Origin of the sequence: Flavobacterium sp. XGLA_31 (assembly GCF_051547105.1) — a bacterium.
Lineage (GTDB): Bacteria > Bacteroidota > Bacteroidia > Flavobacteriales > Flavobacteriaceae > Flavobacterium.
The window spans coordinates 1-188644 of record NZ_JBPTTM010000005.1; the positions used below are offsets into that span (position 1 = coordinate 1).

The window sequence follows — 188644 nt, forward strand, 5'->3', positions numbered from 1 at the left end:
CGGCAGTCCTCCTCTTACTATCAAATGTTTTTGTTTTATGCCCTTCGACAAGCTCAGGGTGACATTGTAGTTGTTCTTATCGGCTATTGTATTGGTAAGGGAGGCTATTCCAACGGTTAGGTCGGCTATTGTAAAGGTAAGGAAGGCTATTCTAACGGTTAGGTAGGTTATTGTATTGATTAGGGAGGTTATTCAAACGGTTAGGCTGGTCATTGTATTGATTAGGTTGGCTATTCCAACGGTTAGTGAGGCTATTGTATTGGTAAGGAAGGCTATTCAAACGATAAGGTTAGTTTAGTTGTTGGGTTTATGCTTTCTTTTTTATTTTCCAAAGCTGATTTTCTCTACAATATCTGAATACTGTTTGGTTTGTTCGTTGAATTTTCGAACATAGATACCGTCTACAAGAAAATTTAAATGTAATTCTACATTGCGGAACAATTCATAAGCTGTTTTCATCTTGTTTGCATCAAGTCCTCGGGCAATGCTTAAGTGGGCATGAGCTGTGTTGGTATTGTGACCTAAATGCTGATGTAAATCGACTATTATTTTATCGAGATAGCGTTGAGAGGGCTCATTTGGAGCGACGAAAAAGGTATGGTCTCCAAAGGTATCCCAATGGTCAAAGGTTACCCTTTGTGGTGTAATCGTTGTACCAAACTCTCTGATTTGGTCCATATAAAGTGATAACATTGTTTCATTGTCAAAGTTGATCACGGTAATGTGTGCCGCAGCATTGGCACTTCCGAACCAACCAATCTTTTCTTTCAGCAATTGTTTGTACGATTTCACCAAAGCTGATTGTTCAGGAGTTGGAAAGATGACCAGTGAATATAACGGAATTTGTTTCATAGTGCCGATGGTGTAGCGCGAGGGATGGGAGCGGCATCCTCGCAGAGATACAGCGGACAGCCCGGTCTCGTCATCAGGACGAGACGCGCCCTGATTAAATGGTTTTTAAAGGATATAGGCATTCATTTTGAATAGGACACTCCGGGCATTTTGGGTTGGTTGGGCGACAGGTTTCTCTTCCTAAGAAGGATATGGCCATTCCGATTTCACCCCATATTTCCTTTGGTAAGGCTTCCATTAGTTGTTTTTCGACTTTATTCCCGTCTTTGGCTTCCTGAATAACCCCAATTCTGGGGGCTACCCGAATCACATGTAAATCGGCAATAATTCCTTCGGCGGGAACTTTCATTTCCCGCATAATCACATTGGCGGATTTCCTGCCGATGCCTTTTAAGGCGACCAATTCGGGTAAAGAGGTTGGAATATTGCTGTCCGTTTTCAGTGTTTGGGCTATTTCGATTAGCCAACTTGATTTGGTGTTGAAGTTTCGCACTTTGCTGACCAACGGGAATAGGCTTTCCAATGATGCGGTGGCTAATGTCTCCACGTTTGGATATTCTTTGAATAAAGCCGGAGCAATTTTGTTGATATTCGCATCCGAATCCTGAGCAGATAAAATCACCATGACCATTAATTGGTACAGGTTTTCGTAATCCAAAGGATGTTTTTTCTCGCGATATAAATTGATGATAGGCTGTAGTTTCGGGGCCCAATCGGTGGTGTCAAATAAGCTCATGATTTATATTTTTAAAAACTCTTTAATTCGGTTGAGTACTTTTTCATCGCCCAGAATTTTGCGGTGCCCTAAGCCTTCGGTTAGCATCAGTTCACTGTTTTTAAGATGAGAATGGATGTGGTGGGCTGCTGTAACCGGAACATCATGGTCATTTTTGTCGTGAATGATTAATGTGGGTATGTTCACGGATTGTGCTGCACGATGGCTGGCATAACTCTCCATATTTTCTTTGGTTTTGCGCTCAAAATATTTCTTGATCCGTATTCCTACGCCGGGTTTCAGTTGTAGTTTTCGGATGAAGTCGTCAATAATGTCCTGTATGATATCGCCACTGCCAATAATGACCGCTTTTTTTACTTGCAACCCCTGTTTGATTGCATTCAGGATTGACATGCCCCCGAGGGAATGGCCAATTGCATATTCAAAAGGACCGAATTGTTTTTCTATCTCTAATACTGAAGCAATGAATTCAGGCATTAAGGTTGTTTTTCCGGAGGATTTTCCGTGAGCAGGAGCGTCAAAACTAACGACTTGAAACCCCATACCAATCAGCATATCGGCTATTTTGACCAGCTGCGTTCCACGTCCTGACCAGCCGTGTACCAAGAGTACTTTTCGGGAACCTGAACCATAGCAATATACTTGAATTTCTTTTTTGCAATTAGCTATCCATAAGCGCTTTTTGTTGCTCTGTGCTTCCATCTCCCATTCGCGCTTTGGAAGTTTATGTTTTATGGGAGTAGTGAATAATTTGGCGGCAAATAAAGTCACTAATTTTGGTGAAATAGCTTGTAAAAATTTAGCTGTAACAAGTATTGTCTTAGGAATTTGCAACGATTGGTTCTTTATTTGAGACTTTTTTGCCATTTCAATAAATTTTATTTTGAGTCAAAAGTTACAAGTATTTTTTTCTAAATTTCAGCAACATAAATATAAGTCAAAATGCAAAAGCAAACCCGAATTATTATTGAAAATGTTACGCCTCAGTTAGACGGCGGTGCTTTTTTTATCAAACGTATTGTTGGTCAAACCATTGAAGTTAAGGCGAATGTTTTTGCGGATGGGCATGATGTAGTAGCTTGTGCTGTGAAGTACAAGCATGAATCGGAAAAAAAATGGCAGGAAGTGCGGATGACAGAAACCGGGAATGATGAATGGCAGGCTGTATTTACAGTGGAAAAGCAAGGATACTATTCTTATTTTGTGGAAGGATGGGTTGATTATGCCTTGAATTGGCAACACGGAACGGAACGCAAAATACAGGATAACCAACAGGTGAAATCGGAACTTTTGGAAGGAGCTGAGTATTGTGAAGCTATTGTAAAAGGCGTTTCGGCCACGGAGAAAAAATACCTCAATGATGCTATCAAAGCCTTTCAGGATGCTAAGTTGTATGAGAAAGCAACCCACATAGCCTTATCTCAAGAATTGCACACTATTTTTAAAAAATATCCAACGCGAACGTTAGCCAATACTTCAGATGAATTAAGGGTGTATGTGGATAGAAAAAAAGCTTTATTCAGTACTTGGTATGAGTTTTTTCCGCGTTCGGCTTCTTCTGAAAAAGGCAAGCACGGTACCTTTAAAGATTGTGAAAAGCTCTTACCAAGAGTGGCTGCGATGGGATTTGACACATTGTATTTTCCTCCGATTCATCCGATAGGAGAAATAAACCGCAAGGGAAAAAATAACGCCACCAATGCAGAGCCCGGTGATGTAGGCTCGCCTTGGGGTATTGGTTCCAGGTACGGAGGGCATAAAACCACACATCCTGAATTGGGCACTATAGAAGATTTCAAAGCATTGGTTAAAACCGCTAAAGGTTTGGGTATTGAAGTGGCTATGGATTACGCGTTGCAGGCGGCTCCTGACCATCCGTATGTGAAGGATTTTCCGCAATGGTTCAAATGGCGTCCGGACGGAACGGTACAATATGCCGAGAATCCACCCAAGAAATACCAGGATATTCAGCCTATTTACTTTGAAAGCGGAGATTGGAAAAATCTTTGGAAAGAGTTGCTGGATGTGGCTTTGTTTTGGGTAGAGGAATGTGGTATTCGTGTATTCCGGGTAGATAATCCGCATACGAAGCCATTTTACTTTTGGGGTTGGCTCATCGCAGAAGTCAAGAAAAAACACCCTGATGTGTTGTTTTTGGCGGAAGCTTTTACCCGACCGAAAATCATGCATGAGTTGGCCAAACAAGGGTTTACACAATCCTATACCTATTACACTTGGCGTAATACCAAAGCGGAGCTAATTGAGTATATGACCGAGTTGACACAGACGGAGCAGAGGGATTTTTTCCGTCCTAACTTTTGGCCGAACACTCCGGATATTTTACCGTACGCATTGCAAATCGGGAATGAAAGCATTTATCTTCACAAGTATTTCTTAGCGGCAACACTGAGTTCCAGTGTTGGGATTTACGGACCCGTGTATGAGTACATGATTTCAGAAGCGATGCCGGGCAAAGAGGAGTACCACAATTCGGAGAAATATGAAGTACAACATTGGGATTGGACGATTCAAAATAAACTGATTACACTCATTACCCGCATCAACAAAATCAGGCAGGAGCATCCTTCACTGCAGCAAACCAATAACATTTCGTTTTGTGCTACCGATAACGATCAGGTAATTGCCTATTATAAATATGATGACGCGAAACAAGATGAGACGTTGATGATTTGTAATCTTGATCCGTATTATATGAAACAGGCCTGGGTACAATTGCCTTTGAAAGCATTGGGCGTTGGTGAAGGGCACCAGATAAAAGTCATTGACCAAATTACCGGAAACAGTTACTTATGGGATAAAGAATGGAACTTTGTGGAGCTGCATCCCACCTTACCTTTTCATTTGTTTAAAATACAGAAATAGCCATGAAAAACGATAATCAGGATACTTTTGCGACTTCGTTTAAATTTAAAAACGAATGGGCAACCGCCTTCCAAGATGAAGAATTTATTAAAGTGTTTTCGTCAGATATATTAGAAAACTATATCATCAATAAGCGCTGGTATGGAGGGAAGGCGAGCACGCTGAAGTATATTGAAATTGTTGATCATTTTAAAATCACTTCAAAGAAGAATACCTATTACGGAGTGTTGCTGGAAGTGAATTTCAAGGAAGCATTTTACCAGCATTATTTTATGCCGATTGCGTTTATGACTTCCGAGGAGTTGGATACCAATACCATTATAGCACCGGCTAAGTTCGGACCAATTGAAGGATATTTGGTAGATGCACTGCACCAGGATGATTTTCGCAAGCTGTTGTTTGATAACATCGCACAGTCTTCGGAACACAAAAACCTGAAACTCATCTTTCACAAAGGCTCCCATTTAACGGATACGACTTATAAATCTTCGCGTTTTATGGGTTTAGAACAGAGCAACACTTCCATTGTTTTTAACGAAGCATTTGTGTTGAAAATCTTCCGTCGCATTTATGTGAGCACCAATCCTGATTATGAAATCAGTCGTTTTTTAACAGAAAGAATGCACTATAAAAATACCCCGGCTTATACCGGAAGTATCAATTTGGCCTTGCCCGAAGGGAACATTACTTTGGGGTTGATGCAGGAATTAGTTCCTAATCAAGGGGATGCCTGGAAGTTCATGTTGGAGCAAATGGATGGGGTCTTTGATAATTTGGCTCGAAAGAAAATCAAAATTGATAAATTGCCCGATGTAGATTTGTTCAAACGTTTGAAGATTAACCAAATTCCCCCGGAGATTATTGATTGGGCCGGGTTGAGTTTGTTTTTGCGGGTGCAGACGTTGGCGTTGAGAACTGCTGAAATGCACATTGCGCTGGGCAGTGATATACACGAAACGGCATTTACGCCCACGACTTATAATGGCGATTATACCGTGTGGCTTAAGAATCGATTGCTGTATCAATTTCAAAATCGACTCAACATTATAGAAAACAGTTTGCACAAGCTGGACGGGATGGCACTGGATTTGGCGCATCAATTTCTGGAACACAAAAAGCTCATCCGTAAGCATTTTATCGATTTTGACTGGACGAAGATGAAGAGTGAGAGGATTAGAATACACGGAGACTATCATTTGGGACAGGTACTGGTGAATGGGGATGATTTTTATATTCTTGATTTTGAAGGAGAACCTGAAAGTACTATTCGCGACCGAAAGGTGAAGCAACCTCCGCTTAAGGATGTGGCGGGTATGTTTCGTTCGTTTCATTATGCCATTTATGCTACGATTTTTAACAATGCTGAGAAATATCCTTTTGAACAGGAGGAATTGTTTAAAGCGGGGGAGCTGCTGTTTAAATATTTGGTAGGAACATTTTTGGAAACTTACATAGAGAAAGTCCAGTCTGAAAACCTGAACATAGGCTACAGCCAGGAAATTAATTTTTTGTTGCGCTATTGTCTGCTCGAGAAAGCGGTTTATGAACTGGGCTATGAGCTCAATTCGCGTCCGCGCTGGGCGGTGATACCGCTACGGGGTATTCAGACGATCATGGAGTATTAAGGAATTATGAATTGTGAATTCAGTTGCTTGATTGTAATAGTGATGGCAGCGTAGCAATAGGAGTGAATGGTTATGTTCTTTAAATGTAGACGAAACTATTTTGAGTAACGACTAAGGTTGTCGGGGTAATGACTCCGGTGGCTTGGGTAACGAACGCGGAGTGCTGTGTAAATGCCTCTGCAGACCGGGTAACGACCACAGTAGGCTGGGTAATGACTATAGTGGCTTGGGTAATGAATGAAGTAAACAGGGTATCGACTACAGTAGACTGAGTAAGGGCACTTTTTAAAAAAGTAATAATTATTGTGAATTATTACTTACTTTTTATTAGCTTTATGGAGTCGATATGAATATAAAAAATGATTGGGTGTAACCGACAATTAAAATACCACATGCGATTGTGTTAACTTTTAATTGTTTTTTATATGGGTCAAATTAGATTTGAGGAGTATGCTCCTCTTGGGGATTTCCTGATGACGAGTTTTGTTAGGGATCAGGCGGCCATCGCGATGCGGTTTCCGAAATTGGATGCCGGGTATGTGACGGCATTTGAGACGAAATTGGATAAGGTGAAGTCTTTGGAAGGGACTTTGAAGCTTACCGATGAACAAAAGAAGGCTACGGCTGAGCTTTATGCTGAGGCTGCTGTGGTGAACATGGAGCTGAATTTTTTCAGTTCGTATCTGAAAGATGCGGGTTTACCTACTGAGGCTGTTACGCAGTTGAAAAAGAGTCTTTCGAAATCAAACATTGAGGGTGCTTTGTTGCAAATGAAGGCTTTGAAACAGTATGCGGAGGCGCATCAGGCGGAATTGGAAGCTGAGGGTATGGATGCCGGTTATCCTAATGCGCTTGAAACGCATCGGGTGAGTATGGCGGCAAAGAATGCACTGCAAAACAGTGTTATGGACAGTCGGAAACAGCTGGTGGAACACAATAAAGCGGAGTATAAAGCTTTGTACGATTGTGTGAAGACGGTGGCTGAAAAGGGCAAATTGATTTTTAAAGGTACTGTGATTGAAGATCAGTATAACATTACTAAATTGTTGGCGCGAATGCGTGCTCCGAAGCATGATGGTGATGGGCCTGTGACGCCTTAAAGGAATTGAATAGCGCAAATCCTTGGATTTGCGCTTGTTTTTTTGTGTTAATAACTTTTTATGTTTTTAATAAAATTCCGACTGAAGAAATGTGAATTTTGGTGAACTAATTGAAAGTCAGATTGTAAATTTAAATGAAGAGTTATGAGAGAAAAAGAATTTGAAAGTTTAGTTGTTAAAGTCCATTTTGATTTAATTGGTTTAACAGCTTATAATAGACAACAAATCTGTGAGAGGACAAGGAAGGGCATCGACGAAGATGTCAGGTTAGTAAAGGGAGAGTTTTTTTATTATGAATCAACAAAGTATATAATAACTAATGTTGAATTTAGACTTTTGAGAGAAAAAATGGGTTGCAAAACAATTGAAGTTTTTTCAGATTTCGATAATAATTTTACTAACTGCGAAGTTTATGTATCTGCTGAGATAGTTAAATAAAAATTTACAAAAAAATGAAAAAAATAATATTATTAATTATAAGTGTTAGTTCAATTACTAATATTTATTCACAGACAATTGCCGAAAGAAATAAGGCTATTTCAATAATTGAAGATTTAACATATGATGAATACTATTTAGGAACAAAGTGTTTTGAGCAGGAAAAAATCAATTATGATCCACAAACTGGAAAAATTGAAATTGAGAGTTATTCTTATTTTGGAGAAGATAATAATATTAGAGTAAAAAAGGTGTTTTATATTTCTGATTTATATTTAAAAACTATAAAAATTCAAACAGCTGAAATTGAAAAAGAAAAATATATGTTAGATATTAATATTGAAGCTAAAGAAGGTTCAGTTACCCAAACTATGGTTACAGTTGATAAGAAACAATTTGTTTATCCTGTTTCTAAAACGGAGTATCTTAATAGTCTTAATATTGGTAGTGTTAGAACTTTACCACAATATTTATTAGATAAGTTATTAGATAATTATAAAATCCTTTTGGGAATTAAATAACAAGATTTATGGATTTTATAAATAACTCTATTGAAATAAAAGATAAATGGAAGAAAAAGTTAAAGATGTTTATGAAAATATAAAAGAAAGATTATCTAACCCATTAATATTTTCTTTTATCATTTCTTGGTTAATTTATAATTGGGAAATTACTATAGCTTTATTTTGGTATGATAAGGCCCAAATTAAAGCTGAAGGGTGCAAATCAATTTTTGAGTTTATTCAACATCAGTTAAATAATAAATGCTATTCTTTAATTATTCCTTTAGGATTGGCAGTCTTGTATACATTTGGCATGCCCTATTTCAAAGAATTCGTTGATTTAATGAATAGAAGAGCAATAATTTTTGGGAATAAATGGAAAACTAAATTGTTAAAAGATGGTCTGCTATTAGAAATAAGTAAATTGAGAGGACAGTTAGAATCAATCAATGATACAAGATTATTGGAAGGGAATTGGAGTGTGACTCGATTTTATGAAGAGCAAACAGAATCTGGTAATATTGTAAATAAAAGTGAAGAACATCAAGTTTATATATCTAATAGGGATTATTATATAGTAGAGAATGATGCAAGAAGGAGAATGTATAATATTTCAGTTTTCTATTTTAATCCTTTGCATAATGATATGTTGTTCAAGTTAAAATCTTATGGATATAAAGGTAAAGGAGAAGTGACTTTTATTGAAAAAGATATTTTTTGTAGTTTAAAATTAGTTAATGGATATTGGGATAATTTATCAGGAATGCATAATGATACGAGAGTAGAATACAGAAAAATTTAAACAGTTAAAAATAGCAATCTAATTTAGTCTCGATTGAAGCAAGTCTGGTCTTTAAGACAAGACGCAGAAAGCGGCCCTTCGACAGTGCTCAGGGTGACAAAAGGGTGCTGAGCCTTCGCTTCAAAAAGGAATGAAATGTTATTAATGAGACCCTGAAACAAGTTCAGGGTAAACAAAATATAAACCAATGAACCAAGTACAAGCACATTCGCTTTTTACGGACTTTGATATTGAATTATTCAAAGCCGGAAAGCATTTTCGATTATATGAAAAACTGGGCGCTCATCTGACGGAAGTCAATGGTGTGAAAGGCGTTTACTTTGCGGTATGGGCACCTGCTGCGCGTTCTGTTTCGGTCGTAGGTGATTTCAACTATTGGATTCAGGGCGAACACCAACTTAATGTGCGTTGGGATGCTTCGGGAATTTGGGAAGGATTTATTCCGGGGATTGATAAGGGTTGTACTTATAAATATAAAATTCAGTCAAACATTGGTGGTGTTATCACGGAGAAGGCTGACCCGTTTGCTTTGTATTGTGAACATCCGCCTCAAACGGCCTCTATCATTTGGGACTTGGATTATACATGGAAAGACAAGAAGTGGATGGAGAGCCGAAAGAACCACAACGGTTTGGACAAGCCTTTTTCGGTATATGAAGTGCACTTGGGTTCGTGGCGTCGTAAAAGCAATGGTGGTTTTTTGAGCTATATAGAATTGGCAGAAGAATTAGTTACCTATGTTAAGGAAACGGGGTTTACACATGTGGAGTTTATGCCGGTGATGGAATATCCGTATGATCCTTCGTGGGGGTATCAGTTGGTGGGTTATTTTGCCCCGACCTCGCGCTTTGGGAAACCACAGGATTTTATGGTTTTGGTTGATAAGTTGCATCAGGCGGGTATTGGGGTTATTCTTGACTGGGTGCCGTCGCACTTTCCTGATGATGCGCATGGATTGGGCTTTTTTGACGGTTCTAACTTGTATGAGCATCCTGATAGAAGAAAAGGATATCATCCGGACTGGAAGAGTTTGGTGTTCAATTACGGACGTAATGAAGTGCGTTCTTTCCTGATTAGTAATGCTCTGTTTTGGTTGCATCAATACCATGTAGACGGTTTGCGTGTAGATGCTGTGGCTTCGATGTTGTATTTGGATTATTCCAGAAAAGAAGGCGAATGGGAACCGAATATTTACGGGGGCAGAGAGAATTTGGATACGATTAGTTTCTTGAAAGATTTTAACGAAGCGGTTTACGCTGCTTTTCCGGATGTGCAAACGATAGCTGAAGAAAGTACCAGTTTTCCGATGGTGTCAAGACCTACTTATATAGGCGGTTTGGGATTTGGAATGAAATGGATGATGGGTTGGATGCACGATACGTTGCAGTATTTCAAAAAAGAACCGATTTACCGAAGTCATCATCAAAATGATATCACGTTCTCCATGACCTATGCTTTTACCGAGAACTTTATGTTGCCGTTGTCACATGATGAAGTGGTGTATGGCAAACATTCGATACTAGGCCGTATGCCAGGTGATGAATGGCAAAAATTTGCCAATCTTCGGTTGTTGTATGGCTATATGTATGCACATCCGGGAGCCAAGCTCTTGTTTCAGGGTGCCGAATTCGGGCAGAGTGGGGAATGGAATTTTGAAAGCAGTTTGGATTGGCATTTGTTACAATACAATTACCATGAAGGCATCAAGAAATGCATTGCCGATTTGAATGCCTTATACAAAAACAATCCGGCGTTGTATGAAAAGCAATTTCATGTAGACGGTTTTGAATGGATTAATTATACCGACAATCAGAACAGCGTATTGAGTTTTATTCGTAAAGGAGTTAACGAAAAAGAACAATTGATTGTGGTGTGTAACTTTACTCCGGTAGTTCATGAAAGCTACCGAATTGGTGTGCCTGAAAAAGGGACACTGACCGAAATTTTTAATTCAGATGCTGTTGAATATGGCGGGAGCGGTGTGGTAACGGCTAAGCCAGTTACAACAGATAAAATAGCCTGGAATTCTCGAGATTATTCAGCCGAATTGGTCTTACCGCCTTTAGGCGTTTCTGTTTATAAAATATCGTCATAAATAAGTGCTTGCTTATCGAATAGTTAGTCTCTTTTTTAGTTATTCCAATCCGCAAACGTTATAGTTAAAAACTACTTTAATTTGTTGGTTACTATTAGGTTTCATCTTTGTAAATTTGACTTTTCGACTCAAAAAAAGACTATGATTACCAATACAGAACTAGAACATAAAGGCGATATATTTCCATCAAAAATAGTTAGTTTTCAGCAGGATGTTGATAGTGTTTATTTCCATACCGACAACAATGTTATTCTGAAAGTAACGATTATGCGCGACAGTTTGATACGCTTTCGCTATACTACCAAAGGCTATTTCAGCAATGATTTTTCCTATGCCATCGACAAGACCCAGTCCCACGGTTACAACCAGTTGGAGGTAACTGAAGAGACTGATTTATATGTAATTAAAACCAGTAAAGTTTTTTGTAAAGTTCAAAAGAAAGACCTAAAAATCTCAATTCACGATACAGACGGTTTTACGATTCTGGAAGATGAATTGGGCTTTCATTGGGAAGAGTGTTACGAACACGGCGGCAATATTGTAAAGATGAGTAAAGTCTCAAAAGACGGGGAAAGTTTTTACGGATTGGGAGATAAAGCGACTCATTTGAATTTGAAAGGGAAACGCGTTGAAAACTGGGCGACCGACCAATATGCTTTCCAGAAAGATCAGGAACCATTGTACAAAGTGGTGCCTTTTTATATAGGTCTCCATCATCATAAAGCTTATGGTGTTTTCTTTGACAACACGTTCCGAACCTTTTTTGATTTTTGTCACGAAAGAAGAAATGTGACCAGCTTTTGGGCCGAAGGCGGAGAGATGAATTACTATTTTATTTACGGCCCTAAGATGAGCGATGTGGTCACTACTTATACACATCTCACCGGAAAACCGGAGCTTCCGCCGATGTGGACGTTGGGCTACCACCAATGTAAATGGAGTTATTATCCCGAAAGCAAGGTAAAAGAAGTAACCCATAAATTCAGAGAACTGCGCATTCCGTGTGATGCTATTTATTTAGACATTGATTATATGGAAGGTTTCCGTTGTTTTACCTGGAGCAAAGACTATTTTCCGGAACCCAAGCGCATGGTTGCTGAATTAACTGCAGCCGGTTTCAAAACCGTGGTCATCATCGACCCGGGGATTAAAATCGATAAAGACTATTGGGTGTATCAAGAAGCTCTGAAAAATGATTATTTCTGTAAACGCGCTGATGGGCCTTATATGAAAGGCAAGGTTTGGCCGGGTGAATGTAATTTCCCCGATTTTACCAATCCCGAAGTAAGAGAATGGTGGGCAGGTTTGTTCAAAGAACTGATTTCGGACATCGGTGTTAAAGGTGTTTGGAACGATATGAACGAACCCGCTGTGATGGAAGTTCCCGGAAAAACATTCCCGTATGATGTGCGACACGATTATGACGGAAATCCATGTAGTCATCGAAAAGCTCACAATATTTACGGTACACAAATGGCACGTGCCACTTATGAAGGAGTGAAACGTTTTGCTTATCCGAAACGACCGTTTATCATTACACGTTCTGCATATTCCGGAGCCCAACGCTATACTTCGTCATGGACAGGAGATAATGTGGCCAGTTGGGAGCATTTATGGATTGCCAACATACAAATGCAGCGAATGTCCATCTCAGGTATGGGCTTTACCGGTTCAGATATAGGAGGATTTGCCGAACAACCCTCGGGTGAATTGTATGCCCGTTGGATACAGTTGGGCGTGTTCCACCCGTTCTGCCGAACCCATTCTTCCGGTGATCACGGTGAACAGGAACCTTGGTCATTTGGTGAAGAAGTGATTGATATTACCCGAAAGTTTGTCGAATTGCGTTATCAGTTGCTGCCATATTTATACACGATGTTCTGGCAATATGTAAATGAAGGAACGCCAATGTTAAAACCATTGGTGTATTTTGATCAGGACGATTTTCATACGCATTACCGAACCGATGAGTTCATTTTCGGGAATCAGATTTTAGTATGTCCAATATTGGAACCCAATGCGCAAGGTCGCAGAATGTACTTGCCTAAAGGCAATTGGTACAACTATTGGACCGGCGAATTTATGGAAGGGAAAAAGGAACTTTGGGTGAATACTCAGTTTGATGAAATTCCCGTATTCGTCAAAGAAGGTGCCATTATTCCGAAATATCCGGTACAACAATATGTAGGAGAGTTGCAATTTGACGAACTGACTTTGGATGTGTATTATAAATTTGGCAAAGAAAAATCAACTGTGTATGAAGATGCACAAGATGGTTATGATTACAACAAAGGTCGTTTCTCATTGCGTACTTTTACGCTTAACGGGAAAGACAAAGAACTCATTATTCAGCAACATACGGAAGGCACATTTGAAACACATTATTCTAAATTTAAAATCAATTTGAACGGATTGCCGTTTAAAGTGAAGAAGATAGAGATTGATAATGAGAAAAAGCCTTTGGACCAAATCCAATTGGATGGTAATAATTCGATAGTAATTGACAAAGATTTTACGGAACTGCATATTTTTGGTTCTTAGATTGCTTAAATTTGTGTGTCTAAAATCTTAAACTTATGAAAAAAGGAATTTTGTTGTTTGTATCGTTAGCTGTGCTTTTAATTGTCTCTTGTGCTAAAAACCCTTTTACCGGAAAAAGCACCATGGCTTTGGTGGATAACAGTCAAATTTTTCCCTCGGCTTTTCAGCAGTACGGTACTTTTTTGAAAGACAATAAAGTGATTTCGGGTACGACTGATGCTAAAAGAGTGGAGACTGTGGGAACCAAAATCAAAGCAGCTGCCGAGAAATGGCTGAATGCTAATGGCTATACCGAATATTTGAAAGATTACAAATGGGAATACCATTTGGTGGAAAACAAAGAGGTAAACGCTTGGTGTATGCCCGGTGGCAAAATCGTTGTGTATTCGGGGATTTTACCGATTACTCAAGATGAAGCAGGCTTAGCAACGGTATTAGGCCACGAGGTTTCACACGCTTTGGCTAATCATGGACAACAGCGTATGAGTGCCGGAATGCTGCAACAAGCCGGGGCTGCAGGAGTGGCTTTGGCTACAGGGAGTAAGAGTGCAGAGACACAACAGTTGGCAATGTTAGCCTATTCGGGTGTTTCAGAATACGGCGGAATGCTGCCCTTTAGTCGCAGTCATGAGAGCGAAGCTGATATGATAGGATTAAAGCTGATGGCCATAGCCGGTTATAATCCGGAAAATGCACTTGTTTTTTGGCAACGCATGTCAAAAGCCTCAGGAGGGAGCAAACCTGCGGAATTTATGAGTACCCATCCATCGGATGAAACCAGAATTGCCAATATCAGGAGGTTGATTCCGGAAGCTAAAGCGGAGGCAGCCAAATTTGATGTGAAATTTTAAGTCTAAATAAACTATATTTGAATCCCGAGAGATCGGGATTTTTTATTTTAAAAAGATATTATGCCACTACTTCCAAAAGGTCATCCGAAATTACTCAACGCCTGGGCGTTTTATGATTGGGCCAATTCCGTTTACAGTTTAGTGATTGCTTCTGCTGTTTTTCCTATTTTTTACAATGCATTGTTTGATAAAAAGCATCCTTATATTGTTGTTTTCGGGCATAATTTCAAGAACTCGGCACTCATCAGTTTTGTTACAGCAGCAGCATTTTTGTGTGTGGCTTTTTTTTCACCCTTGTTATCCGGAATTGCGGATTACATGGGGAATAAAAAGATTTTTATGCGGGTGTTCAATTATGTAGGAGCTTTGTCTTGTATAGGCTTGTATTACTTTGATTTGGAAAATATATTGTTGGGATTGACATTTTATTTTTTTGGATTAATTGGTTTTTGGGGAAGTTTGGTTTTTTACAATTCTTATCTGCCCGATATTGCTTATCCGGAACAGCAGGATAAGGTGAGTGCCAAAGGATATTCGTTAGGCTATATTGGCAGTGTCTTGCTGCTGATTATTAATTTGGCCATGATTATGAAACCAACGCTTTTCCACATCAGCGGGACTCCGGGAGAAGCCTCAATGAAAGCAATGCGCTACTCGTTTGCCATGGTGGGTGTTTGGTGGATTGTTTTTAGTAAATACACTTATTTTTATTTGCCAAAAGGCAATTCGAACAAACATAAAGTTAATTTTTCGGTAATCTTTAAAGGATTCAGAGAATTAAAAAAGGTTTGGAAAATGCTTCAAAGTGAAGTTCCGTTGAAACGATACCTGTTGAGCTTTTTTGTATTCAGCATGGCAGTACAAACCGTGATGTTGGTAGCAACTTATTTTGGGGCGCAGGAAATAGCGTGGAGCAGCCCTGAAGAAAGCCAGATCGGTTTAATCACCTGTATTCTTTTAATACAATTGATTGCGATTGCCGGTGCCGTTTTGACTTCAAGAGCTTCGGCCCGATTCGGAAATATAAACGTATTGATTTTCCTGAATGCTTTTTGGGTTGTGCTTTGTGGTTTTGCTTATTTTATTACTACTCCGATGGAATTTTATATTATGGCAGGGTTGGTAGGATTGGTTATGGGTGGAATTCAGGCATTGGGACGTTCTACCTACTCCAAGTTTTTGCCGGAAACAGAAGATACTGCTTCTTTTTTTAGTTTTTATGATGTTTCCGAAAAGATCGGAATCGTAATCGGGATGCTGGTTTATGGTTTGATTGATCAAATTACCGGAAGCCCCCGATTTGCAATTGTCTTTTTAGGATTATTTTTCTTGTCCGGATTGTTGTTGTTGACGAGAATCCCAAAAAAAATCTTGTAATGACTGTAAAAAAAATTATATTTGGACATTATTTACAATAATTGTTATGAAACACTTTAAACTTCTGGCCGGATTATTTTTAATTCTCGCTGCTTTTTCCATTAATTCTTGTGATACAGAGCCTATTGACAGTGCTATCAATCCGGATGATTTTAATCAAAATTGCGAAGTGCCAACTGCTTTTATAGCCAGTAATTTTGTTAATGGTAACTCAGTGAGTTTGAATTGGACGCCTCAGGGAGATGAAGAGTCTTGGATTATAGAATATGGTTTTGCCGGCTTTACACAAGGAACCGGAACTACGATTACAGCTACTACTATTCCTTTCACCATTACAGGTTTAAATGCCAACAACAGTTATAGTTTTTATGTGAAAGCCAATTGCGGATCTAATGCCAGCAGTGACTGGGTAGGACCGGTAACCGTGCAGGCAATGGTGAACCCGAATTGTGCTAATCCAACCGGATTAAGTGGTTTAAGAGAAGTAGCCTCATTGACAACAGTTGATTTGACTTGGGTTGCCGGGGGTTCAGAAAGTTTATGGCAAGTACAATATGGTGCTGCCGGATTTGCATTAGGTTCAGGAACCATAGTAACTGCCAATACACCTTCCAAAGTAATTACAGGTATAGCTACTTCAACCAGCTATGATTTTTATGTAAGATCAAATTGTTCGGGAACTGAGAATAGTAATTGGGTTGGTCCAATCACGATTCAATCAGTAGTGGTGGGTGATTGTACTTTACCGACTAATTTTACCGGAGAGCGTGATGCTACAATTACTACAGATGTTAATTTGTCTTGGGTGTCACCGGCAACTATTACTTCATTCCAAGTACAATATGGAGTTTCAGGATTTACTATAGGTTCCGGAATTACAATTCCATCAACCGAAACTACCTTAGTTGTGCATGATATTCCGAATCCAAATAATTATGACTTTTATGTAAGAGCTAATTGTTCAGATACAAACAGTAGCGAGTGGGTTGGTCCTATTACGGTCAACGGAAATGTAGTGCCAAACCAGTTTTTTGCCAATGTTGATGGATTTGAGTATGTTGAAAATTATATAAATGCGGGTACAATTACAGGGGTTTCCAGTGATAACATCAGTGTTTATGGGGTGAAAAGCGGCAGTAATTTTCTTGGAATTTTGATTGATACTACTTTGCCTGAAGATCAATATATGATTACAGGTTCTGCTTCGGATTTAGTAAAAGGACAATACCGTTTGAATAATGTTGATTATACAGCAACCAGTGGTTCTGTTACTATCGTTTCTAAAACAGCAGACAGAATTACCGGAACGTTTACTTTTACAGCGTCATACACTTATACTAACAGTAATAGTGAAGTAATCACAGTGACACATGAAGTTACCGATGGTACCTTTGATGTGGCTTATTAAAAAGAAATTTAGTCAAATAGAAAATCCGTCGTTATGACGGATTTTTTTTTGGCATAATCCTTGACTTATTAATGCAACGATAAATAGATTAGGATAGCTTATCGGATTTTACCGCATTTCAAAAGGTTTACATCGATTTTAATTTATTTCTTTAAAAAGTTGTCCTACATTTGTTATCCTTTGATTAATTTTTAATGTCATTTTGACCTAAACAAATACCATGTCAAACCGTAATATTATTTCTTTTGACAATCTGTCACTACAAGAATTTGATACCGAAACCGATTTAATTCCGCTTCTAACCCCAGAAGACGAGGAAGAAATGAATAAGGAGCAACTTCCGGATTCATTACCCATATTGCCGTTACGTAACACTGTCCTTTTTCCTGGGGTGGTAATACCAATTTCAGCTGGGAGAGATAAATCAATCAAGTTGATTAATGACGCTAATGCCGGCAATAAAATTATTGGGGTAGTAGCACAAAAGAACGAGGAAGATGAAGATCCTACCAAAAATGATATTTATACGGTGGGAACCGTGGCACAAATTCTTCGGGTACTGAAAATGCCCGATGGGAATGTGACCGTTATTCTGCAAGGGAAAAAACGTTTCGCCATTGATGCCGTTACCGATGAAAAGCCTTATTTGAAAGCTACCATCAAAGAAGTAGAGGAAAAAAGACCCGGAAAACAAGATACCGAGTTTCAGGCCATAGTTGATTCTATTCGGGAATTGGCCATACAAATTATTAAAGAAAGCCCGAACATTCCAACTGAAGCTACTTTTGCTATCAAAAATATCGAAAGCCAGTCGTTTTTAATCAATTTTGTTTCTTCCAATATGAATCTTACGGTGACGGAAAAACAAGATTTGTTGATGCGGAATGTACTTAAAGAAAGGGCTTTGGAAACGTTGCGTTACATGAATGTAGAGCTCCAAAAACTGGAGTTAAAAAACGATATACAGTCTAAAGTTCGTTTTGATTTAGACCAGCAACAACGAGAGTATTTTCTGCAACAACAAATGAAAACGATTCAAGAGGAATTGGGAGGTGTTTCATATGAGCAGGAAATAGAAGAAATGAGACAAAAGGCCAAAACGAAAGTTTGGGACGAGAAAACAGCCAAGCACTTTGAGAAAGAAATTTCCAAAATGCAACGCATGAACCCTCAGGCTCCTGATTTCGGAATTCAAAGAAACTATTTAGAGCTGTTTTTAGAATTGCCTTGGAACCACTATTCAAAAGACAATTTCGATTTAAAACACGCACAGAAAATTATTGACCGAGACCATTTTGGTTTGGAAGATGTAAAGAAAAGAATCATTGAACATTTGGCGGTATTGAAACTGCGCAATGATATGAAATCGCCCATCATTTGTTTGACCGGACCTCCGGGTGTTGGTAAAACATCTATCGGGAAATCAATTGCCGAAGCATTGGGAAGAGAGTATGTACGGATTTCATTGGGAGGATTACGGGATGAAGCTGAGATTCGAGGACACCGTAAAACTTATATCGGTGCTATGCCGGGCAGAATTATTCAAAGTCTGAAAAAAGCTGGTACTTCCAATCCGGTGTTTGTATTGGATGAAATTGATAAGTTATCCAGCAGTCACCAAGGCGATCCTTCATCGGCGCTATTAGAGGTGCTGGATCCGGAACAGAACAAAGAGTTCTATGATAATTTTCTGGAGATGGGGTATGACTTGTCAAAAGTAATGTTCATAGCAACTTCGAATAATATGGCAACTATTCAGCCTGCACTGAGAGATCGTATGGAAGTCATCAAAATGACCGGTTATACGATTGAAGAAAAAGTTGAAATTGCCCGCCAGCATTTGTTGCCAAAGCAATTGAAAGAACACGGCTTGACAACAAAGGATTTGGTTGTTGGTAAAAAACAATTGGAAAAAATTGTGGAAGGCTACACCCGCGAATCAGGAGTACGTAATCTGGAAAACAAGATTGCCCAAGTGGTTAGAAATGCGGCCAAATCGGTAGCAATGGAAGAGGAGTACAATGTCAAACTAACTGACGAAGATATTGTGAAAATATTGGGAGCACCCAAATTGGAACGCGATAAATATGAAAGTAACGATGTGGCCGGTGTAGTAACCGGTTTGGCATGGACTTCAGTTGGTGGTGATATTCTGTTTATTGAATCCTTGATTTCGGCCGGAAAAGGGAATTTGACTCTAACCGGAAATTTAGGTACGGTGATGAAAGAATCCGCCACGATTGCGTTGGAATATATCAAGGCCAATTCAGAGCTGTTCGGAATTGAACAGGAATTACTGTCTAAATACAACATTCACCTGCATGTTCCTGAAGGGGCTACACCAAAAGACGGGCCGAGTGCCGGAATTGCGATGTTGACATCGTTAGTCTCTCTTTTGACACAGCGTAAAGTGAAGAAAAATTTAGCTATGACAGGAGAAATTACCCTTCGTGGGAAAGTACTGCCGGTGGGAGGTATTAAAGAGAAAATCCTCGCGGCCAAAAGAGCTAACATTAAGGAAATTATTTTGTGTCACGAAAATAAAAGTGATATCGAAGAAATTAAAAAGGAATACCTTACCGGGCTTACCTTTCACTATGTAAAAGAAATGAGTGAGGTTATTGATTTTGCCTTGACCCATCAAAAAGTAAAAAACGCGAAGAAGTTATAAGCTCATTACAAAATAAACTTCAAAGGCATAAGTAAAACCAAGCTTATGCCTTTTTCGTTTAACTTTTTTTCGTGTCTTATAAAATAATATCTTCGCATTTCCGTTATAGTATATAGCATAAGCCATTTTTGATGTTTAGAAAAATAATTTGTATTGGATGTTGTCTCGCCGGTTTTGTCTCTTTTGGGCAAATTGGAGGGAAGTCAATATATCAATTTCTAAACTTGGTTACTTCCCCGAGACAAGCGGCATTAGGAGGGAAAGTCATTACCTTTTTTGACAACGATGTCAATCAGGCACACTTCAATCCGGCCACAATCAACCCAGAAATGGATAACAAATTTTCGTTGAATTACGGAAGTTATTTTGGTGAAGTTACCTATGGGACTGCATCGTATGCCTATACTTATGACCGCCATGTGCAGACTTTTTTTGGCGGAGTGAATTATGTGAATTACGGAAAGTTTGACGGTTATGACGAAAACGGTCAGCAAACATCAAGTTTTACCGGAAGTGAAATGGCACTGTCTTTTGGTTACGGCTATAATATTCCGGGTTCCGATTTTTATGTGGGCGCCAATGGGAAATTGATTTCTTCCACTTTGGAGAGTTACAGTTCGTTTGGGGCGGCAGTCGATTTAGGTGCGATGTTTATTGATACCCGAAACGATGTGAATTGGGCGATTGCCATTCGCAATGTGGGAACCCAAATTACGACTTATGCCGGCACCCGGGAAAAATTGCCTATGGAGGTTATGATTGGTGTTTCACAGTTAATGGAAAATGTGCCCATTCGTTGGCATTTGACTTTGGAAAATATGCAGCAATGGCAATTGGCTTTTAGTAATCCTAATCGGGCGCAGGGATCTTTAGATGGAGGGGCTACTCCTGAAAAAGTATCGTTTTTTAATAATGCGCTGCGACATGTCATTATTGGTGCCGAATTATTTCCTGATAAAGGATTCAATGTTCGACTGGGGTACAACTTCAGAAGAGCTGAAGAATTACGTATATTAGAGCAGCGAAATTTCTCCGGAATCTCAGTGGGTCTCGGATTGAAAATAAACAAATTAAAATTTAATTACTCGTATTCCCGTTATACATTAGCTGCCAACACCAGTTTGTTTGGTCTGACTATCGATTTTTCGGGTGACAGATATTAATAATCCAATAACACGTTTTGAAAAAAATTACCATTGCCATTGACGGATTTTCTTCCACCGGGAAAAGTACTTTAGCCAAACAATTAGCCCAACACTTAGGGTATGTTTATGTAGATACAGGTGCTATGTACCGTGCGGTGACGCTTTTTGCCATGCAAAATGGCTACATCTCAGCAGATTATTTTGATAAGGAAACACTCATTAACGGTTTGCCTTTTATTAAACTGCATTTTGAATTCAATTCGGACTTGGGTTTTGCGGAAGTATTTTTAAATGATGTCAACGTAGAAAAAGAAATCAGAACTATTGAAGTTTCCAATTTTGTGAGCAAAATAGCTGAGGTTTCAGAAGTGCGTTCTAAATTAGTAGAGCAGCAGCAAGCCATGGGTGAAGGCAAAGGCATTGTCATGGATGGACGTGATATCGGAACGGTGGTTTTTCCACAGGCCGAGCTTAAAATTTTCATGACCGCCAGTCCTGAAACCAGAGCCCGTCGCCGGTATGATGAGCTGCAGGGTAAAGGAGAAAATGTTTCCTATGAAGCGGTGTTGAAAAACGTAGAAGAGCGCGATTATATAGACACCCATCGTGATGACTCTCCTTTGCGAAAGGCTGATGACGCCATTGAAATTGACAATTCAAACCTGAGTCGCGATGAACAATTCGAACAGGTCTTAGCACTGGTTAACAGGGTGACGAAATCGATGTAATTATTTGTTTATCTCAATATAAATAGTAGATTTACGGGCTATATTTTTTACAACCAAAAAAACTATTATTTATGAGTATAAAATTGAGATTAACGCTGATGAGTTTTCTCCAATTCTTTGTTTGGGGTGCTTGGTTAATTACTGTCGGAAATTATTGGTTTGGCACGAAGCAATGGAGTGGTGAACAATTCGGAGCCATATTTTCAACTTTGGGATTGTCTTCTATAGTGATGCCGGCTGTAACCGGAATCATTGCCGATAAATGGATTAATGCCGAGAGACTTTACGGAGTGTTACATATCTTAGGAGGTTTGGCGTTGCTTTACATTCCGCAAGTGGAAGATCCCACTACTTTTTATTATGTAATCTTTGCCGCAATGTTGTGCTATATGCCGACAATTTCTTTATCAAATTCAGTAGCCTATAATATTTTAAAAAGCAATAAATATGACGTTGTCAAAGTGTTTCCGCCAATTCGTGTTTGGGGAACTATTGGTTTTATTGCAGCGATGTGGATTACCAATTTGACGGGAAACAAAGCGTCTTATAATATGTTTTATTTGTCTGCTTTTGCCGCTTTTGCATTAGGTTTTTATTCATTTTCTTTACCTAAATGTCCGCCTCAAAAGCTAATTTCAGAAGATGCTTCTTTAGCACAAAAATTAGGGCTGAATGCATTTAAATTATTCGGCACTTATAAAATGGCATTGTTCTTTATTTTTTCCATGTTTTTGGGAGGCGCTTTACAGTTGACCAATATGTATGGCGATGTGTATTTATCTGAATTTGCCAAAGTACCTCAGTACGCGGACTCTTTTGTGGTGAAATATTCTACGATTATCATGTCAATTTCTCAAATATCAGAAACCTTATTCATCTTGGCTATTCCATTTTTCTTGAAACGATTTGGAATCAAACAAGTGATGTTGATTTCAATGTTGGCTTGGGTATTGCGTTTCGGGTTGTTTGCCTTCGGTAACCCGGTGGATGGTTTATGGATGATTATTGTATCGTGTATTGTTTACGGAATGGCCTTTGATTTCTTTAATATCTCAGGGTCGTTGTTTGTAGAAACCACGACCGATTCGAAAATTCGTTCTTCGGCTCAAGGCTTGTTCATGATGATGTCCAATGGTTTTGGAGCGTTCTTCGGAGGCTTAGTCAGTGGTTATATTATTGACGAATTCTTTACTCATGACGGAACCCGCGATTGGCATAACATCTGGTTGTCGTTTGCCGGTTATGCTTTGGTGATTGCCATACTGTTTGCTATTTTCTTTAAGCACAAACACAATCCGAATGATGTGGCCAATGTGAGTCATTAAAATAAAAAGAAACCCTGTCTAATTGGATAGGGTTTTTTGTTTTCCGAATGTCCACCGGGCATTCTCCTCTTAATATCAAAGGTTTTTTGTTGCTCAATGTTGGCTGGCTAGCCCCGATTGCAGCAACTACCTTGTAGTGCGAAAAGCGGGAAAATGGAATTAATTGAAGCCCGGCTTGTTCGCTCCTGAAATATTTTTCTATTATCTATCTGTCTATCGTCTTTTTTCTTTTCTAATTGTTTTGTAATTAAGAAATTATGCTTACTTTTGCGCACCTTTTGGCGAGCACGGATTTCCTTTAGGTATCAACAATTTAAACGTAAAACACTGTTGTGTTTTTATCGCGCAAGAAATCCGGAAAATACAACATACAAATTTTTTATCAGCATGGCTGTATTAAACAAAGAACAAGAAGCATTTTTAAATGAATTCAACTGGCACAACTACGCCGAAGGAATTGACGCGGTAGATGAGAAAAACTTGCAAGAGTTTGAAGCTTTAGTAACTAAAACTTTTATCTCAACTGACCAAGAAGAAGTAGTAGAAGGAGTAGTAGTAAGAATTACTGACAGAGATGCTATTGTTGACATTAACGCGAAATCAGAAGGAGTTATTTCTTTGAATGAGTTCCGTTACAACCCGAACTTAAAAGTGGGTGACAAAGTTGAAGTATTGATTGACGTTCGTGAGGACAAAACAGGTCAATTGGTATTATCACACAGAAAAGCAAGAACTATCAAATCATGGGATCGTGTTATCGCAGCTAACGAAAGCGGTGAAATCGTTCAAGGTTTTGTTAAATGTAGAACTAAAGGTGGTATGATTGTGGACGTATTCGGAATCGAGGCGTTCTTACCAGGTTCACAAATTGACGTGAAACCAATCCGTGATTACGATGTATACGTAAACAAAATGATGGAATTCAAAGTGGTGAAAATCAACCACGAATTCAAAAACGTAGTAGTATCACACAAAGCGCTTATCGAAGCGGATATCGAAGTTCAGAAAAAAGAAATCATCGGTCAATTAGAAAAAGGACAAGTATTAGAAGGAGTTGTGAAAAACATCACTTCTTATGGTGTGTTCATTGACTTAGGTGGTGTTGACGGATTAATCCACATTACTGACTTGTCTTGGTCTAGAATCAACCACCCAAGTGAAGTATTGGAATTAGACCAAAAATTGAACGTGGTTATCTTGGATTTCGATGATGAGAAAACAAGAATCCAATTAGGATTGAAACAATTAAACGCTCACCCTTGGGATGCTCTTGGAGCTGACTTGAAAGTAGGTGACAAAGTGAAAGGTAAAGTAGTGGTTATTGCTGACTACGGTGCGTTCATTGAAGTGGCTGAAGGTGTTGAAGGTTTAATCCACGTTTCTGAAATGTCATGGTCTACACATTTAAGAAGTGCTCAGGACTTCGTAAAAGTAGGTGATGTTGTTGAAGCCGTTATCTTGACTCTTGACAGAGATGAAAGAAAAATGTCTTTAGGTATCAAACAAATGACACAAGATCCATGGACTGATATCACAGCGAAATACCCTGTAGGTTCTAAACACACAGGAATCGTTAGAAACTTTACTAACTTCGGTATATTCGTTGAGTTAGAAGAAGGAATCGACGGTTTAGTATACATCTCTGATTTGTCTTGGACTAAGAAAATCAAACACCCGTCTGAATTTGTTAACGTAGGTGATAAATTAGATGTAGTAGTATTAGAGTTGGATGTAGAAGGTCGTAAATTATCTTTAGGCCACAAACAAACTACTGCTAATCCTTGGGACAAACACGAAGATGCTTTCGCTGTGGGAACTATCCACACCGGAACTATCGCTGAGATTGTTGACAAAGGAGCTACTGTAGATTTCGGAGATGATGTAGTGGCATTTATCCCAACTCGTCACTTAGAAAAAGAAGACGGTAAAAAATTGAAAAAAGGTGAAGAAGCACAATTCAAAGTAATTGAGTTCAACAAAGAATTCAAAAGAGTAGTAGCTTCTCACACCGCTATCTTCAGAGAAGAAGAAGAGAAACAAGCAAAAGCTGCCGTTGAAACTGTTTCAACAAGCAATGCTCCTGCTAACGCTCTTGGAGATAACAATGATATCCTTGCCGGATTGAAAGCAGAAATGGAAAAGAAAGAGAAAAAATAATTTTCTGATTCTTTATTACATAAAAAGCCCCGATGATTCGGGGCTTTTTTTATGTATAAAAGTTTCAAAAACGCCAAATTTGACATCGTGGACGTCAAATTTGACGTAGGGTAACCCCAAATTTGGCGTCAAGAACGTCATGTTTGACGTCCACGATGTCAAATTTGACGTAAACAACCCCAACGATGGCGTTTTAAGCAATCAAAAACCCTGCGGTAAGGCAGGGCTTTTGATTTAATAAGTATACATCGTTTCATCGTTTTAAAGCAAAATGTCCCTTGACTTTACGCCCGTCTACAAAATGAACGTCAAACCAATAGTCATCAGCCGGCATTTCATAACCGTTATAGGTGCCATCCCAGCCGGGTCCGTTGGGCTGAATTTGTTTCAGCAACTTGCCATAGCGGTCAAAGATATAAATCACGGAATGGGCATTGGCCGAAGTAGGACTGATGCCTTGTACGTTCCAATCGTCATGAAAGCCATCATTATTAGGCGTGAAATAGTGTGGAATTCCCATCACGGCCACAGCTATAGGGCCTAGGATACCACAACCGTTTTTATCGCGAACATAAAGTTCGTGCAAACCAATGGGCACATTGTTAAAATACCCGTTATCACGGTAGGGGCCTGCTATATCGTCTAAAGCAAATTCATAATCTCCGGTACCGTTGACAAAAATGCGTACCGAATTGCTATCTGAAAAATCACTGACAGAAAGATTTTGAATGCTGGCAATTTCAGAAGCAATGACTTTGATGCTTCGGTAAGTCGTACAGCCATAACTATTGGTTACCCATACACCATACGTTCCGGGTGTAGTTGCTGTGAAGGTATAGGCAGTATGACCCGGTAAAATAGTACCGTTATAATACCATTGATAGGTATAATTAGAAGCAGGAGATCCATCAATAATAGCGGCATCTAAAACGACTTGAGTTGATGGTACACAGATGAGTTCGGTATCTTCTTGATCAATTTTAGGTCGCGGATGTACGATTAACGGGATAATCATTGAGGCACTACAACTGGTATTGATAGGGTTTTCTACTACCACCCTTATATTTTGAGTTCCGGTTTTAAACGGATTCGGTAACGGACTCGGCAACGGGTTGTTGTTTTCATCAAAATAATAAACAGTCATTCCGGTTTGAGTACCTAAAATCGATGCTTCAAAATTGCCGGTATCAAAATCAAATACTCCGTCCTGATAGAGCGAATTAACCTCGTCATCACATTGAGTTGTCAGATTCGTAGGGATGGTAAATGCCTGTGGTAAATCGTCAACAATAAACTGCAGCGTTTCATCATCATAGCATTGTTTGCCGCTGTTGTTGATGACACGAATAGTCAACGTTTCGGAACCGTTTACCACCAAAGGATTCGGCAGTGTAGCAGTTTGTGTTCCGTTGGCTCGGGTATAGCTGAGGTGCACTCCGGTTTGCCCGTTTAGAATAGTGGCTTCGATACCTGTAGTATCAAATGCGTAAAGCCCATCCTGATTGTCGTCACAGTGGCGAATGAGGTTGTTGGCATTTACAGGATTGGCATAAGGCAGCGCCTCTACATTCACAGAGAACGTTTTGAATCCGTAGCAGGAGTTGTCCAAAGAGCTTTCTACACGAACCCAGATGGTTTGACTGCCGGGAAACCCAATGTTTCGGTAATTTGTAGTGTTGGGAATTGCTAACGAATTTCCGCTGGTATCAGTTTCCGCCAGGAAATCAGCTTCGGTTTTATAGTATTTGATGTTGTAATTAGAAGCAGGTGTTGGTAGTACCGCCAATAAACTATTGGTAATACCTGTAAAATCAAACGGACCCGAAATGCCGTCACGATCATCATTGGCCGCATCCAAATAATCATCGCAAAGCGAAAGGTTCGGAATATTGAAACTTGCAGGGATTTGAGTAACGGAAACAATTAAATTGATTCGGGCAAAATTAGGGCAACCGTTTGCATTGACCACTCGGGCATAAATGCTGGAATTCCCAGCTGTATAAGCATAGGGATTCGGTATCAAAAAAGCATTGTTTCCGGTTTGAGAACCTACTAAAGTGGTGTAATAAGTAAAAGTTTCATTGGCATAATTGGCCGAAATCACATCGTTCTTTTGGGTGAGGTTGAATGTGGAAATTCCGTCAGTATCATCGTCACACTGTTTCAATGTAATAGGCGTTGTCACGACGGGCAATGCATAAGTAGTTAAAACTGCTGCAGCCGAATACAACCCGCAGGTGTTTCCGCTTCGGTTTAAGAATACCCGGTATTGGTTTCCGGTCATGGATGGAGCCACACTGGTAATGGTCATACTGTTTGTGGTCACTCCCGAATAAATAAGACTATTGGTTAAGTTTGTCCAAGTTGTCCCGCCATTGGTAGAAACCTGCCATTGGTAGGAGGTGATGGGAGTTCCGGTTACTATTGTAAACGTGGCAGGTTGTAATTCGCAAGCGATAAAATCCTGTGGTTGTGTGGTAATGGTAATAGGGGCGGCGATAGTGTAATTGCTGTTGGGAACTCCATAGGAATTGCTGCTTATAACTAACCCATAACCCATAATGTTAGGCGGAATAGCATCTCCTACAATGCCGTCATTATTGAGGTCATCAAAACCGGCTTCAATGGTGTCATAACAGCCGTCATCATCACTGTCTGCTTCTATATAATTGAATATGCCGTCTCCATCAGTATCGGTGATGGTGTAATTTATAATCCCACTTTCGACTGGTGTTTCAACGGTGTTTTCAAGACCATTACTGCCCACTAAATTTCCGGGGACGCCACTGGTGTTTGTGCTGTTCCCGGGGCTTCCCGATTCAATAGTGTCAAAAATACCATCGTTGTCACTGTCTAAATCCAAATAATTCGGATACCCATCACCATCGGTGTCGGCCGGAATGATACCCATACCAAACAGGTCATCAATACCGTCACCATTCACATCAACATGGGATAATGCAGCTACATTTTGACCTTGATTTTCAAAAAAATCCGGGATTGAGTCATTATCGCTGTCGAGGTCATAAGCATCATAAACAAGATCATTGTCAGAATCTTTAGGAACACAAGTAGCAATTAATTTCAGGGCTACTCTGCTGGTGGTATCATCAATGAGATTAATATTGGTTACAGTTAAAGAAGTAATCATATCAGCTCTGATAGAAAAAGTTCCGGTGCCGGCGGCCAAAGGTACCGTACTGTTTAATCGGAAACGAATTTCAAAAGAAGAATATTGGGTTACGCCACTTTCAAAATAGCCATCATAGTTAGTGTCAATCAGCAATTGGTTGTCCGGATTTAATATGGTCAACGTTTTGGTCACCGGACAGCTTATCCTGATTTCAGTATTGGAAGTAAATAAATCGGTGGATAAGGCCGTTGCAGCATATTCGATTGCCAGACTTATCGGGTTATTGAACGCATTGTTGTATTTTACAGCATTGTTTTTCCCGGCGGAGGCTTCGGTTATAAAATTGCCGTTGGCATCGCCAACTAAAGGTGTGGTTGAGGGTATCCCAGTGCCGGAAAAAGCAATGGTGCCTATATAAGTATCAATGTAATTTCCAACATTTATTGCACCAATGCTGGTATTCGTGAGATTAAAATTTTGATCTCCATAAGATTCGGTACAGTTGGTCAAACCATCGTTGTCAATATCCAGATCGATGTTGTTATTAATCCCGTCATGATCATCATCAATTGCGCACGAACTTACCGGAATTATATCAGAAGGGAAAGTAGTTCCGCATGCACTTAGTGTGGCAATCACCTGATAGTAACCGGGCTGTGTAGGATTGTAGGTACTGGCTGTTGCTCCCGGAATGGGATTACCGTTAAAGTACCACTGAAATATATCAAAACTACTAATGGCATTAATTTCCAAATTGATGTTGGGAATACAATCAGAAGCGGAGGAAGCTACCGGTTTAAAAATGATTTCGGGATTAAAAGTAAATCCGGAATAGAAACCGCCATAAGTTGCTGCACCACTGGAACCATAGTATGAAAGATACAATTGTTCTGTTGAAAAAACAGATACATTACCCGTCAAACCGGTAAATGAATATGTAACATAATTGCTATTTCCGGTTACGGCGAGAGGGCCTTCACTGGTTATACCGGGAGGTAGTGTAGCTAAGGTATAGGCAATACCGTCAATAATGAAATTAAGTGTAGCTCCGGTCTTAGTAACAATACAAACTGTTCCGTCAAAATTTGTTAATCCGCCTACCTGATTGATATAGGGGATATTATTAATTGTTTTTGGTGTCTGACAACTCAGAGGCGGTACAAAGTGCATGTTTTGATTGGCCTGGCTAGTAGTCCCACCGATTCCCTGATATGCAAAAATATTTTTAGAGGCGTTTACATATAGATTTCCGCTGGGTGAAAAGTCGGCCCCTGATAAGGCCAAATATTCTCCTGAGTTCAGGGTGGCGGTTGGTATTGTACTGCCGTTTAAAAAGATATCGGTATTGTCTTCATTAGCTACTAATAAAGGTCGTTCGGTTACATCCACTCCCGAACCTTTGATGAAAATGTATTCGGTACCGGTTCTTTCTGCGGATACAATTTGGTCAAAACCCAAATCCAGATTCATGTTATTATTACCATTAGTCCCGGCAAAAGAGCCGCAATTTACAGCAATTGGTTTGTCTGAAGTTATAGCTGCCCCGATAAGACCATCACGGTTAGCATTATTAGGGCCTTCTACAGCAATAACATAACTTTCACCGGCATTCAGTGTTATATTGTCAGGGGTATTTCCTGCTAGTGTGTTATTGAGTATAGTAACACCCGGTTTTATATCACTAAAAGAAACAATCGTATTGTTTTCTGTTGCTAATATGGATGCAAACGTATAATGATTTTCAGTAATGGCACTAATACCTGTATTGGTGAAAGCACCAATTCTGAATTGGGTTCCCAGCGCTGCCGATCCTTTGGAAACCAACCCACCGGCCTGATAATTTTGTGGGGTTGAGGTTAACCGAACAGTTACATACACTAAATCTTCTGCCTGTACTATAAATCCTTTATTATTTTTGACAGTACTTACATCACTACTGGAAACCAGTAATTGGGTGTCAAATCCCCATCCAATGGAATACACATAGGGATTGTCTCTATCCACTGTTCCTGTGATGATACCGCCGCCAATTTCCTGGATTTGAAAATTTACCGGTGTAATGCTCGGACATGAGATATACATGGTTTGCTCCTGTGGTTCCTGAAGATCAGAGTTGGATAAAGGTGGAATATAATGTGTTTTACTGAATTGGGCTGAGGTTGTGAAGGCCAACAGAATAAACAAAAGCGTAATTAACTTTTTCATTGGATAAAATTACTAAAAAAGAAGTGTCATCGCAAGAGTGCAAAATGACCTTTAACAATTCTGCCGTTTCCGAAGGTAATTACAAACCAATAATCATCGGCAAAAAGATCCTTGGAATTTAGTTTTCCATCCCATCCAGGTTGGTTCGCATTAAAACCGAAAATGGCTTTTCCGTAGCGATCAAAAATAGTGACGTAGGCTTTGGGATAATAAATCAGGTTTTTAATCTGCCAAAAGTCGTGAACTCCATCACCGTTTGGAGTAAAATATTTCGGATAATCGAGCACATAAATGTATCTTGAGGTCATCGGATTACAGCCGTTTCGATCACGAACCACTACAGTATAAGCATTAGGAGTTACATTGCTGAAAAAATTACTGCTTTGGAAGGTAATACCATTTAATGAATATTCATAATCTCCGCTGCCGGTAGTATTCACCTGAATGCTATTGGAATCGTCTGATAAATCATGGATATCGACAGATGTAATAATTGGAGCACCTGAGGACAATATTATAAACGTTTTGGTTGCTTTGCATCCGGAAGAATTAGTTACCGTAACACTATAATTTCCTGCTGTTGTTACACCAATCGAAGAGCCGGTTTCAGCAGTGCTCCAAACATAATTGCTGTAACCACCGGGAGCCGATATAATTTTTGTTTCCCCGTCACAAACGTATAGCGTTTCATCTTCAAAACCGGTAAGATTGAAAACATTAATTTGTAGTTTTACAGGAATAATACCATAGCAATCCGGGCCGTTTACAATCCGGGCAAACAAGGTTTGACTTGAAGGGATGGTGTTGGTAAAGTTATTTGATAACGGATTACTTTGGGAATAAGCATTCGCTAAAGTGGCATAGTACGTTACCAATAAACCACCGGGTAAGCCGTTGATTACGGATGGAGTTACGCTTTGGTTCAAATCAATATTGGTTATTCCGTCAGGAGTGCCGTCATTGTCGCAAAATTTAATGGGATTTACCACCGGCAACGAATTATTGGCCGTTTGCAGTGTAATTTGAATAAAACTATTGCAGCCAAAGCTGTTTGTTACAGCGGCAACAATTACTTGATTGGCAGTAGTATTTTGAAAAGCAGTAACATTGGTAATGGCATTCTGACTATGGTCCGCGTCGTATTGATTCAGGTAGAATACAATTGCATTTCCTTGAGAAGCTCCTTGAATTGCAGGAATTAATTTGGTCAAATTGTATGTAGTAATGCCATCCCCATTATCATCACATTGCACCAAGTTCATCGGATTGATGCTGGGAACACCCACATATTCTATAGTAACTTCACCTTTGGCTACACAGGCGGTATTGTTCAGTGTAATTTCGACCCGATATACTCCGGTAGAAGTAACAGTATAAGTTGGATTGGTTGCACCGCTGATTTCTGTATTGTCTTTAAACCATTTATAGGTATTCGTGCCGGGTTCGGTTGCATCTAACACATAACTATCGCCGTTGCAAAGCGGATTGTTTGTAGCTACTAACCGGTCGGGGCCTAAATCAGTTCCAACGGTAAAACTTCCCGCTCCCAAAAAGATGGCGGAATCATATTGTGGATTGGTTTCATCGGCGATGACCAGTTTAATATGATAAGCCGTTCCCGGGATAACATCGGCTTTAGCAGTCATAAGGGTTGTTTGGCCATTAAAATTAATTGGGGCGCCTGAACCGTTATATCCTCCGAAATATGCCTCATTGATGGCAGAACAACCACCTGGTATGGCGGGATGAACGGTGGTAACTTTTACAGGTGTTGTGGTATTGGGAACCAAAGCCAGATTTTGATAGGAAGGGCTACCGACTTCTTTAAGTAAAAAAGCAAAGCCATCGGAATAGTTGCAAGGGGAAGTACCATGGTATTCTTCAGATGCAAAGATATAATCAAAACTGACTTTGTTGGTTAAAGGGATAAAGTCAAATTCCAAAATGGTTGCATTGTAGGTGTTTGAAATACCCAAAGCTTGTTGCAAATCATTGTCACCTACCCAGCCGTTAGCGCTTTCGCTCAATAAACTGTTATTAGGACCTTGAGTACTGATGGCTTTACAAGTACTTAGTACGATGCCCTGGGAGAAAGGAAAGCCACTTGTTCCGGAATTGAAATAGCCATAGCTGTTTTCACCGGTTCCGAAGTTACCGCCATACACATTGAAATTGGACACATTGGCACAAGGTCCGTTGATTAAAACATTTTCAATAAGTTGTTGTGCTGTATAATTATCGTTTACAGTAAAGTTTTGTGCTGCAGTATATTGGGCACAACTCAAAAAAAAACAAATCAGTACAACTATCCGGATTCTCATAGCACCGGCAAAGATACTACAAATCTCTTTTTTTGATTATTATATAAGATAAGAAAATGAAAATAGCAGTCCATGTTAAAACAATAATTATGGAGGAAAAATGAACACTGTAATCTTTACCTGAATTTTCTCCTACCGCATTTTGAATGCTCTGAATCACGCTGAGACGGGTGAAGGGCTCCACTAATAGATTGCTTATGGAAGTCATTGGGAAAAAACTGTATACTGTGTCTACCATTTCACTTTTGTTAAAGACATTGTATTTGAAGTACAGAAAAGAAATGATTTCTCCAAAAAAACACATCACTAAAAAACCAAGCGCAAAGGCTGAACGTTTTATTAAAACGCCTAAGAACAGACAAAATGAAAAGAACCCGACAAGGTTGATAAAATAGGCCAACAAATATTCTAAGCCTGAAAACACTATTCCGATTTCGTTGTAGGAAGAGAAACTATAGCCCAAAACCAGCGACATTACAAAAACAAAAAAAGTAGAAATCAAAGAGAGCAAAACCAAGGTTAAAAACTTTGATAATACAAATTCTTTCTTGCTCATTCCGTCTATCAGGTTTTGCTTCAAAGTACCATAGCTGTACTCATTTGCCATCATCGAAACGATTATGATGGCCAAAAAGAGTTTAAGCATGGAAGCTACCCAAGTGTTAAAATGCCAAATGAAAGGAAAGTTGAAAATTCCCATTTCGGCAAAATGGATTTTAAATTTCCCCAATTCAAATTTAACCGAAGCAATCAGGGCAATCAGGGACAGAATCACAAAATAGCTGATGGTCAGGATTCTGCTGGCTCGGTTTTTCCATATCTTTTGCAATTCTATGGCTAGTAATCTTTTCATGAAAGGGCCTTTATTTATTGGTTAAAGCTAAAAACTGTTCTTCTAAACTTAATTTTTTCTGAATCAGGTGATCCAAACAAATGCCATTGTCAAAGCAGTATTTATTCAATTCGCCGGTGTTAATCGGGTTTTTGAAATGTACAATTACCTTATCATCTGATTCCGAAATTGTTTCGACTTGAGGATGTTTTTGCAGTGCTTCAATAAGTTTGGCATTGTCTTTTGATTGTAATTCGGTAAAACCCTGATGATTTGTCATGCCATCTACGGTTCCGTTGAACAAAATTTGTCCAAAACGCAACACCAAAACATGACTGCACACTTTTTCCACTTCGTCCAACAGGTGTGAAGCCAGCAGAATAGTTGTTCCCTGTGAAGCAATCAAGCGAATAATGTCTCTGATTTGATGAATTCCTTGCGGATCTAAACCATTTGTCGGTTCGTCAAGTATTAATATTTCCGGGTCATTCAGAAGAGCAGAAGCAATGGCCAGGCGTTGCTTCATTCCCAGAGAAAAGGTTTTAAATTTACTGTCTTTTCGTTCCGTTAGTCCAACCACTTCCAGTTTCTCAGCAACTTTAGAATAATCAATTCCTTTGATTTTGCAAACCAATTCCAGATTTTCTTTCGCCGTCATGTAGGGGTAAAAATTGGGTCTTTCTATAATGGCCCCCACTTTTTTCAGTGCTTCGTGAGTTTGCATTTTACCGCCAAACCAATGGTATTCCCCAGAAGTTTTATTCACTACATTAAGAACAATTCCCAAAGTGGTGGATTTTCCGCTTCCGTTCGGTCCTAGGATTCCATAGACATTTCCTTTGTGTATTTCAAGCGAAAGATCCTTTACCGCTTGAATTTTTCCATAACGTTTGTTGAGGTTTTTTATGGAGAGTATAGCTGTTTCCAAGATTCAGTCATTAAGTTGTCGGTATGACGACTGAAATTTAAGTTTGTTACTATTCTTTTTTATGAAAGTAGAAACGGGCAATAAATTGTTTTTTTAACTGTAAATAAAAAAGTGTCTCATTGATGTCTTTCAATTGTGATGTCAAAGTTATTTTTTGACCTTTACTGTCGTTAGTAGCCTGCAGCTTGCATACTTCACATTCAAATTCACTGAAATGTGCATTCACCTTTTTAGTCTCTACAAAGCGATGCCCAAACAGCGTACAGAGGTAGTTTTTTTTAACTATACCATGATTTAAGTAGTTTGTTTTCATACAATTAAGGTTTAGTTTTGGGATAGTAAACCTATTATTTTATCGTTGAAAATAAAAATTTAATCGACAAATTACGTTGTTTTAACAATTTAGAAACAAAATTACTTACAAAAATAACAGTTGCTTTTAGGGAGGTTTATTTAAACGGAACAATTACCGGTTGCCCAATCTGAAAATCGGGTAAGGCCAAATCGTCATTTTTAAAAGAGTTCGTTTTGAATAAGTTAGTCCCTTCATATGGAATGGAAGGATAGAAAGAAAAAGAAATTTGAAAACTGTTAAAGACCAAATAATCATTGTTAATTAAAACGCCAATGCTGAATTTGGAATATAATTTATCGCTGAAAACTTTATTGTTCACATCTCCCAAAACTCCAAATGTCATATTGTAAAAAGGACTGAAGTGAAAGCCGTGCCAATTGCCCGGCACATAGGTTTGCGTTTGGAAAGCTACGGTCAATTTTTTGGTTCCGTTAATCAACGGGTTGCTAAAACCACTGATGAGGTTTTGGTCGGATATAGAAAGACGATCTTTAATAATAGGCGCCCTATGATTTCCAAAGACAATAGTAGGTTTTATGAATTGCCTAATTTTCCAGTCGCCCACGGAAAGTAAATTAGTAAAATAATTGGCTTCGATTCTGAATGTCGTTTCTTCGGTACAGCCGTTGTTGTAAAAACTTCCCCATTCAATATTGGTACTCAAATAACCAAAATCAAAGTAATTACCATAAGCAAATCGTCCGCCGAAGTAACTTCGTTTTAAGTTGTTTTTGTCTTGTATTCCTCCAGTTATCGAGTATACTTGTCCGTAGGGAACGTCTTCAATAATTCCAAAATTGAAGAGGTATTTGTCTTCGGCAAACTTTCGTGTATTTAATCCTATAGTGGCCAGATATATTTTTTCAGATGAAAAGAATTTACTTGGATCATATGCGAAATTAGGTTCTTCTATATAAGTCACATTTTTGCAACCGACAGATGTAACCAAGTTGGTAGTTCTGTAATCCTCATTTCTGCCCCCAAATATTTTGAAGGAATGGCCAAACCAATATTCCTGAGTTTCCAATTTAAATCGCTGATTGGCAAAAACAGAATTAGTGTCGGGTAAGGAATCAATATAAAACCGATTTTCAAGAATGATACCACCGGCCAATCGGGTAAAAGGGGAGAAGAACTGACGTTCCAATCGTGCACTTTTGGTGGTGTAGTTATTCAAAGAGTTCTCGTATGTTAACGTCGCGTTGATAAAGGTATTTTTGATGTTACTGATAGAATATTTTGCTTTATAAGCATTTTGTCCGGTGTCAAAACGTCGGGTAATGTCATTCTGAAATTCGTGTCCGAGTCCCATGAAGTTTCGTTCGGTCAATTCGAAATTACCTTGTGAATTTGATATGGCTCCGGTTGGAATCAAACTCCAAGAATCTAAAACGCGAATAGAAATATCCACTGAGTCTTTACAATTCGGAATTTCAACAGGATTAATAATTACACTGCGAACATAGCGTTGTCGTCTGATTAAACGTTCCGATTCTTTAGCCAACAAAGAATCTAAAGGTTCATTTTTTTTAAATAATAATAAGTTCCGGATAGTCCAATTTTTAGTTTTAACATGCAGGCTGTTCCCAAATTTTTCAACGCTTTTTTCAGGAACGTCTTTATAATTGTCAACAGCATACCCAAAAGGGTCTAGTGTCTCAATATTGATGCTTCGGATAATTTTACCTTCATTACGGTCAAATGCTTTTTTTATGAAGTAACGTTTTCGTTTGGTATTGGCAGAGGCAGCCGATTTTCGGTTCGATTTGAATAAAAGGCGATAAATAAAGCTGTTAACTTTATTTTTCTTCGAATACGTTTCAATTTTTTTATACACTTTAACGGAATCATTATCATTCTTTTTTACTTGTGCCGCCGTTTGGAAGTAAGCAAAGCAAAAGAAGAGCAGAAATCCGAAAAATAGTTTGTTGGTCATGTAGGTTAAGCAATTTTAACAAATATAGAGAAATATCACAGCGATTTTAAGCATTTTAACATAGTCTGTAATTTCCAAAAATAAAAAATCCTCAACTTTTTACAATTGAGGATTTGTTTTGTCTCGTTTGAGTTATTAAGACTTTTGTTCTTTGTTGAAGTAAACCAAATAGTAATACATCTGTTTTTCTTCGTCCCAACCTTTTTCGACAAATTTCTCTGCGCTTTCCGGGTTGATGAAATCCAATTTGATTTGGATATTCGTGTCCAGATTGATTACGTTTTTAATTGACTTACGGACATCGGTAACGGCAGCATTGGCAATAGGGAAGTTGGTAATATCCTCAATGCTGTATTTTTCCCCTTTGTCTACTTTATAATTTTTAAATTCCGGAATCAAATCAGGATTGTCCAAAACTTCGTTTAAGAATTTGCTCTCTTCAAATTCGTCATTCTTCGCAAAAAAGTTGACCGAACGGTTCATGAACATCACTTCTTCTTTTTTGTCTTCGGCCGGTAAAACCACATCTTTGGCAAAGCCCTGACAGAATTTCAAATATTTTTTGGTATAAAAGTTTTCATCCTGAAAGGCATCTACCGATAAGAAATGTTCCAACCAGTAACGCGCGTCGTAACGGTTGCTGTCTACAGTTAAGATTTTGTAGCCTTCCTCTTTTTTGTGGTTAAAAATTAAACAGCCTTTATCCAGTTTGTTGAGATTGATACCTTGCTGTAAAATCATTTCCAATGTAGCTCCTTTTTCTTCAAACTGCATAAAATCAGATTTGATTTCGCTTTTAAATACGCCAATAGCATCGACTACATTATTATCTATATTAAGATTTGTTATGTAGGCTACATAGACTTCACCATTCTTAATATGCGGATGATTCGATTGTTCGAAAAGGTGTTTGGTTATTTTTTTTGACACTTCATGTGCTTCCCCCGGGTTGCTGAAAAGTTCTGAGGCCAGATTAAACATGTCATTGTATTCTAAGTCTACATCGTGGGCAAACTGGAAATAATTTTCTTCTTTTTCACGAAAAGATTTGAAGAAATATTCTTTTAACAAAGGAACAATTTCATCATTCAGGCCATAAGGTTGCTCCGAAAGGAAAATAGCTTCGTTCCGACTTTTGTTGCCAACACGGTGAATAGATAGGCTTTCAATATGAGCGTTAAATAGGTTAATCATAGTTTAGGTTTAGGTAAAAAAGTATGAAAGAAGAACACCGTTGAAGATGTCCATGGTATTCTTAACAAATTGTATTTTTAATTGTTTTTTGCTTTGAAAAATTAATTCCAGTTTTCTTCAAATCCATAATCTTCAAAACTGTCATCTCCGCCAAACATGTCTAAGTCGTCTTCGTCTAAATCATCTTCAAATTCAGAATAGAAATCGTCGTTCTCGGCTTCAAATTCTTTTTCGGGTGCCGCTGCTGGCAATTCACCGTGGGAAAATAACAAATCGGGATAGGTTGCCCCGGCTTCCGGTTCTTCCACAGCGGCCAATTCTACCAAAAAGGTCCACATGTTGATGAAATCATACACGTAAATAATCTTCGTTTGGTCTTCGTTCAGCAATTCATTTAGGCTGTAATCACTCATTACTTTTTGCTCACCCATTACATCTCCGGTATCAAACATAGGAATTTCATCTTCCTGATTCCATAGATCGTCACAGGTGTAAAATGAAGCTATTTCCATACCGTCAAAACCAAAAGCGTTTACAATGGCGTTGTGTAAATCCTCTAGGGTAGCATCATCCTGAATAGCAATATCTCTGAAAACATCCTCTTCGGCATCAAGAATTGCTCTGAATTTATAAATCATAATCGTGCTTTATTTTTGAGCTGGTAAAGGTAAAATTTAATTTTAGAAATACGATTGGGATTCTGGTTTTGTTGATAAGATTTTGCACAAAAAAACCGGCATTGCGCCGGACTCTAATTTTATTTTTTATCGGGTTGACACATGATTATAATTTTGTAAAAAGTGTCGTGTAAAGAGGTTAGTGCCTGCTTGATTTGGGTATCATCTTTTTTTTCCTCAATGAGTTGACTCATCATTGCAGTTTGCTTTTTCAAAACCAAAAGAGTTTCTATTGTTTTAGGATTTCGATACGCTTCGGGCATAGTTTCAACGGATAATTCTTCAGCTTTTTCAAGTAATTGTCCGTAATTTTTTTTAATGTGTTCCATGTTTCCTTCCTCGGAAGCGAGGTAGGTTTTCGAAATGATTTCGTGGTACGCTTTAATCTGTGGCCATTGCTCAATAATAGAGTGAGCTGAGCTTGAGTTCAATGCGAATAGCGTTGCAAAAGCAAAGAGCGACTTGATTATTTTCATAAGTTTTTGTGGTATTTTGTTTTATTGGTATTGCAAGTCTAATGATTTTAATTTGGTTTTTGTGTTAAAGAGATTGGTTTTTTTAAGAATTGTTTAAGGTTTAGGATGGATTTAAAAGTATTTATCAAATAATAGTTATAGTAGCTTTTTGAAAAACACTTCATCCTCAAAAAATAACAATTCGGTAAATTAAAATTGTCTAGTTTTAAATCTTGATACAATTTTGGTCTATCAAAAAAACACTTATGATGAAATCAATTTATACTCTTTTGTTTTTACTGATTGCTTTGACAACTCAGGCACAAAATACCATTTCAGGAGTTGTGGTCGATGAAAAGAATCATCCTTTAGTTGGAGCCAATGTTTTTATAGAAGGTACTTATGACGGTGATAACACTGATGATAATGGACATTTCAGCTTTGTGACAATGGCTAATGGGAACCAAATATTAGTAATCACTTATCTGGCTTTTGAAACTTTAAAAATCAATGTTCATGCTAATAATTGTCAATATAAGACCTACAAACTTAAAGAAAGTATTAATACGCTTGATGCCGTAGTGGTATCTGCTGGAACTTTCAGTGCCGGTGAAAAAAACAGAGTGTCAGTTTTAAAGCCCTTAGATATAGTAACTACAGCCGGTTCTGCCGGAAACATAATCGCTGCTTTGCAAACCCTACCGGGAACACAAACAGTAGGTGAAGACGGTCGTTTGTTTGTTCGTGGTGGGGAAGCCGATGAAACCCAAACCTTTGTTGACGGAATTCGCGTAGCTCAACCCTATGGAGCAACAACAAACAATTTGCCTACCCGTGGACGGTTTTCACCTTTTTTATTTAGTGGTATTTCATTTTCTACCGGAGGATATTCTGCCGAATATGGAGAAGCATTGTCGAGTGTATTATTGTTGAATACACAAGATGAAGCAGATCAGAACAAAACCGATATTTCAATGATGACCGTGGGTCTCGGGTTGAGTAATACCCGCAAATGGAAAAAAAGTTCTTTAAGTGTGAATACTGCTTATATTGATTTGGCACCCTATCAGGCCGGCATTCCGCAAGACATAGATTGGAATAGACCATACCAATCCCTTTCGGGAGAAACGGTGTATCGTTATAACTTTAATAATGGCATCTTCAAAATGTATGCAGCTTTTGATACTTCCCATTTTGATTTGAATCAGGAGGATATCAACCAGCCGGAGCCGGTTCGGGTTAATTTGAAAAACGACAACTTTTATTTGAACAGCTCGTACAAAGGGAATTTTGGAGGGAATTGGCAAATTTTTACCGGACTAAGTTATGGATACAGTCAAAATAAAATAGACATCAATACTGATCGATTACATAATGGTGAAAACGCTTCCCATTTGAAGTTTAAATTGAGCAAGAAACTCTCTGAACGAGTAAAGTTCAATACCGGAAGCGATTATTTTATTACCCGATTTGACGAAGACTACAACACGGTATTTAACCGTGGCTATACTGCCAATATTGCGGCGATTTACACTGAAATGGATGTTTACTTTTCCAAAAAATTCGCGATTAAAGCGGGAGTAAGAGCTTCAAATAACGATTATATTCATCAAAGCAGTATTTCTCCCAGAGCCTCATTGGCCTATAAAATATCAAAAAACAGTCAAGTGTCTTTCGCCTATGGAAATTTTGAGCAGGCTCCTAAACAAGAGTATTTGAAATACTCAAACGATTTTAAGACAGAGAAAGCGGCTCATTATATTTTTAACTATCAATATGTAAAAGGGAATCGTACTTTACGAACAGAGTTATATTACAAACAGTATACAGATTTGGTGAAATACAATACCGCACAGCTACAGTTTGATAGTCAATTTAACAATAATGGTCAAGGGTATGCCAAAGGATTTGATGTGTTTTGGCGTGATGATAAAACCATTAAAAATCTGGAATATTGGGTTTCTTATTCTTATATCGATACCCAAAGAGATTATAAAAATTTCAATACCGCTGTAACACCGAGCTTTGTATCCAATCAAAATATATCAGTAGTAACCAAATATTGGATTTCGGATTGGAAATCACAGGTAGGTTTTACTCAACAGTTTAGCAGCGGACGCCCTTACAATAATCCGAATGAAGCGTCATTTATGAATGGTAAAACCAAATCTTACAGCAATTTGAGTTTCAATTGGGCCTATTTGTTATCACAGCAAAAAATACTGTATTTTTCGGTTTCCAATGTTTTGGGGACACAAAATATTTTTGGTTATCAATATGCCAATACACCTAATAATGAAGGTGTTTATGAAAGAAAAGCCATTACACCGACGGCGGACCGATTTTTTTTCGTGGGATTCTTTTGGACTATCAGTGATAATAAAAAAGACAATCAGTTGAAAAATTTGTAATTTGTACTTGAGTAAGTTGACAATTCATCTGCCAAAATCAACAATTCGGTCAGTATTAATTTTCAGGCAGTAAAAATCGAAATACTTTTGACGCATCAATAAAGAAGAGTTTCAATCAATAAAAAATCAATCTAAATTTAAAATCATGAAAACAATCATTACCGCCTTTACGCTTTTTATCTGTTCTTTAGTAACGGCACAAAGCCAGTACGAACAGGGAATGGGCAAAGCCATGTTACTATGGAAAGAAGGCAAAACAGAAGATGCCACAGCCATGTTTGAAAGAATAGCTTCGGCAGAAAAAAGCAATTGGTTACCTAATTATTATATTGGTATGGTCAATGTAACGGCTTCTTTCAATCCGGCTAATAAAGACAATGTGCCGGCCATGTTAGACAAAGCACAAAGCGCAATTGATAATGCCGGTGTGCTGAGCCCAAATAACCCTGAAATCATGGTTTTGCAGGCGATGTTATACACCGCTTTAATTGTTCAGGATCCTATGACGAACGGCATGAAATATTCCGGTAAAACGATGGAACAGTATTATAAAGCCCTGGCAATTGCTCCCGAAAATCCCAGAGTGGTATTCTGTAAAGCAGATTTTGAAATCAACAGTGCCCGATGGACCGGCGCCGATACTAAACCATTGTGTGAGCAAGTTGCTAAGTCGATAGATTTATTTGCTAAATTTAAACCGGAGTCCACTTTTCATCCGAACTGGGGATTGGAAAGAGCTGAGCAAACCCTTAAAAACTGCAAATAAAACAGATGCAACGATTCTTCAGGATATTGGTGAAAACCATAGTGTTGACGGTCATTATTTTTGTAGTGATACAGGTTTTGAATGTCATTTTTGGGAGCGAATTTCATTTCAACAGCAAGTTATGGATTTATTTTGGCTATACGGCATTGTATACGTTTTCACTTTCCTTCAGCAACTGGGCCTTGTTTCATTATCTTGACCGGGTTTTTCAAAACAGCCGTTTTTCATTGAAACGAATAATTGTTGGCATCCTGAGTTCTTTTGCGTTAACATTGGTTGTTATTTTCTTGTTGCGCGCCTTTGAAGAAGTAATCATAAAGCAAAATACATTTCAGGCATTCATCGCTCATGAAACGCCGGCCAATTACATTTTTTCTTTGGTTATTACCATTATCGTTTCGTTGTCGTTTTATGCGTTTTATTTTTACAAAGCGTATAGTGACAGCAAGGTCAAGGAACAAAAAATAATAGCCGGAACCGCTTCGGCTCAGTTTGAAAGTTTAAAGAATCAAATCGATCCTCATTTTTTGTTCAATAGTCTGAATGTATTGAGTTCGCTGATTGAAGAAAATCCGGATAACGCGCAAAAGTTTACCACGTCGCTGTCTAAAATTTACCGTTATGTGTTGGAGCAAAAAGACAAAGAGCTGGTCTCGGTTTCAGAAGAATTGGCTTTCGCCAAAACCTATATGAACCTGCTCAAAATGCGCTTTGAGAACAGCATTACTTATGAAGTGCCAACTAATTATGACCATTCCGAGGCAAAAGTAGTTCCGCTTTCGTTGCAGTTGTTGTTGGAAAACACCATTAAGCACAATATTGCCAGTGAGCAAAAACCCTTACACATCAAAATTTATATCGAAAACAATTACCTGATTGTTGAAAATAATTTGCAAAAGAAAGAAGTACTGCAAGACAGGAGAGGGGTCGGCCTGCAAAATATTGTAAATCGCTATGGTTTAATTTCGGAACGCAAAGTTTTGATAGAAGAAACCACCGATTGTTTTAAAGTGAAAATTCCAATTTTAACCAAACAAATCGCTTTTATGGAAACTCAAAATATTTACAACGAAAACATGGCTTTCATTCGGGCCAAAGAGCGGGTAGAAAAACTCAAAGGCTTCTACGGCAATTTAATTTCCTACTGTTTCGTCATTCCGTTTTTGATTTTCATCAACCTCAGAAGTGGCGGTTTTCAGTGGTTTTGGTTCCCTATGTGCGGCTGGGGAATGGGATTGTTATTCCACGCCTTAGAAACTTTTGGCTATGGAAAATCATGGGAAGAAAAAAAGATACAGGAAATCCTGAACAAAGACAAACAAAATAAATGGAAGTAATCATGCAGACCAATACACAAGAATACGAGCGCTACCAACAAGCCAAAAAGAAAGTCGAAAAAATAAAAGGTTTTTACGGCAATTTGATTTCCTATATCGTTGTCAATTTGTTTTTGCTGTTCATCAACCTCAAATATACTCCCGAAGAATTGTGGTTCTTTTGGCCGATGCTGGGTTGGGGAATCGGATTGGCGTTTCACGGCATGAAAGCCTTTGACTACACGCCATTTCTGGGCAAAGACTGGGAAGAGCGCAAACTCAAAGAATTTATGGATCAAGAAAAAAGAGGAAATCATGGAAAATAATCCCTACAACAGTGAAGAATTACGATACCAACAGGCGGTAAAACGAGTAAAAAGAATCAAAGGCTTTTACATGCACTTGCTAGTGTTTGTATTCGTAAATATCTTTATTTATGTCGCCAATGTTCGCGCGTCACACGGTGATTATTTGGCATTGCGGAATTTTTCGACGGCTTTTTTTTGGGGCATCGGATTGGCAGCACACGGCTTTTCGGTTTTCATGCCGGCCTTTATGCTGAGTAAAGAATGGGAAGACCGAAAAATCAACGAACTCATGGAAAAAGAGAAAAACAATAAATGGGAATAAATTTCGGATAACTAATGAACATCATCATCATCGAAGACGAAAAACCTGCTGCCCGATTGTTGCAGCGCAAGGTCGAAAAATTAGGGTTGCAAGTCAACATGTTGCTTCACTCCGTAGAAGAAGCCATCCATTGGTTTTCTCATAACGAGCACCCCGATTTGATTTTTTTAGACATCCAACTCTCGGACGGTCTTTCCTTTGAGATTTTTGAAACGATTACTATTAAAAGCGCCGTCATTTTTACCACGGCTTATGACGAATACGCTTTGCGGGCGTTCAAACTCAACAGTATCGATTATTTGCTGAAGCCAATAGATGAAGACGATTTGGAAACGGCGGTCAATAAATTCAAAGCCAGAAATATCGCCGCGTCCAACTTATCCCTCGATTTTGAAATGATCAAAAAAATGCTGGTTAATCCGGTCGAGAGAAGCTACAAAAAGCGCTTTACCATCAAAATGGGACAGCAACTCAAGATGGTTAACATAGAAGAGGTGGAATGTTTTTTCAGTGAAAACAAAGGCACATACCTGCATACGTTTGAGAATCGCGATTACCTTTTAGACACGACTTTGGAACAACTTGAAACCGAATTGAATCCGACGGCTTTTTATCGTGTAAGCCGTAAATTCATTGTGCCGCTGGCCGCCATTAAAGAAATTCAACTTTACAGCAATTCACGCCTTAAAGTGATATTGCCATCCTACAAAGACGATGAAGTCATAGTGGCGCGGGAACGCGTCAATGATTTTAAGGAATGGCTCGGCTAACTATTTACTAAATCGGTGTAAAGTATAGGTCATAGCTGTCAACAAAAAGAAAGCGACTACCTGATGCGTTAATCCTAACCAAAGAGGCACGCTGTACAACAGTGTCAAAACCCCCAAGGTAAACTGCAGGAAAACAATAAGTACTAATGCGTTTAACCCTTTTTGTTGTGTCGTTGACAAAGTGTATTTTTTGCTTTTGAAGTACAAAAACAAAATCAAGCCTACCACCACATAAGCCATGGTTCGATGCACAAACTGTACACCACTTTTGCCTTCGGTAAAGCGAAGTAACCAGCTGTTTTGTTCCAAAGCAATACTGTCGTGAAAGAACTGTCCGTCACTCATCAACGGCCAATGGTTGTGTATTAATCCGGCATTCAACCCGGCCACGAAACCACCGTAGATTATTTGAAGTAAAAGAAAAACTAAGGTAATGCGCGCCAGTTTTTTAAGGGGAATGATGACTTGATTTCTTTCGGGATAAATTAAATCCAATGCCACCCAAAGCGTATAGGCAAAAGTGATAAATGCAAAGGTTAAGTGCAACGATAATCTGAAATGGCTCACATCCGGATTGTCCACCAAACCGCTTTTTACCATAAACCAACCGAAAAATCCCTGCAAAGCTCCCATCCCTAAAAGGATGTAGCATTTTTGTAAGGTGGCTTTGTCAATTCTCTTTTTGATTAAAAAATAAATAAAAGGTACAATGAATACCAAGCCAATGATTCTGCCGATGAACCGGTGGAACCACTCCCAGAAATAAATAAACTTGTAATTGTCTAACTGAAAATCATTGTGGATGTTGATTTTTTGATACTCCGGAAATTTCTTGTATTCGTCAAAAGCATGCTGCCAGGCGGCTTCGCTCATCGGGGGCAAAGTATCGGTCACCAAATGCCAATCGGTCATCGACAAACCCGAATTCGTCAAGCGGGTAATACCGCCAACGACCACCATTACAAATACCAAAACACATCCTGAAAGTAGCCAAATAATGACTGATTTATCTTTTTTCATTTTTGAGTTGCTGAGTTGCAAATTTAAAGTGCTTTATTTTTTTTAGCCTTAAACAAATTATAAAAATCTATTAATTCCTTTTCAAGTTAAACCGGTTTAAATCAGCTGACTTTCTTCAATCCCATTTTTTCGGCTTTCGCCAAAACAAAATCATAAGCGGCCTGATATTCGTTCGGGATTTCACCTTCCAAAATGGCTTCCTTCACCGCTTCTTTTAAAACGCCTATTTCTCGAGAAGGCTGCAAGTTAAACAAGGCCATAATTTCTTCTCCTGAAATGGGCGGTTGGAAATTACGCACATGATCGCGCTCTTCGACTTCAATGATTTTACGACGGACAATGTCAAAATTGTTATGGTATTTTTTGAATTTTGCCGGATTTTTGGTTGTGATATCCGCTTCACATAAGGTCATCAGATTATCCACATCTTCACCGGCATCAAACACCAAACGGCGTACTGCCGAATCGGTAACAATATCTTCCGACAGCACTATGGGTCTTGAACTGAGCATAACCATTTTGGCCACAAACTTCATTTTATGATTCAAGGGCATGTGCAATCGTTCGAATATTTTCTTGACCATTTTTCCACCCAGAAATTCATGTCCGTGAAATGTCCAGCCTTGTTTTTTGTTGAAACGTTTGGTGGGTGCTTTGCCAATGTCATGTAACAATGCCGCCCAACGCAGCCACACATCATCCGTGTTTGGACAAATGTTGTCTACCACTTCCAGGGTATGATAAAAGTTGTTTTTGTGCGTATGCCCTTCAATTTCTTCTACATTATTCAATGCGGTTAATTCGGGTAAAATAATGTCCAACAGTCCGGTTTTGTATAAATGTAAAAAGCCTATAGACGGTTTGTCTGTCGACAAAATTTTATTCAATTCATCAACAATTCTTTCGCCTGAAATGATTTTAATGCGGTCCTTATTTCTTGAAATAGCTTCGAGCGATTCCGCTTCAATTGTAAAATTCAATTGGGTCGCAAACCGGATGGCACGCATCATACGCAACGGGTCATCCGAATACGTAATATCGGAATCTAAAGGAGTTTTGATGATTTTGTTTTCCAAATCGGACAAGCCGTTGAACGGGTCCACCAATGCACCATAATTATGTTGATTTAATGAAAACGCCAAGGCATTAATGGTAAAATCGCGACGGTTTTGATCGTCTTCCAAAGTGCCGTTTTCTACAATCGGATTCCGACTGTGTTCAGCATAACTCTCTTTCCGTGCTCCTACAAATTCAATATCGATTTCCTTGTAGCGTAACATGGCAGTGCCGTAGTTTTTGAATACCTGTACTTTGGGTTTATTCGGCAATAATTCGGAAACTTTCAAGGCAAGGTCAATTCCACTTCCCACAGCCACAATATCAATGTCCTTTTTAAAATCGCGTTGCAACAGATAATCGCGAACAAAGCCCCCGATGACGTAGCTTTCAACATTAAGTTCTTGACTTGCTTTTGCAATAATTGAAAAGATAGGATTGTGTAACGCGTTTTTGTAGTCCATGTTTTGATTTGAAGATTTGAGGATTTGAAGAGCGCAGTTAATTTTCAAGTTAACTAATCTTCAAATTTTCAAATTGATTTACTTGCGAATGATTTTCACCTGATTATCCAACGAAAGTTTGATAATCGTTGATGGTTTGTCACAAATTTTATCGCGCTGCAAATTTACTACATAGTCAACACCTTTTATAATTTCGGGTGAAATTTCTTTGAAAGATTTTGGCGTGGGTTGCCCCGAAATATTGGCCGATGTGGAAACCAAGGGTTTTTTCATGCGTTCCATCAGTTTGAAACAAAAGGGTTCCTTTACGATTCGTACGCCAAGAGTTTTGTCTTCGGCTATGATGTTAGCGGCTACATTTCGCGGATTATCAAGGATTAGGGTCGTCGGTTTTTCGGATAAATCCAAAATTTGCCAAGCAGTTTCGGGGATATCCTTGAACACATTGTACATCATTTTATCACCGTTCATCAGTACAATCATGCTCTTGGTTTCTTCGCGCTGTTTCAGGGCATAGATTTTTTTTACGGCTTCCGCATTTGTAGCATCGCAACCAATACCCCAAACGGTGTCGGTTGGATAAAGAATGATTCCTCCGTTTTGAATAATTTCAAAAGCTTTGTGTACTTCGGCGTTAATATCGCTCATGATTTTTTAATTTTAATATAGTTCATCATCGGCAATTCGATGTATTTAAAAGTAAGTTGGCTTAGGAACAACAAAGGTATTACAGTGGCGGCAATAATTCCCCAATATTCCAAATTACTCAGTTTGGAGGCCTTTTCAATACCAATGATTCCATAGAAAATGATGAATAGAAGAGTGCCATGTATTAGGTATAAACTATAGGTTATTTGTCCAAATTTTCGCGAGAGTGAACTGCTCAACAAACCAAAAAAGGAATTTCCTGAGGCAATGATGATAAAAATACCTGTAGCAATAATAATGGGAATTGGCTTTCTGCCACTTTCAAAGAAAACAACAGAACACGTCAGTAATGCCAATGCCATGAATGTAAAAACAGGCTTTTGGGTTATTGGTTTTAAATCAAATTTTTTCAGTAGAACAGCTGCAACAATTCCACCGATGAATGGCATAAAATGTCGAATTGAGGCTTGGTTGATATAAAGAATCAGCAAAAACGCGAGGGTAAAGAGCAACACAATTTTCAGCGGAACTTTTTTTCGCAATAACAAAGCAAACATTGGTAACAAAAAATAGAACATCCACTCGTAAGGCAAAGTCCAGCTTACTCCCGAATTCATCAGGAACGTATCCTTAAAACCATTGACATCACTGGCGCCGGCAACGGTAAAAAACAGCCAGGAACTTATGCTTTTTATTAGATTAAAAAAGGAGTCATGTTGTTCCCAATGGGTATAACTACCAGCCATTATCAACACGACCAGAACCACACAAATGTACATTGGAAATAATCGGAAAAAGCGTGATTTTAGATAATGATTCCAGTCAAAATAGGTTTTACTTTCAAGTAATTTAGTGATAAAAAGAAAAGCGGTAATAATAAAAAACAACACCACACTGGTTTGACCGAAATGAGTAAACAGATTGGAGTTGGGATCACTCCATTCCTTGGTGTGCAGGTATTGTTGCCAAATGTAACTGTGGTGAAGAAAAACGAAAAATGCCAAATAACCACGAACACCATCAATTTCGGGATATTTCACCGGGGTCAGTTCCAGTTGGATTAATTTGTTAACAGCAATTACCGTCACCCATAAAACAAAGAAAACCGGAATCAGGTAAAGATAAATGGAATCACTCATGCTCATATTGTTTTACCAAAAACTACTTGGTCCACCCAACCTTCTAAAGTGTATTTATAATAGAGCGCTTCGGGCAGTTTCTCGTATTCGTTAGTAAAGAATTCAACCGGAACATTTGGGTTTTCTTCATCAATCACCAAAATGTTATTCGGGTTGTAAAAATCGTAAGTCTTGATTTCAGGATTGGTAGTAATCAGTTTTTTCTCTAATCCCAAACTTTCAAATACTCTGAATGTGAGACCTTTTTGACCATGACGGTTGATGTCCAACAATGTTTTGGAAGCTGTAATGAGTTGAGTCATTTCTTCCAATGGTATTTTAGTATGAAAGTATTCAATATCCTCTGATTGTGCTGAAGTGTCTTTATCCAAAACCATGAATTTGTATCGAATGTTCTTTGATTTCAAATCTTTGGCGATTTTTAGCAAAGTATTTAATCGTTTGTCTTTAGAACTGATGTTAAAAATATCATATTTAAATTCGGGTTTCGTTTCCGGTTTTTGGCTGTAAATCCAATTCGGAGCAAAACGCAACCCATAAGTTTGACAATCTTCTTTTTCAAACGAATATACTTCGTCAAAACAAGGAATTACTCGTTTTATTTTTGGACAGCGGTAAGTGTTGTCATTGAAAAAACCAATCGATTTCGTGGTAAACTCCTTGAGATCATTAAGGTATTTCGGGTCGATGAAATCCCCTTTTATGGTTAGGATAATGTCTTGTTTTTGTCCAAAACTGTTGAGTTTTTTAATGATTTCCCGACCGTAATAAATGTTTTTGATGTTCTTTTTAAAGAATGTTTTCAGAAAAAAATTATACACTTTATGCAGCACATTGGGATATTGATAACTGAAACTGTGAAAATCAATATGATGTACCTCGTGGCCCCTTTGCTTTAAGGTTGTGGCAATGTGCTTGTTCAATCCCCAATTGTCAAAACTGATTAGTGTAATTTTCATGTACCCGGAATAATTTGAGTACAAATATAGGTATATCCGCTAAGTAATTGTTTGCACTGAAAATACCCTTAGTGGTTTATTCAAAAAAATCTATCTTTGAAAAAAATTAAAACAATTATGGATTACAACAACAAACCCAGTCATTATTACAGCAAAGTGCGTTATGAAATGCTAAAGTATCTGCCAAAAGATGCTAAAAAAGTACTGGAAGTAGGTTGTGGTAACGGTTGTTTTATAGAAGAAATCAAGAAAACACACCAAGGTGAATTTTGGGGAATTGAAATGATGCCCGATGAAGCGGAAGCAGCCAAAAGCATTTTAGACAAAGTGTTTACCGGTATGTGCGAGGATTTTATTGATGATTTACCCGACAATTATTTTGATGCGATTTACTTTAACGACGTGTTGGAACACATGTTTGACCCGGGTAGTTTTTTGGCCAAATTGAAAAACAAACTCACCGATAAAGGCGTTGTAATCAGTTCTATTCCTAACATGCGTTACCACAACGAGCTGTTCAAATTGCTAATCGGGAAAGACTGGAAATACTGTGATCACGGAATTATGGATTTCACTCACTTGAAATTTTATACCCAAAAAAGCATCCGTCGCATGTATGAAGAGGCCGGGTACCACGTTCAGGTAAATGAAGGAATCAACCGAACCAAATCGATTAAGCCATACTTGTACAATATTCCTTTTTTCTTTACCCAAATGGATATTTTCTACCTGCAGTATGCTACGGTAGCTTCTAAGAAATAAGCTTATTTTTTAACGAAAAAACGATTCATTTCGCTCAAACCCTCGGTAACCAAATCGTAATTGATGTTTTCATCGTTGAGCGGATTGAGCATGCCGTCGGTCACATCAAAGAGTCCCGAAGGATAAATATTGGTAATCTTATTCTTTTCGATGATGGCAAACTTTTGATTGTAGCCGCAAATGAAATAATCTCTTTTATTCGGTACGAACAGATTTTTTCCAAAACTGAAATCGTTCAAATCATTTTTTACCCCTAAATAATCTTTCATGATTGTGGCGGTAATGTCATAGTGGATGGTTTGATGGCGATAAACTTTAGCCGCTTTTGAAGCATCAAAAACCATCATAGGTGTTCTGATTTGATATTTGGAGAAGTTTCCGCCGTGTTGCCAATATCCTTTTTTACAATCGTTAAATTCCTGTCCGTGGTCACCTGTGATTACAATCAAAGTGTTTTCCAACAAGCCTTTTTGCTTCAGTTGCTTCAGTACTTTACCCACTAATTCATCAATATAATGCAGCGAGTTTAAATAGCGATTGTATAGCAATGTTGGGTCGTAATCATCATCCATTTCCAGATAATTGACTTCAGCCAAGGACGGTTTGAATTTCAGATTATAATTTTTCGGGATATCAAAACCGTGAGCGGAATCATAAAACAGATACCCAAAGAACGGTTGCTTGGTATTACGCTTTTCAATAGCCGTCATCCATTCGTTGTTGATGGTCAAATCTCGTTCAGATGGCGTTTCTCCTTTTGAAAAAACTCTCAGATTCGGAACCTTGGCAAAAACATTACGGTTGAATGGCGGATTCTCTAATCCGGAACTGCCGTAAATCAATAAATCGTATTGTTGTTTCTGTAATTCATTCATAAAAACCGGCGCAATTTCCTGACCGGTAAACGTATCAAAATAGGTGGCCGGAATCCCGTAAAACAGAGAAAAAACACCTCCGGTAGTCATGTTTGAACCGCTGATGTGATTGTCAAATACCTGACATTTTTTGGAAAACGCATAAATATTCGGTGTAATCGCTTCCGTCATACAATTGTAACGCCAAGTGTCTATAATTAAGTATAGAATGTTTTTTCTGTTTGGAGAAGTCTCGGAAATAATCGGATGCAAAGGATAATTCACCGTTTTATTACTGAAATCAGTACTGGCTATTTCTTTGTTTCGTTTGGCTTTGGCTTGGTCAACAAGTCCCATCGAATCCAATAAATCGTCAGCCGTCAATGGATAAAAAACTGGGAAAACATTTTTCACCTGAGTCACCGGTCGATAGTAATTGGCATCCGACCAGGCATAAACAAAATGGCTGAAAAGCGTAGCAAAAACAAAGAAAGCCATAGTAGCTTTGATACGCAGTTTAACATCTCTCGCTACTAGTTTTTTGGCTAAAAAGAAGAAGAAAAACTGTAATGCTACTAAACCGGCTACAAATAAAACGGAAATGATAATGTTGATGGCCGAAAACTGAAAGATATCTCCGGAGCGTTTTCCGAAAACCAGTTTCAACACGATGGGTGAAATATGATAGCGGAATTGCCCGAAAATGGTAGAATCAATTTGTATAATCAAAATTACCAAAACCGAAAACAAAATGTGAATGACTTTGGTCAATCGTCTCGATTTAGTGAGCAGTAAGGTTATTAAACTCAGTAAAATAGGTAAAGTTCCTAATAAAAAAAAGTGACTGAATGTGGTAACCGTTAAGTAAAACTTAGTGAATAAAGTATCGGCATTTTCAAAAAAAGCGCTGTACTTTTTAGAGATAATCAGCAGGACAATAACGTTAAAAATAAAAACAATATAGAGTTGTTTTTTCAGGTTGCTTTTGGTAATGTCCATGTAACTTGTATGTAATGAAAACTTTAAACTTAATTTGCAAATCTAATTAGTTATTTTGAAAATTATCTAATTAAATTTGTAAAAAAATAGTTGATGGAATTCCGCCTAAATCCGAACAGTAATTTACCACAATCCGACGTTATTTCTATGCTTGAGCAGTTTTCTGCGACCGGTAAAATGTTCATCGACGGAAAAAGAAACAAGATAAAACTCTTCGAATTAAACGGCAGAACATTAAATGTGAAATCCTTCAAAGTTCCGCATCTCATCAACCGGATTATTTACCGGTATTTCCGAAAATCGAAGGCGAGGCGCTCTTTTGAATTTGCCAACAAATTAATTGAAAACGGCATCGGAACCCCTGAGCCCATAGCCTATTTAGAACATACGGATTGGATTGGATTGAAAGACAGTTATTACGTCAGCGAGCATTTGGTAGCCGATTTGACCTACCGCGAATTGGTTGAAATTCCGAATTACCCTGATGGCGATAACATTTTGCGCCAGTTTACCCGATTTTCGTATTTGTTACATCAAAAAGGAATTGAATTCAAAGACCATTCACCCGGAAACACACTGATAAAAAAGAATGAACAGGGTACTTATGATTTCTTTTTAGTCGATTTGAATCGTATGGAATTCCACCGTGAAATGCCGTTTGAATTGCGCATGAAAAACCTTTGTCGCTTAACGCCACACAAAGAAATGGTGGCGGTGATGAGTAATGAATATGCCAAAGTTTCCGGCGAATCAGAAGAAAAAATCTTTACCACACTTTGGAAAATGACCGCCGATTTTCAATACCGCTACTACCGCAAGAAAAGAATCAAAAAGAATTTAAAGTTTTGGAAGTAAAATTTCTGAAAAAATAGTATTTTTCACTTCTTAAACCGTTGGATGAAAGTTTCCGTTATCATTACCACTTACAATGCCGAAGATTGGTTGCGAAAAGTTCTTGTTGGCTTTAGCGTTCAAACTGAAACCGACTTTGAATTGGTTATTGCCGACGACGGTTCTACTCCCAAGACCAAAGAAGTGCTGGATGCGTTCTCTTCTCAATTTAAACATCCTATAGTTCACGTGTGGCACGAAGACGACGGATTTCAGAAATCAAAAATCCTCAATAAAGCCATCTTAAAAACCAATTCCGATTATTTATTGTTTACCGATGGCGATTGTATCCCGAGAAAAGATTTTGTGGCAGTGCATTTGAAATACAAAGAAGAAGGCTATTTCCTTTCGGGAGGTTACTTTAAGTTGCCGATGACGATTTCTCAGGCTATTACTGATGAGGATATTATTTCTCAAAACTGTTTCCGCATTTCATGGTTGAGAAGGCAAGGATTGAAGATGAATTTTAAAATCACCAAACTCACGCATACCAAACTTTTTGCCGATTTTATGAATTGGGTTACGCCCACCAAACGTTCCTGGAACGGACACAATTCCTCCGGATTTAAAAGTGATATTCTGGCAGTAAACGGTTTCAATCACGATATGAAATATGGCGGCCTCGACAGGGAATTGGGCGAACGATTATTTAACCTGGGATTGTTTTCAAAGCAGATTCGATACAGTGCTATTTGTTTGCATTTAGACCACGCTCGTGGGTATTCGAGTCCGGAAATTTGGGAGAAAAACAATGCGATACGAACCTATAACCGTAAGCACAAAGTCATTCAAATTGAAAACGGGATTTCTTCTCTTTAGTTTTTCGGAAACCCCAAGTCTTTAAAATAGGCGTCCAATTTTTCTAAAATTAACTCCAACGGATACTCGTCAAAATACTTAAAGGTGTGCTCTTTGATGTACTTCTCATCATGTTGTTCGTAGATTTCGGGCTTCAAATCTTTTAAATGAATAGATACATTGCCTTTTTCATTTTCAAAAATCTGCCAGGTTTCTTTGTCAACTGACGGTGAGAATAACGAGAAGGTGGGCACGTTCAGAGCTTTGGCCATATTAACCGAACCGCCTTCATTGCCAATCAACATATCGCATTGCGAAAGCAATCCTAAAAACGGACGCAATCCTTTGGCATATAAATCGAAGTGAATATTCTGTTTGGCTTTTTCAGTGCAATAATCATATACTTTCTGTGCCTCTTCCGTTTGTGATGGAATGTAGTTGAATAAAATATCGGCATCCAATTTTTCAACAGCAAAATCAATAATCTTGGCCATGTTTTCCAGTGGATAGGTTTTGTACCATTCGCTGCCTAAAATCCCAAACATGAGTAAAGGTCTTTTGCCTGCAGTAATTCCGAATTTACCCAGTAAATCTCTGGCTTCCTGAATTTCGGTTGCTGTTAGGAAAATCTTGGGTTTATAGTCGGTAATGGGGTCTTTGATTAATGGTTTAAGTAACAACAAACGATTGTCAATTGCCAAGCCTAATTCCGATTTGGTACCATTCGGAATGCGCTTCATGTTATAATTATAGAAGATTTTGGAATAGCCTTTATCGTATGAGATTTTGTATTTGGCTCCCGAAAACAAAGTGATTAAATTGGTTTCCAATTTGCTGTAAGCATCCACTACCACATCGTATTTTTGGCTTCTGATTTGAAAAATGAACTTGAATAATTTGGGATATGATTTCCGAACCTCATTGGTCAAAACAATAATGTTATCAATATTAGGGTTTTCTTTCAACACATCCACACAGTTAGGATAACACATGTAATCAACCGTGGCATCAGGGTAAAACTTTTTCAGATTGTTAGATATAATGGTGCTGGTGAGCACGTCTCCGATTCTTTTTTGCTGAATGACAAGTATTTTCATAAACTATGACCAAATTGATTGGGCTAAAATACAAAGTATTTGAAGAAGCCCTAAGCGTTGTGCGGAAATTAGTTCCAAAAGTTATATTTTTGCTTCCAACAAAATGCAACGTACTATGGCAATCAGCGGTTTGGTTATCACCTTTAATGAAGAAAAAAATATCGGCAAATGCATCGATGCACTTTTCAGAGTGTGTGACGAAGTGATTGTCGTGGATTCTTTAAGTAAAGATAAAACGGTTGAAATTGCTACAGCAAAAGGGGCTACGGTTATTTCTCAGGCTTTTTTAGGCGATGGCCCGCAACGCACACATGGTTTGCCTTTTTGTAAAAACGATTGGATTTTGAATTTGGATGCAGATGAATTTCTGGACGAAGATGCGGAAGAATTTATCTTAAAAGAAAAATATTTGATTGGAAATTATGATGCGTTCAGTTTCCGAATCAAAAACTTTTTGGCCGACAAACTGATTGATTTTGCCGGTTGGTATCCTGATCATAAAGTTAGATTCTTCAACAAAAAAACAGCTGGTCCTTCACCATCGATAGTACATCAAAAAATTATTGCACAAAACGAAAAGAAAGTTCCCGTTCACATTCTTCACTATGGTTGGGATTCTTTGGAACAGATTATTACCAAGAAAAATCAATATTCAGGCTGGCATGCCCAGCAACTTTACAATCAGGGCAAGCGGGTCAATGCCTTCAAACCGATTCTCAATGGAACGGTAGCTTTTGTTCGGTGCTATTTCTTCAAAAAAGGCTTTTTAAACGGCATTGATGGGTTGAGCATTTCGATGATACAAGCCTTCTTTTCGTATATGAAATATGCCAAACTGATTAAAATTCAGAAAGCCAATAAGTAATTATTGCACCGTCAACTTATCCGAAATCATTCTTTCGTTGAAGGACTGCATATAGGCTTTGATAAACTGGCTCATCTCGGCAGCACGCTTTTTATCTTTGTCTAATAAATTGTTTTTGAGCAGTTCATCAGTTTTGAAGTTGTATAATCCAATTGCTTTTTGTCCGTCAAACGCCAAATAATAATCATCTTGAATCAGATGGTAAATATTGTCTAAGTAATAAACCACATAATTTTTATCAGATGTAAACGGCTTGCCGTAACTCACCACTTTATCATTGATGTGGAGGTAATCTAAGATGCTTGGCAACACATCAATCTGCTGAAAGTTTTTCTCTTGTACTCCTTTTAAGTTTGGATTAGAAGGGTCAAAAAACAAAATCGGAATTCTGAATTTCCCCACATTGGTGGTGTATTTTTTTTCTGTTGGTTCCGAACTCGTATGGTCGGCAACAATAATAAATAGAGTATTGTTATACCAAGGTTCTTTTGCCGCAGCCTTGAAAAATTGTCGCAACGAATAATCGGTATATCCAATGCTTTCCTGAATTTTTCGATTGCCTTTGATGAATCTTCCTTTGTATTTATCAGGTACTTTATACGGATTGTGAGAGGAAATAGTGAAAAGCGTACTGAAGAAAGGCTGCTCGAAGCTTGTCAATTTTTTATTGAAAAACTGCATGAATTCTTCATCAAAAATACCCCAACTGCCGTCAAAAGCTTCAGGACCTGTGTATTCATTTTTGCCAAAATAATGATCAAATCCGGCTACTTTACAGTATTGGTCAAAGTTCTGACTTCCGTTAAAAGCTCCGTGGAAAAACGAAGTGTTGTACCCTTGTTTCTTCATGATTTTCGGCAAGCTGTATACTTTATTCAACGAATAGCCCGAAGAAATTACCGGTGTATTCATTAAACTTGGGATGCTTGAAAGGGTAGAAGGCACCGCATCAATGGACACTTTTCCGTTGGCAAAACCATTTTTAAAATAACAGGATTGTGTGGCCAGTGAGTCAACAAAAGGCGTAAAGCCTCTGTGCAAATTCTCATCGCCGAAACTTTCCAGAATAAAAATCACGACGTTTTTCTTAATCGGATTTTCAGATGGATTTGAAACAAAAACCGGATTGAAGATTTGATTCAATTCCGTTTCCGAGTAAAATTTAGGGTCGACTAAGGTTTCTTTTTTACCTGCCGTTTTCATGATGCTGAAAGGCGTATTCAATACCAAAGCCGAATTCCCCAACGACGAATAATTGATGGCATCAACGATGCGCAACGGTTTTTCTCCCCAACCGCCTCGAGCCATCAGCAAGCCAACACCAAGGGATAGAATCAGAATCCCAATTTGTTTAAAAATAACTTTTACTGTTAGTTTTTCAATTGGCAAAATAAAGTTTGGTTTTGATAAAACTCGCCAAAGTAAAATGGCCAATAGGATGAATCCTAATAGAATGTACCAAAATTCCTGAAGAAAGGAAATAATCAAGCCACCGATTTCGTGTTCCATTCCTTTGGCAGTAATCAAACCAAAAGAACTGCGTCTTCCGGTGAATTTGTAGTATTCCAAATCCACAAAATTGGTAGCGATAAAGATGAGGTTGGCCACAAAAAAGCCAATCTTCAGGCCTTTTTGATAGCCGTTTCGGTATTTAAAATTCCCCGGAAATAAATGTAAAAGAATGAACAGTAAATTGATAAAACCTATGGCCGACAAATCAAACAAAGCACCGCCAAGAAATGTTTTGACATCTAAATTGCTAAAGTTAGCACGATTGAAAAGCAGAAATAAAACCCTGCTGATTTGATAAACGACAAATACAATAAATATTCGGCGAACCAGTAATTTCAGCAATAGACGGTGATTGTGCATAGACAGATTTTACAATTGAAATTAAACCGCTACGTCGTATTCTCTCAACGCATTGTTGAGTGATGTTTTTAAATCGGTGGAAGGCTTACGGGTTCCGATAATCAGGGCACAAGGAACCTGATAATCTCCGGCAGCAAACGATTTGGTATAACTTCCCGGGATTACCACCGAACGAGCCGGAACAAATCCTTTGTATTCTTTGGGCTCAGGGCCTGTAACATCAATAATTTTTGTAGAAGCAGTCAAGCATACATTAGCACCCAAAACGGCTTCTTTTTCTACACGCACTCCTTCAACAACTATACAACGTGAGCCAATAAAAGCACCATCTTCAATAATAACCGGAGCGGCTTGTAAAGGTTCTAAAACACCACCAATTCCAACGCCTCCCGAAAGGTGTACGTCTTTCCCGATTTGGGCACAACTTCCAACCGTTGCCCATGTATCTACCATGGTTCCTTCATCTACATAAGCACCTATATTGACGTAACTTGGCATCAAAATCACACCTTTAGAAATGTAAGCACCATAACGGGCTGTTGCCGGCGGTACCACACGAATTCCTTTTTCGGCATAACCGTTTTTCAATACCATTTTGTCGTGGTATTCAAAAATTCCGGCTTCCCAGGTTTCCATTTTTTGGATAGGGAAATACATTACTACTGCTTTCTTAACCCATTCGTTTACCTGCCAGCCATGAGCTGTTGGTTCTGCAACGCGTAAAGTTCCGGCATCTAATAAGGCAATAACCTCTTTAATGGCATTAGTTGTGATTTCTTCTTGCAACAAAGCTCGGTTTTCCCAAGCTGTTTCTATGATGTTTTGTAGTGTTACCATGATTTTTGAATTTAACTGCGTTCAGTTCGAGCCTAAGGTTCGAATTGAAGGCAAAGATAGTTTCATTTTTAGAAAGTAACAAAGCATTTATTTCGGGAGGTTTACATTCTCAAAAAATTGTTAAAACCTTTTGTTTAAGCTGTAGAATAAGTAAGTTTGTGAGTACTCTTTACTCTCTAAAACCCATATAATGATAAAAAAATGCATCCTGTTTACAGCGACAATGTTCGTTTTGTTCACGAGTTGTCAAAAACAAGCCAAAAAGGAGGATAACAGCAAAGGCTCTGTTGCAGTTTTAGGCGTCAAAAATGCTAAAAACACCATCAAATTTGAAGGGATATACAAAGGAGTATTGCCTTGCGCTGATTGTGAAGGTTTGGAAATGGTTATCAGTTTAAATGAAAATGCTACCTATGCGATTCAATCAAGGTATTTGGGTAAAGGGGACAAGATCTTTGAACAACACGGTACTTTCATCTGGAACAAAGAGGGCAGTGTGGTCACTTTTGAGAATATTGAAAATGCTCCTAATCAATATGCAGTGGGTAAAAACACGCTCACCCAACTCGATATGGAAGGAAAAAAAATTACCGGTAATTTAGCCCGTAACTACATACTTACCAAGCAGGCAGATTTAATAGAAACTGCTAAAAGTCCAGAAATTGCTAAGCCTATAGTCAATCTGAATAATAAAATGGAAGCGCAAACCATCATTAAAAAAGTTAATCCGGCTGTTGGAAAATTCACCTTAGCCGAAACGCAATGGCGACTGATTGAGTTATACGGTAAACACATCAAACAAAAAGGCAGCAAAAAGTTCATCCTTAAACTTAATTCCAAAGACGGTAAGTTTAGCGCATACATGGGATGCAATACTTTTTCGGGGAATTATTTTATGAAAACATCTGCTACGGTTTCTTTTTCTAACACGATAGCTACCATGATGATTTGTGACCACATGGATTTGGAGAGAGCTTTTTCCAAAATGTTAGGCAGCGGTAGTGTTGCCTATTATGTGATTCAGGAAAATGTTCTCCAATTAAAGAACGAAGAAAAGCAAACTTTAGCTAAATTTGAAGCTGCAAATTAAAAACCAATGCCAAGAATTCTTGCTATAGATTACGGAATAAAACGCACCGGAATTGCCGTGACCGATGAATTACAGATTATAGCCTCGGGACTTACGACCATTCCTTCGGAAACAGCAATTGCTTTTTTGAAAGATTATTTTGCTAAAGAAAATGTAATCAAAGTCTTGATTGGTGAGCCTAGACAGATGAACGGTCAACCTTCCGAAAGTACACCGGTAATCGAAAAATTTGTAGCTGATTTTAAAATTGCCTTTCCTGAAATGAAACTGGATCGGGTGGATGAGCGGTTTACATCAAAGATGGCTTTTCAAACCATGATTGACAGTGGACTCAAAAAGAAGCAACGTCAGAACAAAGGCTTGGTCGACGAAATTGCCGCTACTATCTTACTTCAAGATTATCTGACACGAAAAATGATTTAATTTCCTTATTTTTGCCACCCGAGAGACCGAAAGGTCGAATTGTATGAAATAAAAAAATAACAAAATGATTATTCCTATTTACGGATATGGTGAGCCGGTGTTGCGAAAAGTCGGAGAGGAAATTACTCCCGAATATCCTAATTTAAAAGAGGTTATTGCCAATATGTATGACACTATGTATAACGCATATGGCGTGGGTTTGGCTGCCCCTCAGGTAGGTTTGGCCATTCGATTGTTTGTCATTGATACTGAACCGTTCAGCGACAGTGAGGATTTATCCAAAGATGAACAAGCTCAGTTAAAAGGATTCAAAAGAACCTTTATCAACGCTAAAATGCTCAAAGAAGAAGGTGAAGAATGGGGTTTCAACGAAGGTTGCTTAAGTATTCCTGATGTGCGTGAAGATGTCTACCGCCGTGAAAGAATCACAATTGAATATTGTGATGAAGATTTTAATAAAAAGACAGAAGTCTTTGACGGGCTGATTGCACGTGTAATTCAGCATGAATATGATCACATTGAAGGAATATTGTTTACCGACAAAATTTCGATGCTCAAAAGAACACTCATCAAAAAGAAATTACAAAACATCATGGACGGTAAATCTTTTCCGGATTACCGAATGAAATTTGCCAATAAAAAAGGAAGATAATTTAACAATTATCAACCCAACATTTAAATATATTTGTCCCATTAACTAAATTAAGAAATGAACGTAGAAAAAATTTTAGCCATTGCCGGTAAACCGGGTTTATTTGAATTAAAATTACAAACCCGCTCAGGTTTTTTGGCGGAATCCTTATTAGACGGAAAAAAAATTACCGTTGGAATGCGCAGTAATGTGAGCTTGTTGTCTGAAATCTCAATGTATACCTATAGCGAAGAGAAACCCTTGGTTGAAATTATGAGAACCATTGCAATAAGAGAGAATGAAGGACCAACTTCGGTTTCTCCTAAAGATGATAATACCAAATTGATTGCCTATTTCAAAGAAATTTTACCCGATTATGATGAAGACAGAGTGTATGCTTCGGATATCAAAAAATTATTGAATTGGTATAATATTTTACAAGCTAAAGGAATGGTTTCTAAAGAAGAACCAAAAGTAGAAAACGCTGAAGCAGTAAAAGAAGAAGTGGTGGAAAAGGTGAAAAAAGAAGCCAAAACCGAAAAAGCTCCGGCCAAATCTAAAAAATAGTTAATTACTTTTTTATAAATACAAATCCTGTCGCGGTTATCTCGTGACAGGATTTTTTATTTTTACTTTACGATACGCTCATTCCTAAACAACCTCTAAAAAATAAAGAAATGAATACACGTCAGCAACAGCTTGAAGCTTTCAATCGTTTACTCGATATCATGGATGATTTGCGCGAAAAATGTCCTTGGGACAAAAAACAAACCTTGGAAAGTTTGCGTCATCTCACTATTGAAGAAACCTATGAATTGGGCGATGCTATTTTAGATAATGATTTGCAGGAAATCAAAAAAGAGTTAGGCGACTTGTTGCTGCATATTGTTTTTTATGCCAAAATAGGGAGTGAAACCCATCATTTCGATATAGCCGATGTGGCCAATAGTATTTGTGATAAATTAATTGACCGCCATCCGCACATCTATGGCGATGTCGTTGTCGCTGATGAAGAAGAGGTAAAACAAAATTGGGAAAAGCTCAAACTTAAAGAGGGCAAAAAATCGGTACTTGAAGGAGTTCCCAAAAGTTTGCCCGCCTTGGTCAAAGCCAGTCGGATACAAGATAAAGTAAAAGGAGTAGGTTTTGATTGGGAAGAACCCCACCAGGTTTGGGACAAGGTACAGGAAGAATTACAAGAACTGCAAATTGAGGTCAATGCCGGCAATCAGGACAAAATAGAAGCTGAATTTGGTGATGTTATGTTTTCGATGATTAATTATGCCCGATTTCTTAAAGTCAACCCCGAAGATGCTTTGGAACGTACCAATAAAAAATTTATGAAGCGCTTTATGTACCTTGAAAATAAAGCCACTGAACTCGGCAAACCCTTAATGGATATGACGTTAGCAGAAATGGACGTCTTTTGGAACGAAGCAAAAAAGCTATAAACTCTGTCAAAAAGCCCAAAAACGTTATTAGAAGTATAGAAAGTGATAGTAAAAGTATACTCTTGGTTAATAAAAGTACCTTATAGGTTATTAAAAGTATCGATTAGGTTGGTAGAAGTATAGTCGAGATAGTTAGAAGTATCTTCCGAAGCAGTAAAAGTAAATAGTAGGTGATTAGAAGTAAATTCGGGGTGATTAGAAGTAATTATGAGGATAGTAAACGTATCGAATAAGGATAGGAAACAACCTTCTGAGGCAATTAAATAGCTATTTGACTATATTTGACACAAAGCACAGTCTTCTTTTAGAGATAAAAAACTATAAAATAAACCAACCAAAAAACTATATATGTCAAACGAAAAACACCATTTTCACCGCTCGTTAGGTTTAATTGATGCCACAAGCCTGGTCGCTGGTTCCATGATTGGTTCCGGAATCTTTTTAGTAACTGCCGCTATGGCCAGAGATGTCGGTTCGGCCGCCTGGATACTCGTAATTTGGTTGGTAACTGGATTACTAACCATGTCGGCAGCCTTGAGTTATGGTGAGTTGGCCGGAATGATGCCCAATGCCGGAGGTCAATATGTTTATATCCAGAGAGCCTACGGAAAATTGATTTCATTCCTTTACGGATGGACGGTTTTTACCGTTATTCAAACAGGAACCATTGCGGCTGTGGCGGTTGCTTTCTCTAATTATACGGCTGTTTTTTTTCCTTTTCTAGAAAATAAAATACTCAGTCTGGGCGAAAGTTTTGCATTTACCAATAAGCAGGTTCTGGCCATGGGGGTCATTGTTTTGCTAACATTTATCAACACCAAGGGCATCAAAAGCGGTAAAATAATTCAGTTGGTATTTACCTCGGCCAAACTGATAGCACTTTTTGCTTTAATTGTTTTGGGGATTTATATTGGCTTCCACACAGATACTTTTGCGGCTAATTTCAAAGATATGTGGGACGCCAAAAAAACAGTTTTGGAAGCTAACGGAACCTTGACCATCACGAAATTATCGGGGGTGGCCTTGCTCGGAGCGATGGGCGCTACCATTATCAATTCGCTGTTTTCGAGTGATGCCTGGAACAATGTAACCTTCATTGCCGGGGAGATTAAAGACCCCAAAAAAAATATTCCACGCAGTTTGTTTCTAGGAACTCTGATAGTAACCGTTATTTATATTTTAGCCAATATTGCCTATCTGGCTTTATTGCCTTTAAACGGAATTCCTGGCGATGACGTAGGGGTAGCTCAACATGGTATTATGTTTGCCAGTCAGGATAGGGTAGGAGCAGCAGCAGCCAGTGCAATCATGGGAAATTTGGGTGTGTTTATGATGGCCGGATTGATTATGGTTTCCACTTTCGGCTGTAACAGCGGACTGATTTTATCAGGAGGGCGATTGTTTTATGCCATGGCAAAAGATGGTTTGTTTTTTAAAAAAGCCGGAGATATTAACGATTATGATGTGCCTTCAAGAGCTCTTTGGTTTCAATGTATATGGGCTTGTTTTCTCTGTCTTACCGGGCGTTACGGGGACCTACTAACCTATGCGACCTTTGCTTCATTGCTGTTTTATATTTTAACTATAGGAGGTTTGTTTATTCTTCGTAAAAAAGAGCCCGATGCGGAACGACCTTACAGAGCCTTTGGATATCCAATCATCCCTGTTTTATACATTATCATTACAAGTTTAATTTGTATTGACTTGGTGATTTACGATACTCGAAATACTGGTTTAGGATTAGCGATTGTTGCCTTAGGAATACCGGTGTACTATATAGCAATGCATAAAAAAGAGTAAAGTAAGCCGTAATAAAAAAGCCTTTAGGATTTCCTAAAGGCTTTTTTTATGATTTCTACTGTTTTTATTTGGCAGGAATAGCAGCAGGAGCTTGAGCAGCTGGTGCTTCAGTTAACTCCAATTCAAAAATAATATTAGCATTAGGAGGAATAACTCCACCGGCACCTCTTTCTCCGTAACCTAATTTTGAAGGGATATACAACAAGGCTTTATCTCCTAAGTTCATTAGGTTTAACCCTTCCAAAAAGCCTGGTATTAAACCGTCTTTTTTACCATACTGGAATGGGAAAGCTTGGTAACCTCCTTGTTTTCCTCTGTTTTCATCGTATTTTCCATACGATTTGCAAACATCCTCATAGCTACTGTCAAACAAGCTTCCGTCTTCTAAATATCCTGCATAATTGATGTATACAGTAGAACCTTCTGTTGGTTTTTTTCCTGTTCCGGTTTTTAGAATTTTGTATTTTAATCCGCTGGCTGTTTCAGTAGCAGTGGCTTTAGTGGTATTTAAATATTCAGCTTTAGCTGACATAACACTACCATATTGTGCTTTGTATTGAGCTGCCTTAGCAGCCATGTCTTCCATTTGTTTTTTTCTCATTTCCGCTTCTGCAGCAGCATCTTTTTTGTCTTCTTCTGATTTGCTGGCCATATAATCAGCAAATATTTTAGCGGCATCAAATTTCTTTGCAGCTTCTCCTTTACGAGTAATTGTAATTTTCTTGATAATGTCGTCTTGTTTGATGGCATTTACCACGTCCTGACCTTTTACGACATAACCAAAAATAGTGTGTTTCCCGGTTAACCAAGGAGTATCTTTATGGGTGATGAAGAATTGAGAGCCGTTGGTTTTCGGTCCTGAATTGGCCATAGCCAATATACCGGCTCTGTTGAACTGAGCATCTGTAAATTCATCTTTAAAAGCATAGCCAGGTCCACCTGAACCATTTCCGGCAGGATCACCACCTTGAATCATAAAATCTGCAATCACTCTGTGAAATTTCAATCCGTTGTAAAAAGGTTTGCCCTTCAAATTCGGATCTGTTACAGAAGCGTTGGTTCCTTCGGCTAAGGACACAAAGTTAGCTACCGTGATAGGTGTTTTTTGGTATTCTAATTGTACCAATATAGTCCCTTTGTCGGTATCAAACTCGGCAAAGATACCCTGGTCAGCAGCAACAGGCTTGATGTTGGCTGCAGTCTTTGGAGTTTTAACAGCTGCCTTCGCAGCTGGTTTCGCTACCGTTTTCTTAGTTTGAGCTGAAACTCCCATGATTCCTAAGCAAAGCAAAAGAAGCATACTAAATTTTATCTTCATGATTTATAGTTTTTAATTGTTAGTAATTATTTTTTATCTCTTATTTCTACTTCAAAAATCAAATTTGCATTGGGAGGAATTACTCCGCCGGCCCCTTGTTCTCCGTAACCTAAAGCTGCTGGAATGAAAAGTACTGCTTTATCACCCACTTTCATTTTTCCGATAGCCTCCACAAATCCCGGAATTAACTGATTGTATCCGCCTACTTTGAAAGGTAGTAAGGTGTATCCGTTCTGCATGGCTCTTTGAGTGTCAAATGTACCAAATTGCTTGGCTACTGCGATGTCACTGGTGTCAAAAAGTGTACCGTCTTCTAAAAATCCGGCATAATTAATGAAAAAAGTGGTACCGTCTTTGGGTTTTTCACCTGTCGATTTCCGGATTGTTTTATAGGCTAAACCTGTAGTCGATTTGGTAGCAGTGGCTTTTAATGAGTTGAAATATTTTAATTTAGCAGCGATAACGTTTCCGTATTTGGCTTTGTATTCCTCTGCTTTTTTTGCTTCAAGTTCTTGTAATTTTTTATTATTTTCAGCTTCAAGACCAGCCTGAAGTTTTATTTTTTCCTGATTGGTTTTGAAAGCATCTGTAAAAATTTTCACAGCGTCAAACTTCTTAACCGCTTCTCCTTTTCGAATGATGGTCACTTTGGTCATAGGATCATTGACTTCAATGGAGTTGACAACATCCATGCCTTCAACTACATAACCAAATACCGCATGTCTTCCGTCGAGATTAGGGGTGGCTTCAAATGTAATAAAGAATTGAGAACCGTTTGTATTTGGTCCCGAATTGGCCATTGACAATGTTCCGGGACGGTTATGTTTTAATTCGGTAAATTCATCGGCAAAAGTATAACCGGGATCTCCGGAACCATTTCCCAGAGGATCGCCTCCTTGAATGACAAAACCTTTCTCTACACGGTGAAAAACAATTCCGTCATAAAAAGGTTTTCCTTTTAAGTCTTCCATAACAAAAGGGTTCTTGCCTTCGGCCAGAGTCACAAAATTCGCTACGGTAACAGGAGCTTGTTGGTATTTTAATTCTAATAGTATATTCCCTTTCGGAGTTTCAATTTCGGCGTACAAACCATCTTTCAGGTTTTTGTGTTCGTCTTTACAGGAAGTTAAAGCGAAAGCCACTAAGGCAAAAAAAAGTGCAATCTTTTTATTCATTATAACAGGATTAATTCTCTGGTTTTACTACAGTTTCGGGTTTAAAATCGTTGAGGGTTACGGTACAAATCAACGGTTGATTTGTGCCAATCCGTTTGTTGTCACCATGATAGCCATAGGCCATATGTGAGGGGAAAAGAAACGTAATAGTTTCATTTTTGCGCATCAGCTTAATTCCGTCTCGTAAGCCCATCATGATGTTTTGCTTATCTACCTTGTAGGTTTGCGGGCGCAATTCTACTGCAGAGTAAACGACATTACCTTTAAAATCTTTAATTTCATATTCAAATTCGGCAATGTCTCCTTTTTTTGGTCGTAAGGTATCTTTGTCATTTTTGACATCATAATGATACCAGTACCCTTTTTTGGAAGCAATGTACTGTATCTTTGGATTACTCTTTATAATCGAATCGATTTTTCCTTCTTCCCCTGCAATCAATTTTTTGTTTCGGGCCACTGATTCCTTCATAAACGTTCCGGAAGAACGTGAAATTGGCATTCTGGCTTGTTGCTGTTTGCAACTGATTAGAGTTACGAACAGTACTGACAGTAGCATAAAGATTATACTGTTTTTCATTTTAAATGGATATTTTCGAAATTAGATTTTCAAATTTTTTAAGCGTATCTTTCATGTTGTCATATGATTTTCCTCCTGCAGCATTAATGTGGCCACCCCCGTTAAAATGATCCCGGGCAAATTGATTCACATCAAAGGTTCCTTGAGAGCGGAACGAAATTTTGATGATATTTTCTTCACGATGTTCGATAAAAATAGCAGCAAAATGAATGCCTTTGATGGTCAGTCCATAATTAACTATTCCTTCGGTATCTCCCTTTTCATAATGAAATTCATCCAGGTCTTTCTGTGAAAGCACAATATACGACGTTTTGTATTCGGGCAATACTTTCATGCTCTGTAACGCCCGCCCCAATAATTGCAGTCGGTTATAAGAATTGTTGTCAAATAGCAAATTGTGAATTTCACTGTTATTAATCCCTTTGTCAATCAAATCCGCTACAACTCGATGGGTAGTCCCCGTGGTAGATGGAAAGCGAAATGAACCGGAGTCAGTTACAATTCCGGTGTAAATGCAGCTGGCAATTGTTTTGTCAATTAATGCGGTTTTGTCTAAAAAAGAAATAAAATTATAGAGCATTTCACAAGTTGAACCAAAAGCAGTGTCAGAATAAGTGTAGGTAGCAAAGCCGTCCGGTTTTTGATGATGATCAATCATGACCATCGGGGCATTAAGTTTGTTAAGTACCTGTTCCATCTCACCGGTTCGATGCAATGCATTAAAGTCTAGCAGGAAAACCAATTCTGCTTCCTGCAATTTTGCACTGCAATGTTCTTTGTCATTTTCATAAATCAAAACATTTTCTGCGCCCGGCAACCAGGCCAAGAAATTAGGAAAATCATTAGGGGATATAACTACCGGTGTATGGTTTTCTTTTAACAAAAAATGATATAGTGCCAAAGTGGAGCCCATGGCGTCGCCATCAGGACTTCTGTGAGGAACTATCGCAATCTTTTTGGGTGTTGCCAATAACTCTTTTATGGCAATAACAGCTTCTTTTTTCATTGGTTGCGAAGTTACATTTTTTTCAGATATAGGCGTTTATTTGGCAATAAAAAGTCCGAGCCAAACCGCAAAAAGTCCGAGAAGTAAGCTAATTGCCATATATCCGAAAGCCAGTAGCATCTGATTGTTTTGCATGAGAGAGAAATTTTCCATGCTAAAAGTAGAGAAAGTCGTATAACCTCCGCAGAACCCGGTAATCAAAAACCATTTCAAATTGCTGTCGGCTAACTGATTTTTTTCTAATAGTCCGATAAACAATCCAATCAAAAAACAACCGGCAACGTTTGCTATGAACGTGGCCATCGGAAAATGATTGGACCAAAATTTTGAAACTATAATTGTAGTTAAAAATCGTAAAACGCTCCCGATAGCCCCTCCTAATGCAATGTATAAAATCGTTTTCAGCATAGTCAAATTGAGATTAGGAATTAGGTTTTTTTCGGCCTCGGTGAGCTGGGTTTTGGAACTTGGTGACTGCTTTTTTAGAAACCCCAAATTCAGCTTTGGTTGCTTTAGGCAAACTTGCTTCCTCCGTTTTGCTTGAAGGTTCAATCAGTTTGTTTAGTTGCTGAATTTCGTCATCGGTTAAATTTCGATAACGACCCACGTGTACATCGAGTGAAATGTTAATAATCCGAATTCTTTTCAGGGCAGTGACTTCATAGCCTAAATATTCACACATTCTTCTAATTTGTCGGTTTAATCCCTGAGTCAGAATAATTCGAAAGACATATTTGCTGATTTGTTCCACTTTGCATTTGCGGGTTATGGTATCTAAAATGGGAATACCATTGCTCATTCTTTCGATAAATCGATCGGTAATTGGTCGGTTAACCGTTACAATGTATTCTTTTTCATGATTGTTACGGGCACGCAGTATTTTGTTGACGATATCGCCGTCATTGGTCATGAAAATCAATCCTTCACTGGCTTTATCCAATCGTCCAATAGGGAAAATACGCTTCGGATAATTGATATAATCCACGATGTTATCGCGCACATTTTGATTGGTGGTGCATTCAATTCCAACGGGTTTGTAAAAGGCCAGATAAATTGGTTTTTCGGTTTTTTCTCTGACCAGTTTTCCGTCTACACGCACTTCATCATCCGCAGAAACTTTAGTACCCATCTCAGGGATGACACCGTTAATAGTGATTCGGCCTTCTTCCAGTAATTTGTCTGCTTCTCTACGAGAACAAAATCCTGATTCCGAAAGGAATTTATTGATACGGGTCTGATTGCTTTCCATACCGCAAATATAGTACAATTTGCGAATCGATTTTCTTGACAAGATGTTTAAAAGTTGGTGGCAAAAAGAGTTAAAAAAGTTAGGTAAGTTTTAAGTTTTTGTTACTTTTACCCGCATGAATTTACAAGGAAAACTTATTATAATTGGCGGTGCTGTTGATAAAGGCAGTTTCACTGAAACAGATTTGGACAAGAATGCTCCACAAAATTTAAATTTCTTTGAGGAGGGGATTTTAAAACGTATCATCAAAGAATCTAAAAACAAAGAACTTTCCAGGATAGAAGTGATTACCACGGCTTCTAAAATTCCCAGAGAAATTGGTCCTGAGTACGTAAAAGCGTTTAATTATTTAGGGGCTAACAATGTAGATGTACTTCACATTGAGCGTAGAGAACAGGCTTCTGATGAGGAAGTTTTAAATCGTTTGAGAAATGCTGATGTGGTAATGTTTACTGGAGGAGATCAGTTGCGGTTGACTTCAATTTTAGGAGGAACTCCTTTTGATGATATTTTGATAAACAAATACCGAAATGAGGATTTCGTTTATGCCGGTACTTCTGCCGGAGCGGCAGCCGCTTCCAATAACATGATTTATCAAGGGAGCAGTCAGGAAGCTTTGCTCAAGGGAGAAGTTAAGATTACTTCCGGATTAGGACTTATTGACGATGTTATTATTGATACCCATTTTGTGCAACGAGGCAGAATAGGGAGACTGTTTCAAGCCGTTGTTGGAAATCCTAAGGTGTTGGGAATCGGACTGGGGGAAGATACCGGTTTGTTGATTACCAATGGCCGTCAAATGGAAGCTTTGGGTTCGGGCTTGGTTATTTTAGTAGACGGAAGAGAAATCAAAGATACTAATTTGACTCAAGTAGAATTAGGACAACCTATTTCCATCAATCATTTGGTTACTCATGTCATGAGTAAAAGTGATACCTTCGATTTAGATACTTTTAAAATGACTATTAAGTCGTCACAATACGTTTAAACTGTATGAAAGTCATCATTCATGGAGGTTTTTTTTCGGAATCATCCACCAGTCAGGAGACCAAAATGGCCAAACAGCAAGCCTTACTGCGTATTGCTAAGGAAGCACATCTTTATTTGCAAACTCATTCTGCCTTGGAAACGGTGGTTTTTGCCGTATCACTTCTGGAAGATGATCCGTTGTTCAATGCCGGAATTGGTTCTCAAATTCAAAGCGACGGCAAAATCAGAATGAGTGCTTCACTGATGGACGGTTCGAAGTTGAAAATGAGTGGTGTAATTAATATAGAAGAAGTAAAGAACCCAATTCAGGTTGCTCAAGTTTTATTGGATTATGATGATAAAGTATTGGGAGGAAGCGGAGCCACAAATTTTGCCCGTCAACACGGTTTTGAAAAATTTTCCACCGAAATTCCACAACGCAGAGCAGAGTATGAAGCTAAACTGGCAGCCAGCGGAACAGGAACTGTAGGTTGTGTAGCGATTGATGCCCAAGGGAAAATTGCAGCGGCGACTTCTACCGGTGGAAAGGGTTTTGAAATTCCGGGAAGAATATCGGATTCAGCTACGGTAGCCGGAAATTATGCCAATGAATTTTGCGGGGTGAGTTTAACCGGTGTTGGGGAAGATATTGTGAGCGGCGCAGTAGCAGCTAAAATTGTCACCCGGGTTACTGACGGATTTACCTTGGCGCAGGCCTTTGAGAAAACATTTAATGAACTCAAACCTTTTGACGGGTTTGCCGGAGCTATTGCTATAGATAAGTACGGACATATTTTTCATCAGGATTCTCATCCGAGTATGGTGTTTGCCAGCTTTGATGGTGAGAAGGAGGAAGTTTTTACCTAAAAAAAATAATCATCCATATACATAAAAAAATCCCAATCGCAAGATTGGGATTTTTCAGTTAAAGGAAACTCAGTTAGTAATTGAAAATTTCTTCCAAGGTTACTTCTTCAATAGAGCCAAGTTTTTTCAGCGCTTCAAAGTCCAAACTCTCTTTTTTCCCGATGATGGCGGTGTTGTATTGTTTGGTTTTTACTTCTTTGTTGAAGAAATCGTTCGTGGCTTCTAACGTAAGATTTTGAATGTCATTGTAAATGTCTTTACGGATATCGTAATCAAAACCTAATTTTTTTAGATTCAACTGATTGAAATAGATATTCGATTTTATAATTCGGCTTGAGGCAATTTGCTTCAGGCTCGAATTTTTGGCATTATTAAATTGCTTATCAATTCGAGGCATTTCATTCAATAATACTGAGATAGCATCTACGGCTTGCGGTAATTTATTGGCTTGTGTACCGATATTAACCGACATATAATCATCTAAATTTTTATCTGAAGCCATAGTATAGGTGGCACGAGCTGAATAAGCCAATGACTTGGATTCTCTGATTTCCTGAAAAACAATCGAAGACAATCCTGAACCGAAATAGCTGTTAAATACCGATACAGTTCCGGCTACTTTTGGATTGTATTTTTCTCCTCTCGCGATACGAGTTAATTCGGCCTGAACCATGTCGTAATTGGCAAAATAGACTTTATTGGAGGTAACCGGTTCATTATAGATTTTGGCTGCCGGTATTGGTTTGTTGGCTTTCAGATTGTGATACTTTTCCAACGCCTTTAGAATGCTGTTTAAGTCACTGCCGTAAAAGAAAATCTCATGTTCATAATCGGTTATCCCTTTAACGATACCGGTGAGTTCCGCCACATTCATCTCTTTTAGTTCTTTTTCCGAAAGTATGTCTCTGAAACGGGAATCTTTCCCGTATTTAGCGTAGTTAACCAAGGCATTGATGATGCTTTCTTTGCGTTTTTTGGCATTGGCTCTGTTATTCAAAATGCTTGCTACCTGAACATTGTATACTTCCTGATCCGGTTTTACATTTTTTATAAAATTTTCCAACAGTTCCACTCCTTTGGGAAGGTTGTTTTCCAAACCAGAAAGAGTGATGATACTCATATCGTTTCCGATGTTAGCACTGTAGGAAATACCAATCTTATAGAATTCTTTTTTGATGTCTTCCGCACTCATTTTATCTGTTCCCAAAAACTCTAAAAGGTCTGTGGCCAATGATAATTTTTTGTTATGATCAGTGCCTATTTTGATCACGTAGCTTAGACGTGCAATTGAATTTGTAATGTTTTTAACAAAACTTACGGTGGTGTTCTGAACTTTTTTGGTTTGAATCTCTTTTTTGAAATCTACAAAAACAGGCTGTAAATCACTTGATTTTAATGCGGCAAAGTTTTTATAAAACTCCGATTGTGCTTCACGATTAAGTTGTACAGGTGTAATTCCCGGATTGGAAACCCGAACCAATTTATCGTTTACACCTTTTCTTTTATAAACAATCACATAATTATCTTTGAAAAAGTCATTGGCAAATTTAATGACGTCCGCCTTAGTGATTTTGGACAACTCATCAACTTCTGAAAGGGTTTCCTGCCAGGTTCTGCCTTCAATGAAGTTTCGATAGAATGTTGTCGCCAAGCCGTCGCCGGATTCGTAGGTTTTCATCAAATCCAGTTTTCGGTTGTTGACAATCGCCTGCAACATCCATTCGTCAAACTCTCCTTTTTTGATTTTATCTATTTGGGTAAATAATAAATCTCTTCCTTGCTCTAATGTCTGTCCTTCTTTAGTAGACAAGCTTAATCCGAAATAACCGTAATCATTAATTGTAGTTGAAAAACCCTGAGCACTCAGAGCCAATTGTTTTTGATTAATGTTAAGATCAATTAGCCCCACATCACCGGCATTAGAGAGAATTTCGGAGGTCATATCAGCCAATAAGGCTTCTTTACTTCCCGGTCCCGAAGTTCTCCAGGCAATGGTCAATCGTTCGGCAGTTGGGCTTTTCACTTCTCGGGTAACTATTGAAGTCATTGGTTCTTCAGTCAATTTCTTTTTCATTGGTAATTCTTTGTATTGAAAAGAACCGAAATACTGGTCTACCAATTTTATTGTTTTGTCAAAATCCAAATCACCAACTAAAACAACAGCCATATTGTTAGGAACATAGTAGGTGTTGAAATAGTTGTGAATGGCAACCATAGAGGGATTTTTCAAATGTTCCGGCCTTCCGATGGTGGTTTGTGTCCCGTTTGGAGTCAGCGGAAACAAAGCATTCATCAATTCGTAATTTACCAATCGGCCGTCATTATCCTGAGAACGATTAAATTCTTCGTAAACAGCTTCCAATTCAGTATGGAAAAGGCGAAGAACTAATTCTGAAAAGCGCTCCTTTTCAATCATCAGCCATTTTTCCAATTCATTGGAAGGAATGTTGTTTTTGTAAACGGTTTCGTTTAGATTGGTATGTGCATTAGTACCTTTGGCTCCTAACGATGAAATAAGTTTGTCGTATTCATTGGCAACCGAATATTTTGAAGCTTCCTGTGAAACGGAGTCAATTTGCTTGTAAATGGCCTTCTTTTTTTCAGGGTCGGTTTCGGCTTTGTGCTTTTCGTATAAATCGGAAATTTGCTGAATCAACTCTTTTTCTTTGACCCAATTTTGGGTTCCGATTTTGCTGGTTCCTTTAAAAACCATATGTTCCAGATAGTGTGCTAAACCGGTATTGTCAGCCGGATCATTGTTAGAGCCGGTTCTTACGGGAATATAAGTTTGAATTCGGGGTTCGTCAGTATTTTGAGCCAAATATACTTTCAGTCCGTTTTTTAAAGTATAAATACGGGTTCCGGTCTTGTCGTTTTTTACCGCTTCGTAGGTGTAGCCGTTAGCATCTTTTATTTTTTCGGTCGAGTAGTTTTGTGCTGTGAGTAATGTCATAGACAGCAACGCACAACAAAGCAGCAGTGTTTTTTTCATAAGTTAATAGTTTATCCAAAAATAAGAATAAACTTTTTCTTTTATTTAGCTTTATAAAAAAATCCCAACCACTTGGCTGGGATTTTTTAAATTATGAAGCTCGCATTCCGGTTGTAATGGCTATGCGGTTCCAGGCATTGATAGTGACAATCATCATGATAATTTCGGCTAAATATTTTTCATCAAAGAATCGGACGGCATTTTGATAGGTGGCATCAGAAACATGCTGGTTTATCAATGTTACTTCTTCAGTTAGAGCTAAGATTGCTTTTTCCTCATCAGTATAAAAATCGGCTTCACGCCAAGCATTTAAAAGGTAAATACGTTGTTCTGCTAAACCGAGTTTCCTCGCATCTTTTGTATGCATGTCGATGCAAAATGCACAACCGTTAATTTGGGAGGCCCTGATTTTGATAAGTTCTTTGTGAATAGGATCCAATGGAGTAGAAGCAAGGTATTTTTCTAATCCCATCATGGCTTTATACGCTTCCGGTTGTGTCTCTAAAATGTTTACTCTTGTGTTCATTTTGATTTCTTTTAAAGTTAAACTTCGTTCCGTTTGGCCTCTCAGCCTTGGGTGATACAAAGTTCCGTTCTTTGTTATTCCAAAAACTTGAACTACTTCAAGAAATCAACTTACACTTTTGCTTCGCCTGTCACTTTCGTTCGAGTCCGGCTCTTATTTTACTCATAAATTCGGCACTAAAATCGAGATAGGAAGCCAACATGTATTGAGTAACCCGCTGAACGAATTCAGGTTGCAAATGGTTAAAATGACGATAACGCTCCTCAGCCGATTGCGTATAAAGGTATTTGATGCGCATTTGCGAAGCGGCATAGGATTTTTGCAACATCAATCGAAAATAGCGCTCCATTTTAGGTAGTTTGCGTAACAAATCATCGAAAGTTTTTTGGTCGATAGCTAAAACTTCGGAATGCTCTACCGCTTGGATGTAAAAGTGGGTCGGGTTTTGTGTTTGCAGGCTCATATGGTCAGTAATCCACCAGTTTTCGATACCAAATTGCAGGGTTTGTTCAGCGCCTTTATCGTTAATAATATAAAGACGCAGACATCCTTTCACAATAAAATATTGGGTATTGCATATTTGTCCTTCTTCCAGTAAAATAGTTTTCTTTTTAACTTGGATTGGTTTGAAACAAGATAATATGAAGTCGCTTTCGGTAGCGTCTAATGAAATTGATTTAGCTATGTGTTCCAGTAACGCCTCCATGATACTAAATTAGAAAAACCAACTAAATACAACATTTAGACAGACTAGCTTTCTGCTTTTGATAATTCTTTGATGATTTCAATAAACCGCTCTTTGGCCATCGGTTTTACAATAAAATCGGTGACATCACTGTAGTTTTTGGCCTTTTCAAAATCCATCGGAGAAACCGAAGTGGAGATGATATACAGGGTCATTTTTTTTGCGAATTTAGACTTCAGGTGTATGTATTCATCTAAGAATCCCCATCCGTCAAGTACCGGCATCGATAAATCCAAAAAAATTATTTCCGGCAGTAGACTGGTTTTCTCGGCAGCCTCTTTCAGAAAATCAATAGCGGCCTGACCGTTATTGAAAATGTTGATTTGTCCGGATAGTTTTGTTTCGTCAATGATTTTCTTTATAATGAAAGTGAAAATTTCATCATCATCAATGAGCATAATGTTGTTTGGGGCTGTCATATTGCTTGTTTGATTAATTCTACATAAAAGGTTGTTCCTTCATTTGGGGTGCTTTCAACCCAAATTTTACCTCCCATGGCTTCCACTTGAGATTTTGTCAAGTATAAGCCAAATCCTTTTGCGTCAGGGTGATTGTGAAAAACTTTTCTAATTTTAAACATATTCTCCAGATGTTTTTCCAAATCGATGCCTAATCCGTTATCAGTAATCGAAAGAACTATGGAATCCCCATGGTTTTCAGAAGCAATTTTAATGTGAGGCTTTCTGTCAGGAGATTGATACTTCAGTGAATTACTAATCAAATTGTGCAAGATGCTCTTAAGGTAAGCCACAGGAAAACAAACAAACGGAGCAGCATCGAATTGCGTTTCAATGACGGCTTCTGATTTGTCTATTTCAGCTTGAAGAGTTTCAGTGGTTTTTAGTACATAGGTCTCCAGGTCTAGTTTTTCGGAAGGAATTTCATGATCCTGATAGATTTGCAGAGATTCTACCAACTCATTAAAAATAGCGCTCAGATTTTTAGTCGTTGAATTCAGTTTTTCTAATAAAACTTCTTTCTCTAAATTGTTGGTGTTGTCAGATAACATTTCAATTAGCATGGAAATGTTCAAAAGGGGAGCCCGAAGGTTGTGTGAAATGATATTACAAAAATCTTCCAGTTGTTTTTTTTGAGTGGTAAGGGTAATGATGTTTTTTTGAATGGTTTTATTGGCTTCGTTCAGGTGTTTTGTGCGTTCTATTACTTTTAAATCAAGTTCCTTATTCAATTGTTCTATTTCTTTAGAACGTTTGATGATTTCGATATTCATTTCTTTTACCCTTGATTCCAATTGATTGGAGAGTATTTCTTTTTGCGCTTTATCTTTTTCCAGATTCACAAAGTCAGTTACGTCTACGGCGCGATGAATGATATACTGAATATTGTTTTCGGCATCAAAAACGGGCTTGTTCAGCGGACTCCAAAAGCGTTCTTCAAATTTACCATTGGGTTTTCGGATGTCATACTTTTGAACCGGCATGGTGTGCGATTCTTTGTTTCGTACAACAAAGTCCAAAGAGTTTCTCAGATTGGCAACCCCGTCCGCTGTTTTGTCTCCCGGATTATCAGGAAAAACATCAAATAAATTACGGCCAATAACATTTTCTCGCTTCACCAGAGTTGCTTCAGCATAAGCTGCACTTACCTCTACGATAGTGTAATCGGGTTGCAGAACAAGATAAAGCCCGGGGACATTGTTGAAAATAGCCTGATAATTGATTTGGGGTAAACTAATCGTATTTCTCATTCTTTAAGGAAACATTGTAAATGTACGGAAGAATGTCTTAGGTGGCACTCTGCTATTCAAAGCTAAACAAAATGTAATATAAATCCAACTTTAATCAGTTTTATATTTCAACAGGCAGGTGTTAATTTAAATTAGACGAATAAAAAATCCCAGTCGTTAAACTGGGATTTTCTATCTATAAGTAAGTTAAATCAGGTTGTACAAACGTTTATTTTACTTTTTTCACAATAGCTTTGAAAGCTTCCGGGTGGTTCATAGCTAAATCAGCTAATACTTTACGGTTCAATTCGATACCGTTTTTCTTAACTAATCCCATGAATTGTGAATAAGACATTCCTTCCAAACGGGCTCCGGCGTTGATACGCTGAATCCATAACGAACGGAAATTTCTTTTGTTTTGCTTTCTGTCGCGGTAAGCATAAAGCATTGCTTTTTCTACTGCGTTTTTAGCAACTGTCCAAACGTTTTTACGACGACCAAAGAAACCTTTGGCTTGCTTCATTATCTTTTTTCTTCTTGCTCTTTTAGCAACTGAATTTACTGATCTTGGCATAATTTTTCTGTGTTTTTGTAGCAGGCGTCCCGAATTGAATCAAGGGAACTTAAGGCCGTACTCCAAGGTTATTAAATAATTTTTAAACCTAAAGAACTTATTCTTTAATAATTGACAATTGGAAATTGCCGATTATTAAATAATTCTTAATTGTTCTTTTACGCTCTTCATGTCTGTTGGGTGAACCAAAGCAGCATGCGTCAACGCTAATTTACGCTTCTTAGACTTTTTAGTCAAGATGTGGCTTTTGAAAGCGTGTTTTCTTTTGATTTTACCAGAGCCAGTCACTTTAAAGCGTTTCTTAGCACTGGATTTTGTTTTCATTTTAGGCATAATTTCCCAAATTTATTTGTGATTCAACTTACTTACTTTTTTTTCTTCGGCGCAATAAACATAATCATACGCTTTCCTTCTAATACCGGCATAGCTTCCACTTTACCGAATTCTTCCAAATCCTGTGCTAAACGCAACAATAAGATTTGACCTTGTTCTTTATAAATGATTGAACGTCCTTTAAAGAATACGAAAGCTTTTAGTTTCGAACCTTCTTTTAGGAATTTCTCGGCATTCTTTCTTTTAAATTCATAATCATGCTCATCAGTCTGAGGTCCGAAACGGATCTCTTTCACCGTGATTTGAGTCGATTTGGCTTTTAACTCTTTCTCACGTTTTTTCTGCTGATAAATGAATTTTCCATAATCCATTAACTTACAAACCGGCGGATCAGCATTTGGAGAAATTTCTACCAAGTCTACTTCCAACTCATTGGCGAGTCGTAAGGCTTCAGAAAGTTTAAATACTCCGGGCTCAATGTTTTCTCCAACTAAACGAACCTCAGAAACGCCACGAATTAACTCATTAATTCTATGGGCTGCTGTTTTTTCCACTCGAGGTTGATACCCTCTGTTATTTCTTATTGCTATGGCTTTATAATTTTAGTTAAACTTCAAATGTTTTTAATGTTTTGGCAACTTCTTCATTCACAATGTTGACAAATTCTTCAATGCTCACCGTGATATTGCCCTTACCTTCCTGTCCGTGACGACGAACTGAAATGGTTCCGTTTTTCTCTTCTTCCTCACCCACAATCAACATGAACGGCATTTTTTGAACCTCCGCTTCTCTGATTTTTTTACCAATCGTCTCGTTGCGGTTGTCAATTAGGGCGCGAATTTCGTGATTTTCTAGCAATTCTAAAACTTTTTTCGCATAATTTTCATATTTCTCGCTCAAAGACAAGATAATAGCTTGTTCCGGCATCAGCCATAACGGGAAGTTTCCGGCCGTGTGTTCCAGTAAAATAGCGATAAAACGCTCCATCGAACCGAATGGGGCACGGTGTATCATCACCGGTCTATGTAATTCGTTATCAGAACCTTTGTAAGTTAATTCGAAACGTTCCGGCAGGTTGTAATCCACCTGAATGGTTCCTAATTGCCATTGTCTGCCCAAAGCGTCTTTTACCATGAAATCCAACTTCGGACCGTAGAAGGCTGCTTCGCCACTTTCAATTACATAATTCAGGCCTTTGTCTCGGGCCGCATTGATAATCGCTTGCTCGGCTTTCTCCCAGTTTTCCACACTTCCGATGTATTTGTCGGGATTGTCTAAGTCGCGAACCGAAACCTGAGCGGTGAAGTTTTCAAATCCTAACGAACCGAACACATACAATACCAAGTCAATTACTTTTTTGAACTCGGAATCCAATTGATCCGGAGTACAGAAAATGTGGGCGTCATCCTGAGTAAATCCTCTTACACGAGTCAAACCGTGTAATTCTCCTGATTGCTCGTAACGGTAAACCGTACCGAATTCTGCATAACGTTTTGGCAAATCCTTGTAGGACCAAGGTTTGTTATTATAAATCTCACAGTGGTGCGGACAGTTCATGGGTTTCAATAAAAACTCTTCGCCTTCCGCCGGTGTGTGAATCGGTTGGAAACTGTCAGCACCGTATTTGGCATAGTGTCCCGAAGTCACGTACAATTCTTTTTGCCCGATGTGTGGCGTAACCACTTGCTCGTAACCGGCTTTTTTCTGTGCTCTTTTTAAGAATTGCTCCAAACGGTCGCGCAAAGCAGCGCCTTTCGGCAACCACAACGGCAATCCTTGGCCTACTTTGGTTGAAAAAGCAAACAATTCCAATTCTTTACCCAGTTTTCTGTGGTCACGGCGTTTGGCTTCTTCCAACAATTCCAAATAGTCAGTCAAATCTTTTTGTTTCGGGAACGATACCCCGTACACGCGGGTTAACTGTTTGTTTTTTTCGTCCCCGCGCCAGTACGCTCCGGCAACGCTCATGATTTTCATGGCTTTGATGATTCCGGTATTCGGAATGTGACCCCCACGACACAAATCGAAGAAGTTCGAATGGTCACAGAACGTAATCGTTCCGTCTTCCAAATTCGAAATCAATTCGGTTTTGTACTCGTTGTTTTTATAGATTTCCAAGGCTTCGGCTTTAGACACCGAACGCATTTTGAATTCGTGTTTTTCTCTGGCAATTTCCAATACGCGGTCTTCCACTTTTTTGAAATCGGCATCGGTGATTTTTTGGTCCCCAAAATCCACATCGTAGTAGAACCCATTGTCAATGGCAGGTCCCAAGGTCAATTTGATGCCCGGGAAGAGTTCTTCCAGAGCTTGTGCCATCACGTGTGAGGTAGAATGCCAAAAAGCTTTTTTACCTTCTGCGTCATTCCAGGTATATAGTACTAATGAACCGTCGGTCGTCAGTGGGGTTTCCGTTTCTACAGTAGTGCCGTTGTAAGCTGCCGAAATCACATTTCGGGCTAACCCTTCGCTAATACTTTTTGCAACATCCATCGGAGTTGACCCTGAGGCAACTTCTCTAACTGAACCATCCGGTAACGTAATCTTTATCATTCCTAAAAAATTTATCGAATGCAAATATAACGGATTACCCATAGACATACAACACATAAACAACAGAATAAAAAAATAGTTTCCGCCGGTTTGTCGCAACTTTTTTGACTGATTTTCTCCTCGATTTCTCTATATTTGTCGGTACCACTTGTTGCGCTAAACGAATGAGTGCTAACCTATGAAAAGAATCATTTTAGTAGCGGTAATGAGCAGTGCGGTGAGCCTGACCTTTGCCCAAAAAAAACCATCGGCCCCTATGAAGCATACCACTGAAGTTGCTCCGCAACCGAAGAAAGAAGTCGTCTATCAGGTGTTTACCCGCTTGTTCGGAAATAAAAATACCACCAACAAACCTTGGGGAACTATAGAAGAAAACGGAGTAGGGAAGTTCAATGATTTTACCGATAAAGCCCTGCAGGAAATTAAAAAACTGGGTGTTACCTATATTTGGTACACCGGAGTGCCGCACCATGATGTGATTCGGGATTATACCGCCTATGGCATTTCCAACGACGACCCCGATGTGGTGAAAGGCCGTGCCGGTTCGCCCTATGCCGTCAAAGATTATTACAACGTCAACCCTGACTTGGCCGTAGATCCGGCCAAACGGTTACAGGAGTTTGAAGCCCTGATTGCCCGTACCCACAAAAATGGGTTAAAAGTCATTATCGATATTGTTCCGAACCACATTGCCCGAAACTATAAAGGATTGTCCAATCCGGCGGGGGTGCGTGATTTTGGCGCCGATGACAATACGACTGTGGAGTACGCCCGCAACAATAACTTTTATTACCTTCCTGGGCAGGCTTTTGAAGTTCCGGTTTCCGACAGCTACAAACCCCTGGGCGGTGAAATCAATCCGTTGATTGACGGGAAGTTCAGTGAATATCCGGCCAAATGGACCGGAAATAACGTGCGAAAAGCCAATCCGGACATCAACGATTGGTACGAAACCGTAAAAGTAAATTACGGTATCAAGCCGGACGGCTCAAAAGATTTTCCGGAACTGCCGGATGGTTTTGCCCAAAAAGATTACCAAAAGCATTATGCTTTTTGGCAGGGAAAAGACGTGCCTGATTCGTGGAAAAAATTCCGCGACATCGCCTTGTATTGGGTGGCTAAAGGAGTAGACGGTTTTCGGTATGACATGGCCGAAATGGTTCCGGTGGAGTTTTGGAGTTATATGAACTCTTCCATCAAAATGAAAAATCCTAAGGCTTTTTTAATGGCTGAAGTCTACAATCCTAAGGAATACCGCAATTACATACAGTTGGGCAAAATGGACTACCTATACGACAAGGTGGATACCTATGACCATTTGAAAGCCATTATTCAGGGGAAAGCCACTACGGATAAACTGGTCGATATTGAACACGGCATGCACGATATTGAACACCATATGATTCACTTTTTAGATAACCACGACGAACAACGTTTGGCCAGTGCCGCTTTTGCCGGTGCGCCGGAGAGAGGCATGCCCATGATGGTGTACTCGGCTACGGTGGGTTCGTCACCCACTATGGTGTACTTCGGTCAGGAAGTAGGTGAGGACGGTCAGCAGGACGGCGGTTTCGGTAAGCCAACGCGCACCAGTATTTTTGATTATGTGGGCGTGCCCCATCACCAACGCTGGATGAACGGAGGGAAGTTTGACGGAGGCCAATTGACCGAGGCGGAAAAGAAACTCCGTGATTTTTATTCTCGCTTGTTGAATTTTACCCAGCACAGCAGTGCGCTTACCGGTAATTTTCAGGGGATTCACCGGGCCAATAAAACGACTGAAGGATATACCGATGCGTTGTATTCTTATGTGCGCTGGTCAGCTCACGAAAAACTGATTACGGTACTTAATTTTGACGGGCAGCATACCGCCAAGTGCAACTTGAACGTACCCGCCACCGTTATCGCTCAATGGCATCTTCAAGACGGAACTTATACCGTTACCGACCAGCTCTATGGCAGCAAAGCGGTTTTGACTGTAGCGCATGGGGAAGGCAGCATTCCGTTGACACTGTCGCCCAACGAGTCGTTTATTTTTAAGTTGCCTTAACTTTTAACAAAACAGCAAACCCAAGACATGCTCAAAGAAACAAGGATTTTCTTTTGTCAATCAATGAAGAAATATCAATGTTTAGTTGAGTGTTTTGTCTTTTTTCATGGTATGCCAAGATAAGCTCACAAATAAATTTATCCATTTCTTCTGAAATTTGAAACAGTTTTATCGAAATGTCTTTTATTTCGTTTTCACTCAACTGGCTGTCCCTAATGAGTTGAGTCATACCTAGCATGGTTGAGGTGGGTCTGCGGATGACATGGGAAATATCAAAAATGAATTGCTCAATGGAAGCAATATAATCTACCAGTGGGCTGATGTCACTGGTGGCAGCATACCAAATAGTTTTTCCGTTTTTATCTTTCTCGGGAATTGCCTGCATCCATCGCCAACGCTCTTGTCCGTTGATAACTACCCGGTATTGAAAGCTAATGGGAGATTCTGTTTTGTATGCCTCTTTCATCATATCATTGAATTTGACCTTATCATCCACATGTATTATTTCCCGAATTTTCCCCGAATCATTTGAAAGATCATCTATTTTATAGTTGTGATTGAATGTTTCAGTACCACGATTCATAAACAACATATTGGTTTCCCCGTTTTTGTTAATTTCAAACATATAAGTATTGCCGGGAACCTGGCTCGTAATTTTTCTGAGTAATTGTTCGTTTTGTTTAATTTTTTCTTCGGCTTCCTTGCGATTGGTAATGTCGTTGTTGATTGACAGATATTGGTATACTTTCCCGTCTTCATCCAAAAAAGGGACAATAGCGGTATCAACCCAGTACAAAGTACCGTCTTTTGCTTTATTGCAAAATTCTCCCCGATAGGAGTTACCTTCTTGTAAGGCCGTTTTTAAGTTGGCAAAATAGTCGGCAGAGTGAACTCCCGACCAAATAATGTCATGTTCTTTCCCGATTAATTCATCAGGTTGGTATTTACTGGATTTGCAAAAATTGTCATTGACAAAGGTAAAAGCACCGTCAACATTTGAAATGGCGACTATAGAAGCAATATCCAGAGCGTATTTATAATCTTTAAGTTCAGCCTGGCGCTCCAAACGTTCTAAATTGGTCTTAAGCATTTCCACTAACATGTTGATAAGGCTGCGTTCTTCTTTTAAGAATGGGCCTTCATCCGCTTGTGGCATCGCTTCAAGATAGACCACCTCAATGGTAATCAGGGTACCTTTAGTAGTTTTCATGGTAGCTTCTTGACGGTATGCTGAAGGCTTGTAGTTGTGACTTGTATACTCTTTTTCAGCAATACACACTCGGGCAGCGGTAATAGTGGGATATTGCCATCCGGCGGGTAACGTTTCGGCTATGGCACCAAATAATTTTTCCGGTACAGTGTCCTCTTGTTGCAAGATGTTGCTGACAGCGTAGAGTGTTTTTAACTCTTTGACACGCTCTTTCAGGTTATATAAGGTTTCGTCTTTGATAGCTTCCGCTTCTTCCCGCTTTGCGATTTCGCGTTGCAGCGCAATCAAACCGGTACGCAAATGATTGGTCGCATAGTACTGCAAGGCTAAGATGGTTCCGAAAGGAATGACAGCCCCAATCCAACGGGTTATTGGATTATGCACTACTGAAGGTTGGGGCAAACGCCCTATTATTTCCAGATAGGCAAACGCAAAGTCGATACCAATAGTGAGTAAACCAATGGCTAGTCCACCCCGCCAGCCTAACAAAAAGCCGGCGGTCAGGATAACACTCATTTGAGATAAAATACCGGGAGCCATAATACCTCCGGCACTATAACATGGAATGGTAATATAGAACCACAGCATGATGGTGAGGGTTAAACTGGCTTGGCGTGTATATCCTAGCCGGTTTAAGGTAAGGTTAAAAAGGGCTATTCCTAAAGAGAAACAGAGCAATATGAGCCATCTGGACCAGAGATGAGGAAAATAATAAAACCCTACCGAAACGATGCTGCTGGTTACAACAGCCCATATCATAGCCAGCATATATACCATATAACTTTGGTAGTTTTTGTCTTTGTCAGGTACTGAAAAAAAGTGGGTCATAAATGGTTTTGTTATTTTTTTTATTGTTGGGAAGCAGCAATAGTCAAGCAGTTTTGTGGGATAGTCTTTAAATTTAACAAAATTTAATAACATGACAACAATTCACGATAAAATAAAAGGACTTGTCTTTTTGGACAACACAAACACCGACTGTACTATAACCAAGCCAACAAAAGGCCATAAAACAGAAAACCCCTCTCCGTAACGAGAGGGGTTTTCTTTTCAGCAATGAACGGTAATCAAGGCGTTGGGGGAGGAGCTTCTTCGGGCTCACCGCTGATGGTGTTGTAAATAATGTAATCATTGAACTTAGAGACATCGGTGCTTTCCCAAATGGATTGCCCGATTTTAGTGTATTTCATCAGCGTAGCATACACGGCATTCCCGGCTTCTACTCGGTCTTCCTGCTCAATGTCGCGGTCACCGATTTCTATTTTTAAATTAATCAACAGCGTCGTGAATGCATCGTTCAAAGTAGTGATGCCTTCTAATAGTGTTGCAGTCAGCCCGGTATCGGTGAGTTCAGGAAGGAATTCAGTCCCTACACGCACCACTCGTTTAGCGGTAATGTTTAACTCTGCATCCGATTGCAGCGAAAGGGTGTCGGTGCCAAATTTTTTATACTTCGGACTGTTGACACCATACTTTAATTCTACACGGGCCATGATGGTTCTGAGTGCGGTTCGGAGTTCCTCGGCTTTCAGGTCTTTTAAGAGCGCTGCCTGAGACTGGTCGCCCAAAGCTTCAATGTCGGTGATTCTGGCGGCGAAGGCATTTAGGTTGTCCTTCAATACCGCTACGAGTTCAGTAGTGATGCCATAAGGCTCAAATTCCGGTTTGTCTCTTTCCATGAAAGCTACTTTTTCTAACCCTTTCGTTACGAGGGTTGCGTCCGAAAAGTGATACTCTCGGACTACTTCTTGTTTTTTCATACAAAATAATTTTTAAAGGTTATTAGTACAAAGCTTTAACCAAGAAAGATGCCAAAAAAGACTACAGAAAAGTTAAAATTATCCTAAAAATCAAATGATTAGCGTTCAGATGCCGGTTTTTGGGGTTTCGCAAACGGATACTAGTGTTCCGAAAACCGTTTTTATGTCTTCGTACTTCCTTTTTAGGTCTCCGTAACCGATGCATAGCTATGAGAAGCTCAAAGAAAAGCCTCCGAAGTCTATTCCTAACATTGCGAAGCTTGTTTTTAGCATTACGAAGCTTGTTTTTAGCATTACGAAGCCCGTTCTTAGGCTGCGAGGCCTTGGAAATGCTCGAAAGTTGGTTTTGGGAAGGGTTTTGAGATAATATACAAAAGAAGGACTTCGTTGAACCTTTGGTTTTGCGCGGTAGCGGGGGTATTAAACTCTCCCAAGAATATTCATAAACGAATTTCCATTTTTGAGAACTAGTCCACTAAGTGTTATATTATATTCTCTTTTTATATGGTTGGCAAATTCTTGACCATCAGGTTGATTATTAAATATTAATGGTTTATTATGATTCAGCGCTGGACAAAATAATATTCCAAACTTTCCTTGAAAAAAATGAATTGCGACAGCAGGATATTCAATTGTGATAGAAGTTAAGAAGACTTCACTATAACTACCATCTTCAGCAGTTCCATAAGTCATTAAATGAACTGGGTTTTCACTAGTAAGTTGAAAAGTATGTGGAGCAATTTGAGCAGAAGATTTTAAATTGTATCGGAATATTTTTGATGATATTTCAGGAATAAAAACCGTTGAAACACTAATTTCAAAAAAACCAACAGTTTCTAGTTTTTCGTCTTTAATAACTTTTTCAAATGCCTTTCCCATTTTTTCAAAAGGCGTTTTCTCTGAATCACTTTCTAGGAAAGTTTTTTGATATACATTATATGCATCTATATCTCCAAGCCAAAAACTTTGAATTTCGGATTCTATTTTGCCGTGAGCAATTTTGAATAACCGCATAATTTTGTTGTCAATTAATGAAACAGCAAAGTGAGTTGAGTTATTAGATTCATTATTTAATATCAAACAATATTGTAGAATATTAGAAAATGAAAAAGGAGTATTGCTATAAAATTTTTCTAAGAATTTTTCTGCGTAATGAACATTTCCAGAAAATGAAAGGCAAATGTGTGGATGCAGAATGAAACATTTTAAGTTAGCCGTGAGAGCATTATTTCTAACAGAGTTTATGTCTGTTATTTTCGAATCAGAATATATTTTAATATTCTCGTCGTGAACTCTTCCTACGATTAATGTCATGTGGTCAACTATGGCTGGTAACGTTTCGCGGCTTCGCGTCTGTTGCGATTCCAGCGAACTGATTATTTTCTGTTAAAGATAAAAGTTTTTCGTGAACACGTAATAATAAAGACCAGCTATTGCGCGAAACCGCTGTTATAAGCAGGCTTTAAATTAATAGTCAACATTTCGCTATATTTTATAAGTCACGAAGGAAAAACAATTGAATTTTTAGATTATCAGTTGTAAGTGGATTTTGATTAGCAACATAATCAACTACAGTTTGAATTAAAAGATTTTTTGTTTTCAATTCTGTTTCAATACTAAAACCTTCAAATCTGTATGCTGCAATTAGGTTATTAAGTTCAATTTGCAATTGCATTCTTTCTTCTTGCGATTCTGATGAAAGAAGTTGTTGCATTTTTTGTAATATTTGATTTTTCATAATAAATTATTTTGATTATTTAAGTTTCAAACCACTAGCTTTAAGCGGAGTTTGTTAAGCTTGCTTATAACTTGTTTATATCCTCACAACGCAGCCGTTTTTGATTGAGTTGCTAAGCGCCATACGGCTTGAGGTTTGTAAGGCTAATATATAAAAATAGTTTGACTTATAAGAAAAAACCCTCTCAGTAGGGAGAGGGTTTTTGTTTGTTATTTCATAATGGTTTGCTTTCGGTCGGGGCCTACCGAGACGATGCTGATAGGGACTTCGACTTCGCGTTCTATGAATTCGATATAGTCTTTGAGTTCTTTGGGTAAACTGTCGTAGGTGGTGAGTCCGGTTAAATCGGCGTGCCAGCCTTTGAACTCAGCGTAAATAGGTGTTACGTTTTCTTCTTCGATGTTGAACGGCAAGTGGTGTATCACTTCGCCTTTATAAGTGTAGCCCGTACATACTTTCAGGGTTTCAAAGCCCGAAAGTACATCGCCTTTCATCATCATCAGTTGGGTGACTCCGTTGATTTGCACGGCGTATTTGAGGGCTACCAAATCGAGCCAGCCGCAACGGCGTTTTCTTCCGGTTACTGAGCCAAACTCGTTGCCTACTTTGGCCATGATGTCGCCGGCTTCGCCAAAATCTTCAGTAGGGAACGGGCCGCTGCCGACACGGGTGGTGTAGGCCTTGAAAATGCCGTAGACTTCTTTGATTTTATTAGGAGCAATGCCCAGTCCGGTACAGGCTCCGGCCGCAGTAGTGTTAGAGGATGTCACAAAAGGATAGGTCCCGAAATCGACGTCTAACAATGAACCCTGAGCACCTTCGCACAGGATGGATTTGCCTTCTCTTTGGGCTTTGGCCAGATATTCTTCGCTGTCGATAAAGGTGAGTTTTTTCAAATCTTCGATAGCGGCGAAGAACTCTTTTTCCAATTCGGGCAGGTTGTATTGAATGTTGACGTCGTAAAACGCTATCATTTCTTCGTGCTTGTTGGCCAAGGCACGGTATTTTTCGGTAAAGTCAGCCATTTCAATATCGCCCACACGGATGCCGTTTCGTCCGGTTTTGTCCATGTACGTTGGGCCAATCCCTTTGAGGGTTGAGCCGATTTTCGCTTTGCCTTTAGCCGCTTCTGAAGCGGCGTCAAGCAAACGGTGTGTGGGTAAAATCAAATGCGCTTTGCGCGAAATAATCAGTTTGGATTTCAGATCGAGGTTGAACTTGGCGAGGCCGTCAATTTCGCTTTTAAAAACTACGGGGTCAATCACCACACCGTTTCCGATGATGTTGATGTTGTTGTCGTGAAAAATTCCCGAAGGAATGGTTCTTAAAACGTGCTTGATTCCGTCAAATTCTAACGTGTGTCCGGCATTGGGGCCGCCCTGGAAACGGGCAATAATGTCGTACTTTGAGGTGAGTACGTCTACAATTTTTCCTTTGCCTTCGTCGCCCCATTGTAATCCGAGTAGTAAGTCTACAGTCATTGTTGTTGTGTTGTTGTGTGTTGTTATCGTGTGTTTCTAATTTTTATTGGACGGTTTGTTTTTTGGTGCCAAAAAATCAAATTTGACAAAATAGTTCAGACCTCCGAGTAGTAAAGCGGTTACCAATCCTACGACTATTGTTTTGACGAAAAAAATCAAACTAAAGTCAGCAGGATTCATCAGCAAGCCGACTATTTTGAATACGATGTAAAAAATGAAAACAGATACAAACGTTTTTTTGAAATAGTCTTTAGGTTGCATAAGAAGATTATTGTTTTTTAGTGGCGTAGAAATACAACGAGTGGTTGTGAATTTCAATCCCGAAAATTTCTTCGATGGTTTGTTTGATGGTTTGGATGCGCGGGTCGCAGAACTCAATCACTTCGCCGGTATCGGTCATGATGATGTGGTCGTGTTGCTTGTCGAAATACGACTTTTCATAATGCGCCTGATTTTGCCCGAACTGGTGTTTGCGGACCAAACCGCAATCGAGTAAAAGTTCGATGGTATTGTACAACGTCGCTCTGGACACGCGGTAGTTTTTGTTTTTCATTTTGAGATACAGATTCTCGATGTCAAAATGCTCTTCGCTGTCGTAAATCTCCTGAAGAATAGCATAACGTTCCGGAGTTTTGCGGTGTCCTTTGTTCTCAAGATACAGCGTAAAAACGTTCTTTACGGTCTCTTGATTTTGGGTGTTATCGTTAGCAATTAATGTCATGGGACAAAGGTACTTTTTTTGTTTAAGGTTTCAAAGTTTAAATAACTCGTAACATATAATTTATAACCCATCGCTTAATTGGTGTACACTCGGGTCACTTTATCAATACCGTCAATCTTTTTGATGTTGTCTATCAATTTTTTCAGGATGGCATTATTCTGTACAATTACAGATACCTGCCCGTTGAAAATTCCGGCCTCACCGCTGAGGGAGATGCTTTGAATGTTTACGTGCATGTTGTTGGAGATGACTTTGGTCAATTCGTTGGTTAATCCCAAGCTGTCCATTCCGGTAATTTTTAATGTGGCTTTGAATTCCTGTTGCGAGGAGTCAATCCATTTGGCCTGCATGATGCGGTAGGCGTAGTTAGATTGTAGGGTGATGGCATTCGGGCAGTCTTTTTTGTGGACTTTGATGCCTTCGTTGATGGTGATAAAACCAAACACATCGTCACCCGGTATGGGGTTACAGCAGGAGGATAATTTGTAATCGAGTTTGTCCTGCTCCGCACCGAAAACAAGCAAGTCGTAGTTGTTGCTCAATTCGGGTTTGTTGATCTCTTCCTGATTGGCACTTGGCGAACGCTTGATGCGGTTCTTGAAGAAATTCATCAGGGTATTGCTTTTCTGAGCGGCAAAATCTTTCAGTTGTTGATTCTCGATAGAACCGATACCCACACGGTAGAACAGGTCTAAGCTGGTTTTGAGTTTGAAGAAATTCACCAACTCGTTGACCACTCCTTCGTTGAGTGTGATTTTCAGGTGTTTCAGTTTACGGGTCAGCAACTCTTTTCCGTCCTCGGCAATTTTCTTGGTGTTTTCGTTGAGTACGTTTCTGATTTTATTCTTGGCCCGTGAGGTGGTAACATAGTCTAACCAGTTGATGGTTGGTTTTTGATGCACGGAGGTAATCACTTCGATTTGATCCCCGCTTTTCAGTTCGTGGTTGAGCGGTACTAATTTTCCGTTGACACGTGTTCCCCGGGTTTTGATACCGATTTCGGAGTGAATGCTGAAAGCAAAGTCGAGCGAAGTAGCGCCTTTTGGGAGTGATTTGATTTCTCCCTTAGGGGTAAAGACGAAGATTTCTTTGGCGTAGAGATTCATTTTGAAATCTTCTACAAAATCTACGGCATTGGTCTCCGAACTTTCCAGAGCTTCTTTCAGTAAGTTGAGCCAGGTGTCTAATCCGCTTTCTTCGGTAGCGCCTTGTTTGTATTTGTAATGGGCAGCATAGCCTTTTTCGGCTATTTCGTCCATGCGCTCACTGCGCACCTGAATTTCTACCCAGCGGCCTTTGGGTCCCATCACGGTGATGTGCAAGGCTTCGTAACCGGTTGATTTTGGCGAAGAAATCCAATCGCGCAAACGACTTGGACTTGGACGGTAATGGTCGGTCACGATGGAATAGATTTTCCAGGCCAGGAATTTCTCGTCGTGTAAGTTGGATTTGTAGATGATGCGCAACGCAAACTTGTCGTATACTTCATCAAAGGTTACGTTCTGTGCCGCCATTTTTCGGCGGATAGAGTAAATGGATTTCGGGCGACCTTTCATCACATATTCCACGCCTTCATCATCCAGCGACTTTTTCAAAACATCGGATATGGTTTTGATGTATTCGTCCTGTTCTTCCTTGGTCTCTTTGATTTTGCTGACAATATCTTTGTAGATTTCGGGTTCGGTGTATTTTAATCCTAAATCTTCGAGTTTGGTTTTGATGTTGTATAGCCCTAAGCGATGGGCCAAAGGGGCATAAATGTAAAGGGTCTCCGATGCGATTTTGACCTGTTTGTAATCGGGCATGGAATCCATGGTTTGCATGTTGTGCAAGCGGTCGGCAATTTTGATAAGGATTACCCGAACATCATCGTTCAAGGTCAGGAGCATTTTCCGGAAATTTTCCGCCTGCATGGAGATGTTCATGTCTTTTTTGACCTGGGCAATTTTGGTCAGCCCTTCCACCAAATGCGCAATTTTGGGATTGAACATGCGTTCAATATCTTCGATGGTAATATCGGTATCTTCTACCACGTCGTGCATCAAAGCGGCAGCAATACTGGTGGCGCCCAAACCAATTTCGGAAGCCACAATCTTGGCCACGCCGATAGGGTGGAAAATATACGCCTCTCCCGATTTTCTTCGTTGGTCTTTGTGCGCGTCAACGGCTACATCAAAGGCTTTACGGATGAGCTTTTTATCAGCATCGGTTAGCGTTTGATAGCTTATGCGGAGCAATTCTTTGTATTCTCTGGCAATCGCTTTTTTTTCTTCTTCTAAATCAATTTCAGTCATATCATTTCTTCAATCCCCTAAAAATAAGCATTACAAACGAGATGTGCAAATGATAAAGGGGCAGATTTTCCGCTTTAATTTATACGATTAAAATCCAAATCATGGAAGTCATAACTGAAATCCGTCATGGGTGAAATGGCTTTCATTTTGAAGTGATTGGGATTTCCGTTGGTATCTAAATCAAAATAAATAAAAGCATCAGCGTGGAAACTGCGCACATTCCATTTCACGGCAAAAGTGTTGTCTTTGTAAAAGAAAACTTCTCCGGTCAGACGTTTAGAGCGTTTGGAGGCAAAGTACAGTTTTCCTTTTTTCTCAAAAAGGGTCACTTCTCCAAACCAATTGTCTTTAAAGGTTCCGGTGTACTTGTGGGTATCGATTGTAATGGATTTGTCTTTTAAATTTTTGTCAACGGTCATCCAAACTTCATCAGTTACCTTGTCTGCATTGTTTTCACGCTGTTTTCTTTCGTCGCTCAAAGCAATAACGTGATCGGGATTTTGAATACCCAGGTAACGGTCTTTGATGGTGTTGGAGATGGCCATAAAGGCAGGACCGTTTTGTTGATTGGTCAGCACAATGATGCCTAATTTGATATCGGGGATCATCAAAGTTTGGGTAACAATCCCGTCTAAACCACCAGTATGGGACACCTGCAGGTGACCATTGATGTCTTCCAGGCGCCAACCCAAGCCATACGTTCGAAACAAAGTGGTGTACGGGGCAGCATAAGGTGTGGGCATGAGGGTTTGTGGAGACCACATTTCGTCATGTTGTTTTTTGCTGAATAATTGCTGGTTATCACCATATTTTCCGTTGTTCATTTGCACAATCAGCCATTTGCTCAAATCGTTTACGGACGCATACAAACCGGCAGCCGCATCAAAAATGTGGTTGGTATAGCGCGGCACAACTTCAAGCTTTCCGTTGGTAGGCACATGGGGAACAATGGTATTGGTCGTGTCTTTCAATCGCGACCACGATGCGGCACTGTTGGTCATGCCGATGGGTTTCATCAAGCGGGTTTCTACAAAATCACACCAGGATTTCCCCGAAACTCTTTCTATGAGTTCTCCGGCAATCACATACAAAAGATTGTCGTAATCGTATTTGGTTCTGAATCCTGAAACCGGTTTTAGGTATTGTATGTTTCTGACAATGTCTTTGGGGGTAAAGTCATGTCCGTCAGGCCAAATCATCAAATCACCGGCACCCAAACCAAGCCCGCTGCGGTGGGTCAATAAATCGCGGATGGTGAATTCATTTGTTACATACTCATTGTACATTTTAAACTCCGGCAGGTATTTAATTACCTTATCGTCCCAGTTGATTTTCCCTTCGTCTACCAAAATAGCTAAAGCGGCAGTGGTAAACGATTTGCTGTTGGAAGCAATACCGAAGAGGGTGTTGGCATCAACCTTTTGTTGCGTTTTGATGTTGGTTACGCCATATCCTTTGGCCAAAACCAGTTTTCCGTCTTTGATGATGCCCACAGCAATCCCGGGCACATTAAAGGCTTTGAGGGTTCGCTCCGCTAAAACATCTACTTCTTGTTCCGTGATTTGTGCCGATAACGACAAATTGGTCAACACCAGCAACACAGTTAATTTAAATTTGTTTCGCCAGTTCACATTCATTCGTGTCATAATTTACAATTTACAATTAAAATCCTCTTTGGCGTTTGGCCTCAAAAATCAAAATCGCAGCGGCAACCGACACGTTCATGCTGTCAATTTCGCCCTGCATTGGGATGATGATATTTTGTGTGGCTTTGTCTCGCCAAATTTGGGACAATCCGGTGGCTTCTGTGCCAACGACCAAGGCGGTAGGTGTGGTGTAGTTTTGGGTATGGTATGCGGTTGAGTTCTGCAGCGTTGCACTGTAGAAGTTAATCTTGTTTTCAACTAAAAAGCGGATTACATCTTCCGAAGAGGCCATGGCAATTTGATTCGTAAACAAGCAACCCACGCTCGAACGTACAATATTAGGATTGTATAAATCGGTTTTGGGTTCTGCAATAATCACGGCATCCACATGGGCGGCATCGCATGTACGGAGTATGGCTCCAATATTTCCCGGCTTTTCGATGGCTTCCATCACCACGATTAATGGATTTTCGGGAAGCTTTAAATCAGACAGCAATAAAGCTTTGGTTTTGGCCACTGCCAGGAGGCCTTCTGTAGTATCGCGATAGGCTAGTTTTTGATAGACTTCCCGAGAGATTTCTATTAAGGGAATTGGCTTGCGCGTTATTTTGTGTATTTGTTGTTCCGTAATGAGCTCAGGGAGAAAAAGAATCACTTCCAATTCATAGTTTCCCTTAATCGCCAATTCAATTTCACGTTGGCCTTCAATCAGGAAAGTACCGGTCTGTTTGCGGGTTTTGGCCTTTTCCTGAAGCTGTACCAGGGATTTGATATAAGGGTTTTGTGAAGAGGTGATTTGTTTCATAAACTGCTCAAAAGCTCCAAAGTTAAGTACTTTTTATTACAAAATCCCTCTTGCTTTGATTTCGAGATATTTATTGATAGTGTCTAAGGTCAGGTTTTCGGGTTGGGTCAGTACCGAATGAATACCGTATTTCTTGAGTTCGGTCACGATGAGTTTCTTTTCAAAAATGAATTTTTCAGCGATTACTTTGTCATACACCTCCTGAATGGTTTCCGATTTTTTGTTGGTAATCTGATACAGTTCGGTATTCTGGAAAAAGACCACCACGAGGAGATGACTTTTGGCAATTCCTTTTAAATAGGGGAGTTGACGGTGTAAGCCGTCCATGGTTTCAAAATTGGTATACAAAATAATCAAACTGCGTTGGTTGATATTTTTTTTGATATCGGCATACAAACGGGAATAATCGCTTTCAAAGAAATCCGTTTTTACATTGTAAAGGTTCTCCAGGATTTTTTGCATTTGCGAGGTGCGTTTTTCTGCCACCACACGGTTTTCGATTTTTTTGGAAAACGAAAACATCCCGGCTTTGTCCTGTTTTTTCAGAATCACATTGGACAATACCAAAGAGGCATTGATGGCATAATCCAGCAAGCTCATTCCGTTAAAAGGCATTTTCATGGTGCGGCCTTTGTCAATCGCCATGTAAATGTTCTGTGATTTTTCGTCCTGAAACTGATTTACCATCAGGCTGTTTTTCTTAGCGGTGGCTTTCCAGTTCAGCGTTCGGATGTCATCTCCCGGAACGTATTCTTTGATTTGCTCAAATTCCATGGTATGGCCAATGCGGCGAATTTTTTTAACGCCATATTGAAACAAATTATGGGAAAAGGCAATCAAATCGTATTTGCGCAACTGAATGTAGGAAGGGTAGGTAGGAACCATTTGGTTGTTGTCAAACCGGTATCTTTTTGAAACCAGTTGCAACGGGGAAGAGACATAGATGTTGAGGTTCCCGAAAGAATACTCACCACGCTCTGTGGGACGCAAAGTGTATTGAAATTCATCCGTGGAAGCATTTTTTACTTTGCGGTTGATTTCGAAATTGCGCACCTGAAACTGAACCGGAATTTCATCTATAACCTTGATGTGAATAGTGAAGGTATAGAAGTTTTTAAGACTGACTACAATCGGGTTTTCATCGCCGTTGGAGAGCTTTTCAGGAGCCGTTCTTTGGGCATCGATTCCTTTTTTGTTGCTGAACAAAATTAAAATATCAATGGTAAAAAAGGACAACAGCATCAGCAGGATATACCAGGTAGCGTTGTACAGTACCGGAAACATAAAGGCGCAACAAAACAACATTATGATACCGATAAGGCAATAGAAAAAGAAATTGGTAATATAGAGTTGTTTAAAAAAGTTCACGACTATCTTGGGATTTCAATGCTTTCAATGATTTGCTTGATGATTTCCACGCTGGTTAAGCCTTCCATTTCACGCTCGGGAGTCACAATTACACGGTGTTGCAGTACCGGAATAGCCGCATCTTTGATGTCTTCCGGAGTCACAAAATCACGACCGCGAATAGCAGCAAAGCCTTTGGCCGCGTTCAAAATCGCGATGGAAGCCCTTGGGGAAGCCCCCAAATACAAGAAAGCATTTTCACGGGTGTTGACCACCAATTTGGCGATGTACTCCAAAAGATTGGGTTCCACAAGTATTTGTTTGACCAACGTTTGGTAATTCATGATGTCCTGCGCAGTCAGTACGGCTTTGATGTTTTCCAGCTTACCGGTATTTTGCAGCGAGTGTTCGCGTTGAATGATGTCGATTTCCTCGTTTAATTTAGGATAATCCACATTGATCTTGAACAGAAAACGGTCTAACTGGGCTTCAGGCAAACGATAGGTTCCTTCCTGCTCAATAGGATTTTGAGTGGCCAATACTATAAAAGGCGGATCCAACGGATAACAATGTCCGTCAATGGTAATCTGGCGTTCTTCCATTACTTCAAACAAGGCTGCCTGGGTTTTGGCCGGAGCGCGGTTGATCTCGTCAATCAAAATCAGATTGGAAAAAACAGGTCCTTTTTTGAATTCGAATTCCGATTTTTTTAAATCAAAAACAGAAGTCCCGAGAATGTCGGAAGGCATCAAATCAGGAGTGAACTGAATGCGGCTGAAATCTACCGAAAGGGTTTTGGCAATGATTTTGGCAGTCATCGTTTTTGCTACTCCCGGCACACCTTCAATCAGCACGTGACCGTTGGCTAAGATGGAAACCAGCAACTGGTCAATCATCTTGTGTTGCCCCACGATTACTGTTTCCATTTCCGCTTTGATTTTATCGATGCTTGCGCGAAGCGGTTCCAGGTTGATTCTCGACTGAAAATTTACATTTTCATTGCTTTCAAAGTTTTCTGTATGTTCCATTAGTTGATAATTTTGTCTATTGCATTATTGATTTCGATTAAATCACTCTCGATGCTTTGATGGTAACTCTTACGTTGATAATTAATCAAATATACCAAGTGTTCTATATCTTTTAACTCTTTTCCGGTTTTTGCCTGTAATTTTTTGATGAAATTTTCATCCAACAGGGTAGTGTCAATCAAATATTCGTTTCGGATGCGTTCCAAAAAGTAAATAATTTTTTTGTCAATCAGGTTCTGATGATTGCCTTCCTGATAGTATAAATTTCCAATGGTCTTCGTGAAATCAACGGTTGTATTGGGCAACGGTTTTAAAATCGGAATGATGCGCTGCCTTCTTTTGGCATTAAAAATGATAAAGACCACCATGCCCAGCAGGAATAAATACCATGCCCATTTCAGTGCGGGCTGACTCAAAATATATTGAAAAGGAGAACCCGATTCAATTAAACCATTTTGATCTTTAATCAACCAAAACAAGTTGCCGTGAGGCATGTAGGTCAGGATTTTTTCAGCATATTCGGCGTGATTGTCTTTGAGTAAATGATAATTGGTAAACGCAGTCGGTTCTAAATGAATAAAGAAATGCCCTTTGCCGAATGTAGTCTCTATGAAGTTGACATGTTTCTTTTTGTCACTGCCCAGATACCCCAAAACAGTAGTGTGAAGCGTGTCAATACTGGAAAAAAAGTAACCGCCGCCGCCCTTGTTCATATCGTATTTTTGAACGCCCAAGTGGGTATTGGCCATCCAGCAATCCATTTTGGTATTCAATTCAAATTGAGCGCCAATTTTAATTTTTAGCGAATCAGTGAAAATCTTCGGCAGATTCTCAACGCTCAAAAAAGCAGTATTCCCTTGGCTTACAAAAGAAAACAGTTCTTTGGTGGATTGGTCATCAATGAGGTAATTATCGCAAATGTGCAATACGGTTCCGCTGACGGGGTAACTTTTAGCTAAGGTATCTTCGTTGGCATAATCGTATTCGTCGTAATCGGCTACAGGGACTAAAAACTCATAGACTGTTTGACTGACTTTTTTAACTTTATTGTGCGGTAAAAGAGAGCCGGTCTCATGGTCAAAAACATACAATCCGTAGGGTATCTTATCCCTCAAGTCATAACTCGGTGACCAATCCACCGGTTTAGGGCGCACAGCATCAATCCAAATGGCTCCCGCCACCAGCACAACCAAAATGAAAATATATATTTTGAGTGTTCGGTTCATTATCGGATGGATTTCAAAGTGTTTTCAAATGCCTTTTGTGCCTGTAAAAACATCTGCTCGTTTATTTCAAATTCACCATACCAAATGTAATTGTACAAATAGGAAAGGTATTGGAAATCGGTCTTTAAATCGGCCGATTGAATTTCGTATAAATAGTCGGAGTTGGTTTTGTCGGCATGCCATTCAATCAGGCTGCGTTCTGAAAGTTGTTTCAGGGTCCACAAATAATAATAGCGGATAACCAGACGACTATCGCCTGATTTCAGCGTCTCTTTAATCAATTTCTCAAAATCAACATGAATAAGATTCTTTTCAATATCATCATCATGAATGATTTTCTTGGTGGTTGATTTGCCAAAAACCCATTCTCCTTCCTTGTTGAGTATGATTTTTACAATCAGATAAATAACATACACCACAATCAGTACGGCAATAATTTTCAGGGCGATGTCAACATAATCCTTTGATTTATTATCGTTGAAACCGAAATATTCCCTGAACCAATGGGCCAGCCATTCTTTAAAGCGTTCCCATATGCTTTTTTGATCGCCCAGTTTTACTTCGTATTTAAAGTCATCCGATTGGTATTTCTCTTTAAAATGGGGTGGGAGCTTGGGTTTGTCAGCCACGGCACCCTGATCCGTTTTGATATCTTTTTCCGTATAGGTTACAGCAGCCTTTTGGGCTGTTGCCAAAGAATCCTGCGACCATGAAGGGACAGCCAGTAAAAGCCAGAAAAAGAAAAAGAGTTTATTCAAGGCCAATAGAATCTATAGAGTCGTTAGAGCTGATGTTTTCGTCAAATTCTCTTCGGCTGTAGTAGACTAAGCCTTGATTGACCATTAATAAATTGTTCAAAATAAAACTGGCCAACATGGAAATCACCATAACAACAGTCATCATGATTTTCATCGTGGATAAACCGTCAGCATTAGCCTGCGGATTTTCTATAGTCGTGAAAACCGAAGCCACTCCAAACATATAAGGAATAAAAGTGAAAACCGTCATCGAAACCTGAATCATAATATACATCACCATGGCCGACCCGACAATAGGGAAATATTGATTTTTGATATGGTAAAATCCGTCTCCATAGGCTTCAAACAGCCCTTTGTCATTGTTGAGGTACTCAAAGAAACTCAGGATAATCCAACTGAAAGCCGTAGGTATCGCCAGTAAAAGCATCGGAATTCCGATAAGAATAAAGCAAAGCAAAACCAGCAAGGCAAACACGACGAACAGGATGGGCGTAATAAGGAATACGGTTCCGAGGAAAAAAAGGAGAATCTTCCCGAACTTTTTCCTGAAGTTTTGCAATACCTCCCTTACTTCAAAACCGCTGCCTTTGTTTTGGTCATACAAATCCATGTAAAGTACCGGTATAGAATAATTCAGCATACTCAGCAGGATGATAAATAAAAACAGAAATACCGCGACCAGAATGATAACAGCAATATTATCTAAAAGATACCCTTGCAGGTAATCGGCATTTGCGTTTCCGTCTCGGCCGGTATTGAGTGTGAAATCAAAATAAACCTGAAAAAGAAAATAAGAAGCCACCACCAGTAAAAGCAACATCGCGCCGCTTATGGTGAAATACGTTTTCAAATAGTGCTTTCCGGTTTGTCTGAAAAACTGAAAAGTGTCACTGATGTAGTCGCCGAATTCTCTTCTTTTAAATAGTTCAAACATAGTTTCAGGAATTGAGTTTTTTATGGACTAAAGTGGGATAAATCAAATAATAAAAAGAGATAACAGTTAAGGTCCCCAGGATGATAATGGTATTAAGCCACTGAGGCATTTCAAGGGCATAACGGGTGATAAAACCTTCCATAAAACCGGCCGCAATGGTAAACGGAATGGTGCTGACAAATATTTTCAAACTGTCGCGTATCCCTATTTTAAATGAGTTCAGACGCGAAAAAGTTCGGGGAAACAGCAATGAAGCGCCGAGGATAAAACCACAGGCGGCTTCCACCACCATGCCAAATATTTCCATACAACCATGAATCCAAATACCGCGAACACTGGCACCAAAAACACCGTGTTGGTAAAAGAAGTACTGAAAGGAACCCAACATAATACAGTTGTAAATCAGAAAAAGAAAAGTACCGATGCCGCCAAAAATACCATACAGATAACTTCGGGCTCCAACGCCTAAATTGTTGGCAGTAATCCCGATAAAACTCTGCACACTGCCACTCGATTTATACACCGCTACCGGGTTTCCTTTTTTGATGTTCTCCAAAGTCATATTCACATAGCCATCGCCTAAAATCAAGCGGACAAAATTCTCGTCATAACGGGCCGATACGACCCCTATGGCTACCGCGGCAAAAAAAATAAGAAACGCATATAGCAAATACCTCCGGTACTGATAAACAGTCAACGGCACCTCGGTTTTGAAAAATTCGATGAATCGGTTTTTCTCTTCTCGTTTGGTTTTATAAATTTTCTGGTAAATTTGTGAAGCTAAATAGTTTAAGTAAACCGTGGTTTTACTTTTGGGATAGTACGTTTGTGCATACGATAAATCATTAACCAAATGAATGTACAAATTTGCCATTTCATCAGGATTTTTTTTAGATTTACCAAAAATTGCCTGTTCAAAGTCAAGCCATTTTTGTTTGTTTTGTTTTATGAATGCAACTTCCCTCATCGAATGCTAAAATAGGAATTATGACACAACTTTCTATAAATACAACACAAAATGTTGTGATAAATTTTTCCGCCGCTTCAGTGGGAGAACGAATAGGGGCTTATCTGCTTGATTTACTGATAAAAATAGCCTATTTCATAGTGATAATAGTGCTCATGAACTATGTTTTTCACATGGATAAAATATTTTCAGGTATGGATCCCTGGACGATTATGGCCATCATTACCGTCATTTCGTTACCCGTCATTTTCTATTCTTTATTCTTCGAAATTTGGCTCGAAGGGCAAACCTTAGGAAAAAGAATGGTAAAAATCAAAGTCGTAAAAATCGACGGCTATCAGGCATCCGTCGGCGATTATATCATCCGTTGGATGTTCCGACTCATCGATATTTCCATCGGCATGGGCATCATTGGTTTGATTGCCATGGTGGTCAACAAAAAAACACAGCGTTTAGGCGATATCTCAGCCGGGACTGCTGTCATTACCTTGAAAAGTAACATTTCAATAAACCATACCATACTCGAAGAAATCGGAGACAATTACCAACCTAAATACCCTTTAGTCATCAAACTGTCAGACAACGATGCCCGCATCATCAAGGAAACATTTCACGTGGCTTTAAAAAATGCCGATTATGTGGTGCTAAACAAATTAACGTCCAAAATCGAACAGGTAACCGGCATTAAAAACGAGTTGGGCAGCACCAAAGAATTTATCCAAACCATTCTCAAAGATTATAATTACTACACGCAAAGTATGTAGTTAGTAGTAATTTTTCACCACATGAAAACATCAAGGAAATATCTATGTTTAATTCTTGTTTTGGCTTTTTTAGGATGTAAACCTAAAACTCAAAAAGCGGAAATAGCAAAGCCAACAGAAAGTAAAAAAGAAAACGTTGAAATTAAGATTCCAAAAAATGTTGATAGTGATTTCAAGGTTTTCCTTAACTATTTTAGTAAAGATTCCATTTTTCAGATTAGCCGAGTTAACTTTCCGCTAAAGGTGATGGAAGTTGACGAGAATAATACGCTTGAGTCAATTGAAAAGACTATATCGAAAACAGAATATACAACACTTGACTTTGAATATCCAAAAGACGCTTTGACAAGAGAATATGATAAATACACCCAAAAAATAAAAACAAACGGAAACAAAGCAATTATTGAAATTAGAGGTTATGACAACGGAATATGCACAGATTTCTTTTTTGAAAAACTAAATGGTAAATGGTTTCTCAAAAGTTGGAACGACACGTCAGACTAAAAAAACTAATGCTAACAGAGCTTTCCCCCGCTACCGCGCGAAACCGAAGGTTCGACGAAGTCAATCTTTCGCTTGGTTGTTACTGAAACCAAGGGTTCAACAAGGTCCATCTTCCACATGGATGCTAACAGAAAGTACTTGAACGTTATTGTTTTTTGCCGGGTAAGAAATAATTGGTAAGTTTGAGTCAGTAAGTGTAGGCAAAGGAAAAGCGTATGTTTTGCAGATGTTTACAAGTTAGCGACAACAAGCATGCAACTACATCTAATGACGATAATCTAAAGAGAATATGTGTCGAATTTATAACACAATTGGATCGCTAAGTTTCATACAATCTCATTTAATAAGAAATGATTTTGACGAATTCCATTCGTTAGACGAATTGATTAATTTTCAGAAAAATTATCACTTTACAGAACAAAAAGTTATTTCAGAACATACTTCAGTAATTCAAAAAGAGAAAGAGAATCTTGAAGAGAATATTGCAGAATTAAACAAAATCATTTTGGAGAGTTCCAATAAACTTGAAGATGAATTAAAACAAAGGCTTTTTAATTTGAATAAACAAATTGAAAATCTACCAGCGCCTAATTCTAATTTTATTTCAATTATCTCAGATTACTATAATAACACTCTTATTTGGACAAAAATTTGGTTAACACCAATTGTATTTCGTATAAAAATTATCAATCTAAAACGAAAGTCTAAAAAATCACTTTACGATAAAATCACACGGTTTAATTTTATAGAAAATAACTTCCAAGAAGCAGTAAAGGAAAGTAGTTCCATAGATTTACAATTACTTCAAAGACAAAGCAAAATAGTTAAAGAAATAAACAATTCGATTTATGGTGCCATTGGTGAACAAAAAGTTGTAAATACATTAGAAAAATTATCTGACGAGTTTATTTTAATTAATGACTTCAGTTGTTGCTTTCAAAACCCAATAAAAAATAGAAACGAGAACGATTTTATAAAGTCAATCCAAATTGATCATTTATTGATTTCACCTTCTGGAATCTTCATAATCGAAACCAAAAACTGGAGTAAACATTCTCAAGAAAAGCTAAATTTATTTTCCCCTGTTCAGCAAGTTAAAAGAACCAACTATGCACTATATAGATTACTGGCTGACAGTATAAAAAAAATAAACGGGAATTTCGCAAAACATCAGTGGGGTGACAGAAAAATTCCAATTAGAAATATTATTGTATTCACTAATGAAAAGCCAACAGAAGAATTTCAATTTGTCAAAATTTTAGGATTGAACCAATTGCTTAGCTATATAAATTACTTTGAACCTTGTTTCAAACCTAACGAAGTAGAAGCCATAGCAGAATTTTTGAAAAAGATTTCTGTTCAAAAAAATATTGTATCAAGGCTTACTGTCAGTAACAACGACAACCTCCGATAGCGCGGATTTGTACTCCGCTCCACCAACAATTTAAAACGCTCCAAAAACCAACTTCAACAGTTTTACCAACTCACTTGGTAGTTTTGCCAAATTACTTCCCGGTTTTACCAACTTACTTCCTGGTTTTGCCAACTTACTTCCCGGTTTTACCAACTTGCTTGTTAGTTTTTACAACTTGCTTGGTAGTTTTTGTAACTTGCTTGGTAGTTTTAGCAACTTACTTGTTAGTTATAGCAACTTGCTTGTTAGTTTTACCAACTCGCTTGTTAGTTTTTGCAATTTGCTTGTTAGTTTTACCAACTTGCTTGGTAGTTTTCGCAACTTGCTTGTTAGTTTTGCCACCTGCATTGATAGTTTTCCCACCTCAAAAACCCATGTGCATACCACGGCTAACCCTAAGAGGTCGCTCTTGTTTCGTTTTAAGTAAATGAATGGGTAGCGTGCAAGGCAAACCAAAAGACAGCCTGTTAATGCACTATGTAAATAAAGCCGTTTAAGGGATTCGGATAGTCAGGGTCATTCAGAAAAAGCAAGTAATAGAAAGTGCCGTCAGTCGATTTTTTCAGTTCAAAACCGTCTCTGACATAGCCATTCCAGTTGCCGCTGTTTGGATCACCGGTCCATATCAAACGACCCCAACGGTTGTAGATTTCAATTCTGTAATCCAGAAAAATATTCTTCAAACCGCCTATATAAAACTCATCATTTTTACCGTCATTATTGGCCGAAATATAATTGTAAACAATAGGCGGACAGTTTCGGGTTTTCAGCTCAAAAGAGGTCAGACTGTAGCAATGCGCATTGTCAATCCGAACAAAAATTTCCTTCGGCGTAGTGGTCGCCTGATAATTAGAAAGATTTAAAATGGGACTCACTTCATGAATGGCATCCTCTGCCGATTCATAAAAATGCACCACATCATCGGGATTTAGTTTCACAGCATCTTCATAGGCCGCAAAGTCAAAAGTCCCCTTGGTAAACCCTTCGTTGCAGGATATCAAAGGGTCCAAAGCAGCAAAGCCCGGAGAATGCCACAGACTTTCAGTAATGGAGTACCCATTATTGTTTTCATTCAGTTCATTCACGATACCGGTGCCATTTCCGGTGTCATCCACCACAAACTGTATTTCAAAATCGGTTGGAGTGCCTTCAGGCAAGTGTAGTGTGATTTGGGAGGACAAAGAACCGTCCACCGGAATCACCGTAGCGGTATAAGTAGTTTGCAGCCATTGTCCATTCACATAAATAGCGATGGGAGTTTGAGCCGGCAGCGAATTGGTACAGTTAAAATTCCCCACAGTATAATGAACGTCAATAGTATTCGAATCACAGACTTTGTCCACACTGTCAATCGTCACCGTGGCATCGGGCAATTGGTTGTTGAGTTTGGTAACTACCGTATTAATCATGATAAAATCCTGAGTAGAGCTCAGTTTGATTTGAGCAGTAGCATCACCCACCTGTATGTAATTCTGAATATCGTATATATCCAAATCCATATTGTAAAGGGTATTGCTCCCCGTCACCGAATTCGTTCCGTTGAACACATTATTGGTGGGATTCAAAGCATTACTAAGGACGTTGTTGTTGAATTGAAAATGTTCAGTCGCCAATAAGGCATCTCCTTCCCAAGCTAAAAAACCAATTTTCGAATTGTTGTTATCCAATACATTCAAACTGTTCAGATTGATGACTAAATCATCCGGAACACCCTGCAACCCATCATAAACGTTAATTTGATTCAACGGCAGTGACGGGTTTTTATAAACGATGACAATGGCCCAGCCGGCAAAATTGGTTCTTCGTTGCAAATGAAGCTCTTCAAACGCGGAAATGTCCAAATCAGACAGGGTATAATCCCCGTTTCCGGTGGCTAACACCTGATTGGTAATGTCTTTAAAAGCACTGAAATAAGTAAAATCAACACCGTTAAAGGTTTTGAGTAAAGAAAATGTTCGGTCGGGGGTAATAGTCTCCGCATTCAGGGTAACTTCAAAATCACCGTCTCCGCTTCCGGCCCAGTAGAGGTAGGCTTTTTCAATCTCATCGGTAGGATTCATGTTCAACGTAGCCGTTGATGAGGTGCCGGTTACATAGGCAAATATGGAATTGTTTTCGGCACTATTCATCGTATTGCCGATAAACGTGAAATCATAGCGTCCGTTAAATTGTTGAAATAAGTTTACATCTTGCCCATAAGCTGAAAAAAAACAGCTTAAGACTGTAATAAACACCAACAAATAACGTTTTAACTTCACTGTTAATTGGTTTAAGGTGTTTAAAATTACTCATTTATTCCTGAAAATCTAATTTTTAACAATCATTAAGGTATTTAAAAATAAATGTTTAATTTTCCAATGTTTAAACAAAACCCGTGAAAAACTATACTGTCAGACGTTTCGAGTCTCGTGATACCGCGCTTTGGAATGCTTTTATTGGCCAGGCTAAAAACGCTACCTTCCTGTTTCACCGCGATTTTATGGACTACCATGCTGATCGATTTCAGGATTTCTCCCTACTTGTTTTTGAAGAAGAACAACTAATTGCCGTTCTTCCCGCTCACATCGAGAACGGGACTGTTTTTTCACATTGGGGACTAACGTACGGTGGGTTTGTTCTTAATGAGGATGTAAGGTTAGGAGAGGCTTTGGAGGTGGTTAGGCAGACATTACGTTTTTTGCATGTAAATGAAATTGAGACCCTGCGGTTAAAATTGATTCCCGGCTTTTATAACAGTTGTTTTGCCGAAGAAATAGAATATGCTTTGTTTTTGGTTAATGCGGAATTAATCCGTAGAGATTGCCTGTCGGTTATAGAATTAACCAAAAAGCATTCGATTTCCAGAATACGAAAAAGAGGCATTGCAAGAGCCAAAAGCAATGATTTAAAGGTTCGGGAAGCAAATGATTTTGAAGTTTTTTGGAATGATTTGTTGATTCCGAATCTTAAGAATAAGTACAATGCCGCTCCGGTTCATAGTCTTGAGGAAATTTGTTACCTGAAAGAAAAATTTCCGGATAATATCAAACAGTTCAATGTTCTTCATCAGGATGAAATTGTAGGGGGGGTAACGGTCTTCATCAATAAAAATGTGGCTCATCTCCAATATGTTTCGGGTACAGATAAAGATAATGAATTGGGTAGTTTAGATTTTCTGTACCATTATTTGATTACCGAAGTGTATCAGGACAAAGATTATTTTGATTTTGGCCCGTCACACGAGAACAAAGGAAAAAATATCAATAAAGGAATACTATATTGGAAAGAGAGTTTTGGTGCTAAAACTACAGTTCAGGATTTTTACAACATTAAAACCGCCAAGCATACACTTTTAGAAAACGTTTTGATATGATAAAGTTTTTAGATTTACAAAAGATAAACATTCAGTATCAGGACCAGTTTCAAAAAAAGCTGCAGTTGATTTTGGAAAAGGGATGGTTTGTTTTAGGCGATGAGGTCAAAACCTTTGAGAGGGACTTTGCCAAATACTGCGGAACCAAACACTGTATCGGAGTGGGAAATGGTTTGGATGCTTTAGTGTTGATTTTTAAGGCTTATATCGAACTTGGAAAGCTTCAAAAAGGGGATGAGGTTATCGTGCCGGCCAATACCTATATTGCCAGTATATTGGCGGTTTTACAGGCTGATCTTGTTCCGGTCTTGGTGGAACCCAAAGCGGAAACGTACAACATTAATCCCAATTTGATTTCAGAAAAAATAACCTCCAAAACCAAAGCCATCTTAGCCGTGCATTTATACGGACAACTGGCCGAAATGGAAGCCATAAACAGCATAGCGGGAGAACACAATTTGCTGGTGATAGAAGATGCCGCGCAGGCGCATGGTGCTGCCATAGGAAATAAAAAAGCCGGAAACTGGGGCAATGCCGCAGGCTTTAGTTTTTATCCCGGAAAAAACCTGGGAGCTTTGGGTGATGCCGGTGCTGTCACAACCAGTGATGCCGACTTGGCCCAAATGATTTTTTCACTCAGAAATTACGGTTCGGATAAGAAGTATCACAACAAATACATCGGAGTGAATTCTCGTCTGGATGAGATGCAGGCCGCTTTCTTGAATGTCAAATTACCTCATTTGGATTCGGAAAATGCGGCACGTAAAGCCATTGCGGCACGCTATACGAGTGAAGTTAAAAACCCTAAAATTAAGTTACCGTATTGGTCTCATTCGGAAGATCATGTGTTCCATTTGTTTGTAATTCAAACCAAGAACAGAGCCGAATTAGAGGATTACATGAAACGAAATCAAGTGGAGACGTTGATTCACTATCCTGTTCCTCCTCACCGGCAACAGGCGTTACCTCATTGGAATTTGCTTTCTTTCCCCATTACCGAAACGATTCATGAGGAAGTAGTAAGTCTTCCTATGAGTTCCGTTATGAGTAAAGAGGAAGTAGACTTTGTGATTGAAACTTTAAATAAATATTAAGTTTGTCAGAAAGTAAAAAAACATATCAGCAAATCCTTAAAACTACTTCACTATTTGGGAGTATACAGGTGATTTCTATTATCATATCGGTTATAAAATCAAAGCTAATATCGGTGCTGATTGGTCCGGTTGGTTTTGGTGTTGCATCATTGTTAAATGCAACACTGAATGTTATTTCAGGAATTAGTGGCTTTGGACTGGAAGTGAGTGGTGTAAAACATGTTTCATCAAACTATGAACATGAAGACAGTACCACCGTCGATAGACAAATTTCAATTATTAGGAAATTAGCATTAGTAACCGGTCTTTTAGGAATGATTTTGGGAATTGTATTCTCAAAGTGGTTGAGTATAATCACGTTTGGAAATCCTAATTATACGTACTCTTTTGCTTTTATTTCCATAACATTATTTTTTAAACAATTAATGTCAGCTGAAATCGTAGTCCTTCAGGGATTGAGAAAACTCAAATTATTAGCGTATGCTAATTTTTATGGTAGTTTAGTGGGTTTGTTGTTTTCTGTACCGCTTTACTTTTACTTCAAAATAGACGCTATAGTACCTGGTATTATACTCGCTTATTTCTTTTCAATGGTTTTTGCCTTTGTGTATACTAAACAAATTAAAATCAAAAAAGTAAGTCTGAAGAATGATAGTTTTATGAAAGAAGCGAAAAGTATCTTGAAATTGGGAGTGGCGCTTACTTTTACCGGGATACTCACTCTTTTGGCTTCTTATTTAATTCAAATATACTTGGCTAAAAACGCAGGAATAGAGGTTGTAGGTTATTATAATGCAGGCTTTACATTGTTGAATTCTTATGTGGGTGTATTGTTTGTTGCTATGAGTACAGATTATTTTCCGAGATTAGCTGCAATTAGTCATGATAATAAAAAAGTAAAAGAGGCCATTTTGCAACAAGCTTTGATAGGTGTTTTGATTATAACCCCCATAATATTAGTGTTTTTTTCGTTCTCTGGTATGATACTGCAAGTATTGTTTTCTGCTAAGTTTAAAGTCATTGCTACAATGGTTTCTATTGGTGTTTTTGGAATGTTATTCAGGGTTGTTTCGTTTTCTATGGGATATGTTCTTTTAGCTAAGGCTGAATCAAGGCTTTTCATGAAAACTGCTGTGGGATTTAATTCATTGTATTTTTTCCTGAGTATATTTGGCTATAAATGGTATGGATTGTCAGGGTTAGGAATTGCTTTTACAGGGTATTATTTTCTGCATTTAATGGTATTGGCAGCTATAGTTTATAAAAAATACAATTTTACTTTTAATAAAGAATTTATAGGCATTTTTGTAGTTTGTGTACTGTTTTGTGCAATCACATTTTTATTTAGAATGATAGAAAATGAGATGTGGAATACAGTTTTATCGGTGGGAATGATTCTGATTTCAAGCTTGTTTTCAATAATTAAAATCAACAATAAAGTTGATATTATTGCTGTCTTACAACAAAAGAAAGACTAAAGAGAATGAATATATTTAAAGAAACATACAGATATTTGGGCAAATGTTACCGAAGAGTAAAATTTTTAACCAAAATAAATTGGATTAAAACCATTTACTTTAATTTTAAAATGTTTCCTTTTCCAACAGCAAAAAAAATGCCGGTCTATTTTTATGGGAAAGTAAAACTTAGTAATATCAGCGGTACAATAATTATAGAAGCGCCAATTAAATCAGGAATGATTGGTTTTGGCCAGCCCTACGAGATTATTACACAATCTAAGAGAACTGCTGAGCTGTTTTTGGAAGGAACTTTCGTTTGTAGGGGACATATTCAGTTTGGTAAAGATTTCTTTGTTTATGTAGCTAAAAGCGCTGTTTTAGAGATGGGACACATGTCCTCATTAGGAAACTCAGGTAAAATTATTTGTTATTATAAAATTACTTTGGGAGATTATTGCCGGATAGGCTTTGAATCTCAGTTGATTGATTCAACAATACATCAGATGATTGATACAGTATCAAAAGACAAATTTCCAATGGTATCAGCTATTGTTTTAGGGAGCTTTAATTATTTTGGGAATAGAATTACGATTATGAAAGATACTGTGACTCCTATGTATTGCTCAATTGCCTCAAGTAGTTTGTGTAATAAAGATTATACACCACTAGGAAAAAATATTCTTATAGGAGGCGTACCGGCGAAATTGTTGAAAAATAATATTTGCAGAGATTGGGAGGAAGAAATCCCTCATTTGAATCAGTGGCTTATTGTATAGAGTGTTCAATATTTATAAAGCAATCGCAGTCTTATCTTTAATTCAATAACTATAAGTTTTAAAACGAGCCAGTAATAAGCATTTTTAAAATTTAAAATCATTTCGTAGTGAATCCGCTTTAAAATGGCTTTATCCTCTTCTCTGGTTCTGTTTAAACAATAAACCTTTTTAATGATGAGGTAGGTCGATAGGTTTATTTTTCTGGATAAAGGACTTTTCTTTCTGTGAAAATTAGTGCCTAGAGAATTCTGAAGTACTCTTTTTTGAAATAGAATCTCGTCAATAAAATCAATCTGGTAAATGCGTGAGGCTCTGATCCAGAAATCAAGATCTTCATAAGCCAAATTTTCATCATACCCATTTAGCTTTTCATAAACTTCTTTTTTTACCATGGCTGTGACTGAGCATAAAGCTTCGTGACCACCGGTGATGATTCTTAAATACTCATCACTGCTTTCTCTTTTATGCAATACTTTTCCGTTTCTGTCTACTTTAAAAAAAGGTTCTATGAAATTCCCTTTTTCGTCTATAAGTGAAGCATTTGCATATACAATCCCCAGATTTTTATTTGTACTGCTCAAAAATTTCTCAACTTGTTTTGTAATACAGTTTGGCAGTAAAATATCATCTGTCGCAAAATCGATAAGGTAGTCTCCTTTGGCTATTTTCAACCCCAGATTGAAGGCTTTAGTATTTCCTAAGTTTTGGGAATTTTTGATAAATGTAATCTCTGGTTTATCAAGCAGCCATGTTTCAATTACAGAAACTGAATTGTCCGTACTACAATCATCAATTATAATGATTTCGATAGAACTATAGTGTTGTGAGAGTACTGAATCGAGACTTTCTACTATAAATTCAGCATGATTATAACATAAACAAACAACACTAATTAGTGGAAATTTTTCCATAAATGAAACAAAACGATTTATATTTGGCAATAAAAGTAGGGATTCAAAAATGATTGAACAACACAAAAAATTTAAAATTGCCTTAATAGGATATCGACTAAGTTCCGGAGGTAGTGACAGGGTGATGGCAAGGCTTTCCCTCTTTTTTGAAAAACAAGGAATAGAGGTGCATAACCTTATTGTTATCGATCAGGTAACTTATCCCTATGCAGGAAAACTGGTTAATTTAGGATTACTCAAGAAATATGGTAACAGCTTATTCAATAGAGTCAACCGCATGCGGGTTTTGAAAAGATATTTAAACGAAAATCAATTTGATTATATCATTGATTTTCGTTTCCGGATAAAACCATTACAGGAGCTTATTTTGGCTCGGTGTATTTACAATACCAAAACAATCTTCACAGTTCATAGTTATCTGATTGACCATTATATGCCCAATTGGTCTTGGTTGACCAGACTGATATACAATCATTCTTACAGCATTGTTGCGGTAAGCAATCAAATAAAATCTCGAATACAGTCTAAGCATCAACTTAAAAATGTAGTTACAATTTTAAATCCAATTGATATTATTGAGATCGATGCCAAAAAAGAGGAATCTATTGATTTGGATTATGAGTATATCATAGCCGTCGGGCAGTTTGAGAACCCATTAAAGCAATTTGATAAACTCATTACCAATTATGCTCTGTCCGATTTACCCCAAAAGAATATTCATTTGGTAATTTTAGGTGATGGGAATGTTGCAAATTTGGAGAGTATAATCACAGCAGCTAAGGCTTCAAAATGGGTTCATTTATTGGGTTACCAAGACAATCCGTTTAAGTATCTTGCTAAGGCAAAATTTTTGGTCCTATCAAGCCAAAACGAAGGTTTCCCTAATGTAATCATGGAAGCATTAGCTGTTCAAACACCTGTAGTGTCATTTGATTGCCCTTCGGGGCCAAAGGAAATGCTTAATGGTAAAAATGGTATTTTAGTTGAAAATCAAAACTGGACTGAACTGATTAATGCCATGAACAGAATGATTAATGATGAGGCTTTTTATGAATTGTGTAAACAAAACAGCAGAGAAAGTTGCAATCCGTTTTTAATCGAAACCATAGGAAAACAATGGATGGATCTGATGAACATAAAATAGGGATTCAACCCTTTCTTACTCAAATTAAAAGATTAAGTTTTTGAAAAGATAGAAATCTATATAGTATTTTTACGCACTAAAAAATATCCAATTTATAAATGAGATTAATTAACATTCCTATAGTTGAAGATGTGTCAGGAAATTTAGCATTTATTCAAAATGACACAGTCCCTTTTGAATTTAAACGGGTTTATTACCTTTATGATGTACCTTCTAATTCGTTTCGTGGAGGTCATTCGCATATTCATCAACAAGAATTTTTAATCCCATTAAGCGGAAGTTTTGAAGTGATTCTGGATGATGGAGTTCAAAGATCTTCCTATGTGTTGGACAAACCGAATGTAGGCTTGTTGATTGAAACCGGAATTTGGCGCGAACTTCAAAAATTTTCCTCAAATGCGGTTTGTTTGGTATTGTCATCAGATGTATTTAAAGAGGAAGATTACATAAGAAACTATGACGATTTTTTGGCGTCTAAAAAATGAAAATTCTTTATATAACCCCAAAAATTAACGATGCTGGAGGTGTAGCAAAAGTATTGTCAATAAAAACGGATTATCTTATCCGGCAGCATAATTACACTATCCATATTGTGACACAGAATGATGGAGGGAAAGATGTTTTTTATGATTATCATCCCAATATTCAACACCACAATATTGTTTTAAAAGGCAATCCCGTTGCTTTTTTATACCAATACAAAAAGCAAATAGAACGCCTAATTAAGGTGGTTAATCCCGAAATTGTTGTACTTTGTGATTTCGGATGGAAAGCTTTTCTGTTTCCTTTTGTAATCAAAACAGCAAAGCCGGTTGTGTTTGAAGTGCATGCGTCAAAGTTCAATGAGCCTGTTGCATATAAAAATAATTGGTTTAACCGTTTGTTACACCAATCAAAATACTTCTTCAGGAATTACAGTATTCGGAAATTTGAAGCTCTCGTCACACTATCGCAAGATGCTTTGGCTGAATGGAATGCTGATAAAGGAATAGTAATTCCTAATCCTATTGTTGTAAACAACATTTCGCTACCTGATTTAGAATCAAAAAAAGTGATAGCAGCCGCTCGCTACTCCTATGAAAAAGGGTTAGATCGATTGTTGCGTATTTGGCAATTGGTAATTGTAAAGCACCCAGATTGGGTATTGGAAATTTACGGTAAAACTTCAGATGGTTTACCTCTGGAAAAAGTAGCTGAAAATTTGAATATTGAACATTCTGTCCGCTTTTTAACCCCGGTAAAAAATATAGAAGAAAAATATAGTGATGCTTCTATCTATGCAATGACTTCCAGGTCTGAGGCCTTTGCTATGGTAGTTTTAGAGGCGATGTGTTGTGGCTTACCGGTTGTTGCATTTGATTGCCCGGTAGGTCCAAGGGCTTTAATTAAAGATAAAGAAAACGGCTTTCTGATTGAAGATGATAACATCGTTGCCTATGCTAATCAGCTAATACTTCTTATGGATAGTTTAGAGTTGAGACAGAAAGTAGGAGCAAATGCCCTAAAGATGAAAGCTAAATATTCCTTGGACTTTGTGATGAACCAATGGCATGAGTTTTTTCAGCAATTTTTGAAATGATTTAGAATGCTAAGAAATCTTTGTGTTTTATCATTTCAAAACATTCGAATTTTTCAGTGGCAAAAGGGTGCTGTAAAGTGGTCTCTATACTAATTTCAGGCAAGTCTTTCTCTGCCAATCCGTTTTTTATAAAAAATAAATTGTTTCCGTATTCGTTAGCACCAATCAAGCGATATCCTTTTTTCTTTCCTAATTTTTGCAAAGCCAAACCGGAAGCACCATAATAGTAGTTGTTTGTTACATCTCCCTTAAAGTCTGCCTGATAGGGTACCACCAGATTTTGTACCCCAAAGACGACCTGACTTTCAATCATGACCACTCTGGGTTGAATAACATCCAACGCTTCCCAAATCCAGTAATCGTTGCCGTCAATATCTATGGATAAAAAATCGATTTCCCCTTCAAAACCGTGACTTTTCAAGAGTTGGTTCACATTGTCTTTGGTCAAAAAACAAGCCGCAAATTGGGGTTTATAACTCCAGGTATCGGGTGTTTTTTTATAAAAGCGTTGTCCTATTTCCAACAGTTTTTTGTCACCGTCCACAAACAGACCTTTCCAGTTAAAATGTACTGCCAAATTAGCACAATTGCTGTTTACACAATCATTCGAACCCAAATCGACAAAGGTTTTGGTTCCCATCCCGATAAGTGAAAATATATATAGCAGCTTGCCATCTTCTTCAAACTGTGAAAAAACTTTAAATCCGGTTTCATTAAATTGAGGTAAAACAGAGTTGCGTTGGCAATCTTTGTAATAATGAAACAATTTCACTTGTTGAATTTGGGTCGAACATGATAGTTGAGAACTAAGCTTAAGTTTATAAAAATATTTCTTCAGAAAATAGGTTATTGTTTTTTTAAGCATAGTGTATTTATTTATTTCAAAAGTAATTTAATTTCGCCGGAACATCAAAAATATGTTACTTTTGTTAGCCTTTTATGTCCAACAAACCGCTACATATCATAAGCTTTGATAATCCGTATCCGCCCAATTACGGTGGAGTTATAGATGTGTTTTACAAGCTTAAAAGTTTACATGAGTTGGGGTTTGATATTTATTTGCACTGTTTTTATCAGGACCGTAATACCGTTTCCGATGAACTGAAAGCCATCACCAAATCGGTTCATTTGTATAAAAAAAACAGAAACCCGTTATTCCTTTTCTCCTCCTATCCGTTTGGCGTTAAATCCCGATTTTGTCAAAGTTTGGTCCGGAATATCAAGGCTGTTGAAGCGCCTGTTTTATTCGAAGGCCTGCAGTCAACCATGCTGTTGCATCAAACGGAACTTAACTGTAACATGTACCTCCGGATGCACAATCTGGAATCCAATTTTTACGCGGGTATGTCGCGCAGTGAAACCAATTGGCTGAAGAAAATCATGTATTATTTCGAATCGCGGAAATACAGAAAGTACGAAAGACAATTGAGTCATTTTGAGCAGGTTTTTACGCTTTCGGTTTATGAAAATGAACAGGTGAAAAAATGGGCGGATAACGTTGTTTATATTCCTGTTTTTCACGGAAATGTGCATGTAAAATCCTTTTCGGAAAAAGGCGATTATGCCTTGTATCACGGCGATTTACGATTGCCGGACAATAAAAAAGCCGCGCAGTTTTTGATTCGGCTTTTTCAAAAAATTCCCGATTACCAATTGGTTATTGCTTCTTCAAACGGAAAAGATTTTGTAGAACAACAACTGAAAAACGATCAAAACATAACTTTTGTTACCCTCAAAAACGAAGACCATCTCGAATCAATGTTGGCTAATGCACACATCAATGTGTTGCTGTCTTTTCAGCAATCGGGCACCAAACTGAAATTGGTCAACTCGCTTTTTAAAAGCCGGTTTTGTCTCGTAAACGAAAATATGGTAGATGACAAAGACATTCTTACTCTTTGTGAACAAGCGACAACAGAGGCTGATTTCATCTTCAAAATAAACGAACTGAAAAACCGTCCGTATCAGGATAATGATAAACGAAATATGGTTTTGGCAAGAGTTTTAAATGATGCTAAAAACGCTGATACACTCAGCAAATTGATAGCAAATGGTTAGCTTAAACGGTTTTTTGGACCACTTCAAAAATAGTATTGTCTTCGCACTTCAGCGTTTTGGCCGGGAATTTCATAATCACGGCGTAGTCGTGGGTGGCCATAATTACCGTTTTCCCGTTCTCGTTGATTTTTTTCAAAACAGCCAATACTTCCGCACTGGTTTGCGGGTCTAAGTTTCCGGTAGGTTCATCGGCCAAAATCAGTTCCGGGTCGTTCAACAAAGCCCGGGCAATAGCCACGCGCTGCTGCTCTCCACCCGAAAGCTGGTGCGGCATTTTGTTCGCAATACCTTTTAATCCCACTTTTTCCAAAACATCAATGATTTTGTTTTGCATTTCGGCCATGTCTGTCCAGCCGGTGGCTTTGAGTACAAACAACATGTTTTCATTCACACTTCTGTCGGGTAACAAAAGGAAATCCTGAAATACAATACCAAGTTTTCTTCTCAAAAACGGAATGTCATTTTCCTTCAGATGAGCCAAATCATAGCCCACGATGGTTCCTTCGCCTACCGTCAGCGGCAAATCGGCGTAAAGTGTTTTCATAAAACTACTTTTTCCGGTACCGGTTTTACCAATGATATAAAGGAATTCTCCTTCCTGAACTTCAAGGTTAACCTGAGATAAAATCACTCTGTTTTCCTGATAAATCGTTACGTTTTTTAGCGATAAAACTGTTTGTGACATGAGTTGTTGGGTTTATTGGGTAAAAGTAATAAAGATAAGGTTTGTATTCAAAATATATTTTTAAAATTCAGTCTTGAAAGGAAAGAGCGAAAGACGTCTATCAGCTCTCATCTTTTCGTCTCTCATCTTTTTATCTCTCATCTCAAAAAAAATTGTTTACAACAATGTTTATAATAAAAGAGGCAGTTTTCACGTTATAGGTATTAGGATACTATTTTTGAAAAAGTAAAAGATAAAAACTATGCGTAGAGTTTCAATGTTATTATTTCTGTTGTTGCTAACAGGAATTTCAAGGGTTTACGGACAACAGTCGGCTATTTACACTAACCCTTTATCCGACTTTGACAACGCACTGCTGTTGTACAAGGACAAACAATACCAATCGGCTCAAATTCTCTTTGAAAAAGTTAAACAAAACAATAAAGACCAGGATGTTCAGGCGGATTGCGCATACTATGTTGCCAATTGCGCCATTCATCTCAATCAGAATAATGCCGATGAACTGATGGAGCAATTTGTGGCAGACTATCCTACCAGTTCCAAACAAAATCAGGCCTACATTGAAGTGGCACAGTACTATTTTGAACAGGGAAAATACCCGCAGGCCATGCAGTACTTTGACAAAGTAGACGAGAGCGCCCTGACCTATGAGCAATCTGAAAAATTCACTTTTCAAAAAGGCTATGCCTACTATACAGCCGGAAACAAAAAGGAAGCAACCAACTACTTCAACAAAGTGGCCAATTCCAAAGAATACGGTTCTCAGGCCAAGTACTATCTGGGGATGATGTCGTATGAAGGCGATAATTATCAGGAAGCCAATAAGTATTTTGAACAAATCTCTGACGATGAGAAGTACAAAGATAAATTGTCTTATTTTCAGGCGGATATGCACTTCAAGCTGGGCGAATTCCAAAAAGCGATTGATTCAGGAGTCGCGGCCATGCCACAATCCACGGCAGCTGAGAAGTCAGAGTTGAACAAAATCATCGGAGAAAGTTATTTCAACCTGCAGCAATATGATAAGGCTCTACCGTATTTAAAAGAATATCGCGGTAAAAAAGGGAAGTGGAACAACACCGATTTCTACCAATTGGGGTATGCTTACTACCAACAAAAAGACTATGAAAATGCCATTTTACAGTTCAATAAAATCATTGATGGTAACGACTTTGTGGCGCAAAACGGCTACTACCACTTAGGGGAATGCTATTTCAAAACCGATAAAAAACAACAAGCTTTGAATGCGTTCAAAAGTGCTTCCGAAATGGATTTTGATAAAAAAATCCAGGAAGATGCGCATCTGAATTATGCCAAACTCAGCTACGAAATAGGGAACTCCTATCAGTCGGTGCCGGACGTATTGGCTTCGTTTTTGAATAAATACCCGAACTCTCCAAGCAAGAATGAAATTGAGACCCTGCTCATCAATTCGTACATCACGTCTAAAAACTATAAAGACGCCCTGACGTTATTGGAAAAAAACAATTCGGCGGAGAATAAAGTAGCGTATCAAAAAGTGACCTTCTACCGCGGTATCGAGTTGTATACCGATGGCAGTTATCAGGAGGCGTTAAGTATGTTTAAGAAATCCATCGCCACACCGCGAAACGAAAAGTTCACCGCCAGAGCTACCTTCTGGAAAGGAGAAACAGAGTACGGACTGGACAATTTCAACGAGGCTTTGTTGAGCTTCAAACAGTTTGTAGGCTATGCTGAAGCAAAGAATACTCCGGAATATAAAAACATTAACTACAACATTGCTTACGCTTATTTCAAACAAAAAGAGTACGACCAGGCCGGCAATTATTTCCAAAGTTTTATTGAAGGGAATAAAGACGACAAAGTGCGTTTGAACGATGCGTATTTGCGTTTGGGAGACAGCCGTTTTGTTTCGTCAAAATACTGGCCGGCGATGGATGCCTACAACAAAGCCATTGAAATGAAAGGTATTGATGCCGATTATGCAGCCTTCCAAAAAGCACTGAGCTATGGTTTTGTGAGCCGAAATGACAAAAAGATTGATGATTTCAATAAGTTCCTTACCAACTTTAAAACATCACAATACCGCGATGACGCTTTGTTTGAATTGGGGAATACCTACGTGACGGAAAACAAAACCGATTTGGCTATAAAGACATACGACCAGTTATTGAGTGAATTCAAAAACGGAGCTTTCTCAGCCAAAGCTGTGTTGCGTCAGGGATTGGTGTATTACAATGCACAAAAAGACGAGCAGGCCATTGCCAAATTCAAAAAAGTAGCTTCTGAATATCCGAGAACGCCCGAAGCCTTGGAAGCAGTTTCAACCGCACGTCTGATTTACATGGACAACGGGAAAGTAGATGAATATGCTTCTTGGGTCAGAACACTCGACTTTGTTGAGGTTTCTGATGCCGATTTGGATAACGATACCTATGAAGCTGCTGAAAAGCAATACCTGCAAAACAATACCAAACAGGCCATTTCAGGACTGAGCAGCTATGTGTCCAAATTCCCTAACGGCATTCATGCTTTGAAGGCAAACTTCTATTTGGCACAATCGTATTATGCTGACGGTTTGGAAAGCAATGCCGTGGCCAATTATGAGTATGTCATCAGCAAGCCGCGCAATGAGTTTACCGAACAGTCGTTGGCCCGCTTGTGCGAAATCCATTTGAAAAAAGACGATTATGCCAAAGCCATTCCGGTATTGCAACGCTTGGAAACCGAAGCAGAGTTTCCGCAAAACGTAACCTTTGCCCAAGCCAATTTGATGCGTGCCTATTACGACCAAAAAGACTATGCCAATGCGGTAGTGTATGCCGATAAGGTATTGGCTAATCCGAAAACCGACAACAAAATCAAAAGTGATGCACAAATCATAGTAGCCCGTGCAGCCATCCAGGTGAATGATGAAGCCAAAGCCCGTACCGCTTATGCCAAGTTGCTCACCATTGCCAAAGGAGAGTTGGCTGCTGAAGCCTTGTATTATGATGCGTATTTCAAAAATAAAGACGGAAAGTATGAAGAGTCAAACAAAACCGTTCAGAAACTGGCCAAAGACTATTCAGGGTATAAATATTTTGGTGCCAAAAGCTTAATTGTGATGGCTAAAAACTATTACCAGATGAAAGACAATTTTAGTGCCACTTCTATCTTGGACAGTGTGATTAAAAACTTTGCGACGTATACTGATGTAGTCGCCGAAGCACAAACCGAGCTGAATGCGATTAAAGGTGAAATTTCTAAAACGAATTCCTCAATAGAGAAATAGTTCAAAGACAATAGAAGAATTTCAAAAGGCGACCATGTCTTTTCAAAACACTTTAAACTAATAAATATGAATAATAAAAAGAATATATCAGGCAGTAATCCATTCTCTTCAGATTTCAAAGAGTTTAATCTGCCATTAATCCGTCTCTCATCTATCCGTCTATTATCTATTGGTCTTTTACTGATGAGTTCCATTACTCTTGCCCAAAAAAAAGACGACAACATTGGGACAGAGGTGGTAAACGTGGTGAAACCTTATACACCCACTATTTCTGATGCGTTTAAGGTAAAAGAAACACCTTCACTGGACGATGATGATACCTCCAAAAAAGAGAACATTCAGTATAACATTTTTTCCTTTCCGGTAGCGTCAACGTTTACTCCGGCCAAAGGAAAAGCTGCCAATGTTGATAAAGAACCGGCAGAGAAAATCTTCAGCAACTACATGACCTTGGCCGCCGGAAACTACGGTACGGTCAATGCGGAATTGTTTGTAACCGAAAACGTGAGCAATACTGATTATTTTGGCGGTATGTTGCGTCACCTTTCCTCTCAGGGCGGGATTAAAGAAGTAGCACTCGACGATAAATTTTCTAACACGTCATTGGATTTAACCTATGGCAGCCGCACCAAGGCCATGACCTGGAATGCCGATTTAGGCTATCAGCATCAGGTGTACAACTGGTATGGCGTTTTCCCGGGGACTTTGGACGATGCTACCATTGACGGGATTAATGAGCGCCAAACCTATCACACCCTCTATGTTGGCGGCCGATTGAACTTGGGCGAAAGCATTTTAAAAGAAAGCAGCGTCCGCTTCAGTCGTTTTTGGGACGCTTACGGTTCGGCCGAGAACCGCTTCGTAGCCAAGCCTTCCTTACAGTTTGATTTGGTGGATCAAAAGATCAAAGCCGACTTTGTCGTGGATTACCTCGGTGGTTCTTTTGACCAAACTTACTTAGGCGGACCTTCCTATAAATATGGGTATACCAACTTTGGATTTCAACCCAGCATTAAAATCAAAAAAGACGATTTGACCATGAACATAGGAGCCGGCTTCTTTTACAGCGCAGCTCAGGAAAGCGGAGAAAGCAAATTCTTTATCTATCCTCAGGTGACGGGTTCTTATAAAGTGGTGGGCGATTTGATGATTTTCTATGCCGGATTGGAAGGCACGCTGCGTCAGAATACCTACCATGATTTTGTTCAGGAAAACTTCTTTGTATCGCCTACGTTGGGGGTAGCTCCAACCGATCAGAAATATGATATTTATGCCGGACTCAAAGGAAAACTGGCCAGCAGTGTGAGCTACAACCTTCGCGGTTCTTATGGCAACGAAGCCAACAAAGCTCTTTTCAAAAACAACGGCTACGAACAATTGGCCGGAACGGAAGGCTACCACTACGGAAACTCCTTTGAAGTGGTTTATGATGCTGTCAAAACCATCAGTTTCTTTGGAGAATTAAAAGCCGATTTCTCTAAAAATGTGTCCTTTGGGGTGAACGGAACTTTCAGTAGTTATACCACCGATGTGCAGGAGGAAGCCTGGAATTTACCCTCGTTGCAACTAAAGGCAAATCTGGATGTGACCATCACTCCCAAATGGTATGCCGGAACAAGCTTGTTCTTTGTAGGCGAACGAAAAGATTTTATGCACCTGGCTTCTTTAAGCCCCGTAGCTGCAGATGAAGTGGTGACCCTGAAAAGCTATTTCGATTTGAACGCACATGTGGGGTACAAATACAGCGACCGCATGACCTTTTTCCTAAAAGGGAACAACCTGGCCAATCAGGATTACCAACGCTGGTTGAACTATCGGGTGCAGGGCTTGCAGATTATGGGAGGCGCCAGTTATAAATTTGATTTCTAAAAAAAAGATAAAAGACGAAGAGATAAAAGACGAAGAGATAATAGATTGATAGACCAAGAGATAATAGACAAGTAGTAACTTTCAAATCTCTGCTTATCTGTCTCTTATCTATCCGTCTTTCTTTAAGATAATAGACAAAGAGATAATAGATAATAGACCAAGAGATAATAGACCAAAGTAGTATCTGTTTATTTGTCTCTCATCTATCCGTCTCTCATCTATCTGTCTTTTTTTAAGATAATAGACAAAGAGTAGTAACTTTCAAATCTCTGCTTATTTGTCTCTCATCTATCCGTCTCTCATCTCTCATCTGTATAATCTGCTACCTATAACATGAAACACCACATCGTAAATCGTTACAAAGAAATGCTCCAGGACCGTATCGACGTGTTTCAGGACATGATTTCGGGATTGACGGAAGACGCACAGAATGATGCCAAGGGCTCGGCCGGCGATAAGCACGAAACGGCCTTGTCGATGATGCATCTCGAACAGGAAAAACTCAACCACAAGCTCCGTGAAATTCTGGAGCAGAAAGCCATACTCGACCGTATTGATGCTGCGGTCACCCACCACAAAGTGGCGCTGGGCAGCGTGGTTCAGGCTAACGGAATGTGGCTTTTTATAGCGGCAGCCTTGCCCAAAATTACCGTAGAAGACAAAACGGTTTACGCGCTCTCGCCCCAATCGCCTTTGGGGAGTAAACTCATGGGGAATGCCGTGGGCTCTAGCTTTGAACTCAACGGAAAGCCGTATGTGATAGAAACCGTCCTATAGGGCTCGGCCGTCTGATTTGAGGAACAGGGTCGTAAGCGTACGGGCCCAATACCGCGGCACTTGGTATTCGTCTTGCAAATAGGCCACCACCTCATTCGATTTTTTGCTTTGGGCCTCAAAAGCGGTCAGTATACCAATCCAATCGTCAATCTTTTTGCCGGTTTTTTCCATGACTTGTTCGTCTGAGACGTCCCAATATTCTTTTTTCATTTTCTTTGGTATTTAGTATAAAGATAAAAAAAAAGCATCTCGGTGGAGATGCTTGTGCCGCCTGAATCAGGAGGGGATTATTTTTTCTTTTCGTCTGTTTTAGGTTCTTCTTTTTGTGTTTCTATTTTAGGACGGTCAGAAGCGGCCATATCGCGTATACACACATAGGTGCCGTCTCTTTTTTCAAACAATGCCATATAGTTTCCGGTGTAAATCGCGGTACTGGTAGAGTCTGATACCCGGTAACTGCCTATTTCCACCACCTGGTTGCCGTCAGCTGAAGGAAATACCTCATTGGCTACAAACGCAATCTGATTGCCTTTTTGAAATTTGGCTAAATCTTCTTTGATGGATTTGTCAATTTCGAGCTTGCCTACCAATGGCGGTTTGTTTTGCGAAAAACTGGTGGCATCTGTGGCGTAGTAGTCCTCACCAATAAGTTCGCGGTTGTTGTACATTTCCGCCATCTTGTTTTCCATGGCCTGAATTTCGTTTTTAATCTGTTCTTTGTCTACAGCTACTTCGTCGGATTTCTTGGGTTTACAAGCCACAACAGCGGTAAGAATCAAAGCTAATGCAAATCCTTTTAATGTAATGTTCTTCATAAATTGGTTCTTTAATAGTTACTAATTTAGGTTAACAAACAAGGCTGGGGAATCATAAAGATAGGACAATTTATTGAAAGTCAGTTAGTATGCGTGCCTATTTTTTTAAAATAAATTAAAACCCAGTGCCTTTCTCCTATGTTTTCGGGAGTGATTATTCGTTTTTTATCCTATGAAGGAACGCCAAAGTAGTAGGGTGTTTGTTTTAGAACCATAAGGACTGATGGAATGGTTCCTGCGGATGTTGTTTGTAAAGGCTGCTGAAAGTTGTTTTAATTTCCGTACGGAAATGACCTCATTCCTGTACGGAAAGCAAACCATTTCCGTACGGGAATTGTAGAAGTGCCCTATGGGAATTAAAAGGATAATACGGTTTAGGCACAATTTTTGTCCTGAGGTATGCATAACACAATCCTTATCTTTTGATTCTTATGGCAGTACACTTTAAAATGGTGGCCAAACAAAACAATTTGGCTTCCCCACCCGAAATACAATATTACCCTTGTGCCGTTCATCAAGGGGTAATGGATTTGAATGCACTGGCTGAGGTCATCTCCGCCAGTTCTACGTTGACTCCGGCGGATTGTTATGGCGTCATCATCGCTTTGACAGATGCCATAGGCGAGGCGCTGAAGCAGGGACGCATTATAAAGATGGAGGCCTTGGGGACGTTTCAGTTAACGTTGCAGGGTGCAGCAGCAACAAGTCCGGAGGCTTTAGGGAAAAGCAATATCAAAGGCGCTAAAGTGGTTTACAAACCCTCGGCCAAAATAAAAAAGAAACTAAAGCAAGTGGTGTTTAAAAGGGTGCGTTAGGGGGACAGCCCAGACGCTTAATGAGCCATGGTTTTCTTTAATTCCCGTTGCATTTTTGATTTCACCCGACCGGCTTTCATTGCTGGGGTGACGATGTGATGCCGCCACTTTAATCCCAAATAGCGTAGCTTTTTACCCCGTAGGATGGAATAGACCATGATACTCGTTACAATAATGAGTAGCACCGGCGCGGTATTTTTCTGGAGGAACATGGTGGGTGTTTTAGGTGTACTAAAGGTATGAAATGTTCCGCAGATAAGGGAGGGTTATGGATTTTATTTGGGATTTGAACTTTGGAATTTCAAAATTTGGTACTTCTCTGAGTAGTTCCATGAAACTATTTAGGGGTTTAATAGAGACTTTGATGTGTATTAATGGAACTTTTTAAAGACTAATATGTAATAAAGATTTTATTTTTTTAAAATTTCTTTTCTATGATAATTTAAATACTCTTCTCTACCTTCTATCGGTAGATGTGGTATTGTCTTATTGTCAGAAATGCCAATTTTTGAATAGGTCATATTGGATAGAAAGGGCGATAAGATTGTTTTTTTATCATCTGTAAAAGACAGAAAACCTCTATCAAACATATAATCAAATGTTGGAGTTAACATAAATCCATTTTTAGGGTCAGTTTTTTCAAAATCATTAGAATGAGCCCATGGTTTGATATGACTTGCAATTAATAATCTATCATCAGAAACTAAAGTTAAAGGACAGAATGGACAAAATTCAAGGAGTTTTTTTCTATATTCTCCTTGACCAATTCGTGCTTTAATTAACTGTGTTTTTTCTATAAGATTAACTTCTTTCTCTTCTATTTTTTCAATTTCTCTATCGATTAAATACGGATGTTCGACTTCACCAAAATAATCAGCAAATAGCCTAAAATAATAATTTAATTTACCTCTATCATCAATAAGTTTTATAACAGAGATATATGTGATATTTGGAAGTGATAACTCCCTGATTAAATTATATGCTAAATCATTCGATTTCACATAAATTCGAGGGCCAGTAATTTGGGTTTGTTCAAAAACTTCAAATTCAATTTTTTCAGGAAGGTTTTCTATTTTTGATTTTCTCTGTTCCCACAATTGTGGCAAAATATCTTTATTTACATATGGCTGTTCCGGCTTTAAATATTCTGATTTTGTTTCTTCTAGATATTTTAATAAGTCTTCTTTTATTAAAAAACATGTTATAGAAAATCCTGAACCGCCAAAGAAACTTCTAATATCATGGTTATCATTACCTATATAAAGTTTAGCTTCTCCATTTCCCCCACCAATTTTATTTTGTCTTACTACGAAGCTATCAGCAATAGTTATTTTTTCTTTTGTATCAACTACTTTATATTGAGAATTATCTAGAACTATATTCATTATTCGGCAAATTTAGTTATGTCCATTTGTTTCATTAACGCAATAAAAACGTTAACAACAATACTATTTCCAGCTTGACGATACATTTGTGTATCACTAACAACCTGTTTGAAATCATCTTTAAAGCCCATTAGTCTTAAACACTCTCTAGGGGTTAATTTTCTAATTTTTCCTTTGTTATGAGTTACATAATTATCAACCCCTGAACGATGCATTTTATGCATAGACTGTAAGATGGGTCTTGCTATTTCTAAATCAGTACCAACGGTAGTTTTAAAAGTTTTTGTCCCTGATGAGAGGACATAATTTTTCACCTTTTCAGATAAATAATATTTTTCCTCTACCTCGTTTACATCAAAAACAAAGTCATTAAAATCACTTTCTGCTTCTTCAAAAATGAAATCTCCATGCCAATTAAATTGTTGATTAGCCTTTTGACAAAGTGCAATCTCGCCGTTTATTTGTGTATATCTTTTATTCCTGTTTTTAGTACTGGTAACAAACTTTATCCCTTTTTCCTTTAAATAGTATTTACTATCAATATAATCTTCTAGGAAGTCCTGCATTTTATATTCCAAAGGAATGGCTTCAGGAAAATCAAAATTTATAGATTCATCCTTGAATCCAACTACAAATATCCTTTCTCTATGTTGAGGAATTCCGAAATTTTTAGAATTTAATAATTGGTACTTGAAGTTATAGCCTAATTCTTTAAATGTTGCTTTTATTACTTCAAAGGTATTTCCCTTATCATGATTTACTAGGCCTTTTACATTTTCAAAAATGAAAACTTTTGGTTGACTTTCTTTTACAACTCTAGCAAATTCATAGAATAGGGTTCCACGTGTATCATCAAATCCTTTTCTTTTGCCAACCATAGAGAAGGATTGACAAGGACTTCCACCAACAAGCAAATCGATACGGTCTTTATATTTTACACCATCTATGCTATGCACATCGTCATACCAACTGCTTTCAGCAATTTCATAGTTGGCAAAATAGCTGTCTTTAACATGTTTGTCATTGTCACATGCAAAAATAATTTCCTCTTTTAGATTTAAACGCTTTAAAGCATGTTCAATTGATCCAATTCCACTAAACATTGTGGCAACTCTTATTGTTGCGTTAGGATTACTAAATTTTTTAGTTGTCCAATCTTCAACCTCATAAAAAATATTAAACTGAGGTTCGTTAACAGTTAAGTTCTCAATGATAGGCTCTTCAATTTTATTTTTTTTAGGTTTCATTTCTTAAAACTTTTATCACTGAAGAATGTTGCAAAATCAGTTTCCAATCCGTTTATAACTTTTTCAATTATTTCAATAGAAGCGTTACGTTTGCCTTTTTCTATATCAGAGATATAGTTGCGGTCTACATTTGAAACATTCGCTAATTGCTCAATAGAGAAGCCTTTTTCTTCTCTTAGTTCTTTCACTTTTTGTCCAATTTTTTCTTTAATATTCATGTGTTTAAAATTAAAATGACGCCTACAATTGGCCCGCCTACGATTGTAAGCATTGCGGGCTACTTGTCAACAAGTTTTCAGCTAAGTTTAGTCAAAAAAAAACACCCACTTTACAGTGAGTGCTTTTTCGTTGCAGTGGTGTTGTTATTTCGTATACGGACTTTCGTAGTTGAGTACGGTTTTAAAATGGTGCACCACAAAGGCGTGTTCTTCCGCCGGACTCATTTTATCGGCCGGCTTGGTTTCAATCTTCAGATGGTCGTATTTGTGGTCCTCGCGGATGAGGTTGTACAACTCGGTCTTGGCGCTGGTAGGGCCAAAGAGGACGATTTCATCATAGTTTTGGAGCACCGCAATAATGTCTTTGTAAAAGGCTTTGATGTTTTGGTTTTCTTTGTGGTGTAATAGGCTCTCACTATGCTGAACGCCTTCTTGATGGTCCAATCCTTTGATATCGGACTCCAGGGTTTTTACCTGATGATTTTCAACGCTGTATTCCATCAAACGGGCTACGGAGTGGTCAAGCCATACACCCAATCTTTTTGTTGCTTTCATATCATTTGATTTTTAGGGTTACAAAACCAGTTTACTGCGACCGGCAATACACTGATTGCTACTATAAAGTTACAAAAAATCAATGGTTATACAGTGGTTTTTTTGGTTTAATTTGACAGCCCTAAGCAAAAAAAACACCCGCTAAAGAGCGGGTGCTGATATTTGTTATGAGTCAACTGTGACTGAAAAACTAATCCTCCAACAGTACTTCTAAAATGCTGATGGCTGCATCACTGATTTTGGTTCCGGGACCAAACACAGCTACAGCTCCCGCATCAAATAAGAATTGGTAATCCTGTGCCGGGATAACACCGCCCACTATAACCATGATGTCCTCACGGCCGTATTTTTTGAGTTCTTCGATTACCTGTGGTACCAGTGTTTTGTGTCCGGCAGCCAGGGAAGAAACGCCTAAGATATGTACATCGTTTTCTACCGCTTGTTTGGCCGCTTCGGCCGGGGTTTGAAACAACGGACCAATGTCCACGTCAAAACCGACATCGGCATAGCCGGTGGCCACTACTTTGGCACCGCGGTCGTGTCCGTCCTGTCCCATTTTGGCAATCATGATACGCGGACGACGACCTTCTTTCGCCGCGAAAGCGTCGGCCAATTGTTTGGCTTTTTCAAAGCTCTGATCGTTTTTGATTTCTTTACTGTACACGCCGCTGAAACTTCTGATTTGTGCTTTATACCTTCCGAAAACGGCTTCGAGGGCCTCACTGATTTCTCCCAGTGTGGCTCGGTTTCGTGCCGCTTCTACGGCTAAAGATAGTAAATTTTCAGTTCCGTTTTGAGCACTGTCGGTCAATTGGGCTAAGCAGGCTTTTACTTTATCGTTGTCGCGGGTGGCTTTGATGTGGTTCAGACGTTCAATTTGTTGTTTGCGCACCATTTGGTTGTCGACATCCAAAATGTGTAAGGGGTCTTCTTTCTCCAAACGGTATTTGTTCACGCCCACGATGATGTCCTGAGCACTGTCAATACGCGCTTGTTTGCGAGCCGCTGCTTCTTCGATGCGGAGCTTCGGAATACCGGCTTCGATGGCTTTGGTCATACCGCCCAAGGCTTCCACTTCTTCAATCAACGCCCAGGCTTTTTCGGCTATCTCGGCAGTAAGACTTTCAACGTAATAACTGCCGGCCCAAGGGTCGACCGTTTTACAAATCTTGGTTTCTTCCTGTAAAAATATCTGGGTATTACGGGCAATACGTGCTGAGAAATCAGTAGGCAGGGCAATCGCTTCGTCTAAGGCATTGGTGTGTAATGACTGGGTTCCGCCAAAGGCGGCAGCCGCCGCTTCAATAGCCGTACGGGCCACGTTATTAAACGGGTCTTGTTCGGTTAAACTCCAACCAGAAGTTTGGCAATGGGTTCGCAAGGCTAACGACTTTTCGTCTTTCGGTTCGAACTGTTTCAGTAATTTTGCCCAAAGCATTCTTGCGGCACGCATCTTGGCGATTTCCATAAAATGGTTCATTCCGATGGCCCAAAAGAACGAGAGGCGAGGAGCAAACTCATCTATTTTCATATCGGCGGCTAAGCCGGTCCGAATATATTCCAGTCCGTCAGCCAGGGTGTAGGCCAACTCAATATCCGCCGTGGCACCGGCTTCCTGCATGTGGTAGCCCGAGATGGATATGGAGTTGAATTTGGGCATTTTTTTGCTGGTATATTCAAAGATATCGGCAATGATTTTCATGGAAGGTGTAGGCGGGTAGATGTAGGTGTTGCGCACCATAAACTCCTTCAGGATATCATTTTGTATGGTGCCCGAAAGCAATTCGGGAGCCACGCCTTGTTCTTCAGCCGCTACAATGTAAAAAGCCATGATGGGCAACACGGCGCCGTTCATGGTCATGGAAACCGACATTTCGTTTAACGGAATCTGGTCAAACAAAATCTTCATGTCTTCCACCGAGTCGATGGCTACACCTGCTTTCCCTACGTCTCCTACTACGCGTTCGTGGTCAGAGTCATAACCGCGGTGGGTGGCCAGGTCAAAGGCTACGGAGAGTCCTTTTTGTCCGGCCGCCAGATTTCTTCTGTAAAAAGCATTACTTTCCTCAGCGGTAGAGAAACCGGCATACTGGCGAATGGTCCACGGGCGGCGTACGTACATGGTCGCATATGGGCCACGTAGGTTAGGGGCAAAGCCCGCACCAAAACCAAGATGTTCCAGGTTTTCGGTATCGGCTTCGGAGTAAGATGATTTAACCTCGATACCTTCGGCGGTAAGGAAGTTTTGTTCCAAGTTTGAGGTTTGAGGTTTCAAGTTGGTTTTTTCCAAGTTGATATGTTGGATGTCTTTTCTCATGATTATTCCTCCTGTGCTAATCGTTCCTGTTCCATTTTTTCGGACAAACGCTTTTCAATAATCGGGATGATTAATGTTTTGCGTGGATTTTGTTTCACAAACGGGTACAGTTCCAGGTCGTGCTTCATTTTGTCATTTTTGTTCGGGTACTTGTTGGTGCCCAACAAAATTTCTTTTCCGTTGTCAAATAACTCTTGTTCTTTGGCAGCACTTTCGCTGATTTTCTTTTGAATGTTGCCTTCAATGAGTTGCGTAATCCATCCGCCTTTGGCTTCAATTTCTTTGAATAACGCCAAGGCTTTTTCCGCTAATTGTTGGGTTAGTGTTTCGATATAGTAAGCCCCATCGGCAGGGTTGTTTACCTTGTCAAAATAACTTTCGTGTTTGAGCACCAGTAATTGGTTCCGTGCAATTCGGTCTCCAAATTCATTGTCTTTATGATACAAAGCGTCGTACGGTAAATTGGCCACGGTATCGGCACCGCCTAAAATAGCGCTCATGCATTCGGTAGTCGTGCGCAGCATGTTGACGTTGTAATCGTACAACGTTTTGTTGCGTTTGCTTGGTGTCGCCATAATATGGCAATCTCCATTGTGGTTGTATTCTTTAGCCAGTGTGGTAAACAGTAAGCGTAACGCTCTCAGCTTTGCGATTTCAAAGAAATAGTTGGTGCCTACCGAAACCTCGATAGTCAGTGGTTGGCTGATACGGTTGATTCGGTTAAAATACTCGTTGGCGTGCGCCAAAGTATAAGCCAACTGTTGTACCAGGTTGGCACCGGCGTTCTGGTAAATTCCGGAGCTGATGCTCAGAAAAGGAACCGTAGTTTGGGTAGCAATAGTGTTAAGCTTTTCAAAGTCTTTGTCCAGATTTTCAAACCAATTGCCGTCTTTGGCCAATTGGCCGACAGGGTCAATTTGCAGCGTAATATTGGCCTGGGTCTTGGCAGCAAAGGCATTGACTTTAGCGATGAAATCGACCGAGAGAAACGGCAAATGGAAAAAATAAGAAGTCGTTTCTAATGGCAGGTTTTGCATCAAATCTTCGACTGATACGGTTTCGTTTTCTATAGTAAATCGAATGCTTTCGGCACCGCGGTTTAGGGTGTCAAGCGCTCTTTTGTTGGACAGGGCCACATCGTGAACATAAATGTTCTGAAGAATGACAAAAGGGTGCTCAGGAGTACTGACTCCCGATGACGCAATAGCTTCATCGTTGTGGTAAAAAGGTTTTACCTTAATCCCTTCGGGACTTTCCCATACGAGGGTATCATTATAGTCGGCGCCTTTGAGTTCGTATTGAATCTGTTGTTTCCATTGTTTGGAACTCACCGATTCGAACTCATCAAATAATTTTTCAGCCATGATGTTTTTATAAAGATTTTGATTTTGATTGCTCTTCTTTGAGGGAATCGCCTTCAAACTCGATAATGTAGATGTCTTCGCTGTCGCGTTTCATATAGTATTTTTCGCGAGCGTATTTTTCAATTTGGTCCGGGTTCTTAAGGAGTTTGATATTTTCTTCATCCTTCTTAATCTCATCCTGATAGTATTTTTTATTATCCTCGAGTTCGTCCAGTTGTTTGTTGAGGATGCGGTGTTCCATATAGGAGGTATTGTCCAGAAAGAGCATCCATACCGTAAAAAAAACCAAAACAATAACATACCGGTTCCCGAGTATTTTGAGGATAGGGTAGTTGTCGGTAAGGTTTTTAAAGAAACTCATATAATATTAGGTAATTCGCTGGTTGATTACGGCTCTCACCACGTCGATGGCTACAGTATTGTATTTGTCGTTCGGGATGATGATATCGGCAAAGGCTTTGGTAGGCTCAATGAATTGTTGGTGCATGGGCTTGAGCGTCGTTTGATAACGGTTGAGCACTTCTTCCATATCACGGCCGCGCTCAGCGATATCCCTTTTCAAACGGCGAATCAAACGTTCGTCTGAATCAGCATGTACAAATACTTTGACATCAAACAATTCACGAAGTTCCGGATTGGTCAGGATTAAAATTCCTTCAACAATCATAACTTTTCGCGGATGGGTAACGATAGTATCGTCAGTTCTGTTGTGTGTAATAAATGAATAAACGGGCTGTTCGATGGTTTTTCCTTCCTTTAAATCTTTGAGGTGTTGCACCAAAAGCTCAAAATCGATGGCTCGGGGATGGTCAAAATTGACTAAAGCTCTTTCTTCGAAGCTTAAATTATTATTTTCTTTGTAATAGGAATCTTGAGACAATACACCCACTTCTGTTTGGGGTAATTCATTCATAATCTGGTGAACTACAGTCGTTTTTCCACTTCCTGTTCCTCCGGCAATTCCAATAATAAGCATAAGTAGTTGTGTTAATTTTATACCCAACAAAAATAGAAATTATATCGAAAGTGACTTTGGTTTTTGACAAAATGTTGAAAAAGAATAAAACTTTAAAAAAAGATTTTGATTCCTGATTTATATTGGTATATTTGCCCCACAATTTCGGGGTGTAGCGTAGCCCGGTCATCGCGCCTGGTTTGGGACCAGGAGGTCGCAGGTTCGAATCCTGCCACCCCGACGAGTAAATCCTTTCTGTGAAAACAGAAAGGATTTTTTCATTTAAAACCAAATCAACTTGTTACGGTTTTTTAAAAACAGGAAATCCACAGGAATAAAATATTTAAGGAATCATTCCAGCTCAGATTTTGCAACAGCTATGGAATCATCCACCCCGATAAAAGCATAATGTACTACAACAAACACTTTTTCTGTTTTCAACAGTTTTATTGCATTTTGTTATAAACTTATAGGCAATTGCAATCCACTTTGTATTCTCTATTTTACTTAAAAGTTTACCTTTGCGACCAAATTAAACTTCACATCATGTCAGATACTATAGAAAAAATTAAATGCCTTATTATAGGTTCGGGACCTGCTGGTTATACCGCCGCAATTTATGCCGCCAGAGCCAATATGAATCCGGTTTTATACCAAGGAACGCAACCCGGTGGACAATTGACCACCACCAATGAAGTAGAAAATTTTCCGGGCTATCCTGATGGAGTTACCGGTCCTGAAATGATGGTGCAGCTACAGGAGCAAGCCAAACGTTTCGGTACTGATATTCGTGATGGCTGGGTTACCAAAGTAGATTTTTCGGCTGCGCCGCACAAAGTATGGGTTAATGAAACCACCGAAATACATGCTGAAACGGTGATTATTTCAACCGGGGCTTCGGCCAAATATTTGGGATTACCTTCAGAACAACATTATTTGCAAATGGGTGGCGGTGTTTCTGCTTGTGCTGTTTGTGACGGATTCTTTTACCGAAATCAGGAAGTAGTGATTGTAGGAGCAGGGGATTCGGCTTGTGAAGAAGCCCATTACTTGTCGAAATTGTGTAAAAAAGTGACGATGTTGGTGCGTACGGACAAATTCAGAGCGTCACGAATTATGGAAGAGCGCGTTCGTAAAACCGAGAACATTGAAATCTTAACCAATACTTCTACCGTGGAGGTGGTTGGAGACGGGCAGGTGGTTACTTCGGTTAAAGTTAAAAATACAGCAACGGGTGAGGAAAGAGAAATTCCGGCAACTGGGTTCTTTGTGGCTATCGGTCACAAACCGAATACGGATATTTTTGCCGATTATATTACGCTGGATGAAACCGGTTATATAGTAAATGTACCCGGAAGTTCAAAAACCAATGTGCCTGGCGTGTTTGTAGCCGGAGATGCTGCTGATCATGTTTACCGCCAGGCGATTACAGCAGCAGGAACAGGTTGTATGGCTGCTTTGGATGCCGAACGCTACTTAGCATCATTAGAATAGTTTAGAATTCTACAGATAAAAAAAATCCCCGGTAAACGGGGATTTTTTGTTTTTTATTTTGTCGTGGGTTTCTTTTGGAGTTGGGCATTGTCCGCAAAACGTTTGACTTCGTATTTTACCGGTTCACCGTAAATTTCTACTTCGCAATTGCCGGAAGCATCGATGGTGGCTATGTTACTGATGTTGATGCTGCTTTTACTATACCCTGCAGTTTCTAAAGTTGCGTTTTTGGCTGTTAGTTTTTTACCGGTAAAATCGGTATTGTTGTCTAAACGGAGTTTTAAGTCGATAATATCACCTTCTATTTCGGCTGACGATTTTTGATACATGTCAAATTTCATTTCGCCCGAAGAAATTAAAGCTTTTACATAAGCGCTTTTGCTGATATCGATGGCCGTTTTTTGGGATTTTAAATTGAGTTCTACCTTTGATTTGTCATTGGCCATCAGCGTAAAGTTTTTGGTTTTGGCATTCAAAAACAATTTGGCATAATCAAAACTTTTAAAGGTAATATCGTCTAAAGTGACGTCGGACAAGGCTGTAACATTGGTTTCGTCTTTTGCGATAACCATGTTGAATTTGTCTGTATAGGTTACACGCACGCTGAGTTTTTTGTAACTTGTTAAATCTTTAGAAGTAGAAATCCGGAGGTTGTTGCCGGCGAGTTTATAGTCTACAAATTCAATTAAATTATCATCGGCCTCAATTTCCAGAGCGCACTCATTACCTTTAACCAAAAAGACTTCCAGATTATCTTCCACCTCAAGGCTTTCGAAACTGTCAATTTGTTTTTGTTCCAGTTTTACAATTTTGGAACCTTTTACTTTTTCTTTTTTTTGGGCAAAAGAAGCAGCAGCGATACAAAGGAAACTGACTAAAATAATTTTTTTCATGTAGGTCGGCAAGTTAGTTCCGTCAAAAATAGAAAAAAAAAACATCCCAATTTTCATTGGAATGTTTTTATTAACTTATTCTTTCGAAACGCTTCCGCCCGAAGTTTCTTCTTTGGTTACCGTTTTAGGATTGCCCCTGTAATCCACAGAACTTCCGCTGGAGGCTTTACCGTTCAAGCTTACTATAGGATGAACATTGATGTTGCTGCCGCTGGTAGCTTCTGCAATGACATCATTTACCAATAGCTGCCCGGCATCTATAGTACTGCCACTGGAAGAGGCAGTTTTTAACTGCAATGCTTTTCCTTTTACGGTCAAACTGCTGCCGCTGGTGGTTTCGCATTTGATGTTGTCAAATTCTATAGTTAGCTCAGCATTGCTGCCACTGCTGGATTTTACAAATAAATCGGTGCCTTTAAAAGTGTTATAGGTACTTACGGAGGAACCACTACTGGCCTCTATGGCGGTGAGCGTAGGCATTTTTACATGTACATTTTTAGCGCTGGCTTCATCAATGTTTTCATCGGTTGAGATGAACAATGTTCCGTTTTCTGTTCGCGTGGTTATGTGGTTCTGCAAATTTTCATCGGCTTCCACTTCTACCTTATAGTTGTCATCACGTTCTAAGGTTACCGTTAAACCGCGGCTGACATCAATTTTGGTAAAATTGTTTCCCACATTGCGGGTTTCAGAAGTTACATTGCCGTTGCCGTCAATACCATTACCCAGATTGATATGTGTTTGACAAGCAGTGCAAGTTAGGGCAACAAGGGCAGCAGCGATTAAATTGGAGCGAAGAACAACGAATTTTACCATAATTATTTTGTTTTAATGATTACTCCATTGGGACCAACGGTCAACTCTCCTGATTTTCCCGCAGTAGGGGGTGTGTTAGGTACCGGTGGCACCGGAGGTATTGAATCGGCTTTGATCATGTTTCCGTTTTCCACATCGTTGTAATCATCTTCCTCTGGTGGACAGGTCAAGCATTTTACCTGATTGGTGTCTACTCTGTAAACGTAGTCGTCAGAGCTGAAGTGCAAATTGAAGTACTCGTTATCAGACTCGTCATATTCTTGTACGCTTTCGTCTACTTTGAATAAAGTTCCTTTAGGCAGGTATAAAAACAATTCTACATGTTGGTCTCTGTATTTGCTGGCAATCTCAGTCAGCAAATAATTATCCAAAATTAATTGATTTCCGATAATCTTGTATCCGTATTTTATTTTTTCTGCTCTAGTATTGGCTTCGCTGTATGATTTTCCTTTGGCCAATTTTTCAATTTGCAGATACGGCAAAGCTTTGTCGGTTCCTTTTATTTCAAGAGTTACATTGTTGGAATAAATCACTTCGTGTTTCGTTGAATCCTGAGTGAACATAAAATCTTCGTGATTCCGAACGTTTTTAGAGAAGAAATCATTGTTTACAAACTTAATCTGTAACGTGTCTTTCGGAGTTAGATTGATGGTTTCTTTCTTAACTGTTTTTCCATCGAAGGCAAGTTGCGTCGCTTCGTTAATGCCTAATGATATTAGGATTCCCACCGCAATAATCCAAACGGCTAACAATGTATATTTAGCCACATTTCCGATAGAACGAAGGTTAGTAACCAATAATTTTAATCCTAAAATCAGCATAAAAAAGAACGGAATTCCAAAGGCAAAGATGAATAAAATTCCCTGTGCCCACAAAGGGGTTTCTAAACCGATAGGAGTATTGATGTGATTCAAAATGGTATTAGACGGCATGGTAGATGAGAACATCATAATGATACCGGCAATTAAAATTCCCAACAAAGCAAAAGCGGAGAAGATCATGATAAAAGATCCTAAGACTTTGGCAAATACCCCGAATATTTTAATCATGACATCGCCAAAATTGTCAGCAGCTCTTTCAGCACCGGTTTTTACCTGGTTGCCCATTTTGTCATAATCCACGTTTTTGAATTTGTTGGATACGCTTTCAAATTCTTCACGGACTTTCTTTTCAATATTTGAAATGGTGACAGGCTCCCCGGTCATCTCCAGTTTTTCAGAAGTGGTTACCGCTTCAGGAGTAGCAATCCAGAAAATTAAATACGCAATCAAACCGGTACCGCCAGCCCAAATTAAAAGGATAAAAATGATTTTGATCCAAACCGAATCCACACCGAAGTAGTGTCCTAAACCGGTACAAACGCCTCCAATCAAACCACGGTCTTTATCACGGTATAATTTTCTTCTTTTAGAAGTGTAGTTTTCAGTTGGCGCATCGGCACCGTCGTCGTCAATACGGTAATCTTCGGGTTGCCCCATCACTACGATTACTTCATCTACATCTTTGATATTAATTACGTGTTTGTCGCTTTTTTGTTTTTCTGTAAGCAATTCGGCCACACGCATTTCAATGTCTTTCATGATTTCATCTTTACCGGAGGAATTGGAAAGAGAGCGTTTTATAGCCTCGAAATACCGAGATAACTTTTGGTATGCATCTTCATCTATATGAAAAAATAAACCACCTATATTAATATTTACTGTTTTGTTCATGATTGTTATTTTTGATTGGTTATGATGTTTACGGCGTCTGACAATTCAGTCCAGGTACCATTCAATTCGGTTAAAAATGTTTTTCCTAATTCGGTTAAGCCATAGTATTTTCTGGGTGGCCCCGAAGTGGATTCTTCCCAACGGTAGTTGAGTAAACCATCGTTTTTCAATCTTGTCAGTAGCGGATAAACAGTACCTTCTACTACAAGCAATCTGGCGTTTTTTAAAGTGTCTAATATTTCAGAGGTGTACGCATCTTTTTCTTTTAAGACAGACAAGATACAAAATTCTAAAACACCTTTACGCATCTGAGCTTTTGTGTTTTCAATATTCATAATACATGATTTAATTTTTTGGGATTAACTACTCGTTTCTTGATTGATGATTGATTGATTGATTGATTGAGATTGATGATTATTGATTTTCAGAAACCTGCAGAATCAGTTTGGCGCGTTTGTCTCCGTCCAAGGTTACAACATACTTTTCATTTTCTTCCATGGAAAAGGCCAGTCTGTTATCGCCTGATTTTTTAATTTTTTTTGTAAAAACCACCTTGTCTTTTGTGTCTTTTACAACAATGTCAACATTGCCTTCCGTTTTTAAACTGAATTTTAAATTAACATCTACATCTTCATGGGCCGTAATTTCGAACTGATGATTTTCTTTTTCGGCTGCTTTGAATTCGTTTGTTTGTTTTGTGAAGCTTTTAACTTCAATACCATTTTTGTTCTGTGCCAATAATTTGGTAGTCATGGCCATTAAAAACGCTGTGATTAAGATTAACTGTTTCATTTTTTGATTGATTTAAATTAATGATTGATGATTGTTTATGATGTTGTTTTTTATTGATTACTTAAAAAACGGAATACTTAAGGGATATTTGTAACTCTCGCCGTTAGAGGCTTTGACCGCGGCATGTATGATTAATATAAATTCGATTACCTTGATAAAAAAGAAAATCAAAACGGCTACGATTCCCAAAACAGCTACACCACTCAATTCTCCGTTGCAAAAACTTTTGAACAGTAATTCGTCATTATGAATCTCAGTATGAAAAGGACCATTTTTGAAAAGTGTATAAACAAGAATCGGAATAGCAATCAAACATAATATTATAGAATAGATTAAAATGCTCAATTGAAAATTCAATACATTTTTGCCGTTTTGATCTACATATTCAGAGTCATTCTTTTTAGCACTCCAAATAAGTACCGGAAAAATATAATTCCCCAACGGGATAATATATTGTGTCAAAGTACTCAGATGGAGTAAAGTGGCAGTGTTTTTTTCATTTGTTGTTGTCATGATTTTGATTGTTTATTGATTAATGATTGAAACTTTTTTCGATAATACTATTGATACCCTATTAATTTCTTATACAAAGATACAATCAAAAAAAGGTATTATGCAATACAAAGTACTTAAATTTAACAAAATGTTAACATTTGAAGAATACTTGGAAGTCATTTAAATTTTACTACTTTTATAGCAAAACCAAGCCTTTATGAAATTTTCTCCAGCCAGAATACACGCTTTTTTATTTTTCAAGTTGCCTTCCGCTTTTTGGTGTGGTGTGCGGGTGAAATTAATTTCTGAACAACAATGTGTGGTTACAATAAAGCATAAATGGTTTAATCAAAATCCTTTTCATTCGATTTATTTTGCTGTCCAAACTATGGCGGCAGAACTCACTACAGGAGCCCTGATGATGATGCAAATAAGAAAAAGTGAAAAACGAATCTCAATGTTAGTGACTAATAATAACGGACATTATACCAAAAAAGCGACCGGCAGAATTAGTTTTGTCTGTAATGACGGAGATTTAGTGGCAGAAGTGATTCAAAAAGCCATAATTACCGGAGAAGGGCAGACGGTTTGGCTAAAGTCGGTTGCAACTGATGAAACAGGAGATTTGGTTTCGGAATTCAATTTTGAATGGAGTATCAAAGTCAAGCTGTAACAAAAGTTAAACCCATTATAATTATCTTCCTTTAGTGTCTTTTAGATTGTAACTTTGGAGAAATGTACGCACTATGAGAGTTTTAATTACGGGAGCAACAGGTTTAATAGGGAAAGAGTTAGTCAAACTTTTTTTAAAGAATAAACACTCGGTTCATTATTTGACGACCTCTAAGTCAAAAACGGAAGAATTACCGGGAAGCACAGGTTTTTACTGGAATCCGCAACAAGGCAAAATAGACGAAAGTTGTATTTATGGTGTGGACGTTATTATTCATTTGGCCGGTGCTAGTATTGCCAAGCGTTGGACCCCTGCTTATAAGCAGGAAATCATAGAAAGCCGCACCTTGTCAGCCGAATTGTTGTATAACTTGATACGAAAGACACCTCACCAGGTCAAACAAATTATTTCGGCTTCGGGTACCGCAATTTATCCGGAAAGTTTTGATAAAGTTTACACTGAAGATACTACCGAGACAGAAGATAGTTTCTTGTCGCAGGTAGTAAAAAAATGGGAAGAGAGCATAAATCGTTTTCATGTATTAGGTTTGAAAGTCTGTAAGCTCCGTACGGGACTGGTATTGTCAAAAGATGGCGGCGCGTTACCCGTAATGGCAAAACCTATAATATTAGGAATGGGCGCTGTCATGGGCTCGGGTAGGCAAATGCAATCATGGATTCATATAGATGATTTGGTTCGCTTGTATTATCGAGCGGCGGAACAACAGTGGGAAGGGGTTTATAACGCAGTCTCTCCTCAAGTGGTAAGTAATGCGGTTATGACTAAATCAATCGCCAAGGTATTGAAAAAGCCTTTGTTTCTCCCCAATGTTCCTGAGTTTGTAATGAAATTAGTGTTGGGCGAAATGGCTTATTTGCTTTTTTCAAGCAAGAATCTGAGTGCCGAAAAGGCAATGGCTGACGGATTTCAGTTTAGGTTTACGAATATTGACGAGGCTCTCAGAGACCTGTATTCATAAAAAAAAGTGCTGTTATTGACAGCACTTTTTTTTACTATAAAGATTGTTGAATTAATAATTTTACAGCTATGGGCTAACCTGTTAATGATAGTTGTCTTATTTGTTGAGAACAAATCTACCGAAAACGAAAACCTAATAGTCTTAAAATTATATTAAATTTTGATTAAGAAAGAGTTGTTCTATTACCGCTGCTCTTGCAAATTGTTTAATAAAAAACAATGACAATTTGACATTTTAAAAGAATTGGCAGTACTTTTGCAATCCAAATAATGCAAATGAAAATTAAAAATATATTTAAAAATAAAACAGAAATGAATACGGAAAACACGGATAAAGAACCTATTGAAAACGAAACTGAAAACGTGGTGAATGAAGTTGAAACCGCTGAAGAACTGAGCGTTGAAGCTAAGTTGGAAGAAGATTTAGCCAAAGAGAAAGATAAGTTTCTCCGCCTTTTTGCTGAGTTTGAAAACTTTAAAAAAAGAACGGCAAAAGAACGTATTGACCTGTTTAAAACTGCCAATCAGGAAGTATTACAGGCCATGTTGCCTGTTTTGGACGATTTTGACAGAGCGATGGTTCAAATTGCCAAATCAGAAGACGAACTTTTGTTGAAAGGAGTGGAGTTGATTCACGAGAAGCTAAAAACAACTTTAGTGTCAAAAGGCTTGGAACAAGTTGAAATCAAAGCGGGTGATGATTTTAATGCCGATTTTGCCGAAGCAATCACTCAAATTCCGGCACCTTCGGATGAGTTGAAAGGCAAAATTGTTGACGTTGTGGAAAAAGGATATAAACTGGGTGACAAAATTATCCGTTTCCCAAAAGTGGTAATTGGTCAATAAGATAGTATTATGAGCAAAAAAGATTTTTACGAAATATTAGGGGTTTCAAAAAATGCTTCTGCTGAGGAGATTAAAAAAGCATACCGTAAGAAAGCTATAGAATTTCATCCCGATAAAAATCCGGGGAATAAGGAGGCCGAAGAAAATTTTAAAACCGCGGCTGAGGCTTATGAGGTGCTGAGCGATCCTGATAAAAAAGCCAAGTATGATCAGTACGGTCACGCTGCTTTTGACGGTGCAGGCGGATTTGGCGGTGGACACCATATGAATATGGATGATATCTTCAGCCAGTTTGGAGACATCTTCGGAGGAGCTTTTGGCGGCGGCGGATTCGGCGGATTCGGCGGCGGATCAGGTCAGCGTCGTGCGAAAGGAAGCAACCTTCGTATTAAGGTAAAGTTAACCTTGGAAGAAATTGCCAATGGCGTAGAGAAAAAAGTGAAAGTCAAACGTAAGGTGCAGGCGCCCGGCGTAAAATATAAAACGTGCTCCACATGTAACGGACAAGGTCAGGTATTGCGTGTAACCAATACCATTTTGGGCAGAATGCAATCCGCTACAACTTGTCATGTTTGCGGGGGTACCGGTCAAACCATCGAAAGCAAACCTAATAATGCGGATGCGCACGGAATGATTTTGGAAGACGAAACTGTTTCTATCAAAATTCCGGCAGGCGTGGTAGATGGAATGCAGTTGAAGGTTTCAGGCAAAGGAAACGATGCCCCGGGTAATGGAATTCCCGGTGATTTAATTGTAGCCATAGAGGAACTGGAACACGAATTCTTGAAGCGTGAAGGTGAAAACCTTCATTATGATTTATACATCAGTGTTGCTGAAGCTGCTTTGGGTGCTTCCAAAGAGATTGAGGCGGTTAACGGAAAGGTAAGAATCAAATTAGAGGAAGGGATTCAATCAGGTAAGATTTTAAGATTAAAAGGAAAGGGAATTCCGAGCTTAAACAACTACGGAAATGGAGATTTACTGGTACATGTTAATGTTTGGACTCCAAAATCGTTGACCAAAGAACAGCGTCAGTTTTTTGAAAAAGCATTGACAGATGAAAATTTTATCCCTAAACCTGAAAAAAGTGACAAATCTTTTTTTGAAAAAGTGAAAGATATGTTTTCATAATATAAAAAATAGTTTTATATTTGGGTATTACTTGGAAACAGGTAATTTCTTTTTCATAGCAATTTTTCCCATCCTTGTGTTACAATAAGGGTGGGTTTTTTGTTTTCCTTAACATTATTTTTGACTCAAATCCCTATTTTTACACACTCGGGGCCATTAAGGCCGAACAGATGAAATAAACTAAAGCAGGTATGAGCAATATTCTTGAGGTAAACCAAGTTGTAAAACAGTATGGGGATTACACCGCACTCAACTCGGTTTCACTAACTGTTCCCAAAGGCAGTATTTACGGATTGTTAGGACCCAATGGTGCAGGAAAAACTTCCCTTATCCGAATCATCAACCAAATTACCATGCCCGACAGCGGTGGTATAATTCTGGACGGTGAAAAACTTAAACCCGAGCATGTCAGCATGATTGGGTATATGCCCGAAGAACGCGGTTTGTACAAAACGATGAAAGTAGGCGAGCAGTGCTTGTATTTGGCACAATTAAAAGGATTGACTAAAGCTGAAGCCAAAAGAGAACTCGATTATTGGTTTAATCGGTTGGAGATTCAAGGCTGGTGGAACAAAAAAATCCAAGAACTTTCCAAAGGAATGGCCCAGAAAATCCAATTTGTGGTGACTGTATTGCACAAACCTAAATTGCTTATTCTTGATGAACCGTTCTCAGGGTTTGACCCGGTGAATGCCAATTTGATTAAAGACGAGATTATAGAATTGAACAAACAGGGCACTTCAATTATCTTTTCAACACACCGTATGGAAAGTGTAGAAGAAATGTGCGATTACATTGCCTTAATTCATAAATCCAATAAACTTATCGAAGGCAAGCTGTCTGACGTCAAAAGACAATACCGAACCAACAACTATGAAGTAGGGATTCTGACGGAAAATGTGGAAGGCTTGATGTATGATTTGACCCAAAAATTCACCTTGTCTCCTACGGATTTCAAATCGCTGAATGACGAGTTGAAACTGGAAATAAATCTGGGAACAGCCACTCCGAACGAGCTTTTGAATACCTTGGTACAACGTGGTCAGGTCACCCACTTTGTCGAAAAGATTCCGAGCATGAACGATATTTTTATCCAAACCGTAAGCGAGAAATAATGAATAAACTACTACTTATTATCAGAAGAGAATTTGTTGCTAAAGTCCGCAACAAATCGTTTATCGTCATGACTTTTTTGAGTCCGCTGCTGTTTGTGGCTATCGGTGTTTTTGTAGGTTATCTGAGTACGATGAAAGCCGATTTGAAAACCATTGCCATTCATGATGAGACCGGGCGTTTTGTAAACGAATTCAAAAATGATGAAGAATACAAATACCTCGATTTGTCTCAGGTAGATTTAAAAGTGCTGAAAGACAGCATCGTCAGAGAAAGTTATGAAGGGTTGTTGATTATTCCGAAAACGAGTAATAATGCCCAACTTCAAAAAGGAATAGAATTCATTTCCAATGACAGCCCAAGTGTTGGTTTTATTGCAGATCTCGAAGATGTGATTGCCAAAAAAATTACAGCAGAGAATTTTCAGCAAGCCGGTTTGGATACGCTTAAAATAAATAATGCTAAAGCAGATGTGTCCATCAATCTGGAAAAGGCTTCGGGCGAACAAGCTCTGAAAGGACTGAACGAAATTAAAATCATCATCGGAGGGGCTTTTGGGTATCTCATCATGATGTTTATCATTTTATACGGCAATATGGTGATGCGCAGCGTCATCGAAGAAAAAACATCGCGTATCATTGAAGTGATTATCTCTTCGGTAAAACCGTTCCAACTGATGATGGGAAAAATTATAGGCACCTCTCTGGCCGGAATTCTGCAATTCCTCATTTGGGCTTTGTTGGGTTTAACCGCCATGTTTGTGATGTCAAGCATGTTTGGCGTGCATATGGGAGCTACTTCAGGAGCGCAAACTCAGGCCATGCAGGCTGCACAACATGCCGCAGGCAGTGACATTCAGATGTATATTAAAGAATTGTGGAACCTACCGATTGCGACGATACTAATCTCCTTTATTATTTACTTCATCGGAGGGTACTTTCTATACAGTTCTTTTTACGCTTCTATCGGAGCGGCCGTTGATAATGAAACCGATTCCCAGCAATTCCTGTTGCCTATCATTATGCCGTTAATCTTAGGTGTTTACATTGGCTTCTTTACGGTAATGAACGATCCTCACGGGAACATAGCTACCATCTTTTCCATGATACCGTTAACCTCGCCTATAGTAATGATGATGCGTATTCCGTTTGGGGTACCGCTATGGCAAATCATTGTTTCTATGCTCTTGCTCTTTGGAACCTTCCTGGGCGTAGTATGGTTTGCCGCCAAAATCTACCGCGTAGGAATCTTAATGTATGGTAAAAAGCCAACCTGGAGAGAACTCATTAAGTGGATGAAATATTAAGAAAAGTATATAAAGGTTTTATGAAGTATAATCTTTATAAAATCTTTATACTTTCGATTGCTTCCCTTATATTCTACTTATAACGAATGCCGTAACTTTGTCCCATCATAAGAAACAAAGAAATGGTAGCTCCCAAAAATGAAACCAGACAATACCTGATAAGTGTACTTTCAGTCACTCTGATTTCCTTATTGGGACTTACAGTCAGAGATGTCATTGATTACAAAATCATTGGGTATCTGTTGCTGTTTTTGGTGTCCGTTTTAGCCATTTTTTTAGAAATAAAACCGGTATTACTCGCCGCACTGTTAAGTGCCTTAGCGTTGGATTTTATTTTTATAAAACCCTACTACACGTTACACATCGACAATGCGCAAGATGCTTTGTTACTCTTGTTGTTTTTTATCATAGCTTTGATTAATGCCGTGTTGACCTATAAGATTAAGCGGATGCAAAAGGCTGTTCACATGAAAGAAGCCCGTGCCAATACTATGAAATTGTACAATACGTTATTGGATTCCCTGTCACACGAGTTACGCACACCCATTGCTACGATTATAGGTTCTATTGATACTCTCCAACAGGAAAACGTAACCTTGTCCAATGACAGCAAAGCCAATTTGTTTGATGCAATAGAGAAGGCTTCCATGAAGCTCAATTATCAGGTAGAGAATCTACTTAACATGTCACGCTTAGAATCAGGGTATATCCAACCCAAACTGGATTGGTGTGATGTCAAAGAACTAATCTATAACGTCTGTAACCGACTAACAGATGAATTACAACATCATAAATTGCTGATTACGGTAGAAGAGAATCTACCGCTGTTTAAGTTAGATTATGGTTTGATGGAACAAATTCTGTACAATCTGATTTACAATGCTTCTCAATACACTCCCATAGGAGCGCAAATTAAGATTGAAGCACGCTATGATGTCGATGCCGATTATGAAAATCATATAGACCTCATTAAAAAGTGCATTATTACAATAGCCGATGATGGTTATGGATTTCCCGAAGAAGAAATCAGCAAAGCCTTTGACAAATTCTACCGCCTGCAAAATTCAAAAACAGGAGGGACCGGCTTGGGGTTGTCTATTGTAAAAGGGTTTGTAGAAGCTCAAAATGGGACCATCAAACTCAGTAATGCAGAAGAAGGAGGTGCTGTGTTCGAAATGAGTTTTGCCGTTGATTGTTTATTCACTAATACCGTCGAAAATGAGTAATGGGTTTTCCATATTAGTCATTGATGACGAAAGTCAAATCAGAAAGCTGTTGGAGATAACACTCGAGGCAAACGGCTACAAGTTACTCTTTGCCGTCAATGCCAGAGAAGGAATCGCTATGGCGGCCAGTCACCAACCCGATTTAATTTTATTAGACTTAGGACTACCCGATGAGGACGGCCAGGTTGTCTTAAAGCAATTGCGCGATTGGTATCAAAACCCTGTCATCATTCTTTCCGTAAAAAGCACCGAAGAAGAAATAGTAAAAGCATTAGACAGTGGTGCTAATGATTACCTGACCAAACCATTCAGGACTCAGGAACTCTTGGCCCGTATTAGAACGGCGTTGCGCGGTACTTTCAGTCAAAGTCAGGAACCCGTCATAGCCTTTGGTTCGATTACCGTAGATTTTGCTTCCCGCATCATCAAAGTCAAAGACGAAATCTTAAAACTGACCGCTACCGAATACAACCTGTTGACTTTGTTGTTAAAAAATGACGGGCGCGTGCTGACACACCAATATATATTAAAAGAAATCTGGGGCAATGCCTATGCGGAGCAAACACAGTATCTCAGGGTTTTTGTGGCCCAGCTTCGCAAAAAAATAGAAGAAGATCCCAATCGACCGAAATACATCCTCACCGAATCGGGCGTAGGTTACCGCTTTAACTCCGGCTAATTTTTTTCATTTATCGATACAAATCACTTTGTGGAAGCTCCTGTAGGAACCCACACAGGACGACGCATGCCTTATTTTTTCTTCTCATGTATAAAGTATAACAATCTAACCATTTGAATATGAATCTTTCCACCCCTCAAAAAGTAACCGCGATAACCTTGATAGTAGCACTGGGTATCATTTATGGCGACATCGGAACCAGTCCGCTTTATGTGATGAAAGCCATCATCAGCGAAAAAAGACCCATCTCCGAACTCTTAGTCTACGGCGGTGTTTCCTGTGTGTTTTGGACACTGACATTTCAAACGACTTTCAAATACATTTTCCTGACGCTTTCCGCCGATAATCACGGCGAAGGCGGCGTGTTTTCGCTCTATGCGTTGGTCAAACGTTTTGGCAAAGGGAGATTGGTCATCCCTACAATTCTGGGCGCTACCACTTTGTTGGCAGACGGAATTATCACACCCCCCATATCCGTAGCCTCGGCGGTCGAGGGGCTGGGCGATGTCATTCCTGATATCCCGACGATTCCAATTGTAATCATTATTCTTTCAGGCTTGTTTATCTTTCAGCGCTTCGGAACTCATAAAGTGGGAACCATATTCGGACCGGCGATGCTGATTTGGTTTTGCATGTTGTTCGTATTGGGCTTTTCCCAAATACTGCATCATCCGGGAATTTTAAGAGCCCTCAATCCTATCTATGGTTACGAATTGTTGACACAATACCCCAAAGGGTTTTGGCTATTGGGTGCCGTTTTTCTTTGTACTACCGGAGCCGAAGCATTGTACTCCGATTTAGGACATTGCGGTAAAGAGAATATTCGCATCACTTGGGTGTTTGTCAAAATCAGTTTGGTAGTGAATTATTTAGGACAATCCGCCTGGTTGATGGCACATCAAGGCGAATTGTTGGCAGGCAGAAATCCGTTTTATGCAATCATGCCTAGCTGGTTTTTACTGATAGGGGTAATCATTGCAACCTTTGCCACCATTATCGCCTCCCAGGCCCTCATCAGCGGTTCTTTTACATTGATTAATGAAGCCATATCTTTAAACTTTTGGCCCAGAGTAACGCTTAAAAATCCCACCAATTTGAAAGGACAAATCTATATTCCGTCCATCAACAATATCTTGTGGTTTGGCTGTATCCTGATGATTTTGTATTTCAAAAACTCCACCAATATGGAAGCCGCTTACGGGTTTTCTATCACCATTGCGATGATGATGACCACGGTTCTACTGATGTATTATTTGGTTTATATCAAGAAAGTGCACAAAAGTTGGGTGACCCTCATCCTGATTGTTTTCGCCGTTATTGAAATCTCTTTCTTCATTGCCAATGTGTCCAAAATCAAACAACGATGGATGTTCCTGTTCTTTGAACTGTTCATTTTTATGGTCATGTATGTCTGGTACTATTCCCGTAAAATCAACAACCGTTTTCTCAAGTTTACCAATTTGGTAGAACAGACACAATTGCTCAATGAACTAAGCGAAGACGACAGTATTCCAAAATATGCCACGCATTTGATTTACCTGTCCAAAGCGGATAAAACCTATGAAATCGAAGAGAAAATCATCAAATCCATTTTCGCCAAAAAGCCGAAACGTGCTGATGTGTATTGGTTTTTACACATCAATCGTACCAATGATCCGTTTGCATTAAATTATGAAGTGGTTGAGATTTTAGACGATAAAGTAATTAAAGTGGTTTTGAATGTTGGTTTTCGGGTCCAGCCCAAAGTGGAGTTGTATTTCAAAAAAATAGTTCAGGAATTGGTAGAACGCAAAGAACTTAACCTGCACATCCGGCCGGATGGCTCTACTAAATACAATTGCGAACCGGACTATAAGTTTGTCATCATTGAAAAATTTATTTCAGTAGAAAACGAATTTGCTTTCAAAGAAGGCTGGATGCTCACCACGTATTTCTGGCTCAAAAAACTATCGCTGTCTGATGAAAGGGCTTTCGGTTTGGACAAAAGCGATGTAGCGATAGAGGAATACCCAATGGTGTATAGCCCAAAAACCAAAATTTGTTTAGAACGAAAATTTAAATAGCATCCCGAAAAAATGAAGAAAGTACTCACCACAATTAGTTTATGCCTCTGCCTTAACGGCTTTGCGCAACAGGATACAAGTAAAGCAAAGATTCCGTTTGACGGCATGGACATGACTTGGCAAAACGGCTCCGACCGCAGAACAGCGCCGCCGGTTTTGGCAACCAAGTATTTTACCGGGAGCGTCATGCTCGATATCAATTATACACACTCTTTTAATAATCCGATTGACAATACGGTAGTAGGGTCTACTGCTCTCGCCCGAAATAATGAATTTCAGGTTTCAAGTGCCAATTTGGGAGGTGACTTTACCTATGAAAATGCCCGAGGTAGAATTATGATGCAATTGGGTACCCGCTCTACAGTAGTGCCGCGCAACGATTACAGTGTGTACCGAGGTCAATACCAATTGGACAATGTCTATCGCTATTTGTCTGAGGCTTATGCCGGATATCATTTTGACAAATGGTATGGCATCAATGTCGATGCCGGGATGTTCATGTCCTATATTGGCTTGAATTCCTATTATCAGGTGGAGAATTGGGAATACCAAGCATCATTTACCTCGGATAATACCCCATGGTTTTTCAACGGATTGCGGGTACAGGTCTTTCCGACGCAGCATCTGAAAATCGAAGGCTGGCTGATTAACGGTTGGCAAAGCTACGGCAAGTTCAACAGCATGCCCGGATTGGGAGGCAATGTAACCTGGTGTCCAAACGAAGCCGTAAAAGTACTCACCAATGATTACTACGGAACAGATGCAGCGGGTTTAAAAAACCGCATCCGTTTCCATTCAGATAACAGTTTGTTGGTGCGATATTACAATCAACCGAAAGCCAAAGGCATCAGCAGAGCTGCTTTCTCCACTACGTTCGATATTGGTTTTGAAAGCGGAGATGGTGTTCGCGGGTTCAATGGTAATTCCGAAACACCGTCACAGTATTTCTTAAGTGGTATGGTGTACAATAGGGTTTGGTTCAATAAAAACAAAATGGCTTGGACAATAGGAGGTGGTTATATGACGAATCCGGGACGCTATTTGGTATTGTATCCTACAGGTGATGCCAGTCCGCTGCCCAATCCGAATAATCCAACGCAAACCGCAGGTACCCATCCGTTTAGTGCCAATCCCGGCGATAAATTCAAAGGGTGGGATTGTTCGACCAACTTTGATTTCATGCCCAATCAAAGCATTACGTTTCGGGTGGAATTGGTACATCGGGAAGCGAGCGTGCCTTATTTTGCCGGAAGCGGAGGCGTTACTTCGCCTACAGGCTATACTACGACACCCTTACCTAGTGACTGGCAACCCGATTTAGTGAAAATGGAAAACAGAATCCTCTTTGCGGTATTATTCAGAATCTAACAATCCGCCATATTCACAGCTACAGCGAGACCTCCTTCGGAGGTTTCTTTGTATTTGGAGTTCATGTCTTTGGCGGTCTGCCACATGGTGTCAATCACTTTGTCTAAAGGAACTTTGGCGTTTTTGGCATCGGTTTCCATAGCGAGTTCAGCCGCATTGATGGCCTTGATGGCCCCCATCGTATTGCGCTCGATACACGGAATTTGTACCAATCCGCCAATAGGATCACAGGTCAATCCCAAGTGATGCTCCATGGCAATTTCGGCTGCCATCAACACCTGGTCGGGAGTACCGCCCATGACTTCGCACAAGGCACCCGCAGCCATGGCTGAGGAAACACCAATCTCGGCCTGACAACCACCCATCGCAGCGGATATAGTAGAACCTTTCTTGAAGATACTGCCTATTTCGCCGGCAACCATCAGGAATTGTTTGATTTGTTTTTCGTCTGCCTGGTGGTTTTCAATCACCATATAGTACATCAATACAGCCGGAATGACTCCCGCACTGCCATTGGTAGGAGCCGTTACTACGCGACCCAAGGCGGCATTGACTTCGTTTACTGCCAAAGCAAAACAGGATACCCATTTCAGGATTTGACGAAACTTGACTTCGGTTTTGCGAATGGTCTCCAGCCACTCTTGCGGCGTGTTGTAATTGGCCAAACCAATCAGATTTTGATGCATGTCAAAAGCACGACGACGTACGTTTAGCCCGCCCGGTAGGATTCCTTCGGAATGGCAACCAATATACATGCACTCCAACATGGTGTTCCAAATCCGCATCAGTTCATGATGTACTTCGGCTTCGGGACGCATGGAGATTTCGTTGGCATATACAATTTCGGAAATGGATTTCTTTTCACTAACGGTATAAGCCAATAGCTCTGCAGCATTCTGAATGGGGAATGGAAACGCGCATTTAATCGCCAGCTTCTTTTTGGCATTGGCGCGCTCTTCTTTCACGACGAAACCACCCCCAATGGAGTAGAAGGTAGATGAGTATTCAGTATTATCAAGTAAAGAAGCCGTAAAGGTTAGTCCATTGGCATGAAACGGCAGGAAGTTTTTGTTGAAAATAATATCTTGTTCAAAGAAAAAAGGAACGCTGATTTCATTTCCCAATAAAATTAAATTTTTCGTTTTAATTTCATTTATGATTTTATCAATATTTTCAATAGGAATATATTCGGGGTCTTGACCGCTTAAGCCCAACATCACGGCATAATCTGTCGCGTGACCCTTACCGGTTAAGGAAAGTGAACCATATAAGTCAACTTTGATATAATTAACTATTTCAAGTTTATTATCGGCTCTCAGTTCATTCAAAAAACGTTCTGCAGCGCGCCAAGGGCCAAGGGTATGCGAACTCGAAGGTCCGACCCCGATTTTAAGCATATCAAAAACGGAAATGCATTCTTCCATAGGTACTATATCGATTTAGTTATCGCAAAGATAGAGAAGAATTATGAGTTATGAATGCTGTGTTTTAAGTTTAAAAAGCAAGGAAACAATTTCTTGGTTTGGTTGTTTTTTCGGGTTTAATTAAAGTGAATTCTTATCAAAACCAGTCGAAAAACCGTTTGAAACGACTTTTACAGGTATTGAAAACGACTTTTGAGCCTGTTTTGGACGTTGTTTTCAGTTCCTCCTGATGACTTTTTCAACTCATCAGGAGCAGTTGGTAAACTCGTCAGGACGAGTTGGAAAACTCATCAGGACGAATTGACGAAAAGTTTCGTAAAAAAACAGACAAAAACAAGCCCCGAAATGCAGTGCTTTCCGGGGCTTGACCTCATGAATTACTCCGTTATGCAAAAAACATCAAGAAGAGCGTGGGCGCTTATTGTCATATGAAATCAAATACTCCGGCGCCGGAGCATGGGATAGTGTAGTGTTGTTTATAGTGGGAGTAGTCATAATGCGTTAGTTTACAGTTGTTTTTAATTGTTTGTGTCAGGAGCCGCCGTCTTATGGTTTAGTTGCAAAAGGCATGCCATTTTTGATTTGTTGAGTAAATTTTAACTACCAAACCATTCCAATGGTCTTTTGTAATAGCAGTTTAGTGGTGAAAACCAGCAGTGAAAACCGGTACCGGATGAAACAAGCATTAGGGAAAGGTTAAATTTTTTTTCGACACCAAAAATTGCAGTATCTTTATGCAACACATTAGTGATAACTAAAAACTCAGAACCCAAAATGACAACAAACGTAAAAGCTTACGGGACCGGAGCTCCTGATGCTCCTTTAGCCCAAATGACCATCGAACGCAGAGACGTTTTAGAACACGATATTGAAATTGAAATCCTGTACTGTGGGGTGTGCCACTCTGATTTGCATACCGCCCGCAACGATTGGGGTTTTACGACTTATCCTGCCGTACCCGGTCACGAAATTATCGGGAAAGTTACCCGGGTGGGAAGCCATGTGACCAAACTGAAGGTAGGAGATTATGCCGGAGTGGGCTGTTTGGTTGACTCCTGCCGTACCTGCAGCAGCTGTAAGCAGGATTTAGAACAATACTGTCTGAACGGCTGGGTAGGAACGTACAACAGTGCAGACAAACATCTGGGGACCATGACCTATGGCGGCTATTCGGAGAAAGTAGTGGTAGATGAAAACTATGTGTTGAAGGTACCGGCCAATCTGGATTTGGCTGCGGTAGCTCCGTTGTTGTGTGCCGGTATCACTACCTGGTCGCCTTTGCGCCACTGGAAAGTAGGCAAAGGCAGCAAAGTAGCGGTTGTAGGATTGGGCGGTTTAGGACACATGGCCATCAAACTGGCCAAAGGACTGGGGGCCGAGGTGACCTTGTTCTCGAGAACACCGGGCAAAGAAAAAGATGCGTTAGACCTAGGGGCCGATGCGGTAATCATCTCTACCGATGAGGCTCAGATGGCCAGTGTAGCGGGTAAATTTGATGTAATTATTGACACCGTGCCTTATGTACACGATGTGAATCCGTACATCACGACCTTAGGCATCAGCGGAACCTTGGTTTTGGTAGGGTATTTAGGAGGACTGGATCCAATCTTAAATACCGTTCCGATGATTATGGGAAGAAAATCGGTAGCCGCTTCTTTAATTGGCGGTATAGCCGAGACTCAGGAGATGCTCGATTTTTGTGGAGAACACAACATAGTGTCTGAAATAGAGCTCATCAAGATGCAGGATATTAATGAAGCTTATGAACGCATGCTGAAGAGCGATGTGCGTTACCGCTTCGTAATTGATATGGCTTCTTTAAAAGGATAAACAGGGAGATTACATAAAAAAACAAAAAGCAGCCGAAAGGCTGCTTTTTGTTTTTGTCTGATTGATAATGCTTAGCGCTCGTAAAACTCTATCGGCAAATCATCGGGGTCGGTGGTGAAGGTGAAGCGCTTGCCGGTGATTTCGTCTGTGCGAATGGGTTCGCACGCGATGTTGTAGCGGGAGAGGTGGGTTATGATGGTTTCGAGTGCATCGACTTCAAAGGCGAGATGGCGTAGCCCGGTGGCTTCAGGTCTCGTGGGTCTTTCGGGCGGGTTGGGGAAGGAGAAGAGCTCTACTACGTATTGTCCGTTCAGCGCCAAGTCGAGCTTGTAGGACGACCTTTCGGAGCGGTAGGTTTCGTTGAGGATGTCCAATCCTAAAACCGTAGTGTAGAACTCTTTGGATGCTTCATAATCGGAGCAGATGATGGCGATGTGGTGTATTCGGTTCAGCATATAGGTACGCACGGATAAAGGGTTGAAGGTCGCTGTTTTTTTTGGAATTACAAAGGTTTGGTCGGAACTTCTTTGGTAGCGATGGCTGATACTTTATTCTCATGGTTTACCGTTACGAAGAGTTCCCTTTTGAAGAGTTTCTTTTCGTAGGCTATGGCGTATCTGAAAATGTAATCGTCGGTGGCTTTGTTGTGGGTTACCTCGAGCAGGGTGAGTCCTAAGAACCGCCCGTTGCGTTGGTTGATTTTTTTACAGACCGAAGAGATTTTGTCGCGGGTGGCGTTTTGTCTTACCTTATCGGTGGCTTCATTGGCGCTGAAGGCTTTGAAGCGGGAGGTGTTACAGGCTTCGAGCAGGCGTTTGCCCAGTTCATAGGCTCTGTCTTTTTTAATGGCTTCTACTTCATCCGGTTTGACCGTAATCACGGAACTTTCAGGAGATTTACTTTTACAGGAAATGAGCAGCAACAGACTGCAAAGGAGTACGACGGTTTGTTTCATAAAATAGCGTGTTGGTGTTGAACAACTTATTTTATGAGGAGAGAGAGTAACACAAATATAAAACAAAGCACGAAACTGCGGTTCGCTTTTTGGTTTTTTTTAAGCGTTTACTGCTTCTTCGCTTACCTTATTGAGGTAAACTCGGAATGTGGTCCCTTGATTTACTTCACTTTCTACTTCTACATCACCGCCCATGGATTCGATTTGGTATTTGGTGATGAAGAGTCCGATTCCTTGTGCGTCTTTGTTTTTGTGGAAGGTTTTGTACATGCCAAAGAGCTCGTGGCCGTGCTTGGTCAAGTCTATTCCGAGGCCGTTGTCTTTGATGGTCAGCACGATGTTGTGGCCGTCTTCGTGGGAGGAGAACTCGATTAAGGGGTGGCGGTCCGGGTGTTGGTATTTCAAAGAGTTGGAAAGGAAGTTGAGCAGGATGCTTTCCATGTAGGCAGGGTTGACGAAAAGGGTGACGTCTTTGTTTACATTATTATGGATGAGGGCTTCGGTGTTTTTGATTTGGACTTGTAAAATCTGTTTGACTTTTTCGATATAGTCGTGCAGGTTGATGGTAATGTATTTGATACCGGCCTGATTCTGTGCGGCTACGATTTCGTTGAGGTCACAAATGGTGGCGCTGAACCTGTCGGAAAGCCTGCTCAACAAGCCCATTACTCTTTCCCTCTCGGTGTCATCGGCTTCTTGGGCCACTTCTATTAACGAGGCCAGTCCGTCAGCGTAGGATTTGAGGTTGTGGGAGATGATGTTGGAAAAGTTTAACAGGCGTTGGTTTTGCTCGGTGATGGTGTGGTTGGACTTGATGAGCTTTTTTTCCAATAGTTTTAAAGGGGTGACATCGGCTACGTGTACATAAAAGCCCACGACCTCATTGTCTACAACATCGGGGTAATAGTTGGCTAAGGTGTGTCGGATTTCACCGCTGGGCAACGGAATTTCTCTTTCAAAGGTTTGAGGTTGCCCCTGCAATGCGTTATGGATATGGACTTTGTTTTTTTCGTACAACGGTCCCAACAGTTCCTCTATTGTTATGGTATTGACCATTTCTTCCCGTTTTTTGTTGAACCATTTGGAGTAAGCAGCGTTTGAAAACCTGCAGATGAGGTCTTTGTCCCAATAGGCAATCATGGCCGATATATGATCGGTGACTTCGATGGCTGTGGGGTTTATGTGTGGTAAATCGAAAACCATTTTAGTATGTGTTTTGAAATATTACTATGCAATAGTAATGAATTTAACAATTGTTTAATGTTGATAATCAATATTTTTTACTGCATTTTGGTTGGATTGGGTATTAGCGGTGTGCGTTGGTGACTGCATGGCTCATGGTGATAGGGGGAGAGTGGTAAAAACTTCGTTTTGGGGTATAGGGTTTTGTGTGTTGAATTTGTATTTTTGAGGCGCTAATTGAAATCACATGAAAATTGTTATATCGCCTGCCAAGTCGCTTAATTATGAGAGTGCGGTACCGGTGCCAACTTTTACCGAACCGCAGTTTTTGAAACAAGCGACTACTGTACAACGTACTTTGAAAAAGAAAAAGCCTAAAGCCCTGGCGGAACTGATGGACATATCACCGAAACTGGCCGAGCTGAATTGGCAACGCAACCAGGAGTGGCATACGCCTTTTACGGTGGAAAATGCGCGCCAGGCAGTGTATGCTTTTGACGGGGACGTGTATACGGGACTGGATGTGTACAGTCTGCCCGAGGACAAACTGATGGTGTTGCAGGATAGGTTGCGAATCTTATCGGGGTTGTATGGGTTGTTGCGTCCGTTGGATTTGATGCAGGCTTATCGACTGGAGATGGGGACAACACTGCCGATAGGGAAGCACAAGAACCTGTATGAGTTTTGGAAAAAAACGATTACCAAGGCCCTTAACAGCGAGTTGCAGAAGGGGGAGTTGTTTATTAACCTGGCCAGCAACGAGTATTTTAGTGCGGTAGATGTGAAGGCACTGAAAGTGCCGGTGATTACGCCCGAGTTTAAAGATTATAAGGACGGGCAGTTGAAGATGATTAGTTTTTTTGCCAAGAAAGCGCGCGGTATGATGGTGCGTTATATCATTGACACGGGTGCGGAAACCCTTGATGACCTGAAGGGATTTAATTATGAAGGGTATGGTTTTGATGCCAACCTGAGTACGGCTACCACCCTGGTATTTACCCGATAAACTGAAGCACCCGAGCCAACATTAGGTGCGAACTGTGCGGAGCAACCCGAGCCAACTTTATTTGGCGAACGGACGAAGGAACCCGAGGCCAAGGGCCGAACAGAGCGAAGCTAAACCGCTTTAACCTGACGAACATGTTATTCAGAGTGCAGCGAGTTCGAGCAGTATTTTGTTGGCTTTCTTGGCAAAGCTGGGACTGTGTTTATGCATTTGGTCTTCCAAACAATGCGTTAGCTCCTGTTTCAGTTCAGGATATTGCTTGGTGAGTTGGAATAACACCGACAAGGATCTCGATTTGATGGTCACGTTGGTTTCCTTTGATAAGAGCCATTGAAACAATAAGTCTGTCGCTTTTCCTTCATTTTCAGGAGGCACCCCAACCAGGTACCAAAATGAAGCAAAGGAAGTTCTATATTTTGGATTCAGATTGTCATACGCTTCCAATAAAAGAGGGAGTGTAGTAAGTAATTTTTCCTGATGGGCGATGCCAATTTCACTCAAAAGCCAAAGAAACCGATTGGCTGTTTTGGGTTCAGAGTCTAGCAATGGGAAAAGATCTTGTAGTGCTACGTTGTTTTCTAAAATGACCGCAACCCATTTTTTACGAATCTCCATAGTACTTTGAGAAAGAGAAGATTCCAATTCGGCATAAAAGTCAGCAATGGAAAAAATAGGATTCATTTTTTATACACTTGCGGCTAAGGTGGCTTGACACAAAGATAGAGGTAAAGATAGACAATTTACTTTTGATTTTCCGCTTGCCTAAAATTGGATAATTCATTGCGGTAAACCGCTGCCAGGTGACGGTTTTTACACAAACTTCACCAGTTCCTGTTTTCGGTGCAAACTTTGATTCCGTTTCCGGTTTATTTTCAGAGATAAGCATTTGTACGTAAAACTATTTCTCAACAGTCTTTTTATTATAACTCAATAAATGTTGTCTTAGGAACCCACCGAACACTATAAATGAAATCCCGATTATAAGCCTGTTATGGTAAAAACTCGACGATTCATTTGTCAAAGCAATTATCAGAATTACAAGGTTTGCGATTGTCACTAACAATAGAAAAACTAAAATTATTTTTCTCATAATTTTTTTTTAAGTGTTATATATCTAAATAAAGCTCAATTTCTATTGAAAACGTTTTGTCCAAAAAACGACAACATAACAGATTGCGGCTTTATACAGTAGTCCTTATGGTAAAGATAGGCAAATTACTTTCCTCTTTTTCGCTTGCCGAAAATCAGAAAGAGTTATAGTGCCTGTCCGCTCTCAGCAGAAGTACTAATCATACGAACCTTAGCAGTAACGTCTCTTATAACTTTAATTACTAATGCGAGCATTGCAAATCCACCTATAATACCAATATAAATCAATGAATTTTCTTTTGATTCATATTCGCTTTTGGCTAACAATATTTTTCCTTTTTTTTCTATTTGAATGACATCTAGATTAAAATCAGAAGATTGAGTTTTTTTAAAATAAACTTTCAAATAATCTCCGACCGCAATATTTTCATTGAGTTTTGAATAATCCTGCTCTTCATTGTATGAAGCAAATTTTTCGTCGGTTCCGTTAATTCTGAAATAAAAGACATTTAAGTTAACTTTACCTCGTTTGAGTGCAATCCCTTTTTCTGTTACTGAACCCATACAGGAAGGTACGTCACCCAAATCAATAGTTGAATTTTTATAGCCAACTACAGCCAGAGTAAACAGTAGAAGTGTAAGTCCTAAAGTTATTATTCCAACAAAAATTCCGACAAATATTTCTTTGTTTTTTTGTTTCACACTGTTTCTGGATTACTATTTTCGGCTAACGTCCCGTTGCTTTGCTCCAGCAGCAGAACAGTAAGCGGTTATGGTAAAGATAAGTAAATTCCCCTTCGATTTTACAGTGAAGGAAATAGGAGCAAAACTACCCAAGCCAACTTTAGTTGGCGAACGGACGAAGGAACCCGAGGCCCCAGGCCGAACGGACCGAAGGTAAACCTCTGTTACCGGCAGTACTAAAAATATTTCCACACAATAAACCAAATAGCAAAAATTACAAATAACCCAAATACTATTTGGTTGATAAGGATATCATATCGTTTTTCAGGAATATAATGCTCTGGATATTTCAAATTCCACGTTCCTTTTTCAGCAAACTCGAAGAGCATTTTTGGTGTAACGGCAATATGTTCTACTCTTCGACGCGGAGATTTAAAAAAAATGCCACCGATTCCATCGCTCCCTTCTGATTCATGATGAAAATACCAAAGATATTTACTCATATCAACTTCAAATTTAGCGGCATATTTTTCCATTAGCTCATGAAAGTCATCACCGGTCCAACCCAGATCTCTTTCAATATCGGAATCTTCGCTTACTTCTTTTGAAAGCGTTTCTTCTTTTACAAATTCCAATATTTTGCTTAGATTGTTCATGTCTTGGCATTACCGCTAAAGTTCTTCCGCTTTGCGCAGCAGTGGAAAGTTAAGAAAAATTGTGATAAGAAGTAGGAGTGAACCGAGTATTCTCTGAGAAAGATAAACGAAGCTATTGCTCCTAACCGCTGTTAGCAGCAGGTTTTTATTTCAATTTCAATTTCAATTTTCCATTTCAGTTTTTGGCTTGATGGCATAAATGTCAATTAAGATAAACAATGTAACAATAAAGTTTCCTATCATAAATAGCAATCCATCTAATTCAAACTTTAAAAATTTCATTAACAATGAAACTGACCAAATAATTGCAATGTTTAAATTGAAAAGCCCTGCAAATATGTAAAGGAAATTATTTTTCAGTCTAAATCTAAATTTGTTTTTGTAAAAAATAATTCGTGTCACTATTAACACAAATCCTAATGCTGCAGCAATAATTGCGCTACTGAGAAAATTAAAAAATAAAGTCAGTGAACCCATAGAATATTCTTGAGAACTATTATAATAATCAAAGAAACTATACAATGTCCAGACATTTATAAGAATAAATGAAATAGTAGTAAATATGAAATGTTGTTTATTCATGCATTCGTGTTCAAACTTGCTGCTAACGTTCCGCGACTTTACGCAGTGGCGGTACGTTTAATGATTAGTTGTAAATGTAAATAAAAATCTCAAGGTAGTACTTTCCGGCGAAAGGAATAGGAGTGGAGCTATTGCGGCTAACCGCTGTTGTGCGATCGTTTATTTTATCTTCCGCATTATTCCAGTTATAAAAGTTCTATTCAAAAATTCACTTTTATAAACATATTCGCCATTTTCCATTACATCAATAATCTCGACGCTTATTTTTTCGCCAAGTAAATAATTATATTGGGAATCACTAACCTCTAAATAAGTCAAAATATATTTATTAGGTTCTGGCCATTCAATTTTGTATTTAAAAATATCTTTTGAAGTCTTTTCAATTTGAATATCGTTGGTTCTTTCAATTTCTGTGTCAGCAAAAAGAATATTATCATAATGAAAAATTCCAATTTTTAATTTTTCACATAATGCAAACTTAGAAGCATCTAAATGTTTATCTTGATATTTTTGATTGATAAAACTAAAACTTAAGTCTTGACAATTGTTTGAAAGACTACTTTCAGGATTATATTCCGCTCCTTTTAAATAGTCTGTAATTCTACCAATATTTTCTAAATTTTTATAAGTGGTTTTTTCGGGAACTACTTTCACTTGCATAGTTTTTCCATCTTTATCGACACAAAAATTTAATGTCACAATATCAATTTTTTCAGCGTCATCTACATAAAACTCATTTTGCATTTGCGAAAACATATTTGTCGAAATACAAATAATTATCAAGGCTGTAGTTTTTGTTATTTTGGTGATTTTTAGCATAGACGTGAATTAAATGTCGCACAACGTACCGCGGCTTCGCGCAGTAGCGGCAAGTTAAGAAAAAATGTTATGTGGTAAACTGAAAACCGCTAAACCCGAGGCCGCAGGCCGAACGGACGGAAGGTAAACCGCTGTTATAGACTATATTATTTTTTTAAACCGGTTTCACAACGCTCACGGATATTTTTTAATTGTGCGTAGTATGACTGCATTTCATTTCCACAAGTAAATCTAGGGTTTTCCATTTTTCCGATTATATCTAAATATTTTAAAGCTATATCAAATTCTTTTTCACTGACCGCAATCCAACTTAACTTTACATAGGATTGCCTAACATAATATTGCCAATCATTGATTTGAATTACTTCTTTAAAGCATTTCTTTGATTCCTCTTTGTCAACTGCAAAACAACCTTTGTTATACAGGTAATAACTAATCCTTTTTGATTGCGGGAATTTTTTGGACAATGAAGAATAGCTATCATATACTTTCTGGCTTAGTTTTGTGGAGTCGGCCGTATAATAATTCTCATCAAACTCTGAAACATCAGCTTCAGCTTTTTTATAGAGTTCTTCTTCGGAAACCTCTTTTGTCTGTGAATTTGCTAAAGAATAAGCAAGAAATAAAACTGTAAAAATGATTGGTTTCATAATGTAAAGGGTTAATAATATTACAACAAACTTCCCACAGCCCCATCCGGCAAACAAATTATTTTCAGTTAAAAATACTCTTTTTTCCTCAGGAAAAACAAAAAACTAACACGCCAGCACTTGCAACCCGTAAACCGCCTTGTCCTTCAATGGATAAAAAGTCCCGTTGACCTCCTGCCCATACCGATGCCACAATACAGCAATCGGCATACCGGCACCCGTCGGCACCACAGTAGGTGTCAGGCTCAAAGCCGCCACAGGAGCCTCCTTCGCAACATACACCGGCGTACTGGCAAACAGCGTCGCACCCGGCGTTTCAAAATCAAGCAGTACAATACCCAGCCGCACCTCCAGGTGGGTAGCCCCATTCCGGTAATCCAACGCGGCCACAGGCAGCCCGTCCACACTGTAGGTGTACGTCGCCTCATCATACACCGCCTCAGGTAATACCAACAGTTGGTTAGTAAAACCAAACGAAGTCAGCAGCTGCTTCCCCTCCGGCGTCTGCAAGCCCATCCCAACACGCCGTTGCCCCCGCACAGATACAGGATCACAATCCTTCAGTTGCATAAACAACGACATCATACGGGCATGCAACGCCCCGTCTTTCTGATTCCCGAAAAACGGACGCAAACTGTCCTGAAAGACTTTCTTCACCCGCGAGGCCTGTCCAAACTCACTGCTGTTCTCCCGAGCGCGCTCCATCTTCGGACTGTGCCGATTGCTTTCCTTGGTAAAACCGCTCACCCGTCGGGCCACCGGCACACCGTTCAAAGTGTAATAGGTAATGCCGTCCAGCGTCCCCCTAAAGTGTATAATTCCTGCTTGCTTAGCCATAATAAGTTGTTTTACAGTAGAGTAAAGATAAGAATACAAGACGAATACTACAATAATTAAGCCATAATTACGATAGGGTTGTGGCGTAGTTGTGCCGTAGTTATGCCGTAGTTGTGGCGTAGTTGTAGCGTTGCAGAGGGTAACAAGACCTACGACAGAGGGTCTTCAGCAGTTTGATTAACGGGCTTCCAAATACATTTCCATGCGCAGTGGTTCCAGTGATTTAGTGTTTGTAAAGTCGCGTCGTACCGGGCCGCCCGGTACCACCACCTGCTTCCCGTTGGCCGTAATTTGGTTGATCGCTTCCTGCAACAGCGGCTCATCCGGACTCCCCAGTACGCCCGCCGTGTTAAAATGCTCCGGCAAATCCGTATCCGGTACGATACCCGAAGTATAATCGCCTTGACCGTCCTTGTTTACGATACGCAGCACAATGGGCTGCATGGCATACTTGTGGTTCGGGTTAATGTCGGTTTTAGAGACAAAAGTAGGGGAGTCATACAGGGTAATCGACCCCACATTTTTACCTACCGTCACATCGCCAATCTGAACCACCGTGATATAGGATTTCAGGCAATTAATCACCAACTCGCTCGCCGAGGCCGTGCTGTTGCTCGTCAGGATATACACCTTGTTGAGGTGCAGGCCGTTCAGTCCGCTTACAAAACGGTTTTCCAGCGAACTGGGATTGTTGCTTTCGTAATACGATTGCGCTTTGGCATTCCACTGTTGCTTGGCAAACAACTGCCCCGGGAACTGCCCCGTAATCATACTGGCCAGTTTAGTAGCCGAGTTAATCGACCCGCCCGAGTTGTATCGCAGGTCCAAAACCAAATCTGTCACGTTTTGCGAAGCCAAACTCCCGAAAGCATCATTCAGCGCATTGTCATAATTAGGGTAAAACCCATTATACATCAGGTAGCCGATATGATGAGTACCCTCCGTAATAACCGTGTGTAAAAACACCGGGTTTTCAGATAAATTGGTCTTGGTCAGCGTAATGCTTTGTCCGTTAGGGGTTATAGTGCCGTTCACATAATCGGCCATATTCAGCGTATAGGTGTCTGTGCCCAAAAGGGTTCGGTAGTTGCTCCCCGTCAGTGGTGTCCCGTTGATGGCATAAAAAATGTCCCCGCGCTGCAAACCTTTGGCCTCCGCATCCGAGTTGGGCAGCACATAATGCACCCACCCAAAGACATTGGTATTGGTAGCATCGGTATATTTTAAGCCAAAATCCATCCCGTTGTTCAACGTCGTTCCCGAAAGCACCCCTTCCAACACCGAATAATCACTGTACAGTACACTAAAACGATCAATATTCGGAGCCACTCTCAGGTGGTTAAACAAAGTAAGAGGCTCACTGTAATTGCCCAAAAAAGTATTCAACTCGCTTTGATTGGCAAAACGATTATCCGCCAAATCAGGCACATCCCCCTGCCACAGATAATACAGGTTCATCCCTTTCCATATAAAATCATTGATGGCAAGCGCATCCGGCACCGGATGGTCATCCATATCTTCACAACCCATCGGAACAACAAGCAAAAACAGCAGGAACAAGGAGGCAGCAATACTTTTCATAGCAACATTCTGGTTTAAGAATCGTAAATTTAGCAAGATTATCGAAATAAATAAAGCAGTAGGCTGTAACAAATAAAATACAGCCTCGTCTTTACAGTACAATCAGCAATCAAAAATCAGGTTCAATGAATCAAAACGAATTTATGCAACTGGTCAATCCGTTTAAGGACAGGCTCTTTCGGGTAGCGAAAAGGCTGCTCGTCAGTACAGAGGAGGCCGAGGACGCCATGCAGGAAGTTTTGGTCAAACTCTGGAATAGAAATCAAACGCTCAGCGAGTACAAGAGTGTGGAAGCAGTAGCCATGACCATGACCAAGAACTATTGTTTAGACCAGTTAAAGTCAAAACGGGCCGGCAATCTCACCCTTGTCCACAGCAATTTTACCGACCGTGAAGCCGGTATTCAGCAAACAGTGGAGGACCGTGACACCTGGCAATGGGTAGAAAAAATCATGAACGACCTGCCCGAACAGCAAAAACTCATCGTGCAACTCCGCGACATCGAGGAGATGGAGTTCAGCGAAATGAGTACCATATTAGAAATGAACGAACAGGCCATTCGCACCGCCTTATCAAGAGCGCGTAAAACCATAAGAGAAAAAATGAGTAAAACACATCATTATGGAATCGGATAAAATAGAAATACTATTAGAAAAATACTTCGAGGCAGAAACCACGACAGCCGAAGAAAAGGAATTGAAAAAGTACTTTTCCTCTCCCGATGTTGCGCAGCATCTGGAACACTACAAACCGCTGTTTGACTATGCCCTCCGCGCCAAGCAGGAACAACCGGCCAACACCAAGCTCAAACTGAACTCCCGCAGAGGATTCAACATGTTTTGGATATCGGTCGCGGCCACAGTAATCGTGTTGCTCGGAGTAGGGTTATTGACATTTCAAAATCAAAGCAGACCGCACACGCAGGATTTAGGTACCATTGAAGATCCTCAGGTAGCGTTCAGAGAAACGCAAAAGGCGCTCAACATGATTTCGGAACACGTCAATAAAGGCATCGGAAGTATGAGTTATTTAAAGGAATACCAACAATCAAAAGACAAAATTTTTAAAAAGTAAATCAAAAGAAATCATGAAAAATATTTTTTTAGCGATCGTATTGGTCGTAACCACAGCCACCACAGCATTCAGTCAAACCGTATTCGATAAGTTTGAAGACCAGGAAGACATCTCTACCGTTATTGTCAATAAAAAGATGTTTACCCTCATCAGCAAGATGAAAGTAGAGGACAAGGAGTCCCAACAATACGTAAACCTTATCAAGAAACTGGAGAACCTCAGGGTGTTTGTAACCGACAGTGATAAAAAGTCGGACGAAATGAAAGCCGTAGCCGACAAGTACATTAAAACGGCTTCGTTAGAGGAATTGATGCGCATCAACGAAAAAGGAAAGAATGTCAAAATCTATGTGCGTTCCGGCGCCACCGATTCACAAATCAAAGAACTCCTCATGTTCGTACAGGGCAGCGGCAAAGAACAAACCGTGCTCATGTCACTCATCGGGAACTTCGATTTAGACGAGCTTTCCGTATTGACAGATAAAATGAAATTACCGGGGGGCGATGAACTGAAAAAAGCCTCCAAAGGACCAAAGGGACCCAAAGGACCTAAATAAGAAAACCCATGAGAACACTCGTCTTTTTAGCGTGCAGTTTAGCCACTTTACTACTGATGGGATGCCAACAACAGCCTTCGCTTCAGAAGTACTTTGTAGAAAATTCAGAAAAGAAAGATTTCGTCGTCTTAGACATCTCCTCCGACATTTTGAATTTGGATGAGTCCAAGCTCACTCCGGAACAGAAAACAGCCCTGAAGTCATTTGACAAGATGAATATATTAGCCTTTAAGGCAGATAAAAACAACCAGGCAGCCTTCACTTCCGAAAGCCAAAAGGTAGCACAAATTTTAAAGGGAAAGGACTATCAGCAATTGATGAAAGTCGCCTCCGGAAAAAGCGGAGCCTCGGTAAGCTACGTGGGCAGTGAAGACGACATCGACGAGTTTGTACTCTATGCCAAAAAGAAAGAGAACGGTTTTGCTGTAGTAAGGATTTTGGGCAATGACATGAATCCCAATAACATCATGACCATGCTCTCCTTGCTCAAAAACGCAAATGTCGACATGTCACAGCTCGAGCCCTTAAAGGCATTAATGAAATAAAACGAACAGTCAATCAGTAAAAACGCCCCAAAGCATTGCTTTGGGGCGTTTCTTTTAGGATTTAAAGTACTTAAACGGAACAATCAGCATCCCGAAACATTCGCCGTCTTCTTTTCCGATATGTTTGTGGTGCATCTTATGAGCTCTTCTCACAGCTCTGGCATAACGGTTATTCGCATTACGGAACAACTTAAACCGTTGGTGTATAAAAATGTCATGCACCGTGAAGTAGGCCAGTCCATACGCAAAAATCCCCAGGCCAATGGCCAAACCGATAGACAAAATATCGTATTGCCACAGCAAAAAGAAACCAATGCTCACGACCGCATAAAAGAGAAAGAAAGCATCATTGCGCTCAAACCACGAATCATGGTCTTTCTTGTGATGATCGGCATGCAGACGCCACAAAAAACCGTGCATAATGTATTTATGACTGAACCAAGCCATAAATTCCATGATACAAAAGGTAAGCAGAAAAACAAAGATTGAGATATACATGATTATTGCAGTAAATTCAAATGATAGTTAACATAACAACGGGCAAATAAACCAAATTTCTCATAATCAGGAACGCGAATTCGGGTATTTTTGATTTCCAAGGAAGGCGTTTTTTTCAGTTTAGAGAGTAGCTTTTTATAATAAACATAGGCCGTATAGACCCCAAATTTAGCCTCCAGAGGCAGTTTCAATATCCCTTGGAATCCGGCTTCAAAATCAGCTTCAATTTCTTTGATGATGAGGTTTTTAGACGTCTCGTCCAGTCGGGATAAATCGGTGTTAGGGAAATAGGTGCGGCTCAAATCTTCATAATCGGCTTTCAAATCACGCAGGAAATTAACCTTTTGAAAAGCCGAACCCAATCGCATCGCAGCTTGCTCCAGCTCCATATACTTCTGATGATCCCCATTAACAAATACTTTAAGACACATCAAGCCCACCACATCGGCAGAACCATAAATGTATTCGTTGTATTCGTCTACCGTAGCATACTCTTTTTTATACAAATCCAGCTTCATACTTTTCATAAAAGCCGCAATCATACTTTCCGGGATATTGTATTTATGAACGGTATGCTGAAATGAATTCAATATTGGATTCAAACTGATTTTGTTGGTTAACGCATTGGCCAAATCAGCCTCAAACAAGGCAAACAATTCTTCTTTGTTATAATCGTGAAACGTGTCTACAATTTCATCAGCAAAACGGACAAATCCGTAAATATTGTAAATGTCCTGACGAATGCTCGGCGCCAGCATCTTTACGGCTGCAGAAAAAGAGGTACTGTAAGATTGGGTTACATTTCTGCTGCAGGCAAAGGAAACAGTATCAAAAATGGATTTCATAACAAGGATAATAATCAGTTAGTAGCAATAAGTTCAGCAACGAGTTTTCCCGAAATCAGGGCAGGTGGCACACCCGGCCCGGGAACGGTTAACTGACCGGTAAAAAAGAGATTTGCTACTTTTTTACTTTTCAGTTTGGGTCTTAAAAAAGCGGTTTGCATCAGGGTGTTAGCCAGCCCGTATGCATTCCCTTTATACGAATTATAGTCTTTGACAAAATCGTTGATACAAAACGATTCTTTAAAAAGAATGAAATCTCGCACCGTTTGTTGAGTCAGTTTTTCAAAGCGGGTAATGATTTTTTCAAAATATTCTTCTCTCAATTCCGGGATGTCATGCAATCCCGGCGCCAACGGGATTAAAAATATCCCGGCTTCTTTACCTTCCGGAGCTGCCTGCGCATCGGTTTTTGATGGAAAACTGGCATAGAAGAGTGGCTCATCGGGCCATTTGGGCGTATCATAAATCGCTTCAGCATGTCGATCAAAAGGAACATCAAAAAATAAGGAATGGTGTTCTACATTGGCTATCTTTTTATCAAAGCCTACATAAAAGAGCAAACTTGAGGGAGCAAAAGTCTTCTTCTCCCAATACTTTTCACTGTAAGCACGATATTTTTCGTCAAGTAAACTTTCACTGTGATGGTAATCCGCACCACTCAAAATGATATCGCCATGCACAATCTGCCCGTTGATCAGTAGCGCATTTGCTTTTCCATTATCTACATTAATCTTTTCAATAGTGGCGTTGGTATGTATGGTCACACCGAGTTCTTTGGCGAGTTGTTCCATAGCCAATATCACGCTGTACATTCCGTTTTTAGGATGCCAAGTACCCAAACCAAAGTCTGCAAAATTCATAAAACTATAAAAAGAAGGAGTGTCTGATGGTTTTGCTCCTAAGAAAAGTACGGGAAATTCCAGGATTTGGATGAGCTTAGTATTGGTAAAGCGCTTGCGAATGTCCTTTGAGATGTTCCCAAAAAACTGATTGACCTTTTTTGCCGTTTCCACAGTCACCAGTTCAAGAGGAGAAACACCGGGACGGTAAACCAAATCTTTGATGGCGATGTCGTAATTGCTTTGTGCCTCCCGCATGAATGCTTCTAATTTGGCACCGCTTCCTTTTTCAATAGCTTCAAAAGTAGCAATGATTTCAGGGAGATTGTCGGCAATGGTCACAAAATCGTTAACCGCAAAATACACTTGATACGCAGGAGAAAGTTTTATGAGTTCATAATAATCGGAAGGTTTTTTGCCAAAATCCGCGAAGAAACGTTCAAAAACATCCGGCATCCAGTACCAAGTGGGACCGATGTCAAAAGTAAATCCATCTTTTTTTAGTTGTCTCGCTCTCCCTCCAATGGTAGCATTTTTTTCATAAATAGTGACCTCATGGCCTTGTTGTGCCAAATAGCAAGCTGCTGCTAATGAAGAAAATCCGGAGCCGATTATTTGTATTGTCTTTTTCATATTGTTTAACAAATATATTAAAAAGTTAAACAAAATAAAACTTTTTAAAAAAATTATAACACTGATGTCAAATCATTGATGGAGGTGAAAAGTTTAATATTGTCTGTAATGTGTTTGTAATCAATGTTTTCTGTCATTCTACCGATAGCCCAAAACACGGAATTGTCTATCAGAATTTCTTTTTTAATTTTGTTTACATAATCATTTACAGAAACAGGATTGGGTTCAACAGTCATGTAGCAAATGAAAGTTATGTTGTCAAAGTACCGTTTAACATCTTTTATGCTCTCAATAGGTACGGTGGCTCCCAAATAGATTGTTTTGTAACCTTTGAGTTGTATTTCATAATTTAAATACATCAGGCCTAATTCGTGGATTTCATTATCGGGTAAGTACAAAACGAAAACCTGATCAGCATATGTGTTTTCCTGAGTTTGAATTTTTTCAGTATTAATTAGTATTTTCTGTTTGATTAAATTACTGATAAAGTGTTCGTGAGCAATGCTGATAGTGTTGGTTTGCCATAAGTAGCCTACTTCTTCTATAAGAGGGATAAAAACATCAAAAAACACTTCTCGGAATGTCTTTTCGGAAAGTAATTTGTTATAAGTCGTAAAAAAAAGCGATTGATCAAAATTCATCATGGCCATTTTAAAGGCACTGATGGCATGATGCTTTGCACTTTTGTTTGAAATAATCTCATTGACTAATACCGGTATTCTCTCTTCAGATAGTTTGGAAATTTTAGAAATCTTATATCCATGATTGTGAAGAAGAGTGATGTTCAATAACTTTTGGAGGTTAATTATATCATATAGTCTAATGTTGGTTTCCGTTCGCATGGGCTCCAGTACATTATATCTTTTTTCCCAAATACGAATGGTGTGAGCTTTAATCCCGGTAAGGTTTTCCAGGTCTTTTATGCTGAAAACATTTTTTACATTGTTCATCTTTTATTTCAATTTGTTAAACAAAATTAACAAAATTTGAAAGCAATCGTACTTTTTTGAATAAAATTTGTAAAAAAAGAGCAAACTCAATATGAATTTGCTCTTACAATGTGACCACGATCAGATTCGAACTGACACGTCTTGCGACACCACCCCCTCAAGATGGCGAGTCTACCAATTTCTCCACGTGGCCATAAACAAAAAAAGTCATTCGTCTTGACGAACAACTTTTTGTGACCCGACTGGGGCTCGAACCCAGGACCCCAACATTAAAAGTGTTGTGCTCTACCAACTGAGCTATCGAGTCTTTGGCAATAAGAAGAAGAAAATTGTGACCCGACTGGGGCTCGAACCCAGGACCCCAACATTAAAAGTGTTGTGCTCTACCAACTGAGCTATCGAGTCTTTTTCTTTTCTTGAATGCGGGTGCAAATATAAGGCCTTATTATTTATATTTCAAAGCAATTTTGTTATAAATTTACCTTTTTTTCTCAACGCTTGTTAACGGCTTAATTTATAAGGTTTTATTGTAATGCGGAAAATTATTTTGATAGGTTATATGGGGGTAGGTAAGACTACAATTGCCCAATTATTGGCCAAAAAAATGAAAATGAAATGGGTGGATTTAGATGAAATCATAGAAAATGAAGCCGGAATGTCGATAACTGCAATTTTTCAAACCAAAGGCGAAATCTATTTTCGTAAACTGGAACACACTCTTTTTAAAAAACTCGCAGAAAGCGATGAGCCTTTGATTATCAGTACCGGAGGAGGAACTCCCTGTTATGCCGATAATCATTTGTTTTTAAACGGGGAAGGCAAGGATTCAATTTACCTTAAGGCTTCCATTGCTACAATTTTTGACCGCCTTAAAAAGGAAAAAAATCATCGCCCTTTGATTGCGGAACAGTCTGAAAAACAGCTCAAAGAATTTATTGCCAAAAATCTCTTTGACAGAAGTTATTTCTACAATCAGGCGACACATAAGATAGACATTGACAACAACAGCCCTGAAACCATTACTGAAGAAATTCTACACATATTAAGTTAAGTAGGCGTAACTGTTGTCTGTTTCAAAAACTACATTTACATGTTCTTTGGAAGATGTGGAAAGTGAAATACCTTTAAAGTCCGCTTTTACTGGGAATTTTTTGTGATTGCGGTCAACCAGAACAACGGTTTTGAATTTTTTTACAGGAACCTCCAGAAAATGTTTTACCCCGTAAACCAAAGTAGTTCCCGAATTCAAAACATCATCTGCCAATACAATGCACTTGCCGCTGTAGACTTCTTTAGAAATGGATGTGCTGATGGGGTTAAATGGATTTTGCTTGTCTATTTTAACTTCACACAAAGTTACTTTGATGTCTGAAATATTGCTTAAAACCGCATTGATTTTTTGAGCTAGAACATAGCCATTGCTGGCAATTCCGGCTAAAACAATTTCGTTCTCATCGGCAAAGGTTTCATAGATTTGATAGGCGATGCGACGTATTTTATTTTCAATTTGTTGGTGGTCTAAAATGAGGTTTAGTTGCATTGGCTGTATGTTGTTTTTTAGTTTTCGTCTTCTTCGATGTCAAATTCAAAATCCTCCAAATCCCTTCTGTCTTTTTTGGTAGGTCTTCCGGTTCCTGTTTTGCGATAATGTTCTTTGGAAAGTTTCAAAAGTTCCAGATGAGCAAACGTTTCAGGTGGGGTGTCGTCTTTGCGATACATATCCACTAACTTGGCACCAACCCTGTTGCCGGGGATATCTAAAACGGTTATTTCATAAGTAATTTGATCTTTTCTGAAAGTGATTTTATCAGTAGGGAAAACCTCTCGGGAGGCCTTAGCTACCTGACCATTCACGGTTATTTGATTTTTCCGGCAAGCTTCGGTGACCATGTTTCTGGTTTTGTAATAGCGAACGCACCACAGATATTTATCCACTCTCATTTTTTTTCCAAAATCGACGTTAAATTGTTTACAAAAATAAATCAATATTGTATCTTGCGCGCTTAAAAAGCAAATAAAAATGAATAATTTTTTCAAATCAATAGTTGTATCATCACTGTGTTTATTGGTCGTTTCCTGTTCGAAAAGCGACAGCAGTACGGAACCACTTCGTGATTATTCCGCACAAAATATTACGGATATGGCAAATATTGAGGCATTCATGAAGTCACACCATATGGAAGTGTCGTCAAACTTTGATGTGACTTTTACTGAAATACCTTCTGGAGGTACCGAAGTATCCATTTGGGACCAAACTACATACGAAAGAAAAGTAAGGACTGTTACAGTAAAACAGGCTGATGTTGATGTGGAATATAAAATCTACTATTTTGAATTTCAACAAGGTTCGGGTACAAAAAGTAAGTCACCTTGTAATGTTGATAATGTATATTCAGCGTATCACGGTGAGTATATCTATACTTCAACAAAAACAGTTGGTGATCAATCAATCACTACATACAATTCTAAAATGTTTGAAGAAAAAATTAATCCGGTTTATTTAAATTTATCTACAACTATAAGGGGCTGGAGTGAAATTTTTCCGAAATTTAAAACCGGAGATTATGTAAGCAACCCGGACGGAACAATTAGCTATAGTAATTTTGGAGCCGGTCTTATGTTCATCCCTTCAGGATTGGCTTATTATGGATCAGCTATTGCGGGAATACCGTCGTATTCACCACTTATTTTTAATGTTAAATTGTATGAAGTTCAACGAAACGACCAAGATGGTGATGGAATTCCTTCATACCAGGAAGATTTAGACGGTGACGGTTATGTTTATAAATTGGAAACAGGAGTAACGAATCCGGATAATACTGACGGTATTGCGGTACTGAAACCTGACGGTATAAACTTTTGGCCAACTGATGAGATTCCGGATTATTTGGATTCTGATGATGATAATGACGGAGTATATACTAAAAATGAAATAAAATATACCGGCGCCGATAATGTTGTTCGAACTTATCCGTTTGATGGAGCGGCAGTTGATGATCCTTTGACAATTTATGTAAATGAAATGCAGGGAATACCAAGTTGTTCCAATGATTATACTTCTCCGACAAGATTGAGAAAACATCGTGATCCAAACTGTCAATAAAACAATAAAAAAAGCCGCTGTAAGCGGCTTTTTTTATTTAGAATATTTTTTATTTTCTTTTTAGAACTTTTTCAACAGCTTCCACAATCGCCTGATTGTTCAGTTTGTATTTTTCCATCAGCTGTTCCGGAGTACCACTTTCACCGAAGCTGTCATTGACGGCTACAAACTCTTGTGGTTTTGGATTGTTCAGGGTTAACAATCGTGCCACACTTTCGCCCAAACCTCCCAGGAAATTGTGCTCTTCGGCAGTGACAACACAACCGGTCTTGGCTACCGATTTTAAAATAGCTTCATCGTCCAAAGGTTTAATCGTGTGAATATTGATAACCTCTGCAGAAATGCCCTTAGCTTCCAGTTTTTCTGCTGCAATTAAGGCTTCCCAAACCAAATGCCCGGTAGCAATAATGGTTACATCGGTTCCCTCATTCAGCATAATTGCTTTCCCAATCACGAAAGGTTCGTCTGCAGGCGTGAAGTTAGGCACCACCGGACGGCCAAAACGCAAATAGGCCGGACCGTGATGGTCTGCCAAAGCAATGGTAGCAGCTTTCGTTTGGTTGTAATCACAAGTATTGATTACGGTCATGCCCGGCAACATTTTCATCAAACCAATATCTTCCAAAATTTGGTGGGTAGCTCCGTCTTCTCCTAAAGTTAATCCGGCGTGAGACGCACAAATCTTAACGTTTTTATCTGAGTAAGCTACTGATTGACGTATTTGGTCATATACTCTTCCTGTAGAAAAGTTAGCAAAAGTTCCGGTAAACGGAATTTTACCGCCTATAGTTAATCCTGCTGCAATGCCAATCATGTTGGCTTCGGCAATTCCGATTTGAAAAAAGCGTTCCGGATGATTTTTTTTGAAATCATCAAACTTTAATGATCCGATTAAGTCGGCACATAGGGCTACCACATTTTCATTTTTCTGCCCTAACTCAGTCATACCTGCCCCGAATCCGGAACGGGTGTCTTTACTTCCTGTATTTTCGTATTTTTTCATAGTTTTAATAATCTCCTAGAGTTTCGGCATTTTGTGCCAATCCGTTAGCTAATTGTTCGTCATTTGGGGCTTTACCGTGCCAAGCGTGGGTATGCATCATAAAGTCAACACCATTACCCATTACCGTGTGTAATAAAATACAAACCGGTTTTCCTTTTCCGGTGCGGCTTTTGGCTTCTTCCATTCCTTTTATAATGGCTTCAATGTTGTTTCCTTCTTTGATTTCCAAGACGTCCCAATCAAATGCTTCAAATTTGGCTTTCATATTGCCCATATTCAACACTTCATTGGTAGAACCGTCAATTTGCTGTCCGTTGTAATCTATAGTAGCAATCAAATTATCAACCTTTTTGGCAGATGCATACATAATGGCCTCCCAGTTTTGTCCTTCCTGCAATTCTCCGTCACCGTGTAAGGAATAAACGATGTGGTTGTCACTGTTGAGCTTCTTAGCTTGTGCGGCGCCAATAGCCACTGACAAGCCTTGTCCTAATGAACCGGAAGCAATTCGAACCCCTGGTAGTCCTTCATGAGTAGTCGGATGTCCTTGTAAACGGGTATTCAATTTTCTGAAAGTAGCCAATTCCGATACAGGGAAATAGCCACTGCGTGCTAAAACACTATAGAAAACAGGAGAAATGTGACCATTGGAAAGGAAAAACAAATCCTCACCAATCCCGTCCATGTTGAATCCAGGATTTCTTTTCATTTGATGTTGGTACAATACAGTTAGGAATTCGGTACAGCCTAGTGAACCACCCGGATGCCCTGAATTTACAGCGTGTACCATGCGAAGAATGTCTCTTCTGACTTGTGTTGTAAAATCTGTTAGTTGTTGAATGTTAGCCATTGCATGTAGTTAAAATTATTCGGGTTCAAAAGTAATTTTATTTTTCGCCAAAGGCAAAAGTTTTAGTAATTAGTTATTAAAGGGTTATCAATACCGAGCGGTACCAAAAAACAGAAGTTGGAATTGTGTAATAAAGAAATGTTATTTTATAATAATGGGGAAGAAGCTTTGAGTAACTTTACGTCATCCCAAATGTATTGAATATGAGAACGACACAAACTATTTACTATTTAGACGACGATATCGAAGATGTTGATTTTTTTAAGGAGGTCGCAGAGAGCCTCGGTCATATTGTCAAAGGATTTACGGATGGCGGCAGACTTCTGATGACTCTGGAATTAAAAGAGGAAAAACCGGATTTGATTTTTCTGGATGTGCACATGCCCATCCTCAACGGGCAGGAGATTTTGGAGGTTATCAAACGCTCGGATACATTAAAACACATTCCCATTGTAATGGTTTCAGGAGCTTATCCTAAAAAGCTGGTTCGCCATTTTTCGGAACTGGGGGTCAATTATCTCATGAAAAAATCCCACGTTCACGACTACAAGGCGGCCGTTGAAGAAGTGCTCAACAGTTATTTTGATGATGAAAAGGAAGTAGGTTAAAACAACTTCATTTTCACAAGATAAGGATGGACTACGGTATTAATATCGTCTGATATCGCAAAACGGTAGTTCAGATACAGGTAGAGTATGCCAATCAAAATCGATTTCAGGCCAATATTAATAATGGGGAGAAAAGGGAAATCCCAAAAGTAAAACAATAGAAAGCACAGAACCAAAATACCGAGCGATTGCAACGTCTTATAGGTAAACGGATATAAGTTTATTTTTTTGACCACAAAGAACAACTTCGTTGTATTGTAAATGGCTACCGTAATCAAGGTCGCAAAAGCGGAGCCCTCGATACCGTACAACGGAATAAAAATCATATTGAGCGCAATCATCAGGACTACAGTGAGTACTCCGAACAAAAGTACAGTCCGATAGTAACGGGTATTTACAATGATAGAGTTGTTATTGCCTAACAGGACATCATAAAATTTGGATAATCCGATAAGAAACACCACAACGATACCCCCACTGTAATCCTTAGGGATAAGGAGGTACATTTCTTTAATGTTTACAAAAATCAGCAACATGATAAATCCACCGATGACCTGAAGGTTTATGGCGCTTTTTTTGTACAATTCATTCAACTCATCGTACTTTTCCTCTACCATTAAGCGGGCGGTTATGGGCGCTATGATTTGGGTCATGGCGCGGCTCGGAACAGCGATGACTGTTGAAATAAATATAGCAACAGCATACAGGGCATTTTGACTGATGTCTTTGTATTGCGGAATCATCACCTTGTCAAAATCCACCAGCATGACGGCCACACCACCGGAGACAATTATAAACAACGAATAATAAATAATTTCCTTGACGTTATCAGGAATGACAAATCGCAACACGGGCATTTTTACTGAAATGGCATAGAGTTTCATCCCGAGTAATTGCGCAAAATAGGCCAGGGCAACACAATACACAAAGGTGTCTTTGGACAGCCAATCAAAGTGAACGGCAATCAGCAACAGCATGACAATAAAACGAACGAGAACTTCACTGATAAAATTTCCAATCACGGATTGCATGTGAACTTTAGCCCAGGCATAGAACACTTCAAAATAGGCCATAAATAAACCTACGACCGGAATAAGCCAAAAGAAGGGACGCAAGGTTGGGTTTTCACTAACCCAGCTTTGCGAAATGGCATCATAGAAAAAATAAAATCCAAACCCCAGCGGAATAATAAAGAACAACGGCAGAAAGAGCATGAAAGTGAGAAACTCGTCGCGCTCTTTTTGATTTTTATAAGAGGAAAAGAAACGAATTAAAGTGTTTTGAGCCCCAAAAGCCATCAAAGGCATCATAATATTGGCACCGGAAAGGATGGTTGCAACAATTCCGTAATGCAGTTTCCCTAAAAAATTGGTGTACAAAAACAAGGCGTTCACCGCACCAATTCCGAATCCCAGAAAGGTAATGATGGTATTTTTAATCGATTGACTTTGTACGATTCCCATTTTCGAATTTATGAATGGTAAGTGATGAGTTTTGCCAATTGCGTCGTTAAACTCTTTCGGGAATACTGTTGTAACCCCACGGCATGCACTTTTAAATTTTGATTTTGGTACTCCAGAAAGTATTTTAAAAGTAGTGATTTCAGTTTTTCTTTTTCATCATAAGTAAAGAAAACTCCGGTGTTGGTTGTGGTAATGATTTCGGCAAAGTCAGAGCCTTCAGGACCAATCGCGACTATAGGTCTTTCGGAAACCATATACTCAAACAATTTCCCCGGAATAATGCTTTTAGTGTCTTCCGAATCAATTTCAATAAGAAGCAAAACCTGTGATTTGCGTTGGTGTGCTACGGCTTCCTGATGGGAAAGATAACCCAGATTGTCAACATAATCCTGTAATCTGAATTCAGTAATCGTGTCCAGTACTTCCTGACTGGTAGCGCCAATTAATTTTAAACGAAAAGCAGCCTTAAAGTCTTTGTTTTCCTTGACCAATTCCTGTAAAGCTTTCCATAAAATACGGGGGTTTCGATCGGATAAAAACGAACCGATATGCGCTACGGTGAATTTTTCATCCAAAGGTTGTTTTTCTATTTTTTCCACATCATAGCCGTTCGTAATGACCTCTATGGATTTAGAAGTCAGAGCACTAAATTCCGCCTTGGTGGTTTTACTGGTAACAATGATGGTATCGGCTGAATTTAGTACTTCTTTTTCCAGCGCTTTGTGTTTTTTCTCGGCATAAGACGAAAGTTTCAGCGCCTTGTGGTACCCAATAGTAGTCCAAGGATCCCTAAAGTCAGCCAGCCAGGTGATATCCAAATCCTTTTTTAGTTGCAGGCCTATGAGATGCAAACTGTGTGGTGGTCCCGAGGTTACTATGGTGTCTATATGGTTTTCTTCGATGTATTTTTTTAGGTATTTTACCGATGGTTTTACCCACAGAAAACGGGCATCGGGAATAAAAATATTCCCGCGTATCCAAAGCAGTGTTTTTTCTAAAAAGGATTGTTTTTTCTGATTCGGAATAATCCCTGAACTGATTTTTTTAGTCTTCTTTTTAGAGAAAAACGAAGCAAAACCATAAGGCTCAACAATCTTGTTTTTGAGGATAATGGCTTGGTCAGAAACCTCGCTAACCAAACCCGTATCAACAATCGGGTAGGTGGGATTCTCCGGGATATAAACAATCGGTTGTATGTTGAAATCAGGAAGATACTTGACAAACTTCAACCAACGCTGTACCCCGGGTCCGCCTGCCGGTGGCCAGTAATACGTGATGATTAAAAGTTTTTTGGGCTCGGCCATTTACTCCTTCTTTTTCTTTTGTTCAAAATAAATTCCGCCGATAATCACCAATAGCATCCCGAATGTACTGAACAAGGCAATGTTGCCTCCTGTTTTTACCACTTGCGGCTCAAACCTGAATTCAATAGTGTGTTTTCCTTTAGGAATTTCCAATCCGCGCAACACATAATCTACTCTGTAAATCGAAGCGTCTTTTCCGTCAATAGTAGCTTTCCAACCGTCTTTGTAATAGGTTTCGGAAAACACGGCAAATCCGTCATTGGCATTATTGGAAGTATAGCGGATGTGATTCGGTTTGTAATCATTTATCTGTATCGAGGCCAGACTGTCTTTGGTGAATTTTTGCAGACCGATGCTTTTAACTAAAGGTTCCGCTTCATAAATGGCGACTTTTTTGGTGTCTGCCTTTTCTAAGGTCTTTATGGCTTCATCGGCTGAGTTTACTTTTTTCAGTTCCGAGATAAACCAAGCATTGCCATTGATGTGTGGGTTGGTAATCGGCACACTTTGTCCGTCTTTGACTTCCACCAAAAGGTATTTGACATTTAAGGCATTCAACATAGGAATGTCGGCAGTCAACGTTAGGGTTTGCGGGTCGATATTTTTACCCAAATCGTTCAGTTGCCTGTCGATGATATAATCAAAGACCTGTTCGTAACGGCGAGGACGTACGGCGCTGTAACCGCCCACTGCTTTGTGGAAATACGAAGTTCGTCCCTGTAATCGTCCCTGCAATTCATACACGCGGTAGATGGATTTGTCTTTCAGAATCTCTTCATCAGCCGGGGTTGATTGGAAAGGTTGTTCCACTTCATGTGCCGAGGCAAACTGTTTTGGGGTGTTGCTCACGTAGTTTTTGTCGATAAAGAACAAGTCTCCAATCATAAAAATTCCGATGAGGATAACTGCTGTGTTTTGTTTGAGTTTCCCTTTTAAGAAGAACCAAAGGCAGGCAAAGACCACCAGCATCAGGAATCCGGAACGCAACAAATCAGCCGAATATAAAGTCGCCCGGTCAGCTTTTAAGGCATCTACAAAAGCGGTTCCCATTTCTTTGCCATAGGCCTGAACGTAATAACTGTCATTGGACCCGGTAAAAGAGAACATGCTTTTGGCTAAAAATAAAATAACAAGTAAACCTATCGATGTACCTGCTGTATAAAGCAATGACTTTTTCTGGTTTTCAGTGTCTTTAAAAAACGAATGCAATCCCATGATGGCCAAGACCGGAATGCACAGTTCCAAAATGACCTGTATGGATGAAACCGCTCTGAACTTATCATACAACGGTACATATTCGATAAAGAAGTTGGTCAAGCCCGGGAAGTTTTTTCCCCACGACAACAATAAGGACGCCAGAGCACCGGCTAAGAAAGCATATTTGATTTTGCGTTTGTCATGGTATAAGGCCAAAACACAAAGGAAAAACACCACAGCCCCAATATACGCCGGAGCTGCCACTATCGGTTGGTCTCCCCAATAGGTGGGAGCCGTTTCTACAAATTGTTTGGCTTCTTCTTCTGATGCTCCCTGATTCAATACAAACTCATATAATTTACTGTCGGTACTGATTTTTTCAGTGTTGCCTCCTCCGAACAGACGAGGCGCAATAAGGTTGAAGCTTTCTGCCAAACCGTAGCTGTACTCCGTGATGTAGTCTTTAGACATTGAAGAAGTTTCGTCGTTTTTAGAACCGTCCGGTTTGAACGTCAGCTCGCTTTTGCCACGCATACTAAAATCGGTGTATTCTTTGGTTGCCAGTAAATTGGCTGCATTTACACCTACTGCAAGAGTGACGGCCACCAAGAAGGTAGCGGCTATTTTGGGTAAAGATTTTAAATCATTTGTTTTGATAAGTTGATATAAAAAGTAACTGCCTAAAATCAATAAAAGCAACAGCAGGTAATAAGTCATCTGAAAGTGATTGGCATTGATTTCCAATGCCACAGCCAACATGGTCAATACCCCGCCAAGGAAATAGCGCTTCTTAAAGACGAGGATAAACCCGGCCACGACCAGAGGCATATAGCCTATAGCATGCGCTTTGGCATTGTGTCCCACACCCAGAATGACAATTAAATAGGTGGAAAACCCAAAGGCTAAGGCTCCTATAAAAGCCTTGAGCGGGTCGGTTTTTAATACCAATAATAAAGAGTAAAAGCCTAAAAAGTATAAGAACAAATAATCGGCCGGACGGGGCAGGAAGCGAATCAGGTCATCCAGCTTTCCGATGTAATCGTGTGGGTAATTGGCCCCCAACTGATAGGTGGGCATACCGCCAAAAGCGGAATTGGTCCAGTACGGTTCGGTGTGGTATTCGGCACGAAAATCATTCTGCTCTTTGGCCATTCCGGTATATTGTACGATATCAGACTGGGCTATTTTCTTGCCTTGCAGCACAGGATAAAAGTAAACTAAAGAAATGAGGATAAAACCGATAATGGCTAACAGATGCGGGTAAAACTTTTGAAGTTGCTTCATTTATTTTGGTTTGAAAAGAAAGGTTTTGACTATTCGACTTCTTCAAAATCAACGTACTCGCCGACGATTTTTTTGGATTTCGGTGTTTCAGGTGTTGGGGTTTGGGTAGTGTGTTGTTGGTAGCTTTGTTGTTGCTGTTGAAATTGTTCTGCCGCTTTATCCATCATTTTTTGTGCCATCATCGGTAAAAACAAACGCGCTAAAAACTTCATGATGTAGTAAAAAGCAAAGATGAATAAAATGGTATCTAACAGACCACTGAATGATGCGGTTTCCATCGTTTAAATTATTTTTTGTCAAAAATACGAATTTCCACAATGCAATTTTCGCTTTGACTTCTTAAATATTTGACACGAGCGCAGCGAACTGGCAAAGCAGATTAAGAGGAGGACTGCCAGTGGCAGTCAGGTACACGAACCATAGTTCGTGATATTTGATAATATCAAAGGGTCAAAGTTTCTGGAATCAATAAAAAATACTACTTTTGAAACACTAAGTTTCAACGCTTAAAACTCACTCATCATGATGACCCTAAAAAGACTGTTTCTTCTTGGCTTTCTCCTGCTTTCAACTACACAATACGCCCAATACACCGATATAATCAATTCCAACAGACCGGGTGAATCGATGTCGGCTTTCTCTGTGGGTAAAACCGTCATTCAGGCAGAAGGCGGGGTATATGCCGTTAGGGAAAAACACGATTTGCTCCGCTATGAAGCCAATGGTTTCGGTACAGAAGTTGACCTGCGTTATGGTGCTTTTTTTGACCAGTTTGAATTTAATTTGAATACCCAATACCAATACGATTGGTATCAGGCTCCTTTGATAAACGACACAAGAGGTGGGTTTAAACAGTTTACGTTGGGAGCCAAGTATTTGGTTTACGATCCCTTCTTAAAGGAAGACAAACCCAATTTGTACAGTTGGAAAGCCAATCACAGTTTTCATTGGGATGATTTTATTCCGGCAGTAGCGGTCTATGGTGGTTTCAATCTGCAGTTGGGTACCAATCCTTTTACTTTTGACGGCGATGCCAAAATCAGCCCGAAAGTCATGGTGATTACCCAAAACCAATTTGGGAAACACTGGGTTTTTGTAACCAATATATTGGCGGACAAGTTCACGACCAAATTCCCTACCTACGGTATCATTGCGACCATGACCCGAGGGTTCAATATGCGTTGGTCGGGCTTCCTGGAGCTTCAGGGCTATAAAAGCGATTATTATGCCGATACTGTTTTCAGATTGGGAGCGGCTTATTTGGTCAGAGAGAATATTCAGTTGGATCTTTCATTGGGTAAAAATGTAAAAGAAACACCGTCCTTATTGTATGGTAGTGTAGGAGCTTCATGGCGTTTTGATGCCAATTATGAAACGAACTACAAACGAGTTAATAAAAAAGAAATTAAGGACAAGAAAGACAAAAAAGATAAAAAATCTAAAAAAGATAAAGGTAAAAAACGCAAAGACGAAGTTGAATTAGAAAACACCAAATAATGATTACCATAGTTGAAGCCAACACTAAAAAGCTGCTCACAGCCTTTGTGAAATTTCCTTTTTTACTGTATAAAAACCATCCGTATTGGGTTCCGCCGTTGATTAACGATGAACTGGAGACTTTTGATAAAACCAAAAATCCGGCCTTTGCTACTGCAGAGGCTACGTTTTATCTGGCTTATAAGAACGATACCCTTGTAGGCCGAATTGCCGCCATCATCAATTGGAATGAAGTCAACGACCAGCAAAAAAAGAAAGTGCGTTTCGGTTGGTGGGACGTTGTGGATGATGTGGAAGTGACCAAAGCGCTGCTCGAAAAAGTATACGAGCTGGGCAGAAAGCACCATTTAGAGTATGTGGAAGGCCCAATGGGATTTTCCAATCTCGATAAAGTAGGGGTGATGACCGAAGGTTTTGATGAAATAGGATCTATGATTACCTGGTACAACTATCCCTATTATAAAGAGCATCTGGAGGCTTTGGGTTATGTGAAGGAAAAGGAATATCTCGAAAACCGGTTCTCTTTTGTGAATGTAAAAACAGATTTTTTCATTAAAGCCAATGAACTGATTAAGAAACGCTATGAATTGGAATCGCTGAATTTCACGAACACCAAGGACATCATGCCGTATGTAGATAAAATGTTTGACCTGTTCAATGCCAGTTATGCCGGGTTGTCTTCTTTCGTGGCCATTACAGAGGTGCAAAAAGAATACTTCAAGAAAAAATACATCAGCTTTATCAATCCGGAGTACATCAAGTTTATCGTTGATAAAAATAATAACATGATTGCTTTCAGTATCGTGATGCCGAGTTTTTCCGAAGCCTTGCAGAAAGCAAAAGGCAAATTGTTTCCCTTCGGGTTTTACCATTTACTCAAGGCCAAAAAAGAGAGTAAGGATGTATTGTTCTATCTCATAGGTATTGATCCGGAATACCAAAGCAAAGGGGTAACCGCTATGGTTTTTAACGAATACTACAAGGTCTTCAAAGCGAAAGGCATTCAAAACTGTATCCGAACTCCGGAGTTGGAAGACAACCACGCCATTCATAATATGTGGAAACATTTTGATCCGGTAACATTCCGAAGAAGAAGAACCTATATGAAAACCTTATAGCTGTTGTTTCGGGTTTCCATTGCCCGACTTTTTTTGAAAAGTTGCGGAGAAACGGATAAAATGACCGCCGTCAAATTCCCAAATGACGGCGGTCATTTGTTTCAAAGTTGCTCAAGTATTGGTAATTTGACCGCCGTCGTTTGTCGGAGCCTTCAGCAAGTTTGGTACGCTTTATGCTATAGGTTTTAAAGAATACTTCTTGTGTAACTTTAAAATGTTTTTGATTATGGCTATCCAAATAACCGCCGTCGGAAAAATCAGTCCCACTCAACCCACTCAGCCCATGAAGTATTATCCCAGAGCGGTCAAGACAGGGGTTGTTGATTTAGAAAAGCTTTCCATGCAGATTGCCGAAAGTACCACACTCACCGAAGCCGATTGTCAGGCAGTGGTCATCAGTTTGGTGGCTACGGTTTCCAGAGCTTTGGCCGAGGGCAATATTGTTCGTTTAGGCCATTTGGGGTCTTTTCAGATTAGCCTCAAAGGAACGGGTAGTGAAACGCCTAACATGGTGACAGCCAAAAACGTTCGGAGTGCTTCCATTGTATACCGCCCGGGCTACCGTTTCAAAAAACTGTTAAAAAAATTAGACTTTAAGATCAAAAAAAGATAGTTTTCAGATAAAAATGAAGACTCTTTTTTCTCTGATAACCCCTTGAAAGCTATTGTATCAATACGCCATAAAGTTGAATTTGTGTCGTTTATCGATGAAATGGTTTGATTGGTAGAAAACTTTGGCCTTTTTTAACATTTACTTATAATTCTGTCTAATTTTATCATCCCTAACAAATCTACTGTTGCCTGTTTTTATAAATGGACTCCCATTTTTAAGAATAAAAACCTTTGAGGCTAACCCCAAAAATACTGAAAAGACCTATTCGTGATGTGGTATTACTTAATACCTAACATTATGAAAAAAAGTACATTATTGAATTTTTTAGGCTTTCCCTGTAGTGACAGTTATGTCTCCGGCAGTGAAAAAAACGGCCTGAAATTGGATTTTTCCAAAACGACAGTTTCGGAAAGTAGTTACTCTGAAAGTAATGATTCAAAAAGTCAACGCGTGATTAGCCTAGTTTTGCTATTCGTGCTTTTTTTGTTTTCTAACTTTTTAACGGCACAAACCATCACTATTGATGGTAATCCGTCAGATTGGGATACTTCCAATTTTAACAATTTCCCGGTGAGAAGTTACCAACTCGATCCCTATGGGACAGGGGTAGTTGACACTCAGTTCACCAGTTCCAAAGACTTCTTCTTAGCCGGTGGTGGCGGTCAAGGCCACTTGGGCTGGGTTTTGGGGCAAACCAAAGCCAAAAACGATATCGCCAACTCGGCTGCCGTTGTGAATAACGGGATATTGTATTTTGCAGGAGACCGAACTTCGAACAATGGGGATGCCCAAATTGGTTTTTGGTTTTTATTGAACGGTACCGCTCCGGCACCGGGTGGAACCTTTGAACCGCCTCATGTACGTGGTGATTTATTGGTTTTGGCCGATTTTACCGGTGGAGGGGCTACCGCTACTGTAACCATCTATAGATGGATTGGCGGACAAGCCGTGACTCCGGGTTCCAGTGTCGTTCCAAATACCGATGGGAATCTGGAAACGACTAACTTGGTAGGTACTGTTGCTGAAAACAATGCGGCTTCCTATCCGATTCCGGTAGGTTGGTCATTCTTGAATCCTACCTATGCAACTAATGAGTTTTATGAAGGACAGGTAGATTTAACCAGCTTAGGTTTGGTGAATACTTGTTTTTCAAGTTTTATATTAGAAGCGCGTTCCTCACAATCAGTAACCGCCTCCCTTGACGACTTCGTGGGTGGTGCGTTTAATGTTCGTCCTGCGGTTAGCATCAATAATGTTACCGTATGTTCGGGGCAACCGGCTGTGTTTACCGCTACCGCTACAGGAGGTATTGCTCCTTTAACTTATTCATTCAATGGAGGTCCGTTTACCTCTTCTAATACGTATACGATTGATCCGGCTACGGCCAACGCTACCGTTACAGTAGTTGTTCAAGGAGGACCACCAAACAACTGTCAATCGCCAACCGTTACCGGTACTTTGACGATTAGTCCGGCGCCAACAGTGGTGACACACGATCCGGCTCCGGTATGTGCTCCACTTACGGTTGATTTGACTGCAGCAGCAGTGACTGCCGGTACTACTCTTAATGGAGCTACATTGACTTATTGGACAGATGCAGGGGCAACTATTCCTTTGGCAAATCCAAGTGCAGTGTCTGCTTCAGGAACTTACTATATTAAGGCTACAACATCAGCAGGTTGTTATGATATTAAACCGGTTAATGTAACGGTAATACCTAGTATTCCAATTGAAATTCATTGTTCTTCCAATGTTAATGCCAGTGCTTGTGCTTATGCTGATCAAACAGCTTTAAACGCTGCATTTGCTACATGGGTAAGCGGATTTACCGCTACCGGTGGTAATGGAACTTTACTTACTTCCGGGTTAGAAAATCTGGTAGCTCCTGTACTTTGTACCGGAGGTTCAGTAACGGTTAATTTTAGTGCCTCAGACAGCTGTGGAAAACAAGCCTCTTGTTCAGGAACTTTTACGATAACTGCTCCTGCAGAAGTGACCACCAATGCTCCGGCTAATGCGTCAGCTAATGCTTGTGCTTATGCAGACCAAGCGGCTGTTAATGCTGCGTTTGCTGCGTTCTTAAATGGCTTCAGCGTAAGTGGTGGTTGTGCTCCGCAAGGCAGCTTTACCGGTACTCCGGTAGCACCGACTTTATGTCAAGGCGGAACGACCAGTGTGACGTATAATGTAACTGATAAATGTTATAGTGGTTCAGTAACCCGTACCTTCACGGTGACTGCTCCTGCAGAAGTAACAACCAATGCACCGGCTAACGCTTCAGCTTCGGCTTGTGCCTATGCTGACCAAGCGGCTGTTAACGCTGCGTTTGCTGCGTTCTTAAACGGCTTCAGCGTAAGTGGTGGTTGTGCTCCGCAAGGCAGCTTTACCGGTACTCCGGTAGCACCGACTTTATGTCAAGGTGGAACGACCAGTGTGACGTATAACGTAACTGATAAATGTTATAGTGGTTCAGTAACCCGTACCTTCACGGTGACTGCTCCTGCAGAGGTAACAACGAATGCTCCGGCTAACGCTTCAGCTTCAGCTTGTGCTTATGCTGACCAAGCGGCTGTTAATGCTGCGTTCGCTGCCTTCTTAAACGGCTTCAGTGTAAGCGGTGGTTGTGCTCCTCAAGGAAGCATCCAAGGCCAACCGGTAGCACCGACTTTATGTCAAGGCGGAACGACCAGCGTGACGTATAACGTAACGGATAAATGTTACAGCGGTTCAGTAACCCGTACCTTCACGGTGACTGCTCCTGCAGAAGTAACAACGAACGCTCCGGTTAATGCTTCAGCTTCGGCTTGTGCTTATGCAGACCAAGCGGCTGTTAACGCTGCATTTGCTGCGTTCTTGAACGGCTTCAGTGTAAGTGGTGGTTGTGCTCCTCAAGGAAGCTTTACCGGTACTCCGGTAGCACCGACTTTATGTCAAGGTGGAACTACCAGTGTGACGTATAACGTAACTGATAAATGTTACAGCGGTTCAGTAACCCGTACCTTCACGGTAATTGCTCCTGCAGAGGTAACAACGAACGCTCCGGCTAATGCTTCAGCTTCAGCTTGTGCTTATGCAGACCAAGCGGCTGTTAATGCTGCGTTCGCTGCGTTCTTAAACGGCTTCAGCGTAAGTGGTGGTTGTGCTCCTCAAGGAAGCGTCCAAGGCCAACCGGTAGCACCGACTTTATGTCAAGGTGGAACGACCAGTGTGACGTATAATGTAACGGATAAATGTTATAGTGGCTCAGTAACCCGTACTTTCACCGTAATTGCTCCTGCAGAAGTAACAACTAATGCTCCGGCTAATGCTTCAGCTTCAGCTTGTGCCTATGCTAATCAAGCGGCTGTTAATGCTGCGTTTGCTGCGTTCTTAAACGGCTTCAGCGTAAGTGGTGGTTGTGCTCCGCAAGGCAGTTTTACCGGTACCCCTGTAGCACCAACTTTATGTCAAGGTGGAACTACCAGCGTGACGTATAATGTAACTGATAAATGTTATAGTGGTTCAGTAACCCGTACCTTCACCGTAATTGCTCCTGCAGAAGTAACAACCAATGCACCGGCTAACGCTTCAGCTTCGGCTTGTGCCTATGCAGACCAAGCGGCTGTTAACGCTGCGTTTGCTGCGTTCTTGAACGGCTTCAGCGTAAGTGGTGGTTGTGCTCCTCAAGGCAGCATCCAAGGCCAACCGGTAGCACCGACTTTATGTCAAGGTGGAACTACCAGCGTGACGTATAACGTAACGGATAAATGTTACAGCGGTTCAGTAACCCGTACCTTCACGGTGACTGCTCCTGCACAAGTGACAACCAATGCACCGGCTAACGCTTCAGCTTCAGCTTGTGCTTATGCAGACCAAGCGGCTGTTAACGCTGCATTTGCTGCGTTCTTGAACGGCTTCAGCGTAAGTGGTGGTTGTGCTCCTCAAGGAAGCATCCAAGGCCAACCGGTAGCACCGACTTTATGTCAAGGTGGAACTACCAGTGTGACGTATAATGTAACTGATAAATGTTATAGTGGTTCAGTAACCCGTACTTTCACGGTAATCGCTCCTGCAGAGGTAATCACTCATGCTCCGGCTAACGCTTCAGCGAGTGCTTGTGCTTATGCAGACCAAGCGGCTGTTAATGCTGCGTTCGCTGCCTTCTTGAATGGCTTCAGCGTAAGTGGTGGTTGTGCTCCTCAAGGAAGCATCCAAGGCCAACCGGTAGCACCAACTTTATGTCAAGGCGGAACGACCAGTGTGACGTATAATGTAACTGATAAATGTTACAGCGGTTCAGTAACCCGTACCTTCACCGTAACTGCTCCTGCAGAGGTAACAACAAACGCTCCGGCTAACGCTTCAGCGAGTGCTTGTGCTTATGCAGACCAAGCTGCTGTTAATGCTGCGTTTGCTGCGTTCTTAAACGGCTTCAGCGTAAGTGGTGGTTGTGCTCCGCAAGGCAGTTTTACCGGTACCCCGGTAGCACCAACTTTATGTCAAGGTGGAACGACCAGTGTGACTTACAATGTAACGGATAAATGTTATAGTGGTTCAGTAACCCGTACCTTCACGGTAACTGCTCCTGCAGAAGTAACAACGAATGCACCGGCTAATGCTTCAGCTTCGGCTTGTGCTTATGCAGACCAAGCGGCTGTTAACGCTGCGTTTGCTGCATTCTTAAACGGCTTCAGCGTAAGTGGTGGTTGTGCTCCGCAAGGTAGCTTTACCGGTACTCCGGTAGCACCGACTTTATGTCAAGGTGGAACGACCAGCGTGACGTATAATGTAACTGATAAATGTTATAGTGGTTCAGTAACTCGTACCTTCACGGTGACTGCTCCTGCAGAGGTAACAACAAACGCACCGGCTAATGCTTCAGCTTCAGCTTGTGCTTATGCTGACCAAGCGGCTGTTAATGCTGCGTTTGCTGCGTTCTTGAACGGCTTCAGCGTAAGTGGTGGTTGTGCTCCTCAAGGAAGCATCCAAGGCCAACCGGTAGCACCGACTTTATGTCAAGGAGGAACTACCAGTGTGACGTATAACGTAACTGATAAATGTTATAGTGGTTCAGTAACCCGTACTTTCACGGTAACTGCTCCTGCAGAAGTAACAACTAATGCACCGGCTAAT

The 188644-nt window shown here is 39.5% G+C and carries 170 protein-coding genes and 4 tRNA genes; 76 read left to right on the top strand and 98 right to left on the bottom strand.

The genetic code is table 11. The annotated features are described in order from the left end of the window. Positions 1-321: 321 nt before the first annotated feature. From ACSVH6_RS09945 to ACSVH6_RS09955, 3 genes are all read right to left on the bottom strand, one after another. The gene (locus tag ACSVH6_RS09945) at positions 322-852 is read right to left on the bottom strand and encodes a 2'-5' RNA ligase family protein (protein WP_438078025.1); all 531 of its coding nucleotides are present in this window, start codon (positions 850-852) and stop codon (positions 322-324) included. Positions 853-946: 94 nt separating this feature from the next. Further along, positions 947-1588, bottom strand: a complete 642-nt coding sequence (locus tag ACSVH6_RS09950) for an endonuclease III domain-containing protein (protein ID WP_438078027.1) — start codon at positions 1586-1588, stop codon at positions 947-949. Positions 1589-1591: 3 nt separating this feature from the next. Then, complete coding sequence (locus ACSVH6_RS09955) at positions 1592-2455, bottom strand: alpha/beta hydrolase (RefSeq protein ID WP_438078029.1); 864 nt, start codon at positions 2453-2455, stop codon at positions 1592-1594. Positions 2456-2530: 75 nt separating this feature from the next. On the opposite strand from ACSVH6_RS09955, the gene ACSVH6_RS09960 reads away from it, so the two are divergent. The 17 genes from ACSVH6_RS09960 (at position 2531) to rpsA (ending at position 25237) form a co-directional block, all read left to right on the top strand. After that, positions 2531-4471, top strand: coding sequence for an alpha-1,4-glucan--maltose-1-phosphate maltosyltransferase (locus tag ACSVH6_RS09960; protein ID WP_438078031.1), 1941 nt, complete (start codon positions 2531-2533; stop codon positions 4469-4471). A gap of 2 nt (positions 4472-4473) precedes the next feature. After that, positions 4474-6096, top strand: a complete 1623-nt coding sequence (locus ACSVH6_RS09965; RefSeq protein ID WP_438078033.1) for a trehalose synthase — start codon at positions 4474-4476, stop codon at positions 6094-6096. 128 nt (positions 6097-6224) lie between these two features. Beyond that, positions 6225-6368, top strand: coding sequence for a hypothetical protein (locus ACSVH6_RS09970; protein ID WP_438078035.1), 144 nt, complete (start codon positions 6225-6227; stop codon positions 6366-6368). 153 nt (positions 6369-6521) lie between these two features. After that, positions 6522-7196, top strand: coding sequence for a hypothetical protein (locus ACSVH6_RS09975; protein ID WP_438078037.1), 675 nt, complete (start codon positions 6522-6524; stop codon positions 7194-7196). Positions 7197-7340: 144 nt separating this feature from the next. Beyond that, the gene (locus tag ACSVH6_RS09980) at positions 7341-7634 is read left to right on the top strand and encodes a hypothetical protein (protein WP_438078039.1); all 294 of its coding nucleotides are present in this window, start codon (positions 7341-7343) and stop codon (positions 7632-7634) included. 14 nt (positions 7635-7648) lie between these two features. Beyond that, entirely contained in the window at positions 7649-8155 is a 507-nt protein-coding gene (locus tag ACSVH6_RS09985) for a hypothetical protein (RefSeq protein WP_438078041.1), read from the top strand. A gap of 46 nt (positions 8156-8201) precedes the next feature. Further along, entirely contained in the window at positions 8202-8939 is a 738-nt protein-coding gene (locus ACSVH6_RS09990) for a hypothetical protein (RefSeq protein ID WP_438078043.1), read from the top strand. Between the two features lie 187 nt (positions 8940-9126). Further along, positions 9127-11034: a 1,4-alpha-glucan branching protein GlgB gene (gene glgB / locus ACSVH6_RS09995; protein ID WP_438078045.1), complete on the top strand. Its 1908-nt coding sequence runs from the start codon at positions 9127-9129 to the stop codon at positions 11032-11034. Between the two features lie 141 nt (positions 11035-11175). After that, a complete protein-coding gene (locus ACSVH6_RS10000; protein WP_438078047.1) occupies positions 11176-13575 on the top strand; it encodes a glycoside hydrolase family 31 protein in 2400 nt (799 codons plus the stop codon). Positions 13576-13610: 35 nt separating this feature from the next. Then, the gene (locus tag ACSVH6_RS10005) at positions 13611-14426 is read left to right on the top strand and encodes a M48 family metallopeptidase (protein WP_438078049.1); all 816 of its coding nucleotides are present in this window, start codon (positions 13611-13613) and stop codon (positions 14424-14426) included. 60 nt (positions 14427-14486) lie between these two features. Next, positions 14487-15803 carry an MFS transporter gene (locus tag ACSVH6_RS10010; protein WP_438078051.1) on the top strand — a complete coding sequence of 439 codons (1317 nt, stop codon included), beginning with the start codon at positions 14487-14489 and terminating at the stop codon, positions 15801-15803. Positions 15804-15849: 46 nt separating this feature from the next. Then, positions 15850-17211 (top strand): fibronectin type III domain-containing protein, encoded by a 1362-nt coding sequence (locus ACSVH6_RS10015; RefSeq protein WP_438078053.1) that lies wholly within the window; start codon positions 15850-15852, stop codon positions 17209-17211. A gap of 220 nt (positions 17212-17431) precedes the next feature. Beyond that, entirely contained in the window at positions 17432-19882 is a 2451-nt protein-coding gene (lon, locus tag ACSVH6_RS10020; RefSeq protein ID WP_438078055.1) for an endopeptidase La, read from the top strand. A 131-nt stretch (positions 19883-20013) separates the two neighbouring features. Continuing rightward, positions 20014-21045: a type IX secretion system protein PorQ gene (gene porQ / locus ACSVH6_RS10025; protein ID WP_438078057.1), complete on the top strand. Its 1032-nt coding sequence runs from the start codon at positions 20014-20016 to the stop codon at positions 21043-21045. Positions 21046-21062: 17 nt separating this feature from the next. Further along, positions 21063-21755 (top strand): (d)CMP kinase, encoded by a 693-nt coding sequence (gene cmk / locus ACSVH6_RS10030; RefSeq protein ID WP_438078059.1) that lies wholly within the window; start codon positions 21063-21065, stop codon positions 21753-21755. A 71-nt stretch (positions 21756-21826) separates the two neighbouring features. Continuing rightward, positions 21827-23080: a nucleoside permease gene (locus tag ACSVH6_RS10035; protein WP_438078061.1), complete on the top strand. Its 1254-nt coding sequence runs from the start codon at positions 21827-21829 to the stop codon at positions 23078-23080. Positions 23081-23467: 387 nt separating this feature from the next. Then, on the top strand, positions 23468-25237 hold the full coding sequence (gene rpsA, locus ACSVH6_RS10040; protein ID WP_438078062.1) for a 30S ribosomal protein S1: 1770 nt from the start codon (positions 23468-23470) through the stop codon (positions 25235-25237). A gap of 253 nt (positions 25238-25490) precedes the next feature. On the opposite strand, the gene ACSVH6_RS10045 is transcribed toward rpsA, so the two are convergent. From ACSVH6_RS10045 to ACSVH6_RS10085, 9 genes are all read right to left on the bottom strand, one after another. Continuing rightward, complete coding sequence (locus ACSVH6_RS10045) at positions 25491-30575, bottom strand: T9SS type B sorting domain-containing protein (protein ID WP_438078064.1); 5085 nt, start codon at positions 30573-30575, stop codon at positions 25491-25493. Between the two features lie 26 nt (positions 30576-30601). Beyond that, on the bottom strand, positions 30602-32860 hold the full coding sequence (locus ACSVH6_RS10050) for a choice-of-anchor L domain-containing protein (protein WP_438078065.1): 2259 nt from the start codon (positions 32858-32860) through the stop codon (positions 30602-30604). Positions 32861-32912: 52 nt separating this feature from the next. Continuing rightward, the gene (locus ACSVH6_RS10055; RefSeq protein ID WP_438078067.1) at positions 32913-33749 is read right to left on the bottom strand and encodes an ABC transporter permease; all 837 of its coding nucleotides are present in this window, start codon (positions 33747-33749) and stop codon (positions 32913-32915) included. Between the two features lie 10 nt (positions 33750-33759). Beyond that, entirely contained in the window at positions 33760-34656 is an 897-nt protein-coding gene (locus ACSVH6_RS10060) for an ABC transporter ATP-binding protein (protein WP_438078069.1), read from the bottom strand. 49 nt (positions 34657-34705) lie between these two features. Beyond that, a complete protein-coding gene (locus ACSVH6_RS10065) occupies positions 34706-34969 on the bottom strand; it encodes a hypothetical protein (protein ID WP_438078071.1) in 264 nt (87 codons plus the stop codon). Between the two features lie 136 nt (positions 34970-35105). Then, entirely contained in the window at positions 35106-36947 is a 1842-nt protein-coding gene (locus ACSVH6_RS10070; protein WP_438078073.1) for a hypothetical protein, read from the bottom strand. Positions 36948-37082: 135 nt separating this feature from the next. Next, on the bottom strand, positions 37083-38141 hold the full coding sequence (locus ACSVH6_RS10075) for a nucleoid-associated protein (protein ID WP_438078075.1): 1059 nt from the start codon (positions 38139-38141) through the stop codon (positions 37083-37085). 101 nt (positions 38142-38242) lie between these two features. Beyond that, positions 38243-38779 carry an IS1096 element passenger TnpR family protein gene (locus tag ACSVH6_RS10080; RefSeq protein ID WP_438078077.1) on the bottom strand — a complete coding sequence of 179 codons (537 nt, stop codon included), beginning with the start codon at positions 38777-38779 and terminating at the stop codon, positions 38243-38245. A 119-nt stretch (positions 38780-38898) separates the two neighbouring features. Next, complete coding sequence (locus ACSVH6_RS10085; RefSeq protein WP_438078079.1) at positions 38899-39294, bottom strand: hypothetical protein; 396 nt, start codon at positions 39292-39294, stop codon at positions 38899-38901. A 248-nt stretch (positions 39295-39542) separates the two neighbouring features. Between ACSVH6_RS10085 and ACSVH6_RS10090 the strand changes: the two genes are divergently transcribed. The 6 genes from ACSVH6_RS10090 to ACSVH6_RS10115 all read left to right on the top strand — a co-directional run bounded on the left by ACSVH6_RS10090 (position 39543) and on the right by ACSVH6_RS10115 (position 45166). Continuing rightward, entirely contained in the window at positions 39543-41684 is a 2142-nt protein-coding gene (locus ACSVH6_RS10090; RefSeq protein WP_438078359.1) for a TonB-dependent receptor, read from the top strand. A 145-nt stretch (positions 41685-41829) separates the two neighbouring features. Further along, positions 41830-42450 (top strand): tetratricopeptide repeat protein, encoded by a 621-nt coding sequence (locus ACSVH6_RS10095; protein WP_438078081.1) that lies wholly within the window; start codon positions 41830-41832, stop codon positions 42448-42450. A gap of 5 nt (positions 42451-42455) precedes the next feature. Further along, positions 42456-43787 carry a 2TM domain-containing protein gene (locus tag ACSVH6_RS10100; protein WP_438078083.1) on the top strand — a complete coding sequence of 444 codons (1332 nt, stop codon included), beginning with the start codon at positions 42456-42458 and terminating at the stop codon, positions 43785-43787. Continuing rightward, the gene (locus ACSVH6_RS10105; protein WP_438078085.1) at positions 43778-44092 is read left to right on the top strand and encodes a 2TM domain-containing protein; all 315 of its coding nucleotides are present in this window, start codon (positions 43778-43780) and stop codon (positions 44090-44092) included. The genes ACSVH6_RS10100 and ACSVH6_RS10105 overlap by 10 nt, the downstream gene beginning before the upstream one ends. After that, positions 44082-44396 (top strand): 2TM domain-containing protein, encoded by a 315-nt coding sequence (locus tag ACSVH6_RS10110; protein WP_438078087.1) that lies wholly within the window; start codon positions 44082-44084, stop codon positions 44394-44396. Before ACSVH6_RS10105 ends, ACSVH6_RS10110 begins: the two co-directional genes overlap by 11 nt. A 14-nt stretch (positions 44397-44410) precedes the next feature. Then, a complete protein-coding gene (locus tag ACSVH6_RS10115; RefSeq protein WP_438078089.1) occupies positions 44411-45166 on the top strand; it encodes a LytR/AlgR family response regulator transcription factor in 756 nt (251 codons plus the stop codon). Here the strand turns inward: ACSVH6_RS10115 and ACSVH6_RS10120 are convergent, their stop codons facing one another. The 5 genes from ACSVH6_RS10120 to ACSVH6_RS10140 form a co-directional block, all read right to left on the bottom strand. Then, a complete protein-coding gene (locus tag ACSVH6_RS10120) occupies positions 45167-46186 on the bottom strand; it encodes a COX15/CtaA family protein (protein ID WP_438078091.1) in 1020 nt (339 codons plus the stop codon). Between the two features lie 101 nt (positions 46187-46287). Then, positions 46288-47706: a CCA tRNA nucleotidyltransferase gene (locus ACSVH6_RS10125; RefSeq protein ID WP_438078093.1), complete on the bottom strand. Its 1419-nt coding sequence runs from the start codon at positions 47704-47706 to the stop codon at positions 46288-46290. A 78-nt stretch (positions 47707-47784) separates the two neighbouring features. After that, complete coding sequence (locus ACSVH6_RS10130) at positions 47785-48354, bottom strand: L-threonylcarbamoyladenylate synthase (protein WP_438078095.1); 570 nt, start codon at positions 48352-48354, stop codon at positions 47785-47787. Further along, positions 48351-49493, bottom strand: coding sequence for an acyltransferase family protein (locus ACSVH6_RS10135; protein WP_438078097.1), 1143 nt, complete (start codon positions 49491-49493; stop codon positions 48351-48353). Before ACSVH6_RS10135 ends, ACSVH6_RS10130 begins: the two co-directional genes overlap by 4 nt. 2 nt (positions 49494-49495) lie before the next feature. Then, positions 49496-50452: a hypothetical protein gene (locus ACSVH6_RS10140; protein ID WP_438078099.1), complete on the bottom strand. Its 957-nt coding sequence runs from the start codon at positions 50450-50452 to the stop codon at positions 49496-49498. Positions 50453-50548: 96 nt separating this feature from the next. On the opposite strand from ACSVH6_RS10140, the gene ACSVH6_RS10145 reads away from it, so the two are divergent. Continuing rightward, on the top strand, positions 50549-51214 hold the full coding sequence (locus ACSVH6_RS10145) for a class I SAM-dependent methyltransferase (protein ID WP_438078101.1): 666 nt from the start codon (positions 50549-50551) through the stop codon (positions 51212-51214). A 2-nt stretch (positions 51215-51216) separates the two neighbouring features. Here ACSVH6_RS10145 and ACSVH6_RS10150 read toward each other — a convergent pair whose 3' ends face one another. Beyond that, positions 51217-53067 (bottom strand): DUF3413 domain-containing protein, encoded by a 1851-nt coding sequence (locus ACSVH6_RS10150; RefSeq protein WP_438078103.1) that lies wholly within the window; start codon positions 53065-53067, stop codon positions 51217-51219. A 93-nt stretch (positions 53068-53160) separates the two neighbouring features. On the opposite strand from ACSVH6_RS10150, the gene ACSVH6_RS10155 reads away from it, so the two are divergent. After that, the gene (locus ACSVH6_RS10155) at positions 53161-53922 is read left to right on the top strand and encodes a Kdo domain containing protein (RefSeq protein WP_438078105.1); all 762 of its coding nucleotides are present in this window, start codon (positions 53161-53163) and stop codon (positions 53920-53922) included. A 42-nt stretch (positions 53923-53964) separates the two neighbouring features. Next, positions 53965-54777 carry a glycosyltransferase family 2 protein gene (locus ACSVH6_RS10160; protein ID WP_438078107.1) on the top strand — a complete coding sequence of 271 codons (813 nt, stop codon included), beginning with the start codon at positions 53965-53967 and terminating at the stop codon, positions 54775-54777. Here the strand turns inward: ACSVH6_RS10160 and ACSVH6_RS10165 are convergent. Then, positions 54774-55853 (bottom strand): glycosyltransferase family 9 protein, encoded by a 1080-nt coding sequence (locus ACSVH6_RS10165; RefSeq protein ID WP_438078109.1) that lies wholly within the window; start codon positions 55851-55853, stop codon positions 54774-54776. The two genes, ACSVH6_RS10160 and ACSVH6_RS10165, sit on opposite strands and share 4 nt — an antisense overlap. A gap of 115 nt (positions 55854-55968) precedes the next feature. Between ACSVH6_RS10165 and ACSVH6_RS10170 the strand changes: the two genes are divergently transcribed. Beyond that, positions 55969-56718, top strand: coding sequence for a glycosyltransferase family 2 protein (locus ACSVH6_RS10170; RefSeq protein WP_438078111.1), 750 nt, complete (start codon positions 55969-55971; stop codon positions 56716-56718). Here the strand turns inward: ACSVH6_RS10170 and ACSVH6_RS10175 are convergent, their stop codons facing one another. Continuing rightward, the gene (locus ACSVH6_RS10175; protein WP_438078113.1) at positions 56719-58590 is read right to left on the bottom strand and encodes an LTA synthase family protein; all 1872 of its coding nucleotides are present in this window, start codon (positions 58588-58590) and stop codon (positions 56719-56721) included. It lies immediately after the preceding gene. 21 nt (positions 58591-58611) lie between these two features. Beyond that, positions 58612-59427, bottom strand: coding sequence for a 2,3,4,5-tetrahydropyridine-2,6-dicarboxylate N-succinyltransferase (locus tag ACSVH6_RS10180; protein ID WP_438078115.1), 816 nt, complete (start codon positions 59425-59427; stop codon positions 58612-58614). 190 nt (positions 59428-59617) lie between these two features. Between ACSVH6_RS10180 and ACSVH6_RS10185 the strand changes: the two genes are divergently transcribed. From ACSVH6_RS10185 to ACSVH6_RS10210, 6 genes are all read left to right on the top strand, one after another. Then, a complete protein-coding gene (locus tag ACSVH6_RS10185) occupies positions 59618-60517 on the top strand; it encodes a copper resistance protein NlpE N-terminal domain-containing protein (protein ID WP_438078117.1) in 900 nt (299 codons plus the stop codon). Between the two features lie 6 nt (positions 60518-60523). Continuing rightward, entirely contained in the window at positions 60524-60940 is a 417-nt protein-coding gene (gene ruvX, locus ACSVH6_RS10190; protein WP_438078119.1) for a Holliday junction resolvase RuvX, read from the top strand. A gap of 64 nt (positions 60941-61004) precedes the next feature. Then, positions 61005-61592, top strand: coding sequence for a peptide deformylase (gene def / locus ACSVH6_RS10195; protein ID WP_438078121.1), 588 nt, complete (start codon positions 61005-61007; stop codon positions 61590-61592). A 57-nt stretch (positions 61593-61649) separates the two neighbouring features. After that, positions 61650-62138, top strand: coding sequence for a DUF5606 family protein (locus tag ACSVH6_RS10200; RefSeq protein ID WP_438078123.1), 489 nt, complete (start codon positions 61650-61652; stop codon positions 62136-62138). 110 nt (positions 62139-62248) lie between these two features. After that, the gene (mazG, locus tag ACSVH6_RS10205; protein ID WP_438078125.1) at positions 62249-63022 is read left to right on the top strand and encodes a nucleoside triphosphate pyrophosphohydrolase; all 774 of its coding nucleotides are present in this window, start codon (positions 62249-62251) and stop codon (positions 63020-63022) included. Positions 63023-63370: 348 nt separating this feature from the next. Next, positions 63371-64822 carry an APC family permease gene (locus ACSVH6_RS10210; RefSeq protein WP_438078128.1) on the top strand — a complete coding sequence of 484 codons (1452 nt, stop codon included), beginning with the start codon at positions 63371-63373 and terminating at the stop codon, positions 64820-64822. A gap of 64 nt (positions 64823-64886) precedes the next feature. Here the strand turns inward: ACSVH6_RS10210 and ACSVH6_RS10215 are convergent, their stop codons facing one another. The 6 genes from ACSVH6_RS10215 to rluF are packed head-to-tail and all read right to left on the bottom strand — an operon-like array spanning position 64887 to position 70147. Continuing rightward, the gene (locus ACSVH6_RS10215; protein ID WP_438078361.1) at positions 64887-66134 is read right to left on the bottom strand and encodes a peptidylprolyl isomerase; all 1248 of its coding nucleotides are present in this window, start codon (positions 66132-66134) and stop codon (positions 64887-64889) included. Between the two features lie 32 nt (positions 66135-66166). After that, positions 66167-67315: a peptidylprolyl isomerase gene (locus tag ACSVH6_RS10220; RefSeq protein WP_438078130.1), complete on the bottom strand. Its 1149-nt coding sequence runs from the start codon at positions 67313-67315 to the stop codon at positions 66167-66169. Positions 67316-67325: 10 nt separating this feature from the next. Then, complete coding sequence (gene gldI, locus ACSVH6_RS10225) at positions 67326-67892, bottom strand: gliding motility-associated peptidyl-prolyl isomerase GldI (RefSeq protein ID WP_438078132.1); 567 nt, start codon at positions 67890-67892, stop codon at positions 67326-67328. Position 67893: 1 nt separating this feature from the next. Continuing rightward, positions 67894-68898, bottom strand: a complete 1005-nt coding sequence (locus ACSVH6_RS10230) for a DHH family phosphoesterase (RefSeq protein ID WP_438078134.1) — start codon at positions 68896-68898, stop codon at positions 67894-67896. Positions 68899-68934: 36 nt separating this feature from the next. Further along, complete coding sequence (gene crcB, locus ACSVH6_RS10235; protein ID WP_438078136.1) at positions 68935-69306, bottom strand: fluoride efflux transporter CrcB; 372 nt, start codon at positions 69304-69306, stop codon at positions 68935-68937. Between the two features lie 13 nt (positions 69307-69319). Further along, a complete protein-coding gene (rluF, locus tag ACSVH6_RS10240; protein ID WP_438078363.1) occupies positions 69320-70147 on the bottom strand; it encodes a 23S rRNA pseudouridine(2604) synthase RluF in 828 nt (275 codons plus the stop codon). Between the two features lie 115 nt (positions 70148-70262). On the opposite strand from rluF, the gene ACSVH6_RS10245 reads away from it, so the two are divergent. Both ACSVH6_RS10245 and ACSVH6_RS10250 read left to right on the top strand, forming a co-directional pair. After that, on the top strand, positions 70263-71135 hold the full coding sequence (locus tag ACSVH6_RS10245; protein WP_438078139.1) for a cyanophycinase: 873 nt from the start codon (positions 70263-70265) through the stop codon (positions 71133-71135). Positions 71136-71140: 5 nt separating this feature from the next. After that, entirely contained in the window at positions 71141-71983 is an 843-nt protein-coding gene (locus ACSVH6_RS10250; protein WP_438078141.1) for an isoaspartyl peptidase/L-asparaginase, read from the top strand. A 73-nt stretch (positions 71984-72056) separates the two neighbouring features. Here the strand turns inward: ACSVH6_RS10250 and ACSVH6_RS10255 are convergent, their stop codons facing one another. From ACSVH6_RS10255 to thrS, 9 genes are all read right to left on the bottom strand, one after another. After that, positions 72057-74975, bottom strand: a complete 2919-nt coding sequence (locus ACSVH6_RS10255) for an insulinase family protein (RefSeq protein WP_438078143.1) — start codon at positions 74973-74975, stop codon at positions 72057-72059. Positions 74976-75066: 91 nt separating this feature from the next. After that, positions 75067-75501, bottom strand: a complete 435-nt coding sequence (locus ACSVH6_RS10260; RefSeq protein ID WP_438078145.1) for a carboxymuconolactone decarboxylase family protein — start codon at positions 75499-75501, stop codon at positions 75067-75069. Positions 75502-75631: 130 nt separating this feature from the next. Beyond that, positions 75632-76207, bottom strand: a complete 576-nt coding sequence (locus tag ACSVH6_RS10265; protein ID WP_438078147.1) for a Crp/Fnr family transcriptional regulator — start codon at positions 76205-76207, stop codon at positions 75632-75634. A gap of 44 nt (positions 76208-76251) precedes the next feature. Then, positions 76252-76665: a response regulator gene (locus ACSVH6_RS10270; protein ID WP_438078149.1), complete on the bottom strand. Its 414-nt coding sequence runs from the start codon at positions 76663-76665 to the stop codon at positions 76252-76254. Then, positions 76662-77954: an ATP-binding protein gene (locus tag ACSVH6_RS10275; protein ID WP_438078151.1), complete on the bottom strand. Its 1293-nt coding sequence runs from the start codon at positions 77952-77954 to the stop codon at positions 76662-76664. The genes ACSVH6_RS10270 and ACSVH6_RS10275 overlap by 4 nt, the downstream gene beginning before the upstream one ends. 208 nt (positions 77955-78162) lie before the next feature. Then, positions 78163-78507: a 50S ribosomal protein L20 gene (gene rplT, locus ACSVH6_RS10280; RefSeq protein ID WP_438078153.1), complete on the bottom strand. Its 345-nt coding sequence runs from the start codon at positions 78505-78507 to the stop codon at positions 78163-78165. 135 nt (positions 78508-78642) lie between these two features. Further along, complete coding sequence (gene rpmI, locus ACSVH6_RS10285) at positions 78643-78840, bottom strand: 50S ribosomal protein L35 (RefSeq protein WP_131476111.1); 198 nt, start codon at positions 78838-78840, stop codon at positions 78643-78645. A 32-nt stretch (positions 78841-78872) separates the two neighbouring features. Further along, entirely contained in the window at positions 78873-79394 is a 522-nt protein-coding gene (infC, locus tag ACSVH6_RS10290) for a translation initiation factor IF-3 (protein WP_438078156.1), read from the bottom strand. A 52-nt stretch (positions 79395-79446) separates the two neighbouring features. Further along, positions 79447-81393 (bottom strand): threonine--tRNA ligase, encoded by a 1947-nt coding sequence (thrS, locus tag ACSVH6_RS10295; protein WP_438078158.1) that lies wholly within the window; start codon positions 81391-81393, stop codon positions 79447-79449. Positions 81394-81571: 178 nt separating this feature from the next. On the opposite strand from thrS, the gene ACSVH6_RS10300 reads away from it, so the two are divergent. Beyond that, positions 81572-83443, top strand: coding sequence for an alpha-amylase family protein (locus ACSVH6_RS10300; protein WP_438078160.1), 1872 nt, complete (start codon positions 81572-81574; stop codon positions 83441-83443). 31 nt (positions 83444-83474) lie between these two features. Here ACSVH6_RS10300 and ACSVH6_RS10305 read toward each other — a convergent pair whose 3' ends face one another. From ACSVH6_RS10305 to ACSVH6_RS10380, 16 genes are all read right to left on the bottom strand, one after another. Further along, complete coding sequence (locus tag ACSVH6_RS10305) at positions 83475-85481, bottom strand: PAS domain-containing protein (protein ID WP_438078163.1); 2007 nt, start codon at positions 85479-85481, stop codon at positions 83475-83477. A 239-nt stretch (positions 85482-85720) separates the two neighbouring features. After that, on the bottom strand, positions 85721-86413 hold the full coding sequence (locus ACSVH6_RS10310) for a hypothetical protein (protein WP_438078165.1): 693 nt from the start codon (positions 86411-86413) through the stop codon (positions 85721-85723). Positions 86414-86833: 420 nt separating this feature from the next. Continuing rightward, positions 86834-87727 carry a hypothetical protein gene (locus ACSVH6_RS10315; protein ID WP_438078167.1) on the bottom strand — a complete coding sequence of 298 codons (894 nt, stop codon included), beginning with the start codon at positions 87725-87727 and terminating at the stop codon, positions 86834-86836. A 178-nt stretch (positions 87728-87905) separates the two neighbouring features. After that, complete coding sequence (locus tag ACSVH6_RS10320; protein ID WP_438078169.1) at positions 87906-88151, bottom strand: hypothetical protein; 246 nt, start codon at positions 88149-88151, stop codon at positions 87906-87908. Between the two features lie 209 nt (positions 88152-88360). After that, positions 88361-89632: an adenylosuccinate synthase gene (locus tag ACSVH6_RS10325; RefSeq protein ID WP_438078171.1), complete on the bottom strand. Its 1272-nt coding sequence runs from the start codon at positions 89630-89632 to the stop codon at positions 88361-88363. A gap of 36 nt (positions 89633-89668) precedes the next feature. Further along, positions 89669-89893, bottom strand: a complete 225-nt coding sequence (locus ACSVH6_RS10330) for a hypothetical protein (protein ID WP_438078173.1) — start codon at positions 89891-89893, stop codon at positions 89669-89671. 7 nt (positions 89894-89900) lie between these two features. Beyond that, on the bottom strand, positions 89901-90353 hold the full coding sequence (locus ACSVH6_RS10335; protein WP_438078175.1) for a Fur family transcriptional regulator: 453 nt from the start codon (positions 90351-90353) through the stop codon (positions 89901-89903). Positions 90354-90427: 74 nt separating this feature from the next. After that, complete coding sequence (locus ACSVH6_RS10340; protein ID WP_438078178.1) at positions 90428-92647, bottom strand: RelA/SpoT family protein; 2220 nt, start codon at positions 92645-92647, stop codon at positions 90428-90430. A gap of 74 nt (positions 92648-92721) precedes the next feature. Further along, positions 92722-94293: a serine hydrolase gene (locus ACSVH6_RS10345; RefSeq protein ID WP_438078180.1), complete on the bottom strand. Its 1572-nt coding sequence runs from the start codon at positions 94291-94293 to the stop codon at positions 92722-92724. Positions 94294-94309: 16 nt separating this feature from the next. Then, the gene (locus ACSVH6_RS10350) at positions 94310-95098 is read right to left on the bottom strand and encodes a TrmH family RNA methyltransferase (protein WP_438078182.1); all 789 of its coding nucleotides are present in this window, start codon (positions 95096-95098) and stop codon (positions 94310-94312) included. Between the two features lie 36 nt (positions 95099-95134). Next, on the bottom strand, positions 95135-96466 hold the full coding sequence (locus ACSVH6_RS10355) for a DUF58 domain-containing protein (RefSeq protein ID WP_438078184.1): 1332 nt from the start codon (positions 96464-96466) through the stop codon (positions 95135-95137). Between the two features lie 2 nt (positions 96467-96468). After that, complete coding sequence (locus ACSVH6_RS10360; RefSeq protein ID WP_438078187.1) at positions 96469-97473, bottom strand: AAA family ATPase; 1005 nt, start codon at positions 97471-97473, stop codon at positions 96469-96471. Continuing rightward, positions 97473-98699, bottom strand: coding sequence for a DUF4350 domain-containing protein (locus ACSVH6_RS10365; protein WP_438078189.1), 1227 nt, complete (start codon positions 98697-98699; stop codon positions 97473-97475). Before ACSVH6_RS10365 ends, ACSVH6_RS10360 begins: the two co-directional genes overlap by 1 nt. Next, the gene (locus tag ACSVH6_RS10370) at positions 98699-99457 is read right to left on the bottom strand and encodes a DUF4129 domain-containing protein (RefSeq protein ID WP_438078191.1); all 759 of its coding nucleotides are present in this window, start codon (positions 99455-99457) and stop codon (positions 98699-98701) included. Before ACSVH6_RS10370 ends, ACSVH6_RS10365 begins: the two co-directional genes overlap by 1 nt. After that, on the bottom strand, positions 99450-100391 hold the full coding sequence (locus tag ACSVH6_RS10375) for a hypothetical protein (RefSeq protein WP_438078193.1): 942 nt from the start codon (positions 100389-100391) through the stop codon (positions 99450-99452). Before ACSVH6_RS10375 ends, ACSVH6_RS10370 begins: the two co-directional genes overlap by 8 nt. Positions 100392-100395: 4 nt before the next feature. Further along, entirely contained in the window at positions 100396-101358 is a 963-nt protein-coding gene (locus tag ACSVH6_RS10380) for a stage II sporulation protein M (protein WP_438078194.1), read from the bottom strand. Positions 101359-101414: 56 nt separating this feature from the next. Here ACSVH6_RS10380 and ACSVH6_RS10385 point away from each other — a divergent pair, with 56 nt between their 5' ends. The 3 genes from ACSVH6_RS10385 to ACSVH6_RS10395 all read left to right on the top strand — a co-directional run bounded on the left by ACSVH6_RS10385 (position 101415) and on the right by ACSVH6_RS10395 (position 104040). Beyond that, positions 101415-102122 (top strand): RDD family protein, encoded by a 708-nt coding sequence (locus ACSVH6_RS10385; RefSeq protein WP_438078196.1) that lies wholly within the window; start codon positions 101415-101417, stop codon positions 102120-102122. Between the two features lie 21 nt (positions 102123-102143). Beyond that, positions 102144-102626, top strand: a complete 483-nt coding sequence (locus ACSVH6_RS10390) for a DUF4348 domain-containing protein (protein ID WP_438078198.1) — start codon at positions 102144-102146, stop codon at positions 102624-102626. 289 nt (positions 102627-102915) lie between these two features. Continuing rightward, on the top strand, positions 102916-104040 hold the full coding sequence (locus ACSVH6_RS10395; RefSeq protein WP_438078200.1) for a nuclease-related domain-containing protein: 1125 nt from the start codon (positions 102916-102918) through the stop codon (positions 104038-104040). A 467-nt stretch (positions 104041-104507) separates the two neighbouring features. Here the strand turns inward: ACSVH6_RS10395 and ACSVH6_RS10400 are convergent, their stop codons facing one another. Next, positions 104508-106298, bottom strand: coding sequence for a gliding motility-associated C-terminal domain-containing protein (locus tag ACSVH6_RS10400; RefSeq protein ID WP_438078202.1), 1791 nt, complete (start codon positions 106296-106298; stop codon positions 104508-104510). Between the two features lie 116 nt (positions 106299-106414). Between ACSVH6_RS10400 and ACSVH6_RS10405 the strand changes: the two genes are divergently transcribed. From ACSVH6_RS10405 to ACSVH6_RS10420, 4 genes are read left to right on the top strand one after another with little or no spacing between them, the layout of a single operon-like run. Next, positions 106415-107392: a GNAT family N-acetyltransferase gene (locus tag ACSVH6_RS10405; protein ID WP_438078204.1), complete on the top strand. Its 978-nt coding sequence runs from the start codon at positions 106415-106417 to the stop codon at positions 107390-107392. Then, entirely contained in the window at positions 107389-108486 is a 1098-nt protein-coding gene (locus ACSVH6_RS10410) for a DegT/DnrJ/EryC1/StrS family aminotransferase (RefSeq protein ID WP_438078206.1), read from the top strand. Before ACSVH6_RS10405 ends, ACSVH6_RS10410 begins: the two co-directional genes overlap by 4 nt. Before the next feature lie 2 nt (positions 108487-108488). Then, positions 108489-109964 carry an oligosaccharide flippase family protein gene (locus ACSVH6_RS10415; RefSeq protein WP_438078208.1) on the top strand — a complete coding sequence of 492 codons (1476 nt, stop codon included), beginning with the start codon at positions 108489-108491 and terminating at the stop codon, positions 109962-109964. Positions 109965-109969: 5 nt separating this feature from the next. Further along, positions 109970-110722 (top strand): acyltransferase, encoded by a 753-nt coding sequence (locus ACSVH6_RS10420; RefSeq protein WP_438078210.1) that lies wholly within the window; start codon positions 109970-109972, stop codon positions 110720-110722. Between the two features lie 5 nt (positions 110723-110727). Here ACSVH6_RS10420 and ACSVH6_RS10425 read toward each other — a convergent pair whose 3' ends face one another. Further along, positions 110728-111633 (bottom strand): glycosyltransferase family 2 protein, encoded by a 906-nt coding sequence (locus tag ACSVH6_RS10425; protein WP_438078212.1) that lies wholly within the window; start codon positions 111631-111633, stop codon positions 110728-110730. A 49-nt stretch (positions 111634-111682) separates the two neighbouring features. Between ACSVH6_RS10425 and ACSVH6_RS10430 the strand changes: the two genes are divergently transcribed. The 3 genes from ACSVH6_RS10430 to ACSVH6_RS10440 all read left to right on the top strand — a co-directional run bounded on the left by ACSVH6_RS10430 (position 111683) and on the right by ACSVH6_RS10440 (position 114356). After that, complete coding sequence (locus ACSVH6_RS10430) at positions 111683-112777, top strand: glycosyltransferase (RefSeq protein ID WP_438078214.1); 1095 nt, start codon at positions 111683-111685, stop codon at positions 112775-112777. Between the two features lie 98 nt (positions 112778-112875). Further along, positions 112876-113262, top strand: coding sequence for a sugar 3,4-ketoisomerase (locus tag ACSVH6_RS10435; RefSeq protein WP_438078216.1), 387 nt, complete (start codon positions 112876-112878; stop codon positions 113260-113262). After that, positions 113259-114356 carry a glycosyltransferase family 4 protein gene (locus ACSVH6_RS10440; RefSeq protein ID WP_438078218.1) on the top strand — a complete coding sequence of 366 codons (1098 nt, stop codon included), beginning with the start codon at positions 113259-113261 and terminating at the stop codon, positions 114354-114356. Before ACSVH6_RS10435 ends, ACSVH6_RS10440 begins: the two co-directional genes overlap by 4 nt. A 1-nt stretch (position 114357) precedes the next feature. On the opposite strand, the gene ACSVH6_RS10445 is transcribed toward ACSVH6_RS10440, so the two are convergent. Next, entirely contained in the window at positions 114358-115128 is a 771-nt protein-coding gene (locus tag ACSVH6_RS10445; protein WP_438078220.1) for a hypothetical protein, read from the bottom strand. A gap of 167 nt (positions 115129-115295) precedes the next feature. Here ACSVH6_RS10445 and ACSVH6_RS10450 point away from each other — a divergent pair, with 167 nt between their 5' ends. Continuing rightward, positions 115296-116414 carry a hypothetical protein gene (locus ACSVH6_RS10450; RefSeq protein ID WP_438078222.1) on the top strand — a complete coding sequence of 373 codons (1119 nt, stop codon included), beginning with the start codon at positions 115296-115298 and terminating at the stop codon, positions 116412-116414. A gap of 1 nt (position 116415) precedes the next feature. On the opposite strand, the gene ACSVH6_RS10455 is transcribed toward ACSVH6_RS10450, so the two are convergent. After that, complete coding sequence (locus ACSVH6_RS10455) at positions 116416-117099, bottom strand: cell division ATP-binding protein FtsE (RefSeq protein WP_438078224.1); 684 nt, start codon at positions 117097-117099, stop codon at positions 116416-116418. Between the two features lie 241 nt (positions 117100-117340). On the opposite strand from ACSVH6_RS10455, the gene ACSVH6_RS10460 reads away from it, so the two are divergent. The 3 genes from ACSVH6_RS10460 (at position 117341) to ACSVH6_RS10470 (ending at position 123001) form a co-directional block, all read left to right on the top strand. Beyond that, positions 117341-120355, top strand: a complete 3015-nt coding sequence (locus ACSVH6_RS10460; protein ID WP_438078225.1) for a tetratricopeptide repeat protein — start codon at positions 117341-117343, stop codon at positions 120353-120355. A gap of 66 nt (positions 120356-120421) precedes the next feature. Continuing rightward, complete coding sequence (locus ACSVH6_RS10465) at positions 120422-122224, top strand: TonB-dependent receptor (protein WP_438078227.1); 1803 nt, start codon at positions 120422-120424, stop codon at positions 122222-122224. A 333-nt stretch (positions 122225-122557) separates the two neighbouring features. Further along, entirely contained in the window at positions 122558-123001 is a 444-nt protein-coding gene (locus ACSVH6_RS10470; protein WP_438078229.1) for a hypothetical protein, read from the top strand. Here ACSVH6_RS10470 and ACSVH6_RS10475 read toward each other — a convergent pair. Both ACSVH6_RS10475 and ACSVH6_RS10480 read right to left on the bottom strand, forming a co-directional pair. Continuing rightward, complete coding sequence (locus ACSVH6_RS10475) at positions 122996-123211, bottom strand: DUF4287 domain-containing protein (RefSeq protein WP_438078231.1); 216 nt, start codon at positions 123209-123211, stop codon at positions 122996-122998. The two genes, ACSVH6_RS10470 and ACSVH6_RS10475, sit on opposite strands and share 6 nt — an antisense overlap. A 77-nt stretch (positions 123212-123288) precedes the next feature. Beyond that, positions 123289-123816 (bottom strand): YybH family protein, encoded by a 528-nt coding sequence (locus ACSVH6_RS10480; protein WP_438078233.1) that lies wholly within the window; start codon positions 123814-123816, stop codon positions 123289-123291. Positions 123817-124247: 431 nt separating this feature from the next. Between ACSVH6_RS10480 and ACSVH6_RS10485 the strand changes: the two genes are divergently transcribed. Further along, entirely contained in the window at positions 124248-124631 is a 384-nt protein-coding gene (locus ACSVH6_RS10485; RefSeq protein WP_438078235.1) for an HU family DNA-binding protein, read from the top strand. Between the two features lie 410 nt (positions 124632-125041). Here ACSVH6_RS10485 and ACSVH6_RS10490 read toward each other — a convergent pair whose 3' ends face one another. From ACSVH6_RS10490 to udk, 8 genes are all read right to left on the bottom strand, one after another. Continuing rightward, on the bottom strand, positions 125042-126016 hold the full coding sequence (locus tag ACSVH6_RS10490) for an HNH endonuclease (protein WP_438078237.1): 975 nt from the start codon (positions 126014-126016) through the stop codon (positions 125042-125044). Then, positions 126016-127263, bottom strand: a complete 1248-nt coding sequence (locus ACSVH6_RS10495) for a DNA cytosine methyltransferase (RefSeq protein WP_438078239.1) — start codon at positions 127261-127263, stop codon at positions 126016-126018. The genes ACSVH6_RS10490 and ACSVH6_RS10495 overlap by 1 nt, the downstream gene beginning before the upstream one ends. Continuing rightward, the gene (locus tag ACSVH6_RS10500; RefSeq protein WP_438078241.1) at positions 127260-127481 is read right to left on the bottom strand and encodes a helix-turn-helix domain-containing protein; all 222 of its coding nucleotides are present in this window, start codon (positions 127479-127481) and stop codon (positions 127260-127262) included. Before ACSVH6_RS10500 ends, ACSVH6_RS10495 begins: the two co-directional genes overlap by 4 nt. Before the next feature lie 144 nt (positions 127482-127625). Further along, positions 127626-128036: a hypothetical protein gene (locus ACSVH6_RS10505; protein ID WP_438078243.1), complete on the bottom strand. Its 411-nt coding sequence runs from the start codon at positions 128034-128036 to the stop codon at positions 127626-127628. Between the two features lie 190 nt (positions 128037-128226). Beyond that, positions 128227-130353, bottom strand: a complete 2127-nt coding sequence (scpA, locus tag ACSVH6_RS10510) for a methylmalonyl-CoA mutase (protein ID WP_438078245.1) — start codon at positions 130351-130353, stop codon at positions 128227-128229. Between the two features lie 2 nt (positions 130354-130355). Then, positions 130356-131717, bottom strand: a complete 1362-nt coding sequence (locus ACSVH6_RS10515; protein WP_438078247.1) for a methylmalonyl-CoA mutase subunit beta — start codon at positions 131715-131717, stop codon at positions 130356-130358. 7 nt (positions 131718-131724) lie between these two features. Next, entirely contained in the window at positions 131725-132078 is a 354-nt protein-coding gene (locus ACSVH6_RS10520; protein WP_438078249.1) for an FtsB family cell division protein, read from the bottom strand. Positions 132079-132084: 6 nt separating this feature from the next. Then, positions 132085-132693 carry a uridine kinase gene (gene udk, locus ACSVH6_RS10525; RefSeq protein WP_438078251.1) on the bottom strand — a complete coding sequence of 203 codons (609 nt, stop codon included), beginning with the start codon at positions 132691-132693 and terminating at the stop codon, positions 132085-132087. 145 nt (positions 132694-132838) lie between these two features. Here udk and ACSVH6_RS10530 point away from each other — a divergent pair. After that, a tRNA-Pro gene (locus ACSVH6_RS10530) sits at positions 132839-132913 on the top strand. A gap of 305 nt (positions 132914-133218) precedes the next feature. Next, positions 133219-134166, top strand: a complete 948-nt coding sequence (gene trxB, locus ACSVH6_RS10535) for a thioredoxin-disulfide reductase (protein ID WP_438078253.1) — start codon at positions 133219-133221, stop codon at positions 134164-134166. Positions 134167-134219: 53 nt separating this feature from the next. On the opposite strand, the gene ACSVH6_RS10540 is transcribed toward trxB, so the two are convergent. The 6 genes from ACSVH6_RS10540 to ACSVH6_RS10565 form a co-directional block, all read right to left on the bottom strand. Next, positions 134220-135059, bottom strand: a complete 840-nt coding sequence (locus ACSVH6_RS10540; protein ID WP_438078256.1) for a GIN domain-containing protein — start codon at positions 135057-135059, stop codon at positions 134220-134222. A gap of 75 nt (positions 135060-135134) precedes the next feature. Further along, positions 135135-135875, bottom strand: coding sequence for a head GIN domain-containing protein (locus ACSVH6_RS10545; protein WP_438078258.1), 741 nt, complete (start codon positions 135873-135875; stop codon positions 135135-135137). 2 nt (positions 135876-135877) lie between these two features. Continuing rightward, on the bottom strand, positions 135878-137587 hold the full coding sequence (locus tag ACSVH6_RS10550; RefSeq protein ID WP_438078260.1) for a PspC domain-containing protein: 1710 nt from the start codon (positions 137585-137587) through the stop codon (positions 135878-135880). A gap of 5 nt (positions 137588-137592) precedes the next feature. Continuing rightward, entirely contained in the window at positions 137593-137922 is a 330-nt protein-coding gene (locus ACSVH6_RS10555; RefSeq protein WP_438078262.1) for a PadR family transcriptional regulator, read from the bottom strand. A 79-nt stretch (positions 137923-138001) separates the two neighbouring features. Beyond that, positions 138002-138379: a hypothetical protein gene (locus tag ACSVH6_RS10560; protein ID WP_438078264.1), complete on the bottom strand. Its 378-nt coding sequence runs from the start codon at positions 138377-138379 to the stop codon at positions 138002-138004. A gap of 57 nt (positions 138380-138436) precedes the next feature. After that, the gene (locus ACSVH6_RS10565) at positions 138437-138892 is read right to left on the bottom strand and encodes a DUF4870 domain-containing protein (RefSeq protein WP_438078266.1); all 456 of its coding nucleotides are present in this window, start codon (positions 138890-138892) and stop codon (positions 138437-138439) included. A 199-nt stretch (positions 138893-139091) separates the two neighbouring features. On the opposite strand from ACSVH6_RS10565, the gene ACSVH6_RS10570 reads away from it, so the two are divergent. The 10 genes from ACSVH6_RS10570 (at position 139092) to ACSVH6_RS10615 (ending at position 150257) form a co-directional block, all read left to right on the top strand. Then, positions 139092-139547, top strand: a complete 456-nt coding sequence (locus ACSVH6_RS10570; RefSeq protein WP_438078268.1) for a DUF4442 domain-containing protein — start codon at positions 139092-139094, stop codon at positions 139545-139547. A gap of 73 nt (positions 139548-139620) precedes the next feature. Continuing rightward, positions 139621-140526 carry a TIGR01777 family oxidoreductase gene (locus tag ACSVH6_RS10575; protein WP_438078270.1) on the top strand — a complete coding sequence of 302 codons (906 nt, stop codon included), beginning with the start codon at positions 139621-139623 and terminating at the stop codon, positions 140524-140526. 275 nt (positions 140527-140801) lie between these two features. Next, a complete protein-coding gene (locus tag ACSVH6_RS10580) occupies positions 140802-141371 on the top strand; it encodes a nucleotide exchange factor GrpE (protein ID WP_438078272.1) in 570 nt (189 codons plus the stop codon). Between the two features lie 9 nt (positions 141372-141380). Further along, positions 141381-142502 (top strand): molecular chaperone DnaJ, encoded by a 1122-nt coding sequence (dnaJ, locus tag ACSVH6_RS10585; RefSeq protein WP_438078274.1) that lies wholly within the window; start codon positions 141381-141383, stop codon positions 142500-142502. Between the two features lie 191 nt (positions 142503-142693). Continuing rightward, positions 142694-143617: an ABC transporter ATP-binding protein gene (locus ACSVH6_RS10590; protein ID WP_438078276.1), complete on the top strand. Its 924-nt coding sequence runs from the start codon at positions 142694-142696 to the stop codon at positions 143615-143617. After that, positions 143617-144921: an ABC transporter permease gene (locus tag ACSVH6_RS10595; RefSeq protein WP_438078278.1), complete on the top strand. Its 1305-nt coding sequence runs from the start codon at positions 143617-143619 to the stop codon at positions 144919-144921. Before ACSVH6_RS10590 ends, ACSVH6_RS10595 begins: the two co-directional genes overlap by 1 nt. Positions 144922-145043: 122 nt before the next feature. Next, positions 145044-146147, top strand: coding sequence for an ATP-binding protein (locus ACSVH6_RS10600; protein WP_438078281.1), 1104 nt, complete (start codon positions 145044-145046; stop codon positions 146145-146147). Beyond that, on the top strand, positions 146140-146826 hold the full coding sequence (locus tag ACSVH6_RS10605; RefSeq protein ID WP_438078283.1) for a response regulator: 687 nt from the start codon (positions 146140-146142) through the stop codon (positions 146824-146826). Before ACSVH6_RS10600 ends, ACSVH6_RS10605 begins: the two co-directional genes overlap by 8 nt. A 119-nt stretch (positions 146827-146945) precedes the next feature. Then, a complete protein-coding gene (locus ACSVH6_RS10610) occupies positions 146946-148889 on the top strand; it encodes a KUP/HAK/KT family potassium transporter (protein ID WP_438078284.1) in 1944 nt (647 codons plus the stop codon). Between the two features lie 12 nt (positions 148890-148901). After that, positions 148902-150257, top strand: coding sequence for an outer membrane beta-barrel protein (locus tag ACSVH6_RS10615; protein ID WP_438078286.1), 1356 nt, complete (start codon positions 148902-148904; stop codon positions 150255-150257). Here the strand turns inward: ACSVH6_RS10615 and ACSVH6_RS10620 are convergent. Continuing rightward, entirely contained in the window at positions 150254-151681 is a 1428-nt protein-coding gene (locus ACSVH6_RS10620) for an L-serine ammonia-lyase (RefSeq protein WP_438078288.1), read from the bottom strand. The genes ACSVH6_RS10615 and ACSVH6_RS10620 overlap by 4 nt on opposite strands. 774 nt (positions 151682-152455) lie before the next feature. Here ACSVH6_RS10620 and ACSVH6_RS10625 point away from each other — a divergent pair. Next, entirely contained in the window at positions 152456-153511 is a 1056-nt protein-coding gene (locus tag ACSVH6_RS10625) for an NAD(P)-dependent alcohol dehydrogenase (RefSeq protein ID WP_438078290.1), read from the top strand. 71 nt (positions 153512-153582) lie between these two features. On the opposite strand, the gene gloA2 is transcribed toward ACSVH6_RS10625, so the two are convergent. The 3 genes from gloA2 to ACSVH6_RS10640 all read right to left on the bottom strand — a co-directional run bounded on the left by gloA2 (position 153583) and on the right by ACSVH6_RS10640 (position 155669). Continuing rightward, positions 153583-153966 carry an SMU1112c/YaeR family gloxylase I-like metalloprotein gene (gene gloA2, locus ACSVH6_RS10630; protein ID WP_438078292.1) on the bottom strand — a complete coding sequence of 128 codons (384 nt, stop codon included), beginning with the start codon at positions 153964-153966 and terminating at the stop codon, positions 153583-153585. Positions 153967-154013: 47 nt separating this feature from the next. Then, positions 154014-154466 carry a hypothetical protein gene (locus ACSVH6_RS10635; RefSeq protein ID WP_438078294.1) on the bottom strand — a complete coding sequence of 151 codons (453 nt, stop codon included), beginning with the start codon at positions 154464-154466 and terminating at the stop codon, positions 154014-154016. 99 nt (positions 154467-154565) lie between these two features. Next, complete coding sequence (locus tag ACSVH6_RS10640) at positions 154566-155669, bottom strand: ATP-binding protein (RefSeq protein ID WP_438078296.1); 1104 nt, start codon at positions 155667-155669, stop codon at positions 154566-154568. A gap of 226 nt (positions 155670-155895) precedes the next feature. Between ACSVH6_RS10640 and yaaA the strand changes: the two genes are divergently transcribed. Then, positions 155896-156654, top strand: coding sequence for a peroxide stress protein YaaA (yaaA, locus tag ACSVH6_RS10645; RefSeq protein ID WP_438078298.1), 759 nt, complete (start codon positions 155896-155898; stop codon positions 156652-156654). 141 nt (positions 156655-156795) lie between these two features. On the opposite strand, the gene ACSVH6_RS10650 is transcribed toward yaaA, so the two are convergent. The 7 genes from ACSVH6_RS10650 to ACSVH6_RS10680 all read right to left on the bottom strand — a co-directional run bounded on the left by ACSVH6_RS10650 (position 156796) and on the right by ACSVH6_RS10680 (position 163552). Further along, on the bottom strand, positions 156796-157335 hold the full coding sequence (locus tag ACSVH6_RS10650) for a hypothetical protein (protein ID WP_438078300.1): 540 nt from the start codon (positions 157333-157335) through the stop codon (positions 156796-156798). Positions 157336-157908: 573 nt separating this feature from the next. After that, a complete protein-coding gene (locus ACSVH6_RS10655; RefSeq protein WP_438078302.1) occupies positions 157909-158445 on the bottom strand; it encodes a hypothetical protein in 537 nt (178 codons plus the stop codon). Positions 158446-158663: 218 nt separating this feature from the next. After that, positions 158664-159083 (bottom strand): DUF1493 family protein, encoded by a 420-nt coding sequence (locus tag ACSVH6_RS10660; protein WP_438078304.1) that lies wholly within the window; start codon positions 159081-159083, stop codon positions 158664-158666. 741 nt (positions 159084-159824) lie between these two features. Further along, complete coding sequence (locus ACSVH6_RS10665) at positions 159825-160484, bottom strand: hypothetical protein (RefSeq protein ID WP_438078306.1); 660 nt, start codon at positions 160482-160484, stop codon at positions 159825-159827. Positions 160485-160630: 146 nt separating this feature from the next. Continuing rightward, positions 160631-161134, bottom strand: a complete 504-nt coding sequence (locus tag ACSVH6_RS10670) for a hypothetical protein (protein WP_438078308.1) — start codon at positions 161132-161134, stop codon at positions 160631-160633. A gap of 105 nt (positions 161135-161239) precedes the next feature. Beyond that, positions 161240-161971 carry a hypothetical protein gene (locus ACSVH6_RS10675; RefSeq protein WP_438078310.1) on the bottom strand — a complete coding sequence of 244 codons (732 nt, stop codon included), beginning with the start codon at positions 161969-161971 and terminating at the stop codon, positions 161240-161242. A gap of 177 nt (positions 161972-162148) precedes the next feature. Next, on the bottom strand, positions 162149-163552 hold the full coding sequence (locus ACSVH6_RS10680; protein WP_438078312.1) for a S41 family peptidase: 1404 nt from the start codon (positions 163550-163552) through the stop codon (positions 162149-162151). A gap of 125 nt (positions 163553-163677) precedes the next feature. Between ACSVH6_RS10680 and ACSVH6_RS10685 the strand changes: the two genes are divergently transcribed. From ACSVH6_RS10685 to ACSVH6_RS10700, 4 genes are read left to right on the top strand one after another with little or no spacing between them, the layout of a single operon-like run. Then, entirely contained in the window at positions 163678-164187 is a 510-nt protein-coding gene (locus ACSVH6_RS10685; RefSeq protein ID WP_438078314.1) for an RNA polymerase sigma factor, read from the top strand. Then, complete coding sequence (locus tag ACSVH6_RS10690) at positions 164174-164626, top strand: hypothetical protein (RefSeq protein ID WP_438078316.1); 453 nt, start codon at positions 164174-164176, stop codon at positions 164624-164626. Before ACSVH6_RS10685 ends, ACSVH6_RS10690 begins: the two co-directional genes overlap by 14 nt. A 13-nt stretch (positions 164627-164639) precedes the next feature. Further along, on the top strand, positions 164640-165182 hold the full coding sequence (locus ACSVH6_RS10695; protein WP_438078318.1) for a DUF4252 domain-containing protein: 543 nt from the start codon (positions 164640-164642) through the stop codon (positions 165180-165182). 8 nt (positions 165183-165190) lie between these two features. Continuing rightward, positions 165191-165727 (top strand): DUF4252 domain-containing protein, encoded by a 537-nt coding sequence (locus tag ACSVH6_RS10700; protein ID WP_438078319.1) that lies wholly within the window; start codon positions 165191-165193, stop codon positions 165725-165727. A gap of 54 nt (positions 165728-165781) precedes the next feature. Here the strand turns inward: ACSVH6_RS10700 and ACSVH6_RS10705 are convergent, their stop codons facing one another. From ACSVH6_RS10705 to ACSVH6_RS10735, 7 genes are all read right to left on the bottom strand, one after another. Beyond that, complete coding sequence (locus ACSVH6_RS10705) at positions 165782-166225, bottom strand: sterol desaturase family protein (protein WP_438078321.1); 444 nt, start codon at positions 166223-166225, stop codon at positions 165782-165784. A gap of 2 nt (positions 166226-166227) precedes the next feature. Further along, the gene (locus ACSVH6_RS10710) at positions 166228-167070 is read right to left on the bottom strand and encodes a phytoene/squalene synthase family protein (protein ID WP_438078323.1); all 843 of its coding nucleotides are present in this window, start codon (positions 167068-167070) and stop codon (positions 166228-166230) included. A gap of 14 nt (positions 167071-167084) precedes the next feature. Continuing rightward, entirely contained in the window at positions 167085-168542 is a 1458-nt protein-coding gene (locus ACSVH6_RS10715) for a phytoene desaturase family protein (protein ID WP_438078325.1), read from the bottom strand. A 53-nt stretch (positions 168543-168595) separates the two neighbouring features. Further along, positions 168596-169492: a MerR family transcriptional regulator gene (locus ACSVH6_RS10720; protein ID WP_438078327.1), complete on the bottom strand. Its 897-nt coding sequence runs from the start codon at positions 169490-169492 to the stop codon at positions 168596-168598. Between the two features lie 111 nt (positions 169493-169603). Beyond that, positions 169604-169685, bottom strand: a tRNA-Leu gene (locus ACSVH6_RS10725). Between the two features lie 41 nt (positions 169686-169726). Next, a tRNA-Lys gene (locus tag ACSVH6_RS10730) sits at positions 169727-169799 on the bottom strand. A gap of 25 nt (positions 169800-169824) precedes the next feature. After that, positions 169825-169897: transfer RNA gene (locus tag ACSVH6_RS10735), tRNA-Lys, on the bottom strand. A 127-nt stretch (positions 169898-170024) separates the two neighbouring features. Here ACSVH6_RS10735 and ACSVH6_RS10740 point away from each other — a divergent pair. Further along, positions 170025-170543 carry a shikimate kinase gene (locus tag ACSVH6_RS10740; protein ID WP_438078329.1) on the top strand — a complete coding sequence of 173 codons (519 nt, stop codon included), beginning with the start codon at positions 170025-170027 and terminating at the stop codon, positions 170541-170543. Here the strand turns inward: ACSVH6_RS10740 and ACSVH6_RS10745 are convergent. Together ACSVH6_RS10745 and ACSVH6_RS10750 are read right to left on the bottom strand one after the other, a co-directional pair. Continuing rightward, complete coding sequence (locus ACSVH6_RS10745) at positions 170535-171032, bottom strand: phosphoribosyltransferase family protein (RefSeq protein ID WP_438078331.1); 498 nt, start codon at positions 171030-171032, stop codon at positions 170535-170537. The two genes, ACSVH6_RS10740 and ACSVH6_RS10745, sit on opposite strands and share 9 nt — an antisense overlap. 17 nt (positions 171033-171049) lie before the next feature. Next, positions 171050-171433: an RNA-binding S4 domain-containing protein gene (locus ACSVH6_RS10750; protein WP_438078333.1), complete on the bottom strand. Its 384-nt coding sequence runs from the start codon at positions 171431-171433 to the stop codon at positions 171050-171052. A 79-nt stretch (positions 171434-171512) separates the two neighbouring features. Between ACSVH6_RS10750 and ACSVH6_RS10755 the strand changes: the two genes are divergently transcribed. Further along, complete coding sequence (locus ACSVH6_RS10755; protein WP_438078335.1) at positions 171513-172595, top strand: FKBP-type peptidyl-prolyl cis-trans isomerase; 1083 nt, start codon at positions 171513-171515, stop codon at positions 172593-172595. Positions 172596-172644: 49 nt separating this feature from the next. On the opposite strand, the gene ACSVH6_RS10760 is transcribed toward ACSVH6_RS10755, so the two are convergent. Continuing rightward, positions 172645-173598 carry a transketolase family protein gene (locus tag ACSVH6_RS10760; RefSeq protein ID WP_438078337.1) on the bottom strand — a complete coding sequence of 318 codons (954 nt, stop codon included), beginning with the start codon at positions 173596-173598 and terminating at the stop codon, positions 172645-172647. A gap of 4 nt (positions 173599-173602) precedes the next feature. Continuing rightward, positions 173603-174448, bottom strand: a complete 846-nt coding sequence (locus ACSVH6_RS10765) for a transketolase (RefSeq protein ID WP_438078339.1) — start codon at positions 174446-174448, stop codon at positions 173603-173605. Positions 174449-174651: 203 nt separating this feature from the next. On the opposite strand from ACSVH6_RS10765, the gene ACSVH6_RS10770 reads away from it, so the two are divergent. Then, positions 174652-175056: a response regulator gene (locus tag ACSVH6_RS10770; RefSeq protein ID WP_438078341.1), complete on the top strand. Its 405-nt coding sequence runs from the start codon at positions 174652-174654 to the stop codon at positions 175054-175056. Here the strand turns inward: ACSVH6_RS10770 and ACSVH6_RS10775 are convergent. From ACSVH6_RS10775 to ACSVH6_RS10790, 4 genes are read right to left on the bottom strand one after another with little or no spacing between them, the layout of a single operon-like run. Beyond that, a complete protein-coding gene (locus ACSVH6_RS10775) occupies positions 175053-176519 on the bottom strand; it encodes an oligosaccharide flippase family protein (protein WP_438078343.1) in 1467 nt (488 codons plus the stop codon). The two genes, ACSVH6_RS10770 and ACSVH6_RS10775, sit on opposite strands and share 4 nt — an antisense overlap. 8 nt (positions 176520-176527) lie before the next feature. Next, positions 176528-177823, bottom strand: a complete 1296-nt coding sequence (locus tag ACSVH6_RS10780) for a glycosyltransferase family 4 protein (protein ID WP_438078345.1) — start codon at positions 177821-177823, stop codon at positions 176528-176530. Then, the gene (locus tag ACSVH6_RS10785) at positions 177824-180304 is read right to left on the bottom strand and encodes a YfhO family protein (RefSeq protein ID WP_438078347.1); all 2481 of its coding nucleotides are present in this window, start codon (positions 180302-180304) and stop codon (positions 177824-177826) included. It abuts the gene before it with no gap. Between the two features lie 29 nt (positions 180305-180333). After that, positions 180334-180582, bottom strand: coding sequence for a DUF4834 domain-containing protein (locus ACSVH6_RS10790; protein WP_438078349.1), 249 nt, complete (start codon positions 180580-180582; stop codon positions 180334-180336). A 244-nt stretch (positions 180583-180826) separates the two neighbouring features. Here ACSVH6_RS10790 and ACSVH6_RS10795 point away from each other — a divergent pair, with 244 nt between their 5' ends. From ACSVH6_RS10795 to ACSVH6_RS10810, 4 genes are all read left to right on the top strand, one after another. Then, positions 180827-181801 carry a transporter gene (locus ACSVH6_RS10795; RefSeq protein WP_438078351.1) on the top strand — a complete coding sequence of 325 codons (975 nt, stop codon included), beginning with the start codon at positions 180827-180829 and terminating at the stop codon, positions 181799-181801. After that, on the top strand, positions 181801-182919 hold the full coding sequence (locus ACSVH6_RS10800) for a GTP cyclohydrolase (RefSeq protein WP_438078353.1): 1119 nt from the start codon (positions 181801-181803) through the stop codon (positions 182917-182919). The genes ACSVH6_RS10795 and ACSVH6_RS10800 overlap by 1 nt, the downstream gene beginning before the upstream one ends. A gap of 226 nt (positions 182920-183145) precedes the next feature. Further along, positions 183146-183532, top strand: a complete 387-nt coding sequence (locus tag ACSVH6_RS10805; RefSeq protein WP_438078355.1) for an HU family DNA-binding protein — start codon at positions 183146-183148, stop codon at positions 183530-183532. A 297-nt stretch (positions 183533-183829) separates the two neighbouring features. Continuing rightward, positions 183830-188644, top strand: a 4815-nt coding sequence (locus tag ACSVH6_RS10810; RefSeq protein WP_438078357.1) for a hypothetical protein, incomplete at its 3' end; no start/stop codon positions are given.

Bases quoted from the DNA above. Each gene is read 5' to 3' on its own strand.
- ACSVH6_RS09945 (WP_438078025.1), bottom strand. From the start codon at position 852: ATGAAACAAATTCCGTTATATTCACTGGTCATCTTTCCAACTCCTGAA.
- ACSVH6_RS09950 (WP_438078027.1), bottom strand. From the start codon at position 1,588: ATGAGCTTATTTGACACCACCGATTGGGCCCCGAAACTACAGCCTATC.
- ACSVH6_RS09955 (WP_438078029.1), bottom strand. From the start codon at position 2,455: ATGGCAAAAAAGTCTCAAATAAAGAACCAATCGTTGCAAATTCCTAAG.
- ACSVH6_RS09960 (WP_438078031.1), top strand. From the start codon at position 2,531: ATGCAAAAGCAAACCCGAATTATTATTGAAAATGTTACGCCTCAGTTA.
- ACSVH6_RS09965 (WP_438078033.1), top strand. From the start codon at position 4,474: ATGAAAAACGATAATCAGGATACTTTTGCGACTTCGTTTAAATTTAAA.
- ACSVH6_RS09970 (WP_438078035.1), top strand. From the start codon at position 6,225: ATGACTCCGGTGGCTTGGGTAACGAACGCGGAGTGCTGTGTAAATGCC.
- ACSVH6_RS09975 (WP_438078037.1), top strand. From the start codon at position 6,522: ATGGGTCAAATTAGATTTGAGGAGTATGCTCCTCTTGGGGATTTCCTG.
- ACSVH6_RS09980 (WP_438078039.1), top strand. From the start codon at position 7,341: ATGAGAGAAAAAGAATTTGAAAGTTTAGTTGTTAAAGTCCATTTTGAT.
- ACSVH6_RS09985 (WP_438078041.1), top strand. From the start codon at position 7,649: ATGAAAAAAATAATATTATTAATTATAAGTGTTAGTTCAATTACTAAT.
- ACSVH6_RS09990 (WP_438078043.1), top strand. From the start codon at position 8,202: ATGGAAGAAAAAGTTAAAGATGTTTATGAAAATATAAAAGAAAGATTA.
- glgB (WP_438078045.1), top strand. From the start codon at position 9,127: ATGAACCAAGTACAAGCACATTCGCTTTTTACGGACTTTGATATTGAA.
- ACSVH6_RS10000 (WP_438078047.1), top strand. From the start codon at position 11,176: ATGATTACCAATACAGAACTAGAACATAAAGGCGATATATTTCCATCA.
- ACSVH6_RS10005 (WP_438078049.1), top strand. From the start codon at position 13,611: ATGAAAAAAGGAATTTTGTTGTTTGTATCGTTAGCTGTGCTTTTAATT.
- ACSVH6_RS10010 (WP_438078051.1), top strand. From the start codon at position 14,487: ATGCCACTACTTCCAAAAGGTCATCCGAAATTACTCAACGCCTGGGCG.
- ACSVH6_RS10015 (WP_438078053.1), top strand. From the start codon at position 15,850: ATGAAACACTTTAAACTTCTGGCCGGATTATTTTTAATTCTCGCTGCT.
- lon (WP_438078055.1), top strand. From the start codon at position 17,432: ATGTCAAACCGTAATATTATTTCTTTTGACAATCTGTCACTACAAGAA.
- porQ (WP_438078057.1), top strand. From the start codon at position 20,014: ATGTTTAGAAAAATAATTTGTATTGGATGTTGTCTCGCCGGTTTTGTC.
- ACSVH6_RS10035 (WP_438078061.1), top strand. From the start codon at position 21,827: ATGAGTATAAAATTGAGATTAACGCTGATGAGTTTTCTCCAATTCTTT.
- rpsA (WP_438078062.1), top strand. From the start codon at position 23,468: ATGGCTGTATTAAACAAAGAACAAGAAGCATTTTTAAATGAATTCAAC.
- ACSVH6_RS10045 (WP_438078064.1), bottom strand. From the start codon at position 30,575: ATGAAAAAGTTAATTACGCTTTTGTTTATTCTGTTGGCCTTCACAACC.
- ACSVH6_RS10055 (WP_438078067.1), bottom strand. From the start codon at position 33,749: ATGAAAAGATTACTAGCCATAGAATTGCAAAAGATATGGAAAAACCGA.
- ACSVH6_RS10065 (WP_438078071.1), bottom strand. From the start codon at position 34,969: ATGAAAACAAACTACTTAAATCATGGTATAGTTAAAAAAAACTACCTC.
- ACSVH6_RS10070 (WP_438078073.1), bottom strand. From the start codon at position 36,947: ATGACCAACAAACTATTTTTCGGATTTCTGCTCTTCTTTTGCTTTGCT.
- ACSVH6_RS10075 (WP_438078075.1), bottom strand. From the start codon at position 38,141: ATGATTAACCTATTTAACGCTCATATTGAAAGCCTATCTATTCACCGT.
- ACSVH6_RS10080 (WP_438078077.1), bottom strand. From the start codon at position 38,779: ATGATTTATAAATTCAGAGCAATTCTTGATGCCGAAGAGGATGTTTTC.
- ACSVH6_RS10085 (WP_438078079.1), bottom strand. From the start codon at position 39,294: ATGAAAATAATCAAGTCGCTCTTTGCTTTTGCAACGCTATTCGCATTG.
- ACSVH6_RS10090 (WP_438078359.1), top strand. From the start codon at position 39,543: ATGAAATCAATTTATACTCTTTTGTTTTTACTGATTGCTTTGACAACT.
- ACSVH6_RS10095 (WP_438078081.1), top strand. From the start codon at position 41,830: ATGAAAACAATCATTACCGCCTTTACGCTTTTTATCTGTTCTTTAGTA.
- ACSVH6_RS10100 (WP_438078083.1), top strand. From the start codon at position 42,456: ATGCAACGATTCTTCAGGATATTGGTGAAAACCATAGTGTTGACGGTC.
- ACSVH6_RS10105 (WP_438078085.1), top strand. From the start codon at position 43,778: ATGGAAGTAATCATGCAGACCAATACACAAGAATACGAGCGCTACCAA.
- ACSVH6_RS10110 (WP_438078087.1), top strand. From the start codon at position 44,082: ATGGAAAATAATCCCTACAACAGTGAAGAATTACGATACCAACAGGCG.
- ACSVH6_RS10115 (WP_438078089.1), top strand. From the start codon at position 44,411: ATGAACATCATCATCATCGAAGACGAAAAACCTGCTGCCCGATTGTTG.
- ACSVH6_RS10120 (WP_438078091.1), bottom strand. From the start codon at position 46,186: ATGAAAAAAGATAAATCAGTCATTATTTGGCTACTTTCAGGATGTGTT.
- ACSVH6_RS10125 (WP_438078093.1), bottom strand. From the start codon at position 47,706: ATGGACTACAAAAACGCGTTACACAATCCTATCTTTTCAATTATTGCA.
- ACSVH6_RS10130 (WP_438078095.1), bottom strand. From the start codon at position 48,354: ATGAGCGATATTAACGCCGAAGTACACAAAGCTTTTGAAATTATTCAA.
- ACSVH6_RS10135 (WP_438078097.1), bottom strand. From the start codon at position 49,493: ATGAGTGATTCCATTTATCTTTACCTGATTCCGGTTTTCTTTGTTTTA.
- ACSVH6_RS10140 (WP_438078099.1), bottom strand. From the start codon at position 50,452: ATGAAAATTACACTAATCAGTTTTGACAATTGGGGATTGAACAAGCAC.
- ACSVH6_RS10150 (WP_438078103.1), bottom strand. From the start codon at position 53,067: ATGGACATTACCAAAAGCAACCTGAAAAAACAACTCTATATTGTTTTT.
- ACSVH6_RS10155 (WP_438078105.1), top strand. From the start codon at position 53,161: ATGGAATTCCGCCTAAATCCGAACAGTAATTTACCACAATCCGACGTT.
- ACSVH6_RS10160 (WP_438078107.1), top strand. From the start codon at position 53,965: ATGAAAGTTTCCGTTATCATTACCACTTACAATGCCGAAGATTGGTTG.
- ACSVH6_RS10165 (WP_438078109.1), bottom strand. From the start codon at position 55,853: ATGAAAATACTTGTCATTCAGCAAAAAAGAATCGGAGACGTGCTCACC.
- ACSVH6_RS10170 (WP_438078111.1), top strand. From the start codon at position 55,969: ATGGCAATCAGCGGTTTGGTTATCACCTTTAATGAAGAAAAAAATATC.
- ACSVH6_RS10175 (WP_438078113.1), bottom strand. From the start codon at position 58,590: ATGCACAATCACCGTCTATTGCTGAAATTACTGGTTCGCCGAATATTT.
- ACSVH6_RS10180 (WP_438078115.1), bottom strand. From the start codon at position 59,427: ATGGTAACACTACAAAACATCATAGAAACAGCTTGGGAAAACCGAGCT.
- ACSVH6_RS10185 (WP_438078117.1), top strand. From the start codon at position 59,618: ATGATAAAAAAATGCATCCTGTTTACAGCGACAATGTTCGTTTTGTTC.
- ruvX (WP_438078119.1), top strand. From the start codon at position 60,524: ATGCCAAGAATTCTTGCTATAGATTACGGAATAAAACGCACCGGAATT.
- def (WP_438078121.1), top strand. From the start codon at position 61,005: ATGATTATTCCTATTTACGGATATGGTGAGCCGGTGTTGCGAAAAGTC.
- ACSVH6_RS10200 (WP_438078123.1), top strand. From the start codon at position 61,650: ATGAACGTAGAAAAAATTTTAGCCATTGCCGGTAAACCGGGTTTATTT.
- mazG (WP_438078125.1), top strand. From the start codon at position 62,249: ATGAATACACGTCAGCAACAGCTTGAAGCTTTCAATCGTTTACTCGAT.
- ACSVH6_RS10210 (WP_438078128.1), top strand. From the start codon at position 63,371: ATGTCAAACGAAAAACACCATTTTCACCGCTCGTTAGGTTTAATTGAT.
- ACSVH6_RS10220 (WP_438078130.1), bottom strand. From the start codon at position 67,315: ATGAATAAAAAGATTGCACTTTTTTTTGCCTTAGTGGCTTTCGCTTTA.
- gldI (WP_438078132.1), bottom strand. From the start codon at position 67,892: ATGAAAAACAGTATAATCTTTATGCTACTGTCAGTACTGTTCGTAACT.
- ACSVH6_RS10230 (WP_438078134.1), bottom strand. From the start codon at position 68,898: ATGAAAAAAGAAGCTGTTATTGCCATAAAAGAGTTATTGGCAACACCC.
- crcB (WP_438078136.1), bottom strand. From the start codon at position 69,306: ATGCTGAAAACGATTTTATACATTGCATTAGGAGGGGCTATCGGGAGC.
- rluF (WP_438078363.1), bottom strand. From the start codon at position 70,147: ATGGAAAGCAATCAGACCCGTATCAATAAATTCCTTTCGGAATCAGGA.
- ACSVH6_RS10245 (WP_438078139.1), top strand. From the start codon at position 70,263: ATGAATTTACAAGGAAAACTTATTATAATTGGCGGTGCTGTTGATAAA.
- ACSVH6_RS10250 (WP_438078141.1), top strand. From the start codon at position 71,141: ATGAAAGTCATCATTCATGGAGGTTTTTTTTCGGAATCATCCACCAGT.
- ACSVH6_RS10255 (WP_438078143.1), bottom strand. From the start codon at position 74,975: ATGAAAAAAACACTGCTGCTTTGTTGTGCGTTGCTGTCTATGACATTA.
- ACSVH6_RS10260 (WP_438078145.1), bottom strand. From the start codon at position 75,501: ATGAACACAAGAGTAAACATTTTAGAGACACAACCGGAAGCGTATAAA.
- ACSVH6_RS10265 (WP_438078147.1), bottom strand. From the start codon at position 76,207: ATGGAGGCGTTACTGGAACACATAGCTAAATCAATTTCATTAGACGCT.
- ACSVH6_RS10270 (WP_438078149.1), bottom strand. From the start codon at position 76,665: ATGACAGCCCCAAACAACATTATGCTCATTGATGATGATGAAATTTTC.
- ACSVH6_RS10275 (WP_438078151.1), bottom strand. From the start codon at position 77,954: ATGAGAAATACGATTAGTTTACCCCAAATCAATTATCAGGCTATTTTC.
- rplT (WP_438078153.1), bottom strand. From the start codon at position 78,507: ATGCCAAGATCAGTAAATTCAGTTGCTAAAAGAGCAAGAAGAAAAAAG.
- rpmI (WP_131476111.1), bottom strand. From the start codon at position 78,840: ATGCCTAAAATGAAAACAAAATCCAGTGCTAAGAAACGCTTTAAAGTG.
- thrS (WP_438078158.1), bottom strand. From the start codon at position 81,393: ATGATAAAGATTACGTTACCGGATGGTTCAGTTAGAGAAGTTGCCTCA.
- ACSVH6_RS10300 (WP_438078160.1), top strand. From the start codon at position 81,572: ATGAAAAGAATCATTTTAGTAGCGGTAATGAGCAGTGCGGTGAGCCTG.
- ACSVH6_RS10305 (WP_438078163.1), bottom strand. From the start codon at position 85,481: ATGACCCACTTTTTTTCAGTACCTGACAAAGACAAAAACTACCAAAGT.
- ACSVH6_RS10310 (WP_438078165.1), bottom strand. From the start codon at position 86,413: ATGAAAAAACAAGAAGTAGTCCGAGAGTATCACTTTTCGGACGCAACC.
- ACSVH6_RS10315 (WP_438078167.1), bottom strand. From the start codon at position 87,727: ATGACATTAATCGTAGGAAGAGTTCACGACGAGAATATTAAAATATAT.
- ACSVH6_RS10320 (WP_438078169.1), bottom strand. From the start codon at position 88,151: ATGAAAAATCAAATATTACAAAAAATGCAACAACTTCTTTCATCAGAA.
- ACSVH6_RS10325 (WP_438078171.1), bottom strand. From the start codon at position 89,632: ATGACTGTAGACTTACTACTCGGATTACAATGGGGCGACGAAGGCAAA.
- ACSVH6_RS10330 (WP_438078173.1), bottom strand. From the start codon at position 89,893: ATGCAACCTAAAGACTATTTCAAAAAAACGTTTGTATCTGTTTTCATT.
- ACSVH6_RS10335 (WP_438078175.1), bottom strand. From the start codon at position 90,353: ATGACATTAATTGCTAACGATAACACCCAAAATCAAGAGACCGTAAAG.
- ACSVH6_RS10340 (WP_438078178.1), bottom strand. From the start codon at position 92,647: ATGACTGAAATTGATTTAGAAGAAGAAAAAAAAGCGATTGCCAGAGAA.
- ACSVH6_RS10345 (WP_438078180.1), bottom strand. From the start codon at position 94,293: ATGACACGAATGAATGTGAACTGGCGAAACAAATTTAAATTAACTGTG.
- ACSVH6_RS10350 (WP_438078182.1), bottom strand. From the start codon at position 95,098: ATGAAACAAATCACCTCTTCACAAAACCCTTATATCAAATCCCTGGTA.
- ACSVH6_RS10360 (WP_438078187.1), bottom strand. From the start codon at position 97,473: ATGGAACATACAGAAAACTTTGAAAGCAATGAAAATGTAAATTTTCAG.
- ACSVH6_RS10365 (WP_438078189.1), bottom strand. From the start codon at position 98,699: ATGAACCGAACACTCAAAATATATATTTTCATTTTGGTTGTGCTGGTG.
- ACSVH6_RS10375 (WP_438078193.1), bottom strand. From the start codon at position 100,391: ATGTTTGAACTATTTAAAAGAAGAGAATTCGGCGACTACATCAGTGAC.
- ACSVH6_RS10380 (WP_438078194.1), bottom strand. From the start codon at position 101,358: ATGAGGGAAGTTGCATTCATAAAACAAAACAAACAAAAATGGCTTGAC.
- ACSVH6_RS10390 (WP_438078198.1), top strand. From the start codon at position 102,144: ATGAAAACATCAAGGAAATATCTATGTTTAATTCTTGTTTTGGCTTTT.
- ACSVH6_RS10395 (WP_438078200.1), top strand. From the start codon at position 102,916: ATGTGTCGAATTTATAACACAATTGGATCGCTAAGTTTCATACAATCT.
- ACSVH6_RS10410 (WP_438078206.1), top strand. From the start codon at position 107,389: ATGATAAAGTTTTTAGATTTACAAAAGATAAACATTCAGTATCAGGAC.
- ACSVH6_RS10420 (WP_438078210.1), top strand. From the start codon at position 109,970: ATGAATATATTTAAAGAAACATACAGATATTTGGGCAAATGTTACCGA.
- ACSVH6_RS10425 (WP_438078212.1), bottom strand. From the start codon at position 111,633: ATGGAAAAATTTCCACTAATTAGTGTTGTTTGTTTATGTTATAATCAT.
- ACSVH6_RS10430 (WP_438078214.1), top strand. From the start codon at position 111,683: ATGATTGAACAACACAAAAAATTTAAAATTGCCTTAATAGGATATCGA.
- ACSVH6_RS10435 (WP_438078216.1), top strand. From the start codon at position 112,876: ATGAGATTAATTAACATTCCTATAGTTGAAGATGTGTCAGGAAATTTA.
- ACSVH6_RS10440 (WP_438078218.1), top strand. From the start codon at position 113,259: ATGAAAATTCTTTATATAACCCCAAAAATTAACGATGCTGGAGGTGTA.
- ACSVH6_RS10450 (WP_438078222.1), top strand. From the start codon at position 115,296: ATGTCCAACAAACCGCTACATATCATAAGCTTTGATAATCCGTATCCG.
- ACSVH6_RS10455 (WP_438078224.1), bottom strand. From the start codon at position 117,099: ATGTCACAAACAGTTTTATCGCTAAAAAACGTAACGATTTATCAGGAA.
- ACSVH6_RS10460 (WP_438078225.1), top strand. From the start codon at position 117,341: ATGCGTAGAGTTTCAATGTTATTATTTCTGTTGTTGCTAACAGGAATT.
- ACSVH6_RS10465 (WP_438078227.1), top strand. From the start codon at position 120,422: ATGAATAATAAAAAGAATATATCAGGCAGTAATCCATTCTCTTCAGAT.
- ACSVH6_RS10470 (WP_438078229.1), top strand. From the start codon at position 122,558: ATGAAACACCACATCGTAAATCGTTACAAAGAAATGCTCCAGGACCGT.
- ACSVH6_RS10475 (WP_438078231.1), bottom strand. From the start codon at position 123,211: ATGAAAAAAGAATATTGGGACGTCTCAGACGAACAAGTCATGGAAAAA.
- ACSVH6_RS10480 (WP_438078233.1), bottom strand. From the start codon at position 123,816: ATGAAGAACATTACATTAAAAGGATTTGCATTAGCTTTGATTCTTACC.
- ACSVH6_RS10485 (WP_438078235.1), top strand. From the start codon at position 124,248: ATGGCAGTACACTTTAAAATGGTGGCCAAACAAAACAATTTGGCTTCC.
- ACSVH6_RS10490 (WP_438078237.1), bottom strand. From the start codon at position 126,016: ATGAATATAGTTCTAGATAATTCTCAATATAAAGTAGTTGATACAAAA.
- ACSVH6_RS10495 (WP_438078239.1), bottom strand. From the start codon at position 127,263: ATGAAACCTAAAAAAAATAAAATTGAAGAGCCTATCATTGAGAACTTA.
- ACSVH6_RS10500 (WP_438078241.1), bottom strand. From the start codon at position 127,481: ATGAATATTAAAGAAAAAATTGGACAAAAAGTGAAAGAACTAAGAGAA.
- ACSVH6_RS10505 (WP_438078243.1), bottom strand. From the start codon at position 128,036: ATGAAAGCAACAAAAAGATTGGGTGTATGGCTTGACCACTCCGTAGCC.
- scpA (WP_438078245.1), bottom strand. From the start codon at position 130,353: ATGAGAAAAGACATCCAACATATCAACTTGGAAAAAACCAACTTGAAA.
- ACSVH6_RS10515 (WP_438078247.1), bottom strand. From the start codon at position 131,717: ATGGCTGAAAAATTATTTGATGAGTTCGAATCGGTGAGTTCCAAACAA.
- ACSVH6_RS10520 (WP_438078249.1), bottom strand. From the start codon at position 132,078: ATGAGTTTCTTTAAAAACCTTACCGACAACTACCCTATCCTCAAAATA.
- udk (WP_438078251.1), bottom strand. From the start codon at position 132,693: ATGCTTATTATTGGAATTGCCGGAGGAACAGGAAGTGGAAAAACGACT.
- trxB (WP_438078253.1), top strand. From the start codon at position 133,219: ATGTCAGATACTATAGAAAAAATTAAATGCCTTATTATAGGTTCGGGA.
- ACSVH6_RS10540 (WP_438078256.1), bottom strand. From the start codon at position 135,059: ATGAAAAAAATTATTTTAGTCAGTTTCCTTTGTATCGCTGCTGCTTCT.
- ACSVH6_RS10545 (WP_438078258.1), bottom strand. From the start codon at position 135,875: ATGGTAAAATTCGTTGTTCTTCGCTCCAATTTAATCGCTGCTGCCCTT.
- ACSVH6_RS10550 (WP_438078260.1), bottom strand. From the start codon at position 137,587: ATGAACAAAACAGTAAATATTAATATAGGTGGTTTATTTTTTCATATA.
- ACSVH6_RS10555 (WP_438078262.1), bottom strand. From the start codon at position 137,922: ATGAATATTGAAAACACAAAAGCTCAGATGCGTAAAGGTGTTTTAGAA.
- ACSVH6_RS10560 (WP_438078264.1), bottom strand. From the start codon at position 138,379: ATGAAACAGTTAATCTTAATCACAGCGTTTTTAATGGCCATGACTACC.
- ACSVH6_RS10565 (WP_438078266.1), bottom strand. From the start codon at position 138,892: ATGACAACAACAAATGAAAAAAACACTGCCACTTTACTCCATCTGAGT.
- ACSVH6_RS10570 (WP_438078268.1), top strand. From the start codon at position 139,092: ATGAAATTTTCTCCAGCCAGAATACACGCTTTTTTATTTTTCAAGTTG.
- ACSVH6_RS10575 (WP_438078270.1), top strand. From the start codon at position 139,621: ATGAGAGTTTTAATTACGGGAGCAACAGGTTTAATAGGGAAAGAGTTA.
- ACSVH6_RS10580 (WP_438078272.1), top strand. From the start codon at position 140,802: ATGAAAATTAAAAATATATTTAAAAATAAAACAGAAATGAATACGGAA.
- dnaJ (WP_438078274.1), top strand. From the start codon at position 141,381: ATGAGCAAAAAAGATTTTTACGAAATATTAGGGGTTTCAAAAAATGCT.
- ACSVH6_RS10590 (WP_438078276.1), top strand. From the start codon at position 142,694: ATGAGCAATATTCTTGAGGTAAACCAAGTTGTAAAACAGTATGGGGAT.
- ACSVH6_RS10595 (WP_438078278.1), top strand. From the start codon at position 143,617: ATGAATAAACTACTACTTATTATCAGAAGAGAATTTGTTGCTAAAGTC.
- ACSVH6_RS10600 (WP_438078281.1), top strand. From the start codon at position 145,044: ATGGTAGCTCCCAAAAATGAAACCAGACAATACCTGATAAGTGTACTT.
- ACSVH6_RS10605 (WP_438078283.1), top strand. From the start codon at position 146,140: ATGAGTAATGGGTTTTCCATATTAGTCATTGATGACGAAAGTCAAATC.
- ACSVH6_RS10610 (WP_438078284.1), top strand. From the start codon at position 146,946: ATGAATCTTTCCACCCCTCAAAAAGTAACCGCGATAACCTTGATAGTA.
- ACSVH6_RS10615 (WP_438078286.1), top strand. From the start codon at position 148,902: ATGAAGAAAGTACTCACCACAATTAGTTTATGCCTCTGCCTTAACGGC.
- ACSVH6_RS10620 (WP_438078288.1), bottom strand. From the start codon at position 151,681: ATGGAAGAATGCATTTCCGTTTTTGATATGCTTAAAATCGGGGTCGGA.
- ACSVH6_RS10625 (WP_438078290.1), top strand. From the start codon at position 152,456: ATGACAACAAACGTAAAAGCTTACGGGACCGGAGCTCCTGATGCTCCT.
- gloA2 (WP_438078292.1), bottom strand. From the start codon at position 153,966: ATGCTGAACCGAATACACCACATCGCCATCATCTGCTCCGATTATGAA.
- ACSVH6_RS10635 (WP_438078294.1), bottom strand. From the start codon at position 154,466: ATGAAACAAACCGTCGTACTCCTTTGCAGTCTGTTGCTGCTCATTTCC.
- ACSVH6_RS10640 (WP_438078296.1), bottom strand. From the start codon at position 155,669: ATGGTTTTCGATTTACCACACATAAACCCCACAGCCATCGAAGTCACC.
- yaaA (WP_438078298.1), top strand. From the start codon at position 155,896: ATGAAAATTGTTATATCGCCTGCCAAGTCGCTTAATTATGAGAGTGCG.
- ACSVH6_RS10650 (WP_438078300.1), bottom strand. From the start codon at position 157,335: ATGAATCCTATTTTTTCCATTGCTGACTTTTATGCCGAATTGGAATCT.
- ACSVH6_RS10660 (WP_438078304.1), bottom strand. From the start codon at position 159,083: ATGAACAATCTAAGCAAAATATTGGAATTTGTAAAAGAAGAAACGCTT.
- ACSVH6_RS10665 (WP_438078306.1), bottom strand. From the start codon at position 160,484: ATGCTAAAAATCACCAAAATAACAAAAACTACAGCCTTGATAATTATT.
- ACSVH6_RS10670 (WP_438078308.1), bottom strand. From the start codon at position 161,134: ATGAAACCAATCATTTTTACAGTTTTATTTCTTGCTTATTCTTTAGCA.
- ACSVH6_RS10675 (WP_438078310.1), bottom strand. From the start codon at position 161,971: ATGGCTAAGCAAGCAGGAATTATACACTTTAGGGGGACGCTGGACGGC.
- ACSVH6_RS10680 (WP_438078312.1), bottom strand. From the start codon at position 163,552: ATGAAAAGTATTGCTGCCTCCTTGTTCCTGCTGTTTTTGCTTGTTGTT.
- ACSVH6_RS10685 (WP_438078314.1), top strand. From the start codon at position 163,678: ATGAATCAAAACGAATTTATGCAACTGGTCAATCCGTTTAAGGACAGG.
- ACSVH6_RS10690 (WP_438078316.1), top strand. From the start codon at position 164,174: ATGGAATCGGATAAAATAGAAATACTATTAGAAAAATACTTCGAGGCA.
- ACSVH6_RS10695 (WP_438078318.1), top strand. From the start codon at position 164,640: ATGAAAAATATTTTTTTAGCGATCGTATTGGTCGTAACCACAGCCACC.
- ACSVH6_RS10700 (WP_438078319.1), top strand. From the start codon at position 165,191: ATGAGAACACTCGTCTTTTTAGCGTGCAGTTTAGCCACTTTACTACTG.
- ACSVH6_RS10705 (WP_438078321.1), bottom strand. From the start codon at position 166,225: ATGTATATCTCAATCTTTGTTTTTCTGCTTACCTTTTGTATCATGGAA.
- ACSVH6_RS10710 (WP_438078323.1), bottom strand. From the start codon at position 167,070: ATGAAATCCATTTTTGATACTGTTTCCTTTGCCTGCAGCAGAAATGTA.
- ACSVH6_RS10715 (WP_438078325.1), bottom strand. From the start codon at position 168,542: ATGAAAAAGACAATACAAATAATCGGCTCCGGATTTTCTTCATTAGCA.
- ACSVH6_RS10720 (WP_438078327.1), bottom strand. From the start codon at position 169,492: ATGAACAATGTAAAAAATGTTTTCAGCATAAAAGACCTGGAAAACCTT.
- ACSVH6_RS10740 (WP_438078329.1), top strand. From the start codon at position 170,025: ATGCGGAAAATTATTTTGATAGGTTATATGGGGGTAGGTAAGACTACA.
- ACSVH6_RS10745 (WP_438078331.1), bottom strand. From the start codon at position 171,032: ATGCAACTAAACCTCATTTTAGACCACCAACAAATTGAAAATAAAATA.
- ACSVH6_RS10750 (WP_438078333.1), bottom strand. From the start codon at position 171,433: ATGAGAGTGGATAAATATCTGTGGTGCGTTCGCTATTACAAAACCAGA.
- ACSVH6_RS10755 (WP_438078335.1), top strand. From the start codon at position 171,513: ATGAATAATTTTTTCAAATCAATAGTTGTATCATCACTGTGTTTATTG.
- ACSVH6_RS10760 (WP_438078337.1), bottom strand. From the start codon at position 173,598: ATGAAAAAATACGAAAATACAGGAAGTAAAGACACCCGTTCCGGATTC.
- ACSVH6_RS10765 (WP_438078339.1), bottom strand. From the start codon at position 174,448: ATGGCTAACATTCAACAACTAACAGATTTTACAACACAAGTCAGAAGA.
- ACSVH6_RS10770 (WP_438078341.1), top strand. From the start codon at position 174,652: ATGAGAACGACACAAACTATTTACTATTTAGACGACGATATCGAAGAT.
- ACSVH6_RS10775 (WP_438078343.1), bottom strand. From the start codon at position 176,519: ATGGGAATCGTACAAAGTCAATCGATTAAAAATACCATCATTACCTTT.
- ACSVH6_RS10780 (WP_438078345.1), bottom strand. From the start codon at position 177,823: ATGGCCGAGCCCAAAAAACTTTTAATCATCACGTATTACTGGCCACCG.
- ACSVH6_RS10785 (WP_438078347.1), bottom strand. From the start codon at position 180,304: ATGAAGCAACTTCAAAAGTTTTACCCGCATCTGTTAGCCATTATCGGT.
- ACSVH6_RS10790 (WP_438078349.1), bottom strand. From the start codon at position 180,582: ATGGAAACCGCATCATTCAGTGGTCTGTTAGATACCATTTTATTCATC.
- ACSVH6_RS10795 (WP_438078351.1), top strand. From the start codon at position 180,827: ATGATGACCCTAAAAAGACTGTTTCTTCTTGGCTTTCTCCTGCTTTCA.
- ACSVH6_RS10800 (WP_438078353.1), top strand. From the start codon at position 181,801: ATGATTACCATAGTTGAAGCCAACACTAAAAAGCTGCTCACAGCCTTT.
- ACSVH6_RS10805 (WP_438078355.1), top strand. From the start codon at position 183,146: ATGGCTATCCAAATAACCGCCGTCGGAAAAATCAGTCCCACTCAACCC.